The sequence below is a fragment of the Flavobacterium sp. genome (assembly GCF_040402895.1).
Classification (GTDB): Bacteria; Bacteroidota; Bacteroidia; order Flavobacteriales; family Flavobacteriaceae; genus Flavobacterium.
Genome location: NZ_JBBALR010000001.1, coordinates 164605 through 395290, shown reverse-complemented (window position 1 = coordinate 395290; position 230686 = coordinate 164605). Strand labels below are relative to the sequence as shown.

At 31.9% G+C, this 230686-nt stretch carries 199 protein-coding genes, 3 tRNA genes and 1 pseudogene (1 of these 203 cut by a window edge); 130 read left to right on the top strand and 73 right to left on the bottom strand.

Annotated features, from left to right (window positions below):
• Nucleotides 1–164 precede the first annotated feature (164 nt).
• The 9 genes from ABWP60_RS01865 to ABWP60_RS01825 are packed head-to-tail and all read left to right on the top strand — an operon-like array spanning nucleotide 165 to nucleotide 12072.
• Nucleotides 165–1571 carry an MFS transporter gene (locus ABWP60_RS01865; protein WP_353147683.1) on the top strand — a complete coding sequence of 469 codons (1407 nt, stop codon included), beginning with the start codon at nucleotides 165–167 and terminating at the stop codon, nucleotides 1569–1571.
• A 9-nt stretch (nucleotides 1572–1580) separates the two neighbouring features.
• Nucleotides 1581–2237, top strand: coding sequence for a beta-phosphoglucomutase (gene pgmB, locus ABWP60_RS01860; RefSeq protein WP_353147680.1), 657 nt, complete (start codon nucleotides 1581–1583; stop codon nucleotides 2235–2237).
• Nucleotides 2238–2282: 45 nt separating this feature from the next.
• Nucleotides 2283–4577 carry a maltose phosphorylase MdxK gene (gene mdxK / locus ABWP60_RS01855; RefSeq protein WP_353147677.1) on the top strand — a complete coding sequence of 765 codons (2295 nt, stop codon included), beginning with the start codon at nucleotides 2283–2285 and terminating at the stop codon, nucleotides 4575–4577.
• 4 nt (nucleotides 4578–4581) lie between these two features.
• Nucleotides 4582–6693 carry a glycoside hydrolase family 97 protein gene (locus ABWP60_RS01850; RefSeq protein ID WP_353147674.1) on the top strand — a complete coding sequence of 704 codons (2112 nt, stop codon included), beginning with the start codon at nucleotides 4582–4584 and terminating at the stop codon, nucleotides 6691–6693.
• 25 nt (nucleotides 6694–6718) lie between these two features.
• Nucleotides 6719–8557 (top strand): glycoside hydrolase family 13 protein, encoded by a 1839-nt coding sequence (locus ABWP60_RS01845; RefSeq protein ID WP_353147671.1) that lies wholly within the window; start codon nucleotides 6719–6721, stop codon nucleotides 8555–8557.
• Between the two features lie 7 nt (nucleotides 8558–8564).
• Nucleotides 8565–9491, top strand: a complete 927-nt coding sequence (locus ABWP60_RS01840; RefSeq protein ID WP_353147669.1) for an alpha/beta hydrolase — start codon at nucleotides 8565–8567, stop codon at nucleotides 9489–9491.
• A gap of 2 nt (nucleotides 9492–9493) precedes the next feature.
• Entirely contained in the window at nucleotides 9494–10927 is a 1434-nt protein-coding gene (locus tag ABWP60_RS01835; RefSeq protein WP_353147666.1) for an alpha-amylase family glycosyl hydrolase, read from the top strand.
• A 17-nt stretch (nucleotides 10928–10944) separates the two neighbouring features.
• The gene (locus ABWP60_RS01830) at nucleotides 10945–11634 is read left to right on the top strand and encodes a T9SS type A sorting domain-containing protein (protein WP_353147664.1); all 690 of its coding nucleotides are present in this window, start codon (nucleotides 10945–10947) and stop codon (nucleotides 11632–11634) included.
• Nucleotides 11635–12072 carry a retropepsin-like aspartic protease gene (locus tag ABWP60_RS01825; RefSeq protein WP_353147661.1) on the top strand — a complete coding sequence of 146 codons (438 nt, stop codon included), beginning with the start codon at nucleotides 11635–11637 and terminating at the stop codon, nucleotides 12070–12072.
• Here ABWP60_RS01825 and ABWP60_RS01820 read toward each other — a convergent pair.
• From ABWP60_RS01820 to ABWP60_RS01810, 3 genes are all read right to left on the bottom strand, one after another.
• The gene (locus ABWP60_RS01820; RefSeq protein WP_353147658.1) at nucleotides 12035–13291 is read right to left on the bottom strand and encodes a TCR/Tet family MFS transporter; all 1257 of its coding nucleotides are present in this window, start codon (nucleotides 13289–13291) and stop codon (nucleotides 12035–12037) included. The two genes, ABWP60_RS01825 and ABWP60_RS01820, sit on opposite strands and share 38 nt — an antisense overlap.
• A gap of 109 nt (nucleotides 13292–13400) precedes the next feature.
• On the bottom strand, nucleotides 13401–14615 hold the full coding sequence (odhB, locus tag ABWP60_RS01815) for a 2-oxoglutarate dehydrogenase complex dihydrolipoyllysine-residue succinyltransferase (RefSeq protein WP_353147655.1): 1215 nt from the start codon (nucleotides 14613–14615) through the stop codon (nucleotides 13401–13403).
• Nucleotides 14616–14678: 63 nt separating this feature from the next.
• Nucleotides 14679–17447, bottom strand: coding sequence for a 2-oxoglutarate dehydrogenase E1 component (locus tag ABWP60_RS01810; RefSeq protein ID WP_353147652.1), 2769 nt, complete (start codon nucleotides 17445–17447; stop codon nucleotides 14679–14681).
• 119 nt (nucleotides 17448–17566) lie between these two features.
• Between ABWP60_RS01810 and ABWP60_RS01805 the strand changes: the two genes are divergently transcribed.
• Together ABWP60_RS01805 and ABWP60_RS01800 are read left to right on the top strand one after the other, a co-directional pair.
• Nucleotides 17567–18127: a hypothetical protein gene (locus tag ABWP60_RS01805; RefSeq protein ID WP_353147649.1), complete on the top strand. Its 561-nt coding sequence runs from the start codon at nucleotides 17567–17569 to the stop codon at nucleotides 18125–18127.
• 59 nt (nucleotides 18128–18186) lie between these two features.
• Nucleotides 18187–19512 carry an alkaline phosphatase D family protein gene (locus ABWP60_RS01800; protein ID WP_353147646.1) on the top strand — a complete coding sequence of 442 codons (1326 nt, stop codon included), beginning with the start codon at nucleotides 18187–18189 and terminating at the stop codon, nucleotides 19510–19512.
• Nucleotide 19513: 1 nt separating this feature from the next.
• Here ABWP60_RS01800 and ABWP60_RS01795 read toward each other — a convergent pair whose 3' ends face one another.
• Nucleotides 19514–19864 carry a hypothetical protein gene (locus tag ABWP60_RS01795; protein ID WP_353147643.1) on the bottom strand — a complete coding sequence of 117 codons (351 nt, stop codon included), beginning with the start codon at nucleotides 19862–19864 and terminating at the stop codon, nucleotides 19514–19516.
• A gap of 93 nt (nucleotides 19865–19957) precedes the next feature.
• Nucleotides 19958–20932: a polyprenyl synthetase family protein gene (locus ABWP60_RS01790; RefSeq protein WP_353147640.1), complete on the bottom strand. Its 975-nt coding sequence runs from the start codon at nucleotides 20930–20932 to the stop codon at nucleotides 19958–19960.
• Between the two features lie 171 nt (nucleotides 20933–21103).
• On the opposite strand from ABWP60_RS01790, the gene ABWP60_RS01785 reads away from it, so the two are divergent.
• From ABWP60_RS01785 to ABWP60_RS01770, 4 genes are all read left to right on the top strand, one after another.
• Entirely contained in the window at nucleotides 21104–21700 is a 597-nt protein-coding gene (locus ABWP60_RS01785; RefSeq protein WP_353147637.1) for a TetR/AcrR family transcriptional regulator, read from the top strand.
• A 10-nt stretch (nucleotides 21701–21710) separates the two neighbouring features.
• On the top strand, nucleotides 21711–23048 hold the full coding sequence (locus tag ABWP60_RS01780; RefSeq protein WP_353147634.1) for a TolC family protein: 1338 nt from the start codon (nucleotides 21711–21713) through the stop codon (nucleotides 23046–23048).
• A gap of 17 nt (nucleotides 23049–23065) precedes the next feature.
• Complete coding sequence (locus ABWP60_RS01775; protein ID WP_353147631.1) at nucleotides 23066–24193, top strand: efflux RND transporter periplasmic adaptor subunit; 1128 nt, start codon at nucleotides 23066–23068, stop codon at nucleotides 24191–24193.
• A gap of 77 nt (nucleotides 24194–24270) precedes the next feature.
• Complete coding sequence (locus ABWP60_RS01770; RefSeq protein WP_353147628.1) at nucleotides 24271–27732, top strand: efflux RND transporter permease subunit; 3462 nt, start codon at nucleotides 24271–24273, stop codon at nucleotides 27730–27732.
• Between the two features lie 64 nt (nucleotides 27733–27796).
• Here the strand turns inward: ABWP60_RS01770 and mscL are convergent, their stop codons facing one another.
• From mscL to ABWP60_RS01755, 3 genes are read right to left on the bottom strand one after another with little or no spacing between them, the layout of a single operon-like run.
• Entirely contained in the window at nucleotides 27797–28171 is a 375-nt protein-coding gene (gene mscL / locus ABWP60_RS01765) for a large conductance mechanosensitive channel protein MscL (RefSeq protein ID WP_353147625.1), read from the bottom strand.
• Between the two features lie 50 nt (nucleotides 28172–28221).
• Nucleotides 28222–30654, bottom strand: a complete 2433-nt coding sequence (locus ABWP60_RS01760; RefSeq protein ID WP_353147622.1) for a bifunctional UDP-N-acetylmuramoyl-tripeptide:D-alanyl-D-alanine ligase/alanine racemase — start codon at nucleotides 30652–30654, stop codon at nucleotides 28222–28224.
• Between the two features lie 44 nt (nucleotides 30655–30698).
• Nucleotides 30699–31289, bottom strand: coding sequence for a thymidine kinase (locus tag ABWP60_RS01755; RefSeq protein ID WP_353147619.1), 591 nt, complete (start codon nucleotides 31287–31289; stop codon nucleotides 30699–30701).
• Nucleotides 31290–31470: 181 nt separating this feature from the next.
• Here ABWP60_RS01755 and ABWP60_RS01750 point away from each other — a divergent pair, with 181 nt between their 5' ends.
• From ABWP60_RS01750 to ABWP60_RS01730, 5 genes are all read left to right on the top strand, one after another.
• On the top strand, nucleotides 31471–32415 hold the full coding sequence (locus tag ABWP60_RS01750) for a DUF8457 domain-containing protein (protein ID WP_353147616.1): 945 nt from the start codon (nucleotides 31471–31473) through the stop codon (nucleotides 32413–32415).
• Nucleotides 32416–32473: 58 nt separating this feature from the next.
• Entirely contained in the window at nucleotides 32474–33145 is a 672-nt protein-coding gene (rsmI, locus tag ABWP60_RS01745; protein ID WP_353147613.1) for a 16S rRNA (cytidine(1402)-2'-O)-methyltransferase, read from the top strand.
• A 31-nt stretch (nucleotides 33146–33176) separates the two neighbouring features.
• The gene (locus ABWP60_RS01740) at nucleotides 33177–33491 is read left to right on the top strand and encodes a HopJ type III effector protein (protein ID WP_353147610.1); all 315 of its coding nucleotides are present in this window, start codon (nucleotides 33177–33179) and stop codon (nucleotides 33489–33491) included.
• A 171-nt stretch (nucleotides 33492–33662) separates the two neighbouring features.
• Entirely contained in the window at nucleotides 33663–35363 is a 1701-nt protein-coding gene (gene recJ / locus ABWP60_RS01735) for a single-stranded-DNA-specific exonuclease RecJ (RefSeq protein ID WP_353147607.1), read from the top strand.
• A 159-nt stretch (nucleotides 35364–35522) separates the two neighbouring features.
• Nucleotides 35523–36767, top strand: a complete 1245-nt coding sequence (locus tag ABWP60_RS01730; protein WP_353147605.1) for an MFS transporter — start codon at nucleotides 35523–35525, stop codon at nucleotides 36765–36767.
• Between the two features lie 12 nt (nucleotides 36768–36779).
• Here ABWP60_RS01730 and ABWP60_RS01725 read toward each other — a convergent pair whose 3' ends face one another.
• Nucleotides 36780–37526 (bottom strand): UDP-2,3-diacylglucosamine diphosphatase, encoded by a 747-nt coding sequence (locus ABWP60_RS01725; protein WP_502904801.1) that lies wholly within the window; start codon nucleotides 37524–37526, stop codon nucleotides 36780–36782.
• A 150-nt stretch (nucleotides 37527–37676) separates the two neighbouring features.
• Between ABWP60_RS01725 and ABWP60_RS01720 the strand changes: the two genes are divergently transcribed.
• The 3 genes from ABWP60_RS01720 to ABWP60_RS01710 all read left to right on the top strand — a co-directional run bounded on the left by ABWP60_RS01720 (nucleotide 37677) and on the right by ABWP60_RS01710 (nucleotide 47341).
• Nucleotides 37677–44459 carry a T9SS type B sorting domain-containing protein gene (locus ABWP60_RS01720; RefSeq protein WP_353147602.1) on the top strand — a complete coding sequence of 2261 codons (6783 nt, stop codon included), beginning with the start codon at nucleotides 37677–37679 and terminating at the stop codon, nucleotides 44457–44459.
• Nucleotides 44460–44521: 62 nt separating this feature from the next.
• Complete coding sequence (locus ABWP60_RS01715; RefSeq protein ID WP_353147599.1) at nucleotides 44522–45442, top strand: PorP/SprF family type IX secretion system membrane protein; 921 nt, start codon at nucleotides 44522–44524, stop codon at nucleotides 45440–45442.
• 24 nt (nucleotides 45443–45466) lie between these two features.
• Nucleotides 45467–47341, top strand: a complete 1875-nt coding sequence (locus tag ABWP60_RS01710) for an OmpA family protein (protein ID WP_353147597.1) — start codon at nucleotides 45467–45469, stop codon at nucleotides 47339–47341.
• Nucleotides 47342–48006: 665 nt separating this feature from the next.
• Here ABWP60_RS01710 and ABWP60_RS01705 read toward each other — a convergent pair.
• Complete coding sequence (locus ABWP60_RS01705) at nucleotides 48007–48954, bottom strand: tRNA dihydrouridine synthase (protein WP_353147594.1); 948 nt, start codon at nucleotides 48952–48954, stop codon at nucleotides 48007–48009.
• The gene (locus tag ABWP60_RS01700; protein ID WP_353147591.1) at nucleotides 48955–49407 is read right to left on the bottom strand and encodes a 6-pyruvoyl trahydropterin synthase family protein; all 453 of its coding nucleotides are present in this window, start codon (nucleotides 49405–49407) and stop codon (nucleotides 48955–48957) included.
• A 65-nt stretch (nucleotides 49408–49472) separates the two neighbouring features.
• Here ABWP60_RS01700 and ABWP60_RS01695 point away from each other — a divergent pair, with 65 nt between their 5' ends.
• A complete protein-coding gene (locus tag ABWP60_RS01695) occupies nucleotides 49473–50075 on the top strand; it encodes a 2OG-Fe(II) oxygenase (protein WP_353147588.1) in 603 nt (200 codons plus the stop codon).
• Nucleotides 50076–50201: 126 nt separating this feature from the next.
• Here ABWP60_RS01695 and ABWP60_RS01690 read toward each other — a convergent pair whose 3' ends face one another.
• From ABWP60_RS01690 to ABWP60_RS01680, 3 genes are all read right to left on the bottom strand, one after another.
• Nucleotides 50202–50942, bottom strand: coding sequence for an enoyl-CoA hydratase/isomerase family protein (locus ABWP60_RS01690; RefSeq protein WP_353147585.1), 741 nt, complete (start codon nucleotides 50940–50942; stop codon nucleotides 50202–50204).
• Nucleotide 50943: 1 nt separating this feature from the next.
• Nucleotides 50944–54438: an FIDD domain-containing protein gene (locus ABWP60_RS01685; protein ID WP_353147583.1), complete on the bottom strand. Its 3495-nt coding sequence runs from the start codon at nucleotides 54436–54438 to the stop codon at nucleotides 50944–50946.
• A gap of 108 nt (nucleotides 54439–54546) precedes the next feature.
• Nucleotides 54547–55371, bottom strand: coding sequence for an Omp28-related outer membrane protein (locus ABWP60_RS01680; protein WP_353147580.1), 825 nt, complete (start codon nucleotides 55369–55371; stop codon nucleotides 54547–54549).
• Between the two features lie 107 nt (nucleotides 55372–55478).
• Between ABWP60_RS01680 and ABWP60_RS01675 the strand changes: the two genes are divergently transcribed.
• Nucleotides 55479–55964 (top strand): TlpA family protein disulfide reductase, encoded by a 486-nt coding sequence (locus ABWP60_RS01675; protein WP_353147577.1) that lies wholly within the window; start codon nucleotides 55479–55481, stop codon nucleotides 55962–55964.
• A complete protein-coding gene (locus ABWP60_RS01670; protein ID WP_353147574.1) occupies nucleotides 55964–57706 on the top strand; it encodes a DUF6029 family protein in 1743 nt (580 codons plus the stop codon). Before ABWP60_RS01675 ends, ABWP60_RS01670 begins: the two co-directional genes overlap by 1 nt.
• A 34-nt stretch (nucleotides 57707–57740) precedes the next feature.
• Here ABWP60_RS01670 and ABWP60_RS01665 read toward each other — a convergent pair whose 3' ends face one another.
• Entirely contained in the window at nucleotides 57741–61148 is a 3408-nt protein-coding gene (locus ABWP60_RS01665; RefSeq protein ID WP_353147571.1) for a DUF8818 domain-containing protein, read from the bottom strand.
• 120 nt (nucleotides 61149–61268) lie between these two features.
• Between ABWP60_RS01665 and ABWP60_RS01660 the strand changes: the two genes are divergently transcribed.
• The 4 genes from ABWP60_RS01660 (at nucleotide 61269) to ABWP60_RS01645 (ending at nucleotide 66528) form a co-directional block, all read left to right on the top strand.
• Nucleotides 61269–62582 carry a serine hydrolase domain-containing protein gene (locus ABWP60_RS01660; RefSeq protein ID WP_353147569.1) on the top strand — a complete coding sequence of 438 codons (1314 nt, stop codon included), beginning with the start codon at nucleotides 61269–61271 and terminating at the stop codon, nucleotides 62580–62582.
• Nucleotides 62583–62616: 34 nt separating this feature from the next.
• On the top strand, nucleotides 62617–63738 hold the full coding sequence (lpxB, locus tag ABWP60_RS01655) for a lipid-A-disaccharide synthase (protein WP_353147566.1): 1122 nt from the start codon (nucleotides 62617–62619) through the stop codon (nucleotides 63736–63738).
• Nucleotides 63739–63765: 27 nt separating this feature from the next.
• Nucleotides 63766–64437 carry a C40 family peptidase gene (locus ABWP60_RS01650; RefSeq protein WP_353147563.1) on the top strand — a complete coding sequence of 224 codons (672 nt, stop codon included), beginning with the start codon at nucleotides 63766–63768 and terminating at the stop codon, nucleotides 64435–64437.
• An 81-nt stretch (nucleotides 64438–64518) separates the two neighbouring features.
• Complete coding sequence (locus ABWP60_RS01645) at nucleotides 64519–66528, top strand: ComEC/Rec2 family competence protein (protein WP_353147560.1); 2010 nt, start codon at nucleotides 64519–64521, stop codon at nucleotides 66526–66528.
• Nucleotide 66529: 1 nt separating this feature from the next.
• Here the strand turns inward: ABWP60_RS01645 and ABWP60_RS01640 are convergent, their stop codons facing one another.
• The 4 genes from ABWP60_RS01640 to ABWP60_RS01625 are packed head-to-tail and all read right to left on the bottom strand — an operon-like array spanning nucleotide 66530 to nucleotide 72543.
• Complete coding sequence (locus tag ABWP60_RS01640; protein WP_353147558.1) at nucleotides 66530–66994, bottom strand: thioredoxin family protein; 465 nt, start codon at nucleotides 66992–66994, stop codon at nucleotides 66530–66532.
• 53 nt (nucleotides 66995–67047) lie between these two features.
• Nucleotides 67048–68865 carry a peptide MFS transporter gene (locus ABWP60_RS01635; RefSeq protein WP_353147555.1) on the bottom strand — a complete coding sequence of 606 codons (1818 nt, stop codon included), beginning with the start codon at nucleotides 68863–68865 and terminating at the stop codon, nucleotides 67048–67050.
• A gap of 16 nt (nucleotides 68866–68881) precedes the next feature.
• Nucleotides 68882–70369 carry a peptide MFS transporter gene (locus ABWP60_RS01630; protein WP_353147553.1) on the bottom strand — a complete coding sequence of 496 codons (1488 nt, stop codon included), beginning with the start codon at nucleotides 70367–70369 and terminating at the stop codon, nucleotides 68882–68884.
• Between the two features lie 2 nt (nucleotides 70370–70371).
• Nucleotides 70372–72543 (bottom strand): S9 family peptidase, encoded by a 2172-nt coding sequence (locus ABWP60_RS01625; RefSeq protein ID WP_353147550.1) that lies wholly within the window; start codon nucleotides 72541–72543, stop codon nucleotides 70372–70374.
• A gap of 135 nt (nucleotides 72544–72678) precedes the next feature.
• Here ABWP60_RS01625 and ABWP60_RS01620 point away from each other — a divergent pair, with 135 nt between their 5' ends.
• The 3 genes from ABWP60_RS01620 (at nucleotide 72679) to ABWP60_RS01610 (ending at nucleotide 75605) form a co-directional block, all read left to right on the top strand.
• Entirely contained in the window at nucleotides 72679–73983 is a 1305-nt protein-coding gene (locus ABWP60_RS01620; RefSeq protein ID WP_353147548.1) for a hydroxymethylglutaryl-CoA reductase, degradative, read from the top strand.
• A 50-nt stretch (nucleotides 73984–74033) separates the two neighbouring features.
• A complete protein-coding gene (locus ABWP60_RS01615; RefSeq protein WP_353147546.1) occupies nucleotides 74034–74954 on the top strand; it encodes a GYDIA family GHMP kinase in 921 nt (306 codons plus the stop codon).
• A gap of 75 nt (nucleotides 74955–75029) precedes the next feature.
• Nucleotides 75030–75605 (top strand): hypothetical protein, encoded by a 576-nt coding sequence (locus ABWP60_RS01610; RefSeq protein WP_353147544.1) that lies wholly within the window; start codon nucleotides 75030–75032, stop codon nucleotides 75603–75605.
• Between the two features lie 5 nt (nucleotides 75606–75610).
• Here the strand turns inward: ABWP60_RS01610 and ABWP60_RS01605 are convergent, their stop codons facing one another.
• Nucleotides 75611–76429, bottom strand: coding sequence for an SDR family oxidoreductase (locus tag ABWP60_RS01605; RefSeq protein ID WP_353147541.1), 819 nt, complete (start codon nucleotides 76427–76429; stop codon nucleotides 75611–75613).
• A 1-nt stretch (nucleotide 76430) separates the two neighbouring features.
• Nucleotides 76431–76775, bottom strand: coding sequence for a hypothetical protein (locus tag ABWP60_RS01600; protein WP_353147538.1), 345 nt, complete (start codon nucleotides 76773–76775; stop codon nucleotides 76431–76433).
• Nucleotides 76776–77062: 287 nt separating this feature from the next.
• Here ABWP60_RS01600 and ABWP60_RS01595 point away from each other — a divergent pair, with 287 nt between their 5' ends.
• Complete coding sequence (locus ABWP60_RS01595; RefSeq protein ID WP_353147535.1) at nucleotides 77063–77386, top strand: single-stranded DNA-binding protein; 324 nt, start codon at nucleotides 77063–77065, stop codon at nucleotides 77384–77386.
• A gap of 7 nt (nucleotides 77387–77393) precedes the next feature.
• A complete protein-coding gene (locus tag ABWP60_RS01590) occupies nucleotides 77394–77831 on the top strand; it encodes an HRDC domain-containing protein (RefSeq protein ID WP_353147533.1) in 438 nt (145 codons plus the stop codon).
• 71 nt (nucleotides 77832–77902) lie between these two features.
• Here the strand turns inward: ABWP60_RS01590 and ABWP60_RS01585 are convergent, their stop codons facing one another.
• Both ABWP60_RS01585 and metG read right to left on the bottom strand, forming a co-directional pair.
• Entirely contained in the window at nucleotides 77903–78586 is a 684-nt protein-coding gene (locus ABWP60_RS01585) for an HAD family hydrolase (protein ID WP_353147530.1), read from the bottom strand.
• A gap of 1 nt (nucleotide 78587) precedes the next feature.
• Nucleotides 78588–80675: a methionine--tRNA ligase gene (gene metG, locus ABWP60_RS01580; protein ID WP_353147527.1), complete on the bottom strand. Its 2088-nt coding sequence runs from the start codon at nucleotides 80673–80675 to the stop codon at nucleotides 78588–78590.
• 97 nt (nucleotides 80676–80772) lie between these two features.
• On the opposite strand from metG, the gene ABWP60_RS01575 reads away from it, so the two are divergent.
• Together ABWP60_RS01575 and ABWP60_RS01570 are read left to right on the top strand one after the other, a co-directional pair.
• A complete protein-coding gene (locus ABWP60_RS01575) occupies nucleotides 80773–81669 on the top strand; it encodes a S66 peptidase family protein (protein ID WP_353147524.1) in 897 nt (298 codons plus the stop codon).
• Between the two features lie 39 nt (nucleotides 81670–81708).
• On the top strand, nucleotides 81709–82074 hold the full coding sequence (locus ABWP60_RS01570; RefSeq protein ID WP_353147522.1) for a YraN family protein: 366 nt from the start codon (nucleotides 81709–81711) through the stop codon (nucleotides 82072–82074).
• 241 nt (nucleotides 82075–82315) lie between these two features.
• On the opposite strand, the gene accC is transcribed toward ABWP60_RS01570, so the two are convergent.
• The 6 genes from accC to pdxA all read right to left on the bottom strand — a co-directional run bounded on the left by accC (nucleotide 82316) and on the right by pdxA (nucleotide 87362).
• The gene (gene accC, locus ABWP60_RS01565) at nucleotides 82316–83668 is read right to left on the bottom strand and encodes an acetyl-CoA carboxylase biotin carboxylase subunit (protein ID WP_353147519.1); all 1353 of its coding nucleotides are present in this window, start codon (nucleotides 83666–83668) and stop codon (nucleotides 82316–82318) included.
• A gap of 69 nt (nucleotides 83669–83737) precedes the next feature.
• Entirely contained in the window at nucleotides 83738–84226 is a 489-nt protein-coding gene (gene accB, locus ABWP60_RS01560) for an acetyl-CoA carboxylase biotin carboxyl carrier protein (RefSeq protein ID WP_353147516.1), read from the bottom strand.
• Nucleotides 84227–84258: 32 nt separating this feature from the next.
• A complete protein-coding gene (locus ABWP60_RS01555; protein ID WP_353147513.1) occupies nucleotides 84259–85248 on the bottom strand; it encodes a beta-ketoacyl-ACP synthase III in 990 nt (329 codons plus the stop codon).
• A 239-nt stretch (nucleotides 85249–85487) separates the two neighbouring features.
• Nucleotides 85488–85682 carry a 50S ribosomal protein L32 gene (rpmF, locus tag ABWP60_RS01550; protein ID WP_166130208.1) on the bottom strand — a complete coding sequence of 65 codons (195 nt, stop codon included), beginning with the start codon at nucleotides 85680–85682 and terminating at the stop codon, nucleotides 85488–85490.
• Nucleotides 85683–85688: 6 nt separating this feature from the next.
• Entirely contained in the window at nucleotides 85689–86228 is a 540-nt protein-coding gene (locus tag ABWP60_RS01545) for a YceD family protein (RefSeq protein ID WP_353147510.1), read from the bottom strand.
• 84 nt (nucleotides 86229–86312) lie between these two features.
• Nucleotides 86313–87362: a 4-hydroxythreonine-4-phosphate dehydrogenase PdxA gene (gene pdxA / locus ABWP60_RS01540; RefSeq protein ID WP_353147507.1), complete on the bottom strand. Its 1050-nt coding sequence runs from the start codon at nucleotides 87360–87362 to the stop codon at nucleotides 86313–86315.
• Nucleotides 87363–87408: 46 nt separating this feature from the next.
• Between pdxA and ABWP60_RS01535 the strand changes: the two genes are divergently transcribed.
• Nucleotides 87409–87999, top strand: coding sequence for a riboflavin synthase (locus ABWP60_RS01535; protein ID WP_353147505.1), 591 nt, complete (start codon nucleotides 87409–87411; stop codon nucleotides 87997–87999).
• A gap of 57 nt (nucleotides 88000–88056) precedes the next feature.
• Here ABWP60_RS01535 and ABWP60_RS01530 read toward each other — a convergent pair whose 3' ends face one another.
• The 4 genes from ABWP60_RS01530 to mce all read right to left on the bottom strand — a co-directional run bounded on the left by ABWP60_RS01530 (nucleotide 88057) and on the right by mce (nucleotide 90301).
• Entirely contained in the window at nucleotides 88057–88641 is a 585-nt protein-coding gene (locus tag ABWP60_RS01530) for a hypothetical protein (RefSeq protein ID WP_353147502.1), read from the bottom strand.
• A gap of 400 nt (nucleotides 88642–89041) precedes the next feature.
• Nucleotides 89042–89521 (bottom strand): hypothetical protein, encoded by a 480-nt coding sequence (locus tag ABWP60_RS01525; RefSeq protein ID WP_353147500.1) that lies wholly within the window; start codon nucleotides 89519–89521, stop codon nucleotides 89042–89044.
• Nucleotides 89522–89731: 210 nt separating this feature from the next.
• A tRNA-Ile gene (locus ABWP60_RS01520) sits at nucleotides 89732–89805 on the bottom strand.
• A 94-nt stretch (nucleotides 89806–89899) separates the two neighbouring features.
• Nucleotides 89900–90301 (bottom strand): methylmalonyl-CoA epimerase, encoded by a 402-nt coding sequence (gene mce, locus ABWP60_RS01515; RefSeq protein WP_353147497.1) that lies wholly within the window; start codon nucleotides 90299–90301, stop codon nucleotides 89900–89902.
• Between the two features lie 83 nt (nucleotides 90302–90384).
• Here mce and rbfA point away from each other — a divergent pair, with 83 nt between their 5' ends.
• From rbfA to ABWP60_RS01500, 3 genes are read left to right on the top strand one after another with little or no spacing between them, the layout of a single operon-like run.
• Nucleotides 90385–90777: a 30S ribosome-binding factor RbfA gene (gene rbfA / locus ABWP60_RS01510; RefSeq protein WP_353147494.1), complete on the top strand. Its 393-nt coding sequence runs from the start codon at nucleotides 90385–90387 to the stop codon at nucleotides 90775–90777.
• Nucleotide 90778: 1 nt separating this feature from the next.
• A complete protein-coding gene (locus tag ABWP60_RS01505) occupies nucleotides 90779–91978 on the top strand; it encodes an ABC transporter permease (protein ID WP_353147491.1) in 1200 nt (399 codons plus the stop codon).
• Nucleotides 91975–92490, top strand: coding sequence for a nuclear transport factor 2 family protein (locus ABWP60_RS01500; protein ID WP_353147488.1), 516 nt, complete (start codon nucleotides 91975–91977; stop codon nucleotides 92488–92490). Before ABWP60_RS01505 ends, ABWP60_RS01500 begins: the two co-directional genes overlap by 4 nt.
• A 12-nt stretch (nucleotides 92491–92502) precedes the next feature.
• Here the strand turns inward: ABWP60_RS01500 and ABWP60_RS01495 are convergent, their stop codons facing one another.
• Nucleotides 92503–93456: an NAD-dependent epimerase/dehydratase family protein gene (locus tag ABWP60_RS01495; RefSeq protein ID WP_353147485.1), complete on the bottom strand. Its 954-nt coding sequence runs from the start codon at nucleotides 93454–93456 to the stop codon at nucleotides 92503–92505.
• A gap of 271 nt (nucleotides 93457–93727) precedes the next feature.
• Between ABWP60_RS01495 and ABWP60_RS01490 the strand changes: the two genes are divergently transcribed.
• The 25 genes and pseudogenes from ABWP60_RS01490 to ABWP60_RS01370 form a co-directional block, all read left to right on the top strand.
• Entirely contained in the window at nucleotides 93728–94249 is a 522-nt protein-coding gene (locus tag ABWP60_RS01490) for a hypothetical protein (protein ID WP_353147483.1), read from the top strand.
• 61 nt (nucleotides 94250–94310) lie between these two features.
• On the top strand, nucleotides 94311–97664 hold the full coding sequence (gene mfd, locus ABWP60_RS01485) for a transcription-repair coupling factor (protein ID WP_502904800.1): 3354 nt from the start codon (nucleotides 94311–94313) through the stop codon (nucleotides 97662–97664).
• Between the two features lie 100 nt (nucleotides 97665–97764).
• The gene (porW, locus tag ABWP60_RS01480) at nucleotides 97765–100410 is read left to right on the top strand and encodes a type IX secretion system periplasmic lipoprotein PorW/SprE (RefSeq protein WP_353147480.1); all 2646 of its coding nucleotides are present in this window, start codon (nucleotides 97765–97767) and stop codon (nucleotides 100408–100410) included.
• A gap of 2 nt (nucleotides 100411–100412) precedes the next feature.
• Nucleotides 100413–100757, top strand: a complete 345-nt coding sequence (locus ABWP60_RS01475) for a bactofilin family protein (protein ID WP_353147477.1) — start codon at nucleotides 100413–100415, stop codon at nucleotides 100755–100757.
• Nucleotides 100758–100781: 24 nt separating this feature from the next.
• The gene (locus ABWP60_RS01470; protein ID WP_353147474.1) at nucleotides 100782–101006 is read left to right on the top strand and encodes an AtpZ/AtpI family protein; all 225 of its coding nucleotides are present in this window, start codon (nucleotides 100782–100784) and stop codon (nucleotides 101004–101006) included.
• Complete coding sequence (locus ABWP60_RS01465; protein ID WP_353147471.1) at nucleotides 100996–101385, top strand: hypothetical protein; 390 nt, start codon at nucleotides 100996–100998, stop codon at nucleotides 101383–101385. Before ABWP60_RS01470 ends, ABWP60_RS01465 begins: the two co-directional genes overlap by 11 nt.
• A 116-nt stretch (nucleotides 101386–101501) precedes the next feature.
• A complete protein-coding gene (gene atpB, locus ABWP60_RS01460) occupies nucleotides 101502–102671 on the top strand; it encodes a F0F1 ATP synthase subunit A (RefSeq protein ID WP_353147468.1) in 1170 nt (389 codons plus the stop codon).
• 33 nt (nucleotides 102672–102704) lie between these two features.
• Complete coding sequence (atpE, locus tag ABWP60_RS01455; protein ID WP_291242009.1) at nucleotides 102705–102902, top strand: ATP synthase F0 subunit C; 198 nt, start codon at nucleotides 102705–102707, stop codon at nucleotides 102900–102902.
• A 76-nt stretch (nucleotides 102903–102978) separates the two neighbouring features.
• Nucleotides 102979–103479, top strand: a complete 501-nt coding sequence (locus ABWP60_RS01450) for a F0F1 ATP synthase subunit B (RefSeq protein WP_353147465.1) — start codon at nucleotides 102979–102981, stop codon at nucleotides 103477–103479.
• Nucleotides 103480–103488: 9 nt separating this feature from the next.
• The gene (atpH, locus tag ABWP60_RS01445; RefSeq protein ID WP_353147462.1) at nucleotides 103489–104016 is read left to right on the top strand and encodes an ATP synthase F1 subunit delta; all 528 of its coding nucleotides are present in this window, start codon (nucleotides 103489–103491) and stop codon (nucleotides 104014–104016) included.
• Nucleotides 104017–104041: 25 nt separating this feature from the next.
• Nucleotides 104042–105616 carry a F0F1 ATP synthase subunit alpha gene (gene atpA / locus ABWP60_RS01440; protein WP_353147459.1) on the top strand — a complete coding sequence of 525 codons (1575 nt, stop codon included), beginning with the start codon at nucleotides 104042–104044 and terminating at the stop codon, nucleotides 105614–105616.
• An 86-nt stretch (nucleotides 105617–105702) separates the two neighbouring features.
• Nucleotides 105703–106560, top strand: a complete 858-nt coding sequence (gene atpG / locus ABWP60_RS01435) for an ATP synthase F1 subunit gamma (RefSeq protein ID WP_353147457.1) — start codon at nucleotides 105703–105705, stop codon at nucleotides 106558–106560.
• Between the two features lie 144 nt (nucleotides 106561–106704).
• Nucleotides 106705–109050 carry a S9 family peptidase gene (locus ABWP60_RS01430; protein ID WP_353147454.1) on the top strand — a complete coding sequence of 782 codons (2346 nt, stop codon included), beginning with the start codon at nucleotides 106705–106707 and terminating at the stop codon, nucleotides 109048–109050.
• Nucleotides 109050–109478, top strand: a complete 429-nt coding sequence (locus tag ABWP60_RS01425; protein ID WP_353147451.1) for a GNAT family N-acetyltransferase — start codon at nucleotides 109050–109052, stop codon at nucleotides 109476–109478. Before ABWP60_RS01430 ends, ABWP60_RS01425 begins: the two co-directional genes overlap by 1 nt.
• Entirely contained in the window at nucleotides 109475–109918 is a 444-nt protein-coding gene (locus tag ABWP60_RS01420) for a hypothetical protein (RefSeq protein WP_353147448.1), read from the top strand. The genes ABWP60_RS01425 and ABWP60_RS01420 overlap by 4 nt, the downstream gene beginning before the upstream one ends.
• A gap of 28 nt (nucleotides 109919–109946) precedes the next feature.
• The gene (locus ABWP60_RS01415; protein ID WP_353147445.1) at nucleotides 109947–111446 is read left to right on the top strand and encodes a lipopolysaccharide biosynthesis protein; all 1500 of its coding nucleotides are present in this window, start codon (nucleotides 109947–109949) and stop codon (nucleotides 111444–111446) included.
• Between the two features lie 31 nt (nucleotides 111447–111477).
• Entirely contained in the window at nucleotides 111478–111912 is a 435-nt protein-coding gene (gene dut / locus ABWP60_RS01410; RefSeq protein WP_353147442.1) for a dUTP diphosphatase, read from the top strand.
• A gap of 97 nt (nucleotides 111913–112009) precedes the next feature.
• Nucleotides 112010–113020 carry a sugar phosphate nucleotidyltransferase gene (locus tag ABWP60_RS01405; protein WP_353147439.1) on the top strand — a complete coding sequence of 337 codons (1011 nt, stop codon included), beginning with the start codon at nucleotides 112010–112012 and terminating at the stop codon, nucleotides 113018–113020.
• A 31-nt stretch (nucleotides 113021–113051) separates the two neighbouring features.
• Nucleotides 113052–114365, top strand: a complete 1314-nt coding sequence (locus ABWP60_RS01400) for a tetratricopeptide repeat protein (RefSeq protein ID WP_353147436.1) — start codon at nucleotides 113052–113054, stop codon at nucleotides 114363–114365.
• 1 nt (nucleotide 114366) lies between these two features.
• Complete coding sequence (gene lolB1, locus ABWP60_RS01395) at nucleotides 114367–115146, top strand: lipoprotein insertase outer membrane protein LolB1 (RefSeq protein WP_353147433.1); 780 nt, start codon at nucleotides 114367–114369, stop codon at nucleotides 115144–115146.
• Between the two features lie 21 nt (nucleotides 115147–115167).
• Nucleotides 115168–116433 carry a murein hydrolase activator EnvC family protein gene (locus ABWP60_RS01390; RefSeq protein ID WP_353147430.1) on the top strand — a complete coding sequence of 422 codons (1266 nt, stop codon included), beginning with the start codon at nucleotides 115168–115170 and terminating at the stop codon, nucleotides 116431–116433.
• Nucleotides 116434–116855: 422 nt separating this feature from the next.
• The gene (gene dusB, locus ABWP60_RS01385; protein ID WP_353147427.1) at nucleotides 116856–117851 is read left to right on the top strand and encodes a tRNA dihydrouridine synthase DusB; all 996 of its coding nucleotides are present in this window, start codon (nucleotides 116856–116858) and stop codon (nucleotides 117849–117851) included.
• A gap of 82 nt (nucleotides 117852–117933) precedes the next feature.
• Nucleotides 117934–118893, top strand: coding sequence for a 2-hydroxyacid dehydrogenase (locus tag ABWP60_RS01380; protein WP_353147424.1), 960 nt, complete (start codon nucleotides 117934–117936; stop codon nucleotides 118891–118893).
• A gap of 40 nt (nucleotides 118894–118933) precedes the next feature.
• Nucleotides 118934–119320, top strand: coding sequence for a DUF4234 domain-containing protein (locus tag ABWP60_RS01375; protein ID WP_353147421.1), 387 nt, complete (start codon nucleotides 118934–118936; stop codon nucleotides 119318–119320).
• A gap of 124 nt (nucleotides 119321–119444) precedes the next feature.
• A pseudogene (locus ABWP60_RS01370) lies at nucleotides 119445–119564 on the top strand (DUF2752 domain-containing protein); the annotation flags it as partial.
• A gap of 226 nt (nucleotides 119565–119790) precedes the next feature.
• Here ABWP60_RS01370 and ABWP60_RS01365 read toward each other — a convergent pair.
• Nucleotides 119791–121584, bottom strand: a complete 1794-nt coding sequence (locus ABWP60_RS01365; protein ID WP_353147418.1) for a GNAT family N-acyltransferase — start codon at nucleotides 121582–121584, stop codon at nucleotides 119791–119793.
• 256 nt (nucleotides 121585–121840) lie between these two features.
• Between ABWP60_RS01365 and ABWP60_RS01360 the strand changes: the two genes are divergently transcribed.
• From ABWP60_RS01360 to ABWP60_RS01340, 5 genes are all read left to right on the top strand, one after another.
• Nucleotides 121841–122602 (top strand): exodeoxyribonuclease III, encoded by a 762-nt coding sequence (locus ABWP60_RS01360; protein ID WP_353147415.1) that lies wholly within the window; start codon nucleotides 121841–121843, stop codon nucleotides 122600–122602.
• A 98-nt stretch (nucleotides 122603–122700) separates the two neighbouring features.
• Nucleotides 122701–123666, top strand: a complete 966-nt coding sequence (locus tag ABWP60_RS01355; protein WP_353147413.1) for an OmpA family protein — start codon at nucleotides 122701–122703, stop codon at nucleotides 123664–123666.
• A 66-nt stretch (nucleotides 123667–123732) separates the two neighbouring features.
• Nucleotides 123733–124188: a DUF1569 domain-containing protein gene (locus tag ABWP60_RS01350; protein WP_353147410.1), complete on the top strand. Its 456-nt coding sequence runs from the start codon at nucleotides 123733–123735 to the stop codon at nucleotides 124186–124188.
• Between the two features lie 75 nt (nucleotides 124189–124263).
• Nucleotides 124264–125301, top strand: a complete 1038-nt coding sequence (locus ABWP60_RS01345) for an aldo/keto reductase (RefSeq protein WP_353147407.1) — start codon at nucleotides 124264–124266, stop codon at nucleotides 125299–125301.
• A gap of 67 nt (nucleotides 125302–125368) precedes the next feature.
• Nucleotides 125369–126058, top strand: coding sequence for a hypothetical protein (locus ABWP60_RS01340; RefSeq protein ID WP_353147404.1), 690 nt, complete (start codon nucleotides 125369–125371; stop codon nucleotides 126056–126058).
• Nucleotides 126059–126074: 16 nt separating this feature from the next.
• Here the strand turns inward: ABWP60_RS01340 and ABWP60_RS01335 are convergent, their stop codons facing one another.
• From ABWP60_RS01335 to panC, 7 genes are all read right to left on the bottom strand, one after another.
• A complete protein-coding gene (locus ABWP60_RS01335) occupies nucleotides 126075–127454 on the bottom strand; it encodes a PQQ-dependent sugar dehydrogenase (RefSeq protein WP_353147401.1) in 1380 nt (459 codons plus the stop codon).
• Between the two features lie 80 nt (nucleotides 127455–127534).
• Complete coding sequence (locus tag ABWP60_RS01330) at nucleotides 127535–129358, bottom strand: DUF4139 domain-containing protein (RefSeq protein WP_353147398.1); 1824 nt, start codon at nucleotides 129356–129358, stop codon at nucleotides 127535–127537.
• A 37-nt stretch (nucleotides 129359–129395) separates the two neighbouring features.
• On the bottom strand, nucleotides 129396–130757 hold the full coding sequence (gene radA / locus ABWP60_RS01325) for a DNA repair protein RadA (RefSeq protein WP_353147395.1): 1362 nt from the start codon (nucleotides 130755–130757) through the stop codon (nucleotides 129396–129398).
• Between the two features lie 20 nt (nucleotides 130758–130777).
• The gene (locus ABWP60_RS01320; RefSeq protein WP_353147392.1) at nucleotides 130778–132004 is read right to left on the bottom strand and encodes an alpha/beta hydrolase; all 1227 of its coding nucleotides are present in this window, start codon (nucleotides 132002–132004) and stop codon (nucleotides 130778–130780) included.
• Nucleotides 132005–132038: 34 nt separating this feature from the next.
• Entirely contained in the window at nucleotides 132039–132959 is a 921-nt protein-coding gene (locus ABWP60_RS01315; protein WP_353147799.1) for a lysylphosphatidylglycerol synthase transmembrane domain-containing protein, read from the bottom strand.
• A 44-nt stretch (nucleotides 132960–133003) separates the two neighbouring features.
• Nucleotides 133004–133354: an aspartate 1-decarboxylase gene (gene panD / locus ABWP60_RS01310; protein ID WP_091310472.1), complete on the bottom strand. Its 351-nt coding sequence runs from the start codon at nucleotides 133352–133354 to the stop codon at nucleotides 133004–133006.
• 36 nt (nucleotides 133355–133390) lie between these two features.
• Entirely contained in the window at nucleotides 133391–134239 is an 849-nt protein-coding gene (panC, locus tag ABWP60_RS01305; RefSeq protein ID WP_353147389.1) for a pantoate--beta-alanine ligase, read from the bottom strand.
• Nucleotides 134240–134335: 96 nt separating this feature from the next.
• On the opposite strand from panC, the gene ABWP60_RS01300 reads away from it, so the two are divergent.
• The 18 genes from ABWP60_RS01300 (at nucleotide 134336) to ABWP60_RS01215 (ending at nucleotide 153487) form a co-directional block, all read left to right on the top strand.
• Nucleotides 134336–135139, top strand: coding sequence for a glycogen/starch synthase (locus tag ABWP60_RS01300; protein WP_353147386.1), 804 nt, complete (start codon nucleotides 134336–134338; stop codon nucleotides 135137–135139).
• An 8-nt stretch (nucleotides 135140–135147) separates the two neighbouring features.
• Complete coding sequence (bamH, locus tag ABWP60_RS01295; protein WP_353147383.1) at nucleotides 135148–136953, top strand: BamH family beta-barrel-assembly machinery protein; 1806 nt, start codon at nucleotides 135148–135150, stop codon at nucleotides 136951–136953.
• Between the two features lie 12 nt (nucleotides 136954–136965).
• Nucleotides 136966–138813 carry a glutamine--fructose-6-phosphate transaminase (isomerizing) gene (gene glmS / locus ABWP60_RS01290; protein ID WP_353147380.1) on the top strand — a complete coding sequence of 616 codons (1848 nt, stop codon included), beginning with the start codon at nucleotides 136966–136968 and terminating at the stop codon, nucleotides 138811–138813.
• A 149-nt stretch (nucleotides 138814–138962) separates the two neighbouring features.
• A complete protein-coding gene (gene atpD / locus ABWP60_RS01285) occupies nucleotides 138963–140474 on the top strand; it encodes a F0F1 ATP synthase subunit beta (protein ID WP_091310452.1) in 1512 nt (503 codons plus the stop codon).
• A 43-nt stretch (nucleotides 140475–140517) separates the two neighbouring features.
• Nucleotides 140518–140799, top strand: coding sequence for a F0F1 ATP synthase subunit delta/epsilon (locus ABWP60_RS01280; RefSeq protein ID WP_353147377.1), 282 nt, complete (start codon nucleotides 140518–140520; stop codon nucleotides 140797–140799).
• Nucleotides 140800–140866: 67 nt separating this feature from the next.
• Nucleotides 140867–142018 (top strand): aminotransferase class I/II-fold pyridoxal phosphate-dependent enzyme, encoded by a 1152-nt coding sequence (locus ABWP60_RS01275; protein WP_353147374.1) that lies wholly within the window; start codon nucleotides 140867–140869, stop codon nucleotides 142016–142018.
• A gap of 2 nt (nucleotides 142019–142020) precedes the next feature.
• The gene (locus ABWP60_RS01270; protein ID WP_353147372.1) at nucleotides 142021–142425 is read left to right on the top strand and encodes a putative signal transducing protein; all 405 of its coding nucleotides are present in this window, start codon (nucleotides 142021–142023) and stop codon (nucleotides 142423–142425) included.
• A 143-nt stretch (nucleotides 142426–142568) separates the two neighbouring features.
• Nucleotides 142569–143189 carry a dethiobiotin synthase gene (bioD, locus tag ABWP60_RS01265; protein ID WP_353147369.1) on the top strand — a complete coding sequence of 207 codons (621 nt, stop codon included), beginning with the start codon at nucleotides 142569–142571 and terminating at the stop codon, nucleotides 143187–143189.
• Nucleotides 143190–143776: 587 nt separating this feature from the next.
• Nucleotides 143777–144091 carry a hypothetical protein gene (locus ABWP60_RS01260; RefSeq protein WP_353147366.1) on the top strand — a complete coding sequence of 105 codons (315 nt, stop codon included), beginning with the start codon at nucleotides 143777–143779 and terminating at the stop codon, nucleotides 144089–144091.
• A 21-nt stretch (nucleotides 144092–144112) separates the two neighbouring features.
• Nucleotides 144113–144460 carry a hypothetical protein gene (locus ABWP60_RS01255; RefSeq protein WP_353147364.1) on the top strand — a complete coding sequence of 116 codons (348 nt, stop codon included), beginning with the start codon at nucleotides 144113–144115 and terminating at the stop codon, nucleotides 144458–144460.
• Nucleotides 144461–144513: 53 nt separating this feature from the next.
• The gene (locus ABWP60_RS01250; protein ID WP_353147361.1) at nucleotides 144514–145263 is read left to right on the top strand and encodes a GLPGLI family protein; all 750 of its coding nucleotides are present in this window, start codon (nucleotides 144514–144516) and stop codon (nucleotides 145261–145263) included.
• Nucleotides 145264–145617: 354 nt separating this feature from the next.
• Nucleotides 145618–146277 (top strand): hypothetical protein, encoded by a 660-nt coding sequence (locus tag ABWP60_RS01245; RefSeq protein ID WP_353147358.1) that lies wholly within the window; start codon nucleotides 145618–145620, stop codon nucleotides 146275–146277.
• 10 nt (nucleotides 146278–146287) lie between these two features.
• Complete coding sequence (locus ABWP60_RS01240; protein WP_353147355.1) at nucleotides 146288–146545, top strand: hypothetical protein; 258 nt, start codon at nucleotides 146288–146290, stop codon at nucleotides 146543–146545.
• Nucleotides 146546–146684: 139 nt separating this feature from the next.
• The gene (locus tag ABWP60_RS01235) at nucleotides 146685–147401 is read left to right on the top strand and encodes a GLPGLI family protein (protein WP_353147353.1); all 717 of its coding nucleotides are present in this window, start codon (nucleotides 146685–146687) and stop codon (nucleotides 147399–147401) included.
• Nucleotides 147402–147506: 105 nt separating this feature from the next.
• Nucleotides 147507–148232: a GLPGLI family protein gene (locus ABWP60_RS01230; protein ID WP_353147350.1), complete on the top strand. Its 726-nt coding sequence runs from the start codon at nucleotides 147507–147509 to the stop codon at nucleotides 148230–148232.
• A gap of 11 nt (nucleotides 148233–148243) precedes the next feature.
• On the top strand, nucleotides 148244–150913 hold the full coding sequence (locus tag ABWP60_RS01225) for a carboxypeptidase-like regulatory domain-containing protein (RefSeq protein WP_353147347.1): 2670 nt from the start codon (nucleotides 148244–148246) through the stop codon (nucleotides 150911–150913).
• Nucleotides 150914–151064: 151 nt separating this feature from the next.
• On the top strand, nucleotides 151065–152342 hold the full coding sequence (gene bioA / locus ABWP60_RS01220) for an adenosylmethionine--8-amino-7-oxononanoate transaminase (protein WP_353147344.1): 1278 nt from the start codon (nucleotides 151065–151067) through the stop codon (nucleotides 152340–152342).
• Nucleotides 152336–153487: a beta-ketoacyl synthase N-terminal-like domain-containing protein gene (locus ABWP60_RS01215; RefSeq protein WP_353147342.1), complete on the top strand. Its 1152-nt coding sequence runs from the start codon at nucleotides 152336–152338 to the stop codon at nucleotides 153485–153487. Before bioA ends, ABWP60_RS01215 begins: the two co-directional genes overlap by 7 nt.
• A 37-nt stretch (nucleotides 153488–153524) precedes the next feature.
• Here ABWP60_RS01215 and ABWP60_RS01210 read toward each other — a convergent pair whose 3' ends face one another.
• The 16 genes from ABWP60_RS01210 to aspS form a co-directional block, all read right to left on the bottom strand.
• Nucleotides 153525–154892, bottom strand: a complete 1368-nt coding sequence (locus ABWP60_RS01210; RefSeq protein ID WP_353147339.1) for an NADH-quinone oxidoreductase subunit N — start codon at nucleotides 154890–154892, stop codon at nucleotides 153525–153527.
• A 13-nt stretch (nucleotides 154893–154905) separates the two neighbouring features.
• The gene (locus ABWP60_RS01205; RefSeq protein ID WP_353147337.1) at nucleotides 154906–156336 is read right to left on the bottom strand and encodes a complex I subunit 4 family protein; all 1431 of its coding nucleotides are present in this window, start codon (nucleotides 156334–156336) and stop codon (nucleotides 154906–154908) included.
• Nucleotides 156336–158234 carry an NADH-quinone oxidoreductase subunit L gene (nuoL, locus tag ABWP60_RS01200; protein WP_353147334.1) on the bottom strand — a complete coding sequence of 633 codons (1899 nt, stop codon included), beginning with the start codon at nucleotides 158232–158234 and terminating at the stop codon, nucleotides 156336–156338. Before nuoL ends, ABWP60_RS01205 begins: the two co-directional genes overlap by 1 nt.
• A gap of 6 nt (nucleotides 158235–158240) precedes the next feature.
• A complete protein-coding gene (nuoK, locus tag ABWP60_RS01195; protein WP_291241457.1) occupies nucleotides 158241–158561 on the bottom strand; it encodes an NADH-quinone oxidoreductase subunit NuoK in 321 nt (106 codons plus the stop codon).
• Entirely contained in the window at nucleotides 158561–159064 is a 504-nt protein-coding gene (locus ABWP60_RS01190) for an NADH-quinone oxidoreductase subunit J family protein (protein ID WP_353147331.1), read from the bottom strand. Before ABWP60_RS01190 ends, nuoK begins: the two co-directional genes overlap by 1 nt.
• 2 nt (nucleotides 159065–159066) lie before the next feature.
• Entirely contained in the window at nucleotides 159067–159612 is a 546-nt protein-coding gene (locus ABWP60_RS01185; protein WP_353147328.1) for a NuoI/complex I 23 kDa subunit family protein, read from the bottom strand.
• Nucleotides 159613–159619: 7 nt separating this feature from the next.
• On the bottom strand, nucleotides 159620–160651 hold the full coding sequence (gene nuoH, locus ABWP60_RS01180; protein WP_353147325.1) for an NADH-quinone oxidoreductase subunit NuoH: 1032 nt from the start codon (nucleotides 160649–160651) through the stop codon (nucleotides 159620–159622).
• Complete coding sequence (locus ABWP60_RS01175; RefSeq protein WP_353147323.1) at nucleotides 160651–161670, bottom strand: NADH-quinone oxidoreductase subunit G; 1020 nt, start codon at nucleotides 161668–161670, stop codon at nucleotides 160651–160653. Before ABWP60_RS01175 ends, nuoH begins: the two co-directional genes overlap by 1 nt.
• Nucleotides 161671–161715: 45 nt before the next feature.
• Nucleotides 161716–163080 carry an NADH-quinone oxidoreductase subunit NuoF gene (nuoF, locus tag ABWP60_RS01170; protein WP_353147320.1) on the bottom strand — a complete coding sequence of 455 codons (1365 nt, stop codon included), beginning with the start codon at nucleotides 163078–163080 and terminating at the stop codon, nucleotides 161716–161718.
• A 4-nt stretch (nucleotides 163081–163084) separates the two neighbouring features.
• Entirely contained in the window at nucleotides 163085–163615 is a 531-nt protein-coding gene (locus tag ABWP60_RS01165) for an NADH-quinone oxidoreductase subunit NuoE family protein (RefSeq protein WP_353147318.1), read from the bottom strand.
• Between the two features lie 81 nt (nucleotides 163616–163696).
• Nucleotides 163697–164935: an NADH-quinone oxidoreductase subunit D gene (locus tag ABWP60_RS01160; protein ID WP_353147315.1), complete on the bottom strand. Its 1239-nt coding sequence runs from the start codon at nucleotides 164933–164935 to the stop codon at nucleotides 163697–163699.
• 1 nt (nucleotide 164936) lies between these two features.
• On the bottom strand, nucleotides 164937–165464 hold the full coding sequence (locus tag ABWP60_RS01155; RefSeq protein ID WP_353147312.1) for an NADH-quinone oxidoreductase subunit C: 528 nt from the start codon (nucleotides 165462–165464) through the stop codon (nucleotides 164937–164939).
• A 2-nt stretch (nucleotides 165465–165466) separates the two neighbouring features.
• Complete coding sequence (locus ABWP60_RS01150) at nucleotides 165467–166015, bottom strand: NADH-quinone oxidoreductase subunit B (protein ID WP_353147309.1); 549 nt, start codon at nucleotides 166013–166015, stop codon at nucleotides 165467–165469.
• 11 nt (nucleotides 166016–166026) lie between these two features.
• The gene (locus tag ABWP60_RS01145) at nucleotides 166027–166392 is read right to left on the bottom strand and encodes an NADH-quinone oxidoreductase subunit A (RefSeq protein ID WP_353147307.1); all 366 of its coding nucleotides are present in this window, start codon (nucleotides 166390–166392) and stop codon (nucleotides 166027–166029) included.
• A gap of 178 nt (nucleotides 166393–166570) precedes the next feature.
• Nucleotides 166571–166771: a cold-shock protein gene (locus ABWP60_RS01140; RefSeq protein ID WP_091310371.1), complete on the bottom strand. Its 201-nt coding sequence runs from the start codon at nucleotides 166769–166771 to the stop codon at nucleotides 166571–166573.
• Between the two features lie 72 nt (nucleotides 166772–166843).
• Complete coding sequence (aspS, locus tag ABWP60_RS01135) at nucleotides 166844–168598, bottom strand: aspartate--tRNA ligase (RefSeq protein WP_353147304.1); 1755 nt, start codon at nucleotides 168596–168598, stop codon at nucleotides 166844–166846.
• A gap of 164 nt (nucleotides 168599–168762) precedes the next feature.
• On the opposite strand from aspS, the gene ABWP60_RS01130 reads away from it, so the two are divergent.
• Together ABWP60_RS01130 and ABWP60_RS01125 are read left to right on the top strand one after the other, a co-directional pair.
• Nucleotides 168763–169758 carry a TlpA family protein disulfide reductase gene (locus ABWP60_RS01130; protein WP_353147301.1) on the top strand — a complete coding sequence of 332 codons (996 nt, stop codon included), beginning with the start codon at nucleotides 168763–168765 and terminating at the stop codon, nucleotides 169756–169758.
• A gap of 113 nt (nucleotides 169759–169871) precedes the next feature.
• Nucleotides 169872–170861 carry an aspartate-semialdehyde dehydrogenase gene (locus ABWP60_RS01125; RefSeq protein ID WP_353147298.1) on the top strand — a complete coding sequence of 330 codons (990 nt, stop codon included), beginning with the start codon at nucleotides 169872–169874 and terminating at the stop codon, nucleotides 170859–170861.
• Between the two features lie 76 nt (nucleotides 170862–170937).
• Here ABWP60_RS01125 and ABWP60_RS01120 read toward each other — a convergent pair whose 3' ends face one another.
• The 5 genes from ABWP60_RS01120 to ABWP60_RS01100 are packed head-to-tail and all read right to left on the bottom strand — an operon-like array spanning nucleotide 170938 to nucleotide 175681.
• Entirely contained in the window at nucleotides 170938–171756 is an 819-nt protein-coding gene (locus ABWP60_RS01120; protein ID WP_353147295.1) for an SDR family NAD(P)-dependent oxidoreductase, read from the bottom strand.
• 12 nt (nucleotides 171757–171768) lie between these two features.
• The gene (gene mtgA / locus ABWP60_RS01115; protein ID WP_502904799.1) at nucleotides 171769–172494 is read right to left on the bottom strand and encodes a monofunctional biosynthetic peptidoglycan transglycosylase; all 726 of its coding nucleotides are present in this window, start codon (nucleotides 172492–172494) and stop codon (nucleotides 171769–171771) included.
• Nucleotide 172495: 1 nt separating this feature from the next.
• Complete coding sequence (locus tag ABWP60_RS01110) at nucleotides 172496–173608, bottom strand: NAD(P)/FAD-dependent oxidoreductase (RefSeq protein ID WP_353147292.1); 1113 nt, start codon at nucleotides 173606–173608, stop codon at nucleotides 172496–172498.
• A gap of 19 nt (nucleotides 173609–173627) precedes the next feature.
• Complete coding sequence (locus ABWP60_RS01105) at nucleotides 173628–174395, bottom strand: DedA family protein (protein WP_353147289.1); 768 nt, start codon at nucleotides 174393–174395, stop codon at nucleotides 173628–173630.
• 35 nt (nucleotides 174396–174430) lie between these two features.
• On the bottom strand, nucleotides 174431–175681 hold the full coding sequence (locus tag ABWP60_RS01100) for a dicarboxylate/amino acid:cation symporter (protein WP_353147286.1): 1251 nt from the start codon (nucleotides 175679–175681) through the stop codon (nucleotides 174431–174433).
• Nucleotides 175682–175950: 269 nt separating this feature from the next.
• On the opposite strand from ABWP60_RS01100, the gene ABWP60_RS01095 reads away from it, so the two are divergent.
• Together ABWP60_RS01095 and ABWP60_RS01090 are read left to right on the top strand one after the other, a co-directional pair.
• Nucleotides 175951–176523 carry a tetratricopeptide repeat protein gene (locus ABWP60_RS01095; RefSeq protein WP_353147284.1) on the top strand — a complete coding sequence of 191 codons (573 nt, stop codon included), beginning with the start codon at nucleotides 175951–175953 and terminating at the stop codon, nucleotides 176521–176523.
• A gap of 98 nt (nucleotides 176524–176621) precedes the next feature.
• Complete coding sequence (locus ABWP60_RS01090; protein ID WP_353147281.1) at nucleotides 176622–177830, top strand: BaiN/RdsA family NAD(P)/FAD-dependent oxidoreductase; 1209 nt, start codon at nucleotides 176622–176624, stop codon at nucleotides 177828–177830.
• On the opposite strand, the gene ABWP60_RS01085 is transcribed toward ABWP60_RS01090, so the two are convergent.
• Complete coding sequence (locus tag ABWP60_RS01085; protein ID WP_353147278.1) at nucleotides 177827–178300, bottom strand: TspO/MBR family protein; 474 nt, start codon at nucleotides 178298–178300, stop codon at nucleotides 177827–177829. The genes ABWP60_RS01090 and ABWP60_RS01085 overlap by 4 nt on opposite strands.
• 91 nt (nucleotides 178301–178391) lie before the next feature.
• On the opposite strand from ABWP60_RS01085, the gene mvaD reads away from it, so the two are divergent.
• From mvaD to ABWP60_RS01030, 11 genes are all read left to right on the top strand, one after another.
• Nucleotides 178392–179477 carry a diphosphomevalonate decarboxylase gene (mvaD, locus tag ABWP60_RS01080; RefSeq protein ID WP_353147275.1) on the top strand — a complete coding sequence of 362 codons (1086 nt, stop codon included), beginning with the start codon at nucleotides 178392–178394 and terminating at the stop codon, nucleotides 179475–179477.
• A 36-nt stretch (nucleotides 179478–179513) separates the two neighbouring features.
• Nucleotides 179514–180452, top strand: coding sequence for a mevalonate kinase family protein (locus tag ABWP60_RS01075; protein ID WP_353147272.1), 939 nt, complete (start codon nucleotides 179514–179516; stop codon nucleotides 180450–180452).
• 90 nt (nucleotides 180453–180542) lie between these two features.
• The gene (locus ABWP60_RS01070; protein ID WP_353147270.1) at nucleotides 180543–181463 is read left to right on the top strand and encodes a geranylgeranylglycerol-phosphate geranylgeranyltransferase; all 921 of its coding nucleotides are present in this window, start codon (nucleotides 180543–180545) and stop codon (nucleotides 181461–181463) included.
• Nucleotides 181464–181533: 70 nt separating this feature from the next.
• The gene (locus ABWP60_RS01065; protein WP_353147267.1) at nucleotides 181534–182409 is read left to right on the top strand and encodes a pseudouridine synthase; all 876 of its coding nucleotides are present in this window, start codon (nucleotides 181534–181536) and stop codon (nucleotides 182407–182409) included.
• Nucleotides 182410–182507: 98 nt separating this feature from the next.
• Complete coding sequence (locus ABWP60_RS01060; protein ID WP_353147264.1) at nucleotides 182508–183200, top strand: DUF6252 domain-containing protein; 693 nt, start codon at nucleotides 182508–182510, stop codon at nucleotides 183198–183200.
• A 167-nt stretch (nucleotides 183201–183367) separates the two neighbouring features.
• On the top strand, nucleotides 183368–187894 hold the full coding sequence (gene dnaE / locus ABWP60_RS01055) for a DNA polymerase III subunit alpha (RefSeq protein WP_353147262.1): 4527 nt from the start codon (nucleotides 183368–183370) through the stop codon (nucleotides 187892–187894).
• A 141-nt stretch (nucleotides 187895–188035) separates the two neighbouring features.
• Complete coding sequence (gene trxA, locus ABWP60_RS01050; RefSeq protein WP_353147259.1) at nucleotides 188036–188353, top strand: thioredoxin; 318 nt, start codon at nucleotides 188036–188038, stop codon at nucleotides 188351–188353.
• A 102-nt stretch (nucleotides 188354–188455) separates the two neighbouring features.
• Nucleotides 188456–189382, top strand: a complete 927-nt coding sequence (locus ABWP60_RS01045; RefSeq protein ID WP_353147256.1) for a DUF58 domain-containing protein — start codon at nucleotides 188456–188458, stop codon at nucleotides 189380–189382.
• A gap of 86 nt (nucleotides 189383–189468) precedes the next feature.
• Nucleotides 189469–189542, top strand: a tRNA-Asp gene (locus ABWP60_RS01040).
• A gap of 322 nt (nucleotides 189543–189864) precedes the next feature.
• Nucleotides 189865–192573, top strand: coding sequence for a DUF7619 domain-containing protein (locus tag ABWP60_RS01035; protein ID WP_353147253.1), 2709 nt, complete (start codon nucleotides 189865–189867; stop codon nucleotides 192571–192573).
• Nucleotides 192574–192725: 152 nt separating this feature from the next.
• Nucleotides 192726–193202, top strand: a complete 477-nt coding sequence (locus ABWP60_RS01030; RefSeq protein WP_353147251.1) for a hypothetical protein — start codon at nucleotides 192726–192728, stop codon at nucleotides 193200–193202.
• 13 nt (nucleotides 193203–193215) lie between these two features.
• On the opposite strand, the gene ABWP60_RS01025 is transcribed toward ABWP60_RS01030, so the two are convergent.
• A complete protein-coding gene (locus ABWP60_RS01025; protein WP_353147248.1) occupies nucleotides 193216–194133 on the bottom strand; it encodes a hypothetical protein in 918 nt (305 codons plus the stop codon).
• Nucleotides 194134–194185: 52 nt separating this feature from the next.
• Between ABWP60_RS01025 and ruvC the strand changes: the two genes are divergently transcribed.
• The 4 genes from ruvC (at nucleotide 194186) to ABWP60_RS01005 (ending at nucleotide 197135) form a co-directional block, all read left to right on the top strand.
• Complete coding sequence (gene ruvC, locus ABWP60_RS01020; RefSeq protein ID WP_353147245.1) at nucleotides 194186–194740, top strand: crossover junction endodeoxyribonuclease RuvC; 555 nt, start codon at nucleotides 194186–194188, stop codon at nucleotides 194738–194740.
• Nucleotides 194741–194753: 13 nt separating this feature from the next.
• Complete coding sequence (gene hemW / locus ABWP60_RS01015) at nucleotides 194754–195887, top strand: radical SAM family heme chaperone HemW (RefSeq protein ID WP_353147242.1); 1134 nt, start codon at nucleotides 194754–194756, stop codon at nucleotides 195885–195887.
• A 66-nt stretch (nucleotides 195888–195953) separates the two neighbouring features.
• Nucleotides 195954–196331 carry a GxxExxY protein gene (locus tag ABWP60_RS01010; protein ID WP_353147239.1) on the top strand — a complete coding sequence of 126 codons (378 nt, stop codon included), beginning with the start codon at nucleotides 195954–195956 and terminating at the stop codon, nucleotides 196329–196331.
• A 51-nt stretch (nucleotides 196332–196382) separates the two neighbouring features.
• Complete coding sequence (locus tag ABWP60_RS01005; protein ID WP_353147236.1) at nucleotides 196383–197135, top strand: cyclase family protein; 753 nt, start codon at nucleotides 196383–196385, stop codon at nucleotides 197133–197135.
• Between the two features lie 30 nt (nucleotides 197136–197165).
• Here ABWP60_RS01005 and ABWP60_RS01000 read toward each other — a convergent pair whose 3' ends face one another.
• Entirely contained in the window at nucleotides 197166–198788 is a 1623-nt protein-coding gene (locus tag ABWP60_RS01000; RefSeq protein ID WP_353147233.1) for an NADP-dependent glyceraldehyde-3-phosphate dehydrogenase, read from the bottom strand.
• Between the two features lie 94 nt (nucleotides 198789–198882).
• Between ABWP60_RS01000 and ABWP60_RS00995 the strand changes: the two genes are divergently transcribed.
• From ABWP60_RS00995 to ABWP60_RS00970, 6 genes are all read left to right on the top strand, one after another.
• On the top strand, nucleotides 198883–199254 hold the full coding sequence (locus tag ABWP60_RS00995; protein ID WP_353147230.1) for an MmcQ/YjbR family DNA-binding protein: 372 nt from the start codon (nucleotides 198883–198885) through the stop codon (nucleotides 199252–199254).
• Nucleotides 199255–199300: 46 nt separating this feature from the next.
• Complete coding sequence (locus ABWP60_RS00990) at nucleotides 199301–199969, top strand: PH domain-containing protein (protein WP_353147227.1); 669 nt, start codon at nucleotides 199301–199303, stop codon at nucleotides 199967–199969.
• 112 nt (nucleotides 199970–200081) lie between these two features.
• The gene (locus tag ABWP60_RS00985) at nucleotides 200082–201794 is read left to right on the top strand and encodes a T9SS type A sorting domain-containing protein (RefSeq protein ID WP_353147224.1); all 1713 of its coding nucleotides are present in this window, start codon (nucleotides 200082–200084) and stop codon (nucleotides 201792–201794) included.
• 5 nt (nucleotides 201795–201799) lie between these two features.
• The gene (locus ABWP60_RS00980) at nucleotides 201800–202336 is read left to right on the top strand and encodes a hypothetical protein (RefSeq protein ID WP_353147221.1); all 537 of its coding nucleotides are present in this window, start codon (nucleotides 201800–201802) and stop codon (nucleotides 202334–202336) included.
• Between the two features lie 274 nt (nucleotides 202337–202610).
• Nucleotides 202611–203555: a PorP/SprF family type IX secretion system membrane protein gene (locus tag ABWP60_RS00975; protein ID WP_353147218.1), complete on the top strand. Its 945-nt coding sequence runs from the start codon at nucleotides 202611–202613 to the stop codon at nucleotides 203553–203555.
• A gap of 13 nt (nucleotides 203556–203568) precedes the next feature.
• On the top strand, nucleotides 203569–205515 hold the full coding sequence (locus ABWP60_RS00970; RefSeq protein WP_502904798.1) for an OmpA family protein: 1947 nt from the start codon (nucleotides 203569–203571) through the stop codon (nucleotides 205513–205515).
• Between the two features lie 109 nt (nucleotides 205516–205624).
• On the opposite strand, the gene ABWP60_RS00965 is transcribed toward ABWP60_RS00970, so the two are convergent.
• Entirely contained in the window at nucleotides 205625–209386 is a 3762-nt protein-coding gene (locus tag ABWP60_RS00965; protein ID WP_353147212.1) for a PKD-like domain-containing protein, read from the bottom strand.
• Between the two features lie 262 nt (nucleotides 209387–209648).
• A tRNA-Phe gene (locus ABWP60_RS00960) sits at nucleotides 209649–209721 on the bottom strand.
• A gap of 121 nt (nucleotides 209722–209842) precedes the next feature.
• Here ABWP60_RS00960 and ABWP60_RS00955 point away from each other — a divergent pair.
• The 9 genes from ABWP60_RS00955 (at nucleotide 209843) to bioB (ending at nucleotide 219843) form a co-directional block, all read left to right on the top strand.
• On the top strand, nucleotides 209843–210577 hold the full coding sequence (locus tag ABWP60_RS00955; RefSeq protein ID WP_353147209.1) for a type III pantothenate kinase: 735 nt from the start codon (nucleotides 209843–209845) through the stop codon (nucleotides 210575–210577).
• On the top strand, nucleotides 210570–211823 hold the full coding sequence (bamG, locus tag ABWP60_RS00950; protein ID WP_353147206.1) for a BamG family beta-barrel-assembly machinery protein: 1254 nt from the start codon (nucleotides 210570–210572) through the stop codon (nucleotides 211821–211823). Before ABWP60_RS00955 ends, bamG begins: the two co-directional genes overlap by 8 nt.
• A 4-nt stretch (nucleotides 211824–211827) precedes the next feature.
• Nucleotides 211828–212370: an LPS export ABC transporter periplasmic protein LptC gene (lptC, locus tag ABWP60_RS00945; RefSeq protein WP_353147204.1), complete on the top strand. Its 543-nt coding sequence runs from the start codon at nucleotides 211828–211830 to the stop codon at nucleotides 212368–212370.
• Nucleotides 212371–212379: 9 nt separating this feature from the next.
• Entirely contained in the window at nucleotides 212380–212571 is a 192-nt protein-coding gene (locus tag ABWP60_RS00940; RefSeq protein ID WP_353147202.1) for a hypothetical protein, read from the top strand.
• 76 nt (nucleotides 212572–212647) lie between these two features.
• A complete protein-coding gene (locus tag ABWP60_RS00935) occupies nucleotides 212648–214753 on the top strand; it encodes a peptidylprolyl isomerase (RefSeq protein WP_353147199.1) in 2106 nt (701 codons plus the stop codon).
• A 149-nt stretch (nucleotides 214754–214902) separates the two neighbouring features.
• Nucleotides 214903–215469 carry an aminoacyl-tRNA hydrolase gene (gene pth, locus ABWP60_RS00930; RefSeq protein WP_353147793.1) on the top strand — a complete coding sequence of 189 codons (567 nt, stop codon included), beginning with the start codon at nucleotides 214903–214905 and terminating at the stop codon, nucleotides 215467–215469.
• Nucleotides 215470–215553: 84 nt separating this feature from the next.
• On the top strand, nucleotides 215554–217623 hold the full coding sequence (locus ABWP60_RS00925; protein ID WP_353147196.1) for a M43 family zinc metalloprotease: 2070 nt from the start codon (nucleotides 215554–215556) through the stop codon (nucleotides 217621–217623).
• 73 nt (nucleotides 217624–217696) lie between these two features.
• The gene (locus ABWP60_RS00920) at nucleotides 217697–218632 is read left to right on the top strand and encodes a bifunctional riboflavin kinase/FAD synthetase (RefSeq protein WP_353147194.1); all 936 of its coding nucleotides are present in this window, start codon (nucleotides 217697–217699) and stop codon (nucleotides 218630–218632) included.
• Nucleotides 218633–218760: 128 nt separating this feature from the next.
• Nucleotides 218761–219843, top strand: a complete 1083-nt coding sequence (bioB, locus tag ABWP60_RS00915) for a biotin synthase BioB (protein WP_353147191.1) — start codon at nucleotides 218761–218763, stop codon at nucleotides 219841–219843.
• Between the two features lie 137 nt (nucleotides 219844–219980).
• Here the strand turns inward: bioB and ABWP60_RS00910 are convergent, their stop codons facing one another.
• The 4 genes from ABWP60_RS00910 to ABWP60_RS00895 all read right to left on the bottom strand — a co-directional run bounded on the left by ABWP60_RS00910 (nucleotide 219981) and on the right by ABWP60_RS00895 (nucleotide 223734).
• On the bottom strand, nucleotides 219981–220982 hold the full coding sequence (locus ABWP60_RS00910; protein WP_353147189.1) for a glycosyltransferase family protein: 1002 nt from the start codon (nucleotides 220980–220982) through the stop codon (nucleotides 219981–219983).
• 6 nt (nucleotides 220983–220988) lie between these two features.
• Nucleotides 220989–221816, bottom strand: a complete 828-nt coding sequence (locus tag ABWP60_RS00905; protein WP_353147187.1) for a UDP-2,3-diacylglucosamine diphosphatase — start codon at nucleotides 221814–221816, stop codon at nucleotides 220989–220991.
• A 127-nt stretch (nucleotides 221817–221943) separates the two neighbouring features.
• Nucleotides 221944–223194 (bottom strand): aspartate kinase, encoded by a 1251-nt coding sequence (locus tag ABWP60_RS00900; RefSeq protein ID WP_353147185.1) that lies wholly within the window; start codon nucleotides 223192–223194, stop codon nucleotides 221944–221946.
• Nucleotides 223195–223245: 51 nt separating this feature from the next.
• Nucleotides 223246–223734, bottom strand: coding sequence for a GNAT family N-acetyltransferase (locus tag ABWP60_RS00895; RefSeq protein ID WP_353147182.1), 489 nt, complete (start codon nucleotides 223732–223734; stop codon nucleotides 223246–223248).
• A 148-nt stretch (nucleotides 223735–223882) separates the two neighbouring features.
• Here ABWP60_RS00895 and fbp point away from each other — a divergent pair, with 148 nt between their 5' ends.
• The 4 genes from fbp (at nucleotide 223883) to ABWP60_RS00875 (ending at nucleotide 227606) form a co-directional block, all read left to right on the top strand.
• Entirely contained in the window at nucleotides 223883–224890 is a 1008-nt protein-coding gene (gene fbp, locus ABWP60_RS00890; RefSeq protein WP_353147179.1) for a class 1 fructose-bisphosphatase, read from the top strand.
• 79 nt (nucleotides 224891–224969) lie between these two features.
• Nucleotides 224970–225560 (top strand): HupE/UreJ family protein, encoded by a 591-nt coding sequence (locus ABWP60_RS00885; protein WP_353147176.1) that lies wholly within the window; start codon nucleotides 224970–224972, stop codon nucleotides 225558–225560.
• A gap of 35 nt (nucleotides 225561–225595) precedes the next feature.
• The gene (locus ABWP60_RS00880; RefSeq protein WP_353147174.1) at nucleotides 225596–226024 is read left to right on the top strand and encodes a deoxycytidylate deaminase; all 429 of its coding nucleotides are present in this window, start codon (nucleotides 225596–225598) and stop codon (nucleotides 226022–226024) included.
• Nucleotides 226017–227606 (top strand): S41 family peptidase, encoded by a 1590-nt coding sequence (locus ABWP60_RS00875; protein WP_353147171.1) that lies wholly within the window; start codon nucleotides 226017–226019, stop codon nucleotides 227604–227606. The genes ABWP60_RS00880 and ABWP60_RS00875 overlap by 8 nt, the downstream gene beginning before the upstream one ends.
• 3 nt (nucleotides 227607–227609) lie before the next feature.
• Here the strand turns inward: ABWP60_RS00875 and ABWP60_RS00870 are convergent, their stop codons facing one another.
• On the bottom strand, nucleotides 227610–227804 hold the full coding sequence (locus ABWP60_RS00870) for a hypothetical protein (protein WP_353147169.1): 195 nt from the start codon (nucleotides 227802–227804) through the stop codon (nucleotides 227610–227612).
• A 204-nt stretch (nucleotides 227805–228008) separates the two neighbouring features.
• Here ABWP60_RS00870 and ABWP60_RS00865 point away from each other — a divergent pair, with 204 nt between their 5' ends.
• The 3 genes from ABWP60_RS00865 to ABWP60_RS00855 all read left to right on the top strand — a co-directional run.
• Nucleotides 228009–228575: a DUF3109 family protein gene (locus tag ABWP60_RS00865; protein ID WP_353147167.1), complete on the top strand. Its 567-nt coding sequence runs from the start codon at nucleotides 228009–228011 to the stop codon at nucleotides 228573–228575.
• Nucleotides 228576–228842: 267 nt separating this feature from the next.
• Complete coding sequence (locus ABWP60_RS00860; protein ID WP_353147165.1) at nucleotides 228843–229820, top strand: ribonucleotide-diphosphate reductase subunit beta; 978 nt, start codon at nucleotides 228843–228845, stop codon at nucleotides 229818–229820.
• Nucleotides 229821–229981: 161 nt separating this feature from the next.
• On the top strand, nucleotides 229982–230686 hold the start of the coding sequence (locus ABWP60_RS00855; RefSeq protein WP_353147162.1) for a ribonucleoside-diphosphate reductase subunit alpha. 1725 nt of this gene lie beyond the right edge of the window; the window shows 705 of its 2430 coding nt (coding positions 1–705); the start codon lies at nucleotides 229982–229984; its stop codon lies beyond the right edge, outside the window.

Below are 230686 nucleotides of genomic sequence, written 5' to 3'. Positions count from 1 at the left end.
TTTTTACTCTTTTCTATTTTTTTTGACACATAAATTTTAGATTATTTAAAATAATTTACTTTAATTTGTGACTATCAAAGTTTATATTTCACTTCAAAAATTAAGTATAATTTTGATAAGCACATTCAAACGCTTATCGTAGTATTAACAACTAATTACGATAAATGGAAAAGCGTAAGTTACATTTCTGGGAAATTTGGAACATGAGTTTCGGTTTCTTAGGAATTCAGTTTGGTTTTGCCTTACAAGGAGGCTTCATGTCTAGAATTTTTCAAACACTTGGTGCCGAAGTAGACGACATTCCTGGTCTATGGGTTGCCGCACCTTTAACTGGTTTGTTGGTGCAACCTATCGTTGGATATCTATCTGACAATACTTGGAGTCCTAAATTTGGTAGAAGAAAACCATTTTTTCTTATTGGAGCTATTTTGGCTTCTATTACGCTGTTTTTCATGCCACATTCTCCTGTATTATGGATTGCAGCAGGGTTACTATGGGTTTTAGATTCTTCCATTAATATTAGTATGGAACCTTTCCGTGCTTTAGTTGCTGATAAACTTCCAGAATCTCAACGTTCAAACGGATTTGTGATTCAAACATTAATCATTGGAATTGGAACTTGGATTGCTAGTAACTTGCCTTGGTTGGTAAATAAATTAGGAGTAACTAATGAAGCAGCAGCAGGTGTCATTCCACAATCGGTTATTGTAGCTTTTTCTATTGGAGCCTTTGTATTTTTTGCAAGTATTTTATATACTATATTTACTACAAAAGAAAATCCGCCAGAGAATTTAAATCAATTCCTTACCGAAAAAAAAGAATCTCGCTTTATTCCAGATTTAGTAATTAGCTTGAAAGAAATGCCATCAACCATGAAAAAATTGGGATTAATTCAATTTTTTAGTTGGTTTGCATTTTTTACCATGTGGAGTTTATCCACACCAGCACTAACAGAACATGTATTTCATTCTCCAAAACCAGATGTAAAAGAATTTGCAAAATTGGATGATAAAGGAGTCGTTTTAAAAAACAACAAAGAAGAAGTTATTTTTCTTAACGCATCAAAAGAACAGGAATATCAAGCAAAAGACAAAGTATATAATAATGCAGCCGATTTAGTAGGTTCTGCAACGGGTGTTTATGGATTGTCTTCCATGGTTTTTGCCTTGTTACTTACCTTTTATACCCTGAAAAACAAAATAAATAGAAAATATATTCATATGGTATCTTTGATACTTGGTGGATTTGGATTTATTTACATGTTTTATGCCACACCAGCAACCTTACTGTATTCCTTTATATTAATCGGTTTTTCTTGGGGAAGTATCTTATCGATGCCTTATGCCATGTTGTCTAGCTCAGTTAATCCTAATAAAATGGGAATGATGATGGGATTATTCAATATGTTTATTGTAATTCCTCAAATTATTGCTGCGCTGGGCGGAATTAATTATTTATATAAATTAATTGGTGAAGCACATATTAATGCTATGCTTTTAGCTGGATTATTATTAATTATTGCAGGATTATGTAATTTCTTTATTACAGACAAAAATGCAATTTCAGGTTAAACAAACAAAATGAACAAAAAAGCATTCATATTCGATTTAGACGGCGTAATTGTAGACACGGCCAAATTTCATTTTTTGGCATGGAAAAAATTAGCGGATAGTTTGAATATCAATTTTACACACGAAATCAACGAACAACTAAAAGGTGTAAGTCGAGTACGTTCGTTAGAAATTATTTTATCTCAAGGAAATGTGCCAGCATCTCAAGAAGATAAAAACAAATGGTTGGCACAAAAAAATGAAGATTATTTAGCATTTGTACATCAAATGGACAAATCTGAAATGCTACCTCGTGTAGAAGAAGTACTTCAGTTTCTAAAAGCCAATAATCAATATGTAGTATTGGGTTCGGCAAGTAAAAATGCCCGACCAATATTAGAAAAAGTCAACATTTTGCATTATTTTGATGCACTTGTTGACGGAAATGATGTAACCAATGCCAAACCCGATCCAGAAGTTTTTCTGCAAGGAGCAAACCAAGTTCAGGTTGATTACAAGAATGCTATTGTTTTTGAAGATTCAGTAGCCGGTATTCAAGCGGCAAATGTAGCTGGAATGACCAGCGTTGGTATTGGTGAGAAAGAAGTTTTACACGAATCGGATTTTTGTTTTAGAGATTTTACAGAAATGAGTAACGATTTTATAATGCAATTAATTAATAAATAGAAATTGTCAAATTAACTAATTGAGAATTGACAGATTAGAAAGAAAATGAATCAGGATTATATCGTACCAAATAATTGGTCAATCATAGAAGAAGGATTTGAAGCAGAAAGAGTTAAATCTTCCGAAAGTTTATTTAGTATTGGAAATGGCGCCATGGGGCAACGTGCCAATTTTGAAGAGCATTACTCAGGTGATACGTTTCAAGGTAGTTACATTGCTGGGGTGTATTATCCAGATAAAACTAAAGTAGGCTGGTGGAAAAACGGCTATCCAGAATATTTTGCTAAAGTACTCAATGCACCGAATTGGATTGGAATTAATTTAGAAGTTAATGGGGAAAAATTAGATTTAGCAACTTGTAAATTGGTTTCAAACTTCCGTCGAGAATTGAACATGCAGGAAGGTTGGTACCAACGATCTTTTCAAGCTATTTTGCAAAATGATGTGGAAATTCAAGTACACGTTACTCGATTTTTATCCTTAGATATAGACGAGTTAGGTGCCATAAAATATAATGTTACGCCAATAAATTCCGATGCAAAAGTAGTTTTTAAACCTTATTTAGATGCTGGAATCGAAAATGAAGACACCAATTGGGAAGAAAAATTTTGGGAAACGTTAGAAGTTAAAAACGAAGAAAATAGTGCATTTATAGTAGCTCGAACTTTAAAAACAAAGTTTACAGTGGCTACTTACATGCAAAATCAAATTATTGTAAATAATGAAATTGCCGAGGTAAAACCTGTTGAAGTAACAAAAGAAGCGTCAAAAATTTCATTTTCATATGAAGTTGCCGCTACACTAGGGCAAACAGTTAGTATTCAAAAATTTGGTGGCTACACGATTTCCACAAATCATAAAGAAGAATATCTTATTTCTGTAGCAAAACAAGTATTGGTTCAAGCTACAACTCTAGGATTTATTACCTTATTAGAAAATCAAAAGCAAGCATGGGCTAAAATTTGGGAAATGAGTGACATCACTATTGAAGGGGATACCAAAGCGCAACAAGGTATTCGTTTCAATATTTTTCAGTTAAATCAAACCTATTTAGGAAAAGATTCTCGCTTGAATATTGGACCAAAAGGCTTTACGGGTGAAAAATACGGAGGGTCAACCTATTGGGATACCGAAGCGTATTGCATTCCGTTTTATATGGCTACAAAAGATCAGAATGTGGCGCGTAGTTTATTAGAATACCGTTACAATCAGTTAGACAAAGCCATCGAAAATGCTCAAAATAATTTAGGTTTCAAAAATGGGGCGGCACTTTATCCGATGGTAACAATGAATGGTGAAGAATGTCATAACGAATGGGAAATTACTTTTGAAGAAATTCACCGAAATGGTGCCATTGCCTTTGCTATTTATAATTATTACCGTTTCACCGGGGATTACAGTTACATTCCAGAAAAAGGATTAGAAGTTTTAATAGGTATTGCTCGTTTTTGGCACCAAAGAGCTACTTTTTCAACACACAAAAATCAATTTGTGATTTTAGGCGTAACAGGTCCAAATGAATACGAAAATAACGTGAATAATAATTGGTATACCAATTATATAGCAAAATGGTGTATCAATTATACGTATGCTCAAATTGAAAAAGTAGAATCGGAATATTCATCTGATTACGAAAGAATTATGAGCAAAGTAAACTTAAATGATACCGAATTACAATCTTGGAAAAATACCGCAGATAATATGTATTTTCCATTTTCGGAAGAACATGGTGTGTTTTTACAACAAGATGGCTTCTTAGATAAAGAACTAGTAAAAGTTTCCGATTTAGATAAATCACAACGACCAATTAACCAAAAATGGAGTTGGGACAGAATTTTACGTTCACCATATATTAAACAAGCAGACACTCTTCAGGGGTTTTATTTCTTTGAGGACGATTTTACCAAAGAACAATTAGAAAAACATTTTGATTTTTACGAACCATTTACCGTTCATGAAAGTTCACTTTCACCTTGTGTTCATTCTATTCAAGCTGCTGCCTTAGGAAGAATGGAGCAGGCATATACCTTCTATTTAAGAACCTCTCGTTTAGATTTAGATGATTATAATAAAGAAGTGCATGAAGGATTACACATTACCTCCATGGCAGGAACTTGGATGAGTATCGTAGAAGGTTTTGGAGGTATGCGAGTGAAAAACAATCAATTGCATTTTGAACCAAGAATTCCAGAGCAATGGAATGGCTATTCGTTTAAAGTAAATTTCAGAAATGCAATCGTAAAAGTTGAAGTCACGCATCAAGAAACCAAAGTTTCTGTGGAAGGAAATCAAGAAGTAGAAGTAATCATAAACGGCGCATCGCAAGTAGTAAAAAATTAATAAAATGAAAAAAATTGTATCGGTTATCCTTGTTTTAACAGTTATTTTTGGGGCTTCTGCCCAAGAATTTCAATCACCAAATGGTAATTTTAAAATGTCGTTTTCACTTGGAAATGACGGCACACCTATGTATCAGCTTTTTTTTAAAAACAAAGAAGTAATTAAAAAAAGCAAATTAGGTTTAGAATTACAAAAGGATAAAAAGTCGTTAGTAAACGATTTTAAAGTAATGGATACCAAAGAAAGCACGTTTAATGAAACTTGGAAAACAGTTTGGGGTGAAGAAACGCAAATTCAAAATCATTACAACGAATTAGCTGTAAAATTAAAACAAAATGAAACCGAAAGAGAAATCATCATCCGTTTTCGGTTGTTCAATGAAGGTTTAGGTTTCCGATACGAATTTCCTCAGCAAAAAAACTTAATTTATTTTGTAATAAGAGAAGAAAGGACCGAATTTGCTATGACTGGAAATCATACCGCATTTTGGATTCCAGGGGATTACGACACACAAGAATACGATTACACGGAGAGTAAATTATCTGAAATTAGAAGTTTATTTAAAAGCGCAGTTTCGGAAAATGCCTCTCAAAAACAATTTTCAGATACAGGGGTACAAACGTCATTAATGATGAAAACAACTGACGGCTTATATATCAATATCCACGAAGCGGCTTTGATTAATTATTCGTGTATGCATTTGAATTTAGACGATAAGAATTTCGTATTTCAGTCGCACTTAACGCCAGATGCAAAAGGAAATAAAGGACACATTCAAGCACCAAGTGTTTCGCCATGGCGTACCATTATCGTTAGTAATGATGCCAGAGAAGTGTTAGCATCCAGAATGACCTTAAATTTAAACGAACCTTGTAAAATTGAAAACACCTCTTGGATTAAACCCGTAAAATATGTTGGCGTTTGGTGGGAAATGATTACCGGAAAAAGTTCTTGGGCGTATACAGTTGATTTGCCTTCTGTTCAACTTGGCGTAACAGATTATTCAAAAGCAAAGCAAAGTGCCAAGCACGCGGCAAATACCAAGCACGTAAAAGAGTATATTGATTTTGCAGCATTACACGGTTTTGATGCTGTTTTGGTAGAAGGTTGGAACGAAGGTTGGGAAGACTGGTTTGGTCATGAAAAAGATTATGTTTTCGATTTTATTTCCGCTTATCCAGATTTTGATGTAAAAGGAATTCACGAATATGCGAAGTCAAAAGGTATTAAAATGATTATGCATCACGAAACGTCTGGTGCTACAAGAAATTACGAACGTCATTTAGATGCAGCCTACCAGTTTATGAAAGACAATGGATATAACGCGGTAAAAAGTGGTTATGTTGGAAATATCTTACCTTTAGGCGAGCACCATTATAGCCAATCGATTTTAAATCATTACCAATATTGTATTGAAAAAGCGGTAGATTATGAAATTATGGTCAACGCACATGAAGCCGTTCGTCCAACAGGAATTTGCAGAACCTATCCAAACTTAATTGGAAATGAAGCCGCTCGCGGAACAGAATTTCAAGCCTTTGGAGGTTCAAAAGCAAATCATACTACGGTTTTACCATTTACAAGATTAATGGGCGGACCAATGGATTACACACCAGGAATTTTTGAAATGGATATTGCAAAATTAAATCCTGGAAATAATTCACATTGTAATACTACTATTGCCAATCAATTGGGATTGTATGTAGTAATGTATAGCCCACTGCAAATGGCGGCCGACTTACCAGAAAATTATAACCGATTTTTAGATGCATTTCAATTTATTAAAAATGTTCCAGTGGAATGGGAAACTTCAAAATATGTTGAAGCAGAACCAGGTTATTATATCACAACGGCACGTAAAGATAAAAATTCGAACAACTGGTTTGTTGGAAATGTGAACGGATTACAAGCAAGAACAGCAACTATTTCTTTAGACTTTTTAGAAAAAGGAAAAAAATATGAGGCTACAATTTATGCCGATGCAAGCGATGCACATTACAAAACGAATCCGCAAGCGTATAAAATAACAAAACAAAAAGTGACTAATAAATCAAAACTAAAAATGATAGCTGCTCCGGGTGGTGGTTACGGAATTAGTATTGTTGAAGTAAAATAAATTTATAAAAAATAAACATTTACATATGAAAAAAATAATTTTCTTATTGCCTATTTTACTTTTCAATTTTTCTTTTGCTCAAATTGATAAAGTAGAACCACCATTTTGGTACGAGAACATGACAAACAATCAGGTTCAAATTATGTTTTATGGTAAAAACATTGCTCAAAATACGGTAACAGTTTCTAATGGTGTAGTAATTACTCAGGTTCAAAAAACGGAAAACCCAAATTACGTTTTCGTATCTATCGATTTGAAAAATGTGTCGGCGCAAGAGTTGATTTTTACATTTAAAAACGGTAAGAAATCATTCAATCAATCGTATGCAATCAAAAAAAGAAAAGAAAATTCTAGATATAGAAAAAGTTTTGATGCTTCCGATATGATGTACTTAATTATGCCAGATCGATTTGCAAATGGAAACGAAAAAAATGATTCGGATTCAAATTTACAAGAAAAAGCAAACAGAAATAATCCTGGTGGGCGTCATGGTGGAGACATTCAAGGAATAATAAATAATTTAGATTATCTGCAATCACTTGGTGTAACAGCACTTTGGAGCACACCGTTGTGTGAAGATAACGACAAAGGCTATTCGTATCATACCTACGGGCAATCAGATGTGTACAAAATAGATGCGCGATACGGAACAAATGAAGATTATGTTCGTCTTTCTTCAGAAATGAAAAAGAGAAACATGAAGTTAGTGAAAGACTATGTAACGAATCATTGGGGGGCAGAACATTGGATGTTTAAAGATATGCCAACGTACGATTGGTTTCATCAATTTCCTGGTTACAAACAAAGTAACTACCGAATGACCACACAATATGACACAAACGCTTCTGCAATAGATGCAAAACTTTGTATGGATGGTTGGTTTGTGCCAAGTATGCCCGATTTAAATCAATCGAATCCTTTGGTATTAAATTATTTGACTCAAAATGCGATTTGGTGGATTGAATACGCCGATTTAGATGGTTTCCGAGTGGATACGTATTCATATAATGACAAAGAAGGTATTTCAAAATGGACCAAAGCCATTACCGACGAATATCCCTATTTTAATATCGTTGGCGAAGTATGGATGCACGATCAAGCACAAATATCGTATTGGCAAAAAGACAGTCCAATTGCTAAAATTCAAAGCTATAATTCTTATTTGCCAAGTGTAATGGATTTTACGATGCATGATGTTTTTGGAAATGTTTTTAACGAAGACCACACAAATTGGAACGATGGAATGTATAAATTTTATGAAAACTTCGTGAATGATTTTCTATACGACAACCCAAATAATTTATTAATTTTTGCAGAAAATCACGATACCAACCGTTTCAATTATATTTATAAAAACGATTTTAATAAATATAAAATGGCCATGACTATTTTAGCTACAATGCGAGGCATTCCTCAATTGTATTATGGTTCAGAAATTGGTATGGCGGGCGATAAAGGCAAAGGCGATGCGGATATTCGTCAGGATTTTCCTGGTGGTTGGGCGTCAGATAAAAACAATGCTTTTAAAGCTTCAGGAAGAACAGCTGAACAAGCCAACTATTTTGATTTCACGGCTAAAGTTTTCAATTGGAGAAAATCGAAATCAATAATTCATAACGGGAAATTAATGCATTATCTTCCAGATAATAATGTGTATGTTTATTTTCGTTATAACGACACCGAAAGTGTAATGGTTGTGGTAAATAACAGTAAAGACAAACAAACAGTAAAATTAGAAAGATTCAAAGAAAGTTTGGCTTTATATTCAAGTGGAAAAGACATTATTTCGGATGCGAATTTCGATTTAAAATCAGAACTTACTATAGAAGGAAAATCGAGTTTAATTTTAGAATTAAAAAAATAAGTTACATATGAAATTTTGGTTTTTAATAGCGTTTAGTTGTATGTGTTTTTCTCAAGAAAATATAAAAATTATTGATGTGCAAAATAATAACGATTTTGTAGGACAAATAAAACGTATTGAAAACTTTCCTTCTCAAAATGTAGCCACTAGAACAGTTGATATTTGGTTGCCAATAAATTATTCAGAAACTAAAAAGTACCAAGTGTTGTATATGCACGATGGGCAAATGCTTTTTGATGGGAAAACCACTTGGAACAAACAAGAATGGGGAGTAGATGAAAAAATAGACTCATTAACCCAAAAAAAAGCTATGAAAGAAGTCATTGTGGTTGCCGTTTGGAACATTCCTGAAATAAGACGTTTAAATTATTTTCCACAGAAAGCCATTGAATTTTTAAGTGATACAGAAAAAAAGTTCGTAATTGATGAAGCTAAAAAAATCAATTTAGATTTGACACAAATAACATCAGATAACTATTTAAAATTTTTAGTTACCGAAGTAAAACCATTTATAGATGCTCATTTTTCAGTTTTTACCGATAAAGAAAACACCGCAATTATGGGTTCCAGTATGGGTGGATTAATTTCTATGTATGCGCTTTGCGAATATCCAACTATTTTTGGGAAAGCCGCTTGTTTATCCACACATTGGATTGGTTTAAAAAACGTTGAAAATAACCCTATTCCAACTGCTTTTTTCAAGTATTTAATGGCTAAATTACCCAATCCAAAAACACATAAAATTTATTTTGATTTCGGAACAGCAACTTTAGATGCAGAATATGTTAGGTATGAAAAAGACGTCAATGAAATATTAAAAGCTAAAGGATTTGGCTCTTCCAATTCAAAAAATTTAAAATTTGAAAACGCAGATCATACCGAGAATTCTTGGAACAAACGTTTAGAAATACCTTTACAATTCTTATTTAATTAGTTATGAAAAAATTAGTAGTATTGGCAGTATTTGCCTTAAGTTTTACAAATAGCACTTTATTACAAGCTCAAAATTTTAATGTATCGCCTGTAGAATACACTTTAGATTCGAGTAGTTTGGAAAATGCTGTCATATATGAAGTGAATATTCGTCAATATTCACCAGAAGGATCGTTTAAAGCCTTTACTAAAGACATTCCGAAGTTAAAACAATTAGGCGTAAAAGTCATTTGGATGATGCCGATTTTCCCCATTTCGCAAACGAAAAGAAAAGCAACTGGTGGCGATAATAGTAAATTTGCATCAGAAATGCCAGCAAAGGAACAACACAAATATTTAGGAAGTTATTATGCGGTTTCTGATTTTAAGAAAGTAAATCCAGAATTTGGAACGCTTGAAGAGTTTAGAAATTTAGTAAAAACCGCGCATGAAAATGGCATGTATGTTATTTTAGATTGGGTACCCAATCACACAGGTTGGGATCATGTTTGGATTAAGCAACATCCAGAATATTATACACAAAATGAAAAAGGGGAGATTATCGATCCAATTAATCCTGAAACTGGAAAAACTTGGGGTTGGACAGACGTTGCAGATTTAAATTACGACAATCAAAATCTGAGAAAAGAAATGACTGGCGATATGAAATACTGGCTTCAAAAAGAAGGGGTTGATGGTTTTAGATGCGATGTAGCCGGAAATGTTCCATTAGATTTTTGGCAACAAGCGATTCCAGAGTTGCGTAAAGAGAAAAACATCTTTATGTTAGCAGAGGCGTGGGAACCCGAATTATTAAAAGATAATTTGTTTGATATGGCGTACGCTTGGGACGGACATCATACCAGTAATAAAATTGCACAAGGAAAAGAAAATGTAGCGGCATGGGATAAATACATGATAGAGAGAAATAATAAATACGAAGTAAATGACATTTTAATGAATTTTGTTGACAATCATGACGAAAACTCATGGAACGGAACCATTCAATCTCGATTAGGCGCTGCTGAAGAAGCCATGACTGCTTTAACGTATGTAATGCCAGGAATGCCTTTAATATATAGTGGAAATGAATATGGATTGAAACACAGCTTAAAGTTTTTTGAGAAAGATTTAATTCCAAAAACAAAAGGTAAAGATTGGGAATTAAGAGTAAAATTAGGAGAATTAAAAAATGAAAACATCGCTTTACACGGTGGAAAAAATCCTGCCTCATATAATCGGATTTCTACAAAAGACGACACTAAAATATTAGCGTTTGAACGTGAAAAAGATGGTAAAAAAGTCATTTATATCGCAAACTTATCGAATGAAACTATTGAAACAAAAATTCAACTACAAGGCGATTTTACCGATTATATGTCTGGCAACAAAATACAATTTAGATCAGATGCACCAATTGGACTAAAAGCTTGGCAATATTTAATTTTAACAAATTAACCCTAAATTAAAACATCATGAAAAATTTTTTATATCTAATTACACTTTATTTCATTCAAGTAAGTTGGTCTCAAATTATTATTACGCCAAACCCTTTTAGTATAAATTCGGGGACAATAACAATAACCTACGGTTCTGCTGGCAATTATTCGCTTTTTGACCCAATTAGTGATCCAAATTTGTATATTTACACAGGTTTAGAAACAGATGGTGTTACAGCAACTTGGGATTATCATGACGTTTGGACTAATATAACTACGTTAACTCCTTTAACATGGAATAGTGCTGCTAACGCATATGTGGCAACACTTAATATTGGAACCAGAAATTATTTTAGCGAAGCTACATCATCGATTACTTCACTTCCTAGTGCAACTACCGCAAATAACTGGTTTTTTATTATTAGAAATTTAGATGGAACTAGACAATCTGTTGATTTATTTGGAGCTAATTTTGGCTTTGTTCCGGGAATTTTACAAACCGATTCATTTTTATCTTCAAATGAAGTGATCATTTCAAACGGAAAAATTCAATCGGAATATTTGGAATCATTACAAGTTGAAATTTTTGGAATTGATGGAAAACAAATTGAAAAATTTAACTTAGAGGCACAAACTACTAAAAACTTAAACTTATTGACTAAAGGAATTTATTTTGCTAAAATCACAAATAAAAATCAATTTAAAACCATTAAATTTATTTATTAAATGAATGCATTGCCAGCGTTTTTAAAAGCAAAAAAATATAAAAAAATAAAATTTAAGTTTTTAAAAACACAACATTTACTAATTAAAGTAAAAGTAAATGGAGTAGCTGGAAATTTCATTTTAGACACAGGCGCATCGAATACTTGTATAGGTTTTGAATGTATTGAAAAATATAATTTAAACGCGGTGCATCATACCAAAGCTGCTGCAAGTGCCAGTTCAACAACAATACCTACCAAAATTGCAAAAGACAATTGCCTCCAAGTTGGTTCTTGGAGGCAATTGTCTTCTGTTTTTATACTTTTCGATTTATCCCATGTAAACGAAGCCTTATCCCAACAAAAAATAAAACCTATCGACGGCATTATTGGTGCTGATGTGTTACTTAAAGGAAACGCTATTATTGATTATCCAAATCAGTATTTGTATTTGCAATAGCAATTAATCGTTGTTTTTTAAACGAATAAAAAGCAATAATCGCGCTAAATAACATTAAAATTCCGCCCAAAACAAAGGGCGCGCCAGGAAAATGAACCGTTGCGTTTTTATTAGTAAAATTATAAAACACATTACTCATTAAAGGCGGACCAATAATAGAAGTCACACTCATTAAACTGGTTAAAGTACCTTGAATTTCGCCTTGTTCATTAGCAGGAACATTTTCTGTAATTACAGATTGCAAAGCAGGACCTGAAATTCCGCCTAAACAATACGGAATTAAGAAGGCAAACATCATCCAGCTTTCTGTAGCGATAGCGAATAAAAACATCCCTAAAGTATATAACATTAAGCCGTAAATAATACTTTTTTCATTTCCGATTTTCGGATTGATCCATCGGATTAAACCACCTTGCACAATTCCGACAAGTAAACCAATAATTCCTAGTGAAATGCCAACCATTTTTTCGTCCCATTTGAATTGATACATGGTAAAGTAACTCCAATTGCTATGCACCGCGTGCGAACCAATATAAACTAGTACTATTGATATAAATAAGCCAAAAATTTTAGGGTATTTTTTTAAATTTATAATAGCACGAACGGGGTTGGTTTTGCTCCAATCTAAATCTCTACGGTTTTCTTTTGGCAACGATTCTGGTAATACGAAATAACCATATAAAAAGTTAATGAAACACAAAGCCGCTGCAGCATAAAAAGGAACTCTTGCGCCAAATTGCCCCAATAAACCACCAATTACTGGCCCGATTATAAACCCAATTCCGAAGGCAGCACCAATCATTCCGAAGTTTTTGGCTCGGTTTTCAGGGGTGCTTATATCGGCAATATAGGCTGTAGCTGTAGTAATACTTGCACCAGTTATTCCGGCAATAATTCTTCCAATAAATAAAAAAGTTATGGTAGGAGCAAAGGCTAAAAATAAATAATCCAATGAAAATCCTAAAAGTGAAAATAAAATAATGGGACGTCGCCCGTATTTGTCACTTAAATTTCCTATTAGTGGCGACAATAAAAACTGAGTAAATGCATATGCAAATAGCAACCAACCTCCAATTTTAGATGCCTCACTTAAATCGCCGTGAATTAATTCTTGAATCAATTTTGGGATGACTGGAATAATAATTCCCCAACCCGTAATATCAATTACTAAGGTTAAAAAAATAAAACCTATAGCTGCTTTTTTCTCTGTTTTCTTCATAAAAACAAAGAAACAAAAAAAATCCCAAACTCTTTTGAATTTGGGATTTAGTATTTTGGCAATCCTGTCAGGTTTCAAAAACCTGACAGGTTTAAACATATAGTTAATTTTATAACTCCAACGCTTTTTTAGGATTGTTATCCATTAAAAATTCCATTGGGTTTTCTAATGCTTCTTTTACGGCTACTAAGAAACCAACAGATTCTCTACCGTCAATAATTCTGTGGTCATAAGATAAGGCTACATACATCATTGGATGAATTTCCACTTTACCGTTTACGGCAATTGGACGCTCAATAATGTTGTGCATGCCTAAAATTCCAGATTGAGGTGGATTGATAATTGGCGTAGACAACATACTTCCGAAAACACCACCATTTGTAATAGTGAAGGTACCACCTGTCATATCATCAACTGTAATTTGTCCGTCTCTTGCACGTAAAGCCAAACGCTTGATTTCTGCTTCTACACCACGGAACGTTAATAATTCTGCGTTTCTAACTACAGGAACCATTAATCCTTTTGGTCCAGAAACTGCAATTGAAATATCTGCAAAATCAAAAGCTACTTTATGGTCACCATCCATCATCGAATTTACATCTGGGTACAATTGCAAGGCTCTTGTAACCGCTTTAGTAAAGAACGACATATAACCTAATCCAAGACCATTGTGTTTCGCCTTAAATTCGTCTTTATATTGGTTTCTGATGGTATTAATTGGCGTCATGTTTACTTCGTTAAAAGTAGTTAACATCGCTGTTTCGTTTTTAGCGGCTACTAAACGTTCTGCTACTTTTCTTCGAAGCATAGAAAGTTTTACTCTTTCCGTTCCACGAGAACCTCCGGTTGGTGTTCCCATTGCTGGAACTGCGTTGGCGGCGTCTTCAGTAGTAATTCTTCCGCCTTTTCCTGTTCCAACGATGTCAGAAGGACTGATGTTTTTTTCGTCTAATATTTTTTTAGCTGCTGGAGATGGTGCTCCTGTAGCATATGTTTTTTCTGCAACTGGTGCAGCTTTTACTTCTTCTTTTTTTACTTCTGGTGCTTTTTCAACAGCAGGCGCAGGTGTTGCTCCGTCTGGTTTAGCAGCAGCTGTATCAATATGGCAAACTACTTGCCCTACAGCTACAGCGTCACCTTCTTCGGCTTTAAGCGTAATAATTCCGCTAGCTTCTGCAGGTAATTCTAATGTAGCTTTGTCTGAATCTACTTCAGCAATAGCTTGATCTTTTTCAACGTAATCTCCGTCTTTTACTAACCAAGTTGCAATTTCAACTTCGGTAATAGATTCTCCCGGTGATGGGACTTTCATTTCTAAAATCATATTCTTTCGTTTTAAGTTTTAGGTTAAAATGCTTCCTAAAATTATATTAATGTGTTGTATCTGTTATTGAAATAAATTTTTATCAAAAACCATAGCAATAGCGTTTGCTTGACGTTTTTTAGAACGTTCGTAACTTCCTGCTGCTGGTGCACTATATGCTTTTGGCGAGGCTAAACGTAATTTTACTAAATCGAAATTCATTAATAAATATCCGTAAGCACCCATATTTTTTGGTTCTTCTTGTGCCCAAACATAATCATCTACATTTGGATACGAATCGATAATCGCTTTAATTTGGTCTGTTGCTAATGGGAATAGTTGTTCAAAACGAATTACGGCTACATCCTTTCTTCCTAATTCTTCTCGTTTGGCAATAATATCGTAATATACTTTTCCTGTACAGAATACTAAAGACTTGATTGCCTTTTTATCTAATACATTTGGGTCGTCTAGTATTTCTTGAAATTGTCCGTTTGATAATTCTTCTGCTGAAGAAACAGCTAATGGATGACGCAATAAACTTTTCGGAGAAAATACAATTAACGGTTTACGAAATTTCGTTTTCATTTGCCTTCTCATCAAGTGGAAGAAATTGGCTGGTGTGGTGACGTCTGCAACGTACATATTGTGTTTGGCACACATTTGTAAATAACGTTCCATACGAGCGGAAGAGTGTTCCGCACCTTGATTTTCATACCCATGAGGCAATAAGAAAACCAATCCGTTTTGGTTGTTCCACTTGTCTTCACCTGCAGAAATGTATTGGTCAATCATAATTTGCGCTCCGTTAGAGAAATCTCCAAATTGTGCTTCCCAGATGGTTAAGGTGTTTGGAGAGGCTAATGCATAACCATATTCAAAACCAACTACACCATATTCTGAAAGGTGCGAATTGTAGATGTAAAAGTTTCCTTTTTTATTGTTGATGTCGTTTAATAAAACCACTTCTTCTTCCGATTCTTCTACTTTAATTACGGCATGACGGTGCGAGAAGGTTCCTCTTTCCACATCTTGCCCAGAAATACGAACATCGTATCCTTCAGTTATTAAAGAACCATAGGCCAATAATTCTCCCATTGCCCAATCTAATTGGTCTTTTTCGAAGAACATGGCTTTTCTGTCGCCAACTAATTTCGTGATTTTGCTAATGAATTTTTTATCTTTTGGCAGTTCTGTAATAGTAGAAGCAATAGCAGTTAACTGCTTTTTATCAAATTTTGTATCAAATTTTGAAAGCATCACATCATCTGAAACTTGTTCAAAACCGTTCCATTCATTTTGCATAAATGGGGTAATTACAGTTAAACTTTTCTTACGGGATTCTTCTAAATTTTCATCAAGATTTGCTTTGTATGTTTCTTCTAACGTTTTAACATACGAGCTATCAATAACACCTTCAGTTATAAGTTTTTCCGCATAAATATCACGAGGATTTTTATGTTTTGCAATGGCTTTGTATAATTTCGGTTGTGTAAATCGAGGTTCGTCACCTTCGTTATGGCCGTATTTTCTATATCCTAATAAATCGATAAATACATCGCTTCCAAATTCCATTCTATAATCTAAAGCAAACAACATGGCATGAACCACAGCTTCTGCGTCATCTGCATTAACGTGTAATACTGGTGATAAGGTTACTTTTGCAATATCTGTACAATACGTGGAGGAACGAGCATCTAAATAATTTGTAGTAAAACCAACTTGGTTATTAATCACTAAGTGAATTGTTCCACCTGTTTTATATCCGTCTAATTTTGCCATTTGTATAATTTCATACACAATACCTTGCCCGGCTACAGCAGCATCACCGTGAACGGCAATAGGTAAAACTTTTGAAAAATCATCTGAAAAATAACGGTCTTGTTTGGCTCTTGTAATTCCTTCTATAACCGCACCAACGGTTTCTAAGTGAGATGGATTTGGCGCTAAATTTAAGTTTATTTTTTTTCCTGAATCTGTAACTCGGTTTGATGTTAATCCTAAGTGGTATTTTACATCCCCATCAAAATACATATCATCATCATAATCTTTTCCGTCAAATTCTGAGAAAATATTTTGTGTGTTTTTACCAAAAATATTTGCCAAAACATTTAAACGACCACGGTGTGCCATTCCCATTACAAATTGTTCTACACCTTTTTCTGCAGCGGCTTCAATAAGCGCGTCTAATGCAGGAATAGCCGCTTCACAACCTTCTAATGAAAATCGTTTTTGACCTACGTATTTTGTGTGTAAGAAGGTTTCAAACGAAACGGCTTCATTTAACTTTTTTAATATATTTTTCTTAACATCACCTGAAAAATTAGGTTGATTGTCGTTGATATCTAATCTGTTTTTTATCCAATCCTGTACTTTAGGCTCTCTAATGTACATAAATTCTACACCAATAGACGAACAATAAACACTTTCTAAATGCTTAATAATATCAGCTAACGTGCTAGGTTTCATGTTAACAATTTTGGCAGCATCAAAAACGGTTGCTAAATCCGCTTGAGACAATCCAAAATTTTCTATAGCCAAAGTTGGTGAAAACACCCTTCTTTCTCTAACTGGATTTGTTTTGGTAAATAAATGTCCTCTAGTTCGGTATCCGTCAATTAGTTTTAAAACATTAAATTCTTTTTGAAGTTGTTCAGAATTACCACCAGAAACAACTTCGTTTGCAGTATGTGCAATTTGCTCACCTGGATTAGAAAATTCATTAGCAAAATCGAAACCTTGGAAAAAACTTCTCCAACTTGGTTCTACACTATCTGGATTTTGTAAATATTGGTCGTATAAATCTGCAAAAAATGCAGTATGTGCTGCGTTTAAAAAGGAAAACCTATCCATAATTCTGTCTAAATGACGATTTGGTTAAAAAATTTTATGCAAAAGTATAAACTTTTATGCTAAATGTTCAAAGAAATTTATACTTTTATATTCAAATTAACAAATAAGTAATAAATAGAATGAAAATAAAGAGAAAGTTACTAAATACATTTTTTTATACTCTAATTTTTCTCAATTCTTCAGACTTGTTTTCTCAGCAAGACAGTATTCCTAAAACAAAATCTATTTTTTGGCAAAAAGTCCAATTTGGCGGCGGTTTAGGTTTGGCTTTTGGTAATGGTTATTCAAATTTTTCTTTATCGCCAACTGGTTATTATCATTTAAATAAAACAGTGAGCGTTGGTGTAGGAATTTCAGGAAGTTATGTCGCTCAAGAATCAAACCCATCAAATTACAATGCATTGGGTTATAAATCAACTGTTTTTGGAGGAAGTATTATTGGTTTGTTTCATCCAATTGAAGACATTCAACTTTCTACAGAAATTGAACAATTACGTGTAAATAGAAAATTTAATGGAGTGAATACTAGCAACGATTCTTTTTGGAATACAGCTGTTTTTATTGGTGTTGGTTATCGCTCTCAAAATGTAACTTTTGGTGTAAAGTACAATTTATTATATGCAAATCAAAACAATGTATTTGCGCAAGATTGGCTCCCTTTTGTTCGAGTAATGTTTTAAATGTAATTATATCTTAACACTACATCTAATAGAATTTCTTAGTTTTACAAAAAAAAATTATGCGATACATTCTCTCCTTTTTATTGTTTTCAGCCACCTTATTTTCACAAAATAGTTTACAATCCGGACCTATGGTTGGTTATTGCGAAATGAAAGAAGCAATGATTTGGCTTCAAACGGAAAAGCCATCGACTGTTTATATTTCCTATTATGCCTTAGATAACGTTACAGAAGTTTTCAAAAGTGAAAAGTATAACACTACTAACGACAATGCATTTACTTGTCATGTGGTTTTAGATAAGTTGCAGCCAGGAAAAAAATACAATTATGATATTTATTTGAATAACAAAAAGGTAAACTTGCCTCACGAAACATCTTTTTCTTCAAAAAAATTATGGCAATTTAGAGAAAAAGCACCTGATTTTACTATTGCTTTAGGAAGTTGCTCTTATATAAGTGAAGAGGCTTTAGACAGGCCCGGAAAACCATATGGTTCTAATTATTCCATTTTTGAAAGTATTGCTAAGAAAAATCCAGATATTATGATTTGGGGAGGCGATAATATTTACCTTCGAGAAGCAGATTGGGATAGTAAAACTGGAATTCAACATCGTTACACCTATTCAAGAAAAATAAAAGAAATGCAACCGCTTTTAGCTAAAACTCAGAATTTTGCCATTTGGGACGATCATGATTTTGGACCAAACGATGGTGATAGAGGTTTTTATAACAAAAATTTAACCCAACAAGCGTTTAAAGATTTTTGGGCAAATAAATCATATGGAATGAATCCCAATCAAAACGAAGGTATTTATTCCTGTTTTAATTGGGGCGATGCGGAAGTTTTCTTGTTAGACAATCGTTTTTTTAGATCCCCAAATGATAGATTAACCGGTGAAAAAGTACTTTTAGGAGCTTCTCAAATACAATGGCTAATTGACGCGTTGGTAACTTCAAAAGCCAGTTTTAAAATTATAGTAATAGGAGGCCAAGTTTTATCTTCGGCAGCAGTTTATGAAAATTATGAAAATTATAAAACAGAAAAAGAAGCGTTGTTAAATGAAATAACAGCAAATAAAATTAAAGGTGTAACTTTTATTTCTGGCGACAGACATTTTACAGAATTATCAATGTTACAGCGAACAAATGCTTATTCTTTATATGATTGGACGGTTTCGCCATTAACTTCTGGTTACGGAAATATTGAAAAAATTGCCAAGGAAGAAAATAAAAACAGAGTAGAAGGAAGTCTATTTGCACAACACGTTTTTGGGACTTTATCATTTTCTGGTGAAAAAGATACCCGACAAATGAAATTAACATTATTTGATAAAGAAGGAAAAGAATTGTGGAATAAAGTAATTTTAAAGAAAGACTTAGAATAAATTAATATTTGCTTCTAAACCACACTTTTTGCCATTCGCGTTTTAAAATTAAAAACGTCACGTCTTCGGATAATTTAAAAACATCTGAACCGTCCAATTTTTTAATTTGATCTTCGGAAACATCAATAATGTATAGTAAATTTAAGTATTCTGCAAATTTATTATTGATTAATTTTATTATTTTATCCTGAATTAATAGTTTTAATTCAAATGGGAAAATATCCAACGGAATATCAATATTTTCATTTGCTAACCCAAAATCTTTATTGGTTTGCTCAATTAATTTGTAATATAAATCTTGTTTTTCAGCTTCTTCAATTAATGAATCGAAAGATGTTGGTGGTAAATACATATTCAATGTCAATTACAATTTTCAATGTCAATTACAATGTTAAAAATCAAATTTAAAACTTATAATTGATTTTTGTTATTGAAATTGTTATTGTTATACTTTTCTATTCATTAATTTTTCACCAAACAATCTTAAAACCATTTTTTTGTCTTCAGAAATTTTCATTTTTTCTAATGTTTCAAAGGCAATTTCTGTATACTTAGCAATGGCGTCTTGTGTAGCTTTGCTTGCGCCAGAAGCTGTAAAAATTGATTTAACCGAATCAATTTTATCAGAATTATCATTGGGTTGAATAGAAAATAAATGCAATAATTGTTGTTTATTTTCATCCGACGAAAATGCCATTGCTTTTAAATATAAATAGGTTTTTTTGTTTTCAATAATATCGCCTCCTACTTGTTTTCCAAAGGTTTCTGGATTTCCAAATGCATCTAAATAATCATCTTGTAATTGAAAAGCAATCCCTAAATTTAACCCAAAATTATAAATTAAATCGGCATTTTCCTCTGAAGTTTCTGCAACAATTGCGCCCATTTTCATAGCCGCTCCAAGTAACACAGCAGTTTTGAATTCAATCATTTTTAAATATTCCGAAATGGTTACATCATCACGGGTTTCAAAATCCACATCATATTGTTGTCCTTCGCAAACTTCTAAAGCAGTTTTGCTAAATAATTTTGCTAATTTCTGAAATATTATGGGTTCGTATACCTCAAAATACTGATAGGCCAATATTAGCATCGCATCACCAGATAAAATTCCAGTATTAATGTTCCATTTTTCATGAACGGTTTCATTTCCTCTTCGCAAAGGCGCATCGTCCATTATATCATCATGAACTAAAGAAAAATTATGAAAAACTTCAACTGCTTTAGCTGCTGGGATAGCTTTTTTATGATCGCCATCAAAAATATCAGTTGCCATTAATGTTAAAACAGGACGAATTCTTTTTCCGCCAAGCGATAAAATATAATCTATTGGTTCATATAGGTTTTTCGGTTGTTTATGAATATGTAGATTAGAAAACTCTTCCGAAATAACATTTTGATATTCTGATAATGAAAGCATACTAGTAATTTTTGGCTAATTTAAGCTAATAATTGCAGACTTGCGCCACAAATTTAATGTTAAATTTATGTGAAGATTATGGAAACTATTTTAGTTTTAAAAGTTTCCGTTGTAGTTTTGCAATTGATATTAATTAGATACTATAATTAATATCAAGAAATTACATTTAAAATGAAAGAAAAAATTGTCAATGTCGCCAAAGATATGTTTTTGAAATTAGGTTTCAAAAGTATTACCATGGATGATATTGCTTGCGAAATGTGTATTTCAAAAAAAACAATTTATAAATATTTTTCAAATAAAGAATTGTTAATTGAGGAAAGCACGCAATTGGTTCATAAAGAAGTTAGAGAGACAATTGACAAAATTGTGGCAAAAAACTTTAACGCTATTGAAGAAAATTTTCAAATTCGTAGAATGTTTAAAGAAATGTTTAAATATAGCGAAACGTCTCCAGTATACCAATTAAAAAGACACTATCCAGAAGTGTATCAAAAAGTAGTGGGCTATCAAATTGAAATATGCGAAGGTTGTTTTCGAGCCAATATATTAAAAGGAATTTCAGAGGGCTTATACCGAGAAAATATTGATGTAGAAAATTATGTAAAGTTTTATTACATCTTAATATTTAGCATTAGCGAGAATACCGCCTTAGAGAAAGAAGCTAATAATTTAGAGCACAAAGCCTTAGAGTATCACACTCGTGCTATGGCCACTCAAGACGGAATAATAGAATTAGAAAAACAATTACAGATTATTAATAATTAAATTTAACACAATGAAGATTAAAATAACAGTATTTCTGTTTCTTTTGAGTGCTATTCAAGTTTTTTCGCAAACGGAAGTAGCTAGTTTTACTCTAAAACAGGCAATTGAACAAGCCCAAAAGAACAATTACAGTGTAATAAACGCAAACCGTGATTTAGAACTTGCGAAGCAAAAAAAATGGGAAACCACTACCATGGGATTACCACAATTAAATGGTGCTGTAAATTACCAAAATACATTTGAGTTTACCAAGCAAGGAGCCGCAGCAAATGCTTTTAATCCTATGGCTAATCCCAATGAAATTATGTTATTGGCCTTTGGTACGAAACACGTAGCTATCGGAAATCTAACATTAAGTCAACTTATCTTTGATGGTTCGTATTTAGTAGGTTTACAATCGGCTAAAACCTATTTAAAAATTTCTGAAAACGCCAAAGAAAAAACGAATCAAGAAATTAAAGAAATTGTAATTAATTCTTATGGAAATGTTCTTTTAGCAGATGAAAGTATTTTAATTATCAATAAAAACAAAACCGTTTTAGAAAAAATTCTATCCGACACCAAAGAAATTTATAAAAACGGATTAATTGAAGAAGAAACTATTGAACAACTTCAAATTACTTTAAATTCTGTGAACAACGCTTTGGAAAATGTAACTAAACAAAGAGTTATTGCCTTAAATATGGTAAAACTATTGTTAGGTATTAATCTAGATGATGCCATCGTATTAACAGAAAAACTAAATGATTTAACTCAAAATAACATTGATTTACAATTATTAATTTCTGAATTTAATGTAAACGAAAATATCGATTATAAAATTGGAAAAAATGTAGAAGAAAGTAAACAACTTTTAGTTAAATTAGAAAAAAGTAAAGGTTTACCATCGTTAGGAGCCCAAGTAAATTTTGGATACAATGCCTTTTCAAATGAATTTTCATTTATGAACGCGACTCAAAAATGGAGTAATTTTTCAAATGTTGGCGTGGGATTAAATGTGCCAATTTTTAGTAGTGGTGGAAGAAATTCGCGCGTACAACAAGCCAAAATTGATTTAGAAAAATCAAGAACGCAACTTACAGAAACAGAACAAAAATTAAAATTACAATATCAAAAAGCAAAAAGCGATTATGAATATAGTATTAATCAATATAACAACGCACAAGCCAATTTAAAATTAGCAGAACGTATCGAAGCCAAACAACAAGTCAAATTTAAAGAAGGTTTGTCTTCTAGTTTTGACTTTGCTGAAGCGCAAAAACAATTGTATACGGCTCAACAAGAAACATTACAAGCAATGCTTGAAATTATAAATAAAAAAGCAACTTTAGAAAAATTAGTTAACTAAAATAAATGAACTTAGATATGAAAAAAGTAGTACTTATTGCCACCAGTTTATTACTTATAGCTTGTGGAGAAAAATCAACGGATGATTTAATTAAAGATAAAAACATCACCGAATTAAAAAACAGAAAAGCGGCTATTCAGTTGGAATTAGAAAAAATAGATGCCGCATTACTTAATGGTAATAAAGCACCAGAATCAGAAGCGTTGGTTTCTGTGTTAACGATTAAAGATACTGTTTTTAATCATTATTTAGAGATACAAGGAAATGTTGATACAAAAGAAAATATTTTAGTACAACCTGAATTCGGCGGAACATTAACGGCTTTAAATGTAAAAGCCGGCCAACGTGTTTCAAAAGGTCAAATACTTGGTAAAGTTGATGACGCCGGAATGAGTCAGCAATTAGCTAGTATTGAAAATCAATATGGCTTAGCTAAAACTACTTTTGAAAGACAAAAAAATCTATGGGACAAAAAAATTGGTTCGGAAATTCAGTTTTTACAAGCACAAACTCAAATGATTTCGGCACAAAAATCAGTTGCACAAATGCGAGCTCAAGTAGCAAAAACCGTAATTCGTGCACCATTTTCTGGAACAATTGATGAGGTTTTTGTTGAACGCGGACAAGTAGTCGCTCCAAGCCCACAAGGATTAATGCGAATTGTTAATTTATCAAACATGTATGTTTCTACAACTGTTCCGGAAACGTATATTGGTAAATTAAAAGTGGGTACAGTTGTAGATGTTTTCTTAACGTCTTTAGGAAAAACGTATAAAGGAAAAGTACGTCAAGTAGCTAATTTTATCAATCCAAGTAACAGAAGTTTCGGTATAGAAGTAAGCGTACCTAATCCAGACAATTTATTACGTCCAAATCAGGTAGCCAAACTTAAAATAATAGATTACACGTTAACAAATGCGATTATAGTTCCTACAAATGTGGTACAAGAAGACGGCGAACATAACAAATTTGTATTTATTGCCACTAATATCTCGGGTAAAAAAGGGGTAGCTAAAAAAGTACTAGTAAAAGTAGGAAAATCATCTGATAATGTAACCGAAATTTTGAGCGGTTTAACGGCAAATGATGTTATCGTTACAGAAGGTGCTAATACCATCGCCGACGGAATGAAGCTTAATTTTTAAAAAGTTAATTGTATATTTTTTGTAATTCCTAATTATGATTACAACAATAAACAATAAACCAAAAACAACAAACAAAAATGTCACATAAAAACAAAGAATTCGGAATATCGAGTTGGGCTGTAGACAATCGAGTTACAGTATATATTTTAACGTTGTTAATTGTTATTACAGGTGTTATTGCCTATGTAACAATGCCTCGTGAAGATTTCCCAGAAATTATTGAAAACAAGGTGTATATTTCATCTGTTTTTCCTGGAAACTCAGCAGAAGATGTTGAAAAACTTATTATTAAACCCCTTGAAAAAGAGTTTAAAAACATTTCAGGTGTTGAGAAAATTACCTCTAATTCCTTTCAAGATTACGGAATGATCATTGTAGAATTTGCGGATAAAGTAACCATTGAAGAGGCAAAAACTAAAATTAAAGACAAAGTAGATGTTATAAAAGCAGATACCGATTGGCCAAATTTAGACAATGGAAGTAAAGTAGAACCAAGTGTTTTCGAATTAAATATTTCGGAAGAAGTGCCTATTTTGAATATCAATTTAAAAGGAAATTACACGACACAACAACTAAAAAAATACGGAGAATTTCTTCAAGATGATATTGAAGAAATCCCGGAAGTAAAAAAAGTTGATATATTAGGAGTTGATGATAAAGAAGTAGAAATTGCCGTTGATATTTTTAAAATGACTGCCGCTAAGGTTTCTTTTGACGAAATCCAAAATGCAGTGAAATACGAAAACATGACACTTTCGGGCGGAAATTTAATTTCGCAAGGTTCTCGTAATAATATCCGAATTGTAGGTGAAATTAAAGACCCTAAAGAATTAGAAAACGTTATTGTAAAATCTTTCGGAGGAACGGTATATTTAAAAGACATCGCAGTTGTAAACTTTAAAGAAAAAGAAAAAACAACGTTTGCTCGAGAAAAAGGGCAAGAAGTGGTGATGCTAAACGTAAAAAAACGTTCCAATCAAAACATGATTTCTGCGATTGAGCAAGTAAAAGAAAAATTAGAAAAAGCCAAAGAATCGTATTTACCTTCTAATTTAACTATTGAACTTTCAAATGATCAATCTTCTCGAGTAGAACATCAAGTGGACGAATTATCCAACCATATTATTTTCGGAATTGTATTGGTAATGATTGTCTTAATGTTCACGATGGGATTACGAAACTCTCTTTTTGTTGGCGCAGCTATTCCGCTTTCGATGTTGATGGCGTTTACCATTTTATCGGCTTTCGGATTAACTTTAAATACGATGGTACTTTTCGGATTGGTAATGGGATTAGGAATGCTGGTGGATGACGGAATTGTAGTGGTCGATAACGTATTTGCCAACATGCAAAAAGGAATGGATAGAGTATCCGCTTCAAAAATTGGAATTGGCGAAATCGCTTGGCCAGTAATTTCTTCTACAGCTACAACTTTAATGGCATTTTTACCATTTGCTTTATGGCCTGGAACGATGGGAAAATTTATGAAATATTTTCCAATCACTTTAACGGTTACGCTTACGGCTTCGTTATTTGTAGCGATGGTTGTAAATGCAGCTATGACAGGTGGTTCAATGGATACAGAAGACAGAAATGTTTCTAATAAATCAGCAAAATTATATACGATTATCTTTAGTGTAGTTGGAATTGTATTTGTATTTTTAGGCCACTTAACCGATTCTACGTTTGCAAAAGCGATTGGGCATTTAGCTATTATTTCCTTGGGATTAATGTGGTTGTATAAAATTAAATTATACCAATGGACTCAGGATTTTCAATACAACTTTTTTCCAAAAATGGAAAATAAGTACAAAAATTTCTTAGCTAAAATTTTAAACGGAAAAAGAGCTTGGTATGCATTAGCATCGATTATTGGGATGTTATTTTTCTCTTTTATGTTATTAGGAATTTTCCCAAGAAAAGTATTGTTTTTTCCAGATAATATTCCAAATCAAGTCATTACATATATTGAATATCCGCAAGGAACAGATATTGCAAAAACCAATAAGGCGACTTTGTTTGTGGAAAAACAAGTAATTGAAATCTTAAATAAATATGTAGATCCAAAAACCAATAAAAACTTCTTAGCAGAAAGCATTGTTTCGCAAGTGGGTGTAGGTGCTGGAAATCCAAATGTGGATGCGGGTTCCGCTTCAGAAACGCCATATAAAGGAAAAGTAACGGTTAATTTCTCGGAATATAAATTTCGACAAGGAGTAAACACTACTGAAGTTTTAGATGAAATTCGTGCGAAAGTAAAAGGTGTTGCAGGCGCTACCGTTACGGTTGAAAAAGATGCCAATGGACCTCCAGCTGGATATCCCATTAGTGTGCAATTAACCGGTACCGATTATCAAGAAATGTTAGTAGAAGCGGATAAAATGATTGCTTTTATCAATTCGAAAAACATTCCAGGTATTGAGCGTTTGAGTGTGGATGTAAACAAAGAAAGTCCAGAATTAGAAGTAAAAGTTGACCGTGTTAGCGCAGGAAGCTTAGGAGTATCGACAGGACAATTAGGATTTAATTTGCGTCGTTCAGTTTATGGTCAAGAAATCTCAACTTATAAAGAAGGGGATGACGACTACAACATAACAATGCGTATGCAAGAAGACCAACGTAAAAATGAAAATGTATTGTTTAATCAATCTTTAACGTTCCGAAATCAGAATAACGGACAAATGATGCAAGTGCCAATTTCTGCCGTTTCGGAAACCAATAAAACCACCACATACAATCAAATCAAAAGAAAAAACCAGAAACGTATTATGACGGTGTATTCAAATGTGTTGACAGGTTATAATGGTGATGAAATTACGAAACAAATTGAATCGGAATTAAAATCATATAAATTTCCAAAAACGGTGAGTTATTCGTTTTCTGGAGTTCAAGAAGAACAAGGGAAAAACCAAAGTTTCTTAATGTACGCCCTATTTTTAGCGTTAGCCGGAATTACGATTATTATTGTATTACAGTTTAATTCGGTTTCTAAAACTATGGTAATTTTATTTACGGTTTTATTGAGTTTTAGTGGTGTTTTCTACGGATATGTAATTGCTAATATGGATTTCGTTATCTTAATGACGATGATGGGAATTATTTCGTTAGCCGGAATTGTAGTGAAAAACGGAATTGTATTAATGGACTTTTTCGTCTTATTATTAGATAAGAAAGTGGCCGATAACAACCTAAAAAGTCATGACGATCTATCATTAGAAGAAATAAAAGACATCATCATCGAATCGGGTAAAAACCGTTTAAGACCTGTATTATTAACGGCATTAACCGCCATTTTAGGATTAATTCCGTTAGCTATTGGATTGAATTTTGATTTCTTTGCTTTAATTACAGAATTTAATCCGCACTTATATATGGGTGGTGATAACGTAATTTTCTGGGGACCTTTAGCATGGACCATTATCTTCGGATTAACCTATGCTACTGTGTTAACACTTGTTATGGTTCCCGTGATGTTCTACTTGGTAAAACGAGTGAAATATTGGTTGCGAGATAGAAAAACAACTGCTATTATTAATTAATTTTTAGTTTGCAATAAAAAAAAGCTGTTTCGAGAGAAACAGCTTTTTTTATGTTATGTTAAGTTTATTTTTTTAATAAATCTCTAATTTGCGTTAGAAGTTCTTCTTGTGTAGGTCCAGAAGGTGTTGGAATTTCTTCTTCGGCTTTTTTAATTTTATTAAGTGATTTTACTAATAAAAAAATCACAAAAGAAATCACTAAAAATCCAATAACAGCTGCTAAAAACTTACCGTATAAAATACCGCCATCCGTTTTTAAAAGTGCTAAATCGGCTACGTTTGCTGCTTTTAAGGCAGGGTTTAGTATAGCAGGTGTAATGACATCATCAACAAGTGATTTTACAATTCCACCGAAAGCACCTCCAATGATAACTCCAACAGCTAAATCCATTACATTGCCTTTCGCAATAAAATCTTTAAATTCGGAAATAATTTTCATATGCGTTAAATTTGGTTACACGAAGTTATAAAAAAACTAAAAGAGTAGGTTTAATTTTTATAGAAAATTCTTTTTACTCGTTGCGAAATACTGGTTAAAATTTCATACGGTATGGTATCGCAAACGCTTGCTATTTCTTGTACATGTGGGTTTTCGCCAAAAATTATTACTTCATCTCGTTCTTCACAAGGAATAGAAGTTACATCCACCATCAACATGTCCATACAAATATTGCCTAAAATGGTAGCTTTTTGGTTATGAATCATCACATACCCTTTTTCATTTCCCCAAGCACGTCTAATTCCGTCTGCATAACCGATAGGAATGGTTGCAATTTTCATTTGTTTTTGCACTACAAATTTTCTACTGTAACCAATACTTTCATTTTCATTGACAGTACTTATTTGCGAAATAATACTTTTTAAAACACTAACATTTTCTAACGAAATTTGCTCTTCTTCCGAATTGCCTACGCCATAAATCCCAATGCCCAATCGTACCATTTCAAATTGATATTCTGGGAAATTAAAAATTCCAGAAGTGTTTAAAATATGTCGAATAGGTTGAATGTTCAAAGCTGCAGAAAGTTCAGAAACTAAAGACTCAAATAGTTGAATTTGTTGTAATGTAAACGCTTTAAAATCAAAATTGTCTGAAGCGGCTAAATGCGAAAAAATACTGGTTACTTTCACAAAATTATTGTGTTTAAGTAACGCAATTAATGCAGCAACTTCCGATTTTTCAAAACCTAAGCGATGCATTCCGGTATCCATTTTTAAATGAATAGGATATCCGTTGAGGTTTTTTTCTTTTGCCAATTCAATAAAGGAAGTTAAACCAGAAACAGAGTACATTTCAGGCTCTAAATTATAAGCTATCATAGCTTTATAGCTACTAATTTCAGGATTTAATACCATAATTGGTGTGGTAATTCCTGCTTTTCGCAATGCGATTCCTTCATCGGCGAAAGCCACGCCCAAATAGCCAACTTTTAAATGTTCCAGTTGTTTAGCAATTTCATAGCCGCCATTTCCATAACCAAAAGCTTTCACCATAACCATAATTTTGGTCGTGTTTTGTAGTTTTTGTTTGTAGAAATTATAGTTTAGAGTTAACGCATCTAGGTTTATTTCTAAAACCGTTTCGTGATTTTTTTCTTCTAATAAAACTACAATTTCATCAAAATTAAAACTTCTGGCACCTTTAATTAATATGGTTTCGTTTTTAAACGAATCGGTATTAAATTGCTGTAAAAACGCCTGTGTGTTTGCAAAAGAAATCACATTTTGCACATCTTGAAAATACTTTCCAATGGTTTCTCCGATGGTAATAATTTGTGCAATATTATTTTGTTGTAATAATTTGATTACATTACTATAAAGTTCATTTAAATTCAAACCACTTTGAAAAATATCAGATAAAATAATGGTTTTTTTCTGATGCAGTTTTTGTTGCTCTAAAAAGTCTAACGCCATTTTTAACGACTGATAATCGCTTGAAAAACTATCATCAATTAACAAACAATTATTAATTCCTGTTTTGGCTTGAAGTCGAATTTCAATATTATATAATTTTGAAATTCTTTCTGAAATGGTTGAAATAGATACTTTTAAATATAATAAAGTACAAATGCAAGTAATAGCATTTTCTATAGAAATAGCATCTGTAAACGGAAGTGAAATTTTAAAAACTTCGTTTTTATATTGAATTTCTAAAGTAGTTTTTAGGTTGTTTTTAACGGAAGAAAGTATAAAAACAGTGGCTTTGTTGTCTTCAAAACTCCAAGTAAATGTTGGTATTGTTAGGTGCTTTTCAATCCAATCATTTTTCTCTAAAATTAGTACTTCAGCTTTTGAAAATAACTGGCATTTTTCGATTATTTTTTCTTCAACTGTAGTAAACCCTTCTTGATGTGCGGGACCTAAATGGGTAAAAATTCCAATATTCGGCTGAATGATTTCGGCTAAATGTTGCATTTCGCCTTTTAAAGAAATTCCAGCCTCAAAAATACCTAGCGTATGATTCTCATTAATTCCAAAAACAGATAGTGGAACACCAACTTGCGAATTATAGCTTTTTGGACTTCTAACAACAGAAAAATCTGGACTTAAAAGAAAATTCAACCATTCTTTTACAATGGTTTTTCCATTACTTCCTGTAATTCCGATAGTTTCTATTTGAAATTGATTTTTATATGCTTTTGCTAAATTTTGTAAAGCGGCGGTAGTGTTTTCTACTATACAAAAATGAGCTTTTCCTTTCACATTTTCGGGAATATATTCCACTACAAAATGTTGGACACCTTTTTCAATTAAACTTTCAATAAAAATATGTGCATCATTATTTTGGCCTTTCAAACAAAAAAATAAAGAGGTATTTCCGTTTTGTAAACTACGACTGTCAATAGAAACATGCTCAAATTCTATCTTAGAAGTAGAGAAGTTTATATTGGCTTCGTGTAATATGTTAGATTTTACTACCATTATTATGAATTTGTTAGTGCAAATTGCTGAAATTCGTGTTGAATTTACTTTTGTTTTTCTTCACGCATTGCTTTATAATAAGCGGCTCTACTTAAAGGTTCGTATTCTTCCGTTTCACCAAGCATTACTAATTTTTTATCTTCCGATTTTCTAAAACTATAATTGGCTAAATTTCCAGTTCTGGTGCACACGGCATGCACTTTGGTAACGTATTCGGCAGTTGCCATAAGTGCCGGCATGGGCCCAAAAGGATTGCCTTTGAAATCCATATCTAATCCGGCTACAATTACTCTAATGCCACTGTTGGCTAAATCATTACAAATTGTAATTATTTCATCGTCAAAAAACTGGGCTTCATCAATACCTACAACATCACAACCTTGTGCTAAAATTCTAATGTTTTCTGCTGCCGGAACTGGAGTAGAACGAATTTCATTTTTGTTGTGCGACACCACCATTTCATCATCATATCGGGTATCCACAGTAGGTTTAAAAATCTCCACTTTTTGTTTGGCAAATTGTGCGCGTTTTAATCGTCTAATTAATTCTTCTGTTTTACCTGAAAACATAGAGCCACAAATAACTTCTATCCAACCAAATTGTTCTTCCTGATTTACCGTATTTTCTAAAAACATTTTTTAATCTAAATTAATTAACTTCAAGATAAAGGTATAAAAATATGTGTACATTTATGTTGAAAAAAAAATTGTAAAAATACTTTCTACAAGAATTTATACACATAATTTCTTTTACCTTTGTAATAATAACAAAAATATAAAAATCAACGCTATAAAAGTTCAACACAAACAAAAAGTTATGAAGAAAAAAATTGAAGGCGAATTAATTAGCATAGCGCACCGTTTATTAAAGCTTAAAAATCATACAGAAACCATTCAATTACTTGAAGAAGTTAAAAAATTGTATGAGCAATTAACACTTTTAAAATTTTATGAAGCGAATACGGCTTTAGTAAATGAAGAATTTTCAGAAGAATTGTTTGAAGAAAAAGTTGCGAAAATTATAGTAGGTACTATTGAAGTTGTTGATGAAGAGGAAGTTTTTGTAGAAATGGCTTCCAAAGAACAAATAGCACAAATTGAAGAAGAGCTTTTTGAAAAAAATGAAATTTCTCACGAACTTTTCCCTTCAAGCGACATTGCAGAAAATGTAAAAGAAGAAATAAAATCCGAAAGTATTGAAGAAGCACCAGTTGAAGAAACTCAAATTGACGAAGTAATTGAAACAAAAATAAAAAAGAAAGAATTAACATCAAATCCTGAAATTATTGGCACAAAAGTGACTAAACAAATTTCTATGGAAGATATTTTAGTTCACGATTATCAAGATACATTTTTTGAGAAAAAAGAAACTACAAATGAGGCAACTTCTGATGTTTTTGAAACAACAGTAGAAGCCGAAATTATTCAAGAGAAAGGGGAAGAAATAAGTAATGAAGTAGCGTCAGTTTCAGAAGCAACGCCCGAAGTTGAAATAGCGGAAGAAAGCATAGAAGAAACTCCAGTTGTAAATGGAAAAGCTATAGTTTTAGGATTGAATGATAAAATTGCTTTTGAGAAAAATTTATTTGCAGGAAACGGAGACGATTTAAACAGGGTATTATCTCAATTAAACACCTTTACAAATTGGGACGAAGCAAAATCTTTTGTGTTAGATTTTGTAAAACCGGATTATAATAATTGGGAAAATAAAGAAGAATTTGAAGTGCGATTTTTAGAAATTGTAGAAAATAAATTTAAATAAATGAACACAGAAAATAATTTGTGAAAATTTTTGAAATTCGTGTTTTAAATTGTTTTAAATGAGTAAATTATATATAGTTCCTACGCCAATTGGCAATTTAGACGACATGACGTTTCGTGCCATTCGTGTGCTTAAAGAAGCCGATTTAATTTTAGCCGAAGACACACGAACCAGCGGAAAATTACTAAAACATTTCGAGATTGCTACTCACATGCACAGTCACCACATGCACAACGAACACAAAACCGTAGAAAATGTAATTGCTCGAATAAAAGGTGGTGAAACGATTGCATTAATTTCCGATGCCGGAACGCCAGCCATTTCTGATCCTGGATTTTTATTAACACGCGCTTGTGTAGAAAACGGAATTGAAGTAGATTGTTTGCCAGGAGCAACCGCTTTTGTGCCCGCTTTGGTGAATAGTGGTTTGCCGAATGATAAATTTATTTTTGAAGGTTTCTTGCCCGATAAAAAAGGAAGACAAACACGTTATTTGGCTTTAGCTGAAGAAACACGCACCATGATTTTATACGTTTCTCCACATAAATTACTAAAAACGTTAGCCGAATTTATTCAATATTTCGGTGCAGACAGACCCGTTTCTGTTTCGAGAGAAATTTCAAAATTACACGAAGAAACCATCCGAGGAACAGCTGAAGAAGTTTTAAAACACTTTGAAGCAAAACCGGTAAAAGGCGAAATTGTTGTGGTTGTAGGAGGGAAGAAATAGTGTTCAGTATTTATAATCAGTAAGAAAAAAAATGAAAAACCCACTAAATAAAAAATCGTTCCCAGAAACCATCACTTACATTGATGAAAACTATACGTTCACACCAACGACTTTCAAAAATGGAAATCAAATAAACCATGCTGGTGAGAATAATGGTTCGTGTAAAATTTTTGCATTTGCTCAATTGCAACAATTTACCAAAGAAGAAACGTTATCATTATTCGGAGATTTTTATCAAGATGTCTTAAACGCACCAGACGCTTCCGACCATCAAAATATTAGAAATTTTATGATTTTCGGATGGGATGGTATTCACTTTGAAGGCGAAGCGTTACAAGTCAAGTAAAAAGCAAACATTGCGAATTAAACTATTTTTTTGCCAAGGATTATATGATTTGCACAGATTTAATCCTTATAATCTGAGAAATCAGTGGCTAAAATTAAAAATATTTATATCTTTGTTATACATACTATAAGCCAAAAATCGTAAATCACAAATCGTAAATCCAAAATCATTATGCGTTGGAATCTAAAATCAAAGCCAGAAAAAGAAAAAGTACAAGCCTTACAAAATGCCCTTCAAGTAGATGAAATCATCGCTACTTTATTAGTTCAAAGAGGAATAGAAACTTACGAACAAGCTAAAACATTTTTTCGTCCCACTTTACAAGATTTGCACAATCCGTATCTAATGAAAGATATGGACAAAGCCGTTTCTCGAATCGAAAAAGCCATTGCAAACAATGAAAATATTTTAGTTTTTGGCGATTATGATGTCGATGGAACCACCGCTGTTTCCTTAGTTTCAAGTTATTTACGAAGTTTTTATCCAAATGTAGCAACGTACATTCCAGACCGATATAACGAAGGTTATGGCATTTCCTATCTAGGGATTGATTATGCCGAAGACAACGCTATTTCCTTAATCATCGCACTCGATTGTGGGATAAAATCAATCGACCACGTGAATTATGCCAAAGCAAAAAACATCGATTTTATCATTTGCGACCATCACAGACCAGGCGATATTTTACCCGATGCCATTGCGGTTTTAGACCCAAAACGAGAAGATTGTTCCTATCCGTATGACGAATTATGTGGTTGTGGAGTAGGTTTTAAATTGATTCAAGCATTAGCTGAAAACAGCAACCAAACCATGGAAGATTTACTTCCTTATTTAGATTTGGTTGCAACAGCAATTGCCGCTGACATTGTTCCAATTACAGGCGAAAATCGTGTCTTAGCCAAATTTGGATTAGAAGTGATTAATTCGAATCCGCGACCAGGAATTAAAGCCTTAGTTCAAAGTGTAAAGAAAAAAGTTTTAACAATTACCGATGTGGTTTTTATCGTAGCACCAAGAATTAATGCCGCAGGAAGAGTGAAACATGGTAACGAAGCGGTGGCACTTTTAACCGAATACAATTTAGAACAAGCCGAACAATTTGCATCCGAAATTGAGCAACACAATTCGGACAGGAAAGAATTGGACAAACAAATTACCAAAGAAGCCTTGCTTCAAATCGAAGAAAATAAGGAACAAAACCGATTTTCAACGGTTGTGTATCAAGAAAATTGGCACAAAGGTGTCATCGGAATTGTGGCATCTCGATTAGTTGAAAAGTATTATAGACCGACAATTGTTTTTACTAAAAGCGGCGATAAATTAGCTGCTTCGGCACGCTCGGTAAAAGATTTTGATGTATACAATGCGTTAGAAGCGTGTGCCGAACATTTGGAACAATTTGGAGGACATATGTATGCTGCCGGAATGACGTTGAAAGAGGAAAATTACGAAAATTTCAAAGCGGCTTTTGAAAATGAAGTTAAAAAAACCATTCCTCCCGATTTATTAATTCCTGAAATTTCAGTAGATTTAGAAATGAATTTCTCAGATTTTGATGAAAAATTTATGCGCATTCTAAAACAATTCGAACCTTTCGGTCCAGAAAATATGACACCAGTTTTTTTGTCGAAAAATATTATAGATTCAGGTTATGCTAAAACTTTGGGTAACGATGCCGAACATTTAAAAGCTTTTGTAAAACAAAATAATTCCCCAAATTTTAATGCGATTGGTTTTGGACTTGGAGCTAAAATAGATGTTGTAAAAAACAGAAATCCTTTTGAGGCCGTTTATGTTTTAGAAGAAAATGAATGGAACGGAACAGTGAGTTTGCAATTGCAATTGCGTGATGTAAGAGCTAAGCAGAAGTAAAAAGTAGCAAAGTTTCATAGTAACAAAGTTAAAAGTGAAAAGTCATTCATCATTTACAATTCATGATTTCATTGTCTGCGTTGTGAAAAACTTTGCGGTTAAGAAAAAGAAAAAAAATTTTTCAATTAAGATAATCCGTTTAATCTGTGTACTCATAGAATGACAAAGAAAGACCCATTTTCAGCTTTACGAATTCCAGAATTTCGTTGGTTTGTTTTGATGCGATTAGCTTTTGTATTGGCTTGGTCCATGCAATTTGTCTTGATTGAATGGGAAGTCTACCGAATCACAAAAAACCCATGGTCATTAGGATTAATTGGTCTTATGGAAGTGATTCCAGCAATAGTCATGGCTTTGTTTGCCGGACATATTGTAGACCAATCCGAAAAAAGAGGTATGCTGCTCAAATGTTTTGTAGGAACGGCAACAATTAGTATATTATTATGTTATTTGGTTTACCCTGAAACGACAAAAATTATTGGGAAACAGACTTTTTTATTTGCTATTTATGCTTTAGTTTTTTTTGGCGGAATCATTCGTGCGTTTATCATTCCATCCGTATTTAGTTTGTTAGGATTAATTGTGCCAAAATCACAATTTACCAATGCAGCTACTTGGAGCAGTTCATCTTGGCAAGTTTCTGCCATAATTGGACCTGCATTAGCTGGTTTTTTTATTGGCGGAATCGGCGTATTTAATTCTATGATTTTCGTGACAATTTCTATTATTTTAGGAATTTTTATGTTGTTACAAATCAGTAAAAAACCTATATTAAATAAAAAAATTGGCGAACCCATTTCAGAAAGCTTAAAAGCAGGGATCAGATTTGTCTTTCAGAATAAAATTATTTTAAACGCGCTTTCGTTAGACATGATTGCTGTTTTATTTGGTGGAGCAGTAGCCTTATTGCCCATTTTTTCACAAGATATTTTACAAGTAGGTTCAGAAGGTTTCGGAATTTTACGAGCGGCACCAGCCATTGGTGGTTTATTAACCATGCTAGCTTCTACCTTGTTTTCAATCAAAAAAAATACAGGTAAAAAATTATTGCTAGCCGTTTTCGGTTTTGGAATTTGTATTATCGTTTTCGGCTTATCACAAAACTTTTGGATTTCGGTTGTAGCATTATTTTTAAGTGGTGTGGCAGATGGGTTCTCAGTAGTTATTCGTTCTACAATTCTTCAAATTTACACGCCCGATGACATGCGCGGAAGAGTTTCATCTGTAAATTCTATTTTTGTTGGTTCTTCCAACGAATTAGGAGCCTTTGAAAGCGGACTAACCTCTAAATTATTCGGAGTAGTAAATGCAGTAGTTTTTGGAGGCATCATGACGTTACTCGTAGTTGGAACCACCGCAGTTGCTTCGCCAAAATTCAGAAATTTAGAGATCGAGAAAGATTAAAAGTACTTTTTCTTATTCGTATTTTTTCAATTCAAATGTTTCGCCATCAAAAACGCCGTATGTAAAATAGCCAATCCAATCGCCTAAGTTGATGTATTTTGACTGTTCGTTCAAAGTAATTTCCATTGGCAAGTGGCGGTGTCCAAAAACAAAAAAGTCATACTGCTTAGTTTCTAATTTACGTTTGCAATATTGCACCAACCATTCGTTGTCTTCGCCTAAAAATTTCACGTCTTCAGCACCAGAAATAAGCTTGTTTTTAACTGATAAGTATTGTGCTAGTTTCACGCCAATATCAGGATGTAACCAACGAAACAACCATTTTGAAAACGGATTCGTAAACACTTTTTTCATGCGTTTGTAACCTATATCGCCAGGACCTTTTCCGTCACCATGTCCGATTAAAAATGTTTTTCCGTTAAAGATAAATTCTTTATTGTCGTGATAAACAGGAATATTGAGTTCTTTTTCAAAATAGTCACCCATCCATAAATCGTGATTTCCAACGAAGAAATAAATAGGAATACCAGCGTCTTTAATTTCAGCTAACTTTCCTAAAACCCTAATAAAACCTTTAGGGACAACCGTTTTGTATTCGAACCAAAAATCAAATAAATCGCCTAATAAAAAAATGGCGCTAGCGTCTTTTTTTGCCTCGTCTAGCCAAGCCACAAATTTTTGTTCTCTAGGAAAACTAATTTCAGAAGTTGGCGCTCCAAAATGCTGATCGGAAGCAAAATATATTTTTTTTGAATTCAAATTAATTATTTTTTACAAAATTAGCAAAAATAAATATACAAAAAATAGCTTTATATCGATAAAAAGATGTTTTTTGTCGATATATTTTAGATGTTTACTAAAAGTTTATATTTTTGTAAAGTTAAATATATTAATTAATCACTATACATAATGAAAAAACTACTTTTATTATTATTTATGTTTGCTGGTTTTAGTGTTTTCGGACAGTTATCCGAAAACTTTGAAGGTGCAACATTTCCCCCAACAGGATGGACAACTTTTGAAACAGGAACAGGAGCTACTTATAGCTGGGCTGAAACTAACTTAGGTGCTTTTACCTATGGAGGAGTTGGTAAATCAGCAATAATTAGACAAGAAAATGTAGCTTCAGGCCAGGCTATTGACTGGATGGTTACTTCTGCAGTTACTGTCCCTGCAAATGCTCAGTTGCGTTTCTATACCAAAACCATTCAAACAGGAGTACAAGGAAGTTTGTTTGATATTAAAATTTCAGCTACTTCGCAAACCAATCCGGCAACTTTTACCAACCTTGTTTCCTATGATGAGGCTTCCTTAACTGCTGTAGCCAATGTTTATGAAGAAAAAGTAATTGATATACCTGCAACATATCCTGTAGGCTCTACAATTTACATTGCATTTGTAATGACAAATGATAATGGAGACAGGTGGTTAATTGATAATGTTAACGTAGCACAAAAATGTAATGCGCCAATTGGACCGTTAGGTACTGCTAATGAAAGCACAACCACTGCTCAATTAAGTTGGGGTAATCCAGGTGGGATTACTGCTTGGGAAATAGAAGTGGTGCCTTTTGCAAGTGCCTTTACAGGTGTACCTACCTATACGAATGTAACTACAAATCCATTTACTGCAACAGGTTTATTGGCAAATACGCTATATAAATTTCAAGTTCGTTCTGTATGTGCTAATGGTTTTGTGAGTGATTGGTTTGGACCAAGAAGTTTTCAAACGGCTTCTTTAGGAGATACATGTGCTGGTCCTATTGTGGTTGGCACGCTACCCTATCAAACAGTTGACGATACGGCAAATTATTTAGACCTTTTTGATACTACTCAACCATTAACCTGTAGTGGTTCTGCTGCAAATTATATGGCAGGTAATGATGTGTTTTATTCCTACACCGCTACATTTACAGGTAACATAGCTATTTCTATGTCTCCTACAAATGTAAGTTCAAGTATACATGTTTATAGTGCTTGTCCAGGTACAGCAGGAGCAACTTGTTTAGCTGGAGTGGCAAATCCTTCTTCTGGGATTAGAGATATTAATCCATTTCCAGTAGTTGCGGGTACTACATATTATATTATTATATCTTCAAGTGCGGCACAACAAACTGTTGGATATACTTTAACGATACAACAAGTTTTTTGTAATCAACCAACGGCTTTAGCAGCGGCAATTACATCGCCTACAACAGCTAATTTATCATGGACATCTGAAACAGGAGTTACTTCATGGCAATATTCAGTTGGGGCGGCACCTTATGGGTTACCTACAGGTCCAACTTTTACCTCAACAACATCAAATACTACAAATGTTTTTACAGGAATTCCTGGTATAGTTTATCAATATTATGTAAGAGCGGATTGTAATAGTGGTAATAGTAGTATTTGGTCTGGGCCTTTTTCATTTACAATGCCTCAAGTGGCCACACCATTAAATTTTATTGATGGTTTAGAAACATTAACAGGTTGGACTTTAAATAATGGTTCACAACCTAATAAATGGGCAGTAGGGACCGGAGTAAACAACGGAGGAACTCATGCTTTATATATAACAGATACTAATGGTACTACAAATACTTACAACAATACGGCTACCTCTATAGTACAAGCTTATAAAGATTTTGTAATTCCTGCAGGAGCTACTCAATTGGATTTTACATTTGATTGGCGATCCACTGGAGAGGCACTACAAGATTATTTGAGAGTTTGGACAGTACCTGCTACTTATACTCCGGCAGCTGGATCACAAATTACAGCTGTTGCAAATAGTAGAATAAAAATAGGTGCTGATTTTAATTCTTCATCAAACTTTACTACTCAAAATTACACGTTAAATGCTACACCTTATGCAGGTGGAACTATGCGTGTGGTTTTTGAATGGAGAAATAACAATACACTTGGAAATCAACCTCCAGCTGCAATTGATAATATAAAATTAAATTTAGTTACTTGTCCTAAACCAGGAAATTTAACTATTTCAAATATTTTTTATAACGCGGCACAAGTAAACTGGACAAATGGTGCCACAGAAACGCAATGGGAAGTTTTAGTTTTACCAACAGGTGCTCCTGCACCAAACGCGGCTTCTGTTGGAGTCGTTACAAGTGGTAATCCATTTTCAATTACCGGATTAACTTCAGTTACTTGTTATGATGTATATGTTAGATCAAGATGTTCTTCAACTGACTTTAGTTTTTGGTCTGTTCCGGTAACTTTCTGTACTACTCCAAATTTCTGTGCTGGTGATCACTATATAGATACAGGAGGAACAACCGGCGGTTATCAAAATAATGAAAATACATTTGTAACAATTTGTCCAGCTAACGTTGGAGATGTTGTAACTGTAGTTTTTAACTCGTTTGATTTAGCTGCAGGTGATAATTTAATTATTAGAAATGGGAATTTACCAACTTCTCCAATTGTTGGTACCTATTCTGGCACTACATTGCCTCCAAGTTTTACTTCAACATCACCAACGGGTTGTTTATATATTTCATTTACTTCAAATACAACGGGAACTGCTGCCGGTTGGGATGCTACAATTTTTTGTACGCAACCAATCACTTGTTTTAAACCCACAGCAGTAACAGTATCAAATGTTACAGGTACTACAGCTTCTGTTTCTTGGACAGAATCTGGTAGTGCAACGCAATGGCAAATAATAGCTTTACCAGTTGGTTCAAATGTACCTGCTTTAACTTTTACAGGTGTAAATGCTACAAGTCCGTTTTTATTGACAGGTTTAAATCCTTCGTCAACCTATACTTTTTATGTAAAAGCAATCTGTTCTTCTACAAATTTTAGTTTTTGGTCAGATGGTGTAAATTTCACTACAACGCCACTAAATGATTTATGTACTAATGCTACAGTTGCTCTCCTTAATGACGATTTAAATTGTACTATTTTGAATAATGGAGTTTTAACAGGAGCTTCACCTACAGTAACTCCAGCTTTAACTTGTGCGGCAACAGCAAATGATGTTTGGTATTCATTTGTTGCAACAAAACCGACACATACATTTAGTTTATCAAACATTTCACCTGCAGGTACAACAATTAATTTTGCTTTATATTCAGGGACTTGTAACGGATTTAATCAATTACAATGTGGCGCAACAACCTATGTAGCAAACAGTTTAGTAATTGGACAAACTTATTATGTAAGAGTCTATACTACAGCATCTACAAATACAGCCGTTTCATTTAGTTTATGTATTGGTGCTGTTCCGTGCCCAGAAGCGGTTTCATTATGTAATGCACCTATTACTTATCCAAATGCAACACAAGTTATTAACTTAGGAACGTATGGATGTTTAGGAACTTCACCGAATGCAAGTTTTTTCTTTTTAGAAGCTGCTCAAAGTGGTTCTTTAAGTTACACAATTAATCAAGTCAATACTGCAGGTAATCCAATTGATGTGGATTATGCGCTTTGGGGGCCATTTGCTAGTAGAGATGCAGGTTGTATTTTGATTCCTAACGGAAGCCCTATTAGTTGTAGTTTTTCTGCAGCAGCTACAGAAAACTTTACCATTACGGTTACCGCTGGACAGATATATATATTAATGGTAACCAATTATGCTAATCAAGCAGGTTCGGTAACTATGACGCCAAACCCAACTAATACGGCACAATCTTTTTGTTATCCATATAATACCTTTAATTATTCTGCGGTTACTTATTGTAGCAATAGTGCGAATCAAACTCCGGTATTAATTGCAGGAGCAGTACCAGGAATCTATTCTGCTACACCAGCTGGATTGACAATTAATTCAGTAACGGGAGAAATTAATTTTGCAACTAGTGCACCAGGTACCTATACTGTTTCAAGTACTTTGATTCCTACATTAAGTCCACCAGCAACAAATGCTCCAATTATTTGTACTAGAACGGTAATTGTAACGCCAAATCCAAATGCAACGATTGCTTATTCAAGTCCATCTTATTGTAATTCTGATTCGGCTTCTTATCCAGTAGTTATTTCAGGAATTGCTGGACCTAATACTACATATTCATCCACACCTTCTGGGTTACAATATGCACTTGATCCTATTTCCGGGACAATCACGCCTGCATTAGCGGCACCTGGAGTTTATACAGTAACTATATCAGTTCCTGCTCAAGGTGGATGTTTGGCATATACTAATACAACTACAGTTGAAATAAAAGCAGCTCCACAACTTCCTATTAAAGTAGATGTAAATGGATGTAATAGCTATACTTTACCTGCGTTGACAATGGGAACATACTATACAGGTTCTAATGCAACTGGGACTCAACTGAATGCTGGAGATGTAATTACCACTACCCAAGTAATTTATGTATATGCAACTAATACAGATTGTGCAAGTCAAGTTTCATTTAAAGTAAATATTATTACTATACCAACTCCGACTCCTTCGATAACTTCACAGCCTTCTTGTACAACTCCGTCCGGAACGATGCAAGTTACTTCACCTTTATCATTATCTGCTTCTGCTCCTACGGATTTATTTATTTCTGAAGTTACAGATGCTAATACTGGAGCGCTTTCTTATGTTGAATTATTCAATGGAACTGGTAGTGCAAAAAATTTAGCAAACTATAGATTAAAAATGCATAATAATGGTAATGTAACTGCAACTTGGCAACAAACGTTATCTGGAACAATTGCAAACAATAGTACATTTATTATTAAAATTAGTAATGATCCTGGTATTCCTGGAATTGTACATAATTTATTAATAGCAAATCAAGGTATTGATACGAATGACAACATTAGATTAACAACTTTAGCAAATGTTGAGTTAGATATGTGGGGACCAACCACTGGTACGGTATTTACACCAAATAACCAGCCAGGATATACGTATAGAAGATTAGCTACGTCTACTCCTCTTCCTACAACAACTTGGACACCTACCCAATGGACAAGCTTTGATCCAGAAAATTATTCTAATATTGGTCAATATTCTTTATTTGTCTCAAACTATGAATATGCAGTAGACGGTGGAACATTTCAAGCTTCTACTACTTTTACAGGATTAACACCAGGTTCACATACCTTAATTGTTCATGATATAGTGAATGATTGTTATTCGTCACCATCAAGTTTTACAGTTGATCCTGTAACATACACTAATCCTGTAACTGAATTTTCTTATACCACACCAGTATGTATCACATCTACTACTAATCCTACTCCAACACTTGCAAGTGGATTTACTACTGGAGGTACATTTAGTTATGTTGGTACTGGTTTAGATTTTAATAGTACAGATGGAACCATTAATTTAGCTTCCAGTACAGCAGGAACATATGTTATTACTTATACATATCCTATTAACTTATTGAGCTGTATTAATGCTGGTTCAAGTAGCTTTACAATTACAATTACTGGATCAATTACTCCTACATTTACACAAATACCAAGTGTATGTCAAAACACAACAGCACCAACGTTGCCATTGTCGTCAAGTAATACACCTTCGATAACTGGAACTTGGAATGCACCTATAAGTACCTCTTCAATTGGAACAACAACTTATACATTTACACCTGATCCAGGTCAGTGTGGTGTTTCAACTACTATGGATATTACAGTAACTGCACCAAATATTACTCCTGTTTTCACACAGATACCTAATATTTGTCAGAATACTACAGCGCCAGTTTTACCTACAGTATCAAATAATACTCCTCCGGTAACTGGTACTTGGAATGCGGCAATTAATACTAGTACTCCTGGTACTACTACTTATACATTTACACCAAATTCAGGACAATGTGCTGTAGTGACTACAATGGATATTACAGTAACTGCACCAAATATTACACCTGTTTTCACACAGATACCTAATATTTGTCAGAATACTACAGCGCCAGTTTTACCTACAGTATCAAATAATACTCCTCCGGTAACTGGTACTTGGAATGCGGCAATTAATACTAGTACTCCTGGTACTACTACTTATACATTTACACCAAATTCTGGACAATGTGCTGTAGTAACTACTATGAATATTACAATTAATTCAATAGTAATACCAACATTTAATGCCATTGCTAGCATTTGTCAGAACGAGGCAGCTCCTGCCTTACCAACATTGTCAAATAATACAATTCCAATTTCAGGAACATGGAACCCATCAGTGATCAATACTTCAAATGTAGGAACTTCAAATTATGTATTTACTCCAAACTCAGGTCAATGTTCACAAGCAGTAACAAAATCAATAACAATTGAACCAAGATTAACACCTGCTTTTGATCAAATACAACCATTATGTGTTGGCGATGCTTCTGTAACTCTTCCAGTAACTTCATTAAATGCTGTTAGTGGAATATGGTCACCGGCAGTTGTAGACACATCAGTTGAAAGTAATTCAGTATATACCTTTACTCCTGACACTTCAGAATGTGCTTCTGTAGTTACTATGAATATTTTAGTTGAACAATGTCAAATCCAGAAAGGTATTTCGCCTAATGGTGATGGATTGAATGACTTTTTAGAGTTAGTTGCTAAGAAGGTTGAGATATTTAACCGATATGGTAAAGAGGTGTATTCTAAAGAAAATTACAATAATGATTGGCATGGTCAATTCAAGGGAGGTGGAGAGATGCCAGACGGTACGTATTATTTCGTAATTGAGTTAGTATCTGGAGCCAAGAAAACAGGATGGATTTATATAAATAGAGAACAAAAATAAATTATATTACTACTCTTTTATTAAAAAAATAGGAGAGTAGTTTTTATAAAAAAAACAGTGATATGAGAAAAATATATTTAGGTTTATTGTTGACCTTTGGGATGCTTTCAGAAGTATCTGCCCAACAAGATCCACATTACACGCAATACATGTATAACATGAGTGTTATGAATCCAGCCTACGCTGGAAGTAAAGACAATTTATCGCTAGGTTTATTGCATCGAGAGCAGTGGATAGAGCTAGAGGATGCTCCTGTTACAAGTACTTTTTTCGGACACAGTCCAGTTGGAAAGAATGTAGGTTTGGGATTATCTGTTATTTCAGATAAGTTAGGACCGGTAGAGGAGAATAATATTTATGGAGATTTTTCTTACACGTTAAAGTTAGGAGGAGATCACAAATTAGCCTTAGGTTTGAAAGCGGGATTAACGTTGCATAATGTGGCATTAAATAGTAGAATAGCAAGTACATTACCAGATCCTGGTGATGGTTCTTTTGGACAAGATATAAGTAACAGTTATTTTAATTTTGGTACAGGTGCTTTTTATTATACTGAAAAGTATTATTTAGGTTTATCAGTTCCAAATATGTTAAAAGCAACGCATTTAGATTTTGATGGTAGAAGTTATGGAAATGAGTCGAGTCATTATTTTTTAACAGGAGGTTATGTCTTTGATGTATCAGAAAATGTAAAATTCAAGCCGTTTTTCATGGCAAAGTCTTCATTTGAAGCGCCAGCATCCTTAGATGTTTCTTCAAACTTTATGATCAAGGACAAGTTTGAGTTAGGCGCTACATATAGAATTGACGATAGTTTTGGAGCTATGGTAAATTACGCTGTTACACCAAGTTTAAAAATTGGTTACGCTTATGATCATATCGTATCCGATTTAAAAGTAACTACACCATCCTCTCATGAGATTATTTTGTTGTACAATGTTAACTTTAACAAAAAGGTATCACGTTCACCACGTTATTTTTAATCTATCCAAAAAAACAGACTACACATGAAAAATATATATATACTAGCAGGTGTTTTACTTCTTTCAATAGGGGGATTACAAGCACAAAATAAAGACACAAAAGAAGCAGACTATTTATACGATAGATTAGAGTATGTAGATGCCGCTAAGGCCTATACTAAACTAGTTGAAAAAAACAAAGCCGATGGTTATGTTTATAAGCAATTAGCGGACAGTTACTATAATGTATTTAATAGCAAGCAAGCTGTAATATGGTATGCTAAAGCCATAGCGAGTACGCAAGATGCAGAAACGTATTTTAGATATGCTCAAATGCTAAAAGCGGAAGGGAATAATAAATTGGCAACACAACAAATGGAAACATTTGCAAAAATGCAGCCTAATGACGCTAGAGCCAAAGCTTTTAAAAACTATCCAGACTATACCTCGCAATTAAAAAACCAAGCGAAACAATACGATATTTTAAAATCGGATATAAGTAGCGACAATACAGATTTTGGAGCGGTTCTAACTCAAAATAACGAAGTATTCTTTACCAGCGCAAGAAATACTACAAGAAAGAAAAGCGGTATGGACGACCAACCGTATTTAGACTTATATAAAGCTATTAGAAACACCGATGGTTCGCTAAGTCAAGCCACAGAAGTAGTGGAATTAAATACTAAATGGCACGATGGCCCAGCAACGATTACTTCTGATGGTTCTACAATGTATTATGGTAGTCAGAGTTTCAACGAAGGGGAATTCCAAAAAAATAAAGAAAAACACTTGAAATTAGGACAAATATATTTGTTCAAAGCCACTAAAACACAAGCGGGTACTTGGGGAAATTCAAAAGCCTTACCAATTAATAGCAAAAACTATTCAGTAAGTAATCCAAGCATTAGTAAAGATGGAAAAACCTTATATTTTTCATCAGATATGCCAGGCGGTTTTGGAGGACAAGACATTTGGAAAGTAAATGTAGATGGAGATACTTTTGGTACGCCAGAGAACTTAGGTGCCAATATTAATACGGAAGGACATGAGAGTTTTCCATCAATTCAAGAGGATGGTATTTTATTCTTTTCTTCAAATGGGAAACAAGGATTCGGAGGTTACGATGTATTTAAACAAAACACCAACTCAAAAGATCAAGCAGCTACTAACCTTGGAGAACCAGTGAATACACAAAAAGATGATTTTTCATTTTCGTATAATCTAGAAAAAAATGTAGGTTATTTTTCAAGTAACCGAGATGGTAATGATGATATTTATCAAGCTGTTGCTGTATGTGGCGTGGATGCTACAGTAGTTGTTAAAGATGCAGAAACAGGTAAATTATTAGCAGGAGCAAGTGTTACGTTTGTAGACCAAAAAGGGAAAGACAAGGGCAACCAAGTGTCAAACGAAATGGGAGAAGCTAAGTTTGGTGTAGCATGTAATGAAATTGCTAATTTTAACGCTACCAGAGCCGGTTACCAAAACGGAACAGCTACCATGGCAAAATCTAAAAACGGGCCACAAAATATCGTGATTAACTTAACTCCAATAAAACCAATAATTACAGAAACAGAAGTTATTTTACAACCTATCTATTTCGATTATAATCAATCAAACATCACAGCACTAGGAGCAGAAGAGTTAGATAAATTGGTTAAAGTAATGAATCAGTATCCAACTATGGTAATCGATGCAAAATCGCACACCGATAGCAGAGGATCAGATAGTTTCAACTTAAAACTTTCAGATAGAAGAGCTAAAGCAACAATGCAATACATTGTTTCAAAAGGGATTTCTAAAGAAAGAATCACAGGTCATGGAATGGGTGAAACCCAACCAAAAGTCCCATGCACAGCTTGTACAGAAGAAGAGCACGCTCAAAACAGAAGAAGTGAATTCTTAATTATCAAAAAGTAATTAAAGAATACAACTTATTTAATAAAAAAAATCGTCTCCATATGGAGACGATTTTTTTTATTTAGGAAGAGTCTAATTGCTTTTCTACAATTTTTGTAGATTTTTTCTGTAACTAATACTAGAAAGTTGTTCCTGCCGAAATTTCAGCAAATATGCCTAGCTATATATAGGATTATCCCTAAAAATGAAAATAATATTAATTTTCGATAGAACATGTTAATTTTCGTAAACTAATTGTTTAAGAAAGCCCTTAATTTTATCAATAATTATTCAGCTTATCTCTTCTAAGTAAGTGTATTATGTTTTTTAGAAATGTGATACTTAGTAAATAAACACATTATTATATGCGATTATAAAAACTATTAGGGAAGAAGAAAAATAATTTAAAAAAGTTTAAGTTATCAAAGATTTCCAAATAGAAACTTTTACCTACAACGGTTTCTATTAAATTGAGGTTTTCGATGTTTTATGGAAGTTTTAGGCTTGGAAACCCCCAATTTCTTAAAGCGACAAAACGGCACAATCCCAAAAAAAACATCGAAAAGCCTCAATATTTTACTCCAATATTACAATTATAATTACTAACGGATAGTACGGATTTGTAATCAATGCCCACAAAGTGAAAACAAAAACTACAATAACATAAAGTTGTAGTTTTTTTATGATTAGAATTTAGAAGAAAATATTTCTTTAACAGCTAGTTCGTAATTTCTTTTACTTTGGGCTTTTTTTATTTTCTTAAATGTTTTTTGGGTATCCGGAAAGGATTGTGAAAAGTATTCCCAAAAGCCTAACATTTTCATTCTAATTGGCGTTGGGCCTTGCAAAAACGCATCGTATTCCTGATAAATTTCATCGTGAAACGCGTTAAAAATCTTAAACCTATCTTCTGGATATTCGGTAGTATTATTTTTAATCATACTGGGTAAAAACGGATCGGCAAGTAAGCCTCTACCAATCATAAAATGGTCAATACTTGGGAAGCGAGCTTGCATGTCTCTAAATTTTTCAACGGAAGTAATATCTCCATTATAATATAATTTGTGTTTAGAAACATCCAAACAACGTTGAAACGAATCTAAATCCACATCGCCTTTATAAACTTGCTTACCAATTCTGGCATGAATGGCGATATTTTTTATAGGGTATTTTTCTAAAATTGGGAACACCTCTAAAATTTCTGCTGCATTTTCATAACCCATTCGCATTTTCATCGAAACCACAATATTCGTTTCGCTATGCACTTTATCTAAAATAGAATGAATTCGTTCGGTATTGCTAATTAAACCAGAGCCCATGCCGCATTTTGCCACCATGGGATACGGACAGCCTAAATTCCAATTGAGTTCTTTATAACCAAGTGATTGTACGTATTTTGTTACAAATAAAAACTCATCCGCATCGTTAGTAATTATTTGCGGAATCACTTCTAAAGTCGTATTATTTTCTGGAAGAATATCCCGTTCGTATGACGCTTTAATTTCTAATTTTCCGTTTAAACGGATGTAGGGCGAATAGAACGTATCTATACCACCAAAATGTTTATGAAACGCATTTCGAAATCTAAAATCCGTAAAACCTTGTAATGGAGAAGACAATAAAGTAACGTTCATCTAAATATTATCTGAAGCAAACCATTCTGCAAATGACGATTCTGTTTCTTGTAAACGTAAAGAATGCAACTGAATGTCTTGAGGCAAACGCGCCCTAATTTTATTTGCAAAATCCACTACCATGTTTTCACTTGTAGGTTGATAATCTACTAAAATCACATGATGTCCGCGATTTTGTAATTCTTTTGCCAATTCTACATGTGGGGTATTTTGGTTGAAAACTGTAGCGTGATCAAACACATCCACAATTTCCTCTCGTACAATTTTTTTCAAATCGGTAAAATCAATTACCATTCCAAATTTTACGTGATTGGAATCTGTAATCGGCTCACCAATAACCGTAACCGAAAGTTTATAACTATGTCCGTGTACGTTTTTACATTTTCCATCATAGCCATAAAGGGCATGACCCGTTTCGAAATTAAATTGCTTGGTAATTCTAATTTTACTCATGATGTGATAATTGAACAGCAAATTTACGAAATTATTCACATATCTTTGCTTCAAATGTGCAACTAATGGAATTGAATCCACTTTACGAAACCATAATTACCGATTTATTAGAAAACCAATATGCCGTTTGTGATGCTTTTTTTTCAGAAGAAGCGGTACAGATTATGCGTGCCGAATTGGAACAAAAATTGGAAACAACTGAGTTTAAAAAATCAGCAATTGGAAATAAATCCGATGAAGTGGTAAAAGAAGAAATTCGTGGCGACTATATTTTTTGGTTGAATGAAGAAGATAAAAACAAAGCTTCAGAAACGTTTTTCAATACCATCAACGATTTTGTTTCTTACATCAATGCGACTTGTTATTTAGGGATTACCACAAAAGAATTTCATTATGCGATGTATCCTGAAGGCACTTTTTACAAACGTCATTTAGATGTGTTTAAAAACGATACGCGACGAAAATTATCTATAGTTTGTTATTTAAACGATGAAAATTGGCAACCCGAATTTGGTGGCGAATTAGTCATTTACAAACCAGAAGAAGAAATTAAAATTTACCCACTAAAAGGCAGAGTTGTTATTTTTGAAAGTCAAATTTTAGAACACGAAGTCAAACCCGTTCATAGAAAAAGATTTAGTATTACGGGTTGGTTGAAAACGAGTTAGGGTTTTATTTTTTATGCTACGCAAAGTCTCCTGACTTTGAGTTACAAATTAAATTTATATATTTTTGAAAGTTAGCTCAAAGTCGGGAGACTTTGCGCAGCGTTAATAATTTTAAAAAAATTACTTCTAAAACCCCTCCAACGCCTTTTTCGTAAAATTACTCAACACTAATTTTCCTGAAATTTCGGCACGTTCGTATAATAACGTGCTCCAATGCGACGTGTTTTGCCACAATACTTGTTTCATTTCAGCTAAAGCGTCTGGGTTGTAAGTGGCTAATTGTGAAGCGAATTTTTCTAATGCTGAATCCAAATCTTCAGGTTGCACTAATTTGGCAAACAACCCTTTTTCAAAAGCCCAAGTTGCCGATTTCCATTCGTTTCCGTCTAAAGTTAGTTCGCCCATGGCAGTGTGTCCAATTTTTCGGCTTACGGCAGGTTCTATTACAAAAGGGCCAATTCCTATAGTTAATTCTGAAAGTTTGATATCGGCTTTTGTTGTGGCAATGGCATAATCGCAAGCGGCAATAATTCCTACGCCACCACCAACGGCTTTTCCTTGCACTTTTCCAACAATTAATTTCGAACAGTTTCGCATCGCGTTTATTACATTCGCAAAACCAGAGAAAAAGTGTTTGCCGTCTGATAAATTATCAATTTGCATTAATTCTTCAAAAGAAGCACCCGCACAAAAGGTAGTTCCTTCACTTTGTAAAACAATAATAGTAGCGTTTTCATTTGCGTCTAAATCCTGAATTGTTTTTACTAATTCTTTCAATTGCGCGCTTGGAAACGAATTTCCTGCTGGATGAAAAAAGGTGATGTAACCAATATTATTTTTTATTTCTTGTTTTACGAAAGCTGTCATATTATCTTTTTAAACTAAAGTGTGATTTAAACTCTTTCTGAACGCCTTCTTCTGTATATTCAATTTTAAACCAATAATCTGTGGAAGGCATATCTTCGCCATTTAGTTTTCCATCCCAACCATTTGCATAAGGATTTATTTCCTTTATTAATTTTCCGTATCGGTCAAAAATATAAATTTTGGCTTTAAAATCAGGTGTTAAACCAGATATGTTCCAGGTATCGTTATACGTATCGCCATTTGGCGTAAAATAATTTGGATACGAAATGGTAGTTACGGTGTTGGATTGTTTGATAGGTAAACACCCGTTTATATCACGAGCATAAACCGTATAAAAGCCATTTGGCAAGTTTGTAAAAACTGGACTAGTTTGCCAATCTACTTGATTTAAACTAAATTCGTAGGTGCCAAATCCGCCAATTACTTCTGCCTGAATGGTAGCTAATCCACTTGCGAAAATTTCAGAAACCAATTCTAAATTTACAGAATTAGGCGCTGAAGAAATAAACAATTCTGTTTGGTCTTCTTTTGAACATAATGTGGTTGTATTGGTAACAACTACTTTATAAATTCCAGATGTAGAAGCATTAAATATAGCACTTTCTTGTCCGCCAATTGTATTTGGATTTGTTGGTGTCCAAGAATAAGTATAATTTCCCGGTACTATCGGAGTCGCATTAATAGCAAAATTTCCAGCGCCAGAGCCTGGTTGTACGCATAATAGTTTGTACTCAATAATGTCAAAATTGGGTAATGGATTTACTTTTAAATCTAAATATTGACCCAAACCAACACAATCATTATTTACGTTACTATCAATTCTTACCCATATATTTTGGAGGTTTGGAACAGTATTTCTAAATCCATCTGGGTCAGTAGTGTCTATTGGGTTTGCTTCTGCTAAAGCTTGCGCCTCGGTGGTATAATATGTTACTGTTAAGTTGGAACTATTTGCAAATAAAGCCAAAATGGTATTGGTTGCAGAGGCAAAACTATTAGTTGTTGCTGAAAAACTAAAATAATCAATGCCATCAGTATCAGGGTCGTTTAAATCTATGTAATCATCACATTCTTCCAAAATTATCTTTTGAAAAGTAGCTGGAATTTGTGTTGCCGAAACTAGTAAATTTATCTGTGCTGTCCTAAAACATCCATTAGCATTTTCAATTCTTGCCCATACGATTCCGTTATTAGGCGAGTTATAAGCCGAGTCATTTGTTATTTGACTTGTATTGTTTTGAGCGTCTGTTTGTGTTAGGAAATATTTAAAAGTCAAATTATTTTGAGAAGATAAAATTACGTTCGCTTCCGTTAAATTGAAATCGGTAATTGCATCGGTGTCGTTATCGCATTGTTTTAAAGTAATAATTGAATTTACAATGGGCTTTGGCATTACAACAACATTAAAACTAGTGGTATTGAAACAATTTGTAAGCGTGTTGAATAGTCTAACATAAATAATAGTAGTTGCTCCCGTATACGATGTAATGGCGTTTGCACCAGAAACCGCTTCGCTGGGTAATAAATGATACGAAACAGAAACGTTAGTTTGACTATTTAATATTTCTGCCGTTTTTTGAGTTAAATTAAATGTAATTTGACCATTTGTGTCACTTCCATCTAAATCATTATCACATGCTTTCAAATCAGTGATAGTTACCAAACTAGGTAAATCATAATTAGTAACCACAACACTTGAAGATAATGCAGGACAAACGCCGCTAGCAGGAATCGTATAGGTATACGTTCCGCTTAAATCAACTGCTGGATTAAAAGTACTATTTGGTCTATTTACACCATTTAAAGACCATAGTCCACCAGACGTAACGCCTGATCCTAATAAAAGAAATAAATCAAATGGCGATTGATTTTTACAGGTGTTTTTTGTCGTATTTGTACCTGCGTTATTTGCTTGTTCTATGGTAACATTCACTTTAACACTTAAAAAAGTTAATGCCGTATTACATGTTTTTGTGAATGAATAAATATATTCACCTGCTATATTCACATTGGGATTGAAAACATCTCCAGCCAGAGCAGCACCTCCTGCAGGAATTGTCCAGGTACCACCGGCACCGGGATTTCCATTAATAGCGTCAAATAAATTTGTTGTTGTAGACGAGCAAACAGAAACTGGAGTATCTTGGGGAGCACTACCAAATCCTGAGTAATATCCTGCATATCCTGCTGCACCACTTGCTCCAAAAACACCTACTGCTAATGGCCCTGTGGAGACCACATTTACATTACCCGAATAACCAGAAATTCTATAAGTAACCCAATCAGTATTGCCAAGAACAGCTTGTGATTGAGAGGTGTTAATTGGATTTCCGTTGATAGTTATTGTGGCATTTGAATAAGTTAATATCATTAAGTCGGCATTATAATTCGATGCCCCAATTTCATCAATAGCTGGTAAATAAACAGATTCTTGAAAAAAGCAACTAAGCGGTGGAATAAAATTCAATCCAGAAGTAGGAAAAGATGCAGCGCCACCAATCAATTGATAGGCAAAAACCGGCTTGGATGATTTTACGTATATGTTTTTATTAGTAGTTCCTTGATATTCTGAATTGGGCACTAAGAAATAATCACCAGCATTTAAAGTCGTTGCTGCTGTGGTATTTCCATTAACAAAAATTTGAGTATTGTCTTCATCAGCAATAATTAATGGTAATTCCATTTCAGGTAAACCGTTTCCTTGAATAAAAATATATTCGGTTCCAATTTGTGAAGACGATACAATTTGGTCTAAGGTAAAATCTTGTCCATTATTAGAAACACCTCCAGTAGCGTTTCCCGTACTAACAGCTACTGGTTTTGTTGCGGTTAGAAGAGCGCCTATAAATCCAGTCCAGTTAGCTGTAACATCTGTATATCCAGAAAAAACAATGGATTCCCCTTCGTTTAATGTAAAAGTTTGAGAGTCGGAAGTGATATTTCCAGTCCCAGAAACAAAAACCACATTAGAATTATAATCGGATAAATTAATTACGGTATTGTTTTCTGTTGCCATAACACTGGATACAAAATTTCTAATAAAAACTTCTCCGCCTTGTGGCGTACTTCCTAATCTAAAGGATGTTCCAATTCCAGGTCTCCCTTTGGAAATTAATGTTTCTGCATGATTTGCTGCTCGCATTCTAAAACTAACATAAAAGTCTTTAGTTCCTTCTAATATTAGTCCTTTGTCATTTTTAACAATATTAACATCACTAATATCTAAAAACATTTGAGTAGGTTGTCCTGAGCCTACAGTAACTACAACTGGTGTAGATTGTGAAATTGTAAATGGCGAACCAGCAATAGGCGTTCCATTTCCAGCTGTTACAGTTACTTGAAAAGGAACAGTTTCAGGAGTAGAGAGATATAAATAATGATTTTCAATTGAAGTGTTATCTCTTGAGTGTAGTGGCGGTAACCAATGCTTGTTACTCAACTGAGCATAAGTAGTAAAAAAACCAAAAATAGTAAGTAAAATATATATATTTTTCATTATTTGAATGAGTAGAATAAACAAATTTATTCTATTTTTAATTAATTTCATTTATAATAAAAGAAAAAGGCACATTTAAGCAACTTTTTTTAACTTATAGTATAAAAATTAAGGATTTATTTGAAATGTTTGGGTAGTATTTGGTGCCGATCCTCTAACATTTATAGCTTTTCCGGAGGCATCTAAAACGAATGCTACGAAATATATTTTAGCTATATTAGCAACATTTGCAGGAATGGCAACTGTAAAATTTTTAGTAACTGTTGCTCCAACATTTGTCCCAGTTAAGGTGTCTCCGTAAACTAAATCAGTTAAACAAGCTCTTAAAACATGGTTGTGTTCAAAATTAACAATTGGATTTTGTCCCCCAAAATAGGAGGTTGCATTTACCTGATTGTAAATTAAACCATCTTCTAAAACATAAACTACCAGTTTTAAATCAGAAAAATTTGAAACAAATTTAATATTAACATCCAAATTAATATTACCACCAGAAACTGTTGATTGTAAAGCAATTCCTAAGTCAGCGTTTGGTTTAATTTGATTTTTTACTTCTGTTGGAGAACTAGAATTACTCCATTGTATTTTTCTGTTTAATTTTGCTGCAGGATAGCCAGAAATGTCAAGCATTTGCTCAAGTGCCAAAGCATTAAAGTTATAAGGATCTGTAAAAGAACCAGAACTTCTATGAATTGAAACAGGATAAGCACGAAGTTGTTGATTTTGCACTTGTTCAATACCATGTAAAACCCTAGGGCAATATTGGCACCAAGTACCAGTATAATCTTCAATTAATACGTTTTTTAAAAATTTTCCAGATATTGGTTGTTCAATAACCTCAGAACTTACTGAATTATCTTCCCAGTCATTTGATATGCATGATACATTAATTAACCCTAAAAAAGTAATTGTTGCAAACAGAATTTTTCTCATAAAGTTTTTTGTTTTTTAGTAGTTTGGCGTGAAACTTCTTATGCAAATTTAAAAAAATTTTTTATAATGCTGGAAATATCTTTTATTTGCTAATAAATAACTATCAAATGATGAAAAAACTTGTTTTAAATGTAATGCTTTTTATTTGTGCATTAGGGTTTTCGCAGAAAAAATTACCAAGTGTAACACTTAAAAATCTAGAAGGTATAACCGTTTCTACGACTCAAAATTTTATAGAAAAAGATAAAGTATATGTATATTGTTTTTGGGCTACTTGGTGCGCGCCTTGCATTCAAGAATTAGATGCAATAAATGAGGTGTATGAAGATTGGAAGTCACAAGCCAATGTGGAAGTTATCGCCGTTTCAATTGATGACGCCAGAACAAACAAAAGAGTAAAACCCCTAGTAAATGGAAAGGGTTGGGAGTATACTATACTTATGGATACCAATCAAGATTTTAAAAGAAGTTTAGGTATTTCAAATCCACCTTTTACTGCAGTAGTTAAAAATGGAGATATTGTTTTCACACAAAATGGTCATACGCCAGGAAGTGAAAATCAGTTATTGGAACAAATTAAAGCGCTTAAATAATGAAAAAGTTAATTAGCTTCACGTTTTTGTTATCTGCACTTTTTTCTTTTGCTCAGAATGCCGATTCAACTAAAACGAAATTAAAAGTATACGGAAGTTTTGAAAGAAATGGGCAATGGTATACTAATGATAAAAACAGGGAAATTAATCAGGATAGTGTGCCATTACGTGCCAACAATTATTTCAATGTAAATTTCAATTACAAAAAAATTACTTTTGGAACGCAAGTAGAATCGTATATGAATGAGGCATTATTAAATTTTAATCCCAAATATAAGGGTACAAATTTTGCCACTTATTATGTGAATTATAAATCCAAAAAATTAGATATAACTTTAGGTCATTATTACGTACAGTTTGGAAGTGGCTTAGCACTAAGAACTTGGGAAGACAGGTCTTTAGGGATAAATAATGCCTTACGTGGTGCAAAAGTGGTGTATTCGCCAATTGAAGAAATTTCTTTTACAGCGTTGTACGGAAAGGCAAGAACTGGCTTTGATGTAGCTAATGGGGATGTTTTCGGATTTAATACGGATGTTAATGTTAGTCAACTTTTAAACATAGATGCGTTCGATTTTAAATATGGTTTTAGTGGTGTTAGTAGATATGAAAAATTACCGGTTTATGTTCAAAATTTCAGTGCTTTTACTAATTTGTTTTCAAACCGATTTGAATTGGGTTATAAAAATTATTATGTAAATACAGAATATGTATTTAAAAGCCGTGATGCCATTATTGTACAAAATATTTTGGACACAGATTTTGCTAAAGAAGGAAGCGCTTTATTAGTGAATTTTGGATATTCTAAAAAAGGGATTGGTTTTGACGCCAATTTAAGACGCGTGGAAAACATGCAATTATTAGCACAAAGAAATTTAGATAATTATCCAACACTTTCCAGTACAAGTTTAAATTATAACGACAAAATTTTAAATTTTGTTCCTAGTTTAACCAAACAACATCATTCTAACTTAGCTAATATTTATGTGTATCAGTCACAATTTCAAGTCGTGATGGATGAATCTACACAGATAAACAAATTTGGAGAAATTGGAGGTCAATTTGATTTTTTCTACGACTTCAAAAAAGGTTCTGCTTTGGGAGGGAAATATGGAACGAAAATCAATATTAATGTATCTTCTTGGTTTAATTTGAAAGCAAAATACAGATACACAAATAATGCTGGAGAAAACATCCAAAATTATCAGGCAGAATTATTTAATGCTAATGAGAAATATTTTTCAGATTATAATATTGAAATTACAAAAAAAGTTTCCAAAAATTTTAAAACGGCATTTACGTATATCAATCAGTATTACAACAACAAACAAATTCAAGGTCTATTTAATGCCTACATTATTAATTCTCATACCGTATTTTCAGAATCAACGTATCAATTATCTGATACAAAATCGATTACTTTTGGTTTAGAGCACATGTGGGCAGATAACGACAGAAAAAATTGGGCGGCTGGAACTGTAGAATACAATCACAACGAACATTGGTCGCTATTTGCTATGGATATGTATAATTATGGTTTTGATCATAAAACACTTACCATAAGCGAAACGGATTTATTTGATATCCATTTCTATAATTTTGGAGCCGCATATAAAAAAGGAAGTACACGTGTGGCTTTAAATTATGGCCGTCAACGTGGTGGTCTTGTTTGTGCAGGTGGTGTTTGCCGATTTGTTCCGCCAAGTACTGGTTTAGGATTGCAAATTACAACCTCATTTTAATAATAAAAACCCAATTAATTTTAATTGGTGTTTTTTAGAAAAACGCACGCAACTGAATGGTTCCTGTATGCACGGTTTTACTTGTTTCTGATTTTCTTCCGTTATAATTTATAGAGACATCTAAAAATTGCGTAATATTTTTCTGAAACAAAAGTTGCCAAGTAGAATTTTTTCCGTTTTGTAACCCTTCTAACAGCTGAAAGCCAACAGGAGAAGAAGCACTTCCAATAAAATCATTGTTTATAAAAGTAAATATTCCATTTAATGAAAATCCTTTTTCTGTATTCCAATTAAATGACGTACCTAATTGTTGTTGTTTTAATTTTTCTAAATTTCCAATTGTATTTTCTTTACTATTGTTTTCATAAAAAAGATCCCAACTTGCGTTTTTAGAAAAAATATAGGAAATTTTTGGGCTGATTTCTAATCCCGAAATAGTAAAATTTCGAGTTGCATAATTATCAGAAATGCTTTTTAAATTTGACGTACTAGTTTGTACTTGAAACAGCCAAAATTTTTGTACTAAATGCACATATTGTAGTTGATGACTTTTAATGTAATTTTCTTGACTTCCAAAATTTAATACATTTTTTAAGGAGCTAGAAGAATAGGTATATATAATAGAATTTTTTTGTTTTCCTTTATTAAAAAACAAACTATTTCTAAAATTAGTATTTAATCCTATTAAATTCGAATCCTTTTTTGCAAAAGGATTCCATTCAAAAACAGTTGAATTTCGAGTTATTTTTTTGTCTATAATCAAGGAAGTTTGATTGTAAAATTTAGATAAAAACTTCTTTAATCCCATTTCATTTTGCCAAGTATTTCCATTGAAAGTAACGGTTTGGCTTAGTTTGTTTTGATACGTTCTTATAAATATCTGATTGGGCAGAAATATTTTTATGTATTTTGCTAAATCAGAAAAGGTAGCAATTTCAAATTCCTGCAACTCTTGAATAGAATTATTATTGTAATCGTTCCACATATATAAACCTCGTCCTGCATCTACTTCTAAAAAAGTAAATTCTTGTTGGGCAATACTTCCCGAATTATTTTCATAAAAAGTAGTAGTTTGAATTAGTTGATTAAAATAGGAATCTGTATAGTTTACTCTCGAATTTATTGAAGGCTCTGTAGCACTATGATCTGCAAATTTTAACGTTCTATAATTAAAAAAAACGCCTAAATTTCTTCTTTCATTTTTAATGATTTGCGATTTTAAATAAGTCGAAAACGAGGTGTTTACTCGTTGTAAAAGATTATTTTTAACACTATCATTTTGTCTCGTTAAATACCCAATTTCGGCAAATACTTTTGTAGAATCTCCACGACCAATAAAGTTTCCAAATTCTGTAAATCGTTGACTAAAATTGCTTAGAATTTTTGTCTCATTTCCTATTTCTTTGTTGTTTTCAAATCTAAAATTAGCACCTAAATAGTTTTTCTTAAAGTGATATTTAGCTACATTTTGACTTCTTAAAAAATTAGATGTGCTTAAATTATTTTTACTATTCATCAAACTAATTTGTGTTTGAACTGTCAAATTTTTGTTTTTTGTAAAGGCTTGAAACGCGTGTTTGTTTCCAGAAAAATTGCTAGAATACGCTAATTTTTCAAATTGGTATTTTCCAAATGTTTTCCATTTCACCGAATCTTTTTGAACCGAATTAAATTGTACACCACCCAACAATAACAGCTGATTCCCTAATGGATTGGTTAGGTTCCAATCTCTATTAAACTCAATATTGTATAACCGCTCAATAGGTTTAAAATTTTCTTGAATATAATTAATGGAAGCAAAAGATTGCATTTGGATACCTTTAGAAAACAATTGTTGTTTCAGGTTTAATTTGGTGGCAATTCCTTGGTTATTGGCATCATCTAAATTTGAAAATAAATTTTTATCGTGGTTGGAAATGGCAATTTCTGTATCAATTTCTGTTTTTTCTGTGGGCAAAAACGAACTTACGATAGTTGCGATTTGAATTTTTGTTGGAGCAATTAGTTTTACAATTGGTTCATAATTACCTTGAGGTACTCCGGAAATTGGTGCTACATATTCGTAAATTTTACCTATGGTGTTGCTACTTGCCAAAATATAATTCCCTAAATTATTTCCTATAAAAGTAAATTTTACTTGGTACAACGTTTGTGTTGGGTCGGTAGAAAATTCAAATATTTCAACGCTACCTATTGTAGATTTTTTATAGAGTATCTTGTTTTCCGAATAGGAATCTACATAAGCAGAAGATGCATTCATTAAGTCAGGATTGTCCCCAGCGAGCTGTAAAGTTTGTACTTGATTTTCAGATAAACTTTGTTGTAATGGTTGGTTTTTTACATCATTTTCATTGTACACATAGGCGCCAATACTAAACTTATCACTTTCGTGCTGAAATCCGCCGTAGCTTAAAAAACGTGTATAATTTCTATCCGAATATTGATATTCCATTACAATTCGCATTTCGGAAGTTATAGGAAAAGTGGCGTTAAAAATAATTTCTCCTGCGTTATAATCTATAATATAATCTTTGTTTTCGCCGCGTTCTTTTAATATTCCGTTTACATATACACGTTCTGAACCCGAAATAATTAACACATATAATTCGCCACTATTGCCTCGTAATTTGTAGGGACCCTGATTGCCTTCTTGTCCCGTGAAATTGCTTTTTGCATATTGCCCTCGAACTAATGAAGCAGCAAAAAATAAATCGTTTTTATTAGTATTACCCCAATTAAAATGCGAGGATAGTCCTTGTACTTTTTTGTTAAAATTTAAAAAGCTTGTTTTTCTATTTTCTAAAAATAAATCACCTGATCTTATATTCCAGTTTTTCGATGAAAGTTCAATAAATATTTGATCAAATTCGTCAATCTTTTGCGAATAACCGCCTTCTTGTAAAGGAATATTGCTGTCTTGAATAGATGCTTTTAAGGTAATATCATCAGATAATTTACCAGAAATTTGTAAATCTAAATTAGAATTTAAAACTGTGTTTTGGTTGTTTCCCACGGTAATTCCTCGAGAAATACTTCCATTGGTTTGTAAGCCATTAAAAATAGGAATTTGTTTTTTTGTGTTTTCTGAAAACGAAAGTAATCGCCCGTTTTCATTTGGCACAATTTTTTTTTCGTCATATATAGTGTAGGTTTTCGTTAAAAAATTTGGTAAGTGATAATATTGAACACGTACCGAATCTGGAAATGTTTTTTTGAAAATTAATTTTTTAGTTTGGTAATTGAAAGAATAAAAAGAAGTGTCAATTTCTTGTTCGTTTGATGAAAATATTTTCAAAGAATTTGGATGTAACGATATAGTATCAATCAGAATTTCTTTGTTTGTATAAGCCAATTTTTTTGTTTTGAATGCGTTGTTTTTCTCTTGACCAAAGCCAACAGAAACGACACAAAAAAATAAAAGACAACTAATTTGTTTATACATACGGTAAAAGTACTGATATTTGTATAAACGAGAAAATTTCGATTTTTGTATGCCATTCTATTTGCTTAATTTTGTACTAGTTTTGACAACAAATAACAACCTACTAAAACTTATATTACAATGAAAAAAAACCTTTTTATTTTATTTTTATTTCTTTCTTTAGGCGCATTTGCTCAAGAAATTCGTTTTGCCCGAATTGATAGTTTGTTACACTATTTATATGAAAACGATAAATTTATGGGCTCGCTTTGTATCCGACAAGGCGACGAAGTAGTTTTTAAACAAGCGTATGGCTATTCTGAAGCCACTAAAGGCGTTAGAGCAAATGGAGCTACGAAATATAAAATTGGTTCTATATCTAAAACGTTTACTGCTACTATGATTATGCAATTGGTAGAAGAGAAAAAGATATTGTTGACGACTAAATTAAATCGGTTTTTCCCAAAAATTGACCAATCTGATAACATTACCATAGAACAATTATTGTATCAACGAACAGGTATTAAAGATTACGCTAACGCAGATTCTACTTTAACAGATGTATTGGGAAAGCCAAATATTAAAGATTTGGTACTTAAAAAAATAGAGAATTATTCTTCTATTTTTGAACCTGATTCTAAACACGAATACAGCAATTCTAATTACTTTATTTTAGGATTAATTATCGAAAAAATTACTAAAAAATCATTTGCAGACAATTTAAAAACAAGAATTTCGGATAAATTAGAGTTAAAAAACACGTATTACACCAACGAAAAAACAGACGTCACTAAAAGAGAAAGTTATTCCTATACATTTAATGGCGAATATTGGGATAAAATTGACGAATGGAATAATGACATTGCTTTTTCTTCAGGAGGAATAATTTCAACACCTGAAGATTTAACTAAATTTATCCATGCCCTTTTTAAGGGGAATTTAGTTACTCCAGCTTCATTAGAACTTATGAAAACACTTAAAGACACCTACGGAATGGCTTTAATTCGTTTTCCTTTTGGAGAAAGAAAGTTTTATGGGCATAACGGAAAAATTGAAGGTTTTGAATCGTCAATGGGGTATTATGAAAAAGACGATTTGTCAATTTCTTTACTTGTAAACGGTGAAAATTATAGTCAAAACGACATAATGATTGGAATTTTAAGTATTTATTACAAGTTACCGTATCCGTTTCCAAGTTTTAAAAAATTAGATAAAGACTTAATTCAAAAATATTCTGGAACCTTTGCATCTAAAGAAATTCCTTTAAAAATTAAGGTTTTCGAGAAAGAAGGTAATTTATTGGCCCAAGCCACAGGACAACCGAGTTTTCCATTAACTTTTTCAAAAGAGGATGTTTTTGTTTTTGTTCAAGCAGGAATAGAAATTGAGTTTACATCTGCTACTACTTTTGTTTTAAAACAAGGTGGCCAAAAATTTTATTTTACTAAAGAATAGAAAAAATTTATCTTAGCCAATTAATTGACTTAAAATGAAATATTACATAATAGCTGGTGAAGCCTCAGGCGATTTACACGGTTCCAACTTAATGAAAGCCATTTTAGCAAAAGAGCCATCTGCCGAAATTCGTTTTTGGGGTGGCGATTTAATGCAACATGTGGGGGGCACTTTAGTAAAACATTATCGCGATTTAGCCTTTATGGGTTTTGCTGAAGTGATTATGAATTTACGAACCATTTTAGGGAATATTTCTTTTTGTAAAAAAGATATTTTGCAGTTTCAGCCCGACACAATAATTTACATAGACTATCCTGGATTTAATATGCGAATTGCGAAATGGGCTAAGAAATTGGGAATGCAAAACCAATATTATATTTCCCCTCAAATTTGGGCTTGGAAAGAAAATCGCATTAAAGACATCAAACGTGATATAGATAAAATGTATGTGATTTTGCCTTTTGAAAAAGATTTTTACGAGAAAAAACATAATTTTCCAGTTGAATTTGTAGGGCATCCATTAATTGATGCTATTTCCAATAGAAAGCAAACCAATTTTGAACAATTTATTAAAGAAAATAATTTAACCAATCAGCCTATAATTGCTTTATTGCCAGGAAGCAGAAAACAAGAAATTGAAAAAATGCTTTCCCTAATGCTTTCGGTTGTAGTAAAATTTCCTGAATTTCAATTTGTAATTGCTGGTGCACCAAGTCAAGAATATTCGTTTTACAAAACATTTTTAACCACGGAAAATGTAAAATTTGTAAGTAATAAAACGTATGATTTACTAAGTGTCTCTCACGCGGCTTTAGTAACTTCGGGAACAGCCACTTTAGAAACAGCATTGTTTAATGTACCACAAATTGTGTGTTACAAAGCGAACAAAATTTCTTATGAAATTGCAAAACGAATTATTTCATTAAAATTTATTTCTTTAGTGAATTTAATTATGGAAAAAGAAGTGGTAAAAGAACTAATTCAAAATGAGTTAAATTCTAAAAATTTAGCATCTGAATTACATAAAATTATTTCAGGAAAATCTAGGGAAACCATTCAAAATGAGTATAACATTTTGGAACAAAAACTAGGAGGCAAAGGCGCAAGTGAAAAAACAGCTAATGAAATAATTTCTTCAATTAAAAATAATTTGTAAATTTAAACTTCATAAACTCCCCAAATCATGAAAAAATCAATTTATATTTTTTTTCTAGCTGTTTTCTTATACAGTTGTAAATCCTTGCAGAAGCCTACTATTGTTACTTCAAAACAAGTAGCACAAAAAACAGGAAGTTATACTTTTATAGAAAAAACAGGATTAGAAAAACCTTTAAAACCAACAAAAAAGGAATTAAAAGCTATTGAAAAAGCAAAACAAAAAGCGGCACAAGATAGTGTTGAACAATCCAAAATAAAAGTAGTTGTTGAAGAAGAAACGCCACAAGATTTTACGCCCACATTTGAAGTTTCAGATTACATAAAGCAACAAATTCTTAATGTTGCGGCAGAAAGTTTAGGGTCGCCTTACAGAGGAGGTGGCACCACTCCAGCTGGTTTTGATTGTTCTGGTTTTGTAACTTATACGCTAAATCAATTTGATATTTCATTGCCAAGAAATTCGGCAGAAATGGCACAAATTGGAAAACGTATATTAAAAAAAGACGCCAAAGCTGGCGATTTAATCTTTTTTAAAACCAATGGTAGCTACATAAGTCATGTTGGAATAGTAACTGAAAACAAAGATGGCGTTATTAAATTCATTCATTCTTCTACAAGTAGAGGGGTAGTGTATTCCTCTACTTCTGAAAGTTATTATGCTAGAACTTTTGTTGGTGTAAATAGGATTCTAGAGTAAACGTTAGCCACTTAATTTCAAATTTTTTTTACTAAAAAAACTACCCCCAATTGTTTTTCTAGTTTAACTAACCTACTAATAATGAAATTTATTAAATTTCCAATTGTTCCGATACTTGGCGGTTTTAGTATTGGAATATTAATTCAATATTATGTACCAATTACTTTGGTTTATATTTTAATTGGATTAGTTTTAAATGTAATTTGTTTTGGCATTGGATATTTCATTAATATTAAAAAGAAATCAAATTCCTTATTTTATGAAAGTTTTGTAGTTCTTTTGTGTTTAAATTTAGGAGTTCTTTCAAGTTATTTCAATGTTCAAATAAATTTGAAAACGCATATTTCTACTTTTATTTCCGAAAAAAATATTGTTCAAGGTATAGTATCTGAAAAATTAAAATCAACTACCTATTATGAAAAATTTATTTTAAAAGCAGAACATATTAATGAGCAAAATTGCATAGGCAAAATACTACTTTACGTGCCAAAAAAACAGAAAATACAAATAGAGGTTGGCAACAAAATAAAGTTATTTGAGTCACCAAAATTACTTCAAAACGCAATAAATCCAAACCAATTTGATTATTCTAAATATTTAAAAAATCAGAATGTTTATCATGAAATAAAAATCAAAAAGACAAATACAATTTATGTTTCAAAAGACACAAATTTTTATTTTTATATCCATTTCATTAAATCGAAATTATTAAAAAGTTATGATGTAAAAAGCTTTAAAAAAGACAATTACAATCTTTTAATGGCATTGGTTTTTGGTGAAAAAACGGAATTGTCCAAAGAAATTAGCAATTCATATACTCAAGCAGGCATTATTCATATTTTGGCTATTTCTGGGTTGCACATCGCCTTAATTTATGGAATTATACTTTGGCTAACTAAACCATTACTTCGATTCAAAAAAGGTAGATTATATATTTTTTTATTCTCATTAAGTGTCTTGTGGTTTTATACTATTTTAGTCGGATTTTCTGCTTCAATTGTTCGTGCCGCGGTTATGTTTTCAGTAGTTGCATTAGCAAAAATTGTCAATCGACAAGCTAATATTTACAATTCTTTAGCTGTTTCCGCTTTGATTTTACTTTTATATAATCCAAATTATCTTTTTGATGTTGGATTTCAATTGAGTTTTGCTGCTGTTTTAAGTATTGTAATTTTTCAGCCCTTCGTTAGAAAATACAGTTATTCTAAACATAGAGCTATCTTAAAAATTAAAGAATTATTGCTTATTTCTTTAGTGGCTCAAATGGGTGTGTTACCTTTAATTTTGTATTATTTTGGACAATTTCCATTATTGTTTTTATTGGCTAATTTAATTGCTATTCCACTTTCGAGTCTTATTTTAATTTTAGGGTTAGCATTAATTCCTTTTAATTTTTTGTTTCCGAAAGCAGCAGTTTATTTGAGTATTTTAGTCAATTTTTTAATTGAAACAATGAACAATTTTACTGCTTGGATTGTAAAATTCGATGTTTTTATTATTAAAAAAATTGCATTTCATGAAGTGTTAGTATTGTTGTTATATTTAATTATTGCTGCATTAGTATATTTTGTATACTTTCCGAAAAGTAAAAATTTTAAGCCCATATTAGTTTCTATAATTATATTTCAATTGGGTTATTTTTTTCTGAATTCTAATGAAAAAAGTAACAATGAATTTGGCGTTTTTAATAGTATGAAAAATTCGCTGTTTGTTGAAACCATAAATAATGAATCTATTTTTTATACAGATGATTTTGCTAATTCTAAATCTTCAATAGAAACATATACAAGAGGAAAATTTGTTAAAAAGTATCGAATAGAACCTATTAAAAATGTATATAGTTTTAACAAAAAAATTCTTTGTATAGATAGTTTAGGCGTGTATAATACCAAACAAAAGCCAGAAATTGTGGTTCTTACTCAATCGTCAAAAATTAATTTGAATCGGTTAATTTCAACCATTAAACCAGAGCAAATAATTGCAGATGGTTCTAATTATAAAAGTTATATAAAACTTTGGAAGGCCACTTGTGAGCAAGAAAAAATCCCTTTTCATGCCACAACCGAAAAGGGATTTTATAGATTGAAATAAATTACTTTTTTTTGATAATTTGATTGGCGTTTTCTAGCCAAACTTGCGGGCCACCAGCTAAATACCCAGAACTTCCTAGGGCATTTAAATTTACTTTGGCATCGGCTGTTTTGGTGGCACTAACAAACCAAACTGTTGGATATCCTCTAACTTGTAATTGTTGTTGTAGTTGTGCATTTTGCATTTTCACCGCATCTGTTTGTTCGTTTTTTCTAGGAAAATCTAATTCTACCAAAATTACATTATTTGAAGCCCATTTTATAAATTCTGGTGTTTTAAAAACTTCATTTTGTAATCGAATACACCAACCACACCAATCAGATCCTGTAAAAAACAAGAACATAGATTTGTTTTCATTTATAGCTAAATCAGTAGCTACAGACAGGTCTGTGTGCCACTTTAATTCCTGACTTTGGGCGATGAATCCACTAAATAAAAAAGTGAATATTAAAAGTGTTTTTTTCATATTCTTCATTTTATAAAACAAAAATAAGTAAATTTTGCTCTAAGTTTAGTTGGTTATCTAACACCGTGCATTAATTTTTTGATGATAGGGCTCATTAAAATTGAAAAAGCAGCTAAAACAAAAGAAATAATAGCTAACATCCAAAAGAAATAACTTATTCCTTTTTCATTAGCTATAGCTTCGACTTCTTCGCCAAACATTCCTGCACCTTTCATTCCTATTGCAACTGCTAAGTACCATACACCAAACATAAATGCAATCATTCTAGCAGGAACTAATTTGCTAACATAAGAAAGTCCAACAGGTGAAATACATAATTCTCCCATGGTGTGAAATAAGAAAACTAAGATTAACCAAATCATACTCACACTTGCGCTTTGTGCTCCAGGGGCAATTCCGTTTGCGCCAAAAGCAACAGCTACCATTCCAAGACCTAAAAATATCATTCCAATTCCATATTTTACATTGGCATTTGGATTAAATTTACTTTCCCATACTTTTGAAAACAAAGGCGCTAACGTTATAATAAACAATGAATTTAATGTAGAAAACCATGTTGAAGGCACTTCTGTTAAAGCTTCTGTTGATTTTTCTATTTTTAAGAATTTAAGAGTTGAATCAGATAAGTCTAAGTATCCTGCCATATAATAATCTTTTGCAAGCATCCAAAGCGCAATAATCCAAATGATAACAAAACTAAAACTTAATACAATATTAGCTATAGAATATTTTGCAAATGTTTTTCTAAACAACATGAACATAACCCAATTTATAATAATTAAAGGGATAAGTGTCATCAACGAATTTACAACTAAAAAGATTGCACTTGAATTTCCAGTTAAAATTCTATTAGTATATTTTTCTGCAAAAACGGTTAAACTGTTAGGAGATTGTTCAAAAATTGCCCAAAAGAATATGGTTATGAAAGCAAAGAAAGTAACAGCAATTAATTTTTCACGAGTGGTTTTTGAATATTGCATAATTCTGTAAACCAATAAAACGATAAATAAAACTAAAGCGGTTAAAATAGCTATTGAATTTCCTTTCTCACCAAGAAATCCAAAGACATCAAATGAACCACCTGATAATTTAGATATTTTTGAAGCAGGGGCGTTAATTATCCAAAGTAATCCTAAAATTACAGAAACTGCGATTACGCCAAGTTGCCATGAAGTAAACGGAACTCTTTTGTCTGTATCATTTTTTGCAAGTTCTTCAACATCTTTTTTAACTGGTTTTAAACCGATATCGCCAAAAATATTTTGAGATAACCAAAATTGTACTAAACCTAGAAACATGAAAATTCCAGCTAAACCAAATCCATAACCCCAACCTACTTTTTCACCTAAATAACCACAAAGTAAAATACCAAAAAATGCTCCAGCATTTACGCCCATATAAAAAATGGTGTAAGCTCCATCTTTTTTCTCTGGTCTGTCTTTGTACATTTCAGAAACAATTGAAGTCATATTTGGCTTGAAAAATCCGTTTCCAAAAACTAAAAGCACCAGTCCTAAATATATTGTAAACTGTGTTTCAAAAGCCATTGAAAAGTGACCTAAAGTCATTAATAAAGCTCCAATTACAACAGCCCATCTATAACCAATTATTTTATCGGCAAAATAACCTCCAAGCATTGTGGATAAATATACTAAACCTACATAAGAGCCAAAAAGTGATGACGCAGTTCCTTGGTCCCAGCCCCAGCCACCTTCGGCAATTGAAGCCATAAAAAATAAAACTAATAAAGAACGCATTCCATAAAATGAAAAACGTTCCCACATTTCGGTGAAAAACAGGACAAATAAACCGCTTGGGTGACCTAAAACGGTACTTTTAAAAAATTGATCGGTTGAGTTTTCTTTAATCATAAATTGTTTTTTTTGTTTATTTAACTTCCTGCATTAATTTTCTAACAATTGGAGAGATTGCAATAAGTACAACTCCTGCAACAACTGCATAAATTGCTAATTGTTGATACCCATCTGTATAGGCCATTAATTTTTCAACTTTTGTTGCATTTTCATTTGCTTTAGCCATTCCAGCGCCTAAAATTCCAGCTACATATTGACCGTAAGCACTAGCTAAAAACCACATTCCCATCATTACACCTTGCAATTTTATTGGAGACAACTTTGTCATAATAGACAATCCAATCGGTGAGAGGCATAATTCTCCAAAAGTAATAATTAAATAGGCAATTGTAAATACTTCCAATGATGTCATTCCTTCAGCATTTGCAAAAAAGCGCGTAGCATAAAAAACATAAAATGCAATAGCTAAAAATAAAAATCCTAATCCAAATTTTACAACTGTATTTGGCTCAAATTTTCTCTTACTTAACCACAACCATAATAATCCAATTATTGGTGCAAAAATAATTACAAATAATGAATTTGATGCGTTGTTAATTCCGTTTGGATCAAATTTTACTCCTAGAATTTTATCATCTAAATTATTTGCGGCAAATAAACTTAATGAACCTCCACTTTGCTCAAAAAATGCCCAAAATAGAATTGAAAATAGAATGAAAACCAAAGCTGCAATTAATTTTTTATTTTCTTGTATTGTAAAATTTCGCATTTCATAAAACAAATATAACAATGTTAGAGGACCAATAGTATACATAAATATATCTGTATATTGTGGATTTGAAACCATTATCATAATTAATGGAATTGCAACAATTGTTCCTACATAGGTTAAATATTCGTATAACTTTCTCTTAGATTTTTCTATTCCCAACAAAGGAGAAACACCAATTGTTGACAAACTTTTTTGTGTAAAAACAAAAGTTACTAAGCTAATTATCATTACTATCCCTGCAAGACCAAAAGCTAGATTCCAGGAGTAACTTTTTCCTATGTAAACGCAGGCATAACCGCCTAATAATGCTCCAACATTTATTCCAGAATAGAATAATGAGAAACCTGCATCTCTTCTAGTGTCATTGTTTTTATACAACGCACCAACCATGGTAGAAATGTTTGGTTTAAAAAAACCAGTTCCAATTACTGTGAAAGATATTCCTAAAAAGAAAAATTGGTGTGGATCAAAAGCTAAAATTGCACTACCAATAATCATCATAATTCCACCCCAAAAAAGTGATTTTCTATATCCTAATAATTTATCTGCAAATAAACCACCAATAAATGTAAAAGCATACACAAATGCTTGTGTTGCTCCATATTGTAAATTAGCAACATCTTCTTTCATTAAAAGTTGATCAACCATAAAGAAAGTTAACATTCCTCTCATTCCATAGAAACAAAAACGTTCCCACATTTCACTAAAAAATAAATACCAAAGCTGTTTTGGGTATTTGCCCTCAAAATTTTGAATTTCTTCGACTGATTTTGGTTCGTATATTGCCATAATTATAGTTTTTCTAAAATAAAGTTGGTCATTTTTGTATACAATTGCAAGCGGGTTTTCCCACCATAAATTCCGTGATTTTTATCTGGGTAAATGGCCCAGTCAAATTGTTTGTTTGCTTGCACTAATGCTTCTACCATTTTCATGGTGTTTTGAACATGTACATTATCATCAGCCGTTCCGTGAATTAATAAAAAGTTCCCTTTCAATTTACTTACGTGTGAAATTGGCGAATTGTTATCATAACCACTTGCGTTTTCTTGGGGAGTTTGCATGTATCTTTCGGTGTAAATACTATCATAATATCTCCAAGACGTTACGGGTGCAACTGCAATAGCTGTTTTGAAAACATCTGCGCCTTGAAAAATACAATTAGCTGCCATAAAACCACCATACGACCATCCGAAAATTCCAATTCTTGATTTGTCAACAAAAGTGTATTTTCCAAAAACTTTGGCCGCATCAATTTGGTCTTCTACTTCGTATTTTCCTAATTCTTTTTGCGTACATTTTTTAAATTCTGCCCCTTTAAATCCTGTTCCTCTACCGTCCACACAAGCTACAATATAGCCTTTTTGCGCCAACATCATAAACCAATAATCGTCTGTTCCGTTCCAAGTATTATCTACTTGTTGTGAACCTGGACCAGAATATTGAAACATAAAAACAGGATATTTTTTATTCGGATCAAAATCTTTTGGTTTAATCATCCAAGTGTTTAAAACATGTCCTTTTTCTGTTGTAATGGTTGAAAACTCTTTAGGCGCCACGTTGTATTTTGCTAATTTTTCTTCCACAGCCTCATTCGATTGAATTTTCTTTACTTCTTTTGAAGTTTTAGAATCGTTTAAAGAATAATAAGGCGCTGCAGTAGCACTAGAATAAGTGTTTATAAAATATTGAAAGTTTGGACTAAAAGTAGCGCTATTAGTTCCTGTTTTCAAAGATAGTCTTTTTTTAGCTTTTCCGTCAATTGAAATAGCATATACATCTCTATTTATGGAACCGTTTTCTACAGATTGATAATAAATTGTTTTGTTTTTCTCATCAAATCCATAATAAGCGGTTACATCCCAATTTCCTTTTGTAACCTGATTTTTTAACTTCCCGGTTTTGTCATAATAATAAATATGATTAAATCCATCTTTTTCCGACGTCCAAATAAAACTATTGTCTTTCAAAAAGGTTAAGTTGTCTGTAACATCCACGTATGCTTTATCTTTTTCATTTAACATTACTTTTTTACTACCTGAATTTCCATCAACAAATACTAGATCTAAATTATCTTGATGGCGATTGATTATTTGGGCACTTAAAACACTAGAATCGTTTGTCCATTTTAATCGTGCAATATAAAAATCGGAATAAGTACTTAAATCAATTTTTTGAGTTTTTGCCGCAGCTACATCATAGATGTGTAACGAAACTTCTGCGTTTTTTTCTCCTGCTTTTGGGTATTTAAAAACAGCTTGTGTGGGATACAAACCTTGATTATACATATCCATTGAAAATTCTGGAACGTTGGTTTCATCAAAACGAATAAAGGCTATTTTAGTTCCGTCAGCATTCCAATCGAAAGCACGAACAAAAGCAAATTCTTCTTCGTAAACCCAATCTGTAATTCCGTTAATGATGCTATTTTTCTTACCGTCTGAAGTAATTTGTGTTTCTTTATTTAAAAGTAAATCAAAAATATATAAGTTGTTTTCGAAAGCATAAGCCACTTTAGTTCCATCGGAAGAAAATGTTGGCTCTTGTATAGCTTTATCGGTAAATTTCGATAATTTTTTAGAGGCAATATCGTACACAAAATAGTTAGCTGTAAATGAACGTCTAAATATGGATTCGGTATTTGTGGCAATTAATATTTTTTTCTCCGCTTGATCAAAAGTGTAACTATCAATTGAAGTTAATGCTGCAAAATCTTTGGTATCAATTAGCGTTGCAACTTTATTTAGTGTTGCATAATCAAACAAATCAATTTGCATAGTTTTAGAATTTCTGTCGAAATTTAGTACCGTATATTGATTGGTATTTTTCATGGCATTTAATTCGTCCATGCCTTTTGTTCTAAATGCGCCGCCCCAAATTTCTTCTAAAGTTAATTTTTGTTGTCCAACAACTGATACTGAAGTGGTTAGAAAAATGATTACTAAGTATATAAAATTTCTCATATTTTTGATTGTAAAAAACTTCCAATTTTAGTGAAAATTTATGATATATTCCTAATAAATATTGAATTTTTTACTTTCTAAGTTTTATTTTTTTAAAAATAACTTTTATTATCTTTGTCATTCAATCCGAAATTAATGGTGCAAAATAAGACAGGTTTTTCAAAACTAAGTAAAGAAGAAAAAATAAATTGGATAGCAGAAAAACATTTTTCTAATCCGAAAGAAGCGGTTAACCTTTTACAACGTTATCAAAATTTTGATGCGTCTCTTCAAAAATTGCATGATGAATTTATAGAAAACACCTTAACAAATTTCTATTTACCATTAGGGGTTGCTCCAAATTTTGAAATTAACGGTAAAAACTATACTATCCCGATGGCTATTGAGGAAAGTTCCGTAGTGGCTGCTGCCAGCAAAGCCGCTAAATTTTGGAGTGCTCGCGGAGGTTTTAAAACGATTATTTTAGGTACAGAAAAAATTGGTCAAGTTCATTTTTTGTATGAAGGTGATACACAAAAGCTTATTGAATATTTCAATTTTGTAAAGCCGTTTTTGTTTTCAGAAGTTGATAGCATAACTAAAAACATGCAAAAGCGCGGCGGTGGAATTTCGGATATCCAATTAATTGATAAAACGGCTGCGTTAGAAAATTATTACCAATTACATGCTAATTTTCAGACAAAGGATAGTATGGGTGCTAATTTTATTAATTCATGTTTAGAACAATTTGCCAAAACATTTAAAAACAAATCCGAAGCATTTGGAATGCCATCTATTCAAATTGTGATGAGTATTTTGAGCAATTTTGTTCCAAATTGTGTAGTTCGTGCTGAGGTTTCGTGCCCGGTTTCAGAACTTAACGAAGACAAAAATAATACATCAAGTGAATTTGCAGAAAAGTTTCTAACCGCTGTAAAAATTGCTGAAGTGGAACCGTACAGAGCCGTAACACACAACAAAGGCATTATGAACGGAATTGACGCTGTAGTATTGGCTACAGGTAACGATTTTCGTGCTGTAGAAGCTGGTGTTCACGCATTTGCAAGTAAAAATGGAAGCTACACGAGCTTGTCTCACGCCAAAATAGAAAACGGAATTTTTACTTTTTGGTTGGAAGTACCATTGGCTTTAGGAACCGTTGGTGGTTTAACTAATTTACATCCATTAGTCAAATTTTCTTTAGAAATGTTAGGTAATCCTTCTGCAACGGAATTAATGGAAATTGTTGCGGTTGCTGGATTGGCTCAAAATTTCGCAGCTTTACGCTCGTTAACTACTTCTGGGATTCAACAAGGGCATATGAAAATGCATTTGAATAATATTTTAAATCAACATCAAGCTACAAAAGAAGAGAAACTATTAGTAGTAGCACATTTTGAAAACCAAACGGTTTCACATAATTTAGTAGTAGATTTTTTAGAGCGTTTAAGAACTAATTAAAACCCTTGCGAACCTTGCGAAAATCTTCGTGAACTTTGCGGTTAAAAAACATGAATAAAACATTCTATTCAAACGGAAAACTTCTAATTACGGGAGAATATTTGGTCTTAAATGGCGCCAAAGCATTAGCCTTGCCTACAAAATTTGGTCAATCGTTACAAGTTAGTTCAATTCCGAACAAAATAATAATTTGGACGAGTTATGATGCAGATAAAAGCATTTGGTTTGAAACCGAACTCGCTTTTAACGATATTATTACAGCTAAAAACTTTGAAGACGCCAATCCAATAAAAAATATTTTAGTCAAAATTTTGCATCAAGCAAATCTACAAAACCCTGATTTTTTAGTTTCGGAAACCGGTTATAAAATTGAAACCAAATTAACTTTTCCTAGAAATTGGGGTTTAGGAACGTCCTCTACTTTAATAAATAATATTGCACAATGGTTACAAATTGATGCGTTTGAATTACTTAGAAAAAGCTTTGGAGGAAGCGGTTATGATATTGCTTGTGCTAGAAACAATTTTCCAATTAAGTATCAATTAGATGAAAACGAAACACCCATTGTTGAGGTAGTTGCTTTTTATCCGAAATATAAGGAGAACATCTATTTTGTATATTTAAATAAAAAGCAAAATAGTCGTCATGCGATTCAGAATTACATGAATAAGCAACAGTTTTTAACCAAAAAAACGGCAACTATTTCTGAAATTACAAATAGAATGCTCCTTTCACCAAATTTAGAATCAACTATTGATTTATTGGAACATCATGAAGTTATATTAAGCGATATTTTAGAATTAGAAACTGTAAAAGAACGTTTGTTTTCTGATTTTAAAGGTACCATTAAAAGTTTAGGTGCTTGGGGCGGCGATTTCGTTATGGTACTTTCTAAAGAAAATCCAACAAACTATTTTACTTCGAAAGGGTATGATACTATTTTGTCGTATGATGAAATGATTTTAGTTTAATTAATTTATTTAATAAAAAAATCAATACTTTTACATAAGTAATTCATTAATAAGCATATATAAAAAAATAGTTTTATGAAAAAGATACTTTTTATTTTATTTGTTTTCCTTTCCTTGTTTTCATCTTGCACAGAAGAAAACGCAACAGTTGATGAAACTACAAATGAACCAAATAAAGTTTTACTGCTTAAAGTAGATTATTTAACCAATACGTTTCAGGGCGGAAAAGAAACTACGTATACTGAAAATTCAAATTCATTTACTATTTCACATCAATCTGTTCCAGCCGTTGATTTTGGAAATATTAAGTTGAAATATAATGAAATCAATCAAATTCTTTTTGATGGTGATATTATTTGGATGGGTTTAGGACAAATTCATTATCCACAAAATATGCTTGCGGCCAATCAATTTGAAATCGTACTAACAGACGATATTATTTTTCCAACTACAAATTTTAATCATATTTTACCAGAACCCAATTTATCAAATAACTACGATCAGGTCTGGATGGCTGTGCAAAATTTGGTAAAAGTTAGACAATATTTAATTTCAAATCCAACGGGAGTAGTACATTTATATCTTTATACACCAAGCGTTGGTGTAGGAAATCCTGCCGACTGGAAGTGGATTGTATTATTGAAAAATTAGCTTAATTAAAAGTCTAATTTCATAAATTTATAACTTAAAATGGATTCTAATTTTTCACTTGAAACCATTTTTCCAAAATTAGTTTCATTTTCATTAAATAATGGAGCAGTCAAATGAAATTGCTTAGCTTTTTCGGAATAATAATTTTTTCGTGTGGGATGGTTGGGTGCTACCGCATTAAAAGCTTCATTCCAACAGTTTTGTTTCAGTATTTCATAAATAATCCCAATACAATCTTGTTGATGAATTAAATTTATTGGTGCATCTGGGTTGGGAATATTCGTTTTACCAGCCAACATATGTATAGGATTTCGATCTTCGCCAATTAAACCTCCAAATCGAATAATAGTGGTTTGAAAATTAAAATTATTTCGCAACAAATTTTCGACTTTAACTAGTTGTTTTCCGCTTTCTGTATCGGGTTGTAAAACACTTTCTTCAGTTACAATTGAAATAGCAGTAGTATCAGCATATACTGAAGTAGAACTTATAAAAATTACTTTTTTTAATGTAGATTTTTCAATAAACGGAATCAAATTCTCGATTTTAGCTACAAATGTTTTTTCAGCAGTAGTTTCCTTAATTTTTCTTAATCCTGGTGGAATATTTATAATTAGAATTTCTGAATTGTATAAAAATTCAGTTACAGAATCACTAATTTTAGTTTCAGAAAGTTCCAATAAAAAAGGGTCAATGTTATTAGATTTCAAAAGGGCTAATTTTTTTTCAGAGGTGGTAGATCCTTTTACTTCAAAACCAATTTCAATTAATTTTTTAGCTAAAGGAAATCCTAACCAACCACAACCTAATATCGATACTTTCATTTTATTTTTTTACTAATACATAACCTTCGTTTTCCACTGCCATATATCCCTGGTCGTATACAAAATAATAAACATTTCCTGTTTTTGTGGTGTAGATGGATGTTATTAAATCAAAATCAAAACCTTTACTCATTAATTTGGTTTTAGTGGTTTTGGTTTTTTCTTCTGGGTTTAATTCGGTTAAAATTCTATAATTTTTGCGTAGTTTATTATTTGTGTTACGCATCAAATTGGTTTGATCTTTATTCATTTTATTGTTGTAGGCGTTACGGCAGCCATCGCTGCAAAATTTTTTATCTTCTCTTCCTACAATTTTATCTTGACATTCTAGGCAATTTTTATTCATAATATTTTTATTTGAGGACGAATAAAAGTAATAAAAAATTAGTAGTATCGGTTTTTTTTATTCTATTTTTTTCAATTACAAACGACAACAAACATTTATAACCGATTTTAAATGAATAATAACCGAATATTATTTTTTTCTTACTACAACTTTGCGCTGCAGAATTGAAACAACGAGTTCAATTTAAATATTCAAAAACATTAGTTTTTTTAAATTATCCAATTTCTTAAATCGGTGTTTTGAAAAGAATAAATTTTAATTAACATAAACATTTAAATTTTATAGCTATGAAAAACAGAGTACAATTAATCGGACACGTAGGCCAAGAACCAGAAATCAAAAACCTTGAAGAAGGAAAAAAACTAGCAAATATTTCAGTTGCTACAAACGAAGTATATTATCGTGAAAACGGCGACAAAGTAGAACAAACGCAATGGCATCGGGTAACCGCTTGGGGCAAAACAGCAGAAATTATTGAAAGATTTGTAACCAAAGGGAAAGAAATCGCCATTGAAGGAAAACTAATTCACAGAAGTTACGAGGATAAAAACGGTGAAAAACGTTTTATAACAGAAGTAGTTGCTAATGAAATTCTATTACTAAGCAAATAATTTTGAGATGCAAGTTCGTGTATTTTCTATTCGATTAGATCCTGACTATTTGGAGTTGGATCAACAAAAATTAAACGCTTTTTTAGAAACGGTTAGATTTAAAAAATCTAACACACAATTTTTGGAAAGTGAAGCAGCGTATTGGTCGGTTATTGTTCATTACGAAAACGAAGTTCAAAATAAATTTGAAAGAAAAGAAAGAAAGTCTTATAAAGATTTACTTCCGAAAGACAAACAAGTTTACGAGAACTTAAATCAATGGAGAATTGAAAAATCGGAGCAACTAAATCTGAAGAAATTTATGATTTGCCACAATTCGCAATTAATAGAATTAGCACTAAATAAACCAAGTAATTTAGACGAATTACAACAACTTAAAGGTTTTGGAAAACAAAAAGCAGCCAAATTTGGCGAAGATATTTTAGCCATTTTGAGTATTGTTTAAATTTTGAGAAAAAAAGGGCGCTATTTAGTGCCCTTTTCGGTTCCAAGTTTTAAGGTCACTCTTTTGCTTCATTACACTAATGATAATATATCTGTAATTTTGCTAACCGATTTAAAGTGCTGATGCTGAATTTCAAAATCTATTTTTTCATATTCCCAGGTCGTGTGATACGGAATATGAATGGCGTGTCCGCCCAAATTCAAAACGGGCAAAACATCTGATTTTAAGGAATTTCCAATCATTAAAAAATCTTCGGCTTGGCAATCTAAACGGCCTAACATTTTTTCATAATCCAACTCGGTTTTATCACTCATCACTTCAATATGATGAAAAAACATACCAATTCCTGAATCGTGTAATTTGCGATGTTGGTCTTTTAAGTCACCTTTTGTAGCCACAACCAGTTTATATTTTCCTTTTAGTTGTTCTAATACTTCAGTAATGTTTGGTAGTAATTCCACTGGTTTTTGAAGTAAATCTTTGCCAATTGCTAAAATTTGTTCTATGCCTTTACCCGAAATTTGATGATGGGTTAACTCTAATGCGGTTTCAATCATGGATAGCGTAAACGCTTTAATGCCAAAACCATACAATGGTAAATTATTTACTTGATGATTTAAAATTAACCCCAAGATTTCTTGATGCGACGCATAATCTTGAAAAAACACACAAAAGCGTTCTTGCGCCTCATCAAAATAAGGTTCGTTGTGCCAAAGGGTGTCGTCTGCATCGAATGCGATTGTTTTTGGGTTCATACTAAGATATCATCGCGCCATTAATCACACCTTCGGTATCCGGATTTACGAAAACCAATTTCCCTTCCGCGGTATTGGTTAATAATAACATACCTTCGCTTTCCACACCACGTAATGCTCTTGGTGCTAGGTTTACTAAAACGGTTACGCGTTTTCCAAGTACTTCTTCAAGAGTAAAATGCTCAGCAATTCCAGAAACGATGGTTCTTACATCAATTCCTGTATCTACTTTTAAAACTAACAATTTGTTTGCTTTTGGCATTTTTTCTGCTTCGATGATGGTTCCAATTCGTAAATCTACTTTGGCAAAATCTTCAAAGGTGATGATTTCTTTTTGCGGTTCAGCTTTTGCGTTTTCCACTTGATTGGCGGTTTTAGTTGCTTCTAATTTATCTAATTGTTTTTGGATTTCGACATCTTCAATTTGAGCAAACAAAATTTCGGCTTGACCAATTTGATGTCCGGGTTTTGTTAAATTCCAATTTTCAAATTCTAAATTCCAATTATTGATTTTAATATCTAATATGTTACACAATTTAGAAGAAGTAAATGGTAAAAATGGTTCTGAAAGTATGGTTAAAGCAGATGCAATTTGTAGTGCAATATACATTTGAGTTTGTACTCTTGCCGGATTTTCTTTAATCATTTTCCAAGGTTCTTCGTCCGCTAAATATTTATTTCCTAAACGGGCTACATTCATTAATTCACTTAACGCTTCTCTAAAACGGTAACGCTCAATCGAACTTGAAATCACCGCTGGATACGCTTTTAACTCGGCTAAAGTTTGCTCGTCAACTTCAGAAAATTCATTTGGAGTTGGAACAATTCCGTCGTAATATTTATTAGTCAACACCACCACACGATTGATGAAATTTCCAAAAATCGCAGCTAATTCATTATTATTTCTGGCTTGAAAATCTTTCCAAGTGAAATCGTTGTCTTTTGTTTCCGGAGCATTAGCTGTCAAAGCATATCGCAAGGCATCTTGTTTTTCAGGAAAGTCTTGTAAATATTCGTGTAACCAAACGGCCCAATTTTTTGAAGTAGACAATTTATTACCTTCTAAATTCAAAAATTCGTTTGCAGGAACATTATCTGGTAAAATATAACTTCCTTCTGCTTTTAACATCGCTGGAAAAATAATACAATGAAATACAATATTGTCTTTCCCAATGAAGTGAACCAATTTTGTATCGGCATCTTTCCAATAGGGTTCCCAATCTTTTCCATCGCGGGCGGCCCATTCTTTGGTTGCCGAAATGTAACCAATTGGCGCATCAAACCAAACGTATAACTTTTTTCCTTCGGCACCTGCAACCGGCACATCAATTCCCCAGTCTAAATCACGGGTTACGGCTCTAGGTTCTAAACCACCATCAACCCACGATTTTACTTGTCCATACACATTGGGTTTCCAGTCGTTTTTATGACCTTCCAAAATCCATTCTCTTAAGAACGATTCGTAACGATTTAAAGGTAAAAACCAGTGTTTAGTAGATTTTAAAATCGGATTTTCTCCTGTTATAGTTGATTTTGGATGGATTAAATCCGTTGCGTTTAAAGTCGAACCACATTTTTCACATTGGTCGCCATACGCTTCAGGGTTGTCGCACTTTGGACAAGTTCCTGTTACGAAACGGTCGGCCAAAAATTGATCGGCTTTGGCATCATATAATTGTTCGGTAGTTTCCTCAATAAAATCGCCATTATCATATAATTTTTTAAAAAATTCGGATGCTGTTTTATGATGTATTTCTGAAGATGTTCTGGAATAATTATCAAAAGAAATTCCAAAATCTAAAAAAGATTGACGAATAATTCTGTCATATTTATCAATTACTTGTTGTGGCGTAATGCCTTCTTTCTTAGCTTTCATAGAAATTGCCACACCATGTTCATCGCTTCCGCAAATGAAAGCTACATCTTTTCCTTGTAATCGTAAATATCTTGCATATATATCAGAAGGCACATAAACTCCTGCTAAATGCCCAATATGAATGGGTCCATTAGTGTAAGGAAGCGCCGCTGTAATGGTATATCTTTTAGCTTCGCTCAGTTCGGCGTTGCCTCGGGTTGGATTTTTTAACATATTGTCATTAAATTTGATACAAAAATAATTCATTTAAGAGGAATAGACGAATTTTTCTGTTCAAATTCCTTATTTTTGAATTCTTATTGAATTTTATATGATTATACCACCATTTTTAAAGGCGGGAGATACCGTTGCTCTTGTTTGTACCGCACGTAAATTTTCCCCCGAAGACGCCAAACCTGCTATTGATTTATTAGAATCTTGGGGATTTAACGTTAAATTAGGAGCCACAATTGGATTAGACAATTTTCAATTAGGAGGCACAGATAGCGAACGAGCTGCTGATTTTCAAGCTCAATTAGATGACATAAGCGTAAAAGCGATTTGGTGTGCTAGAGGTGGATATGGAACGGTTAGAATTATTGATTCGTTAGATTTTACGAAATTAAAAAAGCATCCTAAATGGATTATGGGGTTTTCAGATGTGACCGTTTTACATAGTCAATTGAATGTGGAACGAGTGGCATCTTTACATTCAATTATGCCGTTTACTGTTCCTACTGCACCAGATGAAGTGAAAGAAACCTTACGAAAAGCACTTTTTGGAGAAACGATTTCTTATACAATTCCTTCAAAAAGTTATGATGTAAAAGGAACCGCTTCGGGCGAATTGGTTGGTGGAAATATTTCTATTTTGTACAGTTTATTAGGTTCAAAATCAGCAATTAATACAAAAGATAAAATCCTATTTATTGAAGATTTAGACGAATATTTGTATCATATTGACCGAATGATGTATAATTTAAAACGTAATGGTTATTTTGAACAAGTTAAAGGTATTATAGTGGGAAGTATGACCGATATGCACGATAATGAAATTCCGTTTGGGCAAAATGAAGTACAAATTATTACTGATATAGCTAAAGATTTTTCCATTCCAATTGCTTTTCAATTTCCTGCCGGACATCAATCTGATAATCGCACTTTGATTTTAGGTAAACAAGTACATTTTGAAGTAAATGAAAAAGAAGTAAAACTTCAATTTATTTAGAATAGGCAAATCGACACATTGAAATCGACACATTAAAAAATGGCAGAACACAATGATTTAGGAAAAATTGGAGAAGAACTAGCAGTAGCTTTCTTAGAAAAAAACGGCTATGAAATTTTAGAAACGAATTGGACGTTTCAGAAAGCTGAAGTGGATATTATTGCTTTAAAAGACCAAGTTTTAGCAGTGGTAGAGGTAAAGACCAGGAGTAGTATTGATTACGGCTCACCTCAAGATTTTGTAAAACCAAAAAAAATAAAACTAGTAGTAAAAGCTATTAATGAATTCGTCATTTCCAATGATTTAGATGTAGAAGTTCGATTTGATATTATTGCCATTCATGCAAATGGTGCAAATTTTGACTTAGAACACTTGGAGGCGGCCTTCTATTATTTTGATAATTAGTTAGGGTTTAACATTTTGTTTTTTTGAAAATAAATTTGGATTATATAAAAACAATTGCCTAATGAAAATGTATCTGGTCTAGCAGTATGTTTTTAAATTCCAAACTTAGTAAGCAACATTCTTGATGAAGTAAATTAATTTCAAATGAATTTACTATTGTTGTAAATGAAAATCAAATGAATTTAGCTGTAAGTGTAATAAATGATTAAAAAAAATAGGCTAGTCGTTGACTAGCCTATTTTTATTCTTCTTTTTTAGCATCCATTACCCAAGTGTCCATAAAGGCCGTGGTGTAATTCCCAGCTACATAATCTGGGTGATCCATCAATTGTCTGTGGAATGGAATAGTGGTTTTTATTCCTTCAATATGAAATTCGTCTAAAGCGCGTTTCATTTTGTTTATTGCTTCTTGACGGGTTTGCGCCGTTGTAATTAACTTTGCAATCATCGAGTCATAATTTGGTGGAATGGTATAACCAGCATAAACATGTGTGTCTAAACGAACACCGTGTCCGCCTGGCGAATGTAATACTGTAATTTTTCCCGGTGAAGGACGGAAGTCGTTATACGGATCTTCAGCATTAATTCTACATTCGATAGCATGTAATTGTGGAAAATAGTTTTTACCAGAAATTGGAATTCCTGCCGCCACCATAATTTGTTCACGAATTAAATCGTAATCTACAACTTGTTCTGTAATTGGGTGTTCTACTTGAATACGAGTATTCATTTCCATAAAGTAGAAATTTCTGTGTTTGTCCACTAAGAATTCTACCGTTCCAGCGCCTTCGTATTTTATATATTCAGCCGCTTTTACGGCTGCAGCTCCCATAGCATCTCGTAATTCATCCGTCATAAATGGAGAAGGAGTTTCTTCTGTTAGTTTTTGATGACGACGTTGTACAGAACAATCTCTTTCAGATAAGTGACACGCTTTACCGAAAGCATCACCTACAACTTGTATTTCAATATGTCTTGGTTCTTCAATTAATTTTTCAAGGTACATGCCATCATTTCCAAAAGCAGCGGCAGATTCTTGTCTTGCACCTTCCCAAGCTTTTAATAATTCTTCTTGTTTCCAAACAGCACGCATTCCTTTTCCACCACCACCTGCAGTTGCTTTTAACATCACTGGGTAGCCAAATTCGGCTGCTAATTTTTCGGCTTGTTCGTAAGATTCTAAGATACCTACTGAACCAGGTACACATGGTACACCCGCTTCAATCATTGTGGCTTTAGCAGAAGCTTTATCGCCCATTCTGTCAATCATTTCTGGTGAAGCACCAATAAACTTGATGTTATGTTCTTGGCAAATTTTTGAAAACTTAGCATTTTCAGAAAGGAAACCATATCCAGGATGAATGGCATCCGCATTAGTAATTTCTGCAGCTGCGATAATGTTAGACATTTTCAAGTAAGATAAATTACTTGGTGGAGGCCCAATACAAACGGCTTCGTCTGCAAATTTAACGTGCAAACTTTCGGCATCAGCAGTAGAATAAACGGCTACAGTTTTAATTCCCATTTCTCTACAAGTACGAATGACACGTAAAGCAATTTCACCTCTATTGGCAATTAATATTTTTTTAAACATAGATTTTAATTTGAAAATTAAACAATTTGAAAATTTGAAAATGAATTCAAATGATTACATTTTTTCAAATTATGATGGATCAACTAAAAATAATGGTTGGTCAAATTCTACTGGTGAAGAATCATCAACTAATACTTTTACGATTTTACCTGAAATTTCAGATTCAATTTCGTTGAATAATTTCATGGCTTCCACTACACATACTACATCCCCTTTGCTAATAGTACTTCCTACTTCAACAAACATTGGCTTATCTGGAGCAGGTTTTCTGTACAATGTACCAATCATTGGCGATTTAATTGTAATGTATTTAGAATTGTCTTCTACAGCAGTCTCAACTGGTGCCGCAGCTGCAGGAGCGATTGCTGCAGGAGCAACTGGTGCTGCTTGCTGAATTGCTTGTTGCATTGGTGCTTGTTGCACATAGGTAATATCTTGAGAATTTCCTTCTAAAGTAGTTCTAATAGTAATTTTTACATCGCCCGTTTCTAATTTTACTTCTGCAACTCCAGAATTAGATACAAATTTGATTAGGTTTTGAATTTCTTTTAAATCCATAATTAAGTTATTTTAGTTATAGTTTGTTTTTATTAATATGCCCATTTTAAATAAATAGATCCCCATGTGAATCCACCTCCAAATGCTGCAAAAATTAAATTATCTCCTTTTTTAAATTTATCTTCAAAATCTGCTAAAAGCAAAGGCAATGTGGCAGAAGTAGTGTTTCCATAACGGTGAATATTGACTAACACTTTAGATTCATCCACATTCATTCTGTTTGCAGTGGCGTCAATAATTCTTTTATTTGCTTGATGCGCAATTAACCAATTCACATCATCATGCGATAAGTTATTGCGTTGCATGATTTTTTCACTTACATCAGCCATTCCTGAAACCGCATGTTTGAAAACAGTTTTCCCGTCTTGGAATACAAAATGTTGTTTGTTTTTAATTGTATCTTCAGTTGGTGGTAAAATAGAACCACCTGCTTCAATTTTTAAAAATTCTCTTCCAATTCCATCCGATTTTAGTATCTCGTCTTGTACTCCTAAGCCCTCAAAATTAGGTTCAAATAAAGCAGCACCGGCGCCATCACCAAAAATAATACAAGTGGTACGGTCCGTATAATCAATTATAGAAGACATTTTATCGGCACCAATAAGTAATACTTTTTTGTATTTTCCGGATTGAATATATGCTGAAGCCGTTGACATACCAAAAAGAAAGCTAGAACAGGCAGCTTGCAAATCATATGCAAAAGCATTAGTAGCGCCAATTTGCGTAGCTACATACACTCCAGTTGCTGCTACAGGTAAATCTGGCGTGGTAGTTGCCATAATTACCAAGTCAATTTCTTTCGGGTCTATTTTTGATTTTTCAATAAGATTTTGAGCCGCTTTTATAGCAAGGTAAGAAGTTCCTTCGCCAGCTTCTTTTAAAAGCCTTCTCTCTTTTATTCCAGTTCTTGATGTAATCCATTCATCATTGGTATCAACCAAAGTTTCTAGAACCTGATTTGATAATACATATTCTGGTACATACGAGCCAATTGCAGTAATTGCGGCAGTAATTTTATTCATATGTTTTAATGTTATTTTTTTTGGTAACATATGTATCGCTATTTTTTTGGGTTTTTCTTTCGAAGCACGCAGTGTTTATAGCAATTTCATAAATAAATAATTTTCTTAGCAACTTTGTGTGCGTAAAGAGGGGAAAATTACGAATTATTTCGGAATTTTCTAAAAATACAATTAGATAATTTTCATTAAAATAAAAAAACCCTCACGTAGGTGAGAGTTTCTCAATAATTTTAGTGAAATTATATCATAGCTTCAGTCTTGTCGATAACAACTTGACCTCTGTAATACATTTTACCTTCATGCCAGTAAGCTCTGTGATATAAGTGAGCCTCACCAGTTACTACGCAAGTTGCAATTTGTTGTGCAGATGCTTTGTAGTGTGTTCTTCTTTTGTCTCTTCTAGTTGAGGACTGTCTACGTTTAGGATGTGCCATTTTATTCTATTTTTTATCCGTTAATAGTTTTTTTAAACCTTCCCATCTTGGGTCTATTTCTTTAATCTCTTCTGCTTTTGTTTCTTTTGGAGAAAATTTTTCTAAATTTTGTAATGCTTCTGATTGTAAAGTACCATCTTTTATTCCGGTGTGTATTCTTTTTGTTGGAACAGACAAAACCATCATTTCATAACAATATTGCGCTACGTTTACTTGAAATTCATCATGAGGCAAAATGATAAATTCATCATTGTCATCATTAAATTCTTCGCCAAATCTAACTATGAGTTTCATTTTACCTTTAATTGGTAAATCAAAATCCTCGTTAGTTAAATCGCAAGGAACATTTACAATTCCTTTGTGCGAAAAACTGAGTTCAAGCATGTTGCTTTTTTTCTCTAAAACTACTTTCATTTTGATGTTAGAATTGTTAAATTCATCATAACCAAAATGAGTAAAGAACGTATTATTTACTTGAAATTTAAACTGGTGTTTCCCCAGTTTTAATCCTGAAAATGGGATTAAAAATTCTTTTAATATATCCATAACATCAGTTTTTCCCTTTTTATAAGGGTGTGCAAAGATACAAAAATATTGGAATTACAATAATTTTCTTTGCTTTTTTTTAAATTAAACTTTTCCTGTTCCTTTTTTCAAAGGGTTGTTGGTTAATTCAACATATTCCATTCGGTTTTTATATATGTCAATAGCACTGTAAACGGCTTCTCTAAAAGAACTTTCATTGGCTATATTTTTTCCTGCAATATCAAAACCTGTTCCGTGATCTGGCGAGGTTCTTACTTTGTTTAATCCTGCTGTAAAATTTACTCCTTCACCAAAGGATAGGGTTTTGAAAGGAATTAATCCTTGGTCGTGATACATCGCAACTACTGCATCGTAGTTTTTATATTGGTTGGAACCAAAAAAACTATCTGCTGAAAACGGTCCGAAGACTTGAATACCACTTTTAAAAATTTTCTCTAAACTTGGTTTCACAATTTCATCATCTTCTTTGCCAATTACACCATTGTCGCCGCTATGTGGATTTAGTCCTAACACCGCGATTTTTGGTTTGTTTATTTTGAAATCGGCAATTAAACTTTGATGTATAATATTGATTTTTTTCTCAATTAATTTTGAATTAATATGTTTTGATAAGTCTGCAATGGGCACATGGTCTGTAATTAAGCCTACTTTTACATCTTCATGAATCATAAACATTAAGGCTTCCCCTTCTAGTTGTTCATTTAAATAATCCGTATGTCCTGCAAATTTATAATCCTCCGCCTGAATGTTGTATTTGTTTATAGGTGCCGTTACCAACACATCAATTTGATTGTTTTTTAACGCTGTAGTTGCTGCTTGAAACGATTTTATGGCGTATTTACCAATTTCTTCATCCAATTTACCATTTTCTAAATTAACACCTTCACGCCAGACATTTAAAACATTTATTTTTCCTAAAACAATCTGGTCTAGTTTGTCAATTCCTTGTATGAATGCATTTAAATTGTAGGTTCTTTTTAAAAACGAAACAATTTTAGCATTAGCAAAAATAACCGGTGTACAGATGTCTAACATTCGTGTATCTTCGAATGTTTTCAATATTACTTCTGGTCCAATGCCGTTCATGTCTCCAATAGAAACACCAACAATTATATTTTCCGAATGTTTTACCATTTTTATTTCTTAATTTTGATGCAAATTTATAAAAATAAACCGTCATATGTTTACAGGAATCATAGAAACTATCGGAATAATTTCAGATATCAAAAAAGATCAGGGAAATGTACACTTAACAATTCAAACAAATATTACAAATGAGTTAAAAATTGACCAAAGTGTGGCACATAATGGTGTTTGTTTGACCGTTGTGGAAATATTTGACAACAAACATGTCGTTACAGCTATTCAAGAAACAATTAATAAAACCACTTTAGGTTTGTGGAAAATTGGCGACAAAGTAAACATTGAAAGAGCCATGAAATTAGGCGATAGACTAGACGGACATATGGTACAAGGCCATGTAGACCAAACCGCAGTTTGTTCATCTATTCAAGAAAAAAGTGGGAGTTGGGAATTTACTTTTGAATACGATTCAGCTTTAAACAATATTACTATACAAAAAGGTTCTATTACGGTAAATGGCACCAGCTTAACGGTTGTAAATTCGGAGCGCAACCGCTTTAGTGTGGCAATTATTCCATATACGTATGAACATACTATTTTTCATACTTTTGAAATCGGCACAAAAGTAAATTTAGAATTTGATGTGGTAGGAAAATATATTGCTAGGATGTATGAATTAAGAAATTAGTACATAAAAAAAATCGGAACAACTGTTCCGATTTTTTTTTGGATTAAAACCAAATTATTATTTTTTCTTAGATTTTGCTTTTGCTTTTTTCTTTTTCGAAGCTGCTTTTTTCTTCGCTGCTTTCGCTTTTAATTTCATTTTTGCTTTTTCTTTCTTAGCTTTTTCTTTTTTCTTTTTCTTAGCTTTCTTTTCCTTTTCTTTTTGTTTTGCTTTAGCTACCGCTTGTTTTTCTTTTTGCTTTGCTTTTTCTTTCTTTTCTTTTTCTGTGATTTTTTTACTCATCTTTTTCAATTTTTTAATGTTATTTTTTTCTAATTTTTTTGTTTCATGATTTGCAGGAGCAACTACTTCTACAATTTCATTACCACTTTCATCTGCCATTACATCTGCACTATTTTCAACAGTAGCAGTAGTTTCTTCAATTGGTTTCACTTCAATTGGTTTTACTTCAATTGGTTTTTTCACTCTTGGTGCTCTTCTCTGAGGTGTATTAGTAGCTGTACTAGTTTCAACTTCTTTTTTTACAACAGGTTTTCTTGTAGTAGTTCTTCTAACAGGAGTAGTTGTTTTCTGTGGAGTTACACTACTAGTTTCTGCTTTTTCTGTTTGAATTGTTTCCTCAATTTGTTTGTTTTCTTCCATTTTTATGTATTGTTTGTTGTTCCAATGTTAAATAAATGTTAAGCAAAGGTAAATAAAATATTAATAATCCAATGTTAAGTTTTTAGTTTTGGCGAAAATTTAACATTAAAGATGAATGATTTATGTAAAATAAAGTTGTTAGATTTAGTTGTAAACACCAGTAAATTATGGATTTTTAGTCATTACATGTAGGTTTAAAAACAAAAAGCCCTCACATTTCTGTGAAGGCTTGATTATTGTGGTCCCACCTGGTATTGTTTTCACTAAATTAAAAAAATTTAGTATTGATAATCAATTAGTTATGTGTGAAAAAAGGGTATTTGTAAAGTTGAACAAGCGGTTTTGCTCAACCTTTTGCTCAACTTTTTATTTAATATTTTTTCTGGTGAAGAATAAATAATTAAATTGATTTTCTAACTCTAAAACTACCTGAACCAGCCATTGTTTCATTTCTTGGAGGACTTATAGAAAATACATTAATATTACCGCTAAATGTCCCGACGTAATAATCTCCAACTTCTGTTAAGACTACTCTTAAATTATTACAAGTAATATAATCGTTCCCAGGTTGAAAACCAAATGTACAATTATTTGTAGTTCCAATATTATTGTTTACGCCAAGTAAGGTAACCCCACAATAAGTTGCATTATCTGAAGGGTCTTTAAAATTCATTAATAAATTAACTTCAGAACCGCTTTGATTTGGTTGAGCAATCATGCAAAGAAGGCCTCCATCTAAATTGCTACTATAATTTTTGCCGTCAAATGTGAAATTAAAATAAACATTGTTATCTGTGTTAGTATCTGTATTATTATCATCAGATGAACTACAAGAAATGAGTAACAAACCCATTGTAAATATTAATAGTATTTTTTTCATAATGTATTAAATTTAATAAAATCTCAAAGAATAATTTAACAAAGCTAATTATATATTATTCAATAACCAATTTTCAATAACCAATTTGACAATAAAATATTCTTTAAAACCCCTAACAAAAAAAGTTGAGCATTCGGTTTTGCTCAACTTTTTGCTCAACTTTTTAATAAGAAACCCTTGTAAATACTTATATTTACAAGGGTTTTGTTGTGGTCCCACCTGGGCTCGAACCAGGGACCACCTGATTATGAGTCAGGTGCTCTAACCAACTGAGCTATAGGACCGGTTAGAAGTCTACAATATTACTACTATTTTTATTTGCAAGCAAATCTTTTTTTATTCGAAGTAAAAAATAGGTATAATGTACGTAAAATCAATCTATTTTATTTCTTGACAAAGTTCTATTAACACCCCATTTGTGGTTTTTGGATGTAAAAAAACTACTAATTTATTGTCGGCGCCTTTTTTTGGTGTTTCATTTAAAACGGTAAAACCTTCCAACTTTAGTCGTTCTATTTCTACATAAATGTCTTCCACATCAAAAGCGATATGATGAATTCCTTCACCTTTTTTCTCTAAAAATTTAGAAATCGGGCTGTTTGCATCCGTGGCTTCTAACAATTCAATTTTATTTGGACCACACATAAAAAAGGAGGTTTTTACACCTTCACTGGCCACTTCTTCTGTTTTATAAGCAGCTTGACCAAAAAGTTTTGAAAACAATTCATTTGAATTTTCTAAATCATGAACGGCGATACCAATATGTTCTATTTTTCTCATTTCTACAGGAATTAATATGCAAAAATAAACATTCATAAATGTATTTCTGCTTATTTTGTGAGTAAAAATTGTATTTTTGCCTCATGGAAACAAATAGACAAAAAAAAATTGGGGCATTATTGCAAACAGACTTAGTAGATATTTTACAAGGTGAGATTAGAAAAAATTCCATTTCTAATTTAATGATTTCTGTTTCTAAAGTAAATGTAACTTCAGATTTATCTATAGCAAAGGTGTATTTAAGTGTTTTTCCTTCCGAAAAAGGACCAGAATTATTAGCCGCTATTAAAAGTAATGCACCTTTAATAAAACACGATTTGTCGCAACGCGTAAAATTACAATTAAGACGTGTGCCCAACTTAATTTTCTTCCTAGACGATAGTTTAGATTATATTGAAAAAATAGACAATGCACTATCTAGAAAAGATAACCCAATTGAAAACCCAGATTTATTAGAAAAACGAAAAAAATCATAATTTGAATTTTCCGTTCTACATAGCCAAAAGATACGCGTTTAGTTTGTCTAAAACTACCGCCATAAATGTCATTACGTGTATTGCATCTTTTGGAATTATTGTAGGCGCTATGGCACTTTTTGTAGTACTTTCTGTTTTTAGTGGTTTGCGCGATTTTAGTTTAAGCTTTACTAATGCAACCGATCCCGATCTACGAATCGAAACCCTTGCAGAGAAATCTTTCTTCATCTCTAAAACGCAGGAAGCTCAGTTAACCTCTTCAAAAGAATTTACTAAATACACTAAAATTGTTGAAGAACGCGCCTTGTTTTACTATAAAAACAAAGAGCACGTGGCTTATTTAAAAGGAGTTGATGCCAATTTTAGCCAAGTTAATGCATTTGACACATTTTTATATGCTGGCGATTGGTTGGAACCGAACACCAATCAGGTTGTAGTGGGTTCTGGAATTTCAAGAAAATTAGCTTTAGGACTTTTTGATTTCAATAACGTTTTAGAAGTCTACATTCCTAAACCAGGTTCTGGAATGATTGAAAATCCAGAGGATGCCTTTAATAAATCGCCATTACTAGCTTCAGGAATTTTTCAGGTTAGCGAAGATGTTGATGAAAAATATATTTTTTGTTCTATACCTTTAATACAAGGGTTATTGAATTACAAGCCCAATCAGTTAACTTACATTGATTTTAAACTGGCGCCAAATGTATCGGAAACAGATGCTATAGAAACCATTACTAAAATATTTCCAAATCAAGTAAAAGTAAAAAACAGAGCGCAATTAAATGATGCTTTGTATAAAATGTTAAATACCGAAAACATTGTAGTGTATCTTATTTTTACTTTGGTAATTATCATTGCGTTATTTAATTTAATTGGTGCTATTATTATGATGATTATTGAGAAAAAAAACAATCTCAAAACCTTATACAATTTGGGAACAGAAATAAAATACTTAAAAAATATTTTCTTATTTCAAGGGAATATTATTTCTGTTTTTGGCGGAATTTTAGGTTTGATTTTAGGAATTCTTATTGTTTTAATTCAGCAACAATTTGAATTGATCATGATTACGCCATCGTTAGCCTATCCAGTTGTTTTCGAAACCAAAAATATATTAATTGTTTTGTTAACCATTGTAATTTTAGGATTTATTGCTTCTAAAATTGCCAGTAGTACCGTAACTAAAAAATTATTAGAATGAAAAAAATTGTAATCATATTAATAGGATTAGTTTTATTCGGATGTAAATCGAAGCAAGTAACAAATCAAATAAATCAAGAATCAGAAATTAATTTAATTTTGAACACTTGGCATAAAGCGGCGGCGGAAGCTAATTTTAATTCGTATTTTGAAGTGATGGCGGATGATGCCATTTTCATCGGAACCGATGCTACAGAAAACTGGAACAAACCAGCATTTATAGAATTTGCGAAACCCTATTTTGATAAAGGCAAAGCATGGAATTTTACTTCATTAGAAAGAAATATTTATTTTTCTTCGGATAAGAAAACAGCTTGGTTTGATGAATTGTTAAACACACAAATGAAAATTTGCAGAGGAAGTGGTGTTTTGGTAGTTGATAAAAACGGAAATTGGAAAATAAAACAATATGTGTTGTCGATGACCATTCCAAATGATCATACAGATGAGGTGGTAAAAATAAAGTCTTTAATTGAAGATGCGGCAATTGAAAAACTAAAAAAAGACGAATAACTCGCCTTTTTTCTATTTATAAATCGTTGCTTTCAAATTCTTAAACATGTCAACCGTCATATTTTCAATGTCAAAATCGTTTTTCCAACCCCAATCTTGTCTGGCAGCGCTATCGTTAATACTCGCAGGCCAACTGTCGGCAATTTTCTGACGAAAATCTGGCTCGTAAGTAATAGTAAAATTAGGATAATGTTTCGTAATTTCTGCGGCTAACTCTTTAGGAGTAAAGCTCATTCCAGATAAATTGTACGAAGAACGAATTTTAATATCTTCTACATCCGCTTGCATAATACTAATCGTAGCTTTTATCGCATCATCCATATACATCATCGGCAAAGCAGAATTTTCAGATAAAAAACTGGTAAATTTTCCATCCGTAATTGCTTTGTGATAAATATCTACAGCATAATCAGTTGTTCCGCCACCGGCTTCTGTACTCCAGCTTATTAAACCTGGATATCGGATACTCCGAATATCCACACCATATTGTTTATGATAATATTCTGCCCAGCGTTCGCCAGTTTGTTTTGAAATTCCATAAACTGTAGTAGGTTCCATTATTGTATATTGGGGTGTGTTTTCTCTAGGAGTTGTAGGTCCAAAAACGGCAATACTTGATGGCCAAAATATTTTTTTTATTTTTCCTGCTTTGGCTAAATTTAACACGTGAAATAACGAATTCATATTCAAATCCCATGCAAAAGCGGGGTTTTTTTCAGAAGTTGCGGATAATAAGGCGGCCATTAAATACACATCAGTAATATGATATTTCTCAACTAATTGCTCAATCTGATTGTAATCTAAAGCGTTTATTACTTCAAAAATTCCGTTATTAACTACGTCATTTTCTAATTTTCTAATATCGGAAGCAATTACGTTTTCTACACCATAGGTAGCACGTAATTTAGAAGTAAGTTCGGTGCCTATTTGACCACAAGCGCCAATGATTAATATTTTGGTTTGCATAGTTAGTTGTTTTGTCTTACAAATATAAAATATTAGCAATAATAACCCATAATTTTGTTGGTTTTTTTCGAATTTCGTAAAAATCACCTGTTCAGACTATTAATAATTTATTTAACTTAATTTTTAAAAAAATCGTGTAAACATTTGTAAATTTGCGACTCATAATTGTAAAAAAATGAATTTTTTTAAACTACTTATACTATCTTTTTTTAGCAGTCTTTTGTTTTTTTCTTGTAAACAAAATGACGAGCAAGTATTACTTGTGGAAAAAATGGAGAAAAAAAATCGAGAATCTTTTGAACAAATCAATAAAGCTTGGCAGTTGAATATTCCAGTTACTAGTCCTGAAGTGCGCGGCGTTTTAAATCAATGGCAAGATTGGAAAAATTTTGAAGAAGAGCTTCAGCAAAAACCTAAATCATCCATTAGTGCTTTTAAGCAAAAGGTTTTAAATTTGGTAGCCAAATCTACTTCTTTGCATGAAAATGTTCCTCCAGGGTTTAATATCCCGCAAGTACGAAGTAGAATTGTAGCGTTACAAACTAAAATTTTAGCATTAGACACTTATTTTTCTTTAGATGTGGTACCTAATGAAAAAGTGCAAAATTTAATTGCAGCCATTAATAAGGAATTGCATGCGTTTTACATGCAGTGCGAAGAATTTATTATAAAAAACCGAATTCCAACTGAAATAGGCGAGCCAAAAATTATTAGTATTAGCGATACCACCCGAAATGCAAAAGCGATAAATTTTGACGATTTAGAACAAAAAGAAATTCAAAAAAAGAAGTAATTTTAGGTATCAGGCTAAGGCCAAAAGGACTACTATTATTTGATAAAAAACATACTATAAATTGAGCAAATCAGTAATCATTCAAAAATATCAGCAACATCCAAAAATTGGTCAAATTGCTGAATTTTTTGCGTCCAGAAAAAAAATAAATGCTACTGGTTTGGTAGGCTCTTCACTTTCATTTGTGATTGAGGCTTTATTTAAAAAATCGGAACTTCCTTTTTTATTATTGTTTAATGACAAGGAAGAAGCAGCGTATTATTTGAATGATTTAGAAGTTTTAATTAACAACCAAGACGTGTTGTTTTATCCCGGTTCTTATCGTCGTCCTTACCAAATTGAGGAAACAGACAACGCCAATGTTTTATTGCGTGCAGAGGTATTAAATAGAATTAATTCTCGAAAAAAACCAGCCATTATTGTTTCGTATACAGATGCTATTTTTGAAAAAGTTGTTACGCGAAAAGAGTTAGACAAAAACACTTTAAAACTTAGTGTAAACGATAAATTAGCTATCGATTTTATTAACGAAACGCTTTTTGAATATCATTTTAAACGTGTCGATTTTGTTTCGGAACCTGGAGAGTTTTCTGTTCGAGGTGGAATTATTGATGTATTTTCATTTTCAAATGATATGCCTTACCGAATAGAGTTTTTTGGCGATGAAATTGATAGCATTCGAACCTTTGATATTGAAACGCAATTGTCTAAAGAAAAAGTTACAAAAATTGCCATTATTCCCAATGTTGAAAATAAAATATTACAAGAAAAACGCGAAAATTTCTTAGATTATATTTCTGAAAAAACCGTTATTGTGCTTCAAAATACCGATTTGTTAGGTGGAAAATTAGACCGATTATATGAAAAAGCAAAAGAAGCCTATTCGAAATTATCGCTAACGATCCATCACGCCAAACCGGAAGAATTATTTGTAAATCAGGAAACGTTTTTAAAACGCGCCTTAGATTTTTCAATAATTGAATTAGATAAAAATCCGGTTTTTGAATCGGAAAAAATTGTCGAATTTTATACGCAACCGCAGCCATCATTCAACAAACAATTCGATTTGTTAATGAATAATTTGAACGATAATTTTCATAACGGAATTAAAAATTATTTATTTTCATCGAACGAAAATCAAGCCAAACGATTCAAAGAGATTTTTAAAGATATTGATGAAGATGCGGCCAAACATGTGAAAGACAAATATGAAAACATTGTATTCCCTTTGTTTTCAGGTTTCCTAGATACCGAGTTACAAATTGCGTGCTATACTGACCATCAAATTTTCGAAAGGTATCATAAGTTTTCTATTAAAAATAATGCGTCGAAAAAACAAACGGTGACTCTAAAAGAGCTAACTGCTTTGTCAATTGGTGATTATGTTACCCATATTGACCATGGAATTGGAAAATTTGGTGGACTACAAAAAATTCAAGTAGAAGGGAAAACCCAAGAAGCAATTAAATTAGTGTATGCCGATAATGACATTGTGTATGTAAGTATTCATTCGCTTCATAAAATTTCAAAATACACAGGAAAAGAAGGCGTCCCACCAAAAATATATAAATTAGGAAGTGGTGTATGGAAGGCCTTAAAACAAAAAACAAAAGCTCGTGTAAAGCACATCGCTTTCAATTTAATTCAGTTGTATGCCAAACGTCGTTTGGATAAAGGCTATGCTTTTGCACCCGATAGCTATTTGCAAAAAGAATTAGAAAGTTCTTTTATTTACGAAGATACTCCTGACCAAATCACAGCCACACACGACGTAAAAATGGATATGGAAAACGACCGTCCAATGGATAGATTGGTTTGTGGCGATGTCGGATTTGGAAAAACAGAAGTCGCTATTCGTGCAGCTTTTAAAGCGGTTGACAACGGTAAGCAAGTCGCTATTTTAGTACCAACAACTATATTGGCCTATCAACATTTTAGAACTTTTACGGAGAGATTAAAAGGTATGCCTGTAACGGTGAGTTATTTGAACCGTTTTAGAACCGCAAAACAAAAAACGGAAACCTTAAAAGGCTTAGAAGATGGAAAAATTGATATCGTAATCGGAACGCATCAATTGGTAAATAAAAACGTGAAATTCCGCGATTTAGGTTTGCTAATTGTAGATGAGGAACAAAAATTTGGGGTGAATGTAAAAGATAAATTAAAAACCATTGCAGCAAATATTGACACGCTTACTTTAACTGCCACACCTATTCCAAGAACACTTCAATTTTCTTTAATGGCTGCTCGCGATTTATCTGTAATTACTACGCCACCTCCAAATCGATATCCAATTGAAACTAACGTTATTCGCTTTGCCGAAGAAACCATTCGTGATGCTATTTCGTATGAAGTGGAACGTGGTGGACAAGTATTTTTTATCAATAATCGTATCGAAAACATTAAAGAAGTTGCCGGAATGATTCAGCGATTGGTTCCTAATGCAAAAGTAGGAATCGGACACGGACAAATGGATGGAAAAAAACTGGAAGAATTAATGCTTGCCTTTATTGAAGGCGAATTTGATGTTTTGGTAGCTACAACAATTATTGAAAGCGGCTTAGATGTACCCAATGCAAATACGATTTTTATTAATAATGCCAATAATTTTGGACTTTCAGATTTGCATCAAATGCGAGGTAGAGTAGGGCGTAGCAATAAAAAAGCATTTTGTTATTTCATCACGCCACCCGAATCGGTTATGACTGATGATGCTCGTAAACGAATTAACGCTTTAGTGCAGTTTTCAGAATTGGGTAGCGGGTTTAATATAGCGATGAAAGATTTAGAAATTCGTGGTGCGGGTGATTTGTTAGGTGGCGAACAAAGTGGTTTTATTAATGAAATTGGCTTTGATACGTATCAAAAAATTATGAATGAAGCCATTGACGAATTAAAAGAAAATGAGTTTGCTAATTTATACGAAGAAGAAAACGATATTGAAACTAAAGAATTTGTAAAAGAATTTCAAATTGATACCGATTTTGAATTGCTGTTTCCAGACGAATACATCAATACTATTTCAGAACGACTCAGTTTGTATAATGAATTAGGGACTTTGAAAAACAGTTTGGAATTAGAAGCTTACGAAAAAAGGTTAATCGATCGTTTTGGACCTTTGCCAAAAGAAGCGAGTTCACTATTAAACAGTGTTCGAATCAAATGGAAAGCCAAACAAATTGGTTTAGAACGATTAATTCTGAAACAAAATAAAATGGTAGGGTATTTTATTGGCGATCAGCAATCTAATTTTTACCAAAGTAATCGTTTTATGAATGTGATGAAATTTGCACAACAAAACGGAAATTTGTGTAAAATAAAAGAAAAAGAAACCAAAAACGGATTACGACTTTTAATTACTTTTGAAAACGTAAAAAGTAGTAACAAAGCACTAGAATTAATTGAAATGATATAATCTTAAAAAAGTAATGTTCATTTTTCAAAAAAAAAACTTATTTTTACACGTTTGCATACTAAATAACAAAAAATAAAGTTATTTATAAAACCATATTACATTGAAAAACATACAACTAAAACATTTACTTACATTGGGTAGTATAGCCATTCTTTTGGCATGCTCAACCAAGAGAGATAATTATATAAATAGAAAGTGGCATTCCACAAATACAAAATATAATGTTTTGTATAATGGAAATCTAGCGATGCAAAAAGGAATTGCAGATGTAAAAGCAACGTATTCGGATGATTTTTGGGACCTACTTCCGTTAGAACGCATACAAGTGATGCCAACAGAGCAAAAAGAAGGCGAAGTAACCAAGAACACAAATTTTGAACGTGCTGAAACTAAGGCCACAAAAGCCATTCAAATTCATTCTATGAATATTGGCGGATACGAAAAAAACAATCAAATTGACGAATCGTATTTGATGTTGGGTAAGTCTAGGTATTATGAAAACCGCTATTTACCTGCTATGGAAGCCTTTAATTATATTTTATATAAATATCCAACAAGTAATAACGTTTACCAAGCACAAGTGTGGCGTGAAAAAGTCAATTTAAAATTAGAAAACGAACAATTAGCCATAAAAAATTTAAACAGAACGCTAAAAGGACAAAAAGTTACGGGTCAGGATTTGGCCGATATTCATTCCGTTTTAGCACAAGCGTTTATTAAAAAAAATGTGTTAGATAGCGCGATAGTTTCTGTGAAAATAGCAAAAAAAGAAACCAAATTAAAAGAAGAAAAAGCACGTTATACTTTTATTTTAGGACAATTATATGAAAAATTAAACTATTCAGATAGTGCTTATGTGGCATTTCAAGAAGTGATTGATATGAAACGAAAATCGCCTCGTAGTTATACCATTTATTCTCATTTGAAACAATCCTCACAATTTGATTTTCAAGCAGGTGATACGGTTGCTTTTCATAAAAATCTAGACAAATTACTAGAAAACATTGAAAACAAAAGCTTCAGAGATGTAATCTATCATCAAAAAGCTATATTTTATGATAAAAAAGGGAAAGATAATTTAGCTATTTTAAACTATAATAAATCTATAAAAAATAGTTCATCGGATAAATATCTAGCAGCTTTGAACTACAGAAATATTTCGGAAATCTATTACAGTAAACAAAATTTCCATTATGTAAAGAAATATTTAGATTCCACTTTGTTGCGTTTACCAGAAAAAAATAACGAAGTTAAAGCAACTAAAAAAAGATTGGAAATAATTACAGATGTTGTAAAATATCAAGATATTATTAGTTATTCGGATAGTATTTTCAATATTTCCAAAATGTCAAATTCTGAAAAAGTCAATTTTTTTCAAAATCACATTACTAAGTTAAAAATATCGGATTCTATAGCTGCTTTAAAATCAGCTGATAATTTAGCATTATCAGAACAAAATCAAAAGTCTGATGCGTTTCCAGGTGACAGTTTTATTGATAACTCTGACAATAAAGATAAAAAATCTCTTGGCGAAATTTCTAAAACCAAAAATCCCGTATTAGAACAAGATTTGGTTAAGCCACCAGTAAATTCAGGAGGTTTACAAAGTAATTTTTATTTTTATAACGCGGTTACAGTAGCACAAGGAAAATTAAATTTTAAGAAAAAATGGGGCGATATTAAATATGGTGACAATTGGAAATCGGTACCGGAATCCAATCAAAACCAAACACAAAACGGATCCGAAGAGGAAATAGAAGAAGAAACGGAAGAAGAAACAGAAGAAGTAGGTCTTGAATCAAAATATAAACCCTCTTTTTATATAGATCAACTTCCAAAAGATACTAAAGTACTTGATAGTTTAAATATTGAGGCAAATTATGCGCGTTTTCAACTGGGTGCTATTTTTAAAGAAAAACTCAAAGAAAATAAGTTGGCCATAACTTCTTTTGAAGATATATTAGTAAATACACCTCAAAGCAAATTAGTGTTGCCAACCTACTATAATTTATTCCAATTGTATGGCGATTTAAACAATGAAAAAGCATTGTTTTACAAACAAAAAATTTTATCAGAATATCCAGCAAGCAGATATGCATCAGCTATAAATAATACAGCAATAAATGCAGATATTACAGCAGATTCTGAATTTAATTTGCTATATAAGAAAGTAGAAGAAGGATGGTTTAGAGAAGCAAATTTAGAAATTGATGCTTTACTAAAAAAATATGACGGAGATGAATTAAACGCAAAATTTGATATGTTAAAAGCAAAAATTTCTGCGAGGTTATTTGGGCTTTCGGCTTATAAAGAAGCGCTTCAAAAAATGGTAAAAAACTATCCAAAAGCTGACGAAACAAAAAAAATAGAGTCAATATTAAGTTCAGATATTCCAGCTCTTGAAGCTCTACAATTTGGAGCTACAGCTAAAACTTATAATTTGGTTTTTGTGACCAATTATCCTAATGAGATTTCACATAAAAATTTAATTGAGAAATTAAACCAATATGCTAAAGTATCTGGCGATAGGAAAGTCAGCGTGTCAAATGATATCTATAATGTAAATAAAAACATGATTGTTTTACATGGAATATTAAATAAAGTAACTGCAGAATCCGTTGCTAATTATCTGAAAGAGCATAAAGAGTATAAACTAAAAGACACACCAATTATAATTTCAAATGAAGATTATAAAGTAGTTCAGGTGAATAAAAATTTAGAAGAATATCTAGCTAAAATCAAATAAGTATGCCAAAATCAGACTATGATTTATTAGGTAAAACAAATCGAATTGTAGAACAAACTATTATTACAGGTAATATAGTTTCTTCAGCCGATTTACGATTAGACGGTGAATTAATTGGCGATATTACTTGCAATGGAAAAATTGTATTAGGTCCTAAAAGTAAAGTAGAAGGTAATATTACTTGTAAAAATATAGATATTGAAGGCAAGTTCAATGGTAAATTAGTGGTGGAAGAAATGTTAGGAATCAAAAAAACAGCAAAAATTTCTGGTGAAGTTACCGTGGGTAAATTAGCCATAGAACCTGGTGCCATTTTTGAAGCCAGTTGTGAAATGAAATCAAAATAAGTTTTGTCTAAAATTCAGACTAAAATGCCACAAAATACCAAGTTAAAACCGCTAAATAAATGGATGCAATTAATAAGTATTCCGGCACAAATGGGAGTAGTTATTTTTTTGTTTGCCTATTTAGGTCAATATTTAGACGAAAAATACCAATCCGAAAACTATGTAAAAATTTTTACAGTTGTAGGCGTTTTCTTAGCCTTGTATAATGTAATTCGCCAAGTGAACCAAATGAGTAAAAATGAAAAATAACATTTTGTTTTTTAAACGAATTTTCTTCTTTACACTTTCGTTATATGCGCTCAATCGTTTGGTTTTTTTGTTTCCTACTTTGAAACAAGCTGAAGAAAAATTTCAATTTACAATTACCTTTTTATTTTTATTGTTTTTTGTATTTTCAATCCTAATATTATTTATTGTAAAAAAAGTTTCAGAAAAGAGCTTTGACAATACAGGAATGGTATTTATGATGGCGACTTTTGTGAAAACTGGGATGGTTTATTTTATCATCAAACCAATATTAAACCTACCAAATAATCAAATTGAAAGAACAAATTGTCTGATTGTTTTTATGAGTTTTTTAATAATTGAAACAATAATAACAATAGGTATTTTGAATAAAAAACAATAAACCAATTTAATTTTGAATAATTTGGTAAAAAAAGTAATTTTCTAGTATTGTAATTTAAAGAAAAAATATACCTTTGCAAAAATTTTTAGGACATTATTTTTTAGAATATATATTTTATGTTGATTTCAAGAAAAACAATTCAATTATTTATAGCCACAATTTTTGCAGTTTTGCCTGTAGTTACTTTTGCTAATGCAGATGCAAATCACGTTGCAAAACCAGCGCATTCTGAAGTTGTAAATTATGAAGGTACCACAACTAAAGAAGTGGTTTCGGAAGAAATGAAAGCGCAAGAAGAAAGAGCGGAATTCATTCAACATCACTTATTAGATTCTCATGATTTTCATTTATTTTCTTACGGAAAAGCATCAGGTCATGAAACACATATTGGTTTTCCTTTGCCAGTAATTTTATGGGAAGACGGATTACATTTTTTCATGTCGTCTGAATTTCACCATGGTGAAGCTGTTGCCGAATCAAATGGAAAATATTTTGCGATAAATCACCATGATGGAATGATTTATAATACAGACGCAAAAGGGACTTTCAATGTGGATGAAAAGCACCATACAACAAATACAAAGCCTATCGATTTTTCAATCACAAAAAGTATTGTTATGATTTTAATCGTGGCTTTATTAATGTTTATGATTTTTAGAAATTTAGGTAAATCATACAGTAAAAATGGTGGTATTGCTACAGGAGTAGGAAGATTTTTCGAGCCTTTAGTTCTTTACATCAGAGATGAAATCGCAATTCCTAATATTGGAGAGAAACATTATAAAAAATATATGAGTCATTTATTGACAGTTTTCTTCTTTATTTGGTTTTTAAATATGTTTGGTTTAACGCCACTTGGAGTTAACGTAACAGGAAATATTGCAATTACGGCTTCCTTAGCTATCATTACTTATTTAATTACAACGTTTACTGCTAATGGAAATTATTGGGGTCACATTTTCTGGATGCCAGGCGTGCCAGTACCAATGAAAATTATTTTAGCACCTATTGAATTTTTAGGAACAATTATCAAACCATTTTCGTTAATGATTCGTTTATATGCGAATATGTTAGCTGGGCACGTGGTTTTAATGAGTATCATTGCGTTAATGTATACTTTTAGTAGTCCGATCGGAAGTCCTTTATCATTTGTATTGGCTTTTGTATTATCCATATTAGAAATTTTAGTAGCTTTATTACAAGCTTATATTTTTACGATGTTAACGGCTTTATATTTTGGAGCTGCAAAAGAAGAACATCACCATGATGAGGAAGCGCATCATTAATAAATTGAATGTTTAATTAAATATATATACATTATGGAAGGAACTCTTAACCTTGTAGGAGCTGGATTAATCGTTATCGGTGCTGGTTTAGGTATCGGTAGAATTGGTGGATCAGCAATGGATGCTATTGCTCGTCAACCAGAAGCGTCTGGAAAAATTCAAACGGCTATGCTTATTGCAGCAGCGTTAATTGAAGGAATTGGTTTTGCTGCGTTATTCGCAGTAAAATAATTAAAACAAACAATTGTTGTAACGGTTGGTTGCAACAATTGTTTACATTGAAAATTAAAATTAAACACTATATATAATGGAAGAATTATTAGGTCAATTTTCATTTGGTTTATTTATCTTGCAAACAGTTTTATTCGTAGGATTAATCCTTTTACTAAAAAAGTTTGCTTGGAAACCTATTTTAGATGCAGTAAACGAACGTGAAGAAGGTATTAAAGAAGCTATTCTTTCGGCAGAAAATGCAAAAAAAGAAATGATGGCTTTAAAATCGGATAACCAAAAATTATTAGATGAAGCCCGTGCTGAAAGAGATACAATGATTAAAGAAGCAACTGCTATCAAAGAAAAAATGATTGCTGATGCCAAATCTGAAGCACAATCTCAAGGCGCAAAAATGATTGAGCAAGCGAAAGCTACTATCGAAAGCGAAAAAAATAATGCAGTTGCTGAAATCAAAAATCAAGTATCTTCATTGTCTTTAGAAATCGCTGAAAAATTATTAAAAGAAGAATTATCTAACAAAGAATCTCAAACTAAATTAGTTGAGAAAATGTTAGCTGATGTTAAATTAAACTAATCCAAAGTTATGTCAAGAGCTGCGATTAGATACGCAAAAGCAATAATAGAGATCGCTACAGAAAGCAATACCGCTTTAGCTGTAAATAACGATATGAAAACTATTGGTGCCGCAATTAAAGAAAATAATGAGTTACACGATTTTTTATCCAATCCTATTGTAAATGGAACGATAAAAATGAATGCATTAACGGAAATATTTCCATCTTTACAAGCAGAAACTAAAGGTTTGTTTCAATTGTTAGAAGCAAATAAAAGATTTGAAATTTTGTCCGCAATTACTTTTCAATTCAATACATTATTTGATATGGCAAGCGGTATTGAGCAAGCAGTTGTTACTACAGCTGTTCCGTTAACTGCCGAATTAGAAGTACAAGTAACTAACAAGTTGAAAGAATTTTCTTCAAACACGATTTCTATTACAAACGTAGTAGATCCTTCCATTATTGGAGGTTTTGTTTTAAGAATTGGCGACAAACAATATAATGCCTCTGTGGCAAATAAATTACAACAGTTAAAAAGAGAATTTACATATTAAATAAATACCATTAAATATATATAAAATGGCAGAAATTAAACCAGCTGAAATTTCAGCAATATTAAAGAAACAATTATCAGATTTTCAATCTGGCGCTACGTTAGAAGAAGTAGGTACTGTACTACAAGTTGGTGATGGTATTGCTCGTGTATATGGTTTATCAAATGCTCAGTACGGTGAGTTAGTTCAATTCGACAACGGATTAGAAGCAATCGTATTGAACTTAGAAGAAGACAATGTTGGTGTGGTTTTATTAGGACCATCAACTGGAATTAAAGAAGGTTCTAACGTAAAAAGAACTAACAGAATTGCGTCTTTAAAAGTTGGTGAACAAATGGTTGGCCGTGTGGTGGATACATTAGGAAACCCAATTGATGGTAAAGGACCAATAGGTGGCGAGTTATTCGAAATGCCTTTAGAGCGTAAAGCACCTGGAGTTATTTTTCGTCAACCAGTAACAGAACCTTTACAAACGGGTATCAAAGCTATCGATGCCATGATTCCTGTTGGACGTGGACAACGTGAGTTAGTGATTGGTGACCGTCAAACTGGTAAATCTTCAGTTTGTTTGGATACCATCTTAAATCAAAAAGAATTTTACGATGCTGGTCAACCAGTATTCTGTATATATGTTGCAATCGGACAAAAAGCGTCTACTGTTGCATCAATCGCAAAAACATTAGAAGAAAAAGGCGCAATGGCTTACACCGTTATTGTAGCTGCTAATGCTTCTGACCCTGCACCAATGCAAGTATATGCTCCTATGGCAGGTGCTGCAATTGGTGAGTACTTCCGTGATTCAGGTCGTCCTGCTTTAATTATCTATGATGATTTATCTAAGCAAGCTGTTGCTTACCGCGAAGTATCTTTATTATTAAGAAGACCTCCAGGACGTGAAGCGTATCCAGGAGACGTTTTCTACTTACACTCTCGTTTATTAGAAAGAGCTTGTAAAGTAATTAACGATGACGAAATTGCTAAAAACATGAATGATTTACCAGATTCTTTAAAAGGAATTGTAAAAGGTGGTGGTTCATTAACAGCGTTACCAATTATCGAAACACAAGCGGGTGACGTTTCTGCATATATTCCAACAAACGTAATTTCGATTACGGATGGACAAATTTTCTTAGATGGTGATTTATTCAACTCTGGAGTTCGTCCTGCCATTAACGTAGGAATTTCTGTATCTCGTGTTGGAGGTAATGCACAAATTAAATCCATGAAAAAAGTATCGGGTACTTTAAAATTAGACCAAGCACAATTCCGTGAATTAGAAGCTTTCGCCAAATTTGGATCTGACCTAGATGCGGTTACTTTAAATGTAATTGAAAAAGGAAAACGTAACGTGGAAATCTTAAAACAAGGTTTAAATGATCCGTTTGCTGTTGAAAATCAAGTAGCAATTATTTATGCGGGAACAAAAAACTTATTAAGAAATGTTCCTGTAAATAAAGTAAAAGAATTTGAAAAAGATTACATTCAATTCCTAACTTTAAAACATAAAGACGTTTTAGATGCATTAAAAGCTGGTAAATTTGATGATAACATCACAAATGTACTTGAGGCTGCTGCAAAAGAAATTTCTGCAAAATACTAATTAATTTGGTATAAGGAAAAAGGTATTGGGTATTTGGTTAAACGAATACCCAACACCTTAAACCCAAAACCCAATACCCAATAAAAATGGCAAATTTAAAAGAAATACGTAATAGAATTGTATCTGTATCGTCTACGATGCAAATCACTTCTGCTATGAAAATGGTTTCGGCTGCTAAATTAAAAAAAGCACAAGATGCTATTACGGCAATGCGACCTTATTCTGAAAAATTAACCGAGTTAATTCAAAGTTTAAGTGCTTCTTTAGAAGGTGATGTTGCGGCTAATTATACGACTCAAAGAGAAGTGAAAAAAGTATTAGTTGTTGCTATTACTTCAAACAGAGGATTATGTGGTGCTTTAAATTCAAATGTATTAAAACAAGTTAAAGTTTTAACTGAAAAATACGGTCACGATAATGTTGGTATTTTTGCCATTGGTAAAAAAGCAAATGATGGTTTACACAAAACAAACTATGTAATCGCTAACAGAAGTGATATTTTTGACGATTTAACTTTCGATAATACAGCAGAAATAGCTCAGTCATTAACGCATTTATTTTTAGATGGCGAGTATGATAAAGTAGAATTGGTTTACAATCAGTTCGTGAATGCAGCTACACAAAATGTTGTAAACGAACAATTTTTGCCATTAGCACCAATTAAAGGCGCTGCTGCTATTTCATCTGACTATATTTTTGAACCATCAAAAGAAGAAATTGTATTAGAATTAATACCAAAATCGTTAAAAACGCAATTGTATAAAGCAGTTAGAGATTCTTTCGCGGCAGAACACGGTGCGCGTATGACAGCAATGCACAAAGCAACAGATAACGCAACTGATTTAAGAAATCAATTGAAATTAACATATAACAAAGCACGTCAGGCTGCAATTACAGGAGAAATCTTAGAAATTGTGGGTGGTGCGGAAGCATTAAATAATTAATTTTATTTACTGTTTTTAACTTCTAAAAGTCCCAATGTATTGGGACTTTTTTTATTTGCACGAATTGCCAAATAAATTTTAAATCCTTTTAATCGGTTTAATCCGTGGCGAAAAAAATTATATATTTGTATAAACCGATTTGATATGAAAAATATTATTACTGCGCTTTTTTTACTATTTAGTTCTCTTATAATTTCACAAAATCTTCAATTAGAAGAAATAATGAAAGGGAACGAATTTATTGGTCATCAACCTTCTAATCAACGTTGGTCGGTAGATGGAAAAACTATTTATTTTGAGTGGAATCCAAACAATGAAATTGGAGATAAAACATATTATTGGCAGAAAGGTTTTTCTCAACCAAAATTAATAGTAAAAGAAGCCTTAAACTTTTCGAATATTTCATATCAAGGGCAAGAAAAATTTGATGTAGTATATTATACCAATCAAGGAGCACTATTTTCATATCATAAAAAAACGAAAGAAAACAAGTTAGTTTTTCAAACAACTTCAACTATCAATTCGGTTCAAAGAAGTAGTAACCCGGATATAATTTATTTTCAACAAAATAAAAATCTCTATCAATTAAATGTAAAGAATTTTCAATTACTTCAACTTACAAATTTTAAATCTGGAACCGCTTCATCTGATTCTAATAAAGAAAATTTTCTAAACTTACAGCAAAAAGAATTGTTTCAATTTGTAAACGAAGAAAAAGCCAAATCAGAATGGAATAAAACCCAATCTGAAGAAAATAAACTAAAGTTTCCCTCTGATATTTTTTATGGTGCAACTACTTTAGAAGCTATAAAAATTAGTCCAAACGGAAAGTTTGTAACTTATAATCTATCGGAATACCCAACTGCTAAAGACACAAAAGTTGAAAGTTTTATAACTTCTGATGGATACACAAAAAGTAAAACGGCACGAGAAAAAGTGTCTATAAACAATAACAGCAAACATAAAATGTATGTTTATAGTATCGAGAAAGATAGCGTGATGCAAATTTCTTTTTCAAATTTAACAGGGATAAAAACCTTTCCAAACTATTATCAAGAATACGATAATTTAAAATCTTTAGAACCTGTTGAAAAAGCAATTACCATGCAAGCGCCAATATATAATGCAATGGGGAATTTAGCTTTTTTTGAAGCCAGAAGTTTAGATAATAAAGACCGTTGGATTCTTCAATTAAACTTAAATGACGCAACGGTTTCTGAATTAGATTATCAACACGATGAGGCTTGGATTGGCGGACCAGGAATTCCAGGGTACAATTTCAGCAATGGAACGTTAGGTTTTTTAGCCGACAACAAAATCATTTATTTTCAATCTGAAGCAACAGGTTTTTCTCATTTGTATACCTACAATTTGGAAACAAAAAAGAAAACACAAGTCACACAAGGTAAATGGGAAGTTCGCGATGTAGTTTTATCAAAATTATCTAATTCTTTTTATATTACAACTACCGAAACGCATCCTGGAAATCGTTCGTTTTATAAATTAGATATTTCGACTGGTAAAAAAACACCTATTCTTACTGGTGATGGTGCTTATGAAGTCGAGTTATCACCAGATGAAACCCAATTGGCAATACGATATTCATTTAGCAACAAACCTTGGGAAATATATCTTGCAGTAAACAAATCCAATCCAATATTAAAACAAATTACGGTTTCAACTTCTACGGCTTTCAATAAATACAATTGGAAAAAGCCTGAAGTCATTTCGTTTAAAGCAACTGATGGAACGGATGTTTTCGCCAGAGTGTATCAGCCAAAATCAGAAAATAAAAATAAAGCTGCTATCCTATTTGTTCACGGAGCTGGCTATTTGCAAAATGCACACAAGTATTGGAGTACGTACCATAGAGAATATATGTTTCATAATTTGTTAACCGATTTAGGCTATACGGTTTTAGATATAGATTACCGTGCAAGTGATGGCTACGGACGCGATTTCAGAACTGGAATTTACCGTCATATGGGAGGAAAAGATTTATCGGATCAATTAGATGGGAAAAAATATTTAGTGGAAAATTTAGGCATTGATGCTAATAAAGTTGGAATTTACGGCGGATCCTATGGTGGATTTATAACACTAATGGGATTATTAACCAAACCTGGTGAATTTAAAGCTGGTGCAGCATTGCGTTCGGTTACAGATTGGGCGCATTATAACCAAGGATACACCGCAAATATTTTAAATTTTCCTGAAACTGATCCAGAAGCTTTCAAAAAAAGTTCGCCAATTTATTTTGCGGATAATTTACAAGATAAGTTGTTAATGCTTCACGGAATGGTTGATGATAATGTACAATTTCAAGATATTGTAAGAATGACACAGCGTTTTATTGAACTTGGTAAAAAAGACTGGGATTTAGCTGTTTTTCCAGTAGAAGCGCACGGATTTCAAAAAACCTATTCTTGGGTAGATGAATACCGAAGAATTTTAGACTTATTTAATGAAAATTTACTAGATAAAAAGTAATGGAAATTCGTATTTTAACTCAAAAATCAGAAATGTTAGCCCAATTGGATATTGTAAAACAATTATATCCTGATTTTACCGTTGAAGAATATGACACACTTTTAGATGAGATGCTTAAAGCAAATTACCAACAAATAATTGTAATAAAAAACAATAAAACTATGGCGTTAACTGGTGTTTGGATTGGAACAAAATTATGGTCTGGTAAATACATTGAAATCGATAGTTTTGTAGTAGATGAAGATTTTAGAGGTCAAAAAATTGGCGATATATTAATTGAAAAAGTACATAAAATTGCTGAAAAAGAAGGAGCCAATCAAATTTGTTTGGATGCTTTTACTACCAATTTTACTGCTGGGAAATTTTATATCAATCACGGATTTCATCCAAAAGGATTCCATTTTGTTAAAATATTGAATAATAAATGAAAATATTTGGACTGTTCGCAATAGCGTTTTTGAATTTAGTTTCTTGTTCTTCTAATAAAGCACCACAAGAAACCAAGCAATATATTGAAAAAGTAACCTATCAAAATTGGGTTGGCGGAGTAAAAGGAGCAGGTGGGGGTACTAATATTAATATTAAATTACTTAAAAGTATACCTGAAAACACACATTTAATAAAAATTCAATTTCAAAATAGAGAAGGAAATATCACAAAATTAAATGATCAATCATATCAAGCGTCAATTAAAACTTTTGATAATGAGTCTGAAACGGTACAAACGGATACAATTATTACCAATTTAAAACCCAATCAGGCTAAGATTTTTTTCAAAATAAGCGGCAAGGAAGCTGTTGTAATTGTAGACGACGTAAAAGAATTGCCAATGTTAGCTTATCCATCTGCAAAACCAAATAATAATTAACTATTTTTGTTCTTTAAAAGAAAATAAATTGAGTTCAAACAGAAAACTTCTTAAACAAACCCTTATTTACGGTATTGCCACCGTATTGCCTCGAATAATGAGTTTTTTATTGGTAGGTTTACATACGGACTTAATGCCAAAAGTAGCCTATGGAGAAATTACTATTCTGTTAGCCTATATGATATTTTTCAATGTGATTTTGTCTTACGGAATGGAAACCGCTTTTTTTAGGTTTTATCATAAAGAAGACACGAGCAATAGCGAACTGGCGAGGCAAAATAAAAAAGAAGTACTTAGTACCGCTACGGTTTCTATTTTTTGGAGCACCATTTTATTTTTATCAGTAGCACTATTATTTCAAAAAACACTAGCAGGCCTATTAAACATAGATAAAGAATACGTAAACTATGCCATTTGGATTTTAGCTTTCGATGCACTTGTAATTATTCCGTTTTCTAAGCTTCGCGCCGAGCAAAGGCCAATTAGGTATTCTGTGCTAAAAATTTCTAATGTGCTAATTTATTTGTTATTAAACGTGTTTTTGTTGGCAATATTACCCAAATTAGCACAAGCCAATCCGCAAGGTTTTTGGAGTTCATTTTATGTGGAAGACTATCAGATTGGGTATGTTTTCTTATCGAATTTAATGGCGAGTTTATTCACTTTTGTATTATTTATGCCGCATTATTTTCAACCCAACTGGTTTTTTAATACGGAACTATGGAAAAAAATGCTGCAATATGGTTGGCCAATATTATTTGCAGGTTTGGCTTTTGGAATCAATGAGCATTTAGATAAAATTCTATTATCAGAATGGTTAGATCCTATAACCGCAAAGGCGGCAGTTGGCGCGTATTCGGCTTGTTATAAAATCGGCTTGTTTATGGTTTTGTTTCGTACTGCTTATACATTGGGAATTGAGCCGTTTTTCTTCAGTCAAGCTGGAAATGACAATGCCCCTCAAACCTACGCTACAATTACTAAATATTTTGTAATCTTAGGTTCATTAATTTTGTTAGTGGTTGTAGTTTTTGCAGATGTTGTTAAATTCTTTTTAGTAAGACAACCGGAATATTGGGAAGCTATGTCAATAGTACCATTAATCATAATCGCGAATTTCTTTTTAGGGATTTACACTAGTTTGTCGGTATGGTATAAGTTAATTGATAAAACCATAATTGGTGCCTACATTTCCGCTATTGGTGCCCTAATTACGTTAAGTATGAATTATATTTTAATAGTAAAATTCAACTTGAGTTATTTGGGTTCAGCAACTGCCACTATTTGTGCCTACGGAAGTATGATGGTGATTTCGTATTATTTAGGAAAAGAAAAATACCCAATTCCGTTTGAAATGAAAAAGATTTTAACCTATCTTTTTGCATCGATTACTTTAGCTTGTATTTCGTTTTATGTTCAAGAACTAAGAGAAACTTATGTTTTCGGAATACTTGCAATCATTGGCTTTAGTTATTATATTTACAAAAATGAAAAAGAAGTAATTTTAAAATTGATAAAACGAAAATAAACAGAGTTTGCGCACTTAAAAAAACAAAACAATGCAAATAAAAATTATTAATAAATCACAACATCCATTACCTAACTACGAAACGAATGCTTCTGCAGGAATGGATTTACGTGCGAATTTAACAGAATCAATAATCTTAAAACCATTAGAAAGAACGTTAGTTAAAACGGGTCTTTTTATAGAATTACCAATTGGTTATGAAGCGCAAGTTCGACCAAGAAGTGGTTTGGCTTTTAAAAAAGGGATTACGGTTTTAAATTCACCTGGAACAGTGGATGCCGATTATCGGGGCGAAATTGGGGTTATTTTAGTAAATTTATCCAATGAAGATTTTATAATTGAAAACGGAGAACGCATCGCACAACTCATCATCGCCAAACACGAACGCGCCGAATGGCAAGAAACAATAGAATTAACAGAAACGTCTCGCGGAGAAGGCGGTTTTGGAAGTACAGGAGTGAAATAAGTGCTCAGTAAAATAAACTTTGCATCTTAATTAAGTAAACAAAACATTGCGAACTTTGCGAAAAAACTTCGCGACTTTGCGGTAAAATATATATAAAATGAAAATAATAGTACCAATGGCTGGTCGTGGTTCACGTCTTCGCCCACACACATTAACCATTCCTAAACCATTAATTCCAATTGCAGGAAAACCAATTGTACATCGTTTAGTAGAAGATATTGCAAAAGTAATTAATCAACCAATTAATGAAGTAGCGTTTATTATTCACGAAAGTTTTGGCGCAACAGTAGAAAAAGATCTACTTGCAATTGCTACAAAAATTGGAGCAAAAGGAACCATTTATTACCAAAATGAAGCTTTAGGAACAGGTCACGCCATCATGTGTGCAAAGAATTCTTTATCCGGACCAGCAGTTATTGCTTATGCAGATACGTTAATTCGTGCCGATTTTGAATTAGATGCCACTGCCGATAGCGTAATTTGGGTAAAACAAGTGGATCAACCAGAAGCATTTGGTGTAATTAACTTAAATGAAGCTAACGAAATTGTGGAGTTAGTAGAAAAACCTAAGGAATTTGTATCTGATTTAGCCGTTATCGGAATTTATTATTTCAAAGATGTTGCGGTTTTAAAGAACGAATTGCAAGCGGTTTTAGATAATAACATTATTCACGGTGGTGAATACCAAATTAATGATGGTATCAAACAAATGATGGCAAAAGGTATGAAATTCGTACCAGGAAAAGTGGATGAATGGATGGATTGCGGAAATAAAGATGTTACCGTGGACACCAATAATAGAATGTTAGGTTTTTTACATCAAGATGGAGAAGATTTAGTGGCTGCTGATGTGCGTTTAGATAATTCACAAATCATTCCTCCCTGTTTTATTGGTGAAGGAGTGCAAATTATTGATTCGGTTATCGGACCAAATGTTTCAATTGGAAAAGGATCACATATTCAAAATAGTAAAATCAAAAACAGTTTAATTCAAACACACACGCATATTAAAAACGCAAAATTAGATAACGCCATGCTTGGAAATCATGTAAATTATAATGGCGATTTCACTAGCGTTAGTTTAGGCGATTATTCCACAATGGAATAATTTTTGATATTCTTTTATTTTACAACTTCATATGAAAAAAATAATAGCATTTCTTTTTCTTTTTCAAATTTCTTTCGGACAAATAAATCCAGAAGAAGTTGCAACTGCGGAAAATGAATTTGAAACTAATTTTTTTGATGCTTTAAAAGAAAAAGCTATTGAAAATCATGACAAAGCTATTATTGCCTTACAAAAATGTTTGCTAAAAGAACCTTCAAACCCAGAAATTCATTATCAGTTAGGGGTAAATTATTTAGCTCAAAAAAAGTATATAGAAGCAGAAAATGAGTTTCAAAAAGCGGTAGATTTAGCACCCAAACAACGTTGGTATTGGAATGGTTTGTATGATGTACATTATCAAACAAAAGCGTATGAAAAAGCAATAGTCATTGTTGAAAAATTAGTCACTTTTGATGCCAATATGAAAGAAGACCTGGCGTCGTTATACATGAATACCCAACAATTTGAAAAGGCCAGAATTGTAATTAATGAAATCGAAAGCAAAGGAACGTTGACCAAAGCTATGGAATCCTATCAAATGCAAATTCAAAGCATGCAAAAAGGCACAAAACTAAATGTAAACGATTTAGTTGAAGCCATAAAAAACAATCCTAAAGTAGAACAGAATTATATTGATTTAATTTATCTGTATTCATCAAATAACCAAGAAAATAAAGCATTTGAAACGGCTTTGTTGTTAGAAAAAGAATTGCCTAATTCGGATTTAGTTCATGTGAGTTTGGTTAAATTTCACATCAATGTAAATGATATTCCTAAAGCTACAGCATCCTATAAAAGAGTGGTAAAAAGCAGTAAAATTGATTTAAAAATTAAACAACGCGTTTTAAACGAATATTTAATTTTTGCTACAAAAAATCCGCAATTACTAACCGAAATTGATAACACACTGACGTTCTTTGACAACACAGTTGGAATGGATGTTCATAAAGAATTAGGAAAGTTTTTTTACAATAAAAATAATTTTGATTTGGCTCAAAAATACATGGAACAATCTAAAGAAAATGACATTGAAGCTATTGATTTACTTCTAAATATTTACGATTTCAATAAGGAATTTGAAAAAATGGCAAAAAAATCAGAAGCATATATTGATTTATTTCCAACTAAAGCCAATTTATATTATTACGCCGGAAAAGGAAACAACAACTTAAAAAACTACAATAAAGCAAAAGATTTTTTAGAAATGGGAATTGATTATGTTATTGATGATCCAAATTTAGAAGCTGGCTTTTGCAAACAATTTATAATTTGTGCCGATGGATTATCGGATACAAAAATGAAACAAACCTATCAAAAAAGATTAGATGTAATTTCAAAAAAATAATATGAAAAATTTTTTCGCATTCCTGATAATAGCACTTGTTTTTGTTTCGTGTAAAACGAAAAAAACAGTCATAGAACAACCCGTTGCTAAAGAAGTAGTTGTAGATAATATGGCTAAAGATATTATTGAAAAACATTATGAAAATAAAGTAGATTTTCAAACGGTTTCTATTCGTTCTGCTGCGGATTATGAAGATCAAAAACAAACTATTTCCATTGGTGCAGATATCCGAATTAAGAAAGATGAAGTGATTTGGATCAATCTAAAATTTTTCGGTATTCCAATGGCAAAAGCATTAATTACGCCTTCTCGAGTAAGTTATTATGAAAAAACAAATAACACCTATTTTGATGGCAATTATTCTATATTAACTAAAATGATTGGAACCGATTTAGATTTTCAAAAAGTACAAAATTTGTTACTAGGACGACCAATTGATGATTTAACCAAAGAAGTTTTTATAGCAGAAATAGTAGCTAATTTGTTCCAATTAAAATCTAAAAAACATGCAGATATTGAAAAATTATTTCGTTTTGAAACCGCTAATTATTTATTAAAAGAGCAATTTATCAATCAAATTTCAAAAAACAGAAACGTTTTGGTTACTTATCCTTCTTTTACAAATCAAGACAATATATTTTTACCAACTGGCGTTTCTATTATTGCCAACCAACAAAATCAAGTAAAAATTAATGTAGCATATAAAAAAATTACGTTTAATGAATCCTTATCGTTTCCATATTCTATTCCAGAAGGTTATTCTCAAATAAAAATAGATTAATTTTGTAAAAAAATTTCAAGCATGAACAAATTTCTTTTAGCCCTATTCGTACTATTTTTCTCCTTTTCAGCAACAGCACAAATTGATGAGAAAGAAAAATTAGAACAAAGAAAAGAACAATTACAAAGAGAATTGTCTGAAGCCAAAACCAAACTTCAGAACGAAAAGAAAAAAGAAAAATCCGTTTTGAAAGAAATTGCGGGACAAGATGCCCAAATTAAAATTTCAGAAAAAATAATTTCTACAATTGCTAAACAAGCGCGAATTTTAGATGACAATATTTATTTAACACAATTAGAAATAAATAAGTTAAATAAAGACTTAAAAATAATGAAAGAAGATTATGCTAAAATGATTGTGAAATCATATAAAAGCCGATCGGAACAAAGCCGATTTATGTTTGTATTGTCTTCTACTAGTTTTTTACAAGCTTACAAGCGAGTACAATATATGAAACAATATGCAGGTTACAGAAAACGTCAAGCAGAAGAAATTAAAGTTAAACAAGCCAGATTAGGAGTAGCTGTTGGCGAACTGCAAACCAACAAAAAAGAAAAAGAAGTAGTTATTGTAGAAAAAACTAAAATCAAAGCCGAACACGAAAAACTAAAACAAGAAAAAGTAGCAACGGCAAAACGTATACAAAAAGACAAGAAAAAAATAGCAGCCGATATCGCTAAAATGGATAAAGAAAGAAAATCCATCGATAAAAAAATCAAGAAAATGATTAACGATGCGATTGCTGCAGAAAACAAGAAAAATGCGGCTAAGAAAAAAGCCGCAGCAACGGCTTCTGGGAATACAGCGCCTGTGAAAACAGCACCGGTTTCTTCTACAAAAATTGAATTAACGCCTGAGGGAAAATTATCGTCAGACAGTTTTAAAGCCAATAAAGGGCAATTGCCTTGGCCAACAGAAAAAGGATATATTTCCACTGGATACGGAGATCAGCCACATCCAGATTATAGCAATATTGTGATTCATAATAGTGGAATCGACATCACTACAGATTCTGGTTCTTCGGCGCGTGCTGTTTTTGCTGGCGAAGTTTCTGGCGTGCAAGTGTCTCAAACCACAAATACCTATACGGTATTGGTCCGTCACGGAGATTTCTTTACCGCGTATAGTAATTTAAGTAGCGTTTCGGTTTCTGTAGGGAACAAAGTTTCGGCAAAACAAACGTTGGGTAAAATTAAAACAAATGCCAAAGGGAATTCGGTATTAAAATTTGTAATCAATCAAAACACAACCGTTCTAAATCCAAAAAGTTGGTTAAAACCTAAATAATTTTTAGGAGCAAAACCCTTATTTCCAAAAGACGCTCGGTCCCGCTATCCGCTATATTTTTTCTTTTGTTGCCTGATGCACTTGAAGGCAAAAAAAGAAAAAGATGCCGCTCCAATTGGGGCTAAAACACTAAAACTGTTTTCAAAAAACTTTCAGCGAAAATCCGTTTAATCTATGTATTCATTAAAATGTCTATGTGTTTTTTTTACCACGGATTACACAGATTCACACGAATTTTTTTAACGCAATCTATTGTGAACTATTTTGAGCGAAGCGTCTCATCGCATATGTGCCTATGTGTTTAATTTTTTGCCACGGATTAAACAGATTTACAAGGATTTTTATTAAAATTTGCGCAAACCCATTCAATCCGTAAAATCTGTGTTCCCATCAAATCCATAAACTTTACTTATCTTTGCACCATGCCAAAAATAGGAAACATTATTTTACCCGATTATCCCTTGCTTCTTGCGCCAATGGAGGATGTAAGTGATCCGCCATTTCGCCGTTTGTGCAAAATGCACGGAGCAGATTTAATGTACTCTGAATTTATTTCTTCAGAAGGTTTAATTCGTGATGCAATGAAAAGCAGAATGAAATTAGATATTTTCGATTACGAACGTCCAGTTGGAATACAAATTTTTGGTGGTGACGAGGAAGCAATGGCACTTTCTGCAAAAATTGTAGAAACCGTTCAACCAGATTTATTAGATATTAATTTTGGTTGCCCGGTTAAAAAAGTGGTATGTAAAGGCGCTGGTGCTGGAGTATTAAAAGACATCGACTTAATGGTGCGATTAACCAAAGCGGTAATCAAATCCACACATTTACCGGTTACTGTAAAAACCCGTTTGGGTTGGGACGAAAGTTCAATTAATATTGATGAAGTAGCCGAACGTTTGCAAGATATTGGCGTACAGGCTTTAACCGTTCACGCCAGAACCCGAGCACAAATGTATAAAGGACATTCCGATTGGACACATATAGAGCGCATCAAAAACAATCCACGAATTTCAATGCCTATCTTCGGAAATGGCGATATAGATTCACCAGAAAAAGCGCTAGAATATAAAAATAAATTTGGTTTAGACGGCATGATGATTGGTCGTGCAGCTATTGGTTACCCTTGGATTTTTAACGAAATCAAACACTTTTTCAAAACGGGCGAAAAAGTAGCCCCACCAACTGTAGCAGATAGAGTAGAAGCCGCTCAAAACCACTTAATTTGGTCCATGGAATGGAAAGGCGAACGTGTGGGAATTGTAGAAATGCGTCGTCATTATACCAATTATTTCAAAGGTATTCAAGATTTTAAACCATACAAACAACGTTTAGTTACTACAGACGGGCATAACGAATTATTTGATATTTTTAATCAAATAAAAGAAGTGTATGCGAATTACGACCAATTGGTTTAATTTAAAATTTCGCAGCGTAACATAAAACTATTTTGCGAATCTCTCCGTAAATCCTTAACTTTCCATTTTCAAAATTGATGCTATGCAAACTATTTCTACGATTAAAATTCTTCATCTTGACACCAATCATCCGTTGCTTTGGGAGCAATTAGAAAAGGAAGGTTTCATTAATGAAGCAGATTATACTTCCACTAAAGAAGAAGTAGAAAGTAAAATAGAAAACTATCATGGCATTGTTATCAGAAGCCGATTTATAATTGATAAAACCTTTATTGATAAAGCAAAAAACTTACAATTTATTGCACGAGTAGGGGCAGGTTTAGAAAGTATTGATTGTGAATATGCCGAAAGTAAGAACATAAAACTAATTGCCGCTCCGGAAGGAAATGCTGCAGCTGTTGGTGAACATACTTTAGGGATGCTTTTGTCACTATTCAATAAATTAAATTCTGCCGATAAGGAAGTGAAATCCGGACAATGGAATCGTGAAAGCAATCGTGGAACAGAATTAGACGGAAAAACAGTTGGGATAATTGGTTATGGAAATATGGGAAAATCAGTCGCAAAAAAATTGAGAGGTTTTGATGTAGAAGTTTTGTGTTATGATATTTTACCAAATGTTGGCGATTCAAATGCGAAACAAGTTGACTTGCAAGAATTACAACAAAAAGCAGATGTGCTAAGTTTACACATTCCGTGGACAAAAGAAACAGATAAAATGGTAAATACTACGTTTATCAATCAATTCTCAAAACCATTTTGGTTTATCAATACAGCAAGAGGAAAAAGTGTTGTCACTACTGATTTAGTTTCTGCGTTACAATCCGGTAAAATTTTAGGAGCAGGTTTAGACGTTTTAGAATACGAGAAACTATCTTTTGAAACTTTATTTGAAGGTGAAAAACCTGAAGCGTTTGAATATTTGTTAAATGCTACTAATGTATTATTAACACCACATATTGCCGGTTGGACAATTGAAAGTAATGAAAAACTTGCCCAAGTTATTGTAGCTAAAATTTTGCGGGTATATGTAACAAATTAAAAAAACAAGCTTCTAATAAGAAAACTAAAATTATTAAATTATGAACGAAGTTACAAATCAAGAGGAGTGGAATAACTCTAAACCAAATATCCCAGTATTTAAAGTAGATCCAGTAATGGTATTAATTTTCGGAATTTTAACTTGCGGATTGTATTTAATATATTGGAATATTAAAGCAGCTGAAGTAATGAATGCAGCAGTAGGCAAAGAAGTCATTTCTTCGCCAGTTGCAATTTTAGCTGGATGTTGTTTTCCGATTAATTTATATTACTATTGGATTGCGGGTAAAGAAGCATTGCCAAAAATATATGAATTAACAGATCAACCACAAAAAGACGAGTCAGCACTTTTATTAGTTTTGGGGTTTTTCTTCCCAATTGTTTCAGCTATGATTATTCAAGGTGATATAAATAAATTATACAATTAAACCTTTTATTAAAAATAGAATATTAGGAATAATTGGTGTACTAGTTACACTAATTGTTCCTTTTTTTATACAACAAAATAATTCTGGAAATTTAGATAGTGAACAATCTCTTTGTCCGTTTAAATTGTTAACAGGTTTTCCGTGTCCAGGATGTGGAATTACAAAATCTATTATATATTTTTACGAAGGGGATATATACAGAAGTTTATTTCATCATCTATTTGGACCTATATTTGTGTTTTTTTGTCTATTAGTTTTAATTAAACTTGTTGCAGAATTAATTTATCAAAAACCATTTTTTGATAAATTATTTTACAGTATGAAGTTAGCTTATTTTATGGGAGCATTATTAGGAACCTATCACTTAATTAGATTGTTTTTTTACATCAAAGACAATAATTTAGATTCAGTTTTGAAACAATCTATTTGGCGTTAAGCTAAAAAAATTTTACACTATTTTTATTAGAATTTTAGCCTTTATGTTTTCTTTCTAATTCGGCTTGAAATTCTTCCATAACCGGTTTAACGGTACTTTCTGGAATATCTGAAATTTTAATATACATCAACCCATCAATCGCGTTGTTGAACATCGGGTCTACATTAAAGGCTACAACTTTAGCGTTTTGTTTGATGTATTTTTTAATTAAAACAGGCAATCGTAACGATCCGGGTTCAATTTCATCAATAATTTTATCAAATTTATTTAAGTCGGCTTCAGTTTCATTAAATACGAAATCTTTATCTGCGTCTTTTAATTTTACTTTAAACTCTTTTTTCGGTTTAATATATTGCGCTACGTAGGGATCATAATAATTGGATTTCATAAATTCAATCATTAACGATTTCGAAAATTCTGAAAACTGATTACTAATACTCACACCCCCAATTAAAAATTTATGTTCAGGATAATGTAAAGTGGTATGTACAATTCCTTTCCAAAGTAAAAACAAGGGCATCGGTTTTTGTTGGTATTGCGAAATAATGAAAGCCCTTCCCATTTCAATAGAATGGCGCATCATGTCATTTAATTCGGGTTCAAATTTAAAAAGTTCGTTTAAATAGAAGCCTTCTAAACCATATTTAGGAAATATTTTCGAGCCAAATCCCATTCGGTACGCTCCTGCTATCATTTGAGCATCTTCATCCCATAAAAACATATGATGATAATACTGATCAAATTTGTCTAAATCAATTGCTTCATTGGTGCCTTCACCGACTTCTCTAAAAGTAATTTCTCGTAAACGACCAATTTCGTGTAAAATATTTGGAATTTTTTCGGCAGTTACTAAAAATACTTTATAGTTTTTACTTTGCAATAATTGATAATCCCCTTCTTTTAAGAAATTAATTTCTTCAATAATTTGTTCGTGATTGGCAGGTTTTACAATTTGTTTCGCTGCTTTCGGACTTGTAAATTTAGGAAACGTCAACTTAAAGTTTTCTTCTTCAAACGAATTAGAAAGCATATAAGTTTTCTTTCTTAAAAAATTTCCTAATTCTGGAATACTTTCGTATTCATTTAATTCATTTACTGAAATAGGTTTCCCTATTCGTACTTTAATTATTCGATGTTTTTGAGTTAATAATTCGCTAGGCAATTTTGCAGTACGTAACGTGTCGTTTAATTTAGATAATCGATAAAATAGTTTGCTATTTTGTGCATGAAAATAAATTGGGACAACAGGAACTTTTGCTTTTTTAATAATTTTTAAGGCACCTTCTTCCCAAGGTTTATCTACAATTAATTTGCCATCTTTATAGGTGGAAACTTCTCCTGCAGGAAAAATTCCTAAAGGTTTTCCGTCGCTTAAATGTCGTAATGTTTCTTTTATTCCAATTACACTAGATTTTGCGTCTTTATGGTTTTCGAACGGATTAACTGGCATAATATAGGGTTTCATCGGTTCAATCCTGTGCAATAAAAAATTGGCTATTATTTTGAAATTAGGTTCGCGCTCAAGCATTAATTTCAATAACAAAATACCGTCAATTCCACCTAAGGGATGGTTGGATATGGTAATATAGGCGCCGTCTTTTGGCAAACGTTTTAAATCTTCTTCAGGGATTTCAAATTTAATTTGAAACTCATCTAAAATAGCATTTAAAAACTCTAAATCACTTAAATGCTTATTCCGATTGTATATTTTATTAAGTGTAGAAATTTTAAGAACTTTCATGAGTAACCACCCTGAAAAAGTTCCTAAAAAACCATACTTATCCGTTTTTATCGCTTTCGCTACTTCTTTTGCAGTAACTAATCCCATTTATTTGTGTTTTGACAGAAAAACAAAGATAACAATTCTATTCAATTTGCGTATAACTTGCTATAACAATTGCCAACAATTTAATAATTGGCTTTTTTTGCTAAAATTTTTATAAATTACTTATTTAATGATACATTTTATTGAAAACTTTTTCTATTTTTGAGAATTAGATTTTTTAACACAACATACACCACGAAAAGGTTTAGAAGTAGGTTAAAAATAAAAATTTCTTGCAGTTTTAATACTAATATAGTTAATGAAGATTATCTCCTATAATGTAAACGGAATTAGAGCAGCCATAACCAAAGGGTTTATTGACTGGCTTCAAAGTGCTAACCCAGATGTAATTTGTTTACAAGAAATAAAAGCTACTGAAGATCAAATTCCTACAGATGAAATAACAACTGCTGGTTATCCGTATCAATATTATTTTTCTGCACAAAAAAAAGGATATAGTGGTGTGGCGATTTTATGTAAAACCGAACCTAAAAATATTGTTTTTGGAACCGGCATAGAAAGTATGGATTTTGAAGGAAGAAATGTCCGTGTAGATTTTGAAAACCTTTCAGTAATGAGCATGTATTTGCCTTCTGGAACCAATACAGACAGACTTGGATATAAGTTTCAATACATGGACGAAATTCAAAACTATATTATAAACTTAAGAAAAGAAATCCCGCATTTAGTGGTTTGTGGCGATTATAATATTTGTCATGAAGCTATTGATATTCATAATCCGAAAGGAAACGAAAAAATATCTGGATTTTTGCCTGAGGAACGGGCTTGGTTAGATGGCTTTATGAAAACAGGAATGATTGATACATTTCGACTTCTAAACAAAGAACCCCATAATTACAGCTGGTGGAGTTATAGAGCAAACGCAAGAAACAACAACAAAGGATGGCGAATAGACTATTGTTTAGCTGCCGAACCTCTAAAAGATAAAATAAAAAGAGCCCTAATTTTACCAGAAGCCAAACATTCCGATCATTGTCCGGTTTTGGTGGAAATAGGGTAGTCGAAATACCATACAGAAGAAGCAGAAACAAATTAGAAAATAAATCGTCTAAAATCAATAATAATAACCGATTCGAAAAGAATCAAATATATAATAAAATGATAAGAAAAATCGCATTAAGCCTAGTGATAGTATGCATGAGTTCATCATGTGTTTCCAAAAAAATCTACCAAGATTTAGAAAACAAGTTTGCCGATTTAAAGAAAGAACGCAATGCGTTAGCAGATGAAAATGAAGGGTTAAAAACTAATAATTCTACTTTGCAAACCGATGTAAACAAATATAAATCGGAAGCAGAAAAATTAAAAGCAGAACGCGATAAATTAGCTGCTGATTATGCTGCAACTAAGAAAAGTTTGGATAATTTAAAAGCGTCATACGACGCTTTAGAGAAAGACAGCAATGAAGCTTTAGATGCGAATATCAAAAAAAATCGTGAACTATTGGCAGAATTAGAAGCCAAGCAAAAAGCAATGGCTGCTGAGCAAGATAAATTAAACAAGTTAAAAGCGGATTTATTAAAATCATCAACTCGTTTAGCAGAATTAGAAAAAATTATGGCTGACAAAGAAGCAGCAATGAAAAAATTAAAAGAGACTTTATCTAAGTCGCTTAAAGCGTTTGAAGGAAAAGGCTTAACGGTAACTGAAAGAGATGGAAAAGTGTATGTTTCTATGGAAAATAAATTACTTTTTGAATCAGGAAGTTGGACTGTTGGAACAGAAGGTAAAAAAGCAGTTGATTTAGTAGGAAAAGTGTTAGGTGATAATCCGGACATTTCAGTGCTTATTGAAGGACACACAGATAATGACAAAATTGTAGGTTCTATTGGTGGTGGCGTAGAAAATAACTGGGATTTATCTACCAAACGTGCCACCGCAATTGTAACTATTTTATCGGCTAATGCCAAAGTAAAAAAAGAAAATTTAACGGCTGCAGGTCGAGGTGAATTCGCTCCTTTATTGTCAAACGAAACCGCAGAAGGAAAAGCAAAAAACCGTAGAATTGAATTTATTTTAACACCAAAATTAGACGAATTGTCTAAGTTGTTAAACGAAATGTAAGACTAATTTTTTAAATTCTTAAATTGCCTAAATAATCTTTTAGGCAATTTTTTTTAAAGCATAAGTATGAACCCACTTCACCACTTACTTCTACAATTAGAAAATCATATTCCTAATTTAGAAAAAACGAATCCGAATGTGTCAATAAGTACTGTTGGCTGGCAAATAGATCATTGTTTGTTAGTGATAAATGGTATTATTAGTCAATTAGAAATTTCAAATCCAACAGCGTTTCAACCAAAATGGAACTTTCCTAAGTTTATGGTTTTTACAACAGGCAAAATCCCAAGAGGAAAAGCAAAAGCGCCTAAAGTGGTCATGCCAATTCAAGTTGCAACTCAAAACGAATTAAAAGCCAAACTAGAAGTCGCTAAAAATAATGTTTTAAAACTGGATTCTTTTTCTGAAAATCAGTTTTTCAATCATCCTTTTTTTAAGGATTTAAATGTAAAACAAACCAAAAGATTCTTAATGATTCATACCAAGCATCATCTAAAAATAATAGAAGATATCTTGAAATAAATAAAATCTATATTACTTTAACGTTTCACTTTATTAAACTTCGTAACTTCGTCTGGCAATAAAAAGTACCAATTAATGAAATTCACTACCCTTCCAAATACCAATTTAAAAGTCAGCAAAGCTTGTTTAGGTACGATGACATTCGGAAATCAAAACACCGAAGCGGAAGCCCGTTTCCAATTAGATTATGCTACAGAACGTGGTATTAATTTTATTGATACAGCAGAGATGTATCCTATTGGTGGCAACGAACATATTTTTGGAAGTACCGAACGTTTTATTGGAACTTGGTTAGCCAAAAACAAACACAAAAGAGACGATTTAGTAATAGCCACTAAAATTGCAGGACCAAATAGAGGTATGGATTATATCCGAAAACCACTGGACTTCTCTAAGAAAAGTCTTACGGAAGCGGTGGAGTTAAGTTTAAAAAACTTACAAACCGACTATATTGATTTGTATCAAACGCATTGGCCAGAGCGAATTATGAATATGTTTCAAAAAAGAGGTGTAGAAAAATTGGATACGCATTGGCAAGATAATATTTTTGACGTTTTAACCGTTTTTGATGGTTTAATTAAAGAGGGAAAAATAAAGCATATTGGTATTTCTAACGAAAATCCGTGGGGTGTGATGAAATTTTTAATGGAAAGCGAAAAACATCATTTACCAAGAATTGCCACGATTCAAAATCCATTTTCTTTGTTAAATAGATTGTATGAAGTAGGTTTGTCGGAAATAGGTATGCGTGAAAATGTTGGTTTGTTGGCGTACTCACCGTTAGGTTTTGGATTTCTATCTGGAAAATATTTAAATGGCACTCCAGAAAATTCACGAATGAAATTGTTTCCAAATTTTGTTCGTTATACCAATGAAAATTGTTTTAAAGCCACAAAATTATACCAAGATTTAGCAAATAGTTTGGGTTTAACCCTAACCGAAATGGCGATTGCGTTTGTAAACCATCAAGAATTTGTGTCATCTACAATAATTGGAGCTACATCAATCGATCAACTTGAAGAAAATATTAATGCATTTGAGGTACAATTAACCGATGTAGTTTTTGAAGAAATCAATAAAATACAGGAATTAATTCCAAACCCGGCGCCTTAAAAGTAATAATTGAATATTTATTTATAAAATAAAATATTAGATTTGCTAAAATTTAAAATAATCATATATGAAGCTTAGTTTATTGTTTGTCGTATTTATGTCATTTTTTGGTTTCGCCCAAGTTCAATCTCTTGGAAGAGAAACCAGTCAATTTGCCTCTTGGGATTTAACAAGAGAAATTAAGCCAACTGTTAAAATAAAAGAAGTTAGTGGTTCCCCTTATATTGTTGAAGAATTCTTTGACGGACAAATTCGACTATCTGATTCTGTTTCAACTGTACTACCTGTTAGATATAATGTTGTTTTAGATGAATTAGAATTTAAAAAAAATGATAAAGTATTTGCGTTAGTACCTAAAGAAAATACAACAATAAAAATTTTAAGTAGTAACAAAGTATATGCATATTTAAACTATAATTCTGAAAATACAGAAAAAAAAGGTTTTTTAGAATTAGAAACATCAAATAAAAACATAAATCTTTACACAAAAGAAGTAATTGTTTATGTGCCATATGCTGACGCATCTAACGCTTATTCTGAACCTATTCCAGCTCATTTTAAAAAAGGTGATAAATTGTATTTTATCGGATTATTAGATAAATCCATAGTTGAAATGCCGAAAAAAAACAAAGATTTATTAAAATTATTTCCAAAAAATGAAAAGGAAATAACAGCCTTTTTAAAAACAAACAAAACTTCCCTTAATGACATAAAAGAGTTACTGCTTTTAGTAAATTATTTAGATACTTTAAATTAGAATTTAAAAAATTGTATCATTCAATAATAAGTTTTGTTCTATAATTAAATCCAAAGATAGTTTCAACAGAAACTAAATAGATTCCTTTTGACAAGGAATTTGTGGCTATAGTATTTTCGATATTTTTATTTAATTTATTAGAAATAAGTAATTTTCCAGCTACGTCAAAAATATCAATTTTGGATCCTAAATTTACTTCATTACTTTTTAAAACGATATATTCTTTTGCCGGATTTGGATAAATTGAAAAACCATTTAACTCAAAATCAGAATTATTTAAAGAAGTATCAATTATTTTATAAACAGTCCCGGAAGTAATACCTGCAATATACAATTCGCCATTTATATCTTCACCAAACGTTGTGAAATTATTTCCTGAAAAAGACGTTGAAGTAGTAATCACTCCTGCGCTGTTTAACATTTTTATTTTATCATTACAATAATCTGTGAAAAAATATTTATTTTGAAAATTCGGATAAGTGGCTCCAGTATAAACATAACCACCCGTTACAGAACAAGTTCCATCACTATACAATGCATATTGATGTACAGGAAAAGTAATTGAAGTGGCTGCAACACAACCAGACGTATTATATGTCGCATTTCCTTCATAACATCTCCAACCAAAATTTAGTCCGGTATTCGGTAATGGACTTTGTGTTTTGTTTATTTCTTCAAATGCATTTTGACCAACATCGGCTATCCATAAATCGCCGTTTAGTCTATTAAACGAAAATTTCCATGGGTTTCTTAATCCAATTGCCCATATTTCATCATTACCTGTATTTCCAACATAAGGATTTGTGGCTGGGCTAGTATAATATGGCGCAACATTCGAATTGACATCAATACGCAACATTTTTCCTAAATTATCATTTATGTTTTGTGCTCTGTTTCCAGGGTCACCACTACCACCGCCATCACCCATTCCTATATATAAATAGCCATCAGGACCAAATTTTATAGTTCCTCCATTATGATTTGAAAAAGGTTGCGTGATCGTCATTAATATTGTTCCAGTGCTGTTGGCAATATCTGGATTTCCAGAACTTACATAATATCTTGCAATAACAGTGTTACCAGATGTGTTGGTATAATTTACAAAGAAAAAACCATTTGTAGAATAGTTAGGATGAAATGCTAATCCTAATAAGCCTCGTTCACCATTTGAGGAAATAATACTAGATAGATTTAAAAATGGAGTTGTATTAATTGTACCATTAGAATTTAATATTCTTATAAGTCCGCCTTTCTGAACCACAAATAATCGAGAATCACCAGCGTTTGTAATTTCAACTGGACTATTAAAACCAGTTGCAAATGATTGTAAGGCAATGTTTTGTGCCTTCCCAAAAAGCGACAACAAAAATGAAATATAAAGAAGAATTTTTTTCATAATGAGTGATTATAAGTATTCAAAATTAAGAAATTAATTATAATATTTTTTATGCCAATAAATTTTTTTGTTGATATTGATTATAAATTTCCAATTATTTTATCTTTTGGATATTTCACTTTGTAACTGATTCTATGTTTCTTAGTTTCATTTGGTTTCAGTTTAATTTCCCAAGTTAATATTCCAGTTTCTTCATTTGCTTTTGCGCCATCTTTATCTAAAAGTTCTACAGTTATTTCTTTATCTGTACTTAAAGGATATTGGTCTTTTAACAACATATTAATTTCTTCTTTTTTGTTATTTCTAACTATAATATCATAAGTAAAGGTTTGTTCTTTGTATGAAGACAAGAATTTAGTTCCCGATTTGTCAGTTATTCTTTCTCGTTTAATTGAGATTTTTTTATCTCTACCCATACTTAAATTTAAAGTGTCTTGCGTTTGGTTCGGATTGATCATAGTTTTTCCTACATACATCCCTTCAAAAACAATATTTGCCTCGCCAGGTAATAAGTTATATTTTGCATAATCGTTCAATTCAGCCATTAAAAACGCTTCTTTTTCTACTTTTGGTGCCGCATAATATTTATAAGTGGCTGGAATTTTAATATCTTTTAAGGATACGCTATGCGCTTTTCCATTAGATAAAATATCATAAGGAATATCAATATCGAATGACACATTTAATTCTTGTTCTTCAATTGTGGTATAATCATTCATATTTTTTGTTGTTATCATAACTACACCGTTGGCACCTTTATTTCCATAAATAGAAGTTGCTGCAGCATCTTTTAAAACATTAACACTTTTTATGTTATTTTGGTCAAGGTTTTTAAAATCTTGATTACTTGAAGGAATGCCATTAATTATGATTAAAGGGTCTGTATCTCCATTAATTGAAGAAGCACCTCTGATATACCCATCAAATTTAGCCGATCCCGGAGTTCCGGTTGATGATATTATTGTTAAACCTGGAGCCATTCCTTGTAAAGACGCTAGTACTGATGCATTAGGCCTATCTTCAAATTCTTTTTCTTTCCCATAACTTAAAAACCAAGCTTGCAATAATGGCGCAATATTGTTTTGATTTGGGTTGCCACTTGAAAGGGTAAGTTTTATTTTTTTCCAATCAATTCCTGTAGTCTGAGTTACTTTTGCTTTGTATGCAAGATCAATTGCAGCATTGATGTTTTCTGTTCTTAAATCGTAAAAAGGTTGCCAAGAAGCCGAATTGGTAATATAAGAAATATCTAAATTTACATTACCTGCAACTTCATTCATTACTTGTAAAATCAGTTTTCCTTCAGATATTTTTTCTTCTTTTTGGGTATTAATTTCTAATTTGTTATTTAAGTCCTCAAGTATTTTTTTCCATTTTGTTTCTTTTTCTACAAGCAATACAACAGCATTGTCAAGTTCTATTCTTTTTGATTTATAATACTCAACAAGTTTCATTAGTTCTGCAACATTTAAACCAGAGTTTGCACCACGAATTTCTTTATTTTTATCTAATATTTCGATGGTTTGTTGATGTGAATTTTTATCAATTTGTATTTTTTTAAGTTCCTTTTGAACATATAAAATGCTGTCTTGAACTTTTTTAATCAACGGATTACTTTCGTCAAGTTCGTATTCAGAAATATAATTATCTGAAAACTGAACAGACAAAACAGTTACACTTTTCGGTGCGCCAATTTGTACGGTGTTTTCATTTAAGTAATCCGCTACATTTTTTATAACGATTTCACTTGTTCCTACAGGTAAATTTACCGTAGTACTCTGTGTTATTTCAGCACCAGAAAAATAAACAGTAACTGCTTTTGTTTTAGCTGAAGTAAAAATTGGTTTTTGTGCCATTGCAATTGCAGAAACCAATAAGCAAACTGTTAAGATACATTTTTTCATATATTTTAATTTTAGAATGAGGGTTTATTTTTTAATTTTAACCGAACAGTTGTTCCACTAAATCTTCAATTTTACTAACCAATCTTACATCAATTTTAAAATCTTTTGGATTTATTTTATTGTGTTTGGATACGAAAATAGTCGAAAAACCTAATTTTTCAGCTTCTTGTATGCGTTGTTCCACTTTATTTACGGGACGAATTTCCCCTGTTAAACCTGCTTCACCAGCAAAACAAAAATCTTTATCAATAGTAATGTCTTCATTGGAAGATAAAATAGCAGCTACTACAGCTAAATCAATTGCCGGATCGTCCACATTGATACCACCTGTAATATTTAAAAACACGTCTTTAGCTCCCAAACGAAAACCTGCTCGTTTTTCTAATACAGCTAAAATCATGTTTAATCGTTTCAGATTATAGCCTGTTGTGCTACGTTGAGGTGTACCATAAACAGCTGTGGAAACTAATGCCTGAATTTCTATCATTAACGGACGCATACCTTCTATTGTAGTTGCAATTGCTGTACCAGATAGATAATTATCTTTATTAGAAATTAATATTTCCGATGGATTACTAACTTCGCGTAAGCCGTTTCCTAACATTTCGTAAATGCCCAATTCGGCAGTAGAACCAAATCGATTTTTTAAAGCTCTTAAAATTCTATACACGTGATTTCGATCCCCTTCAAATTGCAAAACAGTGTCTACCATATGCTCCAAAATTTTCGGACCAGCAATTGCACCATCTTTTGTGATGTGTCCAATTAAGATTACTGGAACATTCGTTTCTTTTGCAAATTTTATCAATTCGGCGGTACATTCTCTAATTTGAGAAATACTACCTGCAGAAGATTCAATATATTCGGTATGTAAGGTTTGAATTGAATCGATAATTACAACTTGCGGTTCAATTTCTTCTATTTGACGAAAGATATTTTGTGTTTTGGTTTCGGTTAAAATAAAACAATTATCCGTTTGACCCGTAATTCTTTCGGCACGCATTTTTATTTGTTTCTGACTCTCTTCTCCTGAAACATATAAGGTTTTATAGGGTAATTTTAACGAAATTTGAAGCAAAAGGGTGCTTTTTCCAATTCCGGGTTCGCCACCCAAAAGTGTTAAGGAACCAGGCACTAATCCGCCACCCAACACGCGGTTTAATTCGCCGTCAGTAGTATTCATTCGCACTTCTTCCGAAGTTGAAATTTCATTGATTTTTAAAGGCTTCGCTACTTTTTTTGATTCAGAAGTAGTGCTTCGCCAGGCTTGTTTTTCTTCTTTTTGAATAATTTCTTCTACAATTGTATTCCACTGCTTGCAAGAAGTACATTGTCCAAGCCATTTAGAATAATTGGTGCCACAACTTTGGCAAAAGAAGGAAGTTTTTAATTTAGCCATTTGAACTGTATTTTTCGAAATTATTCGTCTTTTTTTTGAGCTTCTGTAGGTGTTTCAGTTGGCGTTTCCACAGGCGCAGATTCTTCAATTTCTTGTTTAGGTTCTTCTTTTCTTGATTTTAAAGCTTCTGCACGATCTAAAATATAATTTTTAGTTAAATCCCCAATTTCTGATTTGGTATAAGCGCTTTGATATTCTTTAGCGGCTCTTTTATAATCCCCAATTTTCTCAAAATATAAACCTCTATGATAGGTTCCTAACATAGTTTTCGGAAATTGTTTGTCGGCATAGGCACCTAATATTTCAAAATCTGAATAGGCTTTATTTTTAATTATTGCTGCTTCTATGGCTTTAAAATCTGAATATCTTGGTTGTACTTTTAACCCGATTTTTTTCTCAATATTATCGTATTTATCAATTAAATATTGAGCATAACCACTTTCTAATTTTACTATTTTTTCGTTGAATTCTAATTTTGAAATGGGTTGATAGCCATTGAAAATAAAGTAAAATGCACTTGGAATAGCTTCTGCTACTAATGAATAATGTGAGGTATTTTGAAAAACGTCATATCGATAGTTAAGATTCGTATTTTTAATATCTTTTGCCACATCATCAAGTTTTTTTGTGTTTACTTGAATTTCCTCTAAATCGGCTTTTGATGTAGCTTGATAATAAAACACCGGTTTTTGTATTTTAGACAATCTTTCTGCAATACGAACTTCCATTTCTGGAGCCATTTCTGGCGAAATTGAAATGTATGCATTAAAAATTGGATCGTCTTTATACAAATAAAAATTTAAAAATCCTGCTGTGGTATCGTGCCCTGCAATCATTCTAAAAGGAAGTGTTCGGTATTTTTGTTGAATGTGTGTTAATAATTCAAATCCTATAAATTCAAAAAATTTAGCACCTGATTCTGCAGGTAAGCCATCTTCTCCATAATTGCTATCGTTAAAACGAGTTTCTCCATAATTCTGATTTACCGCAACAATAATAATTTCAGGCAAATCGTCCCAATAGTTTCCGTATTTTAAAATTCCTGAAAAAGGATCGGCTAAATATTCGCCATCTAATAAAACTAAAATGGGATATTTTTTTTCTGGACTTTTTTCGTATGAAGCTGGTAAAATAACTGAAAAATTTCGTTCTTCGTTTAGTTTTTTAGATTGTATTTTGTCTTCCACTTTTTGTGAAAACAAGGCAACAGAAACCATTAAAAATAGTAGGGTAAATTTAATTTTCATGAGTAATTGGTTTAATAATGTAGCAATATACTACTTATTTTTTATTTAAGATAGGTAATAAGATATAAGATAAAATACCTAATACAATAGTTAAAAGTGTTTGAGAGGTCCAAACTAAATAGCCAAATGCGGTTCCTATTTCTTTAGGGATACCGTATAAGAAAAAGACAGAAGCAATTGCGTACGGATATGCACCTAAACCACCAGGAGAAAAACCAATAGCAAATGTACCGAAAATAAATCCCATAATTACAACATCAAAACCAATGGTTGCTGTTTCAGGCAATGCAAATATGGTAATATAAAACATCGCTATATAGGAAAACCATATTAAAAAAGAGTGAAAAATATACGCCCACTTCTTTTCCATTTTATAAATACTTAATATGCCTTCTGATAATCCCGAAAATTTGTTTTTGAGTTTTAAAACAATATTTAATTTAGAAAATTTCCAAATTAATATAAATACAATAAAAAGCAGAAATCCTGTTATGGCAACATAAATTATTTTATTAAAATTAAAATGGTTATCTAATAAAAATTGATATATTTTATCAAATTGCAAGACAAACCCTATGCAGAGTAAAAATAAGAAAATCAAGGAATCCACAACTCTTTCAGCTACTATAGTTCCGAATCCTTTGTCGAAGGGAATGTTTTCATATTTTTTTAAAACAATAGCTCTTGTGATTTCTCCACTTCTAGGGATGGTAAGATTTACTAAATAGGAAACACTTACGGTAAAAAAATCATTTCTAAATTTGGTGGTATATCCAAGATGATTTAATGCAAATTTCCAACGATAAGCTCTCGACCAATAGCCAATTATAGAAATAACTAAAGATAAAAAAATATAAAAATAATCTGCTTTTAAAAACGTCCATTTTGTTTTTTCTATTTGTTCTTGAGACATGGTGTCGTATTGATAATACATTATCCCTAAACCAATAAACAAAGGTAAAATTATACTGATTATTTTTTTAAAATTTGCTTTCAAAACTAGGTTAAAGAATTATCTTTTTCATTAGGAAAAACAAGACAAGGTTTAAATGTTTTTGCTTCTTCAAAGTCAATAATTCCGTATGCAATAATGATAATAATATCACCACGATGTACTTTTCTTGCAGCAGGTCCGTTTAAAGTAATTTCGCCTGTGTTTCTTGGTCCTTTAATGGCATAAGTTTCTAAACGTTCCCCATTATTTATATTCACAATGGCTACTTTTTCACCTTCTACAATATTTGCTGCTTCAAGTAAAGCTTCGTCAATTGTAATACTTCCAATATAATTTAAATCGGCTCCAGTAACAGAAACTCTGTGTATCTTAGATTTTACTACTTGTATTTGCATGTGGCAAAGTTAATTAATTCAAGTAAATTTTATAATTTATTTTAACGAAATATTATCAATTAATCGAATATTTTCAATAAAAACAGCAACAAACCCTCTGTAATTTTTATTTTTTATTTTTCTTGTACAAGCTAAAAGCGTCTCTTCTTCGGCAATTTCAAAATATTCTAAAGTAAAATTTTTGTGTTTTTTAAATTCGCGTACAACAAATTTTGTGACTTCTTGAGCTGATTTCAGCATAAATTTTTCTTTGGCTTGTAATAGAATTTTGTGGATTAGATTCGACTCATATCTCGCCTTTTCAGAAAGGCGTTCGTTTCGGCTGCTCATGGCTAAACCGTTAGTTTCTCTATAAATTTCACAAGGAATTACTTTGACTGGAATTTTATATTTTGTAACCAATTTTCTTACAATTTGTAATTGCTGAAAATCTTTTTCGCCAAAATAAGCATTTGTGGGTTTTACAATTTCAAATAATTTTTTAACAATTGTTCCCACTCCATCAAAATGACCAGGTCGATGTTTGCCTTCCATTTGAGATTCTAATCCATCGAAATCAAAAGAAGCGGAAGTGGTATCTCCATCATAAATATCAGTTACACTTGGTGCGTAAATGAGTATGTTTTCGTTTAATTTTTTAACAAGAGCTACATCTTTTTCTAATGTTCTAGGATATTTTTTTAAATCATCCACATTATTAAACTGTGTAGGATTTACAAAAATACTTAATACTGTAATTTCATTTTCTGATAAAGCTTTTCCCAATAATGAAAGATGGCCTTGATGTAAAGCACCCATTGTAGGCACAAAGCCAATTTTTTTAGATTGATTTTGAGCTTTGTTTATTTCAATTTGAAGCGTTTTTTGTGTTTGAAAAACAGGCATAATTTAATTTTATAAAGTGCAAACTTACTATTTTAGTAGATAAGTCCATAAATTTTTATAATTTTGCATATTAAACAAAAATATAACATTTATTATATGAATGACAAGAGGATATTATATGTATCATCTGAAGTAGTGCCATATTTAGCCGAAAACGAAGTATCACTACATTCTTATGAGTTGCCGAAAATGATAAATGAAGTAGGAGGGCAGATAAGAATTTTTATGCCAAGATACGGAAATATCAACGAACGTAGACATCAATTACATGAGGTAATTCGACTTTCTGGGATGAATTTGGTAGTGAATGATATGGATATGCCTTTAATTATTAAAGTTGCTTCAATACCAAAAGAAAGAATTCAGGTTTATTTTATTGATAACGATGAATATTTTAAGAGAAAAGCTACTTTTTCAGATGAAGAAGGCGTGTTGTATTCCGATAATGATGAAAGAGCTATTTTCTTTGCAAAAGGAGTAGTTGAAACTGTAAAAAAATTAAATTGGGTTCCTGATATTATTCATGTTCATGGCTGGATGGCTTCTTTGTTGCCCGTATATTTAAAACATTATTACAAAGATGAAGGTATTTTTGAAGACACAAAAGTTATCACGTCTATTTATGCTGCAGATTTTGAAGGAACGCTTGATGCAGAATTGATTACTAAATTAGCATTCGACAATTTACCACAAGAGGCTATTTCTAAATACAAAGAGCCAGTTTTTACTAATTTAATGAAAGCAACAATTGATCATTCTGATGCTATTATTATAGCTTCAGAAAACGTGTCTGCAGATTTAACAAAATATATAGAAACTTCAAAAAAACCTTTTTTACCTTTCACCCCGAAAGAATCGTTAAAAGAAGCATATTTAGAGTTTTTAAAAAATAAACTATAATAACAATAATGAAAAAACATATAACCGTTTTATTTTTAGTTTTTACAATGGTATTTATTTCTTGTGATCAAGATTTTAATACAATTGGATCAGATTTAGTAGGTGATGAACATTTTGATTTCAGTTCGCGTGAAGTACAATTGAAAGCCTATTCTGTAAAAACAAATGAAGTGCAAACTAATAATTTGCCAATTAATCCATTAGGTATTTACAATAACCCATATTTTGGAGTAACCAAAGCAAATTTTGTGTCGCAACTTTCTTTAGTGACAGCTCAGCCTAAATTTGGTACTAATGTGCAAGTAGAAAATGTAACACTGTATGTGCCTTATTTCAGTACCGTTGAAACCAATAATACGGATGGTTCAAAAGTATATGCTTTGCAGTCAATATATGGAGCAAACAAAGAAAGTAAAATGAAATTAAGTGTATACGAAAACGGATATTATTTGAATTCATTTAATCCAAACGATAATTTTCAAACACAACAACGCTATTTTTCGGATGGTTCAACTAACGGAACTTTAATTAATTTTGAGAATCTAAAAAGAGGAAATGATGGTAATGGAAATTCTGTACAAAACGGAACGCGCTTAAATGATAGTCCAAATGCAGCAGAAAACGATCAGTTCTTTTTTAATAAATCAGAAATTATAGTTTATAAAACAAAATTTAATACCACAACCGGAATTTTGGAATATGTTGATGCAAATGATGTAGTATTAGCCAATCAAAATGATGTTTCTTTAAGAGTGGTTAAAGAACGTTTAGCGCCGGGAATTTATCTAACTTTAAATAAAACTTTCTTTAAGAATAGAATTCTTGAAGCAGGAAGTGCAAATTTATTCAATAACAATGAATTTAAACAATATTTTAAAGGGTTGTATTTTAAAATAGAACAACTTCCAGGAGAAGAAGGTGCCATGGCCATGTTAAATTTTTCCAATGCAAAGGTAAATGTAAATTATAGCTCGATCGATGAAGGTGCAGCTGCAGGAACTGTAGCAACTTCTAAAACACTAGTGCTAAATTTAGGTACAAATTCAGGGTCAAATTCTGTTTCATTACAAGATTATTCTTACTCAGGAGCGTATAACTCCGGATTAAACGCATCCGCTACCAACCCAACTTTTGGTTCCGATTCTAAATTATTTTTAAAAGGAGGAAAAGGTTCTGTAGTGTATCTGGATGTTTTTGGATCTGCGGATATATTAAAACCGGTTAATGGGCAATTGGTCGCTGGAGCGAATCAAATTCCTGATGAATTGGATCAATTACGTTTAAAAGGTTGGTTAATTAATGAAGCCTATTTAGAGCTTTACATTGATAAAACTGCTATGGCAGGCGCCAATCAATTAGAAGCAGAAAGATTATATTTATTTGATGCTACGAATCAAAAAGCATTAGTAGATTATACATTTGATGCAACTACAAATTCAAACACAAAATACAATAAATTAATATTTGGCGGAATCATTGAACGAGACAATACCGCTGACAAGAAAGGAATTAAATATAAAATTAGAATCACACAACATATTAATAATTTAATTAACAGTACAGATGCTAATTTGAATAAAAACGTAAGATTAGGCCTTACTGTTACAGAAAATATTAATTACAGTAATAGTTATTACTACAAAAATCCACTAAGTTTGAATAACCCTATAATGGGTACAAATGATGTTGTCGAATATTTTCCTGTAGCCTCAATTATGGAGCAACAAGGCGTCGTGCTTCATGGTACAAATCCAAGTACTGAAGACGCATCTAAAAAATTAAAGTTAGTAATACATTATACAAAACCAAATTAAACCCTAAAACATATGTGTGGAATCGTAGGTTATATTGGTCATAGAGAAGCATATCCAATAATTATTAAAGGATTAAAAAGATTAGAATATCGTGGTTACGATAGTGCTGGTTTAGTTTTATATGACGGAAAAAATTTAAAGATTTGTAAAACGAAAGGTAAAGTTTCTGTTTTAGAAGAAAAAATTGAAAAAGAAATAACTACTGACGGACATATAGGTTTTGGTCATACACGTTGGGCCACTCACGGGGTGCCTAATGATGTAAATTCGCATCCTCATTTTTCTAATTCTGGAAAATTAGCCATCGTGCACAATGGAATTATTGAAAATTATGAACCGTTAAAAAAAGAATTAATCAAAAGAGGTTATGTTTTTCATTCTGATACCGATACGGAAGTTTTAATTAATTTAATTGAAGACGTTCAGAAAACAGATAATTTAAAATTAGGAAAAGCAGTACAAGTCGCTTTAAATCAAGTGGTTGGTGCCTATGCAATTGTAGTATTTGACTTAAATAAGCCAGATGAATTAGTTTGTGCACGTTTAGGTTCTCCTTTAGCAATTGGTATTGGTGAAGACGAATATTTTGTAGCCTCAGATGCTTCGCCTTTTATTGAGTTTACTTCAAATGCTATTTATTTAGAAGATGAGGAAATGGCTATTATTCGTTTGCATAAACCAATGAAAGTTCGAAAAATTAAAGATGACTCTTTAGTAGATCCTTATGTTCAAGAATTGCAAATGAATTTAGAACAAATTGAAAAAGGGGGTTATGAACATTTCATGTTAAAAGAAATTTACGAGCAACCAAATGTAATAAAAGACACGTATAGAGGAAGATTGTTGGCCAACAAAGGCATCATTCAAATGTCGGGCGTAGAAGATAATTTAGAAAAATTTACTAATGCCAAACGTATTTTAATTATTGCATGCGGTACATCCTGGCATGCAGGTTTGGTAGCCGAATATATCATTGAGGAATTCGCAAGAATACCTGTTGAGGTAGAATATGCATCAGAATTTAGATACAGAAACCCGATTATTAATAAAGACGATGTGGTAATTGCTATTTCTCAATCAGGAGAAACGGCTGATACCTTAGCAGCTATAAAATTAGCTAAAGAAAATGGAGCATTTGTTTTTGGGGTGTGTAACGTTGTAGGTTCTTCTATTTCTAGAGAAACCGACGCGGGAGCATACACCCACGCAGGTCCAGAAATTGGTGTGGCTTCTACAAAAGCATTTACAACTCAAATTACAATTCTTACTCTTTTGGCTTTGCGTTTAGCTAAAGCTAAGGGGACTATGAATCATTCTGATTACCAACGTTATTTGTTAGAATTAGAAATGATTCCAAATAAGGTTAAAGAAGCGTTGCAAACAAATGATGTGGCTTTAGAAATTGCTAAAATTTATAAAGATGTACCCAATGCTTTATATTTAGGAAGAGGGTTTAACTTTCCCGTAGCATTAGAAGGTGCTTTGAAATTAAAGGAAATATCTTATATTCACGCCGAAGGGTATCCGGCTGCAGAAATGAAGCACGGACCAATCGCGTTAATTGACGAACAAATGCCAGTTATAGTTATTGCGCCAAATAAAGGGCATTACGACAAAGTGGTAAGTAACATTCAAGAAATAAAATCAAGAAGTGGAAAGATTATTGCTGTTGTAACTAAAGGCGACACGCAAGTAAAAGCTTTAGCAGATCACGTAATTGAAATTCCAGAAACTTCTGAGGCACTAACGCCATTACTTACCACAATACCATTGCAATTATTATCTTATCACATTGCAGTATTGAGAGGTTGTAATGTAGATCAGCCAAGAAATTTAGCAAAATCGGTAACTGTAGAATAAATAAAAAAGCGAAATAATCAGTATTTCGCTTTTTTTTGAAAAAAGTCAAAAAATATATTGCATAATTGCATCTAAAAAAACTATCTTTGCACTCTGAAAAAAGTATGTTTTTTTCAATTATAAATAGCTATTAAATAAATACATAAGCAATGTCTAAAGTTACAGGAAAAGTTGCACAAATTATTGGACCAGTTGTAGACGTAGTGTTTGACACTACTAACGGAGAACTTCCAAAAATTTATGATTCGTTAGAAATTACTAAAAAAGACGGTACTAAATTGGTTTTAGAGGTACAATCTCACATTGGAGAAAATACGGTACGTACTATTTCAATGGACTCTTCTGATGGTTTATCAAGAGGTACTGAAGTGGTTGGAACAGGAAACCCAATCAAAATGCCAATTGGACCAGACGTTTATGGTCGTTTATTCAACGTAATTGGTGATGCTATTGATGGTTTAGGAGAATTACCTAAAGACGGAGATAACGGAATGTCTATTCACCGTGCGGCACCAAGATTTGAAGATTTAGCTACTTCTTCTGAAGTTTTATTTACAGGTATTAAAGTAATCGACTTAATTGAGCCTTATGCAAAAGGAGGTAAAATTGGTTTATTCGGTGGCGCTGGTGTAGGTAAAACAGTATTAATTCAGGAGTTAATTAATAATATTGCAAAAGGTCACGGTGGACTTTCCGTATTCGCAGGAGTAGGAGAAAGAACGCGTGAAGGAAATGACTTACTTCGCGAGATGTTAGAGTCTGGAATTATAAAATATGGTGATGAATTTATGCACTCTATGGAAAATGGAGGATGGGATTTGTCTAAAGTAGATATGCCAGGAATGAGAGAGTCTAAAGCTACTTTCGTTTTCGGACAAATGAATGAGCCACCTGGTGCTCGTGCTCGTGTAGCTTTATCAGGATTATCTATTGCGGAATATTTCCGTGATGGAGCTGGAACTGGACAAGGTAAAGACGTACTTTTCTTCGTAGATAACATTTTCCGTTTTACTCAAGCGGGTTCTGAAGTATCTGCACTTTTAGGACGTATGCCTTCTGCAGTAGGTTACCAACCAACTTTGGCAACAGAGATGGGGGTAATGCAAGAGCGTATTACTTCAACAAAAACTGGTTCTATTACATCGGTTCAAGCGGTTTACGTACCTGCGGATGATTTAACGGACCCGGCACCAGCAACCACATTTGCTCACTTAGATGCCACAACCGTATTATCTCGTAAAATTGCCGAGTTAGGTATATATCCAGCGGTAGATCCATTAGATTCTACTTCTCGTATCTTAACGCCAGATGTTTTAGGTGATGAGCACTACGATTGTGCACAAAGAGTAAAAGAAATTTTACAGCGTTACAAACAATTACAAGATATTATTGCGATTTTAGGTATGGAAGAATTATCTGAAGAAGATAAATTAGTCGTATCTCGTGCGCGTAAAGTACAACGTTTCTTATCTCAACCTTTCCACGTAGCGGAACAGTTTACAGGGATTCCAGGTGTTTTAGTAGATATTAAAGATACTATCAAAGGATTTAATATGATTATGGACGGTGAATTAGATCGTTTACCAGAATCAGCATTTAACCTTAAAGGAAGTATCCAAGAAGCTATTGAAGCAGGAGAAAAAATGTTAGCAGAAGCATAATATTCGCTTAAAGCATAATGCTTAAAGCTTAAAGCCTAAAAATATGATTTTAGAAATAGTATCACCAGAAGCCACTTTATTTTCAGGAGAAGTAACCTCCGTTTCTGTTCCAGGAATTAATGGCGAGTTTCAAATGTTAAACAATCACGCGGCTGTAGTTTCCATTTTACAAAAAGGAAATGTAAAAATCAGTGCATCTAGTTTTAATATTGATAAATCCAATGAATCAAAATTTACAAAAGTAAATGAACAAACCTATTGGTTAGCGATTCAATCTGGTACTATAGAGATGAATAACAATAAAGTAATTGTTTTAGCAGACTAATTCAGTTTTTATTAAAATAACAATCCCGATAAGTGTTTTCTTATCGGGATTTTTTTATTTTTACATTATGAAAATTCCAAAGGCACTTCAGCAAAAAATACTTTTTCGTAAAGAATCCAATGCTTTGCGTAACTTGCCTATTGCTACAAATGGAATCGATTTTTCATCCAACGATTATTTGGGTTTTGCTAAAAATGAAGAAATATTCGAATCCACACACCAATATTTAGTGGAGAATAAAATTAAAGTAAATGGAGCAACAGGTTCCCGATTAATTTCTGGGAATCATAGTTTGTATGCTGTAACTGAAAAATATATTGCGACTTTTCATCAAGCTGAAGCAGCTTTAATTTTTAATTCAGGGTATGATGCTAATGTTGGTTTTTTTAGCGCCGTGCCGCAAAGAAATGATGTTATTTTATATGATGAGTTGTGTCATGCCTCCATACGTGATGGCATACAAATGAGTCACGCCAAATCGTATAAATTTCAACACAACGATTACGAAGATTTAGAGGCAAAAATTTCCAAAATTAAAACTACAAATTCCGAATTCCAAACCATTTACATCGTTACAGAATCCGTTTTTTCTATGGATGGCGACACACCAAATATGGAAACGTTAGTGCAACTTTCAGAAAAATATAAGGCGCTTTTAGTAGTGGATGAAGCACACGCATTGGGCGTGTTTGGAGAAAAAGGTGAAGGGGTAATTCAATCTCAACAACTTCAAAGTAAAGTATTTGCCAGAATTATGACGTTTGGAAAAGGTTTGGGTTGTCACGGTGCTGCTGTTATAGGAAATGCTGATTTAAAGGAATATTTAGTCAATTTTGCAAGAAGTTTTATTTATACAACCGGACTTTCGCCTCATTCGGTAGCGACAATTTTAATAGCCTATCAAAATTTAAATAAGTCGGTTGAACTTCAAAAATTAAAAGAGAACATTACTTTTTTCAATAATCAAAAACAACTTTTAGGAATAAAACCCTTGTTTGTTTACAGTAAATCGGCCATTCATTCAGCCATTATTCCTGGAAATAATAAAGTAAAAAAAATTGCTTCTCAATTGCAAGAAAAAGGCTTTGAAGTGAAAGCTATTTTGTCGCCAACCGTTCCAGAAGGTCAAGAAAGATTGCGATTTTGTTTACATTCTTATACTACAGAACAAGAAATGATAAGTATATTGGATGAATTGAGCGCACTAATTCTTTATTAAATATGAGAAATTCATTAATTGAAATTGCTAATTATCAATTCTCCTCTGAAGCGTATTTATTTAAAGGAAAATTAGAATCAGAAGGCATTGAAGTGTTTTTACAAAATGAAAACACAATTAATACCGATCCATTATTGAGTACTGCTTTAGGAGGTGTGAAATTATTTGTAAATTCAGAAGATGTTATACAATCAAAACAAATTTTAGATGCAATTCCAGAGTATTCTCTTAACGATAAAGGGGAATTATTAACTTGTCCAAATTGTGGTTCTCAAAAAATAAATATGACAACCACTATAAAAGATATCAAATCGTTTTTAGCCTTTATTTATGGTTTGCTAACTTTATCTATGCCATTATTTTCGAAACAAAAATATAAGTGCGAAAGCTGTAACTTTGAATTTTAGTTTTGGTTTTGGGTACACAGATTTCATTGATAAAACAGATTTTATAAATGCTATAAAAAATACAACGTAATAATTATTTGAAATCAGTTTAATCCGTCAAATCTGTGTACCAAATTTTTTAAATATAAAACACAACTCAAAAAATGAAACTATTTATAACGGGAATCGGAACAGATGTAGGCAAAACAATTGCTTCATCAATACTTGTAGAAGCCTTAGAAGCAGATTATTGGAAACCCATACAAGCGGGCGATTTAGATAATTCAGATACACATAAAGTAGAAAAATATGTATCGAATACAACTACAACTTTTCATAAAAATGCTTACGCGTTGCGAACACCCGCAAGTCCACATTATGCTGCTGAAATAGATGGAATTACAATAGATGTAAAGAAAATTATTGAACCAACAATTACCAATCATATAGTAATTGAAGGCGCTGGCGGAATTTTAGTACCTATAAATAGTACAGATTGTGTTATCGACCTCATTCAGCCAGATTATAAAGTTATTGTAGTTACTCGTCATTATTTGGGGAGTATCAATCATACCTTAATGACTATTGAAATTCTAAAATCAAGAAAGTTAAATGTAGCAGGAATTATTTTTTCTGGTGATGAAAATAAAGCTACAGAAAGCATCATTTTAGAAAAAACAAATGTTCCTATGATTGGAAGAATGGATAACGAACCGTATTTCGATCAAAATGTAATTAAATATTACGCCGATTTGTTTCGTGAAAATCTTCAAAAAATAGAATAGAATATCTTATAACTTTTTTGATTTTCACTCCTAATAGTTAAATTTAGCATTTAGTTTTTTGATTAAATAAAAATCCTCAATTAAACAAAAAATTAATGACTTTTTTAATATTTAATGTCAATTTTCGTTGTTTTAATTATTTAATTGCTTTTTTAATTTGAATTGTTTGAGATTTATTTGTGTTTATAGTACATAAACTCAGTAAATCATTATATTTTTCACATAGTAAAAATAATGTTAATAATCAATATGTGATGTTTATTTTTAATACACAAGTTGATTTATAATAATATAAATTTGATTTTGATAAATTATATCTTTCTTTTTTTTCATTTATGTGCACGTAAATTTTAAAAAGAAGTTGAGATAGTTTTTTATCCAAGTTAACAATTACTAATGTTCGTGTAAAATTTCAACGTTCAGCCAACGTATAGGCATTTATAGATAAGAAATACACCTAACAAAAGAAAATGATTAACATGCAGCAGGCAGAAATCCATAGTGGAAAACAACAGCTGAAAATCTTTGACTGCCTCAAATAGAGCCAGAAGCTCTTGCAAAGATTCAAGCACAATATTTTAAATAGTATGAAAAAATTAATTTTTTCTTTAGCATTTATGCTAATCGGTTCGTTTGCTTTTGCAAATAATTCTAATTCTTTTAACAACCAAATTTCTAATGAAATTTCAAAATTAGAAAACTTAAATTTGGTTAATTATGTTTTTAACATTTCAAGTTTTGAAACTGTTAAAATTGGAGAAAATTTGCTAGAATGTCATGTTAAAATAAGAGGAACAATTAATGGACAACCAGTAAATATTGATGTAACTTTTACAAGCGATTCAGGTAGTTGCATAAAAGACACTGTTAAATTATTAAAAGATTTAGCTGCTGAAATGTAATATTAACCAAAAATTTGAAAAATGAAAAAAATATTTTTTATTGCTTTTCTAGTTTTCTTTTGTTTTCAATCTTACGCAAATAACGGATTACAAGGAAATAATGAGATTAACATCACTTCATTTAAAAACTTATCTGTAAATCAAAATAAAGATTTAAAAATGATAAGTGAATTAAAATTTGATAAAGTAGAAAATCATTCTATTGTAATATCAAAAAATAAGAACGAAGATGTATATAATTGTGAAATAACAATTAAAGGTAAATTTGAAGGTAATCAAGTTGATGTTGTTGTAACTATCTATGACGTTTCTTGGGCTGGTTGTCAAACATTAAGAGCAGCTGTCAAAATTCTTCTAGCTACAATTTAATGTTTTTTAGAGGCTTCTTTCGAAGAAGCCTCTTTACTTAAAAAATAATAAATATGAAAAAAATAATACTAGTATGTGTTTTTATAGCATTTGCAAAATTTTGTTATAGCCAAAGTAATAAACAAATTATTGCTACATATGATTTCATTAACAAAAATGAAAACAAAATCGAGATTGTTAATCTGTATATAGAAAATACAAAGGCATATTCTGAATTTTTAAAATTAAAATCGTCTAAAGACACCTTATATGCGGATGAATTTGAAGATATTCATTTTAATAAAGAGTCAAGTGATAGTATTGGTAAACAATATTTTTTGACAAATAAAAATATTGTTTTTAGAGACCATATATATACTGATAATAATTTTGTGCCTGTTATAGTAAATGAAAATATGCCTAATTATGATTGGAAATTAGAATCTGATAAAATAAAAATAAGTAACTATTTATGCAATAAAGCTAAGTTAGAATTTAGAGGTAGAAATTATAACTTTTGGTATACTACTGAAATTCCTACACAATTTGGTCCATGGAAATTTTTTGGGCTTCCTGGTTTGATTGTGAAAATTGAAAGTGAAGATAATAGTATACAATTTCAATTAGTTAAACTTGAATATTCTGATAAAAAAAATATTTCAAAACCACATTTAGGGAAACAAATTACGTTTAAAGAATATGTTGCATTTCAAGAAAAAATAACAGATGATTTTATTGAAAAATTAAAAACTAAATTGCCACGAGGAGCATCTATTAAAGTAAATAAAGTTGACCCCACAAGTATAGAAAAAAATTATGAATAGAACATTTTTTTGTATTTTTCTTTTTCTGCCAATTCAGTTTTAGGATAAAATTTTATAAATCGTATTATTCAAGATTACATCAAACGTACTGCGATTTCTGTAAGCCCTTTATTAAAAGATAACTCAGGTAATATTGTAGTCAAAAAAAACTTAGTTGCAAGAGATCAAAAATTATCGTTCGTGTAAAATTTCAACGTTCAGCCAACGTATAGGCATTTATAGATCTAACAAAAGAAAATGATTAACATGCAGCAGGCAGAAATCCATAGTGGAAAACAACAGCTGAAAATCTTTGACTGCCTCAAATAGAGCCAGAAGCTCTTGCAAAGATTCAAGCACAATATTCTAAATAGTATGAAAAAATTAATTTGTAGCTTTTTGGTAATAATTATAACAGTAATTGTAATTTGGTCATGTCAAAATGAGGAAGTCAAATTTAATGAAAAAGAAAGATTAAATTATGAAAATGTAAATAATTTTGTAAAAAAACATGTAGTAATAAATAATAAAATAATCGCTATTTTTGAAAAAGAAACACAATTTAATAAAGATGTTTTCTATAAATCATTATCTGAAAATTGCTCAAATGAAAATGAATTTAAAATAATTTTGCAAAAAGCTGGATTTATTAAATTTAATGAATTAAGTGACTTAATTTCACTTCAAGTTGAAAATAGTAAAAAATTCCAATCAAATAATGAAGTATTTTTTAAATTAAGTAAATCAGAACAAAATAAACTGTTGTCTAAATATATAGACGAAGCTTTAAATGACAACTTGATAGTGTCAAATGTTAAATTTAAAAATGAGAATGTTATTAATTCTTCTTGTGCTAGTGAATATGCTAAGGACAAAGAACGCTGTGACAGAGACTTAAACCTACATGGGACTTTTGCTATAATTGGATGTTTTTCAGGTCCTTGGACATGTGCATTAGGTTCTGTACTTGTTTTAGCCGAACATAAAAATTGCATGGCTGATGCCCGACAAGATTATTATGATTGTGTTAATTAATATGAAAAATATGAAAAATAAAGTTCAAATATATTCAATAATAATTTTATTATTATATTTCACTCCTAAGTTACTAAAATTAAAAGGATTTACAGAAAATATATGGTATGACATTATTTGCTTTATTGTAATTATTTCTTTAGCATTTTTTGAATCAAAATCCCTTTTAAAATTAGATAAACAAAATAATACTACTAAATTTAAGAAAAGATTATTATTAGTATTTGCGGCATTAATATTGTTGATTGTTGGTAAAATTTATTTATAAACTAAAACAATGGGGTTATAACAAAAAATAAAAAGGCTGTTTAAAATTTTCGGTTGATAATTTAATTATTAACCGAATTTAATATTTTATAAATCCTTTATTACTGTAAATAATTTTAAAATTAAATACCTAAATTAATATGAAATATATAATATTACTATCTTCCATATTTTCTTTATCTTTTGGTCAAAACACCCAAATGGGTAAAATTGAATATACAGAATATTTTGGTGATCACGAGAAAGTAAATTATTCAATGTCTTTTTCTGAAACCTTTTCAATTTATGAACAAAACACAATTAATGATGACGGAATTGAAATCATTAATGGTTTTAAAGAGCCACAAATAAAAAGAAAATATTATACTAATTTACAATCAAAAGAAATACTTTTCATTGAAGGGATTGCTTATTTAGAAATTTTAACAAGAGACACCATAAATATTGTTTGGGAATTACATGAAGAGCAAAAAAGAATAGGTGAATTTAATTGTCTTAAAGCAACGACCAATTTCAAAAAAAATAATTATATTGCTTGGTTTACTACCGAAATACCATTTTCTTTTGGGCCATGGAAATTCAATGGTTTGCCTGGAATAATATTAGAAATTTCAGACGAGACAAATTTTTATCAAATAATAGCAACAAAAATTAGATTAGAAAAAAGCCAATTTTCTTTGAGTGAAAAATTAGTAGAATTTATTAAACCAAAGCCGAAAACCATGGTAGAATACAATATTTTAAAAAAAAGAGAAGATGAAGATATCTATAATTTACTTATATCAAAGGCTGGAAGAGAAACATACTTAAAAATAACGACAGATTACACCGGGTTTTTAAGAGAACCTTTTGATTGAAATAGAGTTAAACTAAAAAAAATAATTTATTACAAATTAAAAAACATAAGTTTTCAACTCCTTTAAACATAATATTTTAAAAAAACCAACTAGAGCTAAATTAAGATGAAATTAAATTCCTTTATTTTTTTATTATTTCCAATCTTGGTTTTATCACAAAACAATTACCAAGTTAAATATAAAATGACGACGCTATTTGATGGTCTCAAAAATTACGACGCAAAACTAACCTTTTCCGAACAAAAATCTTGTTTTGAATATAAGCTTTTTGATAATGATACCACAACTACAGAACGAGAAGATGAAAATGGTCATAAAACAATTAATTTTCCAAACAAAAATCAACAAACAATATTTAGTAATTTTAAAGACAAAAAAATTACTGAATTAAAGTCATTGAAATCAGCATATTTAGTTGAAGATACTCTTTCGTATCCTCAATGGAATATCACTGACAAAATAAAGAACGTAAATAATTATCAGTGCCAAAAAGCAACTACTTTTTTTAAAGGTCGCGAGTATGAAGTATGGTATGCCATAGAGTATCCTACAATTTTTGGACCATGGAAACTAAACGGTTTGCCGGGTTTGATAATCCTTGCTCAAGATAAAAAAAGCGAAGTATTTTTTGAAGCCATTGAAATACAAAAAACAGACGAAAACACCTGTCAAATAGATAATTCTATTAAAAAAATTTCAAAAAATGATTTTGACGTTCTTATTAAAAATAGGCAAAAAGATTTGGAAGAAAGGCTAAAATCAATAGGCGACAGAAATTTAAAATTAGATGTAAAGTTTGGTAAAGCTGTGGATATTGAAATTTTAGAATAAAAATGATCTAAATGAAACAACAAATGCTAAAAAATAAATATTACATACTTTTATTAAGTTTCTCTTTTTCTTACGCACAGTCTTTAATTAAAGGTGAAGTAAAAGATTTAAATAATGAATCAATACGCTCTGCTAGTATTATTTTAAAAGATAATACCGGCAAGATTATTACCTATACCTATACCGATGAATTTGGAAAATATAAATTGAATACAGAAAAAACGGGGCAGTTTGTATTAACAGCATCTTCATTGGGTTTTGAACAAAAGAGCGTTGATGTAACTATTGAAAACAACAACGAAAATAAAACTTTAGATTATATTTTAACTCCAAAAGTTACAGAAATTAAAGAAATAATAATAGAATCAAAAAGACCATTTACAATAAAAAACGATAGTATTTTTTTTAATGCGGATTACTATAAGCAAGGCAACGAGCAAACTGTTGAAGATTTACTTAAAAAAATACCTGGGCTTAATATTGATGCAAACGGTACCATTAAAGTAGGTAATCAAGAAATTGAAAAAGTAATGATTGATGGCGATGATATGTTTGAAAAAGGGTATAAAATTTTAACCAAAAATATGCCGGTTCAGCCAATCGATCAAGTGCAACTCTTACAAAATTATTCCAATAATAAACATTTAAAAGGTATTGAGAACAGCAATAAAGTAGCATTAAATTTAACGTTAAAAGAAGATGCAAAACGGGTATGGTTTGGTAATATTAACGCAGGTTATGGTTTAGTTTCTGAAAACAGATATGAACTTAGAGGTAATTTAATGAACTTTGGTAAAAAAAATAAGTACTATTTTTTAACCAATCTTAACAATATCGGAGTGGATGCTACTGGCGATATTAACCACTTAATAAGACCTTATCGTTTTGATGAACCCGCAAGTATTGGCGATGATCAAACCGCAAATACGTTATTAGGTTTAGGTTTTGATACACCAAACTTAAAACAAAAAAGAGTGAATTTAAATAATGCCGAAATGCTTTCTTTAAATAGTATTTTTACATTATCTAATAAAGTAAAACTAAAAACACTTGGATTTTTAAACACGGATGAAGTTGATTTTTTTAGAAATAGCTTTCAATCTTTTTCTGTCGGCAATACAACGTTTACTAATACCGAAGATTTTGTAGGAAGAAAAACACAATTGATAGGTTTTGGTAAAGTGGATTTAACTTACGATATATCAAAAAATAAAACTTTTGAATATACTGGGAAATTTAACAAAACAAATGAAAAAAACAGAAGCGATTTATTGTTCAATAACGATTTGTTAAATGAGCGATTAAATGCAAACAACCAACTTATTGACCAAAAAATTGTTTATACTAACAAGTTTAAAGAAAAAAAAGTATTCTTGCTTTCTGGAAGATATATAAACGAAAAAACACCCCAAAATTATTCGGTTAATCAATTTATTTTCTCCGATTTATTTTCCGAAAACGCCAATAATACCAAACAATTTAGTGAAAATAAAATGCAATTTGCAGGCGTTGAAGCCCATTTATTAGACAAAATGAAAAACGGCGATTTATTAGAACTAAAAATGGGTAATCAATTACGAATAGATAATTTAAATACTCGTTTTCAATTACTAGATAATCAAACTAGTTTGTCCTCTCCAAATGGGTATCAAAATAACTTGATTTACACTACAAACGATTTATATTTATCGGCTAAATATCGTTTTAAATTAGGGAAATTCACTTTATTAACCCAGTCAGATGCGCATCAATTGATTAATCAATTAGAAAATTTTAATGTAAAATCCAATCAAAATCCATTTTTCATTATTCCAAAAATTGGTTTGGATTGGAAAATTAACGAGAAAAATAAAATTTTAACTTCCTATTCATTAAACACAATAAACGCAGGTGTTTTAGACGTATATTCTGGATTTGTGCAGACAGGTTTTCGTTCTTTTTCAAAAGGTTTAGAAGCGTTTAATCAGTTAAACTCATCAAGTGCTATACTTAATTATACATATGGAAGTTGGGGCGACAAGTTTTTTGCTAATACATTTATTTTCTATACCAAGAATAATGATTTTTTTAGCACTAATTCCAATATTACTCAAAACTATTCACAAGATAGAAAAATCATAATCAAAGACCGTGAATCATTAACTATTTCATCAAGTATAGATCGTTTTTTTAAACCTATTAAATCGAATTTGAAATTCAATTTAGGAACAACTATAACAAATTTTAAAAATATTGTAAATAACTCCGATCTTCGAGAAGTAAAAAATCTTAATGCCGATTATGGTTTTGAAATGCGTTCAGGTTTTAGAGGGTTTTTCAATTATCATATTGGCTCAAAATGGACATACAATCAAGTGGAAACTACTATAAAAAACAATTTTACAAATAATATGACGTTTTTAGATATGTCTTTTATGTTTAGTAACACATTTAATATCCAAATGCAATCAGAGCGTTACTATTTTGGTAACTTAGATAAAAGCAATAATCAATATTATTTCTTGGATATAGAAGCGCGTTATGCAGTAAAAGAAAATAAGCTTACTTTTTTCTTGTCAGGAAATAATCTTTTAAACGTTGAAACTTTTAGAAATTATAGTATTTCGGACATTAATATTTCACAAACTGAACACAGATTAATGCCAAGATATGTACTTTTGAAAATGGAATTAAGATTTTAAATAAAAAAGCAAAAAATACTACACCATATTATTCCAAGAAAATTTTTAAAAAATACAATAGAATAAATAAATTGCCTTTATCTTTGCACTATAATTTTAGAATTTACGAGCATCTTTTTTCTATGCACTATTTTCTATTTTCTTTTAAAAAATGACACTTTCAGAAAAAGATAGTTTATACAACTGGCATCCTTACACCCAACATAAAATAAATTCGCATTTTCCCGCTATAGTTAAAGGGAAAGACGAATTTTTGTGGGACGAAAACGGGAAACAATATATCGATGCTATCGCGTCTTGGTGGGTGAATCCTTTCGGGCATAGTAATACGTTTATTGCCGATGCCATTTATAAACAACTGACGACGTTAGAGCACGTTTTATTTGGTGGTTTCACGCATAATGTCGTAGTGGAATTAGCTGAAAAATTAGTTGAAATTTTACCTTCTAATCAAAGAAAGTTTTTTTATTCTGATAACGGTTCTACTGCTGTGGAAGTGGCTATTAAAGCTTCATTTCAATATCATTATAATAAAGGAATTAAAAAAAACACCATCATTGCTTTTGAAGACGCCTTTCATGGGGATACTTTCGGTGCTATGGCAGTAAGTGGCATTGGCTTGTTTACAGAAGCGTTTCAAGAGGCCTTAATTAATGTAGTTCGAATTCCAGTTCCTACAAAAGGCAATGAAGAAATTTCAAAAATAGCATTAGAAAAGGCAATTGCTGAAAATGAAGTCGCTGCTTTTATTTTCGAACCTTTGGTTCTAGGTGCTGCTGGAATGGTAATGTACGATGCTGCTGAATTAGACAACTTGCTTTCAGTTTGTAAGAAAAATAATGTTTTTGCTATTGCTGATGAAGTAATGACAGGTTTTGGAAAAACAGGAAAACTATTCGCTTGTGATTATTTGATCAACCAACCTGATATGATGTGTTTGAGTAAAGCCCTTACGGGTGGCACCATCCCAATGGCGATTACGACTTTTTCACAAGAAATTTTTGATGGTTTTGTTAGCGATAATATGAACCACGCTTTGTTTCACGGACATACATTTACCGCAAATCCAACAGGTTGCGCAGCGGCTTTAGCGAGTATTTCTTTAGTAGAACAACCAGATACTTTTAAAAATATCAATAAAATAAATACGTTACATCTTCAATTTGAAGAGCATATTTCTAAGCATCCTAAAGTAAAATCTACTCGTGTTTTAGGGGTCATTTTTGCTTTAGAAATTCAGGTTTCCGAAAAACAGTCGTATTATAGCAATTTACGCAATCAATTTTATAATTATTTTATTGAAAAAGGTATTATTTTACGACCAGTTGGCAATGTGATTTATATCTTACCTTCTTACATAATTTCTGAAGAAAGTTTACAACAAATTTATACAACTATCGAACAAGCTTTAAACGATATTTCATGTTAAAACAATCCGTTTATATACATTCAATTGCTTCCATTTCTGCATTAGGAATGACTTCTGCCGAAATTTGGAACAATTATTTGCATGAAAATTCGTTGTTTCAAAAGTTAGAAGCTACTAATAAAGAATATTGGGTTTCTAAATTTTCCGATAAAGAAATTACTTTTTTAAATACTATTATAAATTCAGATTCTAAATACAAACATTTGGATAAATCGGTAGTAATGGCGATTTTGGTTGCCAGAAAATGCGTTGAGAACAGTAATTTTTCGAATAAAAATATTGGAATAAATTTTGGCTCTTCTCGAGGCGCCACTACATTATTTGAAAAGTACCATACTGATTTTATTAATGAAGGATCGGTTTCTACGTTTACCTCTCCAGCTACAACTTTAGGCAATATTTCTAGTTGGGTATCGCACGATTTACAAACTAATGGCCCAGAAATTTCGCATTCTATAACCTGTTCCTCAGGTTTACATGCTTTGTTAAACGGTATTGCTTGGTTGCAATCGGGAATGGCTAATCAGTTTTTAGTAGGAGCAAGTGAAGCATCTTTAACACCTTTTACGTTAAGCCAAATGACGGCTTTAAAAGTATATTCTAACGATGAAACTACTTTAGCCAATAGGTGTTTGGATTTCGAAAAAACTTCAAATACTTTGGTTTTGGGTGAAGCGGCGGCTTGTTTATCGTTATCGCTTTCCGCAGAAAAAGCAATTGCCAAAATTACAGGAATTGGCTTTGCTACAGAAATTTTATCTAGCAGTACTTCTATTTCAACAGAGGCGGAATGTTTTCAGAAATCGATGAAAATGGCTATTGGAAGCTATACTGTTGATGATATAGATGCTATCGTAATGCACGCACCTGGAACTATTCAGGGTGATAAAACGGAATTTGAAGCCATAAAAAAAGTGTTTGGTAACCAATTACCGTTGTTAACTTCAAATAAGTGGAAAGTAGGGCATACGTTTGCTACATCTGGCTTATTAAGTGTAGAGTTAGCCATTTTGATGCTTCAAAATCAATATTTCATTGAAACGCCTTTTTATAAAAATCAAATCACTACAAAGAAATTAAGAAGCGTATTGGTAAATGCCGTTGGTTTTGGCGGAAATGCTGTTTCTGTTTTGATTGAATTGTAAAAAAAAGTCCAAATGTAAATTTGGACACTTTTATTTCTTATATTAAATTAAGTATCGAATCTGGGAATATTCCTATCAGTATTAATAATACGGTAGCTACTATTCCAACTATATAATATTCTGAATGGTTGGCGTATTCTTTAGCATATGTAGGTTCTTTTGTATACATAGCAATTACTACTTTAAAATAATAATATACCGCTATCATTGAATTAATAATCGCAACAATTGCCAATCCAATAAAGCCACTAGAAATTATTTGATTTAGCAAGAAAAACTTTGCAAAAAACCCTGCCAAAATTGGTATACCAGCCATTGACAATAAAGCTATCGTCATAATAAAAGCCATTAGTGGATGTTTTTTAGCCAATCCATTAAAGTTGTCTATGAAATCATTGTCTTCATTTTTAGTAACAAATAAAATTACTGAAAACGCTGCTAATCCAGCTATTGCATAGGAAGCGGCGTAAAATAATAAATTGTTTTCTGCGGCATTTATGTTTAATAAAGTTAAAAGCATAAATCCGGTATGAGAAACTCCTGAATATGCAATAACTCTTTTTATTTTTTTCTGACGTAGTGCCATAACATTACCAAATAACATAGTTGCAATTACAACTACAACTATTACTTGTGTATAACTGTAAAGCATTTGACTGTTTAATATCGTAATTAATTTAAAGAATGAAGCCATAGCAGCAACTTTAGCTAACGTACTCATTATTGCCGTTACTTGAGTTGGAGAACCCTCATACACATCTGGAGCCCAGAAATGCATTGGTGTAGCGGCTACTTTAAACAGCATTCCAATTGTAATTAAAATCACACCGATGTAAAACCAAAATTCAGTACTTGCAGAGATGGATGCTTCGTATAAGGTTCCGATATCAAAAGTACCTGTTGCACCGTATAACATCGTAATTCCAAATAATAAAATACCAGAAGCAAAAGAACCCATTAAAAAGTATTTCATACCAGCTTCATTACTTTTTATATTTAATCTATCACTTCCTGCTAATACATATAATCCAATTGATAACACTTCAATTCCTAAGAAAAACATAGCTAAATTGCTAAAACTTACCATAGCTACGGCACCAGAAAGCATGAATATTTTTATTGATATAAAATCTGATAATTTAGAACTTTTTGTGTAACTCGGCGCACTCATTAATATAAGCAAAGCCGTTAATAATATAAATAAACTTGAAAATACAGATGAATAAGGATCTGAAATTATCATAGATTCGTAACCCGAAATTTCAGGTAATTCTTCAATTAAGTTTACACCAAATAAGGCCATTAAAGCGATTATTGATACAGGAATAATAATCTTTTTTAGATTCATTATTTCTGCTAATAAACAAAATATTCCGATTCCTATTATAGCAATTAATGTAGTCATTTTATGATGATTATTATTTAATTTGAGTTAAAATTGATTGTAAACTTGGCGTAATTAAATCGATAATTGGTTGCGGAAATAATCCAAAGAAAATCGTTAAACCTACTATAATTACTAATACAATGCTTTCTTGTTTTGTTATTCTTTGAAATGATTTTGTTTCTGATCCTAACATAACTTTTTGAAACATTCGTAACATATAAAATGCGCCTAAAATAATTGTTGTACCTGCAACTACTGCGTACCATATATTTACTTTAAATAAACTGTAAAGTAAATTAAATTCGCCAATAAAATTAAAAGTAGTTGGTAACGCAACAGAGGCTAACATAATAATCATAAATAATGATGCAAAATACGTATCTTGAATTCTGATTCCGCCCATTTCTTTAATTTCGTAGGTGTTGTATCGACTATAAATTAATTCTACTACATAAAATAATCCAACAATTACAATTCCGTGAGAAAGCATTTGTAAAACCGCACCTTGGAATCCTTCAAAAGTTAGTGAATATAATCCCGCAGCAATCAAACCTACGTGTGATAAAGAGGAATACGCTAAAAATTTCTTGATATCTTTTTGCTTCAATGTTACAATTGCCCCATAAATAATTCCAATAATTGATAAGGTAACAATATAAGGGACATGTGCTTTTGCTACTTCATCTGTTAAGGGCAATTGCCATCTTAGCACGCTGTATAATCCCATTTTCAACATAATTCCAGACAATAACATCGTACCAACTGCTGGCGCTTTGCTATACGTATTTGCTTGCCAAGTATGGAAAGGAACAATTGGAATTTTAATAGCATACGCTAAAAAGAAAGCAACGAAAATATATGTTTTTTCAGATGTTGTTAGTTGCAACGCATATAGTTTATTGATGTCAAAACTACCCCCTTTTGTATACAAGTAGATGAATGCTAAAAGCATAAATAAAGAACCTGCAAACGTATATATAAAGAATTTTAAAATGGCTTTTTTACGTTCTTCTAAATCACCGTTACCCCAATTTAAGGCGATAAAATATATAGGAATTAATGCAATTTCCCAAAAGATGTAATATAAAATTCCATCAGATGCTAAAAATGTTCCTGCCATTGCAAATCCCATAAATAGCATTAAAGCATAAATTGATCTTGAATTTTCAAATTTTGTGATAAATCCAGATAAAATAATTAAGGGTAACAAACCAGTGGTTAATAATAACATTGCCAAAGATAAACCATCAACGTGTAAGGAGAAGTTTATGTTTAGTTGTGAAATCCATGGCATATTTACATCTAAATTTTCACCAGCTTGGTATGCATTTAAATTTAATAATGTAACACCAAAAGCAGCTACACTTGAAATTAAAGCTATTTTAGGGGCAAACTTGTTTCCTGAAAAATAGGTGGCTAATGCGCCAACTAACAATACAATTAAAACGATACTACTATCCATTATTTTACATCTCGAATTATAAATACATAAACTAAAAACCCAACCATTCCGAATATGAATGCAAATAAATACACTCCAATATTACCATTTTGAATTTTCTTCCCTTTTATTGATAATGCATAAGTAGCACCACCTATACCAATAACTGCTGTTGAAATAAATTTCTCTACATAATTTTTCGCAAAATTTGAAATCACGTAGATTGGTTTTACAATCGAGGCCATATAAATTTCGTCTAAATAATATTTATTTGATAAAACTTTATGTAAACCTTGAACTTCTTCATCAGCGACTGGAATTTCTTTTTTCTTTAAATATTTAGAATAGGCAATTGCAATTCCTAATAAGGCGCCAAGTGTTGCCACCGCCATTAATGTATATTCGGTAGTTCCTAAAGTATGTGCTTCGTGTGATTTGTGTGCAAATAATGGTGCTAAATAATGATTTAACCAACTGTTACCTGGTAAACTAATAGCTCCACCAATGGCTGCCAGTGTTGCTAAAATCACTAATGGAATAGTTATTAAAGCTGGACTTTCGTGTAAATGATGTTTTTGTTCTTCAGTGCCTCTAAAGTCATTAAAGAAAGTTAAGTACATCAAACGGAACATATAGAAAGCTGTCATAATAGAGGCAATCGAACCAATAACCCATAAAGGAATATTTGTATGAAAAGCCGTCATTAAAATTTCGTCTTTAGACCAGAAACCAGAGAAAGGAAATATACCTGAAATTGCTAAAGTAGAAATCATCATGGTCCAAAAAGTAATAGGCATCACTTTTCTTAAACCACCCATATTTCTCATGTCTTGTTCTCCGTGTAACGCGTGAATTACAGAACCTGAACCTAAGAACAAACAAGCTTTAAAGAATGCGTGCGTAATTACGTGAAAAACGGCTACTTCATAAGCGCCTAAACCTAATGCTAAAAACATTAAACCTAATTGCGAAACGGTAGAATAAGCTAATACTTTTTTAATATCGTTTTGTACCAAACCAATTGATGCAGCAACAATTGCGGTGATAGCACCAACAATAGCAATTATATTTTGAATTTCTGGTGTTAAATCAAATAAGAAATTCATTCTAGTAATCATAAAAATACCTGCCGTTACCATCGTTGCTGCGTGAATTAATGCAGAAACTGGTGTTGGTCCGGCCATTGCGTCTGGCAACCAAGTCGCTAAAGGTAATTGTGCTGATTTTCCACAAGCTCCAATAAATAAACATAAAGCAGCTAAACTTAATAAAGGTAAATCAATAGTCTTTAAGAATACTTCTGAATTTATTCCTTTTGCTATTTCTGAAAATTCTAAACTGTTAAAAATATATCCTAAAATGAAAATTCCAATTAAGAAACCTAAATCTCCAATACGGTTCATAATAAATGCTTTTTTCGCTGCATCATTATAATCTTGGTTTTTATACCAAAATCCGATTAGTAAGTACGAACATAAACCTACGCCTTCCCAACCAATAAACATGATTAGTAAGTTACTTCCAGCTACTAAAGCAATCATGAAGAATACAAACAAATTTAAATAAGAGAAAAATTTGTGCATATTGTCATCTTCATGCATGTAGCTGATAGAATACAGATGAATTAATGCTCCAATTCCTGTTACAAACAACAACCATAACACAGATAATTGATCGAATAAGAAAGAAAAATTTATTTTAAAGTTTCCAATTGAAAACCAATCTGCCAAATGAAAAGTAAATGATTTCCCATTAGCATTAATTTGAGAGAATAAACAAATCGCGCATAAAAGAGACACAACAATTGCAGTTGTTCCTAGTACACCAGAAATTGTTTTTCCTAATGAATTACCGAAAAATGTATTGATTAAAAAACCAACTAACGGCGCAAATAATAAGAGTAATATAGTAGTATTCATTTAGAATTATCCTTTTAGATTTTTTAAATTATCGATGTCAATATTTCCAATATTTCTAAATACCGAAACAAGAATTGCCAATCCAACAGCAACTTCAGCTGCAGCTACTGCCATAGTAAAAAATACAAAAACTTGCCCTGATGGATCTTCATGATACGAAGAAAAAGCAACTAAAAGTAAGTTGACAGCATTTAACATAATTTCAATTGACATAAACATGATTATGGCATTTCTTCTGTATAGAAGTCCAAACGCACCAATACAAAACAGCAAAGCTGAAAGTGTAATGTAGTTTCCAATACCAACGTGTTCTAATATGTTCATAATTAAATTTTTTCTTCTTTTTTAGAAATTAAAACGGCACCAATCATAGATACAAGCAATAAAACAGATGCAAATTCAAAAGGCACTTGGTATTCGTTTAATAATACATTACCTAAAACTTTAATAGATTGATAATCTATACCTGTATTTACATATTCTATATTTTCTGGTTGTGCTTTACGAAGGGCTGCAATTAAAACCAATCCTAAAATTCCAGCTGAAAAAACGGCTGCAAGTTTTGCATATAGTGGTTTTGATGACTCGTCTTCTTTATCTAAATTCATGAGCATTAAAGTAAATAACAATAATACCATAATAGCACCTGCATATACAATAATATGTACGATAGCCAAAAATTGCGCATTAAAAAGTAAGTAATGTCCTGCTAATGAAAAAAAGCATATTACTAAATAAATAGCACTATGAATGGCATTTTTGCTGAAAACAGTTAAAAAGGCAGTTCCTAATGTTATGGCTGATAATATATAAAAAACTATTTCTATCATAATTAATTTACGGTATTAGTTTGCGTGTTTTTAATTGCCATATCTAAAGGCATCACCAGTTTATCTTTTCCGTAGATAAAATCTTCTCTTTCGTAGCCAGAATTTACAATTTTTTTAGATTTTGTTAAGTAAATGGCTTCTTTAGGACATGCTTCTTCACATAAACCACAGAAAATACAACGCAACATATTTATTTCATAAATTTCCGCGTATTTTTCTTCTCTATACAAATGTTTTTCATCTGCATTTCTTTCTGCAGCTTTCATAGTAATGGCTTCAGCAGGACAGGATAAGGCACATAATCCGCAAGCGGTACATCTTTCTCTGCCTTGGTCGTCGCGCATTAGCATATGTTGTAAACGAGCAACTGGACTCATTTCGCGAACTTCTTCAGGATATTTTATGGTTACTTTTCTTCTAAACAAATGTTTAAGAGTAGTCCATAATCCTTTCAGAATAGTCCAAACGTAAATTCGTTCTAAGAATGTCATTTCCTTATTGGAAACTTCCATTTTTCTTCCTGATAATGATATTTGTTGTACTGACATTTTCTTACTAATTAAATAAAACCATTACAATTCCTGTAATAATAATATTAATAACCGCTAATGGTATTAATATTTTCCAACCCAAATGCATCAATTGATCGTAACGGAAACGTGGAATAGTCCATCTTACCCACATGTAGAAAAAGATGAAGAAACATATTTTTGCAAATAAGGTTAAAAATCCTAATAAGGCACCAATATTTATGCCCCAGTTTTCATTTACCCAAGCCATTCCTGGAAAGTGGTAACCTCCTAAGAAGACAACAGATAAAATTGTTGAAGAAATAAACATATTTGCATATTCAGCAAATAAATAGAAACCCATTTTCATGGATGAATATTCCGTATGATAACCTCCAATTAATTCTGACTCACATTCTGCTAAATCGAAAGGTGTTCTATTGGTTTCCGCAAAGGAACAGATTAAGAAAATTAAGAAAGCTAATGGTTGATAGAAGATGTTCCATCCTTCATTGGCTTGCATAACGGTAATATCTTTTAATGATAAAGAACCCGACATCATTAAAATGGAAATCATGGCTAATCCCATCGCCACTTCATAAGAAATCATTTGCGAAGAGGCACGTACGGCAGACATTAATGAGTATTTGTTGTTTGATGCCCAAGCACCAATCATAATTCCGTATACTCCAATTGATAATACACCAAAAACATACAAAATGGATACATCAATATCTGTAGCTTGAAGCAAAACATCTCTTCCGAAAACGTGGATTTTATCACCCCAAGGAATTACAGCACTTGTAATTAATGCCGTACTCATAGCAATAGCTGGACCTAAAATAAATAAAAATCTATTTGGTGTATTTGGGAAAAATTCTTCTTTGGTAAATAATTTGGCTCCATCGGCAAGTGGCTGCAATAAACCACCCCAACCTGCACGGTTTGGTCCTACACGGTCTTGTAAAAAAGCGGCAACTTTACGTTCTGCCCAAGTGGAATACATGGCCATTAGCATAGTTAATGCAAAAACAACAAATATGATGACACTTTTTTCTATGATAAATGCACTATCCATTATAATTGAGTATTTTTTAATGGAACACCTGACATACTAATCCTTACTTGGTCTTGTTTTCTACCTTTTAAAATAAAATCTTCAGTTTCAATAATCACTTTTTCCAAAGTACGTGTATAATTGTTTTGGTTGATAACAGAATCTTTTGCAAATTTTTTCGGACCTTCAATTGTCCAATCTGATACTTCTTTTTTATCAAAACGACAGGTATTACAAATAAATTCTTCTACTTCACCATATTGGTCTTTTCTACCTGTAACCCTTTGAATTTCGTTTCCGAACATCCAAACCGTAGTTTTTCCACAACAAGTGGTACACTCTCTGTGTGCATTGAAAGGCTTGTTAAACCAAACTCTACTTTTAAAACGGAACGTTTTATCTGTTAAAGCGCCAACAGGACAAACATCAATCATGTTTCCAGAAAATTCATTATCAATCGCAGCAGAAACACAAGTTGAAATTTGTGCATGATCTCCACGATTTAAAACACCATGAACTCTATTATCTGTTAATTGGTCAGCTAATGTGGTGCATCGTTGGCATAAAATACAACGGTTCATGTGTAATTGAATTTTATCTCCAATGTTTTCTGGTTCAAAAGTTCTTTTTTCTTCTATGAAACGCGTTTCTGATTTTCCGTGTTCGAAACTTAAATTTTGTAATTCACATTCTCCGGCTTGGTCACAAACAGGGCAATCCAAAGGGTGATTAATTAATAAAAATTCAGTTACAGATTTTCTTGCTTCTGTTACTCTATCTGAATTTTTACTATTCACTTCCATACCATCCATACATCCTGTAACACATGATGCCATTAATTTTGGCATAGGTCTTGGATCCGCTTCACTACCTTTAGCCACTTCGACTAAACAGCAACGACATTTTCCACCGCTTCCTTTTAATTTAGAATAATAACACATGGCTGGCGGCACTAAATCGCCACCAATCATACGTGCAGCTTGCAGGATAGTTGTTCCTGGTTCTACTTCAACGCTTTGTCCGTCTATGGTTACTTTCATGTTATAAATGTTTGATTCTTAATAGAATCATTTTTTAATTTTTTATTAAACAGTTTGTTTTCCAATTAAATGGCGAACTTTTTCAAAAGGTTCGTTCTCATAATGGTTTCTATCTTTAATTTTTTCTGGGAATCTTACGTGATATTCAAATTCTTCTCTGAAATGACGAATAGCAGCAGCTACTGGCCAAGAAGCAGCATCGCCTAATGGGCAAATGGTGTTTCCTTCAATTTTTGATTGAATATTCCAAAGTAAGTCAATATCTTCATCGCGACCTTGACCATTCTCAATTCTCCATAATATTTTTTCTAACCAACCTGTCCCTTCACGACATGGCGTACATTGTCCGCAACTTTCATGGTGATAGAAACGTGAGAAATTCCATGTATTTCTAACTATACAAGTTGTGTCATTGTATACGATAAAACCTCCAGAACCTAACATTGAACCTGTTGCGAAACCTCCATCTGATAAGGATTCGTAGGTCATTAATCGGTCTGTTCCGGCGGCAGTTTTGTAAATTAAATGTGCGGGTAAAATGGGCACAGAAGAACCTCCAGGCACTAAAGCCTTTAAAGGTCTGTCGTCAATCATACCACCACAGTATTCGTCTGAATTCATAAATTCTTCTACTGTAATACCCATTTCAATTTCGTACACACCAGGATTTTTAATATGTCCCGAAGCAGAAATTAATTTGGTCCCAGTTGAACGCTCTAAACCAATTTTAGCATATTCTGCACCGCCATTCATTACAATCCAAGGCACAGCAGCAATAGATTCTACATTATTTACCACGGTTGGGTTCGCCCATAAACCTGAAATGGCAGGGAATGGTGGTTTGATACGAGGATTTCCTCTTTTACCTTCTAAAGATTCGATTAAAGCCGTTTCTTCTCCACAGATATAAGCACCTGCACCAACGTGCACGTACAAATCTAAATCGAAACCAGAGCCTTTTATGTTTTTACCTAACCAACCAGCAGCATAAGCTTCTTTGATTGCTTTTTCTAAAATTTTGTAAATCCACATGTATTCTCCTCTAATGTAGATGTAAGAAAGATTAGCGCCAAGTGCAAAACTTGAAGTAATCATTCCTTCAATTAGAAGGTGAGGAATGTATTCCATTAAGAAACGGTCTTTGAATGTACCCGGTTCCGATTCGTCTGCATTGCAAACTAAATGACGTGGTTTTCCTGATTTTTTATCGATAAAACTCCATTTCATTCCTACTGGGAAACCAGCACCACCTCGACCACGAAGTCCTGAAGCTTTTACTTCTTCAGTAATATCGTCTGGCTGCATGGTCAATGCTTTTTCCACTGATTTGTATCCGCCATTTTCGCGGTATACCTCATAGGTTTTTATGCCTGGAATATTTATTTTGTCTAATAATATTTTTCTTCCCATGATATTATTTATCGTGTAAAGTTATTTTTTCTGCTTTGCAATCTTCAATTAATGTATCGAAGGATTCCTTGGATAGTTTTTCGTGATAAAAATCGCCTAATTGCAACATGGGTGCGTATCCACAAGCACCTAAACATTCTACCCCAACTACCTGAAATAGTCCATCTGGAGTAATTTCTCCTTCTTTTACGCCTAATTTAGAACAAGCGTAATCCATTAAATCTTCAACACCACGTGTAGCACAACATGAAGTTCTACAAAATTCGAACATGTATTTTGCTACAGGTTTTGTGTTAAACATCGTATAGAAAGTTACTACTTCGTACACCTCAATTGGAAGGATTTCCAAAATTTCTGCTACTTTTTGTTGTAATTCTACACTTAACCAATTGTCATGAGCATCTTGTACTTCATGTAAAACGGGTAGTAATGCCGATTTCTTTTTATCTGCTGGATAATGACTGATTAGTTCGTTAATACGAGTCATTAACGCTTCAGTTATGTGTATCTCTTGTTTGATATTTGATATTTCCATTTTTTTTATTTTAAATTTTGAATTAGAAATTTTAAATGTTTGTACTGATTTATAATTTAAAATTCATCATTTATAATTTAATTAAGCGTCTAATTCGCCAGCAATTACATTTAAACTTGACAAAATTACAATGGCATCTGACAACATGGCTCCTTTAATCATTTCTGGGTATGCTTGATAATAGATGAAACTCGGTCTTCTAAAATGTAATCTGTATGGTGTTCTACTTCCGTCTGTAATTAAATAAAAACCTAATTCACCATTACCGCCTTCAACAGGTTGGTACACTTCGGCAACAGGAACAGGAACTTCTCCCATTACAATTTTAAAGTGATAAATTAAGGCTTCCATATTATGGTATACGTCCTCTTTTGGAGGAAGGTAATAATCTGGAACATCAGCATGGAATACATTTCCTTCTGGCATTTTATCTAATGCTTGACGAATAATGCTTAAACTTTCCCAAACTTCCGCGTTTCTTACGCAGAATCTATCGTAGGTATCACCTGATTTTCCAACTGGAACATTAAATTCGAAATCTTCATAAGAAGAATATGGTTGTGCTACACGAACATCGTAATCTACACCAGCGGCTCTTAAATTCGGACCTGTAAATCCGTAATCCATTGCCATTTCCGGAGTTATTGCACCTACATTGACTGTTCTGTCAATAAAAATTCTATTTCTTGTAAATAAATCTTCAAATTCTTTCCAAGCTACTGGGAAATCTTTTAAAAAGGTATCTAGTAATTCAAAAGCTCTTGGCGACCAATCTCTTTCAAATCCACCAATTCTTCCCATATTTGTGGTTAAACGAGCACCACAAATTTCTTCGTAAATTTCATAAACCTTTTCGCGGAATTGAAATACATAAAGAAATCCGGTATATGCACCTGTATCTACACCTAAAATGGAGTTACAAATTAAGTGGTCTGTTATACGCGCTAATTCCATTACTATGACACGTAAATATTGTGCACGTTTTGGAACTTTGATATCTAATAATTTTTCTAAAGTCATCCACCAAGCCATATTGTTTATTGGTGAGGAACAATAATTCATTCGGTCTGTAAGTGGTGTAATTTGATAAAACGGACGATTTTCCGCAATTTTTTCAAATGCTCTATGAATATATCCTATTGTTGGTTCTGCGTCTAAAATTCGTTCCCCATCCATCAATAAGATGTTCTGAAAAATACCGTGAGTGGCAGGGTGAGTAGGTCCTAAGTTTAAGATAGCTAATTCGCTTCCGTCTTCGTTGTGACGTTCCTCAATGTATTTATAATATCTATGATCTGCAGGTAATGTTACTTTTCCCATCTTAAATTATTGCATTATTAATGGTTCTACCAAAGAAACGGTCGTCTTTGTCTGTTCTTCCTGAATCTTCCATTGGAAATTCTTTTCTCATTGGAAAAGAGGTCATTTCATCCATATTTAAAATTCGTACTAAGTTTGGGTGTCCGTTAAAAATAATTCCATAGAAATCGTATGTTTCACGCTCCATCCAATTAGCACAATTAAATAAAGAAACGATTGATTTAACTTCTGGATTAGTTCCGTTTAAAAATGTTTTTACTCGTATTCTTTTGTTTTCGTACCAATTATGTAAATGATACACTACGCAAAATTGCTCGTTTACATCGCTATCTGGATAATGCACACCGCAAAGATCGGTTAGAAAACTAAAGTTTAAAGAAGGTTCTTCTTTTAAGAATTTTATTACGTTGTATACAACATCTACATCGGCTTCCAAAACAAACATATCGTATTCTGTTCTAAAATACTTTACGTGGTCTCCAAAAGTTTCTTGAAGTTTACTTTGTATATCTACTGATTCTAAAGCCATTATTATTCTATGTTATAGGAAGCTAACAATTCTTTATATTCTGCAGAATGTCTTCTTCTTTGAGATTCACTTTTTACTAATTCTTGTAGTTGCATTACACCGTCTACTATTTGTTCTGGACGTGGAGGGCAACCGGGCACATAAACGTCTACAGGAATTACTTTGTCAATACCTTGTAAAACAGAATAGGTGTCAAAAATACCACCTGATGAAGCGCAAGCTCCGACAGCAATTACCCAACGAGGTTCAGACATTTGTTCGTAAACTTGACGTAAAATGGGTGCCATTTTTTTAGAAATGGTTCCCATAACAAGAAGCATATCTGCCTGACGAGGTGAAAAACTCACACGTTCGGAACCAAAACGAGCCAAATCATAATGCGACGCCATTGTTGCCATAAATTCGATACCACAACATGAAGTAGCAAATGGTAATGGCCATAATGAATTGGCACGAGCCAAACCAACTACTTGGTCTAATTTTGTTGCGAAGAATCCTTCTCCAACATGTCCTTCTGGAGCAGCAACCATATTTACTTTATTCTTTTCCATACTTTATATTGTTATTCCCAAACTAATGCTTTCTTCTTTATTACATAGAAGAATCCAATTAATAATAAAACCATGAAAATACCCATCTTAATTAATCCTTCTGCCCCCATTTCTTTAAAATTTACCGCCCAAGGATACATAAAAATTACTTCCACATCAAAAAGGACGAACAAAATAGCGACTAAGAAATATTTTACAGAAAATGGAATACGTGCGTTTCCAACAGATTCAATTCCGCATTCGAAACTCTTATCTTTGTTAGCAGAGGATCTTTTAGGACCTAGTAAGCTGGAACCAAAAATTGTTAAAGCAACAAATCCTACCGCAAGAAGTACTTGCATTAGAATTGGTATAAAATCAATTTGAGAATTTTGCATTTTAATGTTGTTTTGAAAATAGCCACAAAATTAATTTGTATTGAGGTATTATCAAAATTTAAACTACATTAAGAATAGTAATTTTCTTAAAAAGAATGTATTTATAATCGTTCTAAATAAAAAAAATAAACATAAAAAAAACGCTCCGTTTTCGGGAGCGTTTTTAGAGGGTAATAAATTAATCGTTTAATATTACAACGTTTGTTGCTACAATTCCTTTTCTTCCTTCTTCTTCTTCATAACTAACACGGTCTCCTTCGTTTAAGTTTTCAACCTTGATTCCTGTAGCGTGAACAAAAATGTCCTTACCTGTATCTTCGTTAGTGATGAAACCAAAACCTTTAGTTTCATTGAAGAATTTTACTGTTCCTGTTTGCATTATATGCGTATTTAATTATTAATAATGAGCAAATATATAAATTTATTTCACACAAGCAAGAAAATTATGGTTTTATTTTGAAATATTTAATTTAATATGCAATTCTTCCAATTGAGCAGTATCAATTAATGACGGCGCATCAATCATTACATCCCTTCCAGAATTATTTTTCGGAAAAGCAATAAAATCTCTAATAGTTTCTTGACCACCAAGTATAGCTACCAATCTATCTAATCCAAAAGCCAAGCCGCCGTGTGGAGGCGCACCAAATTGAAAGGCGTTCATTAGAAATCCAAATTGGTTTTCAGCTTCTTCTTTAGTAAATCCTAATAATTCAAACATTCGTTCTTGTAAATTTCTATCATGGATACGAATAGAGCCTCCACCAATTTCGTTTCCGTTTAAAACCATATCATACGCATTAGCTCTAATTTTACCTGGTTCGGTTGTAATTAAGTGCATATCTTCTGGTTTTGGAGAAGTAAATGGATGGTGCATCGCATGATATCTTTCGCTTTCTTCATCCCATTCTAATAACGGAAAATCTAATACCCAAAGTGGGGCAAATTCATCTGGATTTCTTAAACCTAATCTAGTAGCTAATTCCATTCGTAATGCAGAAAGCTGCGTTCTGGTTTTATCGGTATTTCCACATAAAACAAAAATCATATCTCCAGGTTTCGCTCCAGTAATTTCAGCCCATTTTTTTAGATCTTCTTGATCAAAAAACTTGTCTACAGATGATTTTAAGCTTCCGTCTAATTCATATTTACAATAAATCATTCCAGTTGCACCAATTTGAGGACGTTTTACCCAATCAATTATGGCATCGATTTCTTTTCGGGTATAAGCCGCACAACCAGGAGCTGCAATACCAACTACAAATTCTGCAGCATTAAATACAGGGAAATCTTTATGTTTGGTTACTTCGTTTAACTCGCCAAATTCCATTCCAAAACGAATATCTGGTTTGTCATTTCCGTATGTTTTCATAGCATAATCGTATGTAATACGAGGGAATTTATCTATTTCAACACCTTTAACTTCCTTAAGTAAATGACGTGTTAATCCTTCAAACTGATTTAAAATGTCTTCTTGTTCCACGAATGCCATTTCGCAATCAATTTGTGTAAATTCAGGTTGTCTATCTGCTCGTAAATCTTCATCACGGAAGCATTTTACAATTTGAAAATACTTATCCATTCCGCCCACCATCAATAACTGCTTGAAGGTTTGTGGCGATTGTGGCAGTGCGTAAAATTGCCCTTCATTCATTCTACTTGGCACTACGAAATCACGTGCGCCTTCAGGAGTAGATTTTATTAAATAGGGTGTTTCTACTTCGCAAAATCCTTGATTAGATAAATAATTTCTTACTTCTTGCGCCACTTTATGACGAAATAGTAAGCTGTTTTTTACAGGATTTCTACGAATATCTAAATAACGGTATTTCATTCGGATATCTTCTCCACCGTCTGTTTCGTCTTCAATTGTAAACGGGGGTGTTAATGATTCATTCAAGATAGTCATTTCAGAAACTAAAATTTCAATGTCACCCGTTGGAATATTGTTATTTTTTGATTCTCGTTCGATTACCGTTCCTTTTACCTGAATCACAAATTCTCGGCCTAATGATTTTGCAGCTTCAAAAATGGCTTTATTCGTTCTGGTTTCGTCTAAAATTAATTGCGTAATTCCATATCTATCACGCAAATCAATCCATATCATAAAACCTTTATCACGTGTTTTTTGAACCCAACCCGCTAAGGTAACTTCTTGATTAATGTGTGTAGCGTTAAGTTCACCACAATTATGACTTCTATACATTGTTATTTGTTTTTTTATTTCATACAATTCGACCAAGGTCTCGGGTGCAAAAGTATAATAATTTTAAATTTTATTTTAGTTTAACAATTAATAATCTTTACAATTTTTGTAATTTATTTTTTTAATTCTGTTATATTTACATTTTATAAATTAAAATATTCAAAATGACAAACCACAAAACATTTTTATTAGGCGTAGTAGCAGCTGTTTTTTCTATAACAGCCAGTGCTCAAGTTAAATTTTCAGCTAAAATTGCAAACAAACCTGCAGATACCATTTTTGTAAAATCTAGAGGTTTTAGTCAAATGATTGTGGCAGATAAAAAAGGTGATTTTAATGCAACTTTCAAAGTAACAGACGGTATGTTTAAACTTGAAGTTGCTGAGCAATATGCAGATTTATATTTAACTAATTCTACAGATATACAAGTTTCTTTAGATTATAAAGATTTTGATAATACCATTTCTTTTAAAGGAAAAGGCGCAAAAGAAAATATGTTTTTAGCAGCTGAAATGCTAAAGCAAGCAGATCAATCCGCAATTGAACCTATAATGAAAGCGGAAAATTTAGAAATTTTAAATACAGAAGTAGCCAAATATAAAGAGACAATTTATGCCGCATTACCTAAAGATTTAGACCCTAATTTTGTGGCCAAATACAAATCGGATGTTGAAATGGGTATGAAAGGTATGATTGATTATCTTTCGGCAAGTTTTGAATTAAAAAAATTAAACGGAACGGCTTCACCAACTTTTAAATATGAAAATCACAAAGGTGGTGTTACATCTTTAGAAGATTTAAAAGGAAAATATGTTTATGTAGATGTGTGGGCAACTTGGTGCGGACCTTGTCGTCAAGAAATTCCTTTTTTACAAAAAACAGAAGCAGCTTATCATGGAAAAAATATCGAATTTGTAAGCATTTCAGTAGATGAGCAAAAAAATCACGACAAATGGAGCAAATTTGTTACCGAAAAAAACTTAGGAGGTATTCAATTATTAGCGGATAAAGATTGGAAATCAGATTTTGTACAAGGGTATAAAATCAATGGAATTCCAAGATTTATTATCATTAGCCCAGAAGGAAAAATTGTAAATGCAGATGCACCAAGACCTTCGTCACCAGAATTAGTATCGTTATTGGATTCGTTAGTGAAATAAAATTTTTAAAAACTGCCTACGGGCAGTTTTTTTTATGATTATTAATTTTTTATATAAAAATTATTTGCAATAAGTTTTATACTTTTGCCTAGTTAAAAATAATAAATAAACAAATGAAAGTAGCCGTTGTTGGAGCCACTGGAATGGTGGGAGAAGTAATGCTTCAAATATTAAAAGAGAGAAATTTTCCAGTTACAGAATTAATTCCTGTTGCCTCAGAAAAATCTGTTGGCAAAGAAATTGAATTTAACGGAAAAACATATAAAGTTGTAAGTTTACAAACCGCAGTAGATAGGAAAGCGGATATTGCGTTGTTTTCTGCTGGTGGAGAAACTTCTCTAGCTTGGGCACCAAAATTTGCTGCTGCTGGAACAACAGTTATTGATAATTCTTCGGCTTGGAGAATGGATGAAACTAAGAAATTGGTCGTACCTGAAATAAATGCGGATATCTTAACAGCTGATGACAAGATTATTCCAAACGCAAATTGTTCTACGATTCAATTAGTTATGGCTTTAGCGCCATTGCACAAAAAATATAAAATTAAACGTATTATCGTTTCTACGTACCAATCTATTACTGGAACAGGAGTAAAAGGTGTACAACAATTAGAAAACGAATATGTTGGTATTAAAGGCGAAATGGCTTATAAATACCAAATTCATAGAAATGCGATTCCTCAATGTGATTTGTTTGAAGAAAACGATTACACGAAAGAAGAAATGAAATTGGTTCGTGAAACGCAAAAAATCTTAAACGATAAAACCATTGGCGTTACGGCTACTGCGGTAAGAATTCCAGTAGTTGGTGGACATAGTGAAGCGGTTAATGTGGAATTTTATTCAGATTTTGATGTAAACGAAGTTCGTACCCTTTTACACAACACACCAGGAATTACAGTTCAAGATAATTTAGATACGTTTACGTATCCAATGCCGTTTTACGCAGAAGGTAAAGATGATGTTTTTGTAGGACGTATTCGTAGAGATGAAAGCCAACCAAACACATTGAATATGTGGATTGTTGCTGATAATTTACGAAAAGGTGCCGCAACAAATACCGTACAAATAGCCGAATATTTAGTGGCGAATAAATTGGTATAATGCACAAAAAACTTGTAAAATATTACTTGTAATAAAAATATTAAAAAGGCGATTTTTAGTTTTGAAAATCGCTTTTTTAGTTATTTAAAGTAAATTTTCTAATGATATAGTTAAATAGTTTGTAGCCCAATACACGTCTTAAAATTCGCATGATATTGGCATCAAAACCTATGGTATATCTTCTAAAATTTTTATTTGGTTTTTCGGCAATTTTAAATAATTTTTCAACAATTTGTTGTGGTAACTCTTCGTTTTTGCCTGATTTAGCCAAAAGCAATTTCGAAATTTTATCCATTAATTTATTATAAGAAAAAATTTCTGTTGGCGCGCATTTGGTTACATTCTTTTGAAATGATGTGGGCGCATTTCCAAATTGCACAGTCGCTACACTTATATTAAAATCTACCAGTTCATAGGCCATACATTCAGAAAAACTTTCTACGGCTTGTTTGGTCGAATGATAAAAGTTTCCAAGAGGCAAATTTACCAATCCAGCAACAGAAGTAATATTGATAAATTGCCCATATTTTTGTTGTCTGAATGTTGGAATAAATGCCCTACATACTTTAACCACCCCAAGCCAATTTACATTTACTATTGTATCAATTTTTTTGTCTTCTGATAGTTCTACAAAACTTCTGTAGCCCATTCCAGCATTATTAATAATCGTATCAATTTTAGGATGATTATCCAAAATAATTTTAGTAGCCGATGCAATGCTTTCAGTAGATGTTACATCCATTTCATAACAAAAAATAGTAGTAATATCTTTAAAATCTTCGCCTTCAGAAGAATGATGTAATGCAGCAATAACGGTCCAGTTATTTTTAGCGAAATATAATGCAGTTTGTTTGCCAATTCCTCCACCAGCACCAGTTATTAAGACTATTTTCATATTAGTTTTTTATTAATATTTTAATTTTGTCATTAAAATATAGCGGGCAATTTTGCTTTGTTTTCGGCTAATGTATGCAGAACCATTTGGACTAAATCTTCTTGGATTTGGTAAAATTGCGGCAATTCCAGCGGCTTGCATTCGTGTTAAACTTTTACAGTCTCTTTTGTACCAATGTTGCGTAGCGGCTTCAGCGCCATAAATACCATCGCCCATTTCAATACTGTTTAGGTAGACTTCTAGTATGCGTTGCTTGCCCCAAACTAATTCAATTAATACGGTATAATAGGCTTCTAATGCTTTTCGGAAATAACTTCTTCCTTGCCAAAGAAATACATTTTTTGCAGTTTGTTGTGTAATAGTACTTCCGCCTTTAAGTTTTTTACCTTTAAAATTTCCTACTGCGGCTTTTCGCATTGCAGAAAAATCCAAACCATTGTGTTCAAAAAATCTGCCATCTTCACTGGCAATAACCGCTTTTTGTAGGTTTTTAGAAATGTCTTCTATGGGTACCCAATGGTGTTTGGTTTCAATGTTTTTCCCTGCAGATTTATTTTCAAAATACCTAATTACCATAAGTGGCGTGTAAGGCACGGGCACAAATTTATAAAGTACTACAAAAAACAAACTAATAATATTGAACCAAATAATTAGTTTCCAAAAGAAACGCATTATATGACTGAAAAATCCTTTCTTTCCAGTGCTTTTTGGTTTTATTGTTGCTTTTATTGCTGCCATTTTATACTAAATCTGCTACTTCTTTTCCAATTAAACTTCCTATAGCCACGCCCATTCCGCCCATTCTAACGCCGCAATAGATATGGTTGCTTAGTTGTTTTACAATTGGGTTTTTAGAATTTCCGATACCCATAATACCACTCCAACTATGCTCAATTTCAAAAGGGGTATCCGGCAAAATTACATTTTTTAACAAATCTTCCAAGCGATTTTGAATTTTTTCAGTAGTTTCTAGCGAAGTAGTGGTTTCTCCTTCAAAATCTAAGTTTCTACCACCACCAAAAAGCACTCTATTGTTTATATTTCGGAAGTAATAATAGCCTTGGTCTAAATGAAAAGTACCTTTGATGTGTAAATTCTCAATTGGTTTTGTAATTAAAACTTGTGCTCTTGCCGGTTTGACTTCGTTTTTGGTTAATTCTGAAGCAAAACCATTTGTAGTGAAAATCAGTTTTTTGGTTTTAAAAGTGACCTCATTGGTTACCACCTCCACATTATCATTTGTTTCTTGATAATCAGAGACCGTTTGATGGTTTAGAATTAAAATATCGTGTAATGCTGCTTTTTTTAATAAGGCTTGCATCATATTTCCTGTGTCAATTTGACCTTCAAAAGCATTAAAAATCAAATGCTCAAACGTGTTTTTAAACTTAAAAGAATCGTTTACCTTCGCATACACATCTGATTTGAATAAGGGACGAACAATGTCGTTTATAAAAGGAATTTTGGAGACACAATCATTATAAAACGCTTCGTCTTCTTTCAGAAACAATTCGTAACCGCCTAAAGGTTGATAGTCAATGGCTGCATCACCTAAGTTATTACGAAGCAGTTGCAACCCAGCATATCTTTTTTGAATTAGTTGGATAACTTCTTGCTCAGTATGTGTTTTTAAATCGTCAATAATTTCGGAAACACTTCCAAAACAAGCAAAACCTGCGTTTTTGGTACTGGCGCCTTGTGGCAAAGCCCCTTTTTCTAAAAGTATAATTTTGGCTTTTGGAAACCGTTCTCTTAACCGAATCGCGGTATGTAACCCTACAATTCCGCTACCTACTATGGTAAAATCCACGTTGGAGAACCAATTTTTTATTTCCCAATAGCTCAGTTTCATAATATTTTTTTAGGTGAAACTACGCATCACCTGACCCATCTGTTTTTCCTAATTTTCTAGCTTTAATAGCTTTCATTACTAAAGGAAATGTAGTTACAGCCACTAAAATTAGTATGATTTTTTCGATGTGATGTTTTAAATCAATATCAAATTTTTCTAAAAATAAGCCATATAAATAATGGCCTGCGTACACCAATATAAACGACCATAAAATAGAACTTATGATATTATACAACATGAATTTGCTTTTTTTCATATGTACAATTCCAGCAATAATAGGGACAAAAGTTCTTACAATGGGTAAAAATCTTGCAAAAACTATTGCAACGCCACCATGCTTTTGAAAGAAACTTTCGGAGTGGTCTAGGTATTTTCTCTTAAAGAAAAAGCCATCCTTTTTTTGATATAAATTTTTCCCGTATACAGATCCAAACCAATAACCAAAAATGTTACCAATTATTCCAGAAAGTGCAATTAATGTTGCAATCACAAAAACTGGTGAATAACCTTGAGGTAAAAAAGTTAAAGGTAGTGCCAATGCTTCACAATAAATTCCTGATAAAAACAACAAACTATCACCGGGAAGAAAAAACCCTATAAACAAACCGGTTTCTGCAAACACAATAAATAAAACCACGTAAATTCCAATAGGAACACCACCTAATTCTAGGTTAATGTAAAATTCGGGATTAAAAAGCTGGGTCCATGTAAATTCCTTATCAATTTCTTGGGCTTGTAATACTACGTTTAATTTTAATTTTTCAAGTAGGTCTATGATGAATTTCATGGGTTTCAATTTTATTTTTTTAGCAAGAATTAATATTAACTCTCGATTTCTTGTGTGGTTTCGTGTTTAGATTCCCATTTGTCAATTGCAGCTGTAGAAAGTGCGTTTCCTAATACATTGGTCATACTTCTGGCCATATCGCAAAAATGGTCAATTGGTAAAATTAAAGCAATTCCTTCTGGTGGAATACCAAACATGGCGCAAGTGGCCACTACTACAATTAACGAAGCTCTTGGCACACCGGCAACACCCTTACTTGTTAGCATCAACACTAAAAGCATGGTAAGTTGTTCCGGTAAACTCATTTCTATACCATATACTTGCGCAATAAAAATACTGGCAAATGTCATGTACATCATACTTCCGTCAAGGTTAAAAGAATACCCCAGCGGCAAAGTGAAGGACACAATTTTAGGTTGGCACCCAAAACGTTCTAATTCTTCTACCATTTTTGGAAAAACAGCTTCTGAACTTGTAGTAGAAAAGGCAATTAATAATGGACTTTTGATTCGTTGTAGCAATACAAATAAACGCTTTCCTAAGATGATATAACCAACGGTTAAAAGGATTAACCAAAGCAAAAGTATTCCAATTAAAAATGCTCCTAAATATTTGGCGTAAAGTGTAAATACTTCGAAACCGTGTTTTGCAATCGCACTTGCAACAGCACCTAAAACACCTAACGGAGCCGTCCACATAATAAAAGTAACCATTTTTAAAATCACATGCGAAACCGAGTCTAATAATTTAAGAATGGGTTTTGCTTCTTTCTTGCTAAATGCCGCTAAAGCCACACCAAATAAAATAGAAAAGATTACTATTTGTAAGATTTCGTTAGTAGCTAAAGCTTCAAATAAACTTTTTGGAATAACATGTTTTACAAATTCTTCTAATGAAAATCCTTTTGAGTTTTCTAACAATTCAGAAGCACTTGAAGCGTCATCTAATTTAATTGTGGTGCCTTTTCCAGGTTCGAAAAAATTCACTAAAACCATTCCTAACAACAAGGAAATTAAGGAAGCAGAAATAAACCAAGCCATTGCTTTTCCGCCTACTCGTCCTACCATTTTCATGTCGCCCATTTTGGCAATTCCAACCACTAAAGTAGAAAAAACTAATGGTGCAATAATCATTTGAACCAATCGAATGAAAATAGTTCCAAGTAATTTTATATTTTTTGAGAAGGTGTCAATAGCTTCAGGAAACTGATAATGCACAATTCCACCTAACCCAACTCCAATAATAAGCGAAATGATAATTAGTATAAAGAGTTTATTGTTTTTCATTTTTCATTTTTATTTTAGACCGTGAAAATAGTTATATTTTTTCAAAAAAGTGCTACTTTTAACCTCGTTTTAAATTTTAAGAGTATGAAAAATTTATTTTTCTCATTTTTAGTGTACTAATTAGGAGCTTAAGCACGGAATAAATTATAACGTTAAAAAAGTTATGGCTTTTAGCCAATTTAAAAAATTAATTTCAGACCTGACAGGTTTCAAAAACTTGTTAGATCTTGTTGAAAAAAAATCAGATGCGTCTATTAATCAATTTTAGTATGAGAAAAATTTTAGGTTTAGTGATTTTTATTTCAATTTTTGGATGTAAATCTGATACAGAAAATCAAATTTTAGAATTGAGTAAAAAATCACAGGAATTTGCTTCAAATGATAAGTTTGAAGAAGCTATAAATGCTTTAAATAAAATTGAAAAAATTGAGCCAAATTACAAATATCTTCATAGTAGAAAAGCAGGTTTGTTTTTTTATGCTGATAAATTTATAGAAGCAAAAGCTGAAATTAATAAAGAACTAAAAAACGATTCCCTTAATGCTGAATTTTGGATGTTAAAAGGAGTTATAACAAGAAAACTTAATGAAATTGAATATTCAAATCTGTGTTTAAAAAAAAGTTTGAAATTTTATAAATTAAGTAAGAGTTATTCTTTTAAAAGTGAAAATGATTTGGATCAGATGAAATTTATTTTACTTCATATTGTTAATGATGCTGAATCTAAAACTAAGAAAGAACAATTAAAATCAAAATGGAGATTAGATTATAAAATGTCTGATTTTTTTAAAGATATTGAATCTGAAACTTCAGAAAAAGCGTTAAAAATGCTTTATAAATAATTTAAGACCTGACAGGTTTCAAAAACCTGTCAGGTCTTAAATAAAAACTAACCAGTAATTATTCTTACCTTAAATAGTAAAATAAAGGAAAACTTCAAATGCAACAATTCAACATCATAATTATAGGCGGTGGCGCAGCCGGTTTCTTTGCAGCTATTAATATTGCAGAGAAACATCCGCAACTTCTTGTGGCCATCCTCGAAAGAGGAAAAGAATGCCTAACTAAGGTTAAAATTTCTGGTGGTGGGCGTTGTAATGTCACGCACGCGTGTTTTGTACCGAACGATTTAGTCAAATTTTATCCGCGTGGCGAAAGAGAATTAAAAGGCCCTTTTTCACAATTTTGTTCTGGCGATACGATTGATTGGTTCGAGAAAAGAGACATCAAATTGAAAATTGAAGAAGACGGAAGAATGTTTCCAATTACAGATGATTCTCAAACGATAATTGATTGTTTTGAAAAAGAAGTAAAGAAATTTGGCATCAAAGTTTTTACTTCACAAAGTGTGCAATCGTTATATTTTAACAAGGACGAACAATGGAAAATGGAGACCCAACACGATGTTTTTGTTGCTGATAAAATTGTAGTCGCCACTGGAAGCAATCCTAAAATTTGGGAAATGATGCATCAAATGGGACATCAAATTGTCGAACCCGTTCCTTCGTTATTTACATTTAATATTACCGATAAAAGAATTAAAGATTTAATGGGACTTTCGGCGCAAGCCAGTATCAAAATAAAAAATTCTAAATTAGCGGCTTCAGGCCCATTATTGATAACGCATTGGGGACTTTCAGGACCTGGAATTTTAAGACTTTCCGCATGGGGTGCAAGAGAGTTATTTGATAAAAAATACTGTTTTGCCTTGCTTGTCAATTGGTTAGATGAGGTGACTTTTGAGGAAGCCATCGAACAATTAAAGGAAATAAAGGAAGAACATAATAAAAAACTAATTGGTAAATTTTGTCCGTTCGATTTCCCAAAACGATTGTGGGAAAATATCGTAACTGCTTCCGATATTGCTTTAGATTATAAGTGGGCTGAGGTAACGAATAAGCAGATAAATAGTTTGGCCAATCAGTTAACCCAAGCTGAATTTCAGGTTAACGGGAAAAGCACGTTTAAAGAAGAATTTGTAACCGCTGGCGGCATCGATTTAAAAGAAATTAATTTTAAAACCATGCAAAGCAAAATTTTACCAAAGGTCTATTTTGCTGGCGAAGTGGTAAATATTGATGCTATAACGGGTGGTTTCAATTTTCAAAATGCCTGGACAAGCGGTTTTATAGTTGCCGAGAACATTTAATTTAAATAAAAAATACTTAACGTTAAAAGCGAGGCAAAACTAACCCAAGCAATATAGGGTATAAATAATTTTGCTGCCGTAGGATGAATGGGTTTGAATAATTTGTAGCATTCAATCAAAACCAACAATAATAAAACCACTTCTATGGAAGCTAACAGTAAATTTTGCAACCCAAAAAACAGGTAAGACCATAACGCATTTAACCCCAATTGAAAAATAAAATATTGCAACGCTACTTTAACTTCTTTTTGTTTGTTTTCAATTTCATTCCAAACTAATCCTGCAGCAATTCCCATAAAAATATATAACAAAGTCCAAACGGGAGCAAAAATCCAATTTGGTGGATTAAACACTGGTTTTATAAGAGTGGGATACCAAGTGGTTATAGACGATTGTGTGATTTTTCCTGAGAAAAAACCAACAGTCAAACAAATAATTACGCAATACAATATTCTTAAATACTTTTTCATCTTGGGAATTTTAATCAAAGATATTTAAAACTTCTGACATCTGACAACTAAGTTTTCACTTCCTTTTATATCTTTGTGAAAAATAATTTATATGTATTCTGATTTAGACTTCATTATTTCAAATTATAGTTCAATAGAAGCGGCATCTTTTTCGTGGAGTGCGCCAAGTAATATTGCTTTGGTGAAATATTGGGGCAAAAAAGAAAACGGGGATCAAATTCCTGCTAATCCATCCATTAGTTTTACGCTTAAAAATTGCAAAACCATTACATCGGTTTCTATTTCCTCTAAAGTTGAAAAGGATAATTTTTCATTCGATTTGTTATTTGAAGGAAAGCCAAAAGAAGATTTTAAACCTAAAATTCAAAAGTTCTTTGAAAGAATTTATAAATATTGCCCTTATTTAAAAGAGTATCATTTTACTATTGATACCCAAAACACCTTTCCGCATAGTTCAGGAATAGCGTCTTCTGCTTCCGGAATGGCAGCGCTTGCCATGAATATTATGAGTTTAGAAAAAGTATTAAAACCTGAAATTTCCGAAGATTATTTTTATGCAAAAGCTTCTTTTCTAGCCCGTTTAGGTTCAGGTAGTGCTTGTAGAAGTATAATTGGAAACGTGGTGTCTTGGGGAAAAAACGAAACCATAAAAAATAGCTCCGACTTATTTGGGGTAGCGTTTGAAAATATACATCCTAATTTTCATAATTTTCAAGATACGATTTTGTTAGTTGATAAAGGCGAAAAACAAGTTTCGAGTACCGTTGGGCATAATTTAATGCACAACCATCCATTTGCTAATCAGCGTTTTGACCAAGCACATGACAATATTGCTAAAATTGTTACGTTATTAGAAACTGGAAATATAACTGAATTTATGAGTTTGGTGGAAAGTGAAGCACTGACTTTACACGCTATGATGATGACGTCGATGCCTTATTTTATATTAATGAAACCAAATACATTAGAAATTATTAATGCCATTTGGAAGTTCAGAAGCTATACACAAACACCGGTTTGTTTTACCTTGGACGCAGGAGCCAATGTACACGTTTTGTATCCTGAGTATGTAAAACAAAAAGTATTGCAATTTATTCAGGACGAATTAGTTGGCTATTGTCAAAATGGTCACTATATTTGCGATGAAATTGGAAATGGTGCACAAGATTTGAAATAATTTTATATCTTTACTCAAATATCTGAACACTTAATTATGAAAGGACCACTTTTTTACTCAAAAATATTACTTTTCGGAGAATATGGAATTATTCAAGATTCTAAAGGACTTTCTATACCATATAATTTTTATAATGGCGCATTGAAGTCGGATGAAAACCCGACAGATGAAGCCAAAAAATCAAATCAAAGTTTAGTAAAATTCGTTGCTTATTTAAAGCAATTGCAAACGGAACAACCAGATTTAGTGTCGTTTAATTTGGAGTTGTTACAAAACGATGTAAACAACGGTATGTATTTTGACTCTAGTATTCCACAAGGATATGGAGTAGGAAGTAGTGGCGCTTTAGTAGCTGCTATCTATGATAAATACGCTGCGAATAAAATTACCGTTTTAGAAAACTTAACTAGAGAAAAATTATTACAATTAAAAGCCATTTTTTCTAATATGGAATCGTTTTTCCACGGAAAAAGTTCTGGTTTAGATCCATTAAATAGTTATTTAAGTTTACCGATTCTTATCAATTCAAAAGACAATATTGAAGCCGCTGGAATTCCAAGCCAATCAGCAACTGGGAAAGGCGCTGTTTTCTTGTTAGATTCAGGAATTGTTGGAGAAACGGCTCCAATGGTAAATATTTTTATGGAAAATTTAAAAGACCAAGGTTTTAGAAAAATGCTAAAATCTCAGTTTATAAAATATACCGATTCTTGTGTGGAAAACTTCTTACAAGGCGACATGAAATCGTTATTTAAAAACACAAAAGAATTATCTAAAGTAGTTTTAAGTAATTTCAAACCTATGATTCCGGAACAATTTCACCAAATATGGCAAAACGGAATTGAAACCAACGATTATTATTTAAAATTGTGTGGTTCTGGTGGTGGCGGTTATATTTTAGGTTTCACACAAGATTTCGAAAAAGCTAAAAAGTCTTTAAAAGATTATAAATTAGAAATGGTTTATCAGTTTTAAATAGCTCAAAGGTAAAGGGAAATTGGAAAAGGAACGATTATTTTTTCGACCTAACTCAAAACCCAATACCCCAAACATTCACCACAAAAAATGCTAAGTCGCAATTCTAAATTAGTACTAACCAAAGTCTTCAGTTTCTTTTCTGTGGTTCGTGGGTACAATGTTTTTGTAATCGCACTAGCACAATATTTATCTGCCATTTACATCTTAGCGCCAGAAAGAAGAGCATTAGATGTTATTTTAGATTGGAGATTATTTCTTTTAGTAATGGCGTCTATTTTTGCTATTGCTTCTGGTTACATTATTAATAATTTTTACGATGCTAAAAAGGATATTATCAATCGTCCTAAAAAATCTTATTTAGACAGATTGGTAAGTCAGAAAACACAACTTCAAGTTTATTTTACTTTGAATTTCTTTTCCGCTTTATTTGGTTTTATTGTTTCTTGGCGAGCGGCTTTGTTTTTTTCTGTATATATTTTTATCATTTGGTTGTATTCGCACAAGCTAAAAAAAATACTATTCATTGGAAATATTTCCGCTTCTTTATTGGCTGTTTTGCCCTTTTTTGGGATTTTAATGTATTTCAAAAATTTTTATCAAGTAATTTTTGCACATGCTACATTTTTATATCTAATTATATTAATTCGTGAAATGATTAAAGATTTAGAAAACATTGAAGGTGATTTATCGAATAATTATCAAACCCTACCCGTCAATTTTGGGGAAAATTTTGCTAAAAAAATCATTTCATTATTGTTATTGTGTACAATCGTTCCTGTATATTTCCTTATCAATGTGTTCGATGTAGGTTATATGGATATTTATTTTTACGCGAGTTATATTTTACTGCTAATTTTTGTAATGAAATTATGGAAATCGGAAGGAAAAGTAGCTTATATTAAACTTCATTTTTTACTAAAAATAATTTTATTAGCGGGTGTGATTTGTATTGTTTTAATTAAGCCAGATGTGATCGAGAACGGTCAAAAATTACTATTAATTCCATAGCATATAGGCTTCCTACTTCCAATTTCTTGCTTCTCACTTAAATTGACTATCTTTGCAAAAAAATAAAAGCATGAGAAAATCGTCAGGAGCCAAAAGAAGCGGTAAAGTTTCGGAAAGTAAAAAACCAGATTTTAAGAAAAACGAATCAGGTAAATCTTTTTCTTCAGAAAACAAACCTGCTCCAAAGTTCAATAGAACAGACAAGCCAAAACCACAAGTGGTTAAAATAAAATCTGATAAAGAGGAAATCAGATTAAATAAATATGTAGCCAATTCAGGAGTTTGTAGTCGCAGAGATGCGGACATTTATATTCAAAGTGGAAACGTGAAAGTAAACGGTGAAGTAGTTACAGAAATGGGACACAAAGTGAAGCTAACCGATGTGGTTAATTTTGACGGCGTGAATATTACACCAGAAAAAAAAGAATACATTCTTTTAAACAAACCTAAGAATTTTTCAACCGAGAAAAATGACCAAGGCGCAAATAACGTGTTGCAGTTAATCAAATCACCATCAAATGTAAGATTAGAACCTGTCGGAAGAATGGATAAAACTACAACAGGTTTATTATTGTTTACAAATGATCCAGATATGGTTAGAAAATTTACTACACCAAATCAACGTTCTTCCAAAATTTATCAAGTTTCTTTAGATAAGAATTTAAAATACGAAGATTTAGAAAAAATTCAAAGCGGAATTACTATTGAAGGACATAAAGTATATGTTGAAGAAGTTTCTTATATTGATGGAGAAGCTAAAAGTGAAATTGGTGTAAAAATGAAAACATCTAATGTTAAAGTAGTTCGAAATATTTTTGAACATTTAAAATATAATGTTATAAAATTAGATCGAGTAGTATTTGCTGGATTAACTAAAAAGAATTTACCAAGAGGAAATTGGAGAGTTTTAACCGATCAAGAAGTAGTCAATTTAAAAAATAATTAAAAAAACACGTCTTTTATTAGTCGTATTTTTTAATACAAATACCAATCAGATTAAAAAATAAAATATATATTTGTAATCCATATTTAATTAATATTATAATGAAAAAAATAGTTCAACTACTGGCCCTTGTTTTAGTATTGGCGTCTTGTGAAAATGATATTAAAACTAATTTGCCTGCATTTTTAGGTGAAAAAGACAATATTTCATGGCGTGCTTCAGATACAAAAGTAACGGTTAATACAAATGGTACCATTACAATAAATGCATATAAGAATAATGAGTTAGTTACTTTAACTGTTCCCAATTCAGTTGGAATTCATTATTTAGGAACCGCTAATCAAGGGATAAATGCTACGTATTCCTATAGCAATCAGCAATCATTATTATACTATGAAACCGCATTAATTGAAGGGCCTGTTTTTAAATTACAAGGCGTAACAAATCCTGGAACAGGATATGCAGCTTTAAACGGAAACAATGTAACTACTACTGGAGGTTCAGGAAATGGATTAACCTTAAAAATTCAAACTAATAGTTCTGGGGCAGTAACAGACGCAACAATTGTTAGTAGAGGAGTAGGGTATGAACCAGGAGATTTGATAACTATTAATGGTGGTAATGGGAATGCTAAAGTTACTGTTTTAAATGTGTCAAAAAGTAATGGAGAAGTTGAAATTGAAAAAATTGAAGGAAATCTATATTCTGGAACGTTCAAATTTAATGTGGTTGATGAAGAAGGAACAGTAGTAAATTTTAATAAAGGAATTTTTTATAAAGTACCCATTTTATAAAAATTTTAAACATATATTACTAATAACCACTTCATTTAGGAGTGGTTTTTTGTTTTTGTTAATAACTAAAATTGCCTTAAAAAAAGATAAATTGTATTTTTGAAATCATAACAAATTTTAGTAATTACCTAGCTATTCACTAATTACTATTCACTAATTACAAATAAATGTATTTAATCTTCGATACCGAAACCACAGGTTTACCTAAAAGTTGGTCTGCTCCAATAACAGATACTAACAATTGGCCTCGTTGTGTGCAAATTGCTTGGCAATTACATGATTACATGGGAAATCTTATCGAGCATCAAGATTATTTAGTGAAACCTGAAGGGTATAATATTCCGTTTGATGCAGAAAGAATTCATGGAATTTCAACAGAATTAGCCAATCAAGAAGGTTTTGGTTTAAGTGAAATTCTTGAAAAATTTAATATTGCTTTATCTCAAGCCAAATATATTGTAGGGCAAAATGTAGGTTTTGATGTGAATATTATGGGTTGCGAATTCCATCGATTTGGATTAGCTACCGATTTAACTAAAATGCCCATTTTAGATACGTGTACAGAAACTACGGCTTTACTATTAAAATTACCTGGCGGACGGGGTGGAAAATTTAAACTACCCACATTAACAGAATTACATTACTATTTATTTAACGAAAAATTCGCAGAAGCCCATAATGCTACTGCCGATGTGGAAGCCACAACACGTTGTTTTTTAGAATTAATAAAACGCGGAAATTTTAATTCCAACGAATTACCTGTTTCTGAAGAATATTATGCAGCATTCAGAACAAATAATCCAGATGTAAAACCAATCGGATTAAAACATGTTAATTTAAAGCAAGCTTCAGCTACTTTAAGAGAAAAATTACAACAACAACTTCCAAAAGATATTGAAATTTTACCTGAAAATTTGGAAGATATTTCAGATGTTGCCTTTGCACATTTGCACAATCATTCGCAGTTTTCGGTTTTGCAATCTACGATTTCCATTCCTCAATTAATAGAAAATACAGTAAAGCAAAAAATGCCAGCTGTTGCCCTTACAGATATTGGAAACATGATGGGCGCTTTTCAATTCGTGAGCGGAATTTTAAATCATAATAAATCGGCCGAAGCCAAAAACAAGGAACTAGTTGAAGCTGGAGAACCACCCTCAGAAACCATCATCAAACCTATTGTAGGTTGCGAGTTTTTTGTTTGTAACAATCATAAAGATAAATCAAACAAAGACAACGGATATCAGGTAGTTTTTTTAGCGAAAAATAAAAAAGGATATCATAATTTAGCCAAGTTGTCATCAAAAGCCTATACGGATGGTTTTTATTATGTGCCACGTATTGATAAAGCATTAATCCAACAATATAAAGAAGACATTATTGTTTTGACAGGAAGTTTATATGGCGAAGTGCCAAATAAAATCCTGAATCTCGGTGAAAATCAAGCTGAAGAAGCTTTAATGTGGTGGAAAGAACAATTTGGTGCCGATTTGTATATCGAAGTAATGAATCACAATCAAGAGGATGAAAAAGCGGTAAACACTACATTAATTCAGTTTTCTAAAAAGCATAATATAAAACTAATTGCTACGAACAATACGTTTTACATCAATAAAGAAGATGCCAACGCACACGATATTTTATTATGTGTTAAAGAGGGCGAAAAACAGGCCACACCCATTGGACGTGGACGCGGATACCGATATGGGTTGCCCAATCAGGAGTATTATTTCAAATCTACCAATGAAATGAAAAATTTGTTTCCGCAAACACCGGAAGCCATAAGTAATGTTCAAGAAATTGTAGATAAAATTGAAATATATTCGCTTTCGCGAGAAGTATTACTTCCAAAATTCGATATTCCAGAACAATTTCAAGTTCCAGAAGATAATGAAGATAAAGGTGTACGTGGCGAAAATGCTTACTTACGACATTTAACCTACGAAGGTGCCAAAAAACGGTATGGTGAAATCACAGATGAAATTAAAGAACGTATTGATTTCGAACTCTTAACAATAAGTAATTCAGGTTATCCGGGTTATTTTTTAATTGTTCAAGATTTTATCGCCGAAGCCCGTAAAATGGACGTTTCGGTTGGTCCAGGTCGTGGTTCAGCAGCAGGTTCCGTCGTGGCATATTGTTTGTGGATTACGAATATCGATCCATTATTGTATAATCTGCTTTTCGAGCGTTTTTTAAATCCAGATCGTGTATCAATGCCCGATATAGATATCGATTTTGATGATGAAGGTCGAGGGAAAGTAATGGATTATGTAATTAAAAAATATGGTTCCAATCAAGTGGCACAAATTATCACGTATGGTAAAATGGCTACGAAATCGGCTATACGAGATACTGCTCGAGTTTTAGATTTACCTTTATTTGAAGCAGATAGAATTGCGAAATTAATTCCAACTATGATGCCTGGAAAATGGAATTTAGCACGATTTCTATCGGAAAAAGAAGAAGAGGTTAAAAAAGCCGTACGTTCTGATGAATTTGATCGCGTCAAAGAATTAATAGAAATCGCCAATCAAGGCGAACTTTCTGGAGAAACCATTCAACAAGCAAAAATATTAGAGGGTTCGCTACGAAATACAGGAATTCACGCTTGCGGGGTAATTATTACACCAGATGATATTACTAATTTTGTGCCCGTAACGACAGCAAAAGATTCGGATTTATATGTCACCCAGTTTGATAACGCCGTAGCTGAAAGTGCAGGTTTGTTAAAGATGGATTTCCTAGGATTAAAAACCTTAACACTTATAAAAGACACGGTTAAACTCGTAAAATATAAACGAAATATCGATTTAGATCCCGATACATTTCCTATTGACGATAAAAAAACATACGAATTATTCCAACGTGGGGAAACGGTAGGTATATTTCAGTACGAATCGCCTGGAATGCAAAAATATTTGAAAGATTTAAAACCAACAGTTTTTGGAGATTTAATTGCCATGAATGCATTATATCGACCAGGTCCGTTGGAGTATATTCCTTCTTTTGTTCGAAGAAAAAATGGGTTAGAACCTATTGCATATGATTTAGATGCTTGTGAAGAATATTTAGCAGAAACCTACGGAATTACCGTTTATCAAGAGCAAGTAATGCTTTTGTCACAATCATTAGCTGGTTTTACAAAAGGGGATGCCGATGTGCTTCGTAAAGCGATGGGAAAAAAAGACAAGCCGGTCTTGGACAAAATGAAGCCTAAATTCATCGCGCAAGCTGAAGAAAAAGGTCATGATGCCAAAATATTAGAAAAAATTTGGAAAGACTGGGAAGCATTTGCAAGTTATGCTTTCAACAAATCGCACTCTACATGTTATGCTTGGATTGCCTATCAAACAGCGTATTTAAAAGCGCATTATCCTGCAGAATATATGGCAGCGGTGCTTTCTAATAATATGAATGATATTAAATCCGTTTCCTTTTTTATGGAAGAATGTAAACGCATGGGATTAGAAGTTTTAGGTCCGGATGTAAATGAGTCTTTTTACAAGTTTACGGTAAATGATAATCATGCCATTCGTTTTGGAATGGGTGCGATTAAAGGTGTGGGTGAAAACGCAGTAAAAACAATTGTTGAAGTAAGAAAAGAAGGCCGTTTTAAATCTATTTTCGATTTAGCAAAACGAATTGATTTGCGTGCAGCCAATAAAAAAGCATTCGAAAATTTAGCCTTAGCTGGTGGTTTTGATGAATTTGGAGACACCCATAGGGCTCAATATTTTCATACAGATGGTGATAATAGCACATTTTTGGAAAAAGCCATTCGCTTTGGTGCAAAGTTTCAAGAAAATGAAAATTCTTCTCAAGTTAGCTTATTTGGCGATGCATCCGACGTACAAATTGCCGAACCAACTGTGCCGCCTTGTGAGGAATGGAATACTTTAGAAAAATTATCGCGTGAAAAAGAAGTAGTTGGAATTTATATCTCAGGACATCCGCTAGACGATTATAAATTTGAAATGAAATATTTCTGCAATACCAAGTTACAAGCCTTGCATAATTTGGAGTCATTAGTTGGTAAAAATCTATCATTTGGAGGAATTGTTACCAATGTGCAACATCGCACCACGCAACAAAATAAAGGTTGGGCCACGTTTACTATTGAAGGGTATGAAGAAAGTTTTGAATTTAGAATATTTAATGATGAGTATTTAAAATTCCGCCATTATTTAGTTGCCAATCAGTTTGTATTTGTTAAAATTTTCGTAAAAGAAGGCTGGACAAATAAAGACACCGGAAAAAAATCAGAGCCAAGAATTAATTTTACACATCTTCAGAGTTTACAGGATGTATTGCCAGATTTTGCAAAAAAATTAACCATTCAATTGCCTGTTGAAGAATTAAAAGATCAATTAATTTCAAAATTAAACGAACTTTTTTCTTATCATCAAGGAGATTTTAATGTAACATTCGAATTGTTAGAATTAGAAAAAGTGAAACGATTTGTAAAGCGAGAAATTGAAATCGATGAGGAAATTCAAGACGAAAATCTTTTAGAGATAGAGGATGAGGTAGAAAATAACGCTGAAATTATTGTAGAAAATCAAATGGAAGAAATTGAAGAAACAATAATAAAAAACAAGTTAGAAATGCCAAGTAGAAAACTAAAAATTAATATTTCTAAAGATTTGTTGGAAGGTTTAGAAAAAATGCAAATTAATTTCAAATTGAATTAATAAAATCAATTCGTAAAAATTATAAATTGATTTTTCTAATTCTTAAATAGGTAAAAGAAATCATAATTTTTTTCATAGCTTAAATATATTTTCTACTTTCGCAGTATAATAATTAAAGTAAAAAAAAATAAATATAAAAATATGGCATTAGCAATTACAGATGCTACTTTTGAGGAGGTAGTATTAAAATCAGACAAACCAGTAGTAGTAGATTTTTGGGCAGCTTGGTGTGGACCTTGCAGAATGGTTGGGCCAGTTATTGATGAAGTAGCTACAGAATACGAAGGAAAAGCAGTTGTTGGTAAAGTAGACGTTGATGCAAATCAAGAATTTGCTGCAAAATATGGTGTTAGAAATATTCCTACAGTATTAATGTTTCAAAATGGAGAAGTAGTTGGAAGACAAGTAGGAGTGGCTCCAAAAAAAACCTACACAGACGCAATTGACGCATTACTATAAGTTACAGAATAAATTTATTATTAAAAGGTTCAACGGTAGTTGAGCCTTTTTTTACCGATAAACTTTCATTTAGAATTTAAAATCTTTTCATATATTTACGATATGAATTTAGAATCGCAACTCGAAAAAATATCCCAATTTAAAAATTTAGAACTTTTAGCTAATCAAATAGTGGAAGGCTTTATTTCGGGTATGCATAAAAGTCCGTTTCACGGGTTTTCTGCCGAATTTGCCGAGCATAAAATTTACAATTCAGGCGAAAGCACCAAACATATAGATTGGAAATTATTTGCTAAAACGGATAGGTTATATACTAAAAAGTACGAAGAAGAAACCAATTTGCGATGTCATTTAATTATAGATAATTCTTCATCGATGCATTATCCAAAATTAAAACCGAATCAAAATTTTTCTGAAAATAAAATTGGATTTTCTGTTTTAGCAGCCGCTGTTTTGATGAATTTATTAAAGAAACAACGCGATGCGGTTGGAGTTTCTGTTTATTCAGACACCTATGAATACTATGCTTCAGAAAAAGGGAGTGAACGCCATCACAGAATGATTTTAAATCAGTTTGAAAACATATTAAACGATTCAAGTCAATCAAAAAAAACAGATACAATTACTTTTCTTCATCAAATTGCTGAAAAAGTGCACCGTCGTTCGATGATTATTTTGTTTACAGATATGTTTATAGACGAAGATAATGAAAAACTATTTAGTGCTTTGCAGCATTTAAAGCACAACAAACATAAGGTAGTTTTGTTTCACGTTTTTGATAAAAAAACAGAATTGAATTTTGATTTCGATAATGTCCCCAGAAAATTTATAGATACGGAAACAGGTGAAGAAGTTAACTTGTTTGCCGAAAACATGAAAGAAAGTTACGAAAAAGTAGTGAATACTTATTTTGAAAATATAGCTAATACTTGTGCTTCCTATAAAATTAAGTATGTTCCAGTTTCAGTGGATGAAAATTTTGAAAAAATACTAACTACATATTTGGTTGAAAAACAGAAGTTTGGATAAGTAATGGTTGTTATATCGTGTTTTTTTTAGTAAAATATTTGCAAGTTACAAAAACTGTAGTATATTTGCACTCGCATTACAGCAACGGTTTGGTAGTTCAGTTGGTTAGAATACCTGCCTGTCACGCAGGGGGTCGCGGGTTCGAGTCCCGTCCAGACCGCAACATTTGGGAAGCATTCTAAGAAATTAGAATGCTTTTTTGCCCAAATATCTTGAGTCTTCAAGAGAAACGTAGTTGTGTTGTTTAAGTCCGTCTAGGCGGATAAAGGTTAAGTAGTTAGACCAATGAAAAGCTTTCCACTTTGTGGATGGCTTTTTTGATTTTAAGACGTTTTGTTTTTTCTAATAAAGTAAAATTAATAGTTGTTTTTATGTTTCCACCCCCATTATTTCTATTTTATCCTAAATAAATAGTTGTTATATATATAATTTACCTATATTTATACACTAAAAATATAAAATTAATATTTTAAATCTATAAAATGAAGAAAAAATTACTTGCATTATTAGTTCTTTTGAGTGTGACAATTAACTTTGTCAGCGCACAATGTTCTGCACCTACCAATGTTTTTGTTTCAAATATTACAAACAATTCTGCTACAATTTCATGGGAGACAACTACTACTTCTACTTCGAATTACAACATTCAATTATTTATGAATGGAACTGTAGCTGGAAATTTTGAAGCACAAACTAGTCCATTTGTATTATCAGGTTTGCCTTGCGATACCACATGTACAGCTCAAGTTGTGTCGGTTTGTGCACCTAATGTAATTAGCGCACCTAGTGTTACAGTTACTTTTATGACATTGCCTTGTCCACCTCAGTTTGGACAACCTCAAAGCATGACGGCTTGCGTAACTAACGGATTCGGATGTTTTAATTTGGCGATTAATACAGAATATATTTTTCTTAATCAATCTTCAAATTTATATACTGTAACTTATCATGCTACTCAAGCAGATGCAGTTTCTGGTACCAATCCTTTGGTAAGTCCACATTGTGTGAATCTAGGTAGTTACACTGTTTTTTCTAGAGTTACAGAAATTTCTTCTGGAAATATGATGCAAGTTAGTGGTTTTACAATTAATGCCGTTGATTATGAAGTGATGCCAGCTTTAAATCCAATGGTGCAATGTGATGATAATAACGACCAACAAGTGGTATTTGATTTAACATCCTCTCAAGCAGTAATTAACACAAACAATACGCTTGTTTATTATCCAACATTAGTAGCAGCTCAAAACCAAGTAAACCCATTAACACCGGCTACAAATTTTGTGGTTCCTGTTTCGGCTTCAAATAGTACAATTTTTATAAGAGAGATTATCGGTGATGCTTGTGATAAAATATACCCACGTACTGTTTTTGCGCAATCGAATTGTAATTTAGCTTCTTCTTGTGCAAACGCAAATTTATTGTGTAATTCTTTAGGTATTCCTTTTTCAAATACAATTAGCGTTGCCAGTACAAGTAATGCGGGCTGCCTGGGAACAACACCAAATCCAACATGGTTTTATTTACCAATTAGCGCTTCTGGAACTATTAATTTAGTAATAACACAAGGAAATAATGCGCCTAGTTATAACAATCAAGATGTAGATTATATCGTATATGGTCCGTTTACTAGTGGTACTTCAAGTTGTAACTTAGTGGGCCCAAATAATATTGTAAGTTGTAGTTATTCAGCTTCTCCTACAGAATATCCTGTAATTTCAAATGCACAGGCGGGACAATATTATTTAATGATGGTTACAAATTTCTCTAATCAAAATGGATTTGTTACTATTAATAATTTGTCAACTTCTACAGGCGTAATTAACTGTACCGGGTTTACATTTAATGCCTTTTTAGATTCAAATAATAACGGTACAAAAGATACTGGAGAAGTTAATTTTCCTTTAGGTAAGTTTACACATGAGAAAAATGATAATGGTGTGGTTCATAATGTAATTGCTCCAACAGGATCATTTAGTATTTATGATATGGTTACTACTAATTCATATGATGTTTCATTTGTAGTAAATCCTGACTATGCAACTATGTATAATGTGAATCCATCTCAGTTTTTAAATTTAACTCCAACTGGAGCTGGAATGTCAACTTATAATTTCCCTGTAACATCACTTCAAAATTATAATGATTTAGGAGTAGCTGTTGTTCCATTTAATGAACCAAGACCTGGATTTAATTATATAAATCGAATTGTCTATGCTAATTTAGGAAATCAAATTATTCCTTCTGGAACGCTATCATTTACTAAACCTAGTGCTGTTTCAATTGTTTCAACTGCACCAGCAACTACTAGTACAGCAACAGGCTTTACTTATAACTTCACCAACTTATTACCTTTTGAAGTTAGAACAATTAACGTAATTATGTTAGTGCCTACTATCCCAACTGTAAATGCGAATGATTATTTGGTAAGTCAAGCTTCAATCGTACCGACTACTGGTGATGTGGTTCTTGAAAACAACAGTAATACATTAACTCAAATTGTAGTAAATGCTTACGATCCAAATGATAAAATGGAAGCACGTGGCCCTCAAATATTACATTCTAGTTTTACTTCTAATGATTATTTATACTACACAATCCGTTTTGAAAACACAGGTAACGCTAGCGCAATTAATGTAAGAATCAACGATGTTTTAAATAGCAAATTAGATGAAAGTACTTTGTCTATGATTAGTTCAAGTCATGCTTATGAATTAGACAGAGTAGGTACTGAATTAAATTGGAAATTCAATAACATACAATTACCAGTTTCGGTAGCCAATTCTACAATCGGAAAAGGATATGTAACATTCAAAATCAAACCAAAAGCAGGTTATGCCGTTGGTGATATTATTCCAAATGCAGCATCCATTTATTTTGATTACAACCCGGCTATTGTAACGAATACGTTTACAACCGAATTTGTGGCACTTTTAGAATCAGCATCATTCAATACTAATGAGTTTATCGTATATCCAAATCCAACAAATTCAATTTTGAATATTCAATCTAAAAACAATCAAACTATTTCTGAAGTAAATATTTACGATTTATTAGGTAAAAAACTTACTAATAAAAAAGTAACTGTTTCTACTACAGAACTTGATTTAACAAATTATACTCCAGGGTTATATGTGTTGGAAGTTATTTCAACAGATAATCAGAGAAGTATTCATAAGATTGTAAAAAAATAATCTTAATAAAATAATAAAAAAATCCCGATTCATTCGGGATTTTTTTATGTCTAAAAGTATGGATTTATAATAGTCCGAATAAAAATATAAAAATCAATAAAACATATTCCATAAAATTGTATTTTTGAAAATCTAAATAGTTGAAAATCATAATGAATAAAGTAATTGCTTTTTTTCTAATATTCTTACTACAGTCTTGCCAGTTTTTTGATAAGAAAGTGCCAGATGAAAACGTATTATTACAACAAGAACTCAAAAAAATAAATTGGGAGCAAGTAGACGAATTTCCATCCTTTACAGTTTGTGATTCCTTGTCAGATACCTTCAGCAAACAAACTTGTTTTTACGAAACACTTTCTACTCAATTGCATTCTAAATTAAAGGATGATAGTATAGCTAAATTGTTTCCGCAATTGGATACCATTCAGGTAAAAGTAATTATTTCTTCAAATTCGTATGTTAATTTTGAAGCTATTATTTCGGATTCAATTGCCTATAATAAAATCCAATTAGATAGTATTTTTCAATTGCGATTAACCGATTTTCCTAAAATTAATCCAGCCATAAAAAGAGGTGTTCCAGTAAAATCAGAATTTAAATTACCAGTAGTTTTACAGAAAAAAGAATAAACTTTGGTGCGTGTTAATTTTTTTTCGGTTTAAAAATCAATACAAAATAACTCCCAATTAGTACTGGTAACACTACATTTGCCATCCACATAAAGGTACTGATAAATAAAATTATGTAGTCGTCAATATTTAATTTATTGAAAAACCAAATAGCGACACTTCCTTTTACTACAAAATCTAAAAATTGAAAAGAGGGTAAAGAACTGGCAATAAAATATACTGCAGTTATGGTAGCCATTAACGTAAAATAATCAATTTTTACTCCAAATAACAAAAACAAAAAATAATATTGGTGCGAAAAGGTTATATATCTTGCAATAGCTAATAACACGTTCTTTCGATGAATTTCCTTTGGAATTTCTGTAATTTTATCAATAAATAATTGAATAGAATATCCTTTTATAGTAGCGTTTTTTGTTAAATATAAAAAGCTTACTATGGATAGTACAAGGAATACAATAATTAAAAAAGTGTAATTATAACCTAAGAAAAAAAGGCCAGTTAATCCAAATAAAATGGCAATAATTAATTGAATTCCATTACAAATTACATTTAAAAATAATATTCTTTTGGTTTCAGATTTTGGAAAATAAAGTGCTTTTCCAGCATATTCACCAATTCCGTTTGGAGTAAATAAACCGGCAGTTACACCAGCTAAAACTTGTTTAGTTGCAGTATATAGTGAAATTTTTTCAACTACTTCAACTAAATTCTGCCATTTTAAAATTTCTAAAAAACGGTTTATAAAACTAAATCCTAACATAAAAATTAACCATGTTACAGTAAATTTTTCTTGTAAGATTCCTGAAAATTGATTCCAACTTAACTTGTCGTCATTTGCTAATTTTTCATATATGAAATAAAAAGCACCAAAAACAATCGTGAGTTTGATAATAAGTGTCAGATATTGTTTAGTTTTGTTTGAAATCATTTTACAAAGTAACAAAACTTTGAACTTGAAACCTTAAACCTGAAAGAAAATTTTGTCAAACGAACGCATCATTCTCGGTATCGATCCAGGAACTACTATTATGGGTTTCGGACTTATTCGTGTGGTCAATAAAAAAATGGAGTTCATTCAGCTAAACGAATTACAACTTAGTAAAATGGATGATCATTATATGAAGTTGAAACGAATTTTTGAACGAACTATAGAATTAATTGATACCTATCATCCAGACGAAATTGCCATTGAAGCGCCGTTTTTCGGAAAAAATGTGCAATCGATGCTAAAATTAGGAAGAGCGCAAGGAGTAGCTATGGCTGCAGGTTTATCAAGAGAAATTCCAATTACTGAATACGAACCCAAGAAAATAAAAATGGCCATTACAGGAAATGGAAATGCCAGTAAAGAACAAGTAGCAAAAATGTTGCAACAATTATTAGGACTTAAAACGTTACCAAAAAATTTAGATTCTACAGATGGTTTAGCTGCTGCGGTTTGTCATTTTTTTAATACTGGAAAAGTGGTGGGAACCACAAGCTATTCCGGTTGGGATGCTTTTGTGAAACAGAATGAAGATAAAATTAGAAAATAGTGAACACTTTTAAATGAGCGGTATCTACATTCATATCCCTTTTTGCAAGCAAGCGTGTCATTATTGCGATTTTCATTTTTCTACTTCTATGAAGAAGAAAGAAGAAATGGTGTTGGCTTTGGTGAAAGAATTAGAATTTCGTAAAGACGAATTTCAAAATGATGAAGTTGAAACTATTTATTTTGGAGGAGGTACACCAAGCGTGTTGTCAATTAACGATATACGATTTTTGATTAACTCCGTTTACCAAAATTATAATGTAATTGAAAATCCAGAAATTACTTTAGAGGCGAATCCTGATGATTTAGATGAAGAAACAATTATTCAATATTCCAATTCGCCAATAAACCGATTGTCAATTGGTGTTCAGTCTTTTTTTGAAGATGATTTACAACTTATGAATCGCGCACATAATTCGGAAGAAGCAAAAAGATGTTTAGCATTTGCTACACAACATTTCGATAATATTTCCATCGATTTAATTTACGGAATGCCAAATATGAGTACTGAGAAATGGCTGAAAAACATAGAAATTGCACTAAGTTTTACTATTCCACATATTTCCAGTTATGCCTTAACAGTAGAACCAAAAACAGCATTGCATAATATGATAAAGTCAGGTTCAATACCGAATTTAGATGACGATTTAGCCCAACAACATTTTCATATTTTAATAGATAAATTACAAGAAAATGGATTTGTACATTACGAATTATCGAATTTTGGAAAACCAAATTACTTTTCAAAAAATAATACTGCTTATTGGTTAGGTAAAAAATACATTGGAATTGGACCGTCTGCGCATAGTTTTAATGGAAAAAGTAGAAGTTGGAATGTGTCAAATAATTCCTTGTATTTAAAAGCAATTGCAGAAAATAAAGTACCATCAGAAACAGAAATTTTATCAGAAACGGATCAGTATAATGAATATATTATGACGGGTTTACGAACCATTTGGGGTGTTTCTTTACAAAGAATTGAAACCGAATTTGGAAGTAGCTATTTAGAGTATTTGCAACAACAAGCAGAAAAATTTATTTCAGATAATTTGTTAGAAGTTGAAAATAATATTTTAAAAACCACTAAAAAAGGAAAATTTTTAAGCGATGGCATCGCAAGTGATTTGTTTTTATTAAATTTGGAATAGTTTAACCGCAAGGTTCGCAATGTGAAGCGCAAAGCTCGCGATTTTTTATAAGCCAAAATAATTAATATGACAGAAAACGAATTATCAAGAATTGTTTTTGATGCAGCATTAAGAGTACATCAAAATTTAGGTCCAGGCCTTTTAGAAAGCGCCTATGAAGAATGTTTATTTTACGAATTAAATAAAACGGGATTAAACGTTGAGAAGCAAAAAGCGTTACCACTTATTTATGAAGAAATAAAATTAGATATTGGTTATAGATTAGATATTATTTTAGAAGACAAATTAATTATTGAAATTAAATCAGTTGAAAGTTTAAATGACGTTCATTTTGCTCAATTATTAACGTATTTAAAATTAACAAATTGCAAATTAGGTATGCTAATTAACTTCAATGTGAAATTAGTAAAAGATGGAATAAAAAGAATAGCAAATAACCTTTAAAAATCTTTGCGAACCTTGCGTAATACTTTGCGAGCTTTGCGGTTAAAAAAAATGAAAGCAATTATAAACAACTTCAACATCGACTTGTCAAAACCCATTGATATTTCTTTACCTTTATCTAATACAGATGCCAATCCAATTGCATGGTATATTGAAAAACCTATAATTGAACCCGTAACTTTTGAAAATTGGATAGGAAAAGTATCTGAAGGGAGTTCTACAAATTTTAATAATATATTTTTCAACCCACATGGGCATGGTACGCATACCGAGTGTTTAGGACATATTACCAATGATTTTTATTCAATCAATCAGTGTTTAAAGCACTTTTTTTTTATGGCAGAACTAGTTTCTATTTCGCCTGAAAAAATAAATGACGACTTTGTAATTACGAAAAGTCAAATTGAAAATTCTTTAAATGGAAAAACACCCGAGGCCATAATCATTAGAATGCTACCAAATAGTCCAGATAAAAAATCTAAAAACTATTCGCATACCAATCCGCCTTATTTGTTAGAAGAAGCGGCAGTTTATATTCGAGAAATAGGAATCAAACACTTACTCATCGATTTACCAAGTGTAGACAGGGAAGAAGATGAAGGAAAGTTACTTGCTCACAAAGCGTTTTGGAATGTAAAAAATACGACAATTTTAAACGATGATGCGCGTTTAGATTGCACAATTACAGAACTAATTTATGTTAACGATTCCGTTTCTGACGGTACCTATTTGTTGAATTTGCAAATTGCTTCTTTTGAAAATGATGCAAGTCCAAGCAAACCAGTTTTATATGAAATTTATTAATTTTATTTGGATCGTGAATAAATCAAAAATTTAAAAAATAAATTTTGTAGATAAAAAGTTAGATTCTCCTTCTGTTACAATCTTATTAATAATAGCTTTGTTTTCCGTATTTTCTTTAGTGGCAACAACGGTTCTTATCGAAAACGAACGAAGTGCATCATAAACTGAAAGTGTCCCTTCTGCAGAATCTTTACGACCTGTAAATGGGAAAGTATCTGGACCACGTTGGCACTGAACATTAAGGTTTACTCGCGAAACTTGATTGACTAATCCGTCAATTAAATGCGAAACTTCTTTGGTGTCTGTTCCAAATATGCTCACCTGTTGTCCGTAATTTGATGTAATCATATAATTAATTGGTTCTTGCAATTCTTTAAATGAAACAATAGGAACAATTGGTCCAAATTGTTCTTCGCGATACAATTTCATTCCTTCAGAAACAGGATACATTACCGCAGGAAAAAATAAAGTCCCATTTTGGATGGCACCATTTTTATTCATAATTCTTGCGCCTTTACTTTCGGCATCGGCTATACAATCATTTAAATAATTAAATTTATCTTCCTCAGGCAAAGGCGTAATTTGTACTTTTTCGTCCCAAGGCATTCCAAATTTTAAAGCATCTACCTTTTCGCAGAATTTTTTTATAAATGCGTCTTTGATGTTTTCATGAACAAACAGTATTTTTAATGCAGTACAGCGTTGCCCATTAAAAGACAAGCTTCCTAAAAGGCATTCTTCTATTGCGTTTTCTATATTGGCATTTTCTAGGACAATAGCTGGATTTTTAGCATCCAATCCTAAAATTGCTCGTAATCGGTTTACTTTTGGATGTGCTTTTTTTATGTCTGATGCTACTTTGCTTGAACCAATTAAGGTTAAAACATTAATTTTACCGGTATTCATTAACGGTTCAACAATTTCACTTCCTTTTCCGTAAATATAATTTACAACACCTTTTGGGAAACTCTTTTCTATGGCTTTTGATAAACAGTAATGTAACAAACAACCGTGTTTTGGGGGTTTAAATAAAATTACATTTCCCATAATCAAAGCCGGAATTAACAAAGTATATGTTTCATTCAATGGATAATTATATGGTCCGATACATAAAGTTATTCCTAAAGGCGATCGACGAATTTGACCAATAACACCTTCTTCAATAGTAAATGTAGCCGATTTTCGTTCTAATTTTTTTAATGATTCGATGGTGTCGTAAATATATTTTATAGTCCTATCAAATTCTTTTTCAGAATCTTTTTCAGATTTTCCAATTTCCCACATCAATAAATTAACTACCTCTGTTCTCAATTTTAGCATTTCACCTACAAAATGTTCTACATGAGAAATCCTTTTTTCAACTGAAAGCATTGGCCATTCTCCAAAACCATTATCATATGCTAGTTCCGCACTTTCTAAACATTCAATTGCCTCAGGCAAACCTGTTTTTGGTATTTTTCCAATTAAAATACGTTCTAATTTTTCATTAGATGTTGGTTTGCAAATAGCAGCATGAATTTCATTGAAAGGACCATTCCAAGTTTTGAACGCTCCGTTTACCAAATATTCTTCTTGGTTAATAAAAGGAATTTCTTTAGAATTTACAGTAGAAAAAACATCAAAAAGCTGATTTTTAGTTATGTAGTTTTGCATTTTTTAGTAAAAAAGATTTAATAATTAATAAAAGTAACGTATTTAAAATTAAAATAAGTTCAACAATTCATAAAATTTGATTATTTTTGAAATTATGAACATCCAACAACTATACGAATTTTGCCTGTCAAAAAATGGAGTAACCGAACATTTCCCGTTCGATGAAGATACTTTGGTTTTTAAAGTTGGTGGGAAAATGTTTTGTCTTACATCTTTAAAACAATGGGAGAGTAACGAGCCAAGTTTAAATTTAAAATGCGATCCAAACAAAGCTGAAGAACTTCGAGCCGAATATGAAGCCATTCATCCAGGATATCATATGAGTAAAAAACATTGGAATACAATAGATTTTCATTCTGATGTTAATGATAAAATGATGTGTCAGTTAATTAACGACTCGTACGATTTGGTTTTCAAGAGTTTGACCAAAAAAATTCAATCGGAAATTAAAGAATCTGATAATTAGGCATTACTTTTGATACTTTTCACAATTAACTTTTAAACTAATTAAAATGATTGATAATTTAAAAAAAATATTAAACGAAGACCAAGATCCAAAAGCGATTGAAAAAATTACGTCTAAATTGGAAAACTTATTAATGTCTAATGAAGAAATTGGTTACATTGCTGTACAGAAAAAACCTGCAATTACTGTATTTCCTGATAGTATTGTGGTAACAAATAAACGTATTATTTTATGCAAACCAAAAAATTTAGGATTGTCTATGGAATTTATGGATTATGATTGGGATGATATTGCCGGGACATTTGTAAAAGAGGGCTTTTTAGGTGCTGATTTTTCTTTTTCAACCAAAACTGATTTAACACATACGGTAGAATACTTACCAAAAAATCAAGCACGAAAATTGTATACGTATGCTAAAGAACAATTGGATATTTTAAAAAATGGAGTTGAAACAAACTTAAATTTGGTTTCAAATACATCAGTTGAAATTGAAGAAGTTCTAACAGAAGAAGTCACTGATTTTGCAGAAATCCTACCTGTAGTTCAAGACACTGAAATAGAAGAACCTATATCTTCTCAAGAGAAAAAGCTATCCGAATTTACTAAAGAGGAATTATTTGACAAGCTTAATAATTATAAAAAATTGTTAGACAATGGATTAATTCTTCAAGGAGAGTATGATAAATTAAAAAATGAAATTTTACCATTTTTGTAAAAAAATCACATTTTATATAAAAATATATTCATTTTAATTATTTTTTTACCTAAATAGTTGATTTTCAAAATAAATTTATTATTATTGTAACGAAATTACTAAATCTATAAATATGAAAAAAATTACTTTAATTACATTATTGTTTGCAACTTTTCTAATGAATGCGCAAACGATAGTTCAAACAACACCTCAAAATAAAAAGGTAATTCTTGAAGAATTCACAGGTGTTAATTGTGTTTGGTGTCCAGCTGGACACACAATTGCAAACGCTATTAAAGCATCAGATCCTAACAATGTTTTTTTAATAAATATTCATGTTGGTGGTTTTGCTACTCCAGGTGTTGGCCAACCAGACTTTAGAACTCCTTTTGGAACAGCCATAGCAAATCAAAGTGGGTTAACAGGATATCCAGCAGGAACAGTTAATCGCACCGTATTTCCTGGTAGCGCTCAAAACGGTGGAACAGGTACAGCCATGAGTAGAAATTTCTGGACTGCTGCATCAAATCAGATCACTACCCAATCCTCGTATGTGAATTTGGCTACTACAGCAACTATCAATGCAACCACTAGGTTATTAACAGTTTTGGTAGAAGCTTATTACACAGGGTCTAGCCCGGTTGCGACAAATAATTTAAATGTGGCTTTTTTACAAAATAATACTACGGGTGCTCAAGTTGGAGGAAATGCAGGTAATAATTACAATCACCAACATAGATTAATTCACATGATTACAGGACAGTGGGGTGAGGTTATTAACACTACAAGTGCTGGTACTTTTGTTACAAGAACTTATACCTACACTATTCCAGCTACATATAATAGTATTATTGCTGAAATGGGTGAATTTGAAATTGTTGCATTCATGGCAGAAGGGCAACAGAAAATTATTTCAGGTAACGGCGCAACTCCAACTTATACTGGGTTAGCTGCAAATGATGTTAAATTAAAGGAAGTTGAAAGTATAGAAAATCAATGTGCTTCATCTATTTCACCAAAAATTAAAATCCAAAATTACGGTCAAACAACTTTAACGACTTTACCTATTACCTATAGTATTAATGGTGGAACTCCACAAGTATATAACTGGACGGGTAGTTTAGTTTCTTTTGCAAAAGAAACGGTAACTTTACCTGCAATTTCATATACTCTTTTAAATAGTAATACTTTAAATGTATCTGTACCAGCAGACGCCAATGTTTCTGACAATTCTGGTTCTGTTACTTTTGCAAAAGCAGCATTAACTACAAATACAAATATTACAATTAAAATTACACTTGATCGATATGGTGATGAAACGTCATGGCAATTATTAAATTCTAATAATACACCTGTGGCAACAAGTCCAACTTATTTTGATGCGGGTGCGTCAGGAGAATATCCACAACCAGATATTAACTTGACATTACCATTTGATTGTTATAAATTTGTTATCAATGATGCTTACGGAGATGGTATGGATAGTGGTTATGGTGTTGGTTCATATCAAGTACTTGCAAATGGCGTTTTAATTCCAGGTATTGAGGGTGGTTCATTTGGATCTTCAGAATCAAGAGTTTTCCAAGTGGCTAATATTCTTAGTGTGGAAGACTTTTATGAAAATGAAATTACTTTATATCCAAATCCATCAAATGGAATTTTTACAATAGATACGCAATTGCCAACAGATGTGATTGCAATTGACGTTACAGGTAAAGAAGTTTTTAGAATGTTAAACGTTAACAATCAAACTACTTTAAATTTAACCCAACTTCAAAAAGGACTTTACTTATTAAAATTAAGTAATGAATTAGGAGAACAAACTAAAAAAATAATAATTAAATAAAAACCATGAAAAAAATTGTAATCCTTTTATTCGCTGTTATTTCAGCTGTTAGCTGTAGTAAAGACGACGAGCAAACGCCAACTCCAGATCCAGTTGCAAATAATGCACTTAAAGTTTTTAATAAAACTTCTGGTTTAGAAATTAAAGACGGTGATGTAATAAATTTTAATTCTATTTCATCACAAGGTGCAGCTAATGAGTTAAAATTTTATTTTAAAAATACGTCTGCTGCCCCTATAAATACTAAAGTTAAGTTTATTTCTTTTAGTGGGGTTCCTGACACCAGTTATTTAAGTATTTGTATTGGCGCACAATGTTTGTCTTCAATTCTTCCAGGTAATTCATATCCAGGAAATTCGGAGCCAATTATTACTGTTCCAGCAAATGGAATTATAGGAGATATTGAGTCCTACAAAATTTTTAATACTACAACTCCTGTTGCTCCTGCAACTAAAATTGATTATGTTTTTGAAGCATATCAGTACGATGTTAACGGAAATCCTGTTGGAAATAAAGTAAGATTTACTTACAGATATCAGTAAAAAAAATATTTTCATTTTTAAGTGAGTTCGAAAGAGCTCACTTTTTTTATGCGACAAAAAAACGTGTTTACTTTGTTAAGAATAAAATTTTTCAATTTATTTATATAATTGAAAAATTAAAATCATTTGTTGTATTTTTACTTCTATATAACTTGAAAAAAATTATTCTTTCAAAAGTATTTTTAATTTATTTAGTACACATTAATTCATTTATATATCAATAGAGAATGTTTAAAATCAGTATATTTTTATCTATTAAACGAATCATTTAAGTATGAATGAAGCAGTACAACTATATAATAAACCGCTTTTAAAAGCCATTATCATGTTGATTTTGTTTTATACTTCAAAATCAATAGCCCAGCAAGACGCCCAGTTTACGCAGTATATGTATAATACTATACATGTAAATCCTGCGTATGCAGGTTCAAGAGGTGTAATGAGTGTTTTTGCAATATACAGAGCTCAGTGGTTAGGAATAGAAGGTGCGCCAACAACAAAAGCGGCATCATTACATTCTCCTATATATAATTCAAGAGTTGGATTAGGAATTTCGCTTTCAAAAGATGAAATTGGAATTTCAGACAGAAAAACAGTTGCTACAGATTTTTCATATACTATAAATACTGCTGAAAATTATAAGCTATCCTTTGGTATAAAAGGTTCAGCTAATTTCTTGAATGTAGATTATACCAAACTAGATAAGTATGATAAAAACGATCCAAAGTTTCAAAACAATATTGATAATCAATTTTCTCCAAATATTGGTGCAGGTGTATATTATCATTCAAATAAACTATATGCAGGTTTTTCTATCCCTTTTATTTTAGAAACCAAACATTTTGATGACAATGCTACTTCTGTTGCAAAAGATGCATTGCATTTTTATTTCATTAGTGGATATGTATTTGATATTTCAGAAACTACTAAATTTAAACCTGCATTTTTAATTAAATCTGTAAAAGGAGCACCGATTCAAGCAGATGTAACCGCTAATTTTATGTTTTTCGATAAATTTGTACTGGGTGCAGCTTGGAGATGGAACGCAGCTACAAGTGCACTAGCTGGTTTTCAAATGGATAGTAATTGGTTTTTAGGATATACGTATGATTCTGAAACTACAAAATTAGCCAATTATAATTCTGGATCGCATGAAATCTTTTTAAGATATGAGTTTAATGAAAAACAAGAAAAGATTATTTCGCCAAGATTTTTCTAATACAATTAGTGGTATGAAAATAATAAATAGAATTCGGATTTTTTTAATATTCATAAGTTTTTTTGGTTATTCTCAAGAGATGCAACTAAAAAAAGCAAATTCTAATTACGAGAATTTTCAATATATTGATGCCATTAAAATGTACGAAAAAGTAGTAGAAAAAGGGTATAAATCTGTTGAATTATTCAGTAAATTAGCTGATTCTTATTACTTTCAATCTAAATTAAAAGAAGCAAACAATTGGTATGATAAATTGTTTTCATTAAATGAAAAATTAAAATCAGAATATTATTTTAGATATGCCCAAACATTAAAAGCGGTTGGTGATTATAAGAAAGCTGATGTAATGATGGATGTTTTTAATCAAGTAAATTCTTCCGATTTGCGTGCCATATTATCCAAAGAACAAATTAATTATTTGGACGAAATAAAAAATAATTCAGGAAGATATACTATTCAAAATGCAGAAATAAACTCAGAATTTTCGGATTATGGTACTTCTTTATATAAAAATACTTTGGTTTTTACTTCTGCAAGAGACACTGGTGGTGTTTTTGTAAAAAAGCACAGTTGGACCAACCAGTCCTTTACAAATTTATATTGTTCTATAATTACAGACAATGGCAACCTGTCAGAGCCTCAGAAATTTTCTAAAAAAATTGATTCAAAGTATCATGAATCTACTCCAGTTTTCACAAAAGATGGATTAACGATGTATTTTACTAGAAATAATTTTTTAAATGGTAAAAAAGGAAGAGATAGCGAAAAAGGTATTTTGCTAAAATTATATAAAGCCACTAAAAATGGAGAGAATTGGGGTAATGTAACTGAATTACCTTTTAATAGTAACGAATATAGTTGTGCACATCCAGCCTTATCTCCTGATGAAAAAACATTGTATTTTTCATCAAATATGCCGGGGACAAAAGGTATGTCGGATATTTATAAAGTGAACATATTTTCGGAGGGAAATTTTGGCAAACCAGTTAATTTAGGCGATAAAATTAATACCGAAGCTAGAGAAACGTTTCCATTTATTTCAAACAACAATGAATTGTATTTTGCTTCAGATGGTCACCCAGGTTTGGGTGGATTAGATGTTTTTGTGACTCAGTTAAAAGATGATGGTACATATGGCAAAATAAAAAATGTAGGAGAACCAGTAAATTCAAATTTTGATGATTTTGGTTTTGTTATGAATACAGATACAAAGACTGGTTATTTTAGTTCAAACAGAGAAAAAGATAATTTGGGTTATGATGATATTTATAAATGTACAGAAAATAGACCTATTCCAAAAGATTGTCAGCAAAATTTAAAAGGAGTAGTTGTAGATTTAAACACAAAAGTACCCATTCAGGGGGTTAAATTGGTTCTTTTTGATATAAATTATGTAAAATTTGATGAAAAAATATCTGATGCAACTGGGAGGTTTGATTTTGGCACAATAGATTGTGGTAATACATTTCGGATTATTTCCGAGAATAAAGATTTCGATACTTTAGAAAAAATGGTATTAATTACCAAAGATTCAGATTTGAAAGAGTTGGAAATTTTAATGACTCCAAAATTACAGCCAATTCAAGTAGGTAGCGATTTAAGAAAAACATTAGGTATTGAGATCATTTACTTTGATTTAGACAAAGCCAACATTCGCAAAGATGCAGAAGTGGAATTAGCTAAAATCTTAGAAGTGATGAAGCAATATCCAACTATGGAAATTGATATTCGCTCGCACACGGATTGTCGCCAAACTGAAATTTATAATTTTATTTTATCAAATAAAAGAGCAAAAGCTACTATTAAATGGTTAGTTGCTAATGGTATTGATTCTAAACGATTGACAGGAAAAGGTTATGGTGAATCGCAATTAGTTAATAAATGTGCTGATGCTATACCTTGTTCAGCGGAAGAGCATCAAGTCAATAGGAGAAGTGAATTTATTATAAAGAGGTTATAATTTTAGTTAATTCAAATTCCGAATTACAATATAAGAAAGCACTCTATTTTAATAATAGCAAATAAAAAAGGGCGCAAATTGCGCCCTTTAAATTTAATTTTCAAAAAATTTATTGTTTAATTAATTTTTTGATTATCATCTCATTAGTTGAAGTATTATTGAATTTCACAAAATAAATTCCATTTGATAAATAAGAAATATCTTCAGTAATGGTATTATTTCCTTCACTCAATTGAATGTTTTTAGAACTAACTAAAGAACCATTCATAGAATAAACGTTCATTTCCAGTTGTGCATCAGCCGAAGCATTTAACTCAACATTAAACACATTATTAGCTGGATTTGGATATAATTTAACCTCATTAACTAAAAGGCTATTAATTTCGTTTTCCTTAGCAGTTGGACAATTTCCACGAGTTAAAGTTACACTTTTAACTGCAGTTGAAACGCGACAAATATTAGCTGCTACAACTTTAATAGTTTGATTTCCTGTAAGCGTACCATAATTTACTACTACTGAGTTTGTGTTTTGACCACTTACAATAGTTGCTCCAGTAGGAACAGTCCAAGTATAAGTTGTAGCCCCAGCAACTGAAGGAATAGAAAATGTTTGGTTACAACTAGAATAAGTCGTTCCACCTGAAACAGTTCCAATAGCAGGCATTGCAGTAGATAAAGTTAACGTTCTTGAACTTGCGCTTGAACCCATACCATTAACAGAAGTTATAACTAATGATTTATTAGGTACTGATGTAGATGAATTAATAACAAATACAGAAGGATAAGTAACTGTAAACACTAATGTGCTTGTAAAGTTTACTACAGCTCCAGCAGGCGCTGTAACTGTGTATGAACTTGCTAAAGCAGTATCTGTAATAGTATAAGTATAAGTTCTTCCACCACATAATCCAGCAATTTGTCCAGCAACGGCTGAAGCGGCTGCAGGTTTAACAGCTTTTAATGTTAATAATTTAGCTGTAGATGTAGTTGTTGGATCCAATAGAGCAGCATTGTTTGTAGTTGAAACACCAACACCATTTCTAGCTTTAACACCAATTCTCAATACATTAGTAGAAACACCAGCAGTAGTTGAATAGTTAAAACTATTAGAACTAGTAACTCCTAAGAAATTTACTGTAATAACATTTGAAGTACCACCAGATAATTGATTAACACCTGTTGGCAATTCCCAAACATAAGAACTAGCAGTAGCAGATGGAGTAGCAGTTAAAGTTAAAACTTTATCAGTACCCATATATTTTGCAAAACTTGTTAGAGCAGTTGCAATTCCTGAAGTAGGGATTGGCAATGAAGCATCCGTCATTTTAATTGCAGCAGGAGCAGCAGGTAAAGCTTTAGTAAGTGACATTGATTTAGCAGTAGTACTAGAACATCCATTTTCGTTAACAGACTTAACAGAAATAGCTCCCATAGCACCGGCACCAGCTGTAACATTTTCAAAGTCAACTGTTATACTTGTTGTTCCTTGTCCAGAAACTATGTTTACTCCAGCAGGAACTGTCCATAAATAAGAAGCGGCACCTGTTACAGCAGAAGTAGCGTAAGTTGCAGTAGTAGTTGTACCAACTAGCGGACCTTGTGCTGCAGTACCTGTTAAAGTTGTAGGAGCTGTTGGTACACCAAATACATTAACAACCATGGCAACTTTTGGACCTTCAATACCACCAATTGTTTGTGACATATAATAAGTTCTAGTACTTATTAAAGATGTAGATGGCGTTGGCGCACCTGTAGTAATAAGCGTATAAGTTGTTGTTGTTCCAACACGGGTATAATATTTCACAATACTTCCAGGTACAGCATGTACATGTGCTGATAGAGAAGTTGCTGGTGTTCCTTTACATAAATTAAGCGTAGAAGTAACTTGAAGATTTACTTCATCATAAAAATAAAACACTCCTGTAATTCTGTTAAAGTGCACGGTATAATTTGAAGCACTAGAAACCACAATATTGTTACTATTGTTACTATTGTTAGCTGTACCTCCAGGGAAACTAGAACTTCCCCAGCTAACTGCCCAAGCATTACCTTGACGGAATTTTAATTCTCCTTCAATTAAAGTCAATCCTGATAAGCTATAATTTACGCCATCAGTTGAAGTTAAATTAGTATCGGCATTCCATCCACCTGGAGTGGCACTTCCAATTACGCTAATTGTAAGATAATTAAAACTAAATGCACCGGTAATTCTATTAAATGTAATATTATAATCTCCAGTTAGTACTGGAATGGCATCGCCACCTAAAGTAGCAGTTCCTGAAGGAAATGAATTTGTTCCCCAAGTATTATTGTTACTTGATTGAGTAAATAAATAATCTCCACCAGTAATACTGTAATTATTAATGTAATAATTTTCGCCATCTATGGTAATTAAATCGATAGCAGTGTTGCCAGCTGCTGTCAAACTAATTACAGGATATCCAGCACTAAAACTAAATGCACCAGTATTTTTATTAAAACTAACGCTATAAGTACCAGCTGTTGCTGGAATGTTGCTACCATTTAATGTTGCTGTTCCAATAGGGAATGCGTTGGTTCCCCAGCTAACCGCCCAATTTTGATTCTGTCTGAATTTTAAATCTCCAGTAATTAAAGTAAGGTCTTCAAGAATATAATTAATACCATCTGTAGTACTCATTAAAGTATCCGTATTCCATCCACCAGGAGTGGCACTTCCAATTACGCTAATTGTAAGATAATTAAAACTAAATGCACCGGTAATTCTATTAAATGTAATATTATAATCTCCAGTTAGTACTGGAATGGCATCGCCACCTAAAGTAGCAGTTCCTGAAGGAAATGAATTTGTTCCCCAAGTATTATTGTTACTTGATTGAGTAAATAAATAATCTCCACCAGTAATACTGTAATTATTAATGTAATAATTTTCGCCATCTATGGTAATTAAATCGATAGCAGTGTTGCCAGCTGCTGTCAAACTAATTACAGGATATCCAGCACTAAAACTAAATGCACCAGTATTTTTATTAAAACTAACGCTATAAGTACCAGCTGTTGCAGGAATGTTGCTAACATTATTTAATGTTGCTGTACCAAAAGGGAATGTAGCGGCTCCCCAGTTAACTGCCCAATTTTGATTCTGTCTGAATTTCAATTCTCCAGTAATTAAAGTAAGGCCTTCAAGTATGTAGTTAATCCCATCTGTAGTACTCATTAAAGTATCCGTATTCCATCCACCTGGAGTTGCGGAACCAATAATACCAATTTTAGCGAATGCAAAAGTATAAGCACCAGTAGTCTTATTGAAAGAAATGTCATACGTACCAGCAGTAACTACCATTGCAGCCCCTCCTTGAGTAGCCGTTCCACTTGGAAAACTTGCAGACCCCCAGGTTACAGCAGAAGAATTATTTTTTCTAAATATTAACGTACCTGCTGTCAAAGCACAATCATTAAGTGTGTAATTGACTCCGTCAACAGTAAGCATAGCAGTATCTGCATTTAATCCAGGTCCAGCTGTTCCTGAAATACTAATAGCATCAAATCCTGTTACTACAGGGGTAAAGCTATATGCTCTTGTCGTTCTATTAAATGAAACATCATATATTCCAGCAACTACAGGAATATTACTTCCATTTAAATTTGCAGTTCCCGATGGGAATGCATTTGCCCCCCAATTGGTTCCCCAACTGGCATCTTGTCTAAATTTTGCTCCTCCATTTGAAAAGGTAAAGTTAGATAAGGTATAATTCACATTGTCTGTCGTGGTCATCACAACATCAGTACCCCATCCGCTTACAGCATCTCCAATCATCGAGATAGACTGCGCATTACTTTGTAACGAAAAAAGCAACAAGGTAATGATGGATAAAAAGAATTTTTTAATCATAAGATTGTTTTTTAGTTAATAATTTACGAAATATTTATTTTTTCAAATATATTATTTTGTTTACTTTAAAAAAACAATTTTTTAACTTTGCTCTAACTACATCGTTTTCGTGTTGAAAAGTTATTGTTTTTCACAGAATTTTACATAAAAAATATTCATTAGTAAACAATTATCACTCTGAAATAGCCATATAGAATAACTTAAGTTGGGATACAAAAAATCCCTAACTACTTACTTTGTAAGTGATTAGGGATATTTTTTGTGGTACCTCCAGGGATCGAACCAGGGACACACGGATTTTCAGTCCGTTGCTCTACCATCTGAGCTAAGGTACCTTGCGATTTTAGGTATTACTACCTGTTCATTGCGGGTGCAAATATAGAATCTATTTTATATTTTCCAAAACAATTATTAAAAAAAATCATTTTCGTACATTTGCATTTCTAATGATTTTATATGGTACTTACAATTGATGTGGGCAATACAAATGTTAAAGTTGCTGTTTTTAAGCAGTTTAACATTGTTGAAAAGTTTGTTTTTCAAAAAAATAATTTTCAAAATAATTTTCAGATAATTTTTCAAAAACATCCAAATCATACTAAAGCAGTATTAGCTTCGGTTTCGAAGTTAGATGAAAAGGATATTGCATGGTTGAAAAATCAGATAGAAGTAATTGAAATAAACTCAGATTCGATTTTTCCATTCAAAAACGAATATACTACACCAAATACTTTGGGCATTGATAGAAGGGTTTTAGCATCAGGTGCAGTATTACAATATCCAAACCAACATGTTTTAATTATTGATGCAGGAACTTGTATAACTTATGACTTCATCACTAATAAAAAAGAATATTTAGGAGGGGCTATTTCTCCAGGGCTTCGTTTGCGTTATCAGGTCCTTCATGATTATACAGCTAAGTTGCCTTTATTAGAAAATAATTTGCCTGATAATTTTATTGGAAACTGCACAAATCAATCTATTCATTCTGGTGTTGTAAACGGGTTATGTTATGAAATTGAGGGCTTCATTTCAGAATTTTCTGTTAAAAACGAACAATTTACAATAATTTTAACAGGCGGCGATGCTATTTTTTTGGCGGATCGATTAAAAAGTATCATATTTGCCGATGAAAATTTCTTATTAAAAAGTTTACATCAATTATACACTTACAGTTTACAAAATGATTAAAAAAATTGTCTTATTACTTACGATATTACTTGCAAACTTCAGTTTTGCTCAAGAAAACACTGCTTCACCTTATTCCTTTTACGGGATTGGGAGCCCTAGGTTTAAAGGAACTAATGAAATTGTAAACATGGGTGGAATTTCTGTATATTCAGATAGTATCCATATTAATGTATTAAATCCAGCTTCTTATTCAAACCAATTAATAACTTCTTTTCAAGTTGGTTTCACTTCTAATTTTTATAAATTAAATACGGCATCCGCTTCAGAAAAAGCAAAAAAAACTACATTTGATTATATGGTTATGGGATTTCCAATTTCTAAGAAAGTAGGTGTTTCATTAGGACTTTTACCTCATAGTGCCATTGGATACAGATTAAGCTCAGATACCAGATCCGTAGATGATCTTACAAAACAATATCAAGGTAAAGGTGGCGTAAATAAAGTATTCCTTGGTGCTGGTTACAAATTAAGCCCAAAGTTTAGTGTGGGTATGGATTTTCAATATTTGTTTGGTATATTAAATACTCAATCCGACGTGTTAAATCAAACTATTATTTATGGTTCAAGAGAAGTTAATGAGTCAACCGTTTCCGGAATAGCAATTAATACAGGATTAAATTTCAAAACGAAGTTTAATAGTAAGTTGGATTTCTTTTCAAGTGTAACCTATGCACCTGAAGCCAAGTTGAATTCTATTAATACCAGAAATGTTTCATTGGTTTCAGCGTTGGCAAATGGTACTATTGTTCAAGCTTCAGAAAATACTGAAGTAATTGTGGCAGATAGTAAATTAATCGTACCATCAAAATTAGTATTAGGTGCTGGTTTAGGTAACAAAAAGTGGTTTTTAGGCGGTGATATAGCTTTTTCTGGAACAGGAAATCAAGTCAATCGTTTTGAAAATTATTCAAATGTTTCCTATGAAAATAGTGTAAAAGTAGCAATTGGAGGTTTTTTTATACCTAAGTTTGATTCTTATAATAGCTATTTTCAAAGAATTACTTATCGAGGTGGTTTCAAGTATGAAAACACAGGACTTGTAATTAATAATACCCCTTTAAAAGATAAATCAGTAACTCTAGGTTTTGGATTGCCAATTTCAGGAACTTTTTCAAGCTTGAATTTAGGTGTTGAGTATGGCTCGAGAGGAACAACAAATAATGGATTAATTAAAGAAGATTATTTTTCTATAAATATTGGCCTGTTATTTAATGATAAATGGTTCAGAAAGACATTATATAATTAGAATAATGAAAAAGTTTGTTTACTGTTTTACTTTCTTTTTTGCATTATTGTTTCTTCAAAGTTGCGAAAGAAACTTAAAAGAAGTTCAACGAATTTATAAAACATCATTTGTACCTACTGGCGAGGCGGATTCTATCAATTTAAAATATACCGATTCTGGAAAAGTCAAATCCATTTTACAGACTTTAAAAATGGTTGATTATGCAACAGCAAAAAATCCGTTTGTTGAATTTCCGAAAGCCGTTTTAGTGACACTTATTGATAACAATGGAAATAAAACAACAGTGGTTGCTGACAAAGCTATTTCTTACAAAAAAACAGAAGTCATCGATTTGATAGGTAATGTGAAAATTCAAACTTACGATGGAAAAATTTTACAAACTAATCAATTGTATTTTGATCAGAAAAACGAATGGTTTTTTACCGAAGAACCCTTCATATTTAAAGATGCTGATGGAAGCTTTTTACAAGGAATAGGAATTGATTTTAGTAAAGATTTTAAAGTTTTCAATATGCAAAATAATAACGGAGAAGTCAATAATATGTAATTTTTAACAATGAAATATTTTAAATACACACAATACTTATATTTAGTAGCATCAATACTTTTTTTAATTTCTGTAATCGTAAAAATAATAAATCAGGAAGAGTATGGATTGCAAGCTATTATTGCAGTTGGATTCGCAATTATGTTTTTTGTGCGACGCCGTTTTGTTAAAAAAATGGAAAACAACAAAAAAAACTTATAAAAAATCGACAATACTATTTTATTATTAAATAGATAATTGTATTTTCGCCCTCTGAATAAAAAAAATCAATATAAAAATGGCAATTTTATCAAAAATTAGACAACGTTCTATCTTATTAATTCTAATCATAGCATTAGCATTATTCTCATTTGTATTAGCAGATGTAATTAAAAGTGGTGGATTTGGTGGTGGTTCAAATAATATTGGTTCTGTTAATGGAACGAAGTTTGAGCAGCAAGAATTCATGAATAAAGTAGCTAACGCTCAAAAATCACAACAAGGGGCTAGTTACACGCAAGCATTAAACTCAGTTTGGGAACAAGAAGTAAGAAAAGCATTGTTAGCTGATCAATACGATAAAATTGGATTGTTGTTGGGTAAAGAGCAATTAATGGCGGTTATTAAAAACGACCCTCAATTGTCTCAATCACCTCAGTTTTTAAATGCTGCAGGAAAATTTGACGATAAAAAATTTGCAGAATATATTAATTCATTGCAAAGTGCTCCGGATCAAACCCAATGGAATAGCTGGAAAGCCTATGAAGTTCAAATTGAAGATTTTGCAAAAGAGCAAATATATAATACTTTGATTAAATCAAGTGTGTATACTACAAAAGCTGAAGGAAAATTAAAATACGAAAGAGATAATAATAAAGTTGATTTTGATTATGTATCCCTTGCATTTTCTACAGTTAGTGATGACCAAGTAAAGGTATCTGACGAGGAAATAATGGCGTACATGAAGAAAAATTCAAAAAAATACAAATCAGACAATACAAGATCTGTAGAATATGTTTTAGTTGAAAACAAGCCATCTTCAGCTGATGAAGCCGTAATGAAATCTAAAATGGATGGATTTGTAAATGGAAAAATTGAATTCAAAAACGGCGTAAACGACACCATTCCTTCATTCCGTGCGGCAACAAATTTGGCTGCTTATGTTAACAAATATTCTGAAGTTAAATTTGATTCTACATATTTAGCTAAAAAAGATATTAACCCACAGTTTGCAGAACAATTATATGCATTAGCACCAGGGCAAGTTTTTGGACCTTACACAGATAATGACTATTCGAAATTATCAAGAGTTGCTGGAAGAAAAGCTGGCGCAACAGCTAAAGTTAGTCATATTTTAATAGCATATAAAGGTGCAATGCAAGCGGCTCCAACAGTAAAATTAACCAAAGAAGAAGCAAAAGCTAAAGCGGAAGGTTTATTAGCACAAGTTAATGCAAACCCATCAAGTATGGCTATGTTAGCTATGGTTAACTCTGACGACCAAGGTTCGAAACAAAACGGCGGAGTATATGATAATGTAGCACCAAAGCAAATGGTTAAACCTTTTGACGATTTCTTATTTGGTAATCCAGTAGGAAAAACAGGTGTAGTAGAAACAGATTTTGGTTTCCATGTAATGAAAGTGGATGGAAAAAATGATGCGGTTTTATTAGCAACAGTAGCATTAAAAATCCAACCATCAGAACAGACAGAAGAAGTTAATTATAATAAAGCTTTAAAAGTAGAATCGGATGCTACAGCAAGCGGTTTAGAGAAAGCTGCCAAAACAGCAGGTTTAAAAATCGCTCCAGTGACTAGTGTAAAAGCATACGATGAAAATGTTGCGAATTTAGGTTTACAAAGACAAATTGTAACTTGGGCTTTCAACGAAGACACAAATATAAATGACGTAAAACGTTTTGATATTGCAAATCAAGGATTTGCTATTGTGAAGTTAAAATCCAAAAATGATGAAGGGTTATTGCCTCTAGAATTGGCAAAACAGCAAGTTGAGCCATTAATTAAAAATGAGAAAAAAGCAGCAATTCTTAAAAAGAAAATGACAGGTAGCACTTTAGAAGCAATTTCTAAAGCAACAGGTTCTTCTATAGCTCCGGCTATCGGTGCTACTATGGCATCTCCAGTAATTCCGAATTTAGGTTATGAGCCAAAAGTTATAGGTACTGCAATAGGCTTAGCTTCAGGTAAAACGTCTAAAGTAATTGAAGGAAATTCTGGTTTATTTATGGTAAGAACTAAAACGCTTACAAAAGCACCAGTTGTCAAAGACTTTAAAACACAAATTGATCAATTGAATCAGCAAACAAAAGGTTCTGCTGCTTACAGAATTGTTCAAGGATTAAAAGATAAAGCCAAAATTGAAGACAACAGAGGTAAATTCTAAAAGTATAAATTAGTAGAAAAAAAGGGCTGTTTACAGCCCTTTTTTTATTTTTGTAAAAAAATATGACAATAATTGTATCTTTATTTAAACTTTTGGGTTTACCAGCTAAATTAAAAGGTAATGATAAAGCTAAAACAAATGCTGTAAAAATGAAAAAATTTTTAATTGTTGGTTTAGGTAATATAGGTTCTGAATATGTAAATACTCGACATAATATTGGATTTAAGATATTGGATTATTTTGCCGATCTTGAAAATATTTCTTTTCAAACACAAAAATTAGGAGAAGTAGCTGAATTTAAAATTAAAGGTCGTACAGCTATTTTGTTGAAACCAAATACCTACATGAATTTAAGTGGAAAAGCAGTTAAATATTGGATGGAAAAAGAAAATATTGAAAAAGAAAATATATTAATTATTACAGACGATTTAAACTTAGCTTTCGGAAGTATCAGAATTAAAACAAAAGGCTCTGATGGAGGACATAATGGACTAAAAAACATACAACTTTTATTAAATTCTACTGAATATCCTCGTTTTCGATTTGGAATTAGTGATGCTTTCAAAAAAGGCAAACAAGTAGATTATGTTTTGGGAGAATGGTCAGCAGAGGAAAAAGAAGCTTTAATAGAAAGATTAAATCTTTCATCTGATATAATAAAATCGTTTACTTTAGCAGGATTAAATAATACAATGAATTTATTTAATGGTAAATAGTCAAACTTTTTTAATTATTTTAATGTAATAAAATAATTATTATTTTGTTATATTTGTTTTCTAATTAAAAAAAATCTTAATAAAATGAAAAAAATTACTTTAGTTCTTACTTTTTTAATTTGTTTTAGCACTATAGCTCTCGCTCAAATTGATAAGAAAGAGAAAACCGTTTTCGGTAAAAAAATTAATCCTGAATTTATTTCGCCTTCTGGCTATATTAGATGCGCCACAGATGAATATGAGGAATTTCTACAAAGTAATAATCCGAAAAGAACTACAAGAGCACAATTTGATGCTATGATAGCACCATATGTTCAACAATATTTAAACACACCTTCAAATGCTTCGCAAAGCGGAAACATTATTTACATTCCTGTCGTAGTACATGTTATTCACAACGGAGATGCTTATGGTGTAAATGAGAATATTACTGATGAGCAAGTTCAGTCTCAAATAACGGTTATGACTCAAGATTATAGAAGAATGTTCGGGACGCCCGGGTATAATACTAATACTGTTGGAGCAGATGTTCAAATTGAATTTGTTTTAGCAAAAGTTGATCCAAACGGAAATCCTACAAATGGTATAAATCGCGTTAATTTATGTAAGGAGAATTATAATGTTGGATCTTTTACAGCAATACAAGCAGAAATTGATACAAATGTTAAACCGCAAACCATTTGGGATCCAACGCAGTATATGAATATGTGGAGTATAAATTGGGATGGCGCGGACTTATTAGGTTACGCTCAGTTTCCTAGCAATGGTACTAGTACCGCTAACACTGATGGTGTAGTTTCAGGTTATACTTTTTTTGGATCAAGATCCATTTTTCCAGGTGGAAATTATGCAGATTTTACTTATGATAAAGGGAGAACCATGACACATGAAGTGGGTCACTTTTTAGGATTATACCATACTTTTCAAGGAGGGTGTACGGGAGCAGGAGATAATTGTAATGATACTCCAGCAGTTTCAGTTCCTAACTACGGTTGTCCAGTAGGAACTAATTCTTGTACTGCTAGTGCTGGTAATGATATGATTGAAAATTATATGGATTACACGGACGATAGTTGTATGAATATTTTCACTGCGAATCAAAAAGCAATTGTAGTATCTGTTATGAATACTTTTCCAAGGCGTTCTACTTTAAAAACGTCAACTAAAGATGTTGCAATTCCATTATTTGCAAATGATGCTGAGGTAAAAATTGAAAATATTTGTGTAAGTAGTACTGCATCTTGCGCAACTCCTAATCCAATTGCGCCAGTAAAAAAAGTTTTGCTATACAATAGAGGTACTGCTAACTTAACTTCTGCTACATTGTCCTATAATATGAATGGCGGAACGGCATATTCACAAAATTGGACAGGTAATTTAGCGCCTAATAAATATGCGGTTGTCATACTAACTAACACAACGGTTAACGGTACACTAAATGTATCTATAACAGCTGCAAATGGAACAGACCAAAGAGCTTCCAATAACACTGCAACAAAAACTTTTGGTGCAGGTTCTACTTTATCATATGCAAATGCAACTTCATTTACATTTAATTTAGTTGGGGATTCTTATGGTTCTGAAATAAGTTGGACTTTAAAGAATGCTTCTGGTACTACACTATATAGTGGAGGACCATATACGGATATTGCTTCTGGAACTCAAGTATTGGTAAATAATCAATCTTGGACATTGCCAGCAAATGGTTGTTATTTTTTAACAGTAAATGATTCTTTTGGTGACGGATTATATAATGGAGTTGTACAAGGTTATTATACTGTAACTGCAGGTACGACAACTGTTGTAAACGTGCCTGATTTTGTTGAATCTGGTAATCCAGATGGTACTGTTATTTCTAGAATTAGTTACTTTACTAATAATGCGGCTTTGTCAAATGATAGTTTTAGTTTAATTGAAGACGTTACGCTTTACCCAAACCCATCAAGAGATTTCTTTACGATTTACGTTCCTCAAGGTATAGAAAGATCTGGTAAAATGGAAGTTTACAATAGTTTAGGTCAAAAAGTTGTAACTCAAAAAATTTCATCGGAAGCAGATTTATCTGTAAATGTCTCAAGTTTATCTAATGGCGTTTATTTTTTAAACCTAAATATAGGTGAAGCATCGAAAACATTACGTTTTATTAAAGAGTAATTTTGAAATATTTTTTTATAAAAAGGATTGGTTTTTGCCAATCCTTTTTATTTTTGCATAAATACAATTCACTTTGAAAATATATACCTCGTTACAGGAATTTACATCCACAAAGAAAACAATAGTAACCCTTGGAACTTTTGACGGAGTTCATTTGGGGCATACCGTTATTTTGGATAGAATTTGTAACATAGCCAAACAAGAAAATTTAGAAAGTGTAGTGCTTACATTTTTTCCTCACCCGAGATTAATCGTTTCTAACGATTCGGAAATAAAATTGTTAAACACAATGGCCGAAAAAGCAAAGTTGTTAGAACAAAAAGGCATTCAAAATTTTATTATTCATCCATTTGATAAATTATTTTCTGAATTATCACCAAGTGAATTTGTGAAACAAATTTTAATAAAACAACTCAATATTCAGAAAATCATTATTGGATACGATCATAAATTCGGAAAAAATAGAGCCGCCGATTTTAATGATTTAATTGCTTTTGGTAACGAATTTGGTTTTGATGTAGAAGAAATTCCTGCTAAACAAGTCGACGAAGTTTCTGTAAGTTCTACAAAAATTAGAAATTCACTTTTAGAAGGCAATATTTCATTAGCCAACGATTATCTTGGATATTCGTATATGTTGTCAGGAATCGTTGTAAAAGGGAATCAATTAGGTAGGACTATTGGTTTCCCTACAGCAAATATTCAAATTTCAGAAAACTATAAACTAATACCTAAAAACGGAGTTTATATGGTAACTACGATTCTGAATAATAAAATCATTTTTGGGATGATGAATATTGGTGTAAAACCAACTTTAGGTGAAAATTTATTATCAATTGAAGTGCATTTATTACATTTTTCAGAAGATATTTATGGTCAAAAAATTCAAGTAAATGTTATGGAGCGACTAAGAGAGGAACAAAAATTCGAATCTTTCGAAGTGCTTAAATCACAATTAGAAATTGATAAAGCAAACACCCTTCACTATTTTGAAAATTGGAACGCCTAACTAATTTATTTCCTTAATTTTCAGTTTTTAAAATCCGCTTCTTGTTTATCAAAATTTATAAAAACTTAGCGCATAAATTTTTTCTTCAAATGTAAATTAGTACTTTTGAAGCATTAATTTATGATTTTATGAGTCTTACCAAACATAACTGGACTAAAGAAGAAATAATTGCAATTTACAATAAACCATTAATGGATTTGTTGTTTGATGCCGCCTCAATTCACAGAGAACATCATGATCCTAATACGGTTCAAGTTTCTACACTATTATCAATAAAAACAGGTGGTTGCCCAGAAGATTGTGGATATTGTCCGCAAGCGGCCAGATATCATACAGATATTGAAGGAAATGATTTGATGTCTGTTTCACAAGTCAAAGCACAAGCGTTACGAGCAAAATCTTCCGGTTCATCAAGAGTTTGTATGGGTGCTGCATGGCGTAATGTTAAAGACGGTCCAGAATTTGATCAGGTGTTAGAAATGGTTCGTACCATTAATAAATTAGATATGGAAGTGTGTTGTACCTTAGGCATGATAACCGAAAATCAAGCACATCGTTTGGCAGAAGCAGGATTATATGCTTACAATCACAATTTAGATTCCTCAGAAGAATATTATAAAGAAGTAATTTCCACTCGTGGTTTTGAGGACAGGCTTGAAACAATAGAAAACGTTAGAAAAACTAATGTAACGGTGTGTAGCGGTGGTATTATAGGAATGGGTGAACGTATTGAAGATAGAGCAGGTATGTTAGTGGCGCTTTCTACCTTGAATCCGCAACCAGAATCGGTGCCAATTAATGCTTTAGTCGCGGTTGAGGGCACACCATTAGAAGATGAAAAACCAGTTGAAATTTGGGAAATGATTCGTATGGTGGCCACAACAAGAATTGTAATGCCTGAAACACAAGTCAGATTATCCGCTGGACGAACTAATATGAGTAGAGAAGGTCAAGCGATGTGCTTCTTTGCTGGTGCGAATTCTATTTTTGCAGGTGATAAATTGCTTACTACTCCAAATCCAGATGTAAATGAAGACATGAAAATGTTTGAAATGCTTGGATTAAATCCACAAAAACCTTTCCTTAAAAAAATGCAACCTGAAACAGTAGAAGCTGAAGATTCAACATTTGAAGCCTTGGGCGAAAAACCAAAATGGAGCCGTCCTGAACATAAAATAGAAAGAAATTTAGAGGCTTCTGGAAAAAAGTAAACGTTATTCTATCATAAATAAAAAAATCCCATATCTTTAAATAAGGTATGGGATTTTAGTAATAAAAAGGAAAAGAGCAACTATTTACTAACCAAATAAAATGAGAAAAAACTACTTTCTGCCACCCTTTTTCCAATTTATACAAATATTAACTCGTTATTAGATTGTGTGTTTTCTAAAATAACGTCTTCAATAATTTCTTCAATATTGTTTGTGTAGTTTACAGGTATAATTTTATTTGATAATACCCACATTTCAATTAAATTAAAATCAAGATTTTTAGCGGTTAAAACGCCCATTTTTTTCAATGCAAAGGCATTACACTCTTGTTCAATTTGTTTTTTGATAGGGATTACAAATAATTTCTTTTTCAAAAACAAAGTTTCAGCTGGTAATTCAAATCCAGCGTTGCACAATACACCAGCACTATTAGCAATAGCTTTTAAAAATTCGTTTTCGTCAATTGGAAATATGGTACAATTATTTGCACTGTAGGAAGCAGTGGCCGCTTTTGAAAATATAATCCAATTGGCAGAGGTTTTTTTCAACTCTTTAATTATTTTAATATCTGAAAACGAAGGCAAATACACAACATAATGCCCGGCATTTGAAGTTTTTAAGTCACTTATTTTTTTTCGTATTACAGGTCTGAAAATTTGTTCATTGTATTCTTCAAAGTGAAAACCATATTTTTTATCAACCGGCGCGTAGTTTTTAAATATTTGCCAACTTAACCATTTAATTTTTTTAGGTTTTGGTGTTTTGGAAAAAAACAAGGAAGATTGGTGGGATAGAGCCACAATATTTCCACCTTTAAATTTGCAGGCCCACGCAGATATTGGTTCGTAATCGTTAATAATTAAATCGTATTTATGTACGTTTAATTTTATAACTTGATAAATAAATTTGGCGTAATTATTTTTAAATAACGTTTTAAAAAAAGAAACATTACCGTTACTTCCATAAAATAAAGAAATTCCATTAAAATCTAAAGCCACAGGAAAGCCCAATTGAATTTGGGATTGACTACCACTTGTTAAAACAGTTACTTCACCATATTTTTCTAATATTGGAATAATTTCTTGTGCTCTGGCCAAATGACCATTTCCAGTTTTTTGAACGGCATATAATATTTTCATAATCTCTTAATTAAACGTTACCACTTCTTTTATTAATTCATCAATATTTTTCAAAACTACATCTTGGTGTTCGGACTCTAATTCTTCTTTAAAATCGTTTTTATCGAAGGTGTATATGCTCCAGTTTTTATCATGATATTCCAATGCAGTTAAATTTTCAATCCAATCGCCACTATTTAAATAGGTACAATTTCCGTTTTTGCTTTTCACTTCTCTAATTTGTGGTTGATGAATGTGCCCACAAATTACATAGTCAAATTCATTTTCTATTGCCAATTCTGTAGCGGCATTTTCAAAATCACCAATAAATTTTATTGCTTTTTTTACGTTATTTTTAATTTTTTTTGAAAACGAATATTTCTCTCGTCCTAGTCGCGTTAAAATCCAATTAGATAGTACGTTTAAACGAATTAAAAAATCATAGCCAATACCACCTAATTTTGCAATCCATTTTGAATGTTGTACGGAAGCATCAAATACATCACCATGAAAAAACCACGCTTTTTTGCCATCAAGGGTCATTATTTTTTTATTGGTTAATTCAATATTTCCGAAAGAAGTATCGGCAAATCGTCTTAAAAATTCATCATGATTTCCTAAAATATAAACCACTTCGGTCCCTTTTGAGGCCAAATCAATAATTTTTTTGATAACTTTTAAATGGTATTTTGGGAAATAACTTTTGCTAAATTGCCAAATATCAATAAAATCACCATTAATGATTAATGTTTTTGGAGAAACAGATTTTAAATAGGTAAAGAGTTCTTTTGCTTGACAACCATACGTACCCAGGTGGGTATCTGAAATTACTACAACATCTACATTTCTTGCCATAATACGATTCTGTATTGTTTTAGCAAAGTACGAGTTTGTTTGTTAAGAAAATACTAATAGAAAATTAAGAAATTAATGTAAATAAAACTCCCTAATTAAATTAATGTTAATGAGGGAGTTTGAAAATTTATTGTGTTACAATTTGTAATGTTTCTCGGCTAATTTGTTTGACTAAAATGGTTTTGTCTTTTTCAATCACTTCTGCTGAAATGGCATCAAAATGGCGTATGGTATATAAAGAAACGTTTTCATTATAAGAAACTTTGAATTTTTTTGATAATATGGTTTTCAAATCTTTAAATTTATCAAAAGTATCTTCAATACAAACGGAAAAACTAATGGCTGTATTTTGAATTAAACTCACTTTAATTTTATGTTTATGAAATAAAGCGAAAATTTCACTAATATTTTCTTCCATAATAAATGAAAAATCTATTGAAGAAAGGGAAACTAAAATTTGATTTTTCTTTACAATAAAACAAGATGTTTTTGGTTCTAAATCTACTCCAGTGCTCACTTTTGTTCCTGGTAGTGTTGGATTTATAAATGATTTTACATAAAGTGGAATTTCTTTTTTCTGTAAAGGTTGTAAGGTTTTGGGATGAATTACGCTGGCGCCATAAAAAGCCAATTCAATTGCTTCTTTATAAGAAATTTGATTTAGTAAAACTGCATTTTCAAAATACCTTGGATCGGCATTTAAAACACCCGGAACGTCTTTCCAAATGGTCACACTTTCAGCGCCTAAGCAGTAAGCAAAAATGGCAGCGGTATAATCTGATCCTTCACGACCTAAAGTGGTGGTAAAATTGTTTTCATCTGCACCAATAAATCCTTGGGTAATAAATAACGATTTTTTTCTGTTTATTTTAGAAATCAATTTTTGAGTGTATTCCCAATTTACATTTGCATCTCTGTAATTAGCATCAGTTTTAATATAATTACGAACATCTAACCATTGGTTTGTAATTCCTGCAGCATTTAAATAATGACTAACAATTGTGGTGGAAACCATTTCTCCAATACTTATTATCTGATCGTACACAAATGGATAATTTGGCGATTTGTTACTTCTAACAAAATATTCCAAATCATCAAAATGTGTATTTACATCAAAAAATACTTCGTGCTCTTCATCGTCAAATAAATCTAATAAAATTTGATTGTGATATTTTCTGATGTCTTGTAACGATGCATATAATTCGTTGGACTTTTCAAAGTAATTTTTGATAACCACTTCAAGTGCATTTGTAGTTTTTCCCATGGCGGAAATCACTAACATTACCTCTTCGTATCCAACGGTTTTTAAAACCTTTAATACATTTTTTATTCCAGCAGCATCTTTTACAGAAGCGCCCCCAAATTTAAATATTTTCATAATGAATCAATTACAATATTAAAATTTCAAATACTAATTGGTTATTGAATTTTAATTAGTTGTTTTTTCTATATTTTTTATAAATGTTTCTATTCCAATTTCATCCAAATGGACTACGCGCCAATCATTTAAAACAGTTGCCCCGCTTTTTTTATAAAATTCAATAGCAGGTGTGTTCCAATCTAACACGTTCCATTCTATTCGTCTTACGTTGTCTTTTTTTCCTTGTTTTATAATTTCGGTGTATAAAGCAAATCCAGCGCCCGTTCCTCTATTTGTTTCTTTGACAATTAAATCTTCCAAATGTATGGTTTTTCCTTTCCAAGTTGAAAATCGATAATAATACAAAGCTACACCAATAATTTCATTTTGCACTTCTGCTACAAAAGTATAAAATAAAGGGTTTTCCGAAAAGCCATCTCGTAATAAATCTTCTGCTGTTACAACAACCGCATTAGGTTCTTTTTCAAAAATAGCTAATTCTTTAATTAATGCCAAAACTTCTGGCATATCTTCTGGCATTCCTTTTCTGATATTCATTTTTTTGAAGTTTTTTCTACTATATATTTTATTTTCGAAGAGAAATCTGCCGCAAAAATACATATACAAAAACAACTTTCTAAATAAATTTTGCAGTATCACAAAAATAACGATATTTGTACAACAATCTAACTCAATCGATTTCGTAATGGAACAAAGCACTAAAACTTTAGGTGAATTTATCATCGAAAATCAAAATGCCTTTCAATATTCTTCCGGTGAATTATCCCGAATTATCAACTCCATTCGTTTAGCAGCAAAAGTAGTCAACTACAAAGTAAATAAAGCGGGTTTAGTGGACATTGTAGGTGCTGCTGGAGATCAAAACATACAGGGTGAAGACCAACAAAAACTAGATGTCTATGCTAATGAAGTTTTCATTCAAACATTAATAAACCGAGAAATTGTTTGCGGAATTGCGTCTGAAGAAAACGACGATTTTATGACCGTAGCAGGTTCAGATAAAAGTCATAATAACAAATATGTGGTATTAATGGATCCGCTTGACGGTTCATCAAATATTGATGTCAATGTATCTGTTGGAACAATTTTTTCGGTGTATAGAAGAATTACCCCAATAGGTACGCCCGTAACTTTAGAAGATTTTTTACAACCTGGGATCAATCAAGTAGCGGCTGGGTATGTTATTTATGGCACATCCACTATGTTAGTATATACAACGGGTTGCGGTGTTAACGGATTTACATTAAATCCGGCAATTGGGACATTTTATTTGTCGCATCCCAACATGAAATTTCCAGATAATGGCAGCATTTATTCTATAAATGAAGGAAATTATGTTCATTTTCCTCAAGGTGTAAAAAATTATCTAAAATATTGTCAGTTAGAAGAAAACGATCGACCATATACTTCAAGATATATAGGAAGTTTGGTATCCGATTTTCATAGAAATATGATAAAAGGCGGCATTTATATTTATCCAACAAGTTCTAAAGCGCCTAAAGGAAAATTACGTTTGTTATACGAATGCAATCCAATGGCTTTTTTAGCAGAACAAGCTGGAGGTAAATCTTCTGACGGCTTTGGAAGAACTATGGAAATTATCCCAACCGAATTACACCAACGCGTTCCGTTTTTCTGCGGGGTAAAAAGTATGGTAGAAAAAGCCGAGGAATTTATGGAACAAGCAAAATAAAAACATAAAGCGGCAGAAACGTCGCTTTTTTATTTCCTAAAAATGCTGTAAATTTGAAAAACATTTTAAAAAAAATGGTATGCAAGAATTTTTAATCTATTTCAATATGGGATTAAAGCATGTGTTAGATATCACAGCTTATGATCATGTCGTTTTTCTAATTGCCTTACTAATTCCGTACACGTTTAAAGATTGGAAACGCGTATTTTTACTAGTAAGTTTGTTTACTTTAGGGCATACTTTTGCTTTAATTTTATCTGTTTTTGGGATAGTTACTATATCAATAGCTATTGTGGAATTCCTTATTCCTATTACAATATTAATCACAGCTTTATATCATTTATTCACCGCAGGTAAATCGGCAAAAAAAGACACGATTACGTTTGTTGCTTTTATAACGGTTTGCTTCGGATTAATTCATGGACTTGGATTTTCAAATTATTTTAATACCATAATGGTGGGTACAGGAATGTCTAAGTTAGTACCTTTATTGGAATTTGCTTTAGGAATAGAGACCGCTCAACTAATTGTGGTTCTGGCCGTATTGCTTCTTGCGTATATACTTCAAACTTTTTTTAGATTTTCCAAAAGAGATTGGGCTTTGGTATTGTCAGGATGTATAATTGGTGTAGTTTTGCCAATGATTTTACAAAGCGAAATTTTTAAGTAAAAGAAACCTTTTACCCTTAACCCTGCACCTAAACAATGAAAGAAAAAAAATTAAAATACGATTTAGCCTATTTACGCATTGCTTCTGAATGGGGGAAGCTTTCCTATTGCAAACGCAAACAAGTTGGTGCCATTATTGTGAGAGATAAAATGATAATTTCTGACGGATACAATGGCACGCCAAGCGGCTTTGAAAATTGTTGTGAAGATGAAGAAAATCTAACAAAATGGTATGTGCTTCATGCAGAGGCAAATGCTATATTAAAGGTCGCGCGTTCTACACAATCTTGTGAAGGCGCTACTTTATATATTACACTTTCACCTTGTAAAGAATGCAGTAAATTAATTCATCAATCTGGTATAAAACGCGTGGTGTATTTAGATGAATATAAAGACACTTCTGGTGTAGATTTTTTAAGAAAAGCAGGTGTAGAAGCCGAACATTTACCTGTAGTTAATGAGTAAAAAACAAAATAAATACTACATTTTTATCCCTATTATGATTGCCTTGTCTTTTATAGGCGGATTGCTTTTAGGCAGTAAATTAGACGCATTAAATCAGATAAATATTGGTGCTAAATCAAAAGGAAAATTAAAATTAAATCAGCTTATTGATTTTATTGATACTGAATATGTTGATAAAATAAATACCGATTCTATTGTAGATTTAACCGTTTCTGGAATTTTAGAAAATCTCGATCCACATTCTATTTACATTCCAAAAGAACAATTGGCCGCTGTAAATGAAAGTATGGAAGGAAATTTTGTAGGTATTGGCGTAAATTTTTATATGTATAAAGATACATTAACGGTAATTAAACCCATTCCAAACGGACCTTCTGCAAAAGCAGGAATACAATCTGGAGATAGAATTTTATTTGCCAACAATAAGCAACTTTTCAAAAAAAAATACCAATCAGAAAATTTATTTCCAATATTAAAGGGTGAAATTGATACGCCTGTTAATTTGGTTGTATATAGAAAATCGGAAAACAAAAAATTTAAATTAACTGTGGTTAGAAATTTAATTCCAGTAAAAAGTATAGATGTTGCCACAAAAATTAACAGTAAAACAGGTTATATTAAAGTAAATCGTTTTGCCGAGACTACATATAATGAGTTTCATAACGCCTTAGTTTCTTTAAAAAAGCAAGGAAGTAAAGAGGTAATTGTTGATTTAAGAGAAAATGGTGGCGGTTACTTAGAAATGGCGGTGGCCATGGCCGATGAATTTTTAAAAGACAAGCAAGTAATCGTAAAAACCAAAAATAAAAAAGGAAAAATTGATATATCTTACGCTACTTCAAAAGGTATTTTTGAAACAGGGCGTCTGTATGTGTTAATTGATGAAAATAGTGCTTCGGCAAGCGAAATTTTTGCAGGTGCCATTCAAGATAACGACAGAGGTACTATACTTGGACGGCGCTCTTTCGGAAAAGGATTGGTGCAACGCGAATTGAAAATGAATGATGGCTCAGCTGTGCGTCTAACGATTGCAAGATACTATACACCATCTGGTAGAAGTATTCAAAAACCCTATGAAGACAAAGGCGAAAAGTATTTTAACGAATTTGAAAAGCGTTTTTTAAGTGGCGAATTATACGAAGCAGACAGTATTAAAGTGGCCGATAGTTTAAAATTTAAAACCAAAAAAGGCCGAATTGTTTACGGCGGCGGCGGAATTATTCCCGATGTATTTGTACCTATTGAGAAAAATCACAATAAAGAAGGTTTGGAGTTACTTCTTCAATCGGAAATAATGAGCTATTATGCCTTTGAAAAATTAGATGAAAATCGTGCGTTTTTTAGTAAAATGAATGCAATACAATTAAAAAGTGAATTGTTTAAAAAAGAAAAATATTTTACTCAATTTAAAGAATACATTACTTCCAATGGATTGCTTTTTAACATATCTAATCAAAAAGAACAAGTGCTAACGTATCTTTATGCTGAATTTTCTAAACAATTATTTAACGATACTTCTTATTATCAAATTGTACTTCCAAAAGACAAAATGATAAAAAAAGTGTTAGAAAAGCAAAAGTAGATGTTATTTTGTTTGTTCTACTACTTTTTTTGCAACTCTAAAAAGTGTTACTATAAGGATAGCACAAAATGAAGCAATAATTCCAATTAAAGCAATTGTACTTTCTCCTTCAAATGGTTTTTCAAAATCAATTTTTGTAGCATTAAAAATAATTGTGATTACTGATAATGCGATAATAATGTAACTAAATATCTTCATTTTTCATTTTTAAATTAATATAAATAATCCTTTTACGTTAGCGGCAAATAATTTGACTGAAATGGCTAATAATATTAAGCCGAAAACTTCTTTCCAGTCAATCATAATTTTTTTTGCAAATATACGGAATATGATCAATAGGTTCGATTTCAAAATGAAATTTACTGTAATTATTTACTATCTTTACACTTTAAATAAAAATGTATGTTTCAACTTCAAAAAACCATTGTTTCTGAAGAAATTTTGGAAAAAGACTTCGTTTGTAATTTATCTGCTTGCAAGGGGGCTTGTTGCGTAGACGGAGATGCTGGTGCTCCATTGTCTGTTGAAGAAACTCAGATATTGGCGGATATCTATCCAAAAGTAAAACCATTTTTAAGAAAAGAAGGTATTGCAGCCATTGAAGCACAAGGTACACATGTAATTGGTACGGATGGCGAATTAGAAACTACATTAATTGATGGTAAAGACTGTGCGTATGTAATTTTTGATAATAAAACAGCACTTTGTGGAATTGAACAAGCGTATAATCAAGGAGAAGTAAGTTGGAAAAAACCAGTTTCGTGTCACTTATATCCTGTACGAGTAAAGGAATATTCCGATTTTTCAGCGGTTAATTATCATAAATGGCATATTTGTTCTGACGCCTGTTCATTAGGAGCTGAATTACAAGTTCCGGTATATAAATTTGTAAAGGAAGCGTTGGTAAGAAAATTTGGAATAAAATGGTATGAAGAATTAGAAAAAGTTGCTGAGGATTTAAAAAAATAGCCTAGAAAAAATATGCCTTGAAAATCGTGTAAGGAGTTGTGTTTTCAACTAGTTAACACGATTTTTTTATTTTGTTTAACGTTGTTTAATGTTTTGAAAATCAATGGTTTATAAAAATATTTTTAATTTTACAATTAGGTATGATTGTTAAAAACTTAGGCAAATTGTGAATAAGTTTGACTTTTATTATTCAATTGATTTGTTCAAATTTGTAAAGTCAAAAAACAATAAGAAATCAACTAATAAAAAATATTAAATCAGGTACTTATGTCAGTCGTTGAACCAATTTTACAAGAAAACAAAAACAGATTTGTTATTTTCCCAATCAAACACCATGATATTTGGGAATGGTATAAAAAAATGGAAGCTAGTTTTTGGACAGCTGAAGAAATTGATTTGTCTCAAGATTTAAATGATTGGAATAATAAGTTGTCTGCTGATGAAAAATACTTCATCAAACACATTTTAGCTTTTTTTGCGGCATCAGACGGAATTGTAAATGAAAACTTAGCTGAAAATTTCGTAAATGAAGTGCAATATGCGGAGGCTAAATTTTTCTATGGTTTTCAAATTATGATGGAAAATATCCATTCTGAAACCTATTCGCTTTTAATTGATACGTATGTAAAAGATGAAGCTGAGAAAAATGAATTATTTAATGCATTAGATGTGTTTCCTGCCATTAAGAAAAAAGCAGATTGGGCATTGAAGTGGATTGAATCAGATTCTTTTGCAGAACGATTAATCGCGTTTGCAGCCGTAGAAGGAATTTTCTTTTCGGGAGCATTTTGTTCTATTTATTGGTTGAAAAAACGCGGATTAATGCCAGGTTTAACCTTTTCTAACGAATTAATTTCACGTGACGAAGGGGTACATTGCGATTTTGCTGTACACTTGCACAATCATCATTTAGTAAATAAAGTTTCAAAAGATCGTATCCGAACCATTATTGTAGATGCGTTAAATATCGAGAGAGAATTTATTACAGAATCGTTGCCTGTTTCATTAATTGGAATGAATGCCGGATTAATGACACAATACTTAGAATTTGTAGCCGATAGATTGTTAGTAGAATTAGGATGCGATAGAGAATACAATACTTCAAATCCATTTGATTTTATGGATATGATTTCGTTACAAGGAAAAACCAATTTCTTTGAGAAAAAAGTAGCCGAATACCAAAAAGCAGGTGTGATGAATACCGATACTGAAGCACAAAAAATTACTTTTGACGCTGATTTTTAATAGAAAAACGCATAAAACAGGTTTCCCCAAATTCTGCTATTTACTTTTTCTAAACGTAAGCCATTAATATAAACGGCAAGCCTTACTTACTGGCAAAAAAATAAGTATTACAAATAACCCGAATCAGTAAAGGGATTTGCTGTTTCAAAAAAACAAAAACTATGTACGTAATTAAAAGAGATGGCCATAAAGAGCCAGTAAGTTTTGACAAAATCACAGACAGAATTAAAAAACTGTGTTATGGTTTAAATGATTTAGTAGATGCTGTAAAAGTAGCTATGCGAGTTATTGAAGGATTGTATGATGGAGTAACTACTTCCGAATTAGATAACTTAGCAGCTGAAACGGCCGCTTCCATGACCATTGCTCACCCTGATTACGCACAATTGGCCGCTCGTATTGCCATTTCTAATTTACATAAAAATACCAACAAGTCCTTCTCGGAAACGATGAATGAAATGTATCATTATGTAAATCCAAGAACCAATCAAGCAGCACCTCTTTTATCAGAAGAAGTACACAAAGTAATTCAAGAAAACGCAGAATTTTTAAATTCTCATATCATATATAACAGAGATTTTAATTACGATTATTTCGGATTTAAAACTTTGGAACGTTCGTATTTATTAAAAATTAACGGAAAAATTGTAGAGCGTCCACAACACATGTTAATGCGTGTTTCTGTTGGAATTCACTTAAACGATTTGCCTGCTGTGTTGGAAACGTACGACTTAATGTCGAAAAAATTCTTCACACACGCTACACCAACATTATTTAATGCGGGTACACCAAAACCTCAAATGTCATCTTGTTTCCTTTTAGCCATGCAAGACGATAGTATCGATGGTATTTACGACACCTTAAAA

Bases quoted from the DNA above. Each gene is read 5' to 3' on its own strand.
- ABWP60_RS01865 (WP_353147683.1), top strand. From the start codon at position 165: ATGGAAAAGCGTAAGTTACATTTCTGGGAAATTTGGAACATGAGTTTC.
- pgmB (WP_353147680.1), top strand. From the start codon at position 1,581: ATGAACAAAAAAGCATTCATATTCGATTTAGACGGCGTAATTGTAGAC.
- mdxK (WP_353147677.1), top strand. From the start codon at position 2,283: ATGAATCAGGATTATATCGTACCAAATAATTGGTCAATCATAGAAGAA.
- ABWP60_RS01850 (WP_353147674.1), top strand. From the start codon at position 4,582: ATGAAAAAAATTGTATCGGTTATCCTTGTTTTAACAGTTATTTTTGGG.
- ABWP60_RS01845 (WP_353147671.1), top strand. From the start codon at position 6,719: ATGAAAAAAATAATTTTCTTATTGCCTATTTTACTTTTCAATTTTTCT.
- ABWP60_RS01840 (WP_353147669.1), top strand. From the start codon at position 8,565: ATGAAATTTTGGTTTTTAATAGCGTTTAGTTGTATGTGTTTTTCTCAA.
- ABWP60_RS01835 (WP_353147666.1), top strand. From the start codon at position 9,494: ATGAAAAAATTAGTAGTATTGGCAGTATTTGCCTTAAGTTTTACAAAT.
- ABWP60_RS01830 (WP_353147664.1), top strand. From the start codon at position 10,945: ATGAAAAATTTTTTATATCTAATTACACTTTATTTCATTCAAGTAAGT.
- ABWP60_RS01825 (WP_353147661.1), top strand. From the start codon at position 11,635: ATGAATGCATTGCCAGCGTTTTTAAAAGCAAAAAAATATAAAAAAATA.
- ABWP60_RS01820 (WP_353147658.1), bottom strand. From the start codon at position 13,291: ATGAAGAAAACAGAGAAAAAAGCAGCTATAGGTTTTATTTTTTTAACC.
- odhB (WP_353147655.1), bottom strand. From the start codon at position 14,615: ATGATTTTAGAAATGAAAGTCCCATCACCGGGAGAATCTATTACCGAA.
- ABWP60_RS01810 (WP_353147652.1), bottom strand. From the start codon at position 17,447: ATGGATAGGTTTTCCTTTTTAAACGCAGCACATACTGCATTTTTTGCA.
- ABWP60_RS01805 (WP_353147649.1), top strand. From the start codon at position 17,567: ATGAAAATAAAGAGAAAGTTACTAAATACATTTTTTTATACTCTAATT.
- ABWP60_RS01800 (WP_353147646.1), top strand. From the start codon at position 18,187: ATGCGATACATTCTCTCCTTTTTATTGTTTTCAGCCACCTTATTTTCA.
- ABWP60_RS01795 (WP_353147643.1), bottom strand. From the start codon at position 19,864: ATGTATTTACCACCAACATCTTTCGATTCATTAATTGAAGAAGCTGAA.
- ABWP60_RS01790 (WP_353147640.1), bottom strand. From the start codon at position 20,932: ATGCTTTCATTATCAGAATATCAAAATGTTATTTCGGAAGAGTTTTCT.
- ABWP60_RS01785 (WP_353147637.1), top strand. From the start codon at position 21,104: ATGAAAGAAAAAATTGTCAATGTCGCCAAAGATATGTTTTTGAAATTA.
- ABWP60_RS01780 (WP_353147634.1), top strand. From the start codon at position 21,711: ATGAAGATTAAAATAACAGTATTTCTGTTTCTTTTGAGTGCTATTCAA.
- ABWP60_RS01775 (WP_353147631.1), top strand. From the start codon at position 23,066: ATGAAAAAAGTAGTACTTATTGCCACCAGTTTATTACTTATAGCTTGT.
- ABWP60_RS01770 (WP_353147628.1), top strand. From the start codon at position 24,271: ATGTCACATAAAAACAAAGAATTCGGAATATCGAGTTGGGCTGTAGAC.
- mscL (WP_353147625.1), bottom strand. From the start codon at position 28,171: ATGAAAATTATTTCCGAATTTAAAGATTTTATTGCGAAAGGCAATGTA.
- ABWP60_RS01760 (WP_353147622.1), bottom strand. From the start codon at position 30,654: ATGGTAGTAAAATCTAACATATTACACGAAGCCAATATAAACTTCTCT.
- ABWP60_RS01755 (WP_353147619.1), bottom strand. From the start codon at position 31,289: ATGTTTTTAGAAAATACGGTAAATCAGGAAGAACAATTTGGTTGGATA.
- ABWP60_RS01750 (WP_353147616.1), top strand. From the start codon at position 31,471: ATGAAGAAAAAAATTGAAGGCGAATTAATTAGCATAGCGCACCGTTTA.
- rsmI (WP_353147613.1), top strand. From the start codon at position 32,474: ATGAGTAAATTATATATAGTTCCTACGCCAATTGGCAATTTAGACGAC.
- ABWP60_RS01740 (WP_353147610.1), top strand. From the start codon at position 33,177: ATGAAAAACCCACTAAATAAAAAATCGTTCCCAGAAACCATCACTTAC.
- recJ (WP_353147607.1), top strand. From the start codon at position 33,663: ATGCGTTGGAATCTAAAATCAAAGCCAGAAAAAGAAAAAGTACAAGCC.
- ABWP60_RS01730 (WP_353147605.1), top strand. From the start codon at position 35,523: ATGACAAAGAAAGACCCATTTTCAGCTTTACGAATTCCAGAATTTCGT.
- ABWP60_RS01720 (WP_353147602.1), top strand. From the start codon at position 37,677: ATGAAAAAACTACTTTTATTATTATTTATGTTTGCTGGTTTTAGTGTT.
- ABWP60_RS01715 (WP_353147599.1), top strand. From the start codon at position 44,522: ATGAGAAAAATATATTTAGGTTTATTGTTGACCTTTGGGATGCTTTCA.
- ABWP60_RS01710 (WP_353147597.1), top strand. From the start codon at position 45,467: ATGAAAAATATATATATACTAGCAGGTGTTTTACTTCTTTCAATAGGG.
- ABWP60_RS01705 (WP_353147594.1), bottom strand. From the start codon at position 48,954: ATGAACGTTACTTTATTGTCTTCTCCATTACAAGGTTTTACGGATTTT.
- ABWP60_RS01700 (WP_353147591.1), bottom strand. From the start codon at position 49,407: ATGAGTAAAATTAGAATTACCAAGCAATTTAATTTCGAAACGGGTCAT.
- ABWP60_RS01695 (WP_353147588.1), top strand. From the start codon at position 49,473: ATGGAATTGAATCCACTTTACGAAACCATAATTACCGATTTATTAGAA.
- ABWP60_RS01690 (WP_353147585.1), bottom strand. From the start codon at position 50,942: ATGACAGCTTTCGTAAAACAAGAAATAAAAAATAATATTGGTTACATC.
- ABWP60_RS01685 (WP_353147583.1), bottom strand. From the start codon at position 54,438: ATGAAAAATATATATATTTTACTTACTATTTTTGGTTTTTTTACTACT.
- ABWP60_RS01680 (WP_353147580.1), bottom strand. From the start codon at position 55,371: ATGAGAAAAATTCTGTTTGCAACAATTACTTTTTTAGGGTTAATTAAT.
- ABWP60_RS01675 (WP_353147577.1), top strand. From the start codon at position 55,479: ATGATGAAAAAACTTGTTTTAAATGTAATGCTTTTTATTTGTGCATTA.
- ABWP60_RS01670 (WP_353147574.1), top strand. From the start codon at position 55,964: ATGAAAAAGTTAATTAGCTTCACGTTTTTGTTATCTGCACTTTTTTCT.
- ABWP60_RS01665 (WP_353147571.1), bottom strand. From the start codon at position 61,148: ATGTATAAACAAATTAGTTGTCTTTTATTTTTTTGTGTCGTTTCTGTT.
- ABWP60_RS01660 (WP_353147569.1), top strand. From the start codon at position 61,269: ATGAAAAAAAACCTTTTTATTTTATTTTTATTTCTTTCTTTAGGCGCA.
- lpxB (WP_353147566.1), top strand. From the start codon at position 62,617: ATGAAATATTACATAATAGCTGGTGAAGCCTCAGGCGATTTACACGGT.
- ABWP60_RS01650 (WP_353147563.1), top strand. From the start codon at position 63,766: ATGAAAAAATCAATTTATATTTTTTTTCTAGCTGTTTTCTTATACAGT.
- ABWP60_RS01645 (WP_353147560.1), top strand. From the start codon at position 64,519: ATGAAATTTATTAAATTTCCAATTGTTCCGATACTTGGCGGTTTTAGT.
- ABWP60_RS01640 (WP_353147558.1), bottom strand. From the start codon at position 66,994: ATGAAAAAAACACTTTTAATATTCACTTTTTTATTTAGTGGATTCATC.
- ABWP60_RS01635 (WP_353147555.1), bottom strand. From the start codon at position 68,865: ATGATTAAAGAAAACTCAACCGATCAATTTTTTAAAAGTACCGTTTTA.
- ABWP60_RS01630 (WP_353147553.1), bottom strand. From the start codon at position 70,369: ATGGCAATATACGAACCAAAATCAGTCGAAGAAATTCAAAATTTTGAG.
- ABWP60_RS01625 (WP_353147550.1), bottom strand. From the start codon at position 72,543: ATGAGAAATTTTATATACTTAGTAATCATTTTTCTAACCACTTCAGTA.
- ABWP60_RS01620 (WP_353147548.1), top strand. From the start codon at position 72,679: ATGGTGCAAAATAAGACAGGTTTTTCAAAACTAAGTAAAGAAGAAAAA.
- ABWP60_RS01615 (WP_353147546.1), top strand. From the start codon at position 74,034: ATGAATAAAACATTCTATTCAAACGGAAAACTTCTAATTACGGGAGAA.
- ABWP60_RS01610 (WP_353147544.1), top strand. From the start codon at position 75,030: ATGAAAAAGATACTTTTTATTTTATTTGTTTTCCTTTCCTTGTTTTCA.
- ABWP60_RS01605 (WP_353147541.1), bottom strand. From the start codon at position 76,429: ATGAAAGTATCGATATTAGGTTGTGGTTGGTTAGGATTTCCTTTAGCT.
- ABWP60_RS01600 (WP_353147538.1), bottom strand. From the start codon at position 76,775: ATGAATAAAAATTGCCTAGAATGTCAAGATAAAATTGTAGGAAGAGAA.
- ABWP60_RS01595 (WP_353147535.1), top strand. From the start codon at position 77,063: ATGAAAAACAGAGTACAATTAATCGGACACGTAGGCCAAGAACCAGAA.
- ABWP60_RS01590 (WP_353147533.1), top strand. From the start codon at position 77,394: ATGCAAGTTCGTGTATTTTCTATTCGATTAGATCCTGACTATTTGGAG.
- ABWP60_RS01585 (WP_353147530.1), bottom strand. From the start codon at position 78,586: ATGAACCCAAAAACAATCGCATTCGATGCAGACGACACCCTTTGGCAC.
- metG (WP_353147527.1), bottom strand. From the start codon at position 80,675: ATGTTAAAAAATCCAACCCGAGGCAACGCCGAACTGAGCGAAGCTAAA.
- ABWP60_RS01575 (WP_353147524.1), top strand. From the start codon at position 80,773: ATGATTATACCACCATTTTTAAAGGCGGGAGATACCGTTGCTCTTGTT.
- ABWP60_RS01570 (WP_353147522.1), top strand. From the start codon at position 81,709: ATGGCAGAACACAATGATTTAGGAAAAATTGGAGAAGAACTAGCAGTA.
- accC (WP_353147519.1), bottom strand. From the start codon at position 83,668: ATGTTTAAAAAAATATTAATTGCCAATAGAGGTGAAATTGCTTTACGT.
- accB (WP_353147516.1), bottom strand. From the start codon at position 84,226: ATGGATTTAAAAGAAATTCAAAACCTAATCAAATTTGTATCTAATTCT.
- ABWP60_RS01555 (WP_353147513.1), bottom strand. From the start codon at position 85,248: ATGAATAAAATTACTGCCGCAATTACTGCAATTGGCTCGTATGTACCA.
- rpmF (WP_166130208.1), bottom strand. From the start codon at position 85,682: ATGGCACATCCTAAACGTAGACAGTCCTCAACTAGAAGAGACAAAAGA.
- ABWP60_RS01545 (WP_353147510.1), bottom strand. From the start codon at position 86,228: ATGGATATATTAAAAGAATTTTTAATCCCATTTTCAGGATTAAAACTG.
- pdxA (WP_353147507.1), bottom strand. From the start codon at position 87,362: ATGGTAAAACATTCGGAAAATATAATTGTTGGTGTTTCTATTGGAGAC.
- ABWP60_RS01535 (WP_353147505.1), top strand. From the start codon at position 87,409: ATGTTTACAGGAATCATAGAAACTATCGGAATAATTTCAGATATCAAA.
- ABWP60_RS01530 (WP_353147502.1), bottom strand. From the start codon at position 88,641: ATGGAAGAAAACAAACAAATTGAGGAAACAATTCAAACAGAAAAAGCA.
- ABWP60_RS01525 (WP_353147500.1), bottom strand. From the start codon at position 89,521: ATGAAAAAAATACTATTAATATTTACAATGGGTTTGTTACTCATTTCT.
- mce (WP_353147497.1), bottom strand. From the start codon at position 90,301: ATGAGAAAAATAGAACATATTGGTATCGCCGTTCATGATTTAGAAAAT.
- rbfA (WP_353147494.1), top strand. From the start codon at position 90,385: ATGGAAACAAATAGACAAAAAAAAATTGGGGCATTATTGCAAACAGAC.
- ABWP60_RS01500 (WP_353147488.1), top strand. From the start codon at position 91,975: ATGAAAAAAATTGTAATCATATTAATAGGATTAGTTTTATTCGGATGT.
- ABWP60_RS01495 (WP_353147485.1), bottom strand. From the start codon at position 93,456: ATGCAAACCAAAATATTAATCATTGGCGCTTGTGGTCAAATAGGCACC.
- ABWP60_RS01490 (WP_353147483.1), top strand. From the start codon at position 93,728: ATGGAGAAAAAAAATCGAGAATCTTTTGAACAAATCAATAAAGCTTGG.
- ABWP60_RS01475 (WP_353147477.1), top strand. From the start codon at position 100,413: ATGCCAAAATCAGACTATGATTTATTAGGTAAAACAAATCGAATTGTA.
- ABWP60_RS01470 (WP_353147474.1), top strand. From the start codon at position 100,782: ATGCCACAAAATACCAAGTTAAAACCGCTAAATAAATGGATGCAATTA.
- ABWP60_RS01465 (WP_353147471.1), top strand. From the start codon at position 100,996: ATGAAAAATAACATTTTGTTTTTTAAACGAATTTTCTTCTTTACACTT.
- atpB (WP_353147468.1), top strand. From the start codon at position 101,502: ATGTTGATTTCAAGAAAAACAATTCAATTATTTATAGCCACAATTTTT.
- atpE (WP_291242009.1), top strand. From the start codon at position 102,705: ATGGAAGGAACTCTTAACCTTGTAGGAGCTGGATTAATCGTTATCGGT.
- ABWP60_RS01450 (WP_353147465.1), top strand. From the start codon at position 102,979: ATGGAAGAATTATTAGGTCAATTTTCATTTGGTTTATTTATCTTGCAA.
- atpH (WP_353147462.1), top strand. From the start codon at position 103,489: ATGTCAAGAGCTGCGATTAGATACGCAAAAGCAATAATAGAGATCGCT.
- atpA (WP_353147459.1), top strand. From the start codon at position 104,042: ATGGCAGAAATTAAACCAGCTGAAATTTCAGCAATATTAAAGAAACAA.
- atpG (WP_353147457.1), top strand. From the start codon at position 105,703: ATGGCAAATTTAAAAGAAATACGTAATAGAATTGTATCTGTATCGTCT.
- ABWP60_RS01430 (WP_353147454.1), top strand. From the start codon at position 106,705: ATGAAAAATATTATTACTGCGCTTTTTTTACTATTTAGTTCTCTTATA.
- ABWP60_RS01425 (WP_353147451.1), top strand. From the start codon at position 109,050: ATGGAAATTCGTATTTTAACTCAAAAATCAGAAATGTTAGCCCAATTG.
- ABWP60_RS01420 (WP_353147448.1), top strand. From the start codon at position 109,475: ATGAAAATATTTGGACTGTTCGCAATAGCGTTTTTGAATTTAGTTTCT.
- dut (WP_353147442.1), top strand. From the start codon at position 111,478: ATGCAAATAAAAATTATTAATAAATCACAACATCCATTACCTAACTAC.
- ABWP60_RS01405 (WP_353147439.1), top strand. From the start codon at position 112,010: ATGAAAATAATAGTACCAATGGCTGGTCGTGGTTCACGTCTTCGCCCA.
- ABWP60_RS01400 (WP_353147436.1), top strand. From the start codon at position 113,052: ATGAAAAAAATAATAGCATTTCTTTTTCTTTTTCAAATTTCTTTCGGA.
- lolB1 (WP_353147433.1), top strand. From the start codon at position 114,367: ATGAAAAATTTTTTCGCATTCCTGATAATAGCACTTGTTTTTGTTTCG.
- ABWP60_RS01390 (WP_353147430.1), top strand. From the start codon at position 115,168: ATGAACAAATTTCTTTTAGCCCTATTCGTACTATTTTTCTCCTTTTCA.
- dusB (WP_353147427.1), top strand. From the start codon at position 116,856: ATGCCAAAAATAGGAAACATTATTTTACCCGATTATCCCTTGCTTCTT.
- ABWP60_RS01380 (WP_353147424.1), top strand. From the start codon at position 117,934: ATGCAAACTATTTCTACGATTAAAATTCTTCATCTTGACACCAATCAT.
- ABWP60_RS01375 (WP_353147421.1), top strand. From the start codon at position 118,934: ATGAACGAAGTTACAAATCAAGAGGAGTGGAATAACTCTAAACCAAAT.
- ABWP60_RS01365 (WP_353147418.1), bottom strand. From the start codon at position 121,584: ATGGGATTAGTTACTGCAAAAGAAGTAGCGAAAGCGATAAAAACGGAT.
- ABWP60_RS01360 (WP_353147415.1), top strand. From the start codon at position 121,841: ATGAAGATTATCTCCTATAATGTAAACGGAATTAGAGCAGCCATAACC.
- ABWP60_RS01355 (WP_353147413.1), top strand. From the start codon at position 122,701: ATGATAAGAAAAATCGCATTAAGCCTAGTGATAGTATGCATGAGTTCA.
- ABWP60_RS01350 (WP_353147410.1), top strand. From the start codon at position 123,733: ATGAACCCACTTCACCACTTACTTCTACAATTAGAAAATCATATTCCT.
- ABWP60_RS01345 (WP_353147407.1), top strand. From the start codon at position 124,264: ATGAAATTCACTACCCTTCCAAATACCAATTTAAAAGTCAGCAAAGCT.
- ABWP60_RS01340 (WP_353147404.1), top strand. From the start codon at position 125,369: ATGAAGCTTAGTTTATTGTTTGTCGTATTTATGTCATTTTTTGGTTTC.
- ABWP60_RS01335 (WP_353147401.1), bottom strand. From the start codon at position 127,454: ATGAAAAAAATTCTTCTTTATATTTCATTTTTGTTGTCGCTTTTTGGG.
- ABWP60_RS01330 (WP_353147398.1), bottom strand. From the start codon at position 129,358: ATGAAAAAATGTATCTTAACAGTTTGCTTATTGGTTTCTGCAATTGCA.
- radA (WP_353147395.1), bottom strand. From the start codon at position 130,757: ATGGCTAAATTAAAAACTTCCTTCTTTTGCCAAAGTTGTGGCACCAAT.
- ABWP60_RS01320 (WP_353147392.1), bottom strand. From the start codon at position 132,004: ATGAAAATTAAATTTACCCTACTATTTTTAATGGTTTCTGTTGCCTTG.
- panD (WP_091310472.1), bottom strand. From the start codon at position 133,354: ATGCAAATACAAGTAGTAAAATCTAAGATACACAGAGTTTCTGTTACT.
- panC (WP_353147389.1), bottom strand. From the start codon at position 134,239: ATGCCTGTTTTTCAAACACAAAAAACGCTTCAAATTGAAATAAACAAA.
- ABWP60_RS01300 (WP_353147386.1), top strand. From the start codon at position 134,336: ATGAATGACAAGAGGATATTATATGTATCATCTGAAGTAGTGCCATAT.
- bamH (WP_353147383.1), top strand. From the start codon at position 135,148: ATGAAAAAACATATAACCGTTTTATTTTTAGTTTTTACAATGGTATTT.
- glmS (WP_353147380.1), top strand. From the start codon at position 136,966: ATGTGTGGAATCGTAGGTTATATTGGTCATAGAGAAGCATATCCAATA.
- atpD (WP_091310452.1), top strand. From the start codon at position 138,963: ATGTCTAAAGTTACAGGAAAAGTTGCACAAATTATTGGACCAGTTGTA.
- ABWP60_RS01280 (WP_353147377.1), top strand. From the start codon at position 140,518: ATGATTTTAGAAATAGTATCACCAGAAGCCACTTTATTTTCAGGAGAA.
- ABWP60_RS01275 (WP_353147374.1), top strand. From the start codon at position 140,867: ATGAAAATTCCAAAGGCACTTCAGCAAAAAATACTTTTTCGTAAAGAA.
- ABWP60_RS01270 (WP_353147372.1), top strand. From the start codon at position 142,021: ATGAGAAATTCATTAATTGAAATTGCTAATTATCAATTCTCCTCTGAA.
- bioD (WP_353147369.1), top strand. From the start codon at position 142,569: ATGAAACTATTTATAACGGGAATCGGAACAGATGTAGGCAAAACAATT.
- ABWP60_RS01260 (WP_353147366.1), top strand. From the start codon at position 143,777: ATGAAAAAATTAATTTTTTCTTTAGCATTTATGCTAATCGGTTCGTTT.
- ABWP60_RS01255 (WP_353147364.1), top strand. From the start codon at position 144,113: ATGAAAAAAATATTTTTTATTGCTTTTCTAGTTTTCTTTTGTTTTCAA.
- ABWP60_RS01250 (WP_353147361.1), top strand. From the start codon at position 144,514: ATGAAAAAAATAATACTAGTATGTGTTTTTATAGCATTTGCAAAATTT.
- ABWP60_RS01245 (WP_353147358.1), top strand. From the start codon at position 145,618: ATGAAAAAATTAATTTGTAGCTTTTTGGTAATAATTATAACAGTAATT.
- ABWP60_RS01240 (WP_353147355.1), top strand. From the start codon at position 146,288: ATGAAAAATAAAGTTCAAATATATTCAATAATAATTTTATTATTATAT.
- ABWP60_RS01235 (WP_353147353.1), top strand. From the start codon at position 146,685: ATGAAATATATAATATTACTATCTTCCATATTTTCTTTATCTTTTGGT.
- ABWP60_RS01230 (WP_353147350.1), top strand. From the start codon at position 147,507: ATGAAATTAAATTCCTTTATTTTTTTATTATTTCCAATCTTGGTTTTA.
- ABWP60_RS01225 (WP_353147347.1), top strand. From the start codon at position 148,244: ATGAAACAACAAATGCTAAAAAATAAATATTACATACTTTTATTAAGT.
- bioA (WP_353147344.1), top strand. From the start codon at position 151,065: ATGACACTTTCAGAAAAAGATAGTTTATACAACTGGCATCCTTACACC.
- ABWP60_RS01215 (WP_353147342.1), top strand. From the start codon at position 152,336: ATGTTAAAACAATCCGTTTATATACATTCAATTGCTTCCATTTCTGCA.
- ABWP60_RS01210 (WP_353147339.1), bottom strand. From the start codon at position 154,892: ATGACTACATTAATTGCTATAATAGGAATCGGAATATTTTGTTTATTA.
- ABWP60_RS01205 (WP_353147337.1), bottom strand. From the start codon at position 156,336: ATGGATAGTAGTATCGTTTTAATTGTATTGTTAGTTGGCGCATTAGCC.
- nuoL (WP_353147334.1), bottom strand. From the start codon at position 158,234: ATGAATACTACTATATTACTCTTATTATTTGCGCCGTTAGTTGGTTTT.
- ABWP60_RS01190 (WP_353147331.1), bottom strand. From the start codon at position 159,064: ATGATAGAAATAGTTTTTTATATATTATCAGCCATAACATTAGGAACT.
- ABWP60_RS01185 (WP_353147328.1), bottom strand. From the start codon at position 159,612: ATGTCAGTACAACAAATATCATTATCAGGAAGAAAAATGGAAGTTTCC.
- nuoH (WP_353147325.1), bottom strand. From the start codon at position 160,651: ATGGATAGTGCATTTATCATAGAAAAAAGTGTCATCATATTTGTTGTT.
- ABWP60_RS01175 (WP_353147323.1), bottom strand. From the start codon at position 161,670: ATGAAAGTAACCATAGACGGACAAAGCGTTGAAGTAGAACCAGGAACA.
- nuoF (WP_353147320.1), bottom strand. From the start codon at position 163,080: ATGGGAAGAAAAATATTATTAGACAAAATAAATATTCCAGGCATAAAA.
- ABWP60_RS01165 (WP_353147318.1), bottom strand. From the start codon at position 163,615: ATGGAAATATCAAATATCAAACAAGAGATACACATAACTGAAGCGTTA.
- ABWP60_RS01160 (WP_353147315.1), bottom strand. From the start codon at position 164,935: ATGGGAAAAGTAACATTACCTGCAGATCATAGATATTATAAATACATT.
- ABWP60_RS01155 (WP_353147312.1), bottom strand. From the start codon at position 165,464: ATGGCTTTAGAATCAGTAGATATACAAAGTAAACTTCAAGAAACTTTT.
- ABWP60_RS01150 (WP_353147309.1), bottom strand. From the start codon at position 166,015: ATGGAAAAGAATAAAGTAAATATGGTTGCTGCTCCAGAAGGACATGTT.
- ABWP60_RS01145 (WP_353147307.1), bottom strand. From the start codon at position 166,392: ATGCAAAATTCTCAAATTGATTTTATACCAATTCTAATGCAAGTACTT.
- ABWP60_RS01140 (WP_091310371.1), bottom strand. From the start codon at position 166,771: ATGCAAACAGGAACAGTAAAATTCTTCAATGAAACTAAAGGTTTTGGT.
- aspS (WP_353147304.1), bottom strand. From the start codon at position 168,598: ATGTATAGAAGTCATAATTGTGGTGAACTTAACGCTACACACATTAAT.
- ABWP60_RS01130 (WP_353147301.1), top strand. From the start codon at position 168,763: ATGACAAACCACAAAACATTTTTATTAGGCGTAGTAGCAGCTGTTTTT.
- ABWP60_RS01125 (WP_353147298.1), top strand. From the start codon at position 169,872: ATGAAAGTAGCCGTTGTTGGAGCCACTGGAATGGTGGGAGAAGTAATG.
- ABWP60_RS01120 (WP_353147295.1), bottom strand. From the start codon at position 171,756: ATGAAAATAGTCTTAATAACTGGTGCTGGTGGAGGAATTGGCAAACAA.
- mtgA (WP_502904799.1), bottom strand. From the start codon at position 172,494: ATGGCAGCAATAAAAGCAACAATAAAACCAAAAAGCACTGGAAAGAAA.
- ABWP60_RS01110 (WP_353147292.1), bottom strand. From the start codon at position 173,608: ATGAAACTGAGCTATTGGGAAATAAAAAATTGGTTCTCCAACGTGGAT.
- ABWP60_RS01105 (WP_353147289.1), bottom strand. From the start codon at position 174,395: ATGAAATTCATCATAGACCTACTTGAAAAATTAAAATTAAACGTAGTA.
- ABWP60_RS01100 (WP_353147286.1), bottom strand. From the start codon at position 175,681: ATGAAAAACAATAAACTCTTTATACTAATTATCATTTCGCTTATTATT.
- ABWP60_RS01095 (WP_353147284.1), top strand. From the start codon at position 175,951: ATGAGAAAAATTTTAGGTTTAGTGATTTTTATTTCAATTTTTGGATGT.
- ABWP60_RS01090 (WP_353147281.1), top strand. From the start codon at position 176,622: ATGCAACAATTCAACATCATAATTATAGGCGGTGGCGCAGCCGGTTTC.
- ABWP60_RS01085 (WP_353147278.1), bottom strand. From the start codon at position 178,300: ATGAAAAAGTATTTAAGAATATTGTATTGCGTAATTATTTGTTTGACT.
- mvaD (WP_353147275.1), top strand. From the start codon at position 178,392: ATGTATTCTGATTTAGACTTCATTATTTCAAATTATAGTTCAATAGAA.
- ABWP60_RS01075 (WP_353147272.1), top strand. From the start codon at position 179,514: ATGAAAGGACCACTTTTTTACTCAAAAATATTACTTTTCGGAGAATAT.
- ABWP60_RS01070 (WP_353147270.1), top strand. From the start codon at position 180,543: ATGCTAAGTCGCAATTCTAAATTAGTACTAACCAAAGTCTTCAGTTTC.
- ABWP60_RS01065 (WP_353147267.1), top strand. From the start codon at position 181,534: ATGAGAAAATCGTCAGGAGCCAAAAGAAGCGGTAAAGTTTCGGAAAGT.
- ABWP60_RS01060 (WP_353147264.1), top strand. From the start codon at position 182,508: ATGAAAAAAATAGTTCAACTACTGGCCCTTGTTTTAGTATTGGCGTCT.
- dnaE (WP_353147262.1), top strand. From the start codon at position 183,368: ATGTATTTAATCTTCGATACCGAAACCACAGGTTTACCTAAAAGTTGG.
- trxA (WP_353147259.1), top strand. From the start codon at position 188,036: ATGGCATTAGCAATTACAGATGCTACTTTTGAGGAGGTAGTATTAAAA.
- ABWP60_RS01045 (WP_353147256.1), top strand. From the start codon at position 188,456: ATGAATTTAGAATCGCAACTCGAAAAAATATCCCAATTTAAAAATTTA.
- ABWP60_RS01035 (WP_353147253.1), top strand. From the start codon at position 189,865: ATGAAGAAAAAATTACTTGCATTATTAGTTCTTTTGAGTGTGACAATT.
- ABWP60_RS01030 (WP_353147251.1), top strand. From the start codon at position 192,726: ATGAATAAAGTAATTGCTTTTTTTCTAATATTCTTACTACAGTCTTGC.
- ABWP60_RS01025 (WP_353147248.1), bottom strand. From the start codon at position 194,133: ATGATTTCAAACAAAACTAAACAATATCTGACACTTATTATCAAACTC.
- hemW (WP_353147242.1), top strand. From the start codon at position 194,754: ATGAGCGGTATCTACATTCATATCCCTTTTTGCAAGCAAGCGTGTCAT.
- ABWP60_RS01010 (WP_353147239.1), top strand. From the start codon at position 195,954: ATGACAGAAAACGAATTATCAAGAATTGTTTTTGATGCAGCATTAAGA.
- ABWP60_RS01005 (WP_353147236.1), top strand. From the start codon at position 196,383: ATGAAAGCAATTATAAACAACTTCAACATCGACTTGTCAAAACCCATT.
- ABWP60_RS01000 (WP_353147233.1), bottom strand. From the start codon at position 198,788: ATGCAAAACTACATAACTAAAAATCAGCTTTTTGATGTTTTTTCTACT.
- ABWP60_RS00995 (WP_353147230.1), top strand. From the start codon at position 198,883: ATGAACATCCAACAACTATACGAATTTTGCCTGTCAAAAAATGGAGTA.
- ABWP60_RS00990 (WP_353147227.1), top strand. From the start codon at position 199,301: ATGATTGATAATTTAAAAAAAATATTAAACGAAGACCAAGATCCAAAA.
- ABWP60_RS00985 (WP_353147224.1), top strand. From the start codon at position 200,082: ATGAAAAAAATTACTTTAATTACATTATTGTTTGCAACTTTTCTAATG.
- ABWP60_RS00980 (WP_353147221.1), top strand. From the start codon at position 201,800: ATGAAAAAAATTGTAATCCTTTTATTCGCTGTTATTTCAGCTGTTAGC.
- ABWP60_RS00975 (WP_353147218.1), top strand. From the start codon at position 202,611: ATGAATGAAGCAGTACAACTATATAATAAACCGCTTTTAAAAGCCATT.
- ABWP60_RS00970 (WP_502904798.1), top strand. From the start codon at position 203,569: ATGAAAATAATAAATAGAATTCGGATTTTTTTAATATTCATAAGTTTT.
- ABWP60_RS00965 (WP_353147212.1), bottom strand. From the start codon at position 209,386: ATGATTAAAAAATTCTTTTTATCCATCATTACCTTGTTGCTTTTTTCG.
- ABWP60_RS00955 (WP_353147209.1), top strand. From the start codon at position 209,843: ATGGTACTTACAATTGATGTGGGCAATACAAATGTTAAAGTTGCTGTT.
- bamG (WP_353147206.1), top strand. From the start codon at position 210,570: ATGATTAAAAAAATTGTCTTATTACTTACGATATTACTTGCAAACTTC.
- lptC (WP_353147204.1), top strand. From the start codon at position 211,828: ATGAAAAAGTTTGTTTACTGTTTTACTTTCTTTTTTGCATTATTGTTT.
- ABWP60_RS00940 (WP_353147202.1), top strand. From the start codon at position 212,380: ATGAAATATTTTAAATACACACAATACTTATATTTAGTAGCATCAATA.
- ABWP60_RS00935 (WP_353147199.1), top strand. From the start codon at position 212,648: ATGGCAATTTTATCAAAAATTAGACAACGTTCTATCTTATTAATTCTA.
- pth (WP_353147793.1), top strand. From the start codon at position 214,903: ATGAAAAAATTTTTAATTGTTGGTTTAGGTAATATAGGTTCTGAATAT.
- ABWP60_RS00925 (WP_353147196.1), top strand. From the start codon at position 215,554: ATGAAAAAAATTACTTTAGTTCTTACTTTTTTAATTTGTTTTAGCACT.
- bioB (WP_353147191.1), top strand. From the start codon at position 218,761: ATGAGTCTTACCAAACATAACTGGACTAAAGAAGAAATAATTGCAATT.
- ABWP60_RS00910 (WP_353147189.1), bottom strand. From the start codon at position 220,982: ATGAAAATATTATATGCCGTTCAAAAAACTGGAAATGGTCATTTGGCC.
- ABWP60_RS00905 (WP_353147187.1), bottom strand. From the start codon at position 221,816: ATGGCAAGAAATGTAGATGTTGTAGTAATTTCAGATACCCACCTGGGT.
- ABWP60_RS00900 (WP_353147185.1), bottom strand. From the start codon at position 223,194: ATGAAAATATTTAAATTTGGGGGCGCTTCTGTAAAAGATGCTGCTGGA.
- ABWP60_RS00895 (WP_353147182.1), bottom strand. From the start codon at position 223,734: ATGAATATCAGAAAAGGAATGCCAGAAGATATGCCAGAAGTTTTGGCA.
- fbp (WP_353147179.1), top strand. From the start codon at position 223,883: ATGGAACAAAGCACTAAAACTTTAGGTGAATTTATCATCGAAAATCAA.
- ABWP60_RS00885 (WP_353147176.1), top strand. From the start codon at position 224,970: ATGCAAGAATTTTTAATCTATTTCAATATGGGATTAAAGCATGTGTTA.
- ABWP60_RS00880 (WP_353147174.1), top strand. From the start codon at position 225,596: ATGAAAGAAAAAAAATTAAAATACGATTTAGCCTATTTACGCATTGCT.
- ABWP60_RS00875 (WP_353147171.1), top strand. From the start codon at position 226,017: ATGAGTAAAAAACAAAATAAATACTACATTTTTATCCCTATTATGATT.
- ABWP60_RS00870 (WP_353147169.1), bottom strand. From the start codon at position 227,804: ATGAAGATATTTAGTTACATTATTATCGCATTATCAGTAATCACAATT.
- ABWP60_RS00865 (WP_353147167.1), top strand. From the start codon at position 228,009: ATGTTTCAACTTCAAAAAACCATTGTTTCTGAAGAAATTTTGGAAAAA.
- ABWP60_RS00860 (WP_353147165.1), top strand. From the start codon at position 228,843: ATGTCAGTCGTTGAACCAATTTTACAAGAAAACAAAAACAGATTTGTT.